This is a genomic window from Mycobacterium sp. P2_H7 (assembly GCF_056403275.1).
On record NZ_JBFUFU010000002.1, the window covers coordinates 1 to 230686 of the forward strand.

The following is a 230686-nucleotide window of genomic DNA, read 5'->3' on the forward strand; positions in this document are numbered from 1 at the left end:
CCTGGTGGCGATCGCACGCGACCGTGGCTGCACCCGACCCGGGTGCTTCGCCCCCGCCGACCACTGCCAGGCCAACCACGTCCACGACTGGGCCACCGGCGGCACAACCGATGCCGACACCATCATCCTGGGCTGCGGACCCGACAACCGCCTCGCCTACGAAACCGGCTGGAGCACCCACCTCAACCCGGCCACCGGTCGCGCCGAATGGATCCCACCACCACTACTGGACGTCGGCCAAGACCACACCAACCACCACTTCCACCCCGAAGAACTCCTCAACCCACCCGAAAATGAAGAGGACGGCGATGATCCGTGATGGTCTACCTGCGTTGCCGCTTCGTCAGCGGTTTCGACGCCACCAGCGGGGCTTGCGGGCTGACTCGGATGCCATGGGTGCCAATGGAGCCGGTTCTGGCTTCGCCTTCGCCTCGGCGGGCACTTCGGCAGGAGTGTCGGCTTTCGCAGAGTCGTTCGCGTCAGGCTCTTCTTCGGCATCGTCATCGCCGGTCGAATCGCGTTCTACGACCTCAGTGTCGGTTTCCGCTTCAACCGAATCGCCCTCGGCGACCTCGGCCTCAGGCTCAGGCTCATCGATCTCAGCCGACGTTTCTGCTTCTTCTACAGATTCGCTTGCTGCATCGTCGCTCGGGGCAGCCTCGCCCTCAGGATCGGGCTCGTCGTCACCGGCCGCACCTTCCGCTTCTTCAACAGATTCAACGTCGGCGGATTCCTCGTCAGAGTCGACCTCAGCCGAATCGCCCTCAACGACCTCGGACTCGGCTTCCGCCTGAGCCTCATCGGCAGCTTCGACGGACCCGTCAGCAGCGGACTCTTCCTCAGCAGCACCCGCGGTCTCGGTCTCTGGTTCAGCGGCGTCACTGAGCGCAGCCTCGACAGATTCGTCCGCAGCGGGCTCATCTACAACAGCGGCAACCTCAGTTTCGGTTTCCGCCTCAACCGAGTCGCCTTCGGCAGCCTCAGGCTCATCGTCACCCGCCGAAGCTTCATCAGACTCTTCACCTTCAGCCTCAGCCTCCGGCAGATCCTCACCAGTGGAGTCTGTCGACCCCGCAGCCGCCAGCGATTCCGATGCCGCTTCCAACTCCGCACCCACGTCGGAAGCCTCGACGGACGACTCCTCGGCAGCAGGCTCCTCTACCGACTCGCCCTCCGCCTCCTCGGCTTCGATCTCGGCCTCGGCAGGATCGTCGGCCTCGGCTTCGACTTCGGTCTCCGGCTCATCCGTAACGGCAGATTCAGTCGGCTCCACGGACTCCGGCTCTGAACCGACGTCAGAAGTCTCGGGCTCGGATTCGACCGCAACGTCCGCTGCAGCCTCGGCTCCAGCGTCACCCTCCGACTCAGCCTCAGCCTCAGCCTCGGCGTCCGGCTCCTCGCCTGCCACCACGAGGGTGTCGGCATCAACGGGTTCTTCGGCCTCGTCTGCGGCCTCGGCTTCTTCGGCGACATCCACGTCACCCTCGACATCACCGACCGCCGCCGCATCCTCGGATTCGGCCGCTCCCGCCACGGTCGCGGCCGCCACCACTCCGGTGCCCGCGCCAACCGCCGCCAATTCCTTGGCCAGCGAGTCTTCGAGGGGAGAACCGTCATCCTGCTTGCCGGCCAGCGACTCCGGGTCTTCCCGACCCTTCGGCGCGACCATGATGTAGACCACCGCAGCGATGAAGACGAACGTCGAGGTGAACGTGTTCACCCGAATACCGTCGACGGGCATGGATGCCGGGTCGCTGCGCATCAGTTCGATCCAGAACCGGCCCACGCAATAGCCGGCCACGTACAGCGCGAACAACCGCCCGTGACCCATGTTGAAGCGCTTGTCGATCCACAACAGCAACGCGAAGATCAGCAGGTTCCACAACAACTCGTACAGGAACGTCGGGTGCACGATTCCGACCAGCTGCCCATCGGAAACGCCGTTCAGCGTGTTGAGCGCACCGCTGGCATCGCGACGTTCGTAGATCTCCAGACCCCACGGCACCGTCGTCTCGCGACCGTACAGTTCCTGGTTGAAATAGTTGCCGAGCCGACCGATCGCCTGCGCCAGGATGATCCCGGGCGCGATCGCATCGCCGAACGCGGGCAACGGAATTCCGCGCATCCGGCAGCCGATCCAGGCGCCGACGGCACCGAGCGCCACCGCGCCCCAGATCCCGAGGCCACCATCCCAGATCCGGAACGCCGCCCCGAGCCCGGCACCACCGTCACCGAAGTACGTCTTCCAGTCGGTCATCACGTGATACAGGCGCCCACCGACCAAGCCGAAGGGCACTGCCAGCAATGCGATGTCGTAGATGACGCCCTGCTCGCCACCGCGCGCCACCCACCGGCGGTCACCGATGATCAGCGCGGCGACGATGCCGGCGATGATGCACAGCGCATAGGCGCGAATGGGCACCGGCCCGATATGCCACACACCCTGCGACGGGCTGGGGATGAAGGCGAGGATCGTCTCGGTCATGCCGGAATCCCCTGCCGCACGCCCTCGGAAAGCTCGGTGGTCAACGCCCGCACAGCCGGGATCCCCTCATCGAGAGCCGACACCAGGGCCGACCCGACGATGACGCCGTCCGCGTAGGCACCGATCTCGGCCGCCTGCGCCCGCGAGCGCACACCCAAGCCGACCCCGACCGGAATGTCGGAGATCTCCCGGATCCGTCGCACCAACTCGGGCGCCATGTTCGACACCGCTTCGCGCGCGCCGGTCACACCCATGGTCGACGCCGCGTACACGAATCCACTGGAGGCCTGCACCGTGGCGGCCAGCCGCTCCGGGGTGGACGACGGCGCCACCAGGAAAATCCGATCGAGATCGTGTTTCTCCGACGCTGCCACCCAGTCCCCTGCCTCGTCCGGAATCAGATCCGGCGTGATCAATCCCAACCCGCCGGCCGCTGCGAGGTCGCGGGCGAAAGCATCCACGCCCCAACGCAACACCGGATTCCAGTACGTCATCACCACGGCGCGCCCGCCGGCATTGCTGATCGCCTCGACGGCACGCAGCGCATCGCGCACCCGCACGCCGCCGGCCAGCGCGGTCTCGGTCGCCCGCGCGATCGTCGGTCCGTCCATCCCGGGATCGGAGTATGCGACCCCGACTTCCACGATGTCGCAACCGGATTCGACGAGAGCGGTCATCGCCGAGATGGAAGTCTGCACATCCGGATAACCGGTCGGGAGGTAGCCGATCAGTGCGGAACGCCCCTCGGCACGACACGTGTCGAACAGAGGCCCCAATCGGCTCACGAATCACCGTCCAGTAGCCCGAACCATTTACCTGCGGTCTCGACGTCCTTGTCGCCCCGACCGGACAGGTTCACCACGATCACCGAGGACGGGCCGAGTTCGACACCGAGCTTCAGCGCACCGGCCACCGCGTGCGCGGACTCGATCGCGGGGATGATGCCCTCGGTCCGGCACAGCAGCGAGAACGCGTCCATCGCCTCGGTATCGGTGACCGGCCGGTACTCGGCCCGGCCGACATCCTTGAGCAGCGCGTGCTCCGGTCCCACTCCCGGATAGTCCAAACCCGCTGAGATGGAATGCGATTCGATGGTCTGGCCGTCCTCGTCCTGCAGCAGGTAGGAGAACGAACCCTGGAAGGCGCCCGGCGAACCACCGGTGAAGGTCGCGGCGTGCCGGCCCGTCTCCACACCGTCGCCGGCGGCCTCGAACCCGACCAGTCGCACACCCGGGTCGTCGATGAAGGCGTGGAACACACCGATGGCGTTGGATCCGCCGCCCACGCACGCCGTCACGGCGTCGGGCAGCCGGCCGGCCTGTTCGAGGATCTGGGCCCGCGCCTCCAAGCCGATGATCCGCTGGAAATCGCGCACCATCAGCGGGAACGGATGTGGGCCCGCTGCGGTGCCGAAGGCGTAGTAGGTGTCGTCGGCGTGCGCGACCCAGTCCCGGAACGTCTCGTTGATCGCGTCTTTGAGCGTTTTGGAGCCGGACTCCACCGAGACCACCTGGGCACCCAGCAGCCGCATCCGGGCGACGTTGAGCGCCTGGCGCGCGGTGTCGACCGCACCCATGTAGATGACGCAGTCCAGCCCCATCAACGCGCACGCGGTGGCGGTGGCGACCCCGTGTTGTCCGGCGCCGGTTTCGGCGATGACGCGGGTCTTGCCCATCTGCTTGGCCAGCAGCGCCTGCCCGAGCACATTGTTGATCTTGTGCGATCCGGTGTGGTTGAGGTCTTCACGCTTGAGGAACAGTCGTGCGCCACCGGCATGCTCCGCGAGCCGAGCCGCCTCATACAGCGGCGACGGACGGCCGGTGTAGTGCCGCTGCAGCCGATCGAGCTCGTCGAGGAAGGCCTGGTCGCGACGCACCTTGTCGTACGCGGCGGTGACCTCTTCGATGACGGCCATCAGTGCTTCGGGAACCAGACGTCCGCCGTAGGCGCCGAAATGGCCCTTGGCGTCTGGATCATGGCTGGTGGGTTCGGCCACCGCCGCGCTCATGCGAGGCAGTTGTGGACCGGAGATATCCGCCATCTACCGGGCGGGTTTGGGGCAGGACGGATGGGCACCCGCGGTGACCAGGTCTGCGACGGCGCTGCGCGGGTCACCGCTGGTGACCAGTCCTTCGCCGACGAGCACCGCGTCCGCACCCGCACCGGCGTAGGCCAGCAGGTCGGCGGTACCGCGCACGCCGGATTCGGCCACGCGGATGATGCTGCTGGGCAGACCGGGGGCGATCCGGGCGAAGCAGTCGCGGTCGACCTCGAGGGTCTTGAGGTCGCGGGCGTTGACGCCGATCAGCGTGGCACCGGCCTGCAGCGCACGGTCGGCCTCTTCCTCGGTGTGCACCTCGACGAGCGCGGTCATCCCCAACGACTCGGTGCGATCGAGCATCGACTCCAGCGCCTGTTGTTCCAGGGCGGCGACGATGAGTAGCAGCATGTCGGCGCCGTGGGCGCGGGCCTCGTGAATCTGATACGGCCCGACGATGAAGTCCTTGCGCAACACCGGAATCGACACGGCGGCGCGGACGGCGTCCAGATCGTCGAGTGAGCCGTGGAAGCGGCGTTCCTCGGTGAGCACGCTGATCACGCGGGCGCCGCCGGCCTCGTAGGCACTGGCCAGCTTCGCCGGGTCGGCGATGGATGCGAGTTCGCCGCGCGACGGGCTGGCGCGCTTGACCTCGGCGATGACGCCGATGCCCGGTGCACGCAGCGCCGCCATCACATCCAGCGGCGGGCGCGCATCCTTGGCGCGTTGTTTGATGTCGGCAAACGGAACCGCGGCTTCACGAGCGGCAACGTCGGCGCGAACTCCTTCGATGATGGAGTCGAGCACGGTCCCCGAACTCATGAGCCACCGTCCATTTCCGTCTGCCGGGAGAGACCCGGATGGGTCAGTCTCGACCCTGTCGTTGGGTTAGAGGTTAGTCGCCGACGCTGCACCGCCCGTCACCGACCCTTGGAGTCAGAATCGGCGTCCGGATCCGTCGGGTCCGCCCCCTCGTCGAGGGCATCCCAGATCATCCGCTCGGACATCCCGTCGGCTGCGTTGTCACCGGTCACCGCTTCGCGGCGGGCGGCCGGCGCCACGTACTTGGTGCCGGTGCCGCGCGTGGTGGAGGCCGACCGGATCAGCAGCACCGCGGCGGCCAGGGTGAGCACCGCGGCACCCACGGTGATGCCGGCGCCCAGGTAGTGACGACCGAGGGTGCCGCCCAGCGTCGCCACCGGTACCTGAGCCAGGTCGGCGGCCCGCACGGCGATATCGCGGATCACCCAGAGGCTGATGCCCAGATACGCGATCGCGGCACTGCACAAGGCCACCAGCACGGCCAGCAGCCGCAGGGCCCAGCCCCGGACCGCCAGAGCGGCGACCGCCGCGGCCAGCAGGACCAGCGCCAACGGCACCAGCGCCGTGGACCACTGGCCACCCGTCAACGTCAACGTCTTGGGCTGCCCGAGTCCGTCGAAGGACTCCACGACCACCCACGTCAGCCGCGACGCTCCCCACAACGCCAACGCGGCCACCGCGAGGAGTGCCTGTGAAATGCGGATCACGGCGTCTGTATCGTCTCGGCGGCCGCCACGGCGGCCAGTACCGCCTTGGCCTTGTTGGCCGACTCGTTGTACTCGTACGGCCCGTTGGAGTCGGCGACCACACCGCCGCCGGCCTGCACATATGCGACGCCGTCGCGCATCAGGGCAGTGCGGATGGCGATGGCGAAGTCGGCGTTGCCCGCGAAATCCAGGTAACCCAGCACCCCGCCGTACAGGCCGCGCCTCGTCAATTCGACCTGTTCGATCAACTCCATCGCCCGTACCTTCGGGGCGCCCGACAACGTGCCGGCCGGGAAACATGCGGTCACCGCGTCCAGCGCGGTGCTGCCCTCGGTCAGGTGCCCGGTCACCGTCGACACCAGATGCATGACGTGGCTGTAGCGCTCGATGTGGCTGTAGTCCTCGACCCGCACGGTGCCCGGCTCACACACCCGACCCAGATCGTTGCGGCCCAGATCGACGAGCATGAGGTGCTCGGCGCGTTCCTTGTCGTCGGCGAGCAGTTCCTTCTCCAGCAGGACGTCTTCCTCTTCGGTGTCACCGCGCCACCGGGTTCCAGCGATCGGGTGGGTGGTGGCCTTACCGTCCTGCACCGTCACCAGGGCTTCGGGACTCGACCCGACGATCGAGAAGTCCAGTCCCCCTTCTGCATTGGGCGCGTTGAAGAGGTACATGTACGGGCTGGGGTTGGTCACCCGCAGCATCCGGTAGACGTCGATCGGGTCGGCGGCGGTGGTCATCTCGAAACGCTGTGACGGCACCACCTGGAACGCCTCGCCTGCCTTGATCTCCTCGACCAGACCGTCGACGATCGCGGTGTACTCGGCGACGGTGCGCTGCGCACGGTGCTCGGGCGTGGGTCGCGCGAACGTGGCCACCGAAGAGTGCAAGGGCTCCCCCAGTGCTGCCGTCATGACGTCCAGGCGGGCCACCGCGTCGTCGTAGGCCCAGTCCACGCGCTCGTCGGTGCCGTTCCAGTTCACCGCATTGGCGATCAGCGTGATGGTGCCCTCGTGGTGGTCCACCGCCGCGATATCGGTGGCCAGCAGCAGCAGCATGTCCGGCAGGTGCAGGTCGTCGACGGTCAGTTCGGGCAGCCGCTCCAGGCGCCGCACCATGTCGTAGGCGAAGAAGCCGACCAGGCCCGACGACAGCGGCGGCAGGCCCGGCACCGTCGCGGTGCCCAGCACGTCCAGCGTGGTGCGCAGCGCCTGCAGCGGGTCGCCGCCCGACGGGGCGCCCTGCGGGGTGCTCCCCAGCCAGACCGCCTCGCCGTCGCGCACGGTCAGCGCTGACGGGGCGCCGGCACCGATGAACGACCAGCGCGACCAGGACCGGCCGTTCTCGGCGGACTCCAACAGGAAGGTGCCCGGCCGGTTGGCAGCGAGCTTCCGGTAAGCCGACAGGGGGGTCTCGCTGTCGGCGAGCACCTTCCGGGTCACCGGGACGACCCGGTGCTCGGCCGCCAGCGCCCGGAAGTCTGCACGGGAGGTGGTTGATGCGAGGGTCTGCACGCAGGCAATCCTCCCAGACGGCCGGAGCAGGTCCGGCGTGCATGTCCCCCGTCGCTTCGCTCACCCCAGTAGCGTGTGCAGATATGAAACCTGGCGACAAAGTGGCCGACTTCGAATTGCCCGATCAGACGGGCACACTGCGCAGCTTGACCGGTCTGTTGGCCGACGGACCCGTGGTGCTGTTCTTCTACCCGGCTGCCATGACGCCGGGCTGCACCAAGGAGGCCTGCCACTTTCGCGACCTCGCCGGCGAGTTCACCGCGGCCGGCGCCTCCCGGGTGGGCATCAGCGCCGACGCGGTGGCCAAGCAGGCCAAGTTCGCCGACCAGCAGAACTTCGACTACCCACTGCTGTCGGACACCGAGGGCGTGGTGGCCACCCAGTTCGGGGTGAAGCGCGGCCTGCTCGGCAAGCTGATGCCGGTCAAGCGGACCACGTTCGTCATCGACACCGATCGCACCGTCCTGTCGGTGATCGCCAGCGAGTTCAGCATGGACACCCACGCCGACAAGGCCCTCGAGGTGCTCAGGGCGCGCTGAGGCCGTAGGTCGCCCGGAACAACTCGAACAGTTCGGCTGCGGTCATCTCAGCACCGCTCGCGTCGGTGCGCTGCTGCACGACGCGCGCGAATTCGACCTGCTGCCACCGCGGCAGCTCCAGCCCGTACTCGGTCTGCAGCAGGTAGGCGACCCCGCCCTTGCCGGACTGTGAGTTGACCCGGATCACCGCCTCGTAGGTACGGCCGAGGTCGGCCGGATCGATAGGCAGATACGGCACCCGCCAATCGATCTCGCGCTCCGGCAGCGCAGCTGCAACGGCCCGCGCCCGATGTTCGGCCAGGCCCTTCTTGATGGCGTCCTGGTGCGTGCCGGAGAACGCGGTGTGCACCAGCGTCCCGACGTAGGGGTGCCGGTCGTGGATGGGCACCCGGGTGCAGTGGGCGACGGTGCGAGCGATCCGGTCGATATCGGAGAAGTCGATCTTCGGGTCGACGCCCTGGGCGTACAGGTTGAGCGCCAGGGTGGCGATGTCGACGTTGCCGGTGCGTTCGCCGTTGCCGAAGACGCAACCCTCCACCCGTTGCGCCCCGGCGAGTACCGCCAGTTCGGCGCAGGCCACGCCGGTGCCCCGGTCATTGTGCGGATGCACCGACAGGATGACGCTGTCGCGGCGGGCCAGATTCCGGTGCATGTACTCGATCTGGTCGGCATAGACATTCGGGGTGGCGACCTCGACAGTGGCGGGCAGGTTGAGGATGACGGGACGTTGCGGGCAGGCCTGCCACAGCTGCGTCATGGCGTCGCATACCTCCAGGACGTAGTCCGGTTCGGTGAGGTTGAAGACCTCCGGCGAGAACTCGAACCGCACATTCGGCCGGTCACCTGCCAGTTCCAGCACGTCGCGGCCGCCCGCCAGGATCAACTCGCGCAGCTCGTCGCGACCCTTGCCCAGCACCGTGTCCCGCCATGTCGGCGCGGTCGCGGTGTACATGTGCACGACGACATCGTTGGTGATGCCGTCGATCGATTCGACGGTGCGCTCGATCAGGTCGCGCCGGGCCGGGGTGAACACCACGATCGTGACGTCGTCCGGGGCGATGTCGGATTCGGCGATGAGCCGGACGAAGTCGTAGTCGGCCTGCGAGGCAGACGGGTAGCCGACCTCGATCTCCTTGTAGCCCATGGTCACCAGCAGCTCGAAGAACTCCTTCTTGCGGTCGGGGTCCATCGGTTCGGCGAGTGCCTGATTGCCGTCGCGCAGGTCCACGGGCACCCACAGCGGCGCCGCCGTCAGCCGGGCTTGCGGCCAATGACGTTGTTGTAAAGGCACATCCACACGTTCGTAGATGTTCCCGTAACGATGCCACGGCATCGGTGAGGGCTGTTGACGGTTCCAGTTCATCGGTGAGTCCTTCGGTCGAGGGGATTCGACCGGCTCAACACGACCCCACGGCAGGGGGCCGGTCGGTCAGGCCCTGCCGAGGCGGCGAAGGAGAAGCTGGCTCGTCATGATGGTTAGACTGTACACAACTCCTCAGACAAGTAGAGAGGTTGGCATGGTCACCCAAGTTCAGCGGCACCCTTTGGCCGCCCAGGCCGCACAGCTGTTGCTGACCCGGATCCGGGACGGCGAATGGCCGCTGGGCCATCGGATACCGGGTGAGACGACACTGGCCGCCCAGCTCGGCGTCGGCCGTTCCACCCTGCGTGAAGCCATTCGCGAACTGGCAGGCAGGGGTGTGCTGGAAAGTCGGCAGGGCGCGGGGGTGTTCGTCACCGCACTCGATGCCACCGAGGACTGGGATGCGGTGCTGCGGCGCACCACCATCGCCTCGGTCGTCGAGGCACGCATCGCCATCGAGGCCGAAGCCGCGGCGCTGGCCGCACGCCGCCGTACCCCCGCCGACCTGCGGGACATCCGCCGGGCCCTCGCGGCCCGCGGGGTAGTGGGCCAATCGGTACCCGAGCACGTCGACGCCGACATGGCGTTTCACCGCGCGGTGATCGCCGCGGCGCACAACGACGTGCTGATCCAGCTCTTCGACGCGTTCCTGCCTCGGCTTCGCACGGCGATGATCGACATGCTCAGGATCGCACCGGTGAAGTCCGAAGAATCCGATCACGCATGCCATCAGGAGCTCGTCGACGCCATCGCCGCGCGCTCCCCCGAGGCCGCCGCCTCGGCCAGCCGAACCCATTTGACCGCATTGATGGAGTCCTTCTCATGACCCCCGTTCTGGACATCACCGACGTCACCTTCCGCCGTGAGGGCAAACAGATCATCGACGGCATCTCGCTGACGGTGCAGGCCGGTGAGCACTGGGCGCTGCTCGGACCCAACGGTGCGGGCAAGAGCACACTGCTGGGTTTCTGTGCGGCCGTGATCTTTCCGACCAGCGGCACCGTGCGGGTACTCGGCAACCAGATGGGCAAGACCGACCTGTCAGTGCTGCGGCGCAACATCGGCCATGTGAACCCGCGGCACCGCCTGCAGTATCCGCTGACGGTGCGCGACGTGGTGCTCACCGGCGTCACCGCCACCATCGACACGGCGGCGCGCTGGACCCCCACCTCCGCACAGGTGGCCCGCGCCGACGAGTTGATCGACACCGTCGGGTTGTCGGCCCGGGCCGACTCGGTGTGGCCGACCCTGTCCCAAGGTGAGCGGGGCCGCACCCTGATCGCCCGCGCACTGATCGCCGATCCGCGCCTGCTGCTGCTGGACGAACCGACCACCGGCCTGGACGTGGCAGCCCGCGAGCAGCTCCTCGAAACCCTTGACACACTCGATCATTCGCACCCGGAGATGGCGTCCATCCTGGTGACCCATCATCTGGAGGAGCTGCCGACATCCACCACGCACGCGCTGTTGATCGGTGCCGGCCGCACCGTGGCCAGCGGGCCCGCCCGCAAGACCGTCACCACCGACCATGTGACGGCGGCATTCGAGCACCCGGTGACCGTCGGTTTCGAGGACGGCCGGTGGACGGCGCGGGCCAAGGCGAGCTCGCGGGTGCGTTAAACCTCGCGGCGCCGCCGCCGGGCTTCGCGGTGCCGGGTGACCGGGGTGGTGTCCAGCACCCGGTTCACCATGGCCGCCAGGAAGCGGGCGGGTTGCAGCGCCGGCGGCACGGTGTCGTGGCGGATCACCACCTGCGGCAACGCTGCGAGGGCTTCGTCGACCGCCGCCGTCTCCACGTCGACAATCTCGAAAAGTACGTCAGGGTCTGCCTTTTCGATGCTGTCGACCTCGTCTCCGGCGGGCGGGGCACCATCGCTCTCGTAGTCGATCATGACGAGTGCCACTGCGTGGTACGCGTCATCCTCGGTGCCTAGCTTGGCAAGCAGATCGATGAGCCACTCGGCCTTGTCCGGCTCTGTGGTCAGGATGGTCGAGCGCAGACCGTAGACGAACCCGAGTGCGGCCAGCGGGTGGCGCAACCGTAGATTCTTGGCGTCGCCGTAACTTTCCTCGACGCGGTTTGCGGCGTTCTTGCCGAAACTCGAGTCCATCCGTTTGGTGCTGATGAGCAGTTCGGGCCCGGTGTCCCAGTCCGACATCACGATGTCGACCTGTTTCATGTAGTGCTTGCCCAGGACGCTGGCACTGGCGCCTGAGACACCCTTCATCGAGCGCTGCAGCCGATTCTCGATGAGAAGCCGCTCCTTGATGGGCAGTGCTTCCAGGAGGTTGGCGATGGCGCTGGGCATGATGCGCGGTTCGGTGGCCCGCGGCCACACGGCATTGGCGTCGAAACCGGCGCGCCGCAGCTCGTAGGACAACCAGACATCGAGCGCCAGGGCGGGCACCCCGGTGGTCGACGGCGCGTCCAGGTACAGCGGAACCCCGAGCAGCCGCCGAAGCACCCGGAAGTCGGGCTGATAGACCGGTGAATCGTCGGTGCGCAACCACGGGTTGGTGTGCTGCCCGTGTGGTGCCGCCTCAGCGACGATCCGGTCGAAGATGGCCCACGCGGTGGCTTTCGTCGATGGTTCAGCGGGCACGCCGCGACCTTACCGCCCGCCGGGTGGCCAGTGAATCACGCGCTGCGCGAATCGAATCCACGTCGTCGAGTCCCAGGGCGGTGTCGATTGTCTGCACGGCGTCGAGCAGCCGTCCCCGCGTGAGCAGGCCCGCCACGGTGCGCCGGGCGGCGCGCAGCTGCGCGGCGCGGTCGCCGATCAGGTCCGCGGACGGCACCAGCCACCGATCCGCCTCGCGGGGCTCCAGCTTGAGAATCCCGCCGCCGTAGGACCGCCCGACGATCTCGGCGTGCAGCACCGTCGCCGAGTTCAACGACGCCAGCGGCAGCAGATCCTGCCCGAGTACGGTCAGCTCGTCACGCAGATAGACCCCGTGCACGGAGTTCAGGTGATGCGCCGCAACGCGATTGGTGACAAGCCGCGGGGTGTCGGCGTTCATGCAGGTGAGCAGGAGATCAGCGGGGGCCAGCAGCGGCACCCGGAACCACGGCTTGCGGACCCGGCACTTGTAGGCCAGATGCACCCCGGCGGCGTGGCCGGCATCGATGTAGCGCTGCGCGGCCCCCGACGCGGCGCCGTCCGGCCGGAACAGGTGGATCGACTTACCGTCCTCCCCCAGCTTGCGTAGTTGCGCCGCGGTGAGGGTCAGCCCGCGCAGGTGTGCGCTACCCGGCGGCGAGAGCGGCAGCAGGTCGGCGGACCGCAGCCCGAGCTCATGCACCCTGCTCGGCGACAGCGCGAAATATCCGTTGTTCCCGGTCACCATGCCCAGCGTGGTGTCACCCCACTGGTCCAGCGTGCTGAAGCGGCCGGTGTCGTGCAGTGCGTGCAGCTGTTCCACCGGTGCCGCGCCCACCAGACCGCTGACCCATTTGTCCGCCGGATCACGGGGCGCCCACTGGCGTTGCGCCAGAGCGGATGTCAGCGAGCGCGCGTTGCGCGCACGGTGGATGACGGCGTGCCCCGACGGTCCACCGTCGAAGCCGTCGGCGAGCAGGAGCACCACATCCGCCTCGGCCTCGGGGAACACCTGCTCGTCGAACATCACCAGCTCGACCGTGGCGAACCGGTCGAACAGGAACTTACGCACCGGTGCCGCGTAGTTGACGCTGAGCAACTCGGCGGGCAGCACCAGCGCGAGCCGCCCACCGGGCCGCAGGAACAGCGCCGCATGCACGGTGAACGCCGCCCAGCTTGATGCCAGACCGGACAGGCTGACACCGGCCGTCAGGGCGGCACGCCGCGACTGGGCGCGGGCCTGTCCCCGGAAGTCCTGATAGCGGATGTAGGGCGGATTGCCGATCACCGCCGTGTAGGACGGTTGCGGGTCGACGGCGAAGAAGTCGGCGGTGCGGACGCGCGCGGTGCCGCCGGCCTCGGCCACCCGCTTGCGGGCGGCGCGGGCGCTGGCCGGATGGATCTCGACGCCGTCGAGCACGGGCGCGGCCGCACCGAGGTCGGTGAGCCGGCGGGCCGCGGCGACCAGGAAGGCCGCCTCACCTGCCGACGGCTCGAACACGCGGTCCGCGCGGTCGCGGMCCSCCCACTGGGTCAGGTAGCGGGTGATCTCCGGTGGGGTGAAAAACGCACCACGCGCTTTACGGGCCCCGACGGAATCGATCACGCTGGTCATTCTGTCCGACCACACCGACAAGTCGGCGCAGGACCACGCCGTCGCGCCGGGCCGACAGCCCACGAATCGATTCGATTGGCTAAGCTTTTGGCATGTCCAAGTCAGTGATGGCCGCGATGGTGGCGGCAGGCGCAATCCTCGGATCGGCCCTCGGCATGGGGACCGCCGTCGCCCAGCCGCCCGTCGATGCGGGCGGCCCGGCACTCGAAGCGCCGGCCAACGCACCGCGCAAGCCCGCCGAGGCGTGGCAGGGTCACCCGATGGTGTGGTGGGACTGGGGCTCCGGCGGCCACTGGGGCGTCTGGATCAACGGGCAGTTCTTGCCGTTCAGCTGATCGGTGTGCGTGCGGCCGAACCAGATTCGGCGCACCCCGAGAACCAGGAAGCACACGCTTCCTGACACCAGGAACAGCACCGTGCCCATGATCAGCCCGGTGGCGCCGCTGAGCAGCAACTGGTCGGCGAAGCTGACGTAGGAGATGGACAGCGCGGCGGCGAATCCGATGCTGTTCTGCAGGCCATGGGCCAGCATCACCGGCCAGAGCCGGCGGGTGCGATACACCAGGAACAGGTTGAACCCGGACCACGCGGCGCACCACAGGATGACGAGGATGACCGCGGCACCCGTCGCGGCGCCGGCACCGGCGGCGTAGTACAGATGGATGCCCGCCCGGGCCAGTGAGGTCAGCACCCACACCGCGACGGCGGTGCGACCCGCCAGCCGGGGCCACAACAACAACGCGACGCCAACGAACACCGGCTCCTCCACCACCCCCGCCAGCGCGAGCGACAGCCCCAGGACCAACCACTGTCCAGCACCACGCGCGAACATCGGGTAGTCGACATCCGGCACGGCGAAGGCCACGACGAGAGTGTTGTAGGCGATGTTCGAGGCGAACAGCACCAGCAGAGCGGCGGTCGCCGCGGCGCAGCCCACACTGATCCGGTGGAACCTGCTTCGGGTGTCCGAGCGCCGGGGCAGTTGATCGATCATCCAGGCACGCACCAGGAAGAAGGTCCACACCGAGATCGCGGCTGCGCCCAGCACTTCCCCGAGAAGTGCCCCGACCCCGAGATTCCTCGGCACGTATGGGAGGCCCGGCGTCATCGCCACGACGGCGTTGAACACCCCGTCCACCTGAGTCGCCGCGACGGCGCAGACATAGGCCAGCACCCGAATCAGGTTGCCGGGCAACGGTCTCCGCACGATCAGCACCGCCAGGACACCGGCTGCCACCGCGGCCACGGCCGTGACCGGCACCGAGAAGCCCAGCTGATAGCCCTGCACGCGCCAGGCTGTCAAGGCAGTCGCGGCGGCGCCCCATAGCGCGAGCATGGCGGGTGCCGTCAGCACCTGGTTCAGCCGGTTCTTCGTCGCGTACATGACCCGATTGTCGAAGCGCCACCGGCCCGGTGGTGGAGTAGTCGGGTACTCGACTTCCGCTAGGCCTGTGGCGGCAACAGCAGGTCGGCGTCGAAGCAGGTGTGATCCCCGGTGTGGCAGGCGCCCCCGACCTGGTCGACCTCCAGCAGCACGGTGTCACCGTCGCAGTCCAGGCGCACCGAATGCACGTGCTGGGTGTGACCGGAGGTGGCGCCCTTGATCCACTGTTCGCCCCGAGAACGGGAGAAGTAGGTGGCCTCACGGGTTTCCAGCGTGCGAGCCAGCGCGGCGTCGTCCATCCAGGCGACCATCAGCACGTCGCCCGTGCCGTGTTCCTGCACGACGGCGGTGAACAGCCCGTCGGCATTGCGCTTGAGGCGGGCGGCGATCTCAGGGTTGAGGCTCATCAGCGCACACCACCCCGATGTGTCCTCTTCGCTTCGCTCATCGGACCCCACCCCGATTTGTCCTCTTCGCTTCGCTCATCGGACGGTTATCCCCTCGCGAGCCATCGCTTCCTTCACCTGACCGATGGTCAGCTCCCGGAAATGGAACACGCTGGCTGCCAGTACCGCATCGGCGCCGGCTGCGACGGCGGGCGCGAAATGATCGACCGCACCGGCGCCGCCACTGGCGATCACCGGAACGGTGACCGCGGCCCGCACCGCCCGCAGCATCGCCAGATCGAAACCGGTCTTGGTGCCGTCGGCGTCCATCGAGTTCAGCAGGATCTCCCCCACCCCGAGTTCGGCTCCGCGCCTGGCCCATTCGACGGCGTCGATACCGGTGCCGCGCCGACCACCGTGAGTGGTGACCTCCCAGCCCGACGGTGTCGGTGCCGAACCCACCGGGACGGTGCGGGCGTCCACGCTCAGCACGATGCACTGCGAACCGAACTGGCGCGCCAACTCGGCCAGCAGCTCCGGGCGGGCGATGGCCGCGGTGTTCACTGACACCTTGTCCGCACCGGCCCGCAACAGGGTGTCCACATCGTCGATCGAACGCACACCGCCACCGACGGTCAGCGGGATGAACACCTGCTCGGCGGTGCGGCGCACCACCTCCAGCATGGTGGACCGGCCCGAGGAGGATGCGGTGACGTCCAGGAAGGTCAGCTCATCGGCGCCTTCGGCATCGTAGGCGGCCGCCAATTCGACGGGATCGCCTGCATCCCTGAGGTTTTCGAAGTTTACACCCTTGACCACCCGGCCGGCGTCGACGTCGAGGCAGGGGATGACACGGGTGGCGACATCACTGGTCACAGGTGATCCTCCGGACTGCCCGCCGAGGCGACGATCTCGAGCATGCGTGCGTGCGCACCGGGCGCGGCGGCCAGCGCCGATTTCGACTCGGCCGTCCAGGGCGCCCCGGACAGGTCGGTGACAATGCCGCCGGCGGAGCGTACCAGCGCCACACCGGCCGCGTGGTCCCAGATGTGGTGCCCGAAACTGATGGCCGCAGCGAGGGTTCCGGAGGCCACATAGGCCAGGTCCACCCCGGTGGCGCCGTGCATCCGCACCCGGGAACACTCACGGCTCAGATTGGCCAGCACCGCGGCCCGGTACCGGCCGGGGAAGCGGCCGCGCGAATCGATGTTGAAGGTCTGGATCCCGACGATCGAATCGGCCAGCTCCGTCGTCTCCAGCGCGGGCAGGTCCACATCGCCGTCGCGCAGCGGGCCGCCGGTCAGCGCCGTGTAGCGCTGGCCCATGAAGGGCAGCCAGGTCAGCCCGGCGACCGGTACTCCGTTGTGCAGCAGGGCCAGCAGGATGGCCGCCATCGGCGAACCGGCGGCGTAGTTGAAGGTGCCGTCGATCGGGTCGAGCACCCAGACCAGTTCGGAGTCGATCGGTTCGCCGCCGAATTCCTCGCCGTGCACCCCGATGCCGGTCTGCTCGCGGAGCGCGGCCACCACCTGCCGTTCGATGGCCAGGTCGACCTCGGTGGCGAAGTCGTTGCCCTGCTTGCGGACGGCGGAATCGGCTCGGTGACCCGCGACGAACGGGCCGGCGGCCGCATCGAGGATCTCGGTAGCGGTGGCGACCAGCGCGGCGAGCCGGATGGGGTCCATGACCGTTATCCGCTGACCGCGGCCAGCGCCTCGGGCAGCGTGAAACGGCCCGCGTACAAGGCCTTTCCGACGATGGATCCCTCGACGCCCCGACCGGTCAGGGTGGAGATGGCGCGCAGGTCCTCGATGCTGGACACCCCGCCGGACGCGATCACCGGGACACCGCTGCGGTCGGCGACCTCGCCCAGCAGTTCCAGATTCGGTCCGGTCAGCGTGCCGTCCTTGGTGACGTCGGTGACGACGTAACGGGAGCAGCCTTCGCGCTCAAGCCGTTCCAGCACCTGCCACAGGTCCCCGCCGTCGGTCTCCCAGCCGCGCCCACGAAGCCGGTAGGAACCAGACTCCAGCTGCACGTCCAGGCCGACGGCCACCTTGTCGCCGTACTCGGCGATCGCGGCGGCGCACCACGTCGGATTCTCCAGCGCCGCAGTGCCGATGTTCACCCGGGCGCAGCCGGTGGCCAACGCCGCCTTCAGTGACTCGTCGTCACGGATACCGCCCGAGAGTTCCACGGCGACATCGAGCTTGCCGACGACCTCGGCGAGCAGTTCGCGGTTGGAACCGCGACCGAAGGCGGCGTCCAGGTCCACCAGGTGGATCCATTCGGCACCGTCACGCTGCCAGGCCTCGGCGGCCTCCAACGCAGACCCGTAGTCGGTTTCGCTGCCCGCCTTGCCCTGCACCAGGCGCACCGCTTTACCCTCGACCACGTCGACGGCCGGCAAAAGAATCAAACTCACAGTCCCTCAACCCAATTCGCTAGCAGCGCCGCACCTGCGTCGCCGCTCTTCTCCGGATGAAATTGTGTCGCCGACAACGGGCCGTCCTCGACGGCCGCGATGAACGGCACGTGATGTGTCGCCCAGGTGACCAGCGCCTCGGGCCGGCCCTGCCACTCCTGCGCAGCATAGGAATGCACGAAGTAGAAGCGGGTATCGGCGTCCAGGCCTGCGAACAAGGTACTGCCCGCGGGCGCGTCGACCACATTCCAGCCCATGTGCGGGACCACCGGGGCGTCGATCCGGGTGACCGCGCCGGGCCACTGGCCGCACCCGGTGGATTCGACCCCGAACTCGACACCGCGGGCGAACAGGATCTGCATGCCCACGCAGACCCCCAGCACGGGGCGGCCCGCGGCCAGGCGCTTCTCGATGATCTGCTCGCCGTCGATGCCACGCAGGCCCACCATGCATGCCTCGTAGGCGCCGACTCCGGGCACCACCAGGCCGTCGGCCTCGTATGCGGCCGACGCGTCGGCGGTCACCTCGACGTCGGCGCCGGTGCGTTGTACGGCGCGCTGCGCCGAGCGCAGGTTGCCGGACCCGTAGTCCAGCACTATGACTTTCTTCGACCGTCGCACGTCTACAGCGTGCCCTTGGTGGACGGCACCCCGCTGACGCGGGGATCGAACTCGACGGCCTGGCGCAGCGCGCGGGCAACGGCCTTGAATTCGGCTTCCGTGATGTGGTGCGGGTCGCGACCGTAGAGGGTGCGCACATGCAGTGCGATACGGGCATTGAACGCCAGCGACTCGAACACGTGCCGGTTGATCACCGTGTGATAGGGCGTGCTGGATCCGGCAATGGTGAACTCCACCATGTAATCCGGCTCTCCGGTGTGCACGAAATACGGGCGGCCCGACACGTCCACGGCGGCGTGGGCCAGCGTCTCGTCCATCGGGATGAAGGCGTCGCCGAAACGGCGGATGCCCTTCTTGTCGCCCAGCGCCTGCCCGAGCGCCTGGCCCAGCACGATCGCGGTGTCCTCGACGGTGTGGTGGCCCTCGATCTCGACGTCACCCTTGGCGTGCACCGTCAGGTCGAAGCTGGCGTGACTGCCCAGCGCCGTCAGCATGTGGTCGAAGAACGGCACTCCGGTGCTGATGTCGGTTTTGCCCGAGCCGTCGAGGTCGATCTCGACGGTGATATCGGACTCCCTGGTCTTGCGTTCGACCTTGGCGCGGCGGCTCATGAGGCTCCTCGGGAAGGGAATACGGATTCGGCGATCTCGGCGCTCACGTCGAGCAGAGTGTCGTTTTCCTCGGCGAGGCCGACGGTGGCGCGCAGGTATCCGGGGATACCGACGTCGCGAATGAGCACGCCGGCGTCCAGGTAGCGCTGCCATACTGCGGGAGCGTCGGCGAACTCGCCGTAGAGCACGAAGTTCGCATCACTGGGGATGACGCGGAAGCCCATCTCGGACAAGGCCTTCGAGACGCGGTTGCGTTCGTCGATGAGCAGCGCGACGCTGCCGAGGGTGTCTTCGGCGTGGCGCAGCGCGGCCCGGGCGGCGGCCTGGGTCAGCGAGGACAGGTGGTAGGGCAGGCGCACCAGCAGCAGGGCGTCGATGACCGCGGGATCGGCGACCAGGTAGCCCAGCCGGCCGCCGGCGAAGGCGAACGCCTTGCTCATCGTTCGGGTGACGATGAGCTTGGCCGGGTACTCCGCGATCAGCCCGATGGCGCTGGGCCGGCTGGAGAACTCGCCGTAGGCCTCGTCGACGATGACGACTCCGGGCGCCGCCTCGAGCAACTGGCGCAGTTCGTCGATGGTGATGCTCTGACCGGACGGGTTGTTGGGGCTGGCCAGGAACACCACGTCGGGCTGGTGCTCCTTGACTGCCGCGACCGCGACGGCCGTGTCCAGCCCGAAGTCCTCGCCGCGGGCGGCGTGCAGCCACTCGGTCTGGGTGCCGTCGGCGATGATCGGGTGCATCGAATACGACGGCACGAATCCGATGGCGCTGCGCCCCGGGCCGCCGAACGCCTGCAGCAGCTGCTGCAGGATTTCGTTGGAACCGTTTGCCGCCCAGACATTCTCGGTGTCGACCTGGACGCCGGTCTGGCCGGTCAAATACGCCGCCAGTTCGGTGCGCAGGCCGACGACGTCGCGGTCGGGATAGCGGTGCAGATCCGAGGCGGCGTCGCGCACCGAGGCCGCGACGTCGTCGACCAGGGCCTGGCTCGGCGGATGTGGGTTCTCGTTGGTGTTGAGCCGGACCGGAACGTGCAGTTGCGGTGCGCCGTACGGGGTCTTACCGCGCAGGTTTTCCCGTAGCGGCAGATCGTCGAGACTGATGCGCGACGTCATCGCTCGAACCTCCGTCGGACTGCCTCGCCGTGAGCGGGCAGATTCTCTGCCTGAGACAGCGTGATCACATGCCCTGACACGTCTTTGAGGGCGGCCTCGTCGTACTCGACGACGTGAATGCCGCGCAGGAAGGTCTGCACCGACAGCCCGCTGGAGTGCCGCGCACAGCCCGCGGTGGGCAGCACGTGGTTGGATCCAGCGCAGTAGTCACCGAGGCTCACCGGCGACCACGCACCGACGAAAATGGCTCCGGCGGAACGGATCCGGCCGGCCACCCCGGAGGCGTCGACGGTCTGGATCTCCAGGTGTTCGGCCGCATAGGCGTTGACCACCTTGATCCCGGCGTCGATGTCGTCGACCAGCACGATCGCCGACTGTTTGCCGGTGAGCGCGGCGGTCACCCGCTCGCGGTGCACGGTGGTGGTCAGTTGGTGCAGCACTTCGGCATCGGACGCCTCGGCCAGGGCCGCGCTGTCGGTGACCAACACGCTGGCGGCCATCTCGTCGTGTTCGGCCTGGCTGATCAGGTCGGCCGCGATGTGTACCGGGTCGGCGGTGTGGTCGGCCAGGATGGCGATCTCGGTGGGGCCGGCCTCGGCGTCGATACCGACCTGCGAGCGGCAGATGCGCTTGGCGGCGGTGACGTAGATGTTGCCGGGGCCGGTGATCATGTCCACCGGCGCGAGTTCGGCGTAGTCGGTGTCGGTGCCGCCGTAGGCCAGCAGTGCGACGGCCTGCGCGCCGCCGACGGCCCACACCTCGTCCACACCGAGCAGGGCGGCGGCCGCCAAGATGGTCGGGTGCGGCCGGCCACCGAAATCGGCCTGGGGCGGGCTGGCGATCACCAGTGAGTCCACCCCGGCGGTCTGCGCCGGCACCACGTTCATCACCACGCTGGACGGGTAGACGGCATTGCCGCCCGGCACATACAGACCCACGCGCTCCACCGGTACCCAGCGCTCGGTGACGGTGGCCCCGGGGCCGAGCGTGGTGGTGGTGTCGGTCCGGCGCTGATCGGCGTGTACGGCGCGGGTGCGCTCGATGGCCACCTCGAGGGCGATCCGGACGTCGGCGGGCAGCGTCGACAACGCCGCAGCGATGTCGCGGGTGGGCACGCGGACGGTGTCGGGGCGCACTCCGTCGAAGGTCGCCCCGTATTCCAGGGCCGCGACCGCGCCGCGCTCGGCGACGTCGGTGACGATGGGCCGGACCTTGGGCAGCACGGAATCGACGTCGACACCACCGCGGGGAAGTACGGTCCGCAGGCGGGCCGTCGACAGTTCGGTGCCCCGCAGATCGATGCGGGCCATGAAGGGTTGCGGTGCTGTCACCGGACTATTGTCCCAGAGCAGGCCAAATCGAATTCGGGAGCCATCATGTCTTCACGTGTTTCACACCCCAACCACGCGCCAGGGGTACCGATGTTGGTACCGCCCGCGCTGGAGAATTTCCAGATCCGCTACATCAATCCGATCATTGCGCCCCTGGCCAAGCGGCTGCCCGGGTTCACCATCGTCAAGCATCGCGGCCGCAAATCCGGCACTCCGTACGAGACGACGGTCAACTCCTTCCGCAAAGGCAACACGCTGGCCATCGGCCTCATCCACGGCAAGACCAACTGGGTGAAGAACGTTCTCGCCGCGGGCGAGGCCGACGTGCACCTGTTCAGCGGGGACGTGCACATCACCAACCCGCGGGTGCTGCCCGCGGGCACCGATGACCCGTCGCTGCCGCGCATCGCCCGCCTGGTCGTCCGCAAGACCGGCGTATTCGTCGCGGATATCAGTTGACCGGTTCGGCGGGCAGGAGCGTAGCGACCGGGGAATCATCCTTGAGAGACTGAGCACATGACCTGGCAGGTGTGGCTGGCGTTCCTGGGCGCCGCGATTGCGATCAGTGTGTCCCCCGGCGCCGGTGCGGTGCAGTCGATGGCGACCGGGATGACCCACGGCCTGCGCCGCGGCTACTGGAGCATCCTGGGCCTCGAGATCGGGCTGATGCTGCAGCTGGCGCTGGTCGCCGCCGGTCTGGGCGCGGTGGTCACGCGGTCGGTCATCGCCTTCACCGTGATCAAGTGGATCGGCGTCGGGTATCTGGCGTACCTGGCGATCAAGCAATGGCGTGCCGCTACCGTCGATCTGCGGGACCAGATGAGCAGGACCCAGAAGGACGGCGCGGGCGGGCGCCTCGCGCTCACCGTCCGCGGGTTCCTGGTGAATGCCACCAACCCGAAGGGCCTGGTGTTCTTCCTCGCGGTGTTGCCGCAGTTCGTCGTACCCACCGCGCCGCTGCTGCCGCAATACCTCGCCATCGGGGCAACCATGATCATCGTCGACATCGTGGTGATGGGCCTCTACACCGGTCTGGCGGTGCGGCTGGTGGATTGGCTGCACACCCCGCGCCAGCAGACCATCCTGAACCGGGTGTTCTCGGGGCTGTTCGCGACCGCGGCGGTGGTGCTGTCCTTCGTGCGCCGCGGTGTCGCCGCCTAGACCCGGCTGAACACCGTCTTGCCGGTCATCGCCGGCCACACCTGCGGTGCGTCCTCCCACGGCACCACCCGATCGGTCACCCGAGCGGCATCGACACCGGCGGTCAGCACATCGAGGATGTCGGGGATGAGCGCCCGGGCGTTCACCCGGCCGGTGACGAATCGGACGCCCCTGGTGTACATCGGCAACAGCGGCATCCCGACGGCGTCCTGGAAGTAGATGCCGGTGTCGGTGCACACCCCGTCCGGCCACGTCGCCCGCAACGTCTTGACCAGTAGCTCCGGGTTCATCGAGGTGTGCACCGTGACCGGATACGGCGTCCAGCGCCGGTCCGGGTCGACGCGGTCGTGCACCGTGGCGCCGAGGCCCTCCGCTGCGGCCAGGCGGGCGGGGTCGGTGTCCACGTAGTCGACGTGCAGACCCAGACCCGCGGCCAACCCGGCGGCGTACAACCCGATGGACAGCCGACCCACGACCAGGACCCGGCGGTCGCCCTCGTCGAGGGCCGCGAGTTCGTCCCGATAGGGCCCGACGCAGCGCCAGCCGTCGGGAATGTTGTCCGACAATGACGCCACCGCGACCGGATCGAGCGTCGCGGGCAGCGGGATCAGCATGGCGTCGGCGAAGGGCACCAGCACCACGTCGGCCAGGAAACCGCCGCCGTCCATCCCGGCGAGCGGCGCCATCCCGTACATCGCCATCAGCGGCAGCTCGGCGCATGATCCGGTCGCTCCGCGCCGGCACGTCGCGCACGTGCCGCAGTTGATCTGGAAGGGCACCACCACCCGGTCTCCGACCCGCACGGCGGTGACGGCATCACCCACGGCGACCACCTCGGCGACACCTTCGTGGCCGACGGCGTGGCCGGGCGGCACGGGCAGCAGGCCCTGGGCCACGCCCACGTCGAGGTCGCAGCACGCCACCGCGACGGGCCGGACCAGCGCTTGACGAGGATCGGTGAGTTGCGGTTCGGCCGCTTCCTGCCAGGCGTACCGACCGACATCTTCGAACACCAGTTGTTGCACGGACATCCCCTTCTTTAACGGTCTTTCAAGTATTCTTGAGCGTTCTTTCCAGAACCGCAAGTAGCATGTGCCCATGCCTCGCCCGGACCGTAGCCGCGCCGCCCTGCTGAACACCGCGGCAGTGCTGTTCCGCAGGCAGGGATATTCGGCCACCGGGGTCAACCAGATCCTCGAGGTCGCGCAGGTCCGCGCCGGTTCGCTGTACCACCACTTCCCCGATGGGAAGGCCGAACTGGCGGCTGCCGTGGTGGACACGGTCGGCGGCGGCATCGGCGCGCTGCTGAGCACGCTGCTGGCCGCGCAGGAGCCGGCCGCCGACATCGTGGACCGCTGGGTGGACGTGATGGCCGTTAATCTCACGGCCGATGAACGGGACGGCTGCCCCATCGAGCCCATTGCCACCGAGTCGGTGACGGCGAGCCCGGTCCTGCGGGCAGCCTCGGCACGCGCGTTCGGCGGCTGGATCGAAGCGGTCGCCGACCGGCTGCGCGCCGACGGCCGGTCCGGCGCTGACGCGGAAGAGACTGCGCGAGCGGTCATCTCACTGATCGAAGGCGCCCTGATGCTGTCTCGGGTGTCGGGCGAACCCAGTGCGCTGATCGCCGCCAAGTCCGCGGCGCGGGTGTTGCTGGACCGCGGCTAGGTATCCAGCCCGATATCGAGCACACGCACCGAATGGGTCAGCGCACCGACGGCCAGGTAGTCCACCCCGGTCGCGGCGTAGGTGGCCGCGGATTCCAGGGACAGCCCGCCCGAGGATTCGAGTTTGGTTGCCGGGGAACGACTGTCGCGGCGCTGCACGGCAATCTGGGTCTGCCACACCGGAAAGTTGTCCAGCAATACCAGTTCCACATCGGCGCCCAGCACGTCGTCGAGTTGCTCCAGGGAGTCGACCTCGACCTCACAGGGCAGCTCGGGTGCGGCGGCCCGGACCGCCTCGAGCGCCGCCAGCACGGATCCCGCCGCCGCGACGTGGTTGTCCTTGATCAACGCGGCATCACCGAGGCCCATCCGGTGATTGACTCCCCCGCCGACGCGCACCGCGTACTTCTGCAGGGCGCGTAAGCCGGGCAACGTCTTTCGGGTGTCCCGGATCTTCGCGTGCGTGCCCTCGACCGCGTCGACCCAGTGAGCGGTGGCGGTCGCGATGCCGGACAGGTGACAGACCAGGTTCAGCATGGTCCGCTCGGCGGTCAGCAGACCCTGCGCGGGTGCGCGCAACGTCAGCAGAGACTGTCCGGCGGCCAGCCGCGCCCCGTCCTCTACCCGGTCGGTCACGGTGTAGCCGTCGGGCCCCAGCACCTCATCGAGCACCAGCAGGGCGAGTTCGATACCGGCGACGACGCCCGGCTCGCGGGTGGCCATCGACGCCACCGTGACGGCATCCGCGGACACGGTGGACGCCGTGGTGACGTCGGGGCCGTACCGCAGGTCCTCGTCCAGGCCGCGAGCGATGACGGCGCGGCCCTCGGCGAGTTCGTCGGCGGACAGTTTCACCGTGCACCCGCCGGTGCGACGACGGCGGGCACGCCGGCGTCGTTTACCCGCACAACGATGCTCTTCGCCTGGGTCGCGTCGCTTTCCGCGAAGTCCGCGCGGTGGTGGCACCCCCGCGATTCGGTACGTTCGGCGGCGGCCGCGGCCACTGCGCGTGCGGTCATGGTCAAGGCGACATCCTCGAAATCGGTGCGGTTGGTGACGGTGTGCGGGCTCGCCGCGGCCAGCACGCCGGACAGTCGGTGCAGACCGTCGGCGTCGCGGACCACCGACGCGTCCCGGCTCATCGCCTGTTGCAGCGTGGCGCGGTCCAGCGCGGGGCGGCGTGGGCTGTCGGGAACCTGGGCGCGGACAGGACCCGAGGCGGCGGCGTGGGCAGCGGCCGCGGTGCCGGCCCGCCCACCGACGACGAGACCCTCCAGCAGGCTGTTGGAGGCGAGCCGGTTGGCCCCGTGCATGCCGGTGCGCGCAACCTCGCCCGCGGCGAACAGGCCGGGCAGATCGGTACGGCCGTACACGTCGGTGACGACGCCGCCGCAACTGTAATGCGCGCCGGGCACCACCGGGATCGGCCGGCGAGCGGGGTCGATACCGGCCGCCAGGCAGGCCGCTGTGACCGTCGGGAATCGTTGCGCCACATCGGGAACCCGGGTGGCATCGAGGTACACGCACGGTTCGCCGGTCGCCCGCAGCCGGTCGTCGATGGCCGCCGCCACCACGTCGCGCGGGGCCAGATCACCCATCGGGTGGACGCCGGCGGTCACCGAGTCGCCACGGCTGTCGATCAGGATCGCACCCTCACCACGGATGGCCTCGGTGACCAGCGGCCGGCGGCCCGCGGCGGCACCGGTGTACAACATGGTCGGGTGGAACTGGATGAACTCCAGATCGCTGACCGCGAGGCCGGCCTGCAGGGCCAGTGCCACGCCGTCGCCGGTCGATCCGTCCGGGTTGGTGGTGGCCGCATACAGATGCCCCAGCCCGCCGGTGGCCAGAATGACGGACGGCGCGTGCACCAGACCCAGACCGTCGGCGCTGTGCACCAGCACGCCGGTCACCTGGTCGCCGTCATGGCAGATCTGCAGCGCCACATGGTTGCGGCGGATGTCGAGATGGGTGGCCGCAAGGTTGAGCGCGCGCTGCACTTCGGCCCCGGTCGCGTCCCCGCCGGCGTGGATGATCCGCCGCCGGGTGTGGCCGCCCTCGCGGGTCAGCGACCAATGCCCGGGCGCCGCCTCGTCGAAGCGGGCGCCGTCGGCCACCAGGTCGGCGACCGCCGCGTAGCCGTCGGCGACGATGGAGCGCACCGCCTCGGCGTCGCACAGGCCGCCGCCGGCGGCGACGGTGTCGGCGACATGAGCGTCGACCGAATCGCCGTCCGCGCGAAAGGCGTCGGGCAGGACCACCGCGATGCCGCCCTGGGCGTAGAACGTCGCTGTTTCGGCGACCTTGCTCAGCACGATGACCTTGCGGCCCGCCCGGACCGCCGAAAGCGCGGCGACCAGACCGGCCACCCCGGTGCCGATGACGACGACGTCAGCGCGCTGTTGCCACGCGCCGCCGCCGCACGCTGCGTTGATCCCCCGGGTCGCTGTGCTCCTGCCCCCAGGGACGTTCATTCCCCGCCGCCGGGCTGCCCGATCTCGATCATGCGCTGCACACTCTTGCTGGCGGCCGCCGCTACATCCAGATCGACGTGCACCTCGTCGGCGCCCTCGACCAGGCAGCGCAGCAGCGCCGCGGGGGTGATCATCTTCATGTACCCGCACGACGCGCGGTCGTTGACCGCCAGAAAATCGACATCCGGTGCGGCACGGCGCAACTGGTGCAGCATGCCGACCTCGGTGGCGACCAGGACCTGGCGCGCGTTGGTCTCCCGGGCGGCGTCGAGCATGCCACCGGTGGACAGGATCTTGACCCGGTCCTCCGGCACCGCACCCTCGCCTGCCAGATACAACGCCGAGGTGGCACAACCACATTCGGGGTGCACGAACAGTTCGGCGTCGGGGTGCGAACGCGCCTGCGCGGCCAGTTCGTCGCCGTTGATGCCGGCGTGCACGTGGCATTCGCCGGCCCAGATGTGCAGATTCTTGCGCCCGGTGACCCGGCGCACGTGGGCGCCGAGGAACTGGTCGGGGCAGAACAGCACGGTGCGATCTTCTGGAATGGAGGCGACCACCTCGACCGCGTTGGACGAGGTGCAGCAGATGTCGGTGAGCGCCTTCACGGCGGCGGTGGTGTTGACGTAGGAGACGACGACCGCGTCGGGGAACTCGTCCTTCCACGCCCGCAGATCGTCGGCGGTGATCGAGTCGGCCAGCGAGCACCCGGCCCGCTGATCCGGGATCAGCACCGTCTTCTCCGGCGACAGGATCTTGGCGGTCTCGGCCATGAAGTGCACGCCGCAGAACACGATGGTGTCCTCGGCGGCCTCGGCCGCGATCCGGGACAACGCGAGCGAGTCGCCGACGTGGTCGGCCACGTCCTGGATCTCGGGCAACTGGTAGTTGTGCGCCAGCACCGTCGCATTGCGCAGATCGGCCAGTCTGCGGATTTCCGCCGCCCACTCACCATCTCCGATGACGCCGCTGTAGCCTCCGGGACCGTCGACGATGCGCGACGCCAGCACGCTCGACCGTTGCGCGGTGAGATCCAGGACCGTCATGGCCTTCTCCTTTGTGCCAAGCCAGGTTTTCGACTTATAATCGAAAACATGCCACATACTAGCACCGACCACGAGGTGCTTGCCGTCGTGTTCCAGGTGCGCCAGCTGTCGACGAAAAAGCCGCAGCTCAGCGTTCTGCTGTGGGAACGCGCGATGGAACCGCAGCGTGGCGCATGGGCACTGCCCGGCGGCCGGCTGCGTCACGACGAAGACATGATCAGTTCAGTCCGGCGTCAACTTGCCGAGAAGGTCGACCTGCGCGAATTGACCCATCTGGAGCAACTCGCGGTGTTCTCCGACCCTGCACGGGTGCCAGGTCCACGCACCATCGCGTCCACCTTCCTGGGCCTGGTGCCCTCCCCTGCCACCCCCGAGCTCCCACCGGACACCCGCTGGCACCCCGTGTCGGCACTGCCGCCGATGGCTTTCGACCATGGCCAGATGGTGCTCAATGCGCACGCCCGCCTGATCGCGAAACTGTCCTACACGAATATCGGATTCGGCTTGGCACCAAAAGAATTCGCACTCTCGACCTTGCGCGACATCTACAGCGCCGCCTTCGGACACCCCGTCGACGCGACCAACCTGCAGCGCGTCCTGGAGCGCAGGCATGTCATCACCAGGACGGGCACCACGGCCCGGTCCGGCCGCAGCGGCGGCCGTCCTGCGGCGCTCTACCGGTTCACCGAGTCGCGCTATCGCGTCACCGACGAATTCGCCGCGTTGCGACCTCCTGGGTGAGTCGACTGGCTTCTTAGACCCTTCTTAAGCAACAATGCCTGGATGGACTTGGGCAGTGCGGCCAGCGCGACCGGTGCCGAATGGATCGGTCGTGTCCCCCACCAGGCGCTCGAACGCGGCGCCCGTCCCGTGCTGCCCAGCGACGACCCGTTCTACGACGCCCCGACCGGCTTCCAGCACGCCGAGGCCGGCACCGTGCTGCGCAGCAGGGATGTCGAGGTCGCCTTCCTCGGGTTGATCCCGCAACAGGTGCGCGCCGTGCAGCTGCTGTACCGGACCACCGACATGAACGGCCGCCCCGACGCCGCCGCCACGACCATCCTGCTGCCCGCCGACCGCGAACATGCGGGCACCGCTCCCCTGATCTCCTATCAGTGCGCCATCGACGCCATCACCTCTCGATGCTTCCCGTCGTACGCACTGCGCCGAAGGTCGGTGGCCCCCGGCGCGGTGCCGCAGTTCGAACTGCTGCTGATCGCGGCGGCGATCGCCGAGGGCTGGGCGGTCTCGGTGCCCGATCACGAGGGCCGCGACGGCACCTGGGGCACCCCGTATGAGCCGGGCTACCGGATTCTCGACGGGCTGCGTGCCGCCGTCGGATGCGAGCGCCTGAAGCTCTCGTCCGAAGCGCCCATCGGCCTGTGGGGTTATTCGGGAGGCGGCCTGGCGACCGCGTGGGCCGCGGAGGTGTGCGGCAGCTACGCGCCCGAGCTCAACATCGTCGGTGCCGTCCTCGGCTCGCCGGTCGGTGATCTGGGGCATACCTTCCGCCGGCTCAACGGCACCTTCGCCTCGGCGCTGCCCGCCCTGGTGGTCGCGGCCCTGGCCGACGTCTATCCCGGTCTGCGCCGCATCATCGATGAGCACGCCAATCCCGACGGCCGCGACCTTCTGGAGCGGCTGCACCACATGACCACCGTGGAAGCCGTGCTGCGCCTGATGCGCACCGACATGGGCGACATGCTGGATCAGCCCCTGGAACAGATCCTGTCGACGCCGGAAGTGCGGCACGTCTTCGACGAGATCAAGCTCGGGGCCGCGGTGCCGACCCCACCGGTGCTCATCATCCAGGCCGTGCACGACGAGATCATCTCCGTCGAGGGCATCGACGAACTCGCCGAGACGTACTCTTCCGGCGGCGCGCAGGTGACCTATCACCGGGACATGTTCAGTGAGCACCTGCTGCTGCACCCGATGTCAGCCCCGATGGCGCTGCGCTGGCTGTCAGACCGGTTCGCCGGGCGCCCGCTGGATGCCAATCTGCGGCGCACCAAGTGGCCGACCCTGCTGAACCCGTCGACGTATCGCGGAATGGCCCGGCTGGCCGTCATCACGGCGAAAGTGCTGACCGGCCAACGAATTCGCCATCTACCGTTGTCGGTCTTCGACCGCTGACGCGATCAGGGCATCCCGCGGCGCACCTGCGCCGGCGTCGGCAGCTGCCAGTGCGCACCCAATTCGCGGTCGAACGTCTCCGGTTTGAATCGGCGTAGACCGCCGCCCGGGTAGGGGGTGTATTCGCCGAACCAGACGTCGCCGTCGACGGCGTACAAGTCGATGCGGACGAAGTCCCACCCTGCACCCAGAATGCCGGCGACCTCCAGCATCTTGTCCAGCTCGGCCGGCCGCCGCTCATCGGCCACCGACTGATTGGTCCATCGCACCGGCAGTCGGCGCCAGTCCGCGTCGACGAAGGTCGCGGTCTGGTTGGTGCCATACCGATTGCGGTTCACCTGGATCATCTTCACGCGGCCGTCGAAGACGAAGAACTTGTAGTCCACCGGCAGGCGGTCGTCGGGCGTCGGGATGCGCTCTTCGAGTAGCAACTGCGGGCGCGCCACGCCGTAACCCCACTCGCCCATCTCCAGTGGTGTCTCGTCGAACCAGCTCCTGGTCCGTCGGCGCAGGTCGGCCAGGTCGGTCTGCGGATCGGGCCCGAACAACGCGTGCCCGCTGCTGTGATTGGGCTTGAGCACCCACGGCGGCAGCGTCATCAGGTCAGGCGCGTCGCGCAGGTCGGTACCGGACCAGTAGGTCGCCGGGATGCGCAGGTTGTCACCGGGATGGGCGTCGCGGGCCATCTCCTTCATCCAGATCTTGTCGCAGGCCTTGACGATCCGGTCCCGGCGATCGTTGAAGATCCGCCAGTTCACCTTCTCGTTGAAGGTCTCCGGCTCGGTGAAATTTCCTCGCTTGCCCATCGTCGAGAGGAACAACCCGTGCCGTAGCGCCGGAAGCGGAACCGCCGCGATCAACGCCCGCCGCGGGGCGGCCAACCACGTCGGGGTTTTCCGGTAGGTCAGGGACGCCATGACACAGTCACCTCGCAACGTTGCAAGCCAGGCTCCGTGCACCGGCTATTTTCCCCGGGCGTTAATAACCCGGGCCTTGCGAGGGTAGCAGACGCTAAGTTAACTGAGACTCTTCTCAGAATTGGCCGCGTTGCACGTCCGCCAAGGACGGCAGTGACCAGTGTCGTCCCTGCTCAACGTCGAAGGTCATCGGCTGATATCGCAACAGGCCACTGCCCGGGTAGGGCGTGTATTCGCCGAACCACACTTCGCCGTCGACGGCGTACAGGTCGATCCGGATGAAGTCCCAGTCGGCCCCGAGGATGCCGGCGATCTCCATCATCTTGTCGAGCTCGGCCGGCCGCTGCTCGTCGGCCACCGGCTGGATCCGCCATCGCACCGGCAGCCGCCGCCACGCCGCATCCAGAAACGTCGCGGTCTGATGGGTTCCGAACCGGCCCCTGTTCACCTGGATCATCTCCACGCGGCCGTCGAAGACGAAGAACTTGTAGTCCACCGGCGGGTTGCCGTCGGGGGTCGGGATGCGCTCCTCGAGGAGCAGCTGCGGCCGGGCTTCGCTGTACCCCCACTCGCCGAGTTCCAGCGGCGTCTCCTCGAACCAGATCTGGGTCCGCGCGCGCAGGTCCGCCAGATCGGTCTGGGGATCGGGACCGAACACCGCATGCCCGCTGCTGTGATTGGGCTTGAGCACCCAGGGTGGCAGCGTCATCAGATCGGGGGCGTCGCGCAAGTCGGTACCGGACCAGTAGGTCGCCGGGATGCGCAGGTCGGCGCCCGGGTATGCGGCCCTGGCCATCTCCTTCATCCACATCTTGTCGCAGGCCTTGACGATCCGGTCCCGACGATCGTTGAAGATCCGCCAGTTCACCTTCTCGTTGAAGGTCACCGGCTCGGTGAAATTGCCCCGCTTGCGAATCATCAGCACATAGAAAACGTGGCGCATCAACCGAATGGGGATCAGCGCGATCATCCGGCGGCGGGCGGCGCGCAGCCAGGGTGGCGTCGCCTTGTACTCCAGCATCGGCATGAGATCAGGCCTGCGCGGTGAGGTAGCCGCCGCGGCGGAAGAACTTGTCCCCGCTGTGCTCGGCACCGTCGGCGGAACGGACCTTGGTGATGACCAGCCCGCGATTGCCGCCGAGATAGGACTCCGGGCCGGACACCACGGCGCCGCCGTCCTCCTGGACGATCACCCGCCCCGGGGTGCCGCCGTACCGGACCTCCGAGAGCTTCGCCTCGAGGACCTCGATGCGTTCGCCCCGATAGAACGTGAACGCCGGCGGGTAGGGCTCGGAGAGGGCGCGCACCAACCGCTCGAGCACCTCGGCGGGCCAGGTCCAGTCGAGCAGGCTGTCCCGTTCGGAACGCTTGTGGAAGTAGGTCCGCTCGGCCTTGTTCTGCGGCCGCCATGCCGGCGTGCCGGACTCCAGCGCCGTCAGCGCCTCCTTGAGTGCGCCGGGAATCAGCGCGATGCCGCGCTCCACCAGTTCGGTGCCCGTGTCACGGGGGCCGATCGGCAGCGCGTGCTGGACCAAGATGTCCCCGGTGTCGAGGTTCTCGTCCATCCGGTGGATCGTCAGCCCGATCTGCGACTCGCCGCTGATCAGCGACCACAGCACCGGCGAGAACCCGGTGCCCTTGGGCAGCAGCGAGTCGTGCAGGTTCAGGGTTCCGTGCGGCGGGAGCTCATAAAGCTCCGGCGGCATCCACGTGTACCAGCTGTTGACCACGATCACGTCGGGCTCGGCACGCTTGACCAGGTCGATGGTGTCGTTCCCCACCCGCTCGGTGAGGTGCACCGGGATGCCGAGACTCTCGGCCAGTTCCTCGACCGAGTCGGAGAAGATGCCCTTGTAGGAGTCGTCGCTCGCCGGGTGGGTGACGGCGAGCGTCACCTCGTGCCCCAGATCGACCAATGCCTGAAGTGTCTTCACTCCCCATGTCTGGAATCCGAAGGACACGATGCGCATGAACAAGACCTCACTGTAGATAAATGACGCGAATGCTGTTTGCTGTGAATCAGCTTTGCGCGCGTCAATTTACCTATGTGCACGTGCTTTGTGGGGGCTACGTTTGCGGTATCTGCACTACCCGGACATAAGTCCAGTTAGGACGCTGTTCCGGGTGCCGCGGGAGGGTCGATACCGACGCCCGCCGCGCTGACCGCCACCGGAATCGGTGGGTATACCCCGGCATACTCCACCGGCGGCCATGCACCCAGGTCGTCGCGCGGGGTGGACAGCGCGGCGAGCGTGTAGACCAGAGCCGCCACCGCCGCCGGCAACAAGATCGTCGCGGCGATCTGCAGCACACCGTGGCCGAAGAACACCGCGGGCGCTTCGGTGACGTAGTGGATCCGGTGCTCGGGGGTCACCGGCGCCGCAGCGATGTCGACCACGCCGTAGCGCCAACGAACCAGCACCGCGCCGATTCCCGCCGCAACACCGGCCGCACCCGCCGCGCCCAGGGTCAACGCGGCCAGCAGCACCGGCCCGCGGTGCGGGCGCCACTGCCACACCAGGACTGCCGCCACCACCGTCAGGGCCGTCAGCATACCGACGAGCAGGAATTCGCCGAGGAAGAAGTTGTCGGACTCGTTGCCCAGATACGCCGTCACCCGGTTGCCGCTCTTGGTCAGGGCGATCACCCCGTGAATCGGCGGTGCCAACCAGGCCCACAAGGCACCTACGAGCACCCCGGCCAGCGCGACGCCGACGGCGACCCGGATGGCGGCGGCGATCCGCGAAACCTTGGGAGCGCCAGCAACATTCGCTTCCAACGCCGTCATCGCCTGGTATCCAGGTCCTTGGAGTCGACCTGACCGTGGCGCGAGCACTTGGCCCACCAGCCGTCCGGACGCACCTGGACGATCATCCGCCGCCCGCACTCGGCGCAGAACCGCGGCGGTTCCAGACCCAGCTGGGCCGCGGTCGGCACGGAGCTGCCCGCCGGGCCCCCGGTGTACACGTTGTAGACCCCCGCACCCACGGGGGTGGGCAGGGCGGCACCTTCGTTCAGCATCACCACCACGTTCTACAGGGTGGCGTTGAGTGCCTTGATCGGCATCTGCAGATCGACGAGCAGTTCCAGGTCGGATTCGGCGGGCCGGCCCAGCGTGGTGAGGTAGTTGCCAACGATGACGGCGTTGATCCCGCCCAGGATGCCCTGCTTTGCGCCGAGGTCACCGAGGGTGATCTCGCGGCCACCGGCGAACCGCAGCATGGTGCGCGGCAACGCCAGCCGGAACGCGGCGACGGCCCGCAGCGCGTCTGCGGCCGGCAGCACCTCCAGGTCACCGAACGGCGTGCCTGGACGCGGGTTCAGGAAGTTCAGCGGAACCTCGTGCGGGTTGAGTTCGGCCAGATTGGCGGCGAACTCGGCCCGCTGTTCCAACGTCTCGCCCATGCCGAGGATGCCGCCGCAGCAGACCTCCATGCCGGCTTCGCGCACCATTTCCAGCGTGCCCCAGCGCTCCTCCCACGAGTGGGTGGTGACGACGTTCGGGAAGTACGACTGAGCGGTCTCCAGGTTGTGGTTGTAGCGGTGCACGCCCATGTCCTTGAGGCGGTCCACCTGCTCCTGGGTCAGCATGCCCAGCGAGCAGGCGATCTGGATGTCGACCTCGTTGCGGATGGCTTCGATGCCGGCGGCCACCTGGGCCAGCAGGCGCTCGTCCGGGCCACGGACAGCGGCCACGATGCAGAATTCGGTGGCGCCGCTCTTGGCGGTCTGCTTGGCGGCCTCAACCAGGCTCGGGATGTCCAGCCAGGCGCTGCGCACGGGCGAGGCGAAAAGCCCTGACTGCGAACAGAAGTGGCAATCCTCGGGGCAACCGCCGGTCTTGAGGCTGATGATGCCCTCGACCTCGACCTCGGGTCCGCACCACTTCATCCGCACGTCGTGGGCCAGCGCCAGCAGGTCGTCGAGTTGATCGTCGGGCAGTTGGAGCACCTGCAGGGTCTGATCCTGATCGAGGCCCACGCCACGGTCGAGTACCTGCTCGCGTGCCTGAACCAGAATGTCGCTCACCCGATGCGCTCCCTAACCATGCCGACTGTTGAACAGTGTTCAGGTTAGAGTAACCGTGTGCAGCTGCACAAACGTGACGTAGTAGATGCCGCGACGGCGATCCTGGACAACTTCGGGATGGCAGACCTGACCATGCGCAGGCTGGCGCGCGAACTGACCGTCACTCCCGGAGCGCTGTACTGGCATTTCGCGAACAAGCAGGAGCTGCTGGGCGCGGTGGCCGACCGCATTCTGCAACCCGCACTGGAGCCACACCGCAGGCCCGGCTGGCGCGACCAGATCGTCGACGCCTGCCACCGGCTCCGCGACGCCCTTTTGTCGCACACCGACGGCGCCGAACTGGTGTCCGCCAGCTTCGCGGCCGGGCAATCGGAAGCCATGACCGAGATCGTGTCGCGTCTGTCGGCCGCCGCCGCGGACGCCGGGGTGGCGGGTCCGGATTCCGACCTGGCGGCCCGCACCGTGGTCTATTACGTGCTGGGCTTCACCGCCGACGAGCAATCCCGGCTGCAATGGGATGCCGCGGGCGCGACCCTGCCCGACGGGCAGTCCGTCCTCACCGCCGAACCGTCCCGGCGCTTCGCGTTCGGCCTAACGGTGCTGATCGACGGCTTGGCCGCGCACGGCGACACCGGGTCATTGCATGCCGTTGCCGACGACCTCGCGCAGCGCCGCCTCGGCTGACGGCTCCCCCGTCACCGAGACCGAACCGCCGCGCGTCCACGCCCACAGCGCCAACTCCTCGGCGGGCGCCGTCACCACGACGCTCGCAGGTCCTGGGGTTGCTCGCTGGGCGCGGGGCTCACTCGCTCCGGACGCGGCGGTCCACCGGCCGACCTCGACAAGCCAGCGCCGATCCAGATCCGAGGCGACGAATTCAGCGGTGGCCAGCGGCTCGTAGCGCGCGTCGTCCGGCAGCCAGCCCCACATGACGTCGACGGCATGATCGAGGGCGCCGGCAGCGACCTCGGGTGCGATCGGACCGACGGGCACGCCGGCCGTCAGTTCGGCGTCGACCCGGTGCATGGTCGCCTCGTAGGTCTGCATCCTGCGGGTGAAGCCGACCGTCTGATCCGACTCCCACCAGGACCATCGCTGATCGCCGTCCGCCAGCACTGTCAACTGCTCCAACAGGTGCCCGGTACTGCGCTCGCGCAGCGCAAGCAGGTCGCCGACAGCCGTCGGCCTCGACGGTTTCGCGCCTTCTATCGCACCGATGTCGGCAGCGGTACGGGCGTCGCGCGCGAGCACCTGGGACCAGAACCAGTGCACCTCGGTCAGGTGCCACAGTAGATCTGACGCATTCCACCCCGGACACGTCGGACACGGAGCCTCCGGGGCGACGGCGGTGAGCACCGCTGCGAGGCGGTCGGATTCGGCGCGGATGATCGCAGCGCGGTCCATGAGCCCAGCATTCCAGACGCAGGCTTGACTTTCCAGGCCGGAAAGTGAAGCCTTGTTTCCACCAAGGAAAGGGAGGGCGGCATGGACGAGATCACCCGCGACGGGGCCAAGAATGCACTCGAGGCGGCCGAGCGGGCCCGCGGCCGGGTCGCAGACGAGGTCGGCCTCCCCCGCGGCTATTGGTGGGCAATGGCAGCCGGCTGGGTGACGTTGGGCGTCCTCGGCGACGTCGGACCGCGCTGGCTGGCCACGGTGGCGACGGTCGGTTTCTCCCTCGGCCATGCGGTACTCGCGTCGCGGCTGCTCGACGGCCGTCGGCGGTCGGACCGACTCCAGGTCAGCGCGGAAACCGCCGGACGCCGGGTGGCACTGGTGGTGGTCGGCATCCTTATCACCCTGGTCGTACTGACCATCGCCGCGGCGCTGGCCCTGCACGCGGACGGAGTCCGGCATGCAGGCACCTGGGCCTCCGTGCTGGCCGCCGCCGTCGTCGGATTCGGGGGCCCTGAGATCCTGCGCTGCACCCGCCGGTGGGTGCATGCCTGATCCCGCGCGGTTCGACGAACTGATCCACCCGAGCACCCGGCTGACCCTGGTGGCCACTCTGGCCGCCGCGGACTGGGCCGAGTTCAGCTTTCTCAAAGACCGGGTCGGGTTGTCCGATTCGGCGCTGTCCAAACAGCTCGCCGCGCTCGAGGACGCCGGCTACCTCAGCACCGAACGCCGACTCGAGGGCAGTAGGCACAAGCTGCGCGCCCGACTGACGGACACCGGCCGGCGGGCCTTCACCGGGCACATCGCCGCGCTGAACGACATCGTCTCCGGGCGGCTCGCGCAGCCACACCCGTGACCTCAGACGTCGAACCTGTATTCGTGCCTGGCGTCGCCATCCCAGCGCCGTAGGCCCGCGAACGTCCCGTCGATCTCCACGCCGGCCAACGGCATCGCCTTTTCCAGCAGCGCGGCATCCAGTCGCCGGGCCAGGGTGACGTGCGGGGTCCAATGACCGGGCTCAGCATGCGCGAAAGCCCCGGAAGGCATGTGCGGCAAGCAGATCCGGTAGATCTGGGCGTGCAGCCGGAGCAGCTCGGCAGAGGGCACCACCAGCCGCGCCAGGGTGAACGGGCCACTCCCGAACAGGATCGGTGCCCCGATCCGGCACGGCAGCGGAAGCGTAGCCGCCGCCTCGGCCAACTCGGCATCGACGACGCCGGAGATCGCTGCGGACACCGTCATCGTGACGTGCGGCCGGTTACTCGGCGCGCGGTGCGCGGCCTGGCTGCGCACTCCCGCCTCGGCCAGGATGTCCCATACGCCGCGGATGGCGCGGTCGGCGTCGGGATCCAACAGCAACTCGACCGAGTGGGCCATCGCTACACCAGGCCTGCCAGCCAGTCCGGGTCGAACGCGCCAGCGCTGATCGTCTCGAAATCCGTACCGGCGGCGGCGCCGGCCGGCAGCACGGCGCGGACCGGAGCCAGCTCCGCCAGTGCGTCTCGGTTGCCCTGCTCGGCGACGCCGGGATCGCGCGGCCACGCGCCGATGACCAAGCCTGCACATGGAACATCTTGGGCAGCAAGGGATTCCAGCGTCAAGGCGGTGTGGTTCAAGGTGCCCAGCCCCGGCGACACGACGAGAAGCACCGGCGCACCCAGATCGATGGCCAGGTCGCGCAGGGTCACCCCATCGGCGCCGAGCTCGACCAACAGTCCGCCCGCACCCTCGACCAGCGTGAGGCGTCCGGGTTCGTCCGCAACGCGCACCGACGCCACCAACTCGGCCCGGGTCGGCAGAACCATGTCCGCCCGGTACGCCGCGGCCACCGGCGCCAGCGCCTCGGGGTAACGCCAGCCGCCGTGCAGCGCGGTGACGCCGGAAAGCCTGCGCACCTCGCCGAGGTCGTCATCCCCGTCGATCGTGCCGGTCTGCACCGGCTTGCTCACCGCGACGTCCAGCCCGGCCTGCCGGGCCGCGGACGCCAGTGCCGCGGTGGTCACCGTCTTGCCGACACCGGTATCGGTGCCGGTCACCAGCAGCAGGCTCACCGGGTGACGGCCAGGACCTCGGTGAGCACGGTCCCCGCCAGCTCCATTTCGTCATCGGTGAGCGAGGCCCGTGCCGTCAGGCGCAACCGGGAGGTGCCGGCGGGCACGGTCGGCGGGCGGAAACAGCCGACCCGCACCCCGCGGTCCAGGCAGGCTGCAGCCGCGGCGACCGCCACGTCGGGTTCGCCGAGGATGACCGACACCACCGCGGAGGTGGGATCCTCGGCCACCCCGCAGATGCGGGCGAGCTCGGCGGCGCGCGTCAGGACTGCCCCGGCGCGCCGGGGCTCCGCGATCAGCACCCGCAACGCCGCCAGAGCCGCGCCCACCGCCGCAGGTGCCAGCCCGGTGTCGAAGATGAAGGGACGGGCCGCGTCGATCAGGTGCGCGCGCACCACCTCCGGGCCCAGCACCACTCCGCCCTGCGAGCCCAGCGCCTTGGACAGCGTCGTCGTCATGACCACATCGGCCGCGCCGGCCAGTCCGGTCTCATGCAGCAGGCCCTGCCCGCCGGTGCCGCGTACCCCGAGCCCGTGCGCCTCGTCCACCAACAGCAGCGCACCGTGCCTGCGGCACACGTCGTGGAGTGCGCGCAGTGGCGCCAGCACACCATCGGTGGAGAAGACGGACTCGGTGACCACCACGGCGCGCTCTTCGGACCGCGTGGCCAGTGCCGCCTCGACGGCGGCGACATCGCGATGCGGGGCGACCGTGACACGCGCCCGCGACAGCCGGCAGGCGTCGACGAGCGACGCGTGCGACAGCGCATCGGAGACGATGAGCGACCCCGGCCCGGACAGTGCGACCAGCGCACCGAGGTTGGCGGTGTAGCCAGAGGAGAACACCAGCGCCGACTCCGCGCCGGTGAACTGCGCCAGTTCGGTCTCGAACTCTTCGTGCAGTTCGGTGTTGCCGGTGACCAGGCGGGATCCGCCCGCGCCTGCACCCCAAGTGCGCAGGGCTTCGACACCGCCGTCCAGCACCGCGGGGTGCTGCGACAAGCCGAGGTAGTCGTTGGAGGCCAGGTCGAGTTCAGCGCCGACGGGCGGCCGGACCCGCAGCACGCGCCGCAGACCGGCCTCGCGGCGTTGCTGTTCGACACCGGCCAGCCAGGCCAGCGGTGAGAGTCCGGTGCGCGTCACTACAGCTCCTTGAATGACTTGAACACCGTTCAGGTTAATGCATCGGCGACGGCCACCATCGCCGAACCGATCTGGGCCACCTCGTCCTGCGTGCAGATGAACGGCGGCATGGCGTAGACGAGCCTGCCGAACGGCCGAAGCCACACGCCGTGCCGCAACGCCGCCTCGGTCGCGACCGCCATGTCGACCGGGTCCACCATCTCGATCACCCCGATCGCGCCGAGCACCCGGACGTCGGCGACGCCGGCGAGTCCCCAGGCCGGGGCCAGGCCCTCGCGTAGGCCGGCCTCGATCTCGGTGACCCGGGCCTGCCAGTCGCTGCCGAGCAACAGCTCCACCGAGGCCACCGACACCGCACACGCCAGAGCGTTGGCCATGAACGTCGGGCCGTGCATCAGCGCGCCGGGCTCCCCCGCGCTGATGGTCTGCGCCAGCGCCGACGTGCAGAGCGTCGCCGCGAGGGTGACGTAACCGCCGGTCAGCGCCTTGCCGACACACATGATGTCGGGCGTGACGCCGGCGTGGTCGGCGGCGAACAGGGCGCCGGTGCGGCCGAAACCTGTGGCGATCTCGTCGAAGATCAGCAGCACCCCATGCCGGTCGCAGGCGGCCCGCAGGTCGGTCAGGTACCGCGGATCGTGGAAGCGCATACCGCCCGCACCTTGCACCACCGGCTCGACGATGACGGCCGCCAACTCGTCGGCATGCTCGGCCAGTTGCGCTTCGAACGCGGCGCTGTAGGCGGCGTCGTACTCGCTCGGCACCTGGGGGGCGAAGATCTGAGGCGTCAGGACGTCGGTCCACAGGTCGTGCATGCCGCCGTCGGGATCGCACACGCTCATCGGGGTGAAGGTGTCGCCGTGATAGCCGCCCCGCCACGTCATCAGCCGGTGTTTGGCCGGGTTGCCCAGGCTGCGCCAGTACTGCAGCGCCATCTTGGCGGCCACCTCCACGGCGACCGACCCGGAATCGCTGAAGAACACCGTCTCCAGACCGGTGGGCGTGATCTGGACCAGCAGCTGCGCCAGCCGCGCCGCGGGCTCATGGGTCAGGCCGCCGAACATCACGTGGTTCATGGTGGCCAACTGAGCGGTGATGGCCGCGTCGAGCACCGGGTGGCCGTGCCCGTGCACCGCGGTCCACCACGAACTCATCGCGTCCAGTGCCTGGACGGGCCGGCCGTCGTGCATCAGCGTCAGCCACGCCCCCTTGGCAGCGAGGGCGACCACGGGTGCCGGCGCTTCGGCACCGATGGTGCTGTAGGGGTGCCAGACGTGCGCCGTATCGATCGCGCTGATCTCGGATGGCGTCAACGCGGGCATGGGATCCGAGACTATCGCTTTGCTCGCAGACTGTGACTCGACGCCCGCGACCTGAGCGTTGCAGGGTTCTTAGGTAGATTGAGTCACCGACCATGAAGACCCCCGCCACCAACCGGCCTGGTTCCGTTTCCCAGTCCGGTGCCGCCGCCCGCACCGGAATGGGCACCCGCGCATCAGGTTTCTATCGGCACGACCTGGATGGCTTGCGTGGGATCGCCATCGCCCTGGTGGCGGTGTTCCACGTCTGGTTCGGCCGTGTTTCCGGTGGTGTGGACGTGTTTCTGGCGTTGTCGGGCTTCTTCTTCGGCGGCCGCCTGCTGCGGACCGCGCTGCGCCCCGGGGCCTCCCTGCGGCCGACCCCGGAGGTCATCCGGCTGGTGCGCCGACTGCTGCCGGCACTGGTGGTCGTCCTGGCTGCTGCGGCGGTGCTGACCATCCTGGTGCAACCCGAGACCCGCTGGGAGACCTTTGCCGACCAGAGCCTGGCCAGCCTGGGTTACTTCCAGAACTGGGAGTTGGCCGACTCGGCATCGAACTACCTTCGCGCCGGTGAGGCCGTCAGCCCGCTGCAGCACATCTGGTCGATGTCGGTCCAGGGGCAGTTCTACATCGCGTTCCTGGCGCTGGTGTTCGGGTTCGCCTTTCTGTTCCGCAACCGCATGCGCCGCCGCCTGCGGGCCGCGTTCATCGTCCTCATCGCGGCGCTGACCATCGCGTCGTTCGTGTACGCGATCTTCGCCCACAACGCCGACCAGGCCACCGCCTACTACGACAGTTTCGCCCGCGGCTGGGAGATGACGGCCGGTGTGCTGGCGGGTGCCCTGGTACCGCGGGTGCACTGGCCGATGTGGCTGCGCACCATCGTCGCGACTGTCGCGCTGGCCGCCATCGTGAGCTGCGGCGCCCTCATCGACGGGGTGCGGGAGTTCCCCGGCCCGTGGGCCCTGGTCCCGGTCGGGGCCACCGTGCTGTTCATCCTGTCGGCGGCCAACCGCGGCGAGCATCCGCTGCCCGCCCCGAACCGGCTGCTCGCCACCAAACCCTTCGTCTCGCTGGGGTCGATGGCGTATGCGCTGTATCTGTGGCATTGGCCACTGCTGATCTTCTGGTTGGCCTACAGCGGCGGCTCGCACGCGACGCTGCTGGACGGCTCCGTCGTGCTGCTGGTGTCCGGGGTTTTGGCCTGGTTGACGACGCGCTACGTGGAAACGCCGCTGCGTTACCGGGCACCCGCGCAGCGCACCACCGTCACCGTCTCGGTGCCATGGCGCACCCGGCTGCGCAGGCCCACCATCGCCCTCGGTTCGGTGGTCACCCTCCTCGGTGTGGCGCTGACGGCGACGTCGTTCACCTGGCGCGAGCACGTCACCGTGCAGCGGGCCAACGGTAAGGAACTCGCGGGACTGTCGTCGCGCGACTACCCCGGCGCGCGGGCGTTGCTCAACAACGCCAAGGTGCCCAAGCTGCCGATGCGGCCCACAGTTCTGGAGGCCAAGAACGACCTGCCCGAAACCACCGACGACGGCTGCATCGCCGACTTCGACAGCGTCGACATCCGCAATTGCACCTACGGGGACAAGGATTCGCCGCGAACCATCGCGCTGGCCGGGGGCTCGCACGCCGAGCACTGGATCACTGCACTGGACCTGCTGGGCCGGATCCACCACTTCAAGATCGTCACCTACCTGAAAATGGGGTGTCCGTTGACCACCGAGGAGAAACCTCTGGTGATGGGCGACAACCGGCCATACCCGAACTGCCGGGAGTGGAATCAGAAGGTGATGCCGAAGCTGCTCGCCGACCACCCCGACTACGTGTTCACCACCTCCACACGGCCGTGGAACATCAAGGACGGTGACGTGATGCCCGGGTTCTACATCGGCATCTGGCAGACCTTCGCCGACGCCGGAATCAAAGTGCTCGCGATGCGCGACACACCATGGCTGGTGCGTGACGGCAAGCCCTATTTCGCCGCGGATTGTCTGGCCGACGGGGGCGATTCCATCTCCTGCGGCATGAAGCGGGCTGAGGTACTGTCCGACCACAACCCCACCCTCGATTTTGTCCAGCAGTTTCCGAATCTCAAACCACTCGACCTGAGTGACGCGGTGTGCCGAGCAGACATCTGTCGAGTTGTGGAGGGAAATGTGTTGATGTACCACGACTCTCACCACATATCGACGACGTATATGCGGACCATGACCAACGAGCTAGGACGCCAGATGGCCGCCGCGACCGGCTGGTGGTGAGATGGTCAGCACAGTGTGGCCGGGAACCGCATACCCGCTCGGAGCGACGTACGACGGTGCGGGAACGAACTTTTCGCTGTTCTCCGAAGTCGCCGAGAAGGTCGAACTCTGCCTGATCGCCAAGGACGGCACCGAGGAACGCATTCCGCTCGACGAGGTCGACGGCTATGTGTGGCACGCCTACCTGCCGACCGTCAGCCCGGGCCAACGCTACGGCTTCCGGGTGCACGGACCGTGGGACCCTGCCAACGGTCACCGCTGCGATGCGAGCAAGCTCCTGCTCGACCCGTACGGCAAGTCGTTCCACGGCGACTTCGAGTTCAGCCAGGCGCTGTTCTCCTACGATCTGACCGCCGAGGACCCCGAGGACATCGGGCCTCCCCCCGGAGTCGACTCCCTGGGCCACACCATGACCAGCGTGGTGATCAACCCGTTCTTCAATTGGGGATCCGACCGGGCGCCCAACACGCCGTACCACGAGACCGTCATCTACGAGGCGCACGTCAAGGGCATGACCGAGCTGCACCCGGGCATTCCCGAAGAGCAACGCGGCACCTATGCCGGCCTGGCGCACCCGGTGATCATCGAGCACCTTAAGTCACTGAACGTCACCGCCATCGAACTGATGCCCGTGCACCAGTTCCTGCATGATCACCGGCTGATGGATCTCGGACTGCGAAACTACTGGGGCTACAACACTTTCGGCTTCCTGGCGCCGCACTACCAGTACGCGGCCAACCAGCACGCCGGCGGCGCCGTCGCCGAGTTCAAGGCGATGGTGCGGTCGTTCCACGACGCCGGCATCGAGGTCATCCTCGACGTCGTCTACAACCACACCGCCGAGGGCAACCATCTGGGCCCGACCATCAACTTCCGCGGTATCGACAACGCCGCCTACTACCGGTTGCTCGACGGGCAGGAGCAGTTCTACAAGGATTTCACCGGTACCGGGAACAGCCTGAACGCCCGGCACCCGCACACCCTGCAGCTCATCATGGACTCGCTGCGGTACTGGGTGCTCGACATGCACGTGGACGGATTCCGGTTCGACCTGGCCTCCACGCTGGCGCGTGAGTTCTACGACGTGGACCGCCTCAGCGCGTTCTTCGACCTGGTGCAGCAGGACCCGGTGATCAGTCAGGTCAAGTTGATCGCCGAACCGTGGGATATCGGTGAAGGCGGCTACCAGGTAGGGAACTTCCCAGGTTTGTGGACCGAGTGGAACGGGAAGTATCGCGACACTGTGCGCGACTACTGGCGGGGCGAGCCCGCAACCCTCGGCGAATTCGCCTCCCGGCTGACCGGTTCCTCGGACCTGTACGAGGCGACCGGACGGCGCCCGAGTGCGAGCATCAACTTCGTCACCTGTCACGACGGCTTCACGCTGAACGACCTGGTGTCCTACAACGAGAAGCACAACGAGGCCAACGGCGAGGACAACCGCGACGGCGAAAGCCACAACCGGTCCTGGAACTGCGGCATCGAGGGCCCCACCGACGATCCCGAGATCCTCGAGCTGCGGCACCGCCAGATGCGCAACATCCTGAGCACCCTGATGGTGTCGCAAGGCACCCCGATGATCAGTCACGGGGACGAGATCGGCCGCACCCAGAGCGGCAACAACAACACGTACTGCCAGGACTCCGCGATCGCCTGGGTGGACTGGTCGATGTGCGAGACCAACGCCGACCTGCTCGCATTCACCCAGAAGGTGGTTGCGCTGCGCAACGCGCACCCCGTGTTCCGGCGCCGCCGGTTCTTCGAGGGCGCGCCGATCCGTACCGGCGACCAGGTCCGCGACATCGCGTGGCTGACCACCGCCGGCACCGAGATGACGCACGACGACTGGGATTCGGGATTCAAATTCGTGGCGATGTTCCTCAACGGCGACGCGATCCCCGCCCCCAACGCTCGCGGCGAACGCGTCGTCGACGACTCGTTCCTGCTGTGCTTCAACGCGCACAGCAACCCGATCGAATTCGTGATGCCCGAAGACGGTTACGCCACAGAGTGGACCGGGGTGATCGACACCACCGATCCGCGGGGTGTCACCGACCTGGTGGTCAAGACGGCCGACAAGATCGACATCGCACCGCGGTCCCTACTGGTGCTCAAGAAGACGACGTGACCCCTGTTCTGTCGACGTACCGTGTTCAGCTGCGCGGTGATTCGTTCACCTTCGCCGACGCCGAGAACCTGCTGGACTACGTCGCCGAGCTCGGGGTCTCCCACCTGTACCTGTCCCCCATCCTGACCGCGGCCGCCGGATCCACGCACGGCTACGACGTCACCGATCCCACCACGGTCTCCGCGGAGCTCGGCGGCGCCGAAGGGCTGCAACGGCTTTCGGCCGCAGCGCGGGAGCGTGGACTCGGCCTGATCGTCGACATCGTGCCCAACCACGTGGGAGTGGACGATCCCACCCAGAACGCGTGGTGGTGGGATGTGCTGACCCACGGCCGAGATTCGGCCTATGCGTCCTATTTCGACATCGACTGGGATCTGCGTGGCGGGCGCGTCGTGCTGCCGGTGTTGGGCGAGGACTCCGACGTCGACGATCTGCTGGTCGACCGGGACAGCCAGACGCTGCGCCTCGGGGACCGGACCTGGCCGATCGCGCCGGGGACTGGCGACGGCACCGCTCGTGAGGTTTACGACCGGCAGAATTACGAGCTGATCGGCTGGCGGAACAACCTGTGCGGATACCGGCGATTCTTCTCCATCACCTCACTGGCCGGGTTACGCCAGGAGGACCCCGAGGTCTTCGCCGCGACCCATGTCGAGGTGCGCCGGTGGTTCACCGAGGGTCTGGTCGACGGCTTACGCATCGATCACCCGGACGGCCTGACCGATCCGGCCGGCTACCTGGTGTGGCTGCGCGAACTCGTCGGGCCCGACGCCTGGATCGTCATCGAGAAGATCCTGGCGCCCGGCGAACCGCTGGACGGCACCCTTCCCGTCGACGGGGGCACGGGCTATGACGCGCTGCGCGAAATCGGCGGCGTCTTCATCGATCCCGCGGGCGAACCCGCGCTGACCGAGCTGTATCACGCGGACACCGCCGAACAGACCCGCGCGCTCAAGGCCACATCCGCCACCACCACGCTGGGCAGTGAGCTGGCCCGGCTACGGCGCGCCATCGTCGCGGAGGCGGGCACCGATCACCCGCTGCTGGCCGAGGCGATCACCACTCTGCTCACCCACGTCGGGGTGTACCGGTTCGACTATCCGAGCCTGGCCGCCACCGGCCCGGTCGCCATCGCCGAAACCGCTTCGGACCGAACCGAACTCGCCGAGCCGCTGGCGCTCATCGCCGCCGCACTGGCGCATGGGGGCGAGGCCGCCAAGCGCATCCAGCAGCTCTGTGGTGCGGTCACCGCCAAGTCCGTGGAGGACTGCCTTTTCTACCGGGACGCCCGACTGGTGTCGCTGAACGAGGTCGGCGGCGAACCCGACCTGTTCGGTGTCACTGCCGCCGAGTTCCACGTGCGTGCCGCGACCAGGGCGTTGCTGTGGCCGCACACCATGGTCACCACGTCGACCCACGACACCAAACGCAGCGAGGACGTCCGGGCCCGGATCGGGGTGCTGTCGCAGGCGCCGGCGTTGTGGGCCGAGCGGGTACAACGCTGGTCGCGCGTCGTCATCGCGCCCGACGAGCACACCGCTGCGTTCTTGTGGCAGAACATCTTTGGCATCTGGCCGGCCGACGGCGAGTTGTCCGAGGGACTGCGCACGCGGCTGCACGCCTACGCTGAGAAGTCGATCCGCGAGGCCGCCACCCACACGACGTGGAACGACCCGGACACCGAATTCGAATCGGCCGTGCATTCCTGGCTGGATTCGATCATCGATGGGCCGGTCGCGACGGAGCTGACCGCCCTCGTGGCACAACTGGATCCGCACGGAGCCGGCGACGGGCTCGGCCAGAAGCTGCTGGCGCTGACCGTCCCCGGGATCCCCGACATCTACCAGGGCACCGAGTTGCCCGACGACAGCCTCGTCGATCCGGACAATCGCCGGATCGTGGACTACGCGGCCCGGCGGACCGCACTGTCGGACGGAAGCGCCCCCAAGATCAGGGTGGTGCAGGCCGCGCTGCGACTGCGCCGCGAGAAGCCCGACACCTTCCTGACCGGAGCACACCACCCGGTGCAGGCACAGGGCCCGGCGGCCGAGCACGTGATCGCGTTCCGGCGTGGCGAGGATGTGCTGGTGGCGGTGACCCGCTGGAGCATTCGGCTCGGCGAGACCGGTTGGGGCGAAACCACTCTCGCGCTGCCGGCGGGATCGTGGACCGACCGGATCGGCGGGCGCACGTACACCGGCACCGTCGCCGCCGCCGACCTGTTCGAAGAGTTGCCCGTGACCTTGCTGGAGCGCGTGTCGTGACGATCTTCTCGGTGTGGGCCCCGCGGCCCGACGTGGTCCGCCTCGATGTCGACGGGACGCTGCACCCGATGACCCGCGGCGCCGACGACTGGTGGCGCGCCGAGGTGGCCGCCGATCCCGACAGCCGGTACGGCTTCGTCCTCGACAAGGACGAGACCGTGCTGCCGGACCCGCGGTCGGCGCGCCAACCCGATGGCGTGCACGCGCGTTCGGCCCTGTGGCAACCGCGGGCCGCCCCCGCCCCCTGGGCCGGCCGGTCCGTCGAGGGCGCGGTGATCTACGAGCTGCACGTGGGCACCTTCACCACCGAGGGGACGTTCGACTCCGCGATCGAGAAACTGGACCACCTTGTCGATCTCGGCGTGGATTTCGTCGAGGTGATGCCCGTCAACGCCTTCAGCGGCACGCACGGCTGGGGTTACGACGGGGTGCTCTGGTACGCGGTACACGAACCCTACGGCGGCCCGGACGGGCTGCTGCGGTTCGTCGACGCCTGCCACGCCCACGGGCTGGGTGTGCTGATCGACGCCGTGTTCAATCACCTCGGTCCGTCGGGCAACTACCTGCCACGCTTCGGGCCCTACCTGTCCCGCGGCAGCAATCCCTGGGGCGAATCGATCAACATCGCCGACGACAACGCCGACGAGGTGCGCCGCTACATCCTGGACTGCGCGTTGCGCTGGATGCGCGATTTCGGCGCGGACGGCCTGCGCCTCGATGCGGTGCACGCCCTGGTGGACACCACCGCGATCCACATCCTCGAAGAGTTGGCCGGCGAAACCGAAACGCTGGCAACCGAACTGGGCCGGCCATTGTCGCTGATCGCCGAGAGTGACATGAACGACCCGCGGCTGATCACCCCACTGGACCGTGGTGGACTGGGCATGACCGCGCAGTGGGACGACGATATCCACCACGCGATCCACACCGCGGTCTCCGGTGAGCGGCAAGGGTATTACGGAGATTTCGGCTCGCTGCAGACGCTGGCGCAGACCCTGACACACGGCTACTTCCACGCAGGCACGTATTCGTCGTTCCGGCATCGCAGGCACGGGCGGCCGCTGGACATCACGACCATTCCCGCCACCCGACTGCTCGCGTACACCATGACCCACGATCAGGTGGGCAACCGCGCCGTCGGGGACCGGCCGTCGCAGAACCTGACCTTCGGTCAGCTCGCGGTGAAAGCGGCTCTGGCACTTGGCTCCCCCTACACCGCCATGTTGTTCATGGGCGAGGAATGGGGCTCGTCCAGTCCGTTCCAGTTCTTCACCTCGCACCCCGAACCCGAGTTGGGCCGCGCCACCGCCGAGGGCCGCAAGGCCGAGTTCGCCGCGCACGGGTGGGACGCCGACGAGATCCCCGACCCGCAGGACCCGGCGACCTTCGAGCGCTCGAAATTGAACTGGGACGAGTTGACCGCCGGCGAACACGCCCGGCTGCTGGAGCTCTACCGTGGCCTGATCACGTTGCGGCACAACGAGCCCGACTTCGCCGACCCGTGGCTGGGTGACCTGCGCGTCGACTACGACGAGGACGCCCGCTGGCTGGTCATGTACCGCGGTGGACTGGCGGTGGCCTGCAACCTGGGCACCGACCCGGTCACGGTCGCTGTCGCGGGGACCCCGGTGCTGGCGTCGGAGAACCCCACACCGGATGGTGCGGGCACCCGACTGGCCGCGCAGTCGTTCGCCGTCCTGCGGTGCGACTAGGTGAGGTAGCGGTACGTCGGCGTGCCGGGCTGGAGCAGTTCCACGTGACATTCCGAGGTGCGCATCCGCGCCATCAGATCGTCGAGTTCGGCAGCCGAGCCCATCTGGATTCCCACCAGCGCCTCACCGGTCTCGCGGTTGTTGCGCTTGACGTATTCGAACAGGGTGATGTCGTCATTGGGCCCGAGCACCTCGTCGAGGAAGCGGCGCAACGCGCCCGGCTCCTGCGGGAAGTCGACCAGGAAGTAGTGCTTGAGGCCCAGATGCACCAGGGAGCGCTCCAGCACCTCGCCGTAGCGGGATACGTCATTGTTGCCGCCGGAGATGATGCACACCACGGTCGAGCCGGGCTCGATGTCGATCTCGTGCAGGGCCGCCACCGACAACGCACCCGCGGGCTCGGCGATGATGCCCTCGTTCTGGTAGAGATCCAGCATGGCGGTGCAGACGGCGCCCTCGTCGGCAGCGGTGATGGAGACCATGTCACCCGCGGCGGCCAACGCCGCGTAGGTGTGTACGCCGGCCCGCGCGACGGCCGCGCCGTCGACGAACTGATCGACGTTCTCCAAGGTCACCGGGCCGCCGGCGGCCAGCGCGGCCATCATCGACGCCGCCCCGCCGGGCTCCACGCCCAGCACTGCGGTGCCTGCGGTGCGCTCGGACAGATAGGTGGTGATGCCCGAGATGCATCCGCCGCCGCCGACGGGGACGATCACCAGATCAGGTTCGGCGTTCAGCTGTTCCAGGATCTCCACGGCGATGGTGCCCTGCCCGGCGATGGTGCGCGGATCGTCATACGGCGGCACCAGGGTGGCACCGGTACGGGCGACATCCTCCAGGGCCGCCTCCGCGGCCAGGTCGTAGGTCTTACCGCCGACGATGACCTCGATGAACTCCCGGCCGTGGTACCGGATCCGGTCCCGCTTCTGCTTGGGCGTCTTGGCGGGCACGTACACCCGGCCGTGCACCCCCATCGAGCGGCAGGCCAACGCGAAGCCCTGGGCGTGGTTACCGGCCGACGAGCACACCACGCCGGCCGCCAGCTCCTCCGGCGAAAGCTGCATGAGCAGGTTGTATGCGCCGCGCAGCTTGTAGGACCGCACCGACTGCAGATCCTCGCGCTTCAGGTACACCTGGGCGCCCGTCAGGGTGGACAGCCGTTCGCTGAACTGAAGGGGGCTCGCCGTGACGACGCCGGAAATTCGCTGAGCGGCCTCGTCGATATCGGCAGCGCAAACCGGTGCGGTCAGCGGCGTCACTCGGGATTCCTGGCTCAGTTCGGCAGACACCGCTTCATGGTGCCACTGCACACTTGGGCAGCGGAAATCGTTATCCGACGGGCTTGAGCACGAACACCGGGATCTGGCGGTCCGTCTTGGTCTGATATTCCGCGTAGTCGGGCCAGGTGGCCACCGCGCGTTCCCACCACTGCGCCTTCTCGTCCCCGGACACCTCGCGGGCGTCGTAGTCGTTGACGACGGCGCCGTCCTGCAGTTCGACCCGCGGGTTGGCCTTGATGTTGTAGTACCAGACCGGGTTCTTCGGGGCGCCGCCCAGCGACGCGACCACGGCGTATTCGCCGTCGTGCTCGACCCGCATCAACGGGGTCTTGCGGATCTTTCCCGTCTTCGCGCCCACCGTGGTCAGTAGGATCACGGGGCGACCCTTCATCTCGGTGCCTTCGGTTCCGCCGGAGGCGATGTACTCCTCGGCGTTGGCTCGTGCCCAGTCCGACGTACTGGGTTCGTACTCTCCATTCAGCGGCATGGCGCCAGGGTAGGCCGACCCACGACACGACGGTCCCGATCCACGGTTTCGGTTGCCCGAACTCTGGTTTGCGAGCTATCGTTGTCCGATGACCACGCCAGCCGAAGTACGGATCGCCGGAGTGCCGTGGCCGACGTACAAGCTGGTCGCCCTGCTGCTGGGCGTGCTGGCGCTGATCGTCATCGGCGTGGCCACTGCGAGTGCACCTGCCGCCGTGCTGACCGGCGCCGCGATCAGCACCGTCACCTGGGCCGTTCTGGCCATCAGCCGGCGCTGACCCCGGCGCGGCGCACCTCGGCCGCGTCGTTCTGACCGCACACTGGGCGGATGGAACCCACTCCTGAGACGCCCGTGGAAGCGTTCGTCAGGCGGGCCGAACGCATAGCTTCCGGCGCCGAACACCGCGTGCCGTCGTGGCTGCGCCCCGAGCAGCCGGAGAACCGACTGCCGGTGCTCTTCGCCATCCTGGCCGCCGTTGCGCTGCAGCGCGCCGTGCCCGAGCGCTACACCCTGCTACCGCGCTGGCCCCTGGTGGCGATGGAGCTGCTCCTGGTCATCGCACTGGTGGCGATCAACCCGCTGCGACTGTCCAAACGCACCACCCTGGCCCGCTGGGGCAGCCTGACCCTGACCGCCGCCATCACGTTCGCCAATACGGCATCGGCCGTGGTGCTGGACTACCGCATCCTCACCGGGGACGTGAGCAATGACGCGGCCGTGCTGCTCGGCAGCGGTGGGGCCATCTACATCACCAATGTGCTGGCCTTCGCCCTGTGGTACTGGGAACTGGACCGCGGCGGGCCGTTCGCCCGGCACACCGGGGACAACCCCTATCCGGACTTCCTTTTCCCGCAGATGACGGACCCCGACAAGGCCAAACCCGGTTGGCGCCCAACGTTTGTCGACTATCTGTACGTCAGCTTCACCAATGTGGTGGCCTTCTCCCCCACCGACACCATGCCGCTGTCCCGGTGGGCCAAACTCCTGATGAGTGTGCAGGCCTTGGTGGCGATGTCCACGCTCGCGCTGGTGATCGCGCGAGCGGTCAATGTGCTGAAGTGAGTGCCGACGAATCAGGGCGGGTGCGGCGAGCCTGACGGTCTTCGCGCAACGAGAGCCACGACCGAACGCGATTCGGCCAGCAGGTAACACACCCCTGCCAGCGCACCGATCACGATGATCACGGTTCCGCTGATCAGTCCCGTCGCCATCGTCCCCACGGGGTGAACCATCAGAAGCCATGCCACGGCACCGACCGTGACCCCGGCCGGAATCAAGATCAGATACGCGCGCGCGGTGGACGACACCGCGCTCCCGAGGCCGGCCATGGACGACGATTGGCAGAGCCGGGGCAGACCCATTCGTCGCCCGACAGCGGCCCACGACACGAACGCGCCGTACGCGATCACCGCATGATTGAAGTCGATGTTCATGATCAGCAAAACACTCAGATGAAAGATCGTCGCGATGGCCAGGGTGATGCGAAACGCGCGCCACCACGGCACCGCGAAAAGTATCGAGAACTCGAAGAACACCGTCACCCAGTCCAAGGCCTCCCACGCCACCGGCCAGTCGTGAACGGCGATCACGTCGGCCAGCCCGAACTGGCGACCGACGGTCAGGTACTTCACCACGAAGTAGCCGCGGGCTGCTTCGCTCGACAACGACAGCCAGCCCGTCAGAAGTTTCGTGAGCGCGGCGCCGAACCACGCCCATCCGATCATGATCGCGAGCAGCCGCAGCGGCCACTGTTGTTGCGGGATCGGTGCACGCCGATGCCGCAGTGCGTCGAGTGAGAATCGATCTCCCCAATGGGCGAAGGCGAGGACAAGAGGGACGATGATCACCAGGATGTTGTGGTCGATGTTGCCCATGCAATACGTCAACCCATAGGTGATCACGAGGATCACCGCAGTGAACAGCGATACCGCCTTCGTCCAGAGGCCCAGGCCGAGAAGAATCAGCGCGACGGACCGGAGCACCTCCAGTGCGATCAGTGTGGTGATCGAGGGAAACGCCGAGAACAATCGCAATGGGCCCGGCGGTGCATGGAACAGAAAGTCCGGTTGCCGCGCCAGCCAGGTGATATCGGGGGCCGTGAACAACGCGCACAGCGCGTAAATGATGCGATAGATGCCCAGGTCTGCGGAGGTGAACGGGCCGTCTGCGATCCACCGATCGAATTTCGCGGCGATTTTCATGCCGGCGGCCCGAACGCGATATGCGTCATCCGCATCGGCTCGTATCGTGTCCTGGATTCGTCGGCCGCCGGGTAGGTAGCCGTGCGCCAGAGGATATCGACCCCGACCGGTGGGTCAAGGGGAAAGAGCTGATCAACTCTGGTCTGGAGCCATGTCACGGCCTCCGGATTCGTTCGGACCGGGTCGTGGTCGAATGCCGCATACATGACCGCAAGACGCACCGGCGGCCCTTGTGGCATGAGGGTTTCGAGCGGAACTTCTTGGGTGTGCCCGTCTGCGAACAGCGTCGCCAACGTCGCCACTTTGGATGTCGGCTCCCCGGATTCCAGCGGGCAGCCCGGGCATTCGGCCGGAAATCCGGGCAGGGCCAGGCTCGGATAAGGCTCCGCGCGACAAACAGCAAAAACGACGTACTGCAACACAGCAATCCACAGCAATGCGGCCACAAAAATGATGCGCACAGTACGCGGCGACGTCGGATTCATGTGCCATCCGCAGCACAGACTACGATCAGCAACATTGAGCCGCTCCCCCCACGGGTGCCGCCGTGACCACGCAAATGTCACGGTACTGCCTGGTAATCGGCTGTGGCGCGACTGGTAATCGGATCGATCTATTGCCGATTCAACAAATCCAGCAATTCAGTCGCACCGCCTTGGTGAGTGAATTTAGCAGCCGCCCGGCAATGCGACAATATGAACGTATCGATTGCGATAGCAAACATCGGTCCACTCACCTTGGAGCGGACTGAGCGGAGCAGTCGGTTCGCCCCTCAGCCGCCGAGGCAACCCGGGCCGAGGAGGGCTTTGAGGTCCCCCATCAGCGCCGACGACGGCGTGACGCGCAGGGACTGATCGAGCTCCAGGGTGGTGATACGTTCGCCGCTGATCAACCGCAGGTGCACGTGCGCCGTACCGGGGTGCCGTGCCAGTACCTGCTTGAGTGCGGTGACCTTGTCTTGAGTGCACTGCCGGGTGGGCAGGCTCAGTGCCAGCGGACGGTCGGCCTGCGCATTCGAAAAGTCCGGTACCACAAGGTCATTGGCGATCAGCGACAATCGGTCATCGCGGATGGCGACCTTGGCTCCGACCAGCACCACGGCGTCGTCGGCGATATCGGCTCCGAACGCCGAATACGTCTGCGGGAAGAACAGCACCTCGATACCGCCGGTGAGGTCCTCCAATTGCGCCGACGCCCAAGGCAATCCGTTCTTGTTGACGCGACGGTTCACCGAGGCCAGGATGCCACCGATACGCACCTGAGTGTCGTTGGCGATGTCCCCTTCCAAGATCGCCGGGATCTGAGTGTCCACCTGGGCCGCCAACAAGTGCGCGACGCCGTCGAGCGGATGCCCGGACACGTAGAGGCCCAGCATTTCCCGCTCCAGGGCGAGCTTGTGCTTGTCCTCCCACTCGCCCTCTGGCACCGGGATGGTGAAGACCGACTCCATCCCGGAATCCGCGTCACCGCCACCGAAGAGGTCGAACTGCCCGATCGCCTCCGCCTTCTTGGTGCCCAACACCGAGTCCACGGCGTCGGCGTGCACCAGGAACAGGCCCTTGCGCGGATGCCCGAGTGAATCGAACGCCCCCGCCTTGACCAGTGACTCCGTCACCTTCTTGTTGCACGCGGTGATGTCGATCTTGTTCAGGTAGTCCGAGAAGTCGGTGTACTTGCCCTTGTCGTTGCGGCCGTTGATGATCGACTGCACCACGTTGCTGCCGACGTTGCGCACGCCACCGAGGCCGTAGCGGATGTCCTTGCCCACCGAGGCGAAGTTGTGCACCGATTCGTTGACATCCGGTGGGAGAACGGTGATCCCGAGCCGGCGGCAGTCCGACAGGTACACCGCAGCCTTGTCCTTGTCATCACCGACGGAGGTGAGCAGGCCCGCCATGTACTCGGATTGATAGTTCGCCTTGAGGTAGGCCGTCCAGAACGACACCAGCCCGTAACCGGCGGCGTGGGATTTGTTGAACGCGTAACCGGCGAACGGAAGAATTGTGTCCCACAACGCCTTCACCGCGGCCTCGGAGAAACCGTTGGCCGTCATCCCCTCTTTGAAGCCCTTGTACTCGGCCTCGAGCACCTCGAGCTTCTTCTTGCCCATGGCCTTACGCAGCGCGTCGGCCTTACCCATGGTGTAGGAGGCCACCTTCTGGGCGATGAACATGATCTGCTCTTGATAGACGATCAGCCCGTAGGTCTCGGACAGGATCTCCTTGAGCGGTTCCTCCAGCTCGGGGTGAATCGGCTTGATCGGCTGGCGGTTGTTCTTGCGGTCGGCGTAGTCGTTGTGCGCATTCATGCCCATCGGGCCTGGGCGATACAGCGCCAGCACGGCGACGATGTCGTTGAACCCGGTGGGCTGCATCCGGCGCAGCAGGTCCCGCATGGGTCCACCGTCGAGCTGAAACACGCCCAGAGTGTCTCCGCGGGAAAGCAATTCGTAGGTAGCCGGATCGTCGAGCGGCAGATGATCCATGTCCAGGTCGATACCGCGGTTGGCCTTGATGTTCTCCAGGGCGTCACCGATGACGGTGAGGTTTCGCAGGCCCAGGAAGTCCATCTTGAGCAGGCCGATGGCCTCACACGACGGGTAGTCCCAGCCGGTGATGATCGCGCCGTCCTGCGCACGGCGCCACATCGGGATCGCGTCGACGAGCGGCTCGGAGCTCATCACGACCGCACAGGCGTGCACACCCGCGTTCCGGACCAGGCCCTCCAACCCCCGCGCCGTCTCGTAGATGGTGCGCACGTCGGGGTCGGTGTCGATCAGGCCGCGGACCTCGGCGGCCTCCTTGTACCGCTCGTGGTTGGGGTCGGTGATGCCAGCCACCGAGATGTCCTTGGCCATGATCGGCGGGGGCAGCGCCTTGGTGATCCGGTCGGCGATCGCGAAGCCCGGCTGACCGTAGTGCACACGGGCCGAGTCCTTCAGTGCCGCTTTCGTTTTGATCGTGCCGAAGGTGATGACCTGGGCCACCCGGTCACTGCCCCACTTGTCCGAGGCATAGCGCACCATCTCACCGCGGCGGCGGTCGTCGAAGTCGATGTCGATATCGGGGGCCGACGGGCGCTCGGGGTTCAGGAACCGTTCGAACAGCAGGCCGTGCGGTATCGGGTCGATGTTGGTGATGCCCATGGAGTAGGCGACCAGCGAACCGGCCGCCGAACCACGGCCGGGACCGACGCGGATGTTCACCGACTGCGCATAGCTGATGAGGTCGGCCACGATCAGGAAGTACGACGGGAAGCCCTTGTCGCAGATGACCTTGATCTCGTAGTCGGAACGGTCGATGTACTCCTGCGGCACACCGTCGGGGAACCGGCGGGCCAGCCCGGCCCTGACCTCGTGGTGCAGCCAACTGGCCTGATCGTGCCCGTCGGGCACCGGGAAGATCGGCATCCGGTCACGCGGGGTCCACACGTCGGCGTAGGACTGTACGCGCTCGGCGATGAGCAGGGTGGAATCACACGCGCCGGGCACCTGGGGATCCCACAGTGCGCGCATGTCGGCGGCAGACTTCAGGTAGTAGCCGTCCCCGTCGAACTTGAACCTGGCCGGATCGGAGAGCGTCTTACCGGTCTGGATACACAGCAGGGCCTCGTGGTTGAGCGAGGCCTCACGCGTCACATAGTGGCAGTCATTGGTGGCCAGCGGCCGGATGCCGAGCTTGCGGCCCACCTCCAGCAGGCCCTCGCGGACCCGGCGCTCGATCTCGATGCCGTGGTCCATCAACTCGAGGAAGAAGTTGTCCTTACCGAAGATGTCCTGCCACTTGGCGGCCGCCTCCAGCGCCTCCTTGTCGTGGCCCAGGCGCAACCGGGTCTGCACCTCCCCAGAGGGGCAGCCCGTGGTGGCGATGATGCCCTCGGAATTCTCGGCGATCAGCTCGGCGTCCATCCGCGACCACTTGCCGAGCTGGCCCTCGAAGGAGGCCAGCGAGGACAGCTTGAAGAGGTTGCGCAAGCCCGTCGCGTTCTCGGCGACCATCGTCATGTGGGTGTAGGAACCACTGCCCGAGACGTCGTCGCCCTTCTGGCTGGGGTCACCCCACGTGACGCGCTTGGTGTTGAAGCGGGACGCCGGGGCGATGTACGCCTCGATCCCGATGATCGGCTTGATGCCGGCGTCGGTGGCGATGTTGTAGAACTCACTGGCGCCGAACATGTTTCCGTGGTCGGTCATGCCGATCGCGGGCATCTCCAGGCGCTGCGCCTCGGCGATCATCGGCTTGACCTTCGCCGCACCGTCGAGCATCGAGTATTCGGTGTGGTTGTGCAGGTGCACGAAGGAATCGGAGCTCATAGGGACGCCAGTGTATTGGTGCCCACCGACACTTCTCGGCGTGTCGCCATTCGTGTCTGCCGACCGTATTCGCGAAGTGTGGCGCAACCCCGTAGGCGGCGGAACTCGCGCACCGCTGCTCGGCTGTATCGTATGACTCCGTGATCGAGCTCATCAATGTCGCCAAGACATTCGGCGGTAGTGTTCCCGCCCTGCGCGACGTGAGCTTTTCGGTGCCCACCGGGTCCGTCCTCGCGTTGCTGGGGCACAACGGCGCAGGAAAGACGACGACGGTCAAGATCCTCTCGACGTTGCTCAAGCCGACCTCGGGCCAGGCCATCGTCGCGGGATACGACGTGGCCAAGGAACCCGCCAAGGTGCGGCAGAGCATCGGTGTCACCGGCCAGGACGCAGCGCTGGATCCGCGGTTGACCGGCCGGGAGAACATCATCCTGTTCGGCCGGTTGCGCGGCCTGCGCCGCGCCGAGGCACGCGCCCGGGCCGAGGAACTCATCACCCAGTTCGACATGGGGCACGCGGCCGACCGTCAGGTCAGCGGTTACTCCGGCGGCATGCGGCGGCGCATCGACATCGCAGTGTCCCTGGTGGTCCCGCCGAAAGTGCTCTTCCTGGACGAACCAACCACCGGCCTGGACCCGCGCAGCCGCCGCGACGTCTGGAACCTGGTCAGCTCGATGAAGGCCCAGGACATCACCGTCCTGCTGACCACCCAGTACCTCGAGGAGGCCGACCTCCTCAGCGATTCCGTCGTCATCCTCAACGCCGGGCAGATCGTTGCCAGCGGCACCGCCGACGAGCTCAAGCGCCAGACCGGCACCAGCTACTGCGAGATGACGGCGCTCCATGCCGACGACCTGTCGCGCATCGCGGACGCGCTGGCCGATTTCGCCGAGGTCGAGATCGACGCCGACACGAGCTCGGTCTCGATCCCGGCGCCGCAAGGTGTCGCGACGCTGTCGGAGGTGTTCCGGCGGATGGACGGTCTCGGTGTCGAGCTCCTCGACATCTCGCTGCGCCGGCCGTCGCTGGACGAGGTGTTCCTGCACCTCACCACCCCGGTCACCTCGAAGTGACGGCAGTCGCCCTCCTGACGGCCCGCGTCGTGCGGAAAGGCCGGATGGATCTCGCGTTCTCCGGCGTCGTCCCGATGTCCGGGCTGATCGGTTTGACGTTCCTGCTGCGCGACGTGATCGTCATCCCCGGCGGGATGAGCTACGCCCAGTACATCCTGCCCGCGATCGTCGTCCAGGCGATGTTGGGTGGTGCGCTCACGACCACCGACCGGGCGGCCTGGGAGAAGTCCAGCGGACTCAGCTCACGGATGCGCACGCTGCCCATCTCGCCCTACGCACCTCTGATGGCCCGCATGGCCTATTGCCAGATCCGGGGTGTGCTGGCGCTGGCCGCGTCGTTCCTGGCGGCGTACTTCTTCGGGCTCCGGATGACCGGCGGGTTCGGATACACCGCAGCCTTCGTCCTGATGGCGCTGGCGCTGACGCTGGCCCTGTCCCTGGGTGCGGACGCCACAGGTAACAAGGCCAAGCGCACCGAGGTGGCCAGCCAGTTGTTGTTGATCCCGCAGCTGCTGCTCGTCTTGCTCTCCACCGGGTTGGCACCGGTCGATGCCTTCCCGACCTGGCTGCACACGTTCGTGCGGTACCAGCCGATCTCGCAGATCACCGAGACGATGCGCGGTTTCACCACCGGGCATGTGTCGCCTGCCAACCTCGCCGTCAGCGTGGCGTGGTGCGTGGGGCTACTGGTCGTGCTCGGACCGCTCGCCATCCGGGTTCAGGGGCGCACATCGTGACTTCGGCTACGCCACATCAGAATTCGCTGCTCACGGAGAGCTGGATCTTCGCGGGCCGGCTGTTCGTCCAATGGCGCCGGTATCCCATGGTCCCCATGCAGGCGCTGATCTTCCCCACCCTGCTGCTCATCATCTACGGCGCCCTGGTGGGCCGGTCGATGGTGCGACTCACCGGCAACAGCGGGCTGGATCTGCTGATCCCGGTGTGCACCCTGGCCGGCGCCATGTCCGGCGCGGTCGGTGCCGGACTGGCCGTCCCGTACGACCGCAACAGTGGACTGCTCAGCAGGCTGTGGATCATGCCGGTGCACCGGACGTCACCCCTGTCCGGCGCGCTGCTCGCGGAGGCTGCCCGCACGTTCGTCGCCTCGGCATTCGTCGCGGCGACCGGCTGGATCATGGGTTTCCGCTTCGGCGGCAATGCGCTCGAGTTGCTGGTCTATCTCTTGATGCCGGTGGTCGTCGTCATCTTCTTCGCGACCATCGTGATCACCCTCGCCCTGCGGCCCCAGGGCCGGATCATCCTGACCTGGACCCAGACGGGGTGTATGGGGCTGGCCTTCGCCACGCTGATCCCCCTCGACCGGGTGCCGGCACTGCTGCGTCCGCTGGCCGAGTACCAACCCATCGCACCGCCGGCCGCGGCCATGCGGGCGCTGTCCTCGGGCGGCGATCTCTGGCAGCCGATCCTGCTGACGCTGCTGTGGGCCGTGGTGATCGGCGCCATCTTCGTGCCCGTCGCGGTGCGCGGGTACCGGGCGGCTGTCGAAGCCGGGCCTTCGGACGGTTAGTCCGCTGAGCCGTCAGGCGGAATCGGGTCCCGGACCCACCTCGAAGGTGGCGGGCATCTCGAACTCCGACTGCTTGAGCAACCCGGTGATGAAGCCGTACTGAAACGCCACACCGACCACGGCGTGCGCCGCCAGTTCGGACGGCGGCTTGCGCAATTCGGAGCGCACGGTCGCCCACGCATCCACCGGTGAGTGCCGTGGGGCGTCGTCCCCGACGTTCGCACCGATACCGACGTCGCGGTTCGCCCACCGGATGTAGGCGTTGCTGTGCCCGTACCGTTTCCACTGGCTGGCCAGGTCCCGCAGCGACGCGCGCGGCTCCCATTCCATCAACACCCGGGTGTCGGTCGCTATGGTGCCCAGCGACTGTTCCTGAATGCGCCAACAGATGTCGAGATCGCCACCGCCACGCATCGACCGGAAACCGCCCACCGTGACGAAGGCGGTCCTGTTGATCCCGAGGTTGGCGGTCGGATAGTAGTCGGGCCGCGGCGGCACCATGCCGATGGTCGCCTTCATCGCCCCGCCGCCACGCGGCAGCATGAACGGCTGTGTCTTCGCTGCCAGCCGGGCGGCCAGCGTGGGGCCGGACACGGTCCGAACATTGGTGCAGGACAACGCAACTCCAGGCCGCGCCTGAAGTTCGCGGTGAGCTTCCAGCAGACCCGGCAGCGGGCGGCAGCGCCCGTCGACAAAGAGCAGGATGTCGGCGGTGGACTTGCCCGCGGCCAGCTGGCGGGCGTAGTACGGGCCGCGACTGTTCGTCACTGTCACCACATTGGCGCCGAGAGAACGCGCCACCTTTTCGGTGCCGTCGGTGGACGCGTCGTCGACGATGGTGACCCGGTCACCCTCGGCGAGTTGGTCGAGTAACGGTTGGAGCAACTTCGGCAGGTGATCGGCCATGTCCCGGACCGGGATGATCACCTCGATGGTCTGCGGTGACATGGGTCAGCCGTTCAATCCACTCCGGCCCAGGGCATACACCTGCCAGCCGGCACCGGTCCAGTACTCACGATCGATCGCGTTGCGGGTGTCGAGGAGACGCGGCTCCTTGACGACGGACCGGAAGGACACCGGATCGATGGCGCAGTACTCGTCCCATTCGGTGGCCAGCACGATGAGATCGGCGTTGCGGCAGGCGTCCTCGGCGCTGTCGAAATAACCGAGCGTCGGGAATCGCGCCTTGGCGTTCGCGATGGCCTTCGGGTCGTGGACGCGCACGTCGGCACCCTTGAGGTGCATGGCCGCGGCCACATTCAAGGCAGGAGAATCCCGGACGTCGTCACTGTTGGGCTTGAACGCGGCGCCCAACACGGCGATGCTCTTGCCCAGGAATTCGCCGCCGACGAGCGCCCGCGCGACCGCGACCGCCTTCTCGCGCCGACGCAGGTTGATCTTGTCGACCTCGTGCAGGAAGCGCAGCGCGTCGGAGGCTCCGAGTTCACCGGCCCGCGCGCTGAATGCGCGGATGTCCTTGGGCAGGCATCCGCCGCCGAAACCCAAGCCCGCGTTGAGGAATCGCTTGCCGATGCGGTCGTCGTAACCGAGCGCGCGGCTGAGCATGACGACGTCGGCGTCGACGATCTCACACACCTCGGCCATCGCGTTGATGAACGAGATCTTGGTCGCCAGAAAGGCATTGGCAGCAACTTTGACCAGTTCCGATGTCGGGAGGTCTGCGGTCAGGTACGGCGTCCCGGTGTCGATCATGGTGCCGTACACCTGCTGCAGGGTCTTCTCCGCGTATTCGGAGGTCACCCCGAACACCAGGCGATCCGGCGCCAGGGTGTCCTCGATCGCCTTGCCCTCCCGGAGGAATTCCGGGTTCCACGCAACTTCGAGACGGTGCGCCGAGTCCGTCTTCGCCACCTCGGCAGAAAGGCGCTGGGCGGTGCCGACCGGGACAGTCGACTTGCCGACGATCAGCCCGTCGCAATCGGCGCTGGCGGCGACCGAACGGAAAGCACTGTCGACGTATTCGATGTTGGCCGCGTCAGAGCCTGCCAACTGCGGCGTTCCGACGCAGACGAAGTGCACCGATGCGCCCGATACCGCTTCCTGCAAGGACTGGCTGAACCGCAGCCGGCCGGTGGCGAGCACCTCCTGGAGCAGCTCGTCGAATCCCGGCTCGAAGAACGGCGACGTGCCCGTCGCCAGCTGGGCGATCTTCGAGGCATCGGTGTCGTACGCGACGACCTCATGCCCGATCTGCGCCATGCAGGCGGCGTGAACGGCGCCCAGGTAGCCCGTTCCGATGACGCTCATTTTCATGTGGCTGAACTCCAGGCGCTAGCAGTCGGTGTTTGTTTCCCAAGGCACTCGCGGCGTTGTCGTAGCAAGTACACCACACACAGTCGGTGTGGGAACGCCTGGTCGCAGCTGCCGCAATGCCCTCATCACGGCGAACCCTATCCAACGTTTTCAGCCACCGCAGCACCGCCTGCACCGAGCACGGATTTCGGGACGCCGACATCTCCTCGGCAGCCGGAAAGCCTGCACGCGAGGCGGATTCCCGCGGTTCTACTGGATCCGGAAGGCCCGGGTCACCATCGAGGCGTTGGCGGTGGCCTGACCGAAATCGGTGTCGGCATCGTCACCGTCGAAATCGTCGTACCAGTCGCTGTCACGCGGGCCGGAACCGGCTGCAACCGCACCCGCACCGGCAGCGACCGGCACGGGCCTCCTGCGCTTCACACCGGGCTTCTTCCCGGGCGGGGCCGACGGCCACCAGTTCTTGTCCCCCAGCAGCACCGCGATGGCGGGCACCGTGATGGTGCGGACCAGGAAGGTGTCGAGCAGCAAGCCGATACCGATGATGAATCCGGTCTGCACGATCGCCGCGATGCTACTGACCGTCAGCGCCAACATGGAGGCGGCGAAGATCAGGCCGGCCGAGGTGATGACGCCGCCGGTGGCTCCGACCGTGCGGATCACCGCCGCCCGCATACCGCGATGCGCCTCTTCTTTGATCCGGGAGATCAGCAGCAAGTTGTAGTCCGCGCCCACCGCGACGAGCACCAGGAACGTCACGCCAGGGGTGTTCCAGAAGATCGGTTGTTTCATGATGAACTGGAAGACGATGACGGTGATGCCGAGTGCTGACATGTAGGACAGCACCACCGTCAGCACCAGATAGAGCGGCGCCAGGATGGCCCGCAGCAACACCATCAAGATGATGAACACCACGATCAGTGTCACCAGGACGATGTAGCGGATATCGGAGTTGTAGTAGTTCCGGATGTCGTTCTGGCCACGGGTGAATCCGACCATCGTGACGTTCGCATCGGCCAAAGTCGTGTTGGGACGGGCACTTTCGGCCGCCCCGATGATGTCGTCGATCTGGTCCATGGCCTCGGTGCCGAACGGGTCGAGCGCGGTCTGCACCAGATATCGCGCCGTGTGACCGTCCGGGGAGATGAACAGTTTCGCGGCCTTCTCGAACTCCGGCCGGGTGAGGATCTGCGGCGGGATGTAGAAGCCCGACATCGACGGGTCGGCGGCGTCGCGCTTCATCGCCAGCAGGAAGTCCGACGCCTGGCCCAGGCCGCCGCCCATCTGCCTGGTCTGATCGACCAGCACCTTGACGCCCTGGGCCAACTTGTCGCTGGAGTCGGCGAGCAGGTTCGCACCCTTGGTCAATGTCTCGAGCTGGGTCTTGAGCGCCTCGGGATCGGTGGCCTGGAGTTGGTCGGCAGCGGTCAGCGCGGTGTTCAGGTTCTCGTCGATACCCGTCAGGTTCTCGTGCAGGGTCTTGTCGTCGGTGGTCTCCAGATCATGGGCGGCGAGCCGGAGTTGGTCCATGGTGCCGTCTTCGTACGAGTTGAGCAGGCTGGTCAGATCGGTCTTGACCGCTTTGCAGGCCGGGTCGATCGCGCACCACGGGATCGAGTTGAGCACCTGAAGCGTCGGCTGCAGCCACACCACGTTGGTGATGACGCCGTCGATGCCCACCCCGAGTTGCTTGCCGAGGCTCTGCAGCCCGTCCACCAGCGATGCGCTGGCACTGGCCCGTTTGATGGTCCCGGTGCCGCCGTAGTCCTTGTCGATCTCGACCAGTGCGTTCAGCAGCGTCGTCAGTGGGCCGGCAGACTCCAGCACCTGGTTCCTGAGCTTGTTCAGTGCTTCCGCGAGCTGGCGCGAGCCGTCGGTCAGCGCGGTGAGGTTGCTGTCGTTCTGCGAGATGAGATTGGTGGCCTCTTCCATCTTCTCGCCGACCTCACCGGCCTGATGGGTGGCCCTCGCCTCGGTCAGCATCTCGCCGTTGGGCCGGGTGATCCCGCGGACCGCGGCGATGTTCGGCAACTGTGCCACCCGCGCGGCCATCTGTTCCATGTCGGCCAGCGCGCGCGGCGACCGCAGGTCCTGGCTGTCGGAGTGGATGACGATGAACTGCTGCATCGAGTTGCTGACCGGGAAGTGCGAGTTCATCGTCTCGTAGGAATCGTTGCTCGCCGACTTCACCGGAAGGTTCTTGCGGTCGTCGAAGTTGAAGTCCACCAGCAGCGCGCAGCTGGCGAGTGCGAGCAGCAGGATCAGGCTGCAGATGAGGTTGAGCCAGGGCCGCCGCACGATGTTGACACCGGACAGCCGCCAGAACCGGCCGGTGATGTCCTTGCGCGGGTTGACCCAACCACGCCGACCCGCCAGCACGATGAACGCGGGCAGCAACGTCACCGAGGCCATGAAACCGACGAAGATGGTCACCGCGAGGGCGGGGCCGATCGTGGAGAAGACGGCCAGCTGGGTGAACTGCAGCGACATGAAGGTGATCGCGACGGTGCCTGCCGAGGCGGCGATGACCTCACCGATGGACACCAGCGCGGCGACGACCGCCTCATCGGAGCCCATCCCGCCGCGCAGATACTCCTGATATCGGCTGAACAGGAAGACGGAATAGTCGATGCCGGCACCGATCATCATGCCGGTGATGAGCATGATGGTCTGCGGGCCCAGACCCAGCCCGAGCAGACCCAGCCCGGCGACCACCTGCTGTGCGGTGGCCAGCGAAATGCCGATGGTCAGCAGCGGGATGAGCATCGCGACGATGTTGCGGTACACGATGATCAAGATCAGCAACACCGTGAGGACGGTGGAGATCTCGATGATGTGCTGATCGCGCAAGGCGATGCCGGTGACGTCCTGCATGGTCGCCGCGGCGCCCACCACGCTGGGTTTCAGCGTGGTATTTGCTGTCACCTCATCGATGATCTTCATGGCGTCGCGGTAGGCCTTCTGGCCCCGGCCGGTGCCCATGGTCCCGTACAGGCTGACCGGCAGGTTCCATGCCTTGCCATCTTTGCTGGTCATGGCCTGGCGAAGCTCGGGGATGTGAACGAAGTCCTGTGTGCCGATCACCGAGTCGGTGTTCGCCCGCAACTTGTCGACAAGTGTCCGATAGGTGGCTTCGTCGTCTTTGCTCAGGCCGTTGTCGTTCACGAGGATGACGGCGACCATATTGCTGGCGCCGGCTTCCTTGAACGCGTCCTTCATCTGCTTTCCCGCGGCCAGCACGGGAGCGTCCTTGGGCCAGAAATCCGGCGGGTGTTGCGCCGCCACGGTCGCCAGCGGAGGCAGCGCAGCGAACAACGCGCCGGCGATGACCAACCACGAGGCGATCATCAGCACCGGGTGGCGGACGATGAGACGGCCACTGCCCGCTAATAAAGCGTGCGCGCTCACCTTGGGACGTTTGAACATTGCGGACCAGGCTACAGGTTTCCGCAGCTGAGTTGACCACGCCGGGGTGAATCAGCAGGCCGCTCAGCAATCTTCTCAGGTTGTTTATACATTGCCGCTCTCAGAAATCGTCCGGCGCGCTGACCGCGCCCGGATGACGGCATCGACGCTGAACACCGCCAGTGCGATCCAAATCAGCGCAAACCCGAGCCAGCGCGCGGGGGGCATCGCCTCGTGCCCTACCAGCACACCCCAGGACATTTGCATGATCGGCGTCAGGTAGAACAGCAGCCCCATTGTCACCATCGGGAGGCGCTGAGCGGCGGCAGCGAACAACAACAGTGGGATTGCGGTGAGCACGCCGGACAGCACCATCAACATGACATGAGCCGTCCCGTGCCCCGTGAAGGTGCCCTGCCCCGACGACTGGAGCACGACGAGGTACGCCACAGCAAACGGTGCGGCCAGTCCGGCCTCCACCCCGACGCTGACCCGCGGATCGGCGTCCACGGCCTTCTTCACCGCCCCGTAGAGCGCGAAGGACAACGCCAGACCCAGCCCGATGTAGGGCGGGGACCCGATCTCCACCGACAGCACGACGACCGCCGCCACCGCGATGCCCAGCGCCGCGAACTGCGCGCGGTTCAGCCGCTCCCGGAAGATGAGCACTCCCAGTGCCACCGTCACCAGCGGGTTGATGAAATACCCGAGCGCTGCGTCGACGACGTGCCCGTTGTTCACGGCATAGACGTAGATGGCCCAGTTGGCGGCGATCAACGCCGACGCGCAGGCCAACAACAACCAGGTGTGGCCCGTCATGGTGCGCAGGTCATTGAACCGGCCGACCAAGACCACCACGCCGACCATCAGAACCAGGCTCCACACGATGCGGTGCGCCAGGATCTCGGCCGCGCCCGCCGGTTTGAGCAGCGGGAAGAACGCCGGGAACAGGCCCCACATGCCATACGCACCGGCACCGAACAACAGCCCCGCGGAACGTCTTCCCGGGTCGCTACCCGTCACCTCAGTGCTCGTGGTTGCGCAGGACGTCGAGCGCGTGCTGTAGATCGGCCGGGTACGGGCTGGTGATCTCGATCCATCTGCCGTCGGCGGGATGGGCGAACGCCAGCGACCGCGCGTGCAGCCACTGCCGCTCCAAGCCCAATCTCTTGGCCAGGGTCGGATCGGCCCCGTAGGTCAGGTCTCCGCAGCACGGATGATGCAGCGCCGAGAAGTGCACGCGGATCTGGTGGGTACGGCCCGTCTCCAGGTGCACGTCGAGCAGGCTGGCCGCTTGAAAAGCCTCGGCGGTGTCGTAGTGGGTGATGCTGTGCCGGCCCTGTTCGGTGACCGCGAACTTCCAGTCGTTGCTGCGGTGCCGGCCGATGGGAGCGTCGATGGTGCCGCTCGACGGATCGGGATGGCCCTGCACCAGCGCGTGATAGCGCTTGTCGACGGTACGTTCCTTGAACGCGCGTTTGAGCAGCGTGTACGCCCGCTCCGAGATGGCCACCACCATGACCCCCGACGTGCCCACGTCCAACCGGTGCACGATGCCCTGCCGCTCGTGCACCCCCGACGTGGTGATCCGGTAACCCGCCGCCGCCAGGCCGCCGAGCACGGTGGGCCCGGTCCAGCCGACGGAGGCGTGTGCTGCCACTCCCGCCGGTTTGTCGACGGCGACGATGTCGGCGTCGGAGTACAGGATGGTCATGCCCTCGATGTCGACGGGCGTGTTCTCGATCGGTGCGGGCGCATCCGGGATGCGCACCTCCAGCCAGGCGCCGGCCACCAGTTTGTCCGACTTCCCGGCGACGATCCCGTCCAGTTCGACGCCGCCCTCTTCGGCCATCGCGGCCGCCGCCGTGCGCGACAACCCGAGCAGCCGCGCCAGCCCCGCGTCGACCCGCATTCCCGCCAGGCCCTCGGGCACCGGCATCGAGCGGGTCGTCACTCCGGCGACTCGGCGTCGTCACCGGCAGCGGATGCGGGCTCCTTCGCCGGCGCGGGCGCCGATTCCGGCCCGGGTTCGTCCGGCCTGCGCCGGCCGTCGGTGTCGAAATCGAAGCCGAAGAGCGAGAGCACCACCAGGAGGATCGCCCCACCGACCACCGCGGGGTCGGCGACGTTGAACACCGGCCACCAGCCGATCGACAGGAAGTCCACCACGTGCCCGCGCAATGGTCCCGGCGAGCGGAAGAAGCGGTCCACCAGATTGCCCAGCGCGCCCCCGAGGATCATGCCCAGGCCCAGCGCCCACCACGGCGAGACGAGTCGGCGGCCCATCCAGATGATGCCGATCACCACCCCCGCCGCGACGAGCGTCAGCACCCAGGTGTAGCCGGTGGCCATGGAGAATGCGGCGCCGGAATTGCGCACCAGCGTCCAGGTCACGGTGTCCCCGATGATGGACACCGGCTGTCCCGGCGTCAGCAGGTGCACGGCGAGCACCTTGCTCACGATGTCCAGTATCAGCACCACACCGGCGACCGAGAGCAGCAGCCGCATCCGCCTGCGCGGGCGCGGTGCGGCACTGTCCGCAGCGTCCGCTCCACCCTCCGGGGTCACCGGTACGGCCGCTTTTTCGTCAGTCACGTGTCCATCATCCCAAACGACCGGGTATGCATGAGGTCATGGGACCTGTTCGCCGCATCTGCACGGTGCTGGCGGTGTGCACGGTGCTGCCCGTCGGCCCCGCCCGGGCGCAGCCTGCGGACGGTTCCGACGTCATCGACACCTATCCGGTCAGCGAGGGGCACTACACCTCACCGGACGACTTCTCGTGGCTGTTCTTCAAGACCCCGGACGGGCGGGCCTGCGGAATCGGCCCGAACGGCGGGCCTGTCGGCTGCGACGCGGTGCCCTACGACGTCACCGGATATGACCAGACCGTCGTCAACCCGTGGGGTCCGGCCTCCTACCGCAGATCGGACGTCGCGTCGTTCACCCGCGATGTCGACGTGCTGCCCGAAGGGCACCGGCTGGCGAACTGGGGCGCAAGCTGCGGCGTCGGCCACCAGGGCACCGTGACCTGCACGACCTACGGCGGGCACGGCTTCACGCTGGCCGCCACCTATTCGGTGCTCTGGTAGAGACCGTCCAGATAGGACCGCCAGTCCAGGCTGTCGATCGGGTCGGCGCGGGTGATCTCGTCATCGTCGTCGGAGAAGGTCCTGGCCACACCCGGGCCGCTGCCCCGTGTCTCGAACCGGACCGTCATCACCCCGTGGCCGGCGCCCTGCACCCAGCCGTGCCCGTAGCGACCGTGGGCCACGTCGTCGCCGATACGCCACGGCGCCGGCGGCGCGGCCGCGACGGCCGCCGGGACCGTCGCGGGGTGGTCGGCCACCTCGTCGCCGACCTGGTCCAGGTCGGGGAACAGCGACTCCTGCTGCACCAGGGACAATCCCGAAAACCCTATGCCGACAAGGCGAATGGGTCCCACCTCGACCGGGTCGAGCAGCAACCGGCGGGCCGTCGAGATGAGGATGGCCGCGTCGGTCGTCGCGTACGGCAGGGTGGCCGACCGGGTCAGGGTGCTCATATCCGACTTCTTCAGTTTCACGGTGACCGTGCGCGCGCCCCTCCCGTCCTTGGTCAGCCGGCGATGCGCGTGCTCACCGATCGGGCCGGTGGCATCACGCAGTTGATCCAGGGTGCGCAGGTCCTCGGCGAACGTCGACTCGGCGCTGATCTGCTTGGCCTCGGCCCGTTCGGCGACGGGGCGGTCGTCGATACCGCGGGCCAGCCGGTGCAGGGCCGGTCCGACGGTACCGCCGAGGATGTCGGCGACCTCGCCGTCGGTCAGCGCCGCAAACGCCCCGATGGTGTGGATGCCGAGCCGGTTCAGCCGCTCCTCGGCGACGGGGCCGATGCCCCACAGGCTGCGCACCGGCAGTCCGTCCAGCAGTAACCGCTCGCCGCTGCGATCGATCACCCGGATGCCGTCGGGCTTGGCCAGCCCCGAGGCGATCTTGGCGACCTGCTTTCCCGACCCCGCCCCCACCGAGGCGATCAGCCCGGTGCGTTCCAATACCTTGGCGCGCAACGCTTCACAGAACCGCTCGACCTCCGCGGCCGCCGCGCCCACGAGTTCGTCGGGTTCACCGAACGCCTCGTCGAAGGACAGCTGCTCCAATACCGGGACCACCGAGCGCACCGTGTCGAACACCCGCCCGCTGGCCACTCCGTACACGGCGCCGCGGGGCGGCAGCACCACGGCCGGGGAGCCGACGAGGCGGCGCGCCTGGTGCATGGGCATGGCCGAGCGCGCACCGAACACCCGCGCCTCATAGCTGGCGCCGGCCACCACGCCGCGCCCCCCGAGCCCGCCGACCAGCACCGGCCGCCCATGCAGGGTGGGCCGGGTCAACTGCTCGACGGACGCGAAGAACGCATCCATATCGAGATGCAGGACCCAGCGCTCCACAGGTGTCGATGCTAGATCGATAGGGTGACGACCATGAACGACGTGCCCATCCGCGATGACACGATCCGCCTCGGGCAGTTCCTCAAGCTCTCCGGGTTGATCGACACCGGCGCCGACGCCAAAGGCGCGATAGCCGACGGGCTGGTCACCGTCAACGACGAGGTCGACACCCGGCGCGGCAGGCAGCTGCACCCGGGCGATGTGGTGACGTTCGCCGACGCGTCCGCGCGAGTGGTGGCCGAGAACCGGTGACGTAGCACTGCCCGTCGGCACTGTTTGCTCGATCTACCACGCGCGACCCCCGCGTCAGCCTTCTTCCAGCGCATGTCGCCGCACCACCGCGGCGTCGAACATTGAGATATTCGCCAGAATCACCCCGGCGCTACGAGTTGGTGGAAATCGAATCATGGCTTTCCGTAAGGCTTTTCGGTTTCATCACGGTACTGGGATCGGCTCGATACCCTCCATCCATGGGGGCAATGGACAGCCAGTACAAGCACGAGAGAATCGTCCGGGCATTGCGAAAGCTGCGATTGCCAGGCGCAATCGGCGGGGGCATGCTCGATTGGTATTGCCTGGCGTTGGGCAAGTGGGCACCGAAGCAGGACGGTGTCACCTACTTCGGCGCGACCATGGTCTGCGATCCGGCCGACATCATCCAGCGCATGATCCTGCTGTTCGAAGCGTGGGAGCCTGGGGTGTCGAAGCTCATCGAGGAGAGCCTGCACACCGGCGAGGTGTTCGTGGACATCGGAGCGAATGTCGGTTACGACTCGCTGCTGGCGGCACAGTGCGTCGGGAGCAGTGGCGCGGTCGTCGCCATCGAGGCCTCGCCGCGGACATACGATGTGCTGCAGCACAATTTGCGTCGCAATCCCGGCCTCTCCAAATCCATTCGGACGGCGAACGTGGCCGTCTCGGATCAGTCAGGCACGCTGGACCTCTACGAGTTCGGGCGACACAACATCGGCGCCACCACGACCTTGGCGTCCCGGCAAGGGACACGTTGCGCCACAGTCGCCGCGGCTCCCCTCGGCGATCTCCTCACCGCCGACGAAAAGGCCCGAGTCCGGTTGATCAAGATGGACGTCGAAGGCGCCGAGCCGACGATCCTCTCCGACATTCTCAATCACCTCGACGACTACCCGGACGACATGGACCTCATCATCGAGGCCAACCCACAGGACGATCCGGCCCGGTTCCGCGCCGTGTTCGATCGCCTGAAGTCGTCCGGATTCACCGCTTGGTCCATCGACAACCGATATCGCAACGGCTGGTACCTACGCTGGCGACCGTCGTACCCGAAGCGCCTGGACAAGCCACCGCGCATCAAACACGACCTCCTTTTGACGCGTCGCAAAGGGGTCGATTCAGTGATGGCCTGAACTCTCAGGCCTTCGCGATCGCGACCCGCACGCCTTCGCCGATCTCGGTCCCGTCGGTCGGTTCACCGAACTCGAAGCCGGTGGCCAGGATCTCGCCGGCGATCAGATCGCGATGGGTGGCCGCCCAGTCGGCGAACTGGTCCGGCACCGCCATCACCACGACGATGCGGTCGGACACCTCCAGGCCGCTGGTCTTGCGCAGCTCCTGCAGTTCCCGGATGCGGTCCTTGGCCCAGCCTTCGGCCTCCAGTTCGGGGGTGACGGTGCCGTCGAGCACCACCAGGCCCGCGCCGTCGGGCAGTGCTGCGGTCCATTCCGGTTCGGCGGCAACCAGTTTGGCGGTGTACTCCGTTGCCAGCAGGGTGGTGGGCCCAGCGCTGAGCGTGCCGTCGGCGTTCACCACCCCGTCGCCCGCCTTGACGGCCTTGATCGCGGCCTGCACGTCCTTGCCGATCCGTGGGCCCGCCACCCGCGCATTGACCGCGAGCTCGAACCGGCCGTAGGCGGCGATGTCATCGGTGAGCTCGACCGACTTCACATTGAGTTCGTCGGCGACCAGATCGGTGAATGGTGCCAGCGCCGACGGATTCTCCACCGCCACGGTCAGTTTCGGCAGCGGCAGCCGCACCCGCAGCTTCTTGGCCTTTCGCAACGACGAACCGGTGGAGCAGACCTCACGGACCTGGTCCATCGCGGCCACCAACTCCGGATCGGCGGGCAGCAGGCCTTCTTCGGGCCAGTCGGTCAGGTGCACCGACCGCTCCCCCGTCACCCCACGCCAGATGACCTCGGACACAAGCGGCAGCAGCGGCGCCGCCAGCCGACCGGTCACCTCCAGCACGGTGTGCAGGGTGTCGATGGCGGCCGTGTCCTCAGCCCAGAACCGCTGACGCGATCGCCGCACGTACCAGTTCGTCAACGCCTCGGTGAACTGCCGCAGTTGTTCGCAGGCCCCCGAGATATCGCACATGTCAAGGGAATCGGTCAGATCATCGCGCAGCACGGCCAGCTTGGCCAGGATGTAGCGATCCAGCACATGCGTCGAATCGGTGCGCCAGGTACCGCGCTGCGGGGCGTACAGCGTCAGGAACGAATAGGCGTTCCAGAACGGCAACTGCACCTGCCGCACACCTTCGCGGATGCCCTGCTCGGTGACGATCAGGTTGCCGCCCCGCAGGATCGGCGAGGCCATCAGGAACCAGCGCATCGCGTCGGATCCGTCGCGGTCGAACACCTCGGACACGTCCGGGTAGTTGCGCAGCGACTTGCTCATCTTGGCGCCGTCATTGCCCAGCACGATGCCGTGCGCCACACAGGATTTGAAGGCCGGCTTGTCGAACAGCGCGGTGGCCAGCACGTGCATGGTGTAGAACCAGCCGCGGGTCTGGCCGATGTACTCGACGATGAAATCGCCGGGGAAGTGCGCTTCCTGCGATCCGGCCCCGCCGAACCAGTCCTGATTCTCGAACGGATAGTGCACCTGGGCATACGGCATCGAGCCCGAGTCGAACCACACGTCGAACACGTCCTCGATGCGGCGCATCGTCGAGCGGCCGGTGGGGTCGTCGGGGTTGGGCCGGGTCAGTTCGTCGATGAAGGGCCGGTGCAGATTGTCCGGGCGCACGCCGAAATCGCGTTCCAGCTCGTCCAGGCTGCCGTACACATCGATACGCGGATAGGCCGGATCGTCGGACTTCCACACCGGGATGGGGCTGCCCCAGTAGCGGTTTCGCGATACCGACCAGTCCCGCGCGTTGGACAGCCACTTGCCGAACTGGCCGTCCTTGACGTGCTCCGGATACCAGGTGATCTGCTGATTCAGCTCGACCATCCGGTCACGGAACTCGGTGACCTTGATGAACCACGACGACACGGCCCGGTAGATCAGCGGGTTGCGGCAGCGCCAGCAGTGCGGATAGGAGTGGTCGTAGGTCTCCTGGCGCAGCAGCACCGCGCCACCGATCGCCGCCGCCCCGGTGCCGTTCTTGAGGTCCCGGATGATCTGCGCGTTGGCCTCGAACACATGCCGGCCCGCGTAGTCGGGCACCGTCGCATCGAATCGGCCCTTGGAGTCGACCGGCGTGACGGCGACGATGTCGGCGATGTCGGCGGTGGCCTTGTCGTCCTCGCCGTAGGCGGGCGCCATGTGCACCAGCCCGGTGCCGTCCTCGGTGCTGACGAAGTCCGCCCCGAGCACCTGGAAGGAGTTCCGCGCCTGCTCCGAATCCACGAAGTACGGGAACGGCGGGGTGTAGTGCGTGCCCAGCAGCTGCTCACCGGTGTAGGTGTCGACGACCACCGGTTCCTCACCCAGTTCGCGCGCGTAGGCACCGAGGCGGGCCTCGGCGAGCACGTACCGATGCCCGTCCGGTCCCTCGACCGCCACGTAGGTGACCTCGGGGTTGACGGCGACGGCCTGGTTGGACGGCAGGGTCCACGGCGTCGTGGTCCAGATGAGCAGGTGATTGCCGGCGGCCGGACCGTCGATCGCCGTGAAACCGACCGTCAGTGCCGGGTCCTGGCGGCTCTGGTAGACGTCGTCGTCCATCCGCAGCTCGTGGTTGGACAGCGGCGTCTCGTCGTTCCAGCAGTACGGCAGCACCCGGTTGCCCTCATAGGCCAGGCCCTTGTCCCACAACTGCTTGAACGCCCAGATGACCGACTCCATGAAGCCGAGGTCCAGCGTCTTGTAGTCGTTGTCGAAGTCGACCCAGCGGGCCTGACGGGTGACGTAGGCGCGCCATTCGTCGGTGTACTTGAGCACCGAGGCCCGGCACGCGTCGTTGAACGCGCCGATCCCCATCTCCTCGATCTGGGCCTTGTCGGCGATACCGAGCTGACGCTGCACCTCGAGCTCGGCGGGCAGACCGTGGGTGTCCCAGCCGAATCGCCGGTCCACCTTGAAACCGCGCATGGTGCGGTAGCGCGGGACGATGTCCTTGACGTAACCCGTCAGCAGGTGGCCGTAGTGCGGCAGGCCGTTGGCGAACGGCGGGCCGTCATAGAAGACGTATTCGGGGGCACCGTCACGTCGGTCGATGCTGGCGCGGAAGGTGTCGTCGGAGGCCCAGTACGCCAGGACGTCGGTTTCCAGCGCCGGGAAGTTGGGCGATCCGCCCGCCGGCTTCGGGTAGTTGGCAGTCACTGCAGCGTCGTCTCCTGTGTGCCAAGTTCAGGCACGGGGACGAACGTTCGCGCAGGTGCGCGAGCTTCCGCGGTACCACCCCGCTTGCACACCGCCATGGGTGTGCCGCTCAACTGCAGGCGATGACGGGCCTACCCGTTCGGTTCTACTGAGCAGCCGGAATCGGATTCCGCTGGCCGTTCTTCCGAAAGCTCCCCGGTGATGGCCGGATCGACGCCGAGCTGAGTTTACGTCAGGCGGCGTCGGCGGCCGACGGCACGGCCTCGGAGGTGATCTCGATGAGTGCCAGCGGGAACTGCTCGGTCAGTTCCACGACCGTGTACTCCTCGAACCGGCGGGTGTCGTACCACCAATCCAGGTTGAGCACGTCGCCACTGCGGTAGGCACGCAACTTCAGTGCGTGACCCAACCCCGGGATGACCTCACATGCCATCAGGCTCGGCATCGAGTCGGCGTAGCTGAACGCCACCTCGGCCTCCGGGTGTGCGCCGCGGCGCGCGGTCGCGCCGGCAATCGCGGTGCGCACCTCGGTGAGCATCCCGGTCGCGTCGATCTCCGACGGCGCCACGCAGCTCAGGCCGACGGCGTGCACCGTGGTGTCGACGGTGGGCTGGCGGACCAGGTCGACGGCAACCACGCCGCGACCGAGCACCCGGTGCACGGTGCGGGCCAGCGCGGCCAGCAGGATCTCCTCGGCAGGCACGTCGAGATGACGGCCCGCGCCCTGGAGTTCTTCGCTGAGCGTCTCCGTCAGCGGCACCTGCACCCGCTGCAGATCATCCGGCCTGGGAGCGTCATCGACGTCGTAGTCGGTGATCGTGAGCGTCGCGCCCAGATTGGCGGCAACGTCGTCGAGCGCACGCCCGACCGTGGAGGGTGAAAGTTCGCCGGTCTGGACCCGGTCCCTGAAAAGCGGAGCAACCATGAGGACCACAGTACGGGCTGTGTCCCAAAAATGGGACATGACTCCCGAAACTGTGACGGCAGTGTCAATTAAGCAATAAATGTCCGCCGAATGGTTGCTGGCGCCCAATGCCGGGATGCAGCTATTGTGTGTGGGTGCCTCGTACCGATGAGAACGGTCGCCAACTCAAAGCGCTGCTTGATTACCTGCTGGACGGTGACGTCGAGGCCAAGGACATCTACGACGCGCTCGGTATCTCCAGCAGCACCTATTACCGGCGGATCAAGGAAACCAGTTACCCGGACGCCGAGGAACTGCGCCGCGTGGCAGACCGCTTCACGTTGAGCTACCCCGACCTGCAGATTCGGTTCGGGCTGATGAGCCGTCAAGAGGTGTGGAACTACATCGAGTCCACGCCGTTCACCGTGACCGCGGTGAAGGAGGCAGTGCGCGAAGAAGTCGCCACTCGCCAGCACACCCGGCCGCCGCGACTCTCCGAACTGAAGCCGCGTAGCGACGCCCCACCGCTGTAAGCAGTAGTATTTGCTGACAAGAATTCAGCTCGAAGGCGACGACAGATGCAACTGACCATCCTCATAGCGATCACCTTGGCGTGTATCGCATGGAGTCTGTGGATCCGTCGTGTCACCTGGTCGTGCCGGTGGGAAGTTGCCGCGACGCTGAACATCGCCCTTCAGGGCCTGGCCGTTCTGTTGATGTCACCCCTGGCCTCGGAAACGCTGGGCAAAGCCCTGCACGCCGTCACCGGCATGTGGAACCTCGAGGACTACATCGGCCACGACGCCTACATCGTCGCCGCGTCGGCGATCGTCTACAACGCCCTCGGCCGGTTGCAGGACGACCACGCCATGCAGCGGACCTTCAAGCAGTACATCGAACGTCCCGCCACGCTGTGCATTCCACTGTTGCTCGCGGCCTTCTCCCTCGGCAACGGCGCCACCGTCTACAAGGCCGACTTCTTCGAGGTGCCGACGGACTTCTGGCTCAGCTTCTACTGGCTGACCCTGTGCGGCATGCTCATCTACCTGCTGGGGTATGGCGTGCGAGCACTGCTGGTGTTGCGCAAGGACCCGAAGTCGCGGCGCATCGCCAACGTCTACCTCGCGGCGTCCTGCAGCGGCATCCTGGCGTGTGTCATCCGCATCCTGTCGGCGTACGTGACGCCGCTGCAGATCTGGGACGGCGGAACCCTGGTGTGGATCTTCGCCTGCTGCTGCGCCGCCGGGTTCGCCCTGGCCTCGGCGCACTCCTGGCGGATCAAGACGAAATGGTTCAGTAAAGCCAGTCGCTGACGATCGGCCGTCCGGGCAATCGCCGTCACCGAATACACTTCCAGCTCATGAGAATCGTTGTGGCCGTCCATGGCACGCGCGGTGACGTCGAACCCTGCGCCGCCGTCGCCCGCGAGCTTCGCACCCGGGGCCACGACGTCACGATGGCAGTGCCGCCCAACCTGATCGGCTTCGTCGAAGCGGTCGGCCTCGGCCCCGCCCATGCCTACGGGGTCGATTCGCAGAAGCAGGTCGAGAGTGACGCCTTCCAGAACTACTGGAACATCAAAAATCCGGTGGCCGCGATCAAAGAGGGCATCGCGTACTACACCGACGGCTGGTCGGACATGAATGCGACGCTGACCGAGCTGGCTGCCGACGCCGACATCATCCTGACCGGCACCACATATCAGGAGGTGGCAGCCAACGTCGCCGAGCGTTACGACATCCCGATGGCCGCGCTGCACTACTTCCCGGCCCGTCCCAACAGCCACCTCCTCCCGGTTCCGCTGCCCAAGTGGGCGATCAAACCGGGCTTCGCGGTGGGCGAATGGGCGCTGTGGCGCCTGGGCAAGTCCGCCGAGGACGCCCAGCGCCGCACGCTGGGCCTGCCTGCCACCAACGTCCGGTCTGCGCGGCGCATCGTCGAGGCCGGGGCGCTGGAGATCCAGGCCTACGACCCGACCTTCTTCCCCGGTCTCGCCGATGAATGGGGTGGCAGCCGTCCCCTGGTCGGTGCGATCACGCTGGCCCTGGAGACGGCCATCGACGAGGAGGTGACCACCTGGATCGAGGCCGGCACGCCGCCGATCTACTTCGGCTTCGGCAGCATGCCGGTGGAGTCGCCGTCGGAGGCGGTCGCCATGATCACGTCGGTGTGCGCCGAACTGGGTGAACGTGCGCTGATCAGTGCCGGCGTGTGGGAGCTCGCCGACATCCCGCAGGCCGAACACGTCAAGCTGGTCGGGGCGGTGAACCATTCCGCGGTGTTCCCGGCGTGCCGGGCCGTCGTGCACCACGGTGGTGCCGGAACCACCGCGGCGGGCGCCCGGTCGGGGGTACCGACCCTGGTGTTGTGGGTCTCGGCCGATCAGCCGGTGTGGGCCCGGGCGGTACGCAAGGTCAAAATCGGTACCTCGCAACGGTTCACGTCGATGAACAAGAAGTCGCTGACCGCCGCGCTACGGACCGTGCTGGACCCGGCCGTCGCCGCCCGCGCCCGCGATTTCGCCGCCGGGCTGGTCACCCCCGCACGCAGTGTCGCCTCCGCCGCCGACCTCATCGAGCACGCGGCACGGCCGGTGCGCACCGGCTAGAAGGTCGCCGGCAGACCGAAATCGTCCAGGGCGTCGGTCAGCGCCGCCCGCATGGCTGCGTGGGTGTTCTCGCCGCCCGCGGTCCAGGCGCCCGCCGCGACGAAGACCCGCCCGTGCAGCCGGCCCGACACCAACCCCAGGTAGCCGTTCATCCGGTCGAGCTCGCGGGTGGTGATCCGCGGCTCCAGGAGCCGAAGTGAGACGTAGTCCGCATCGGTACCGTCGGGACGGTTCACCGCCGGGTCGATGTCCCCCATGTTCGAGCAACCGATGGGACTGTTCACCGACACCACCATGGCCTCGAGGCGGCGCACGAGTGCCTTCGGGGTGAGCGGCGCCAGCGGCAACGGGCCCATCAGCCTGGCCGACATCTCGGCGGATTCCGAGAGTGCCTGTTTCATCGCCGCCCGGACACCCGCCAGGTCGCCGGTGACGACGTCGGGGTCAGCGGTCATGTACGTGGCGATCAGCGCGTTGGCGCGGGTGTCCCCCGGCTGCCGTTCACTGACCGGCCAGGACAGTTTGACCAGCCCGTCGGGACCCAGCCTGCCCAGCCGGGCACCCAACCTGGCCGCGAGCCCGGCGAACAGCGAGTTACTCGTTCCACCAAGGGAATTCGCGACGCGGTCCCAATCGGCGATGTCGATGAAGGCCGAGACGTTGGGCGCCACCACCGGCTGATCGTCACCTGTGTTCGGGGTCTGCGCCGCGGTCTGGAACGACGTCGCCAGGTCCGCGCGCTCGCTGCGCGCGACCGCGACGGTGGCCGCGATCGCCTTGCCCATCGACGGCACCTCGCGCAGCACCGCCACGCCGTCCTCGCGCAGCGCCGTGGCCCGCGGGCGCGAGCCCGGCTGCGGATACCCGAGGTCCAGATCCACCCCGTTGACCGCGTCGGCGATGGCCATCGAGAAGCCCTGCCCGTCGACCACGGAATGTGACACCGTCAGGCTCACCGCGGCGCCGCCGTCGGTCAGCTGCTGGACGCCGAGCCGCCACCCCGGCCCGTACTCCGGGTCGATGGGCAGGGTCAGATGTTCGTCGGCGAACTCCCACGCCTGCCCGGGATCCCGGATTTCCGGGGACACGTCGATCCACGTGACCTCCGGTGTGGCCACCCAGCGATGTCTGCCGCCCGGCACGGGTGAACATTCGATCCGCCGGCCCATCAGGGTGCCCGCCAGGTTGCGCGCGAAGCGGCGGAGCCCGTCCAAGTCGACGGGCCGCCGGTAGATCCACGTGTACTGCATCACGGGACCGCGGCCGAGTGCCCGCAGTCCGTGAAAGGAGGTCTGGTCGATGTAGGCGAGGGTGTTGTCGGCCATCACACTGATCTAGGCGGACTGCACTTTGTCGTCCAGCCGGTCGAATTCGCGTTTGCGGTACAACTCGGCGGACGACGACCGGCGCACCTTGCCGCTGGTGGTCAGCGGGATGGAACCACTCGGCACGAAGACCAGATCGGCCGCACCGATCCCGTGTGTCTCCGAAACCGCCGTCGCCACATCGCGTTTCATCGACGCCAGCTGCTCGTCGGCGATCTCGTCGCGCTTCTTGATCTCGATGATCGCCACCAACTGCTCGGTGTTGTCCTCATCGACGGAGAAGGCGGCCACCCGACCACCGGTGATCTCGGTGATGGTCGACTCGATGTCGTCCGGGTAGTGGTTGCGTCCACGCACGATCAGCAGATCCTTGATCCGGCCGACGATGAACAGCTCGCCCTCGGAGATGACGCCGAGGTCGCCGGTGCGCAACCACGGGCCCGACGGGGTGTCGCCGGCGGCGCCGACCAGCTCGGCCTTGAAGACCCGCTCGGTCTGTTCGTCCTTACGCCAGTACCCCAGGCAGTTGTTCTCGCCGTAGGTCCAGATCTCACCGATGATCCCGGCCGGGCATTCCACACCGGTGTCGGCATCCACGATGCGCACCATCGGAGATGTCTCGATGCCGTAGCTGACCAGCGCCGTGCCATCTTCCAGCGCACAGCGCTCGGCGTGCCCGGCGGCCAGCTTGTCCGCGTCGAACGCAGCGACACTCGGTGCGCTACCGGCTGCCCTGGTGGCGATGTAGAGGGTCGCCTCGGCAAGGCCGTAGGACGGCTTGAGCACCTCCGGGCGGAAATTGAACTTGGCGAACCGCTTCGCGAAGCGGCGCAGGGTGGCCTCGTGCACCCGCTCCGCGCCGCTGACCAGGGCGGCCACCCCGCCGAGATCGAGGCCGGCCATGTCCTCGTCAGTCGTGCGGCCCGCGGCCAGCTCGAAGGCGAAGTTGGGACCGGCGGTCAACACGTTGGGGTAGCTCGCCATCATCTGCACCCAGCGGGCGGGCTTGGCCGTGAACGCCATCGGAGTGGTGAACACGGTGTGCCAGCCACCGAGGATGGGATAGCCGATCCCGAAGAGCAGGCCCATGTCGTGGTAGAACGGCAGCCAGATCGCCACCGTGGTGCCCGCGGGCGCAATATGCCCGAACGCCCCGAACTGGTCGTGCACGAACTGCTCGAAGTTCGCGGACACGTTCGCGTTGGTCACCATCACGCCGGCGGGCGTGCGGGTGGACCCGGAGGTGTACTGCAGGTACGCCGTCTCCGGGAACTCCTCGCGCGACTTGAGGTTCTTGCGGCGCTCGTCCAGGTCCAGCTTGTCGACCTCGACGATCACCGGAGCGGGACGGTCACCGACGGCGACGGCATAGTCGGCCAGCGATTCCGTGACCGCCGACGTGGTGAGCAGGATGGCCGGGGCCGAATCCTCGATGACGGCGGCGATGCGCTCATCGTGTCGGCCGCCCTTACCGGCCTGCGGCACCGACAGCGGAACGCCGATCAAGCCGGCCTGCAGCGTGGACAGGAAGGCGATGACGTATTCGAGGCCCTGGGGCGCCACGATGACCGCGCGCTCCCCGATGTCGGCGATCTGGCGCAGTTCCCAGGCCAGGCTGTGTACGCGGCGGTAGAGCTGCGCCCAGGTGAGGCTGATGGCGACGCCTTCGGCATCGAGTTCGTAATTCAGGTAGGTGTACGCCAGATCATCGGGCTGCAGGCTCGCGCGCTCGCGCAGCACGCCGACGAGGGAACTCTGTGTCATGGGCATAAACCTCTATCAGTCATCACGCTCGATCAGTCAGCACGGCCGGTGGGCTATCGAATCTCGCCGGTGAGTTCGAATTCGGCCAGGGTGTCGGCGACCAGCTCGCGCAAACGCGCCTTGGAGTTCTCGGCACCGGGTTGATAGGCCTCGACGCCGATGTTGATCTTGCCACCTACCAAGACCGAGACCACAACCAACTGGCCGCCGCTGAGATCGAGGAAGCGCCGGGTCAGCCCCTGATCCACGCCCCGGAACACCGACCAATCCGCAGGCGTCCCGTCCACCGAGGCCAGCTCCTCTGGCATGACACCGACATTCGAACAGGTCACGGGGAGATCGTTGGCGCCGACGATGCTGTCGGCGAGCAGCCGGACGGCCTTGCGGGGCAGGAGGGGTACCAGCGGCAGCACATCCAGCAGTGGGTTGGGCGTGTCCTTGCCGGACTTGATCGCCTCACGGACCGCCGCCCGGGTGGCGGTCAGGTCCTTGGTCACCGGGGTTGGATCGATCTTCACGCTGGTCAGCGACATCGCGTTGGCGCGGTAGTCCTTGTCACCGCGGTCGGCCAGGGCGATCAGGAGGGACACGTCGCCGTCGGCGCCTCTTCGGTCCATCCGCTCGCCCAACCGCGCCGCGATCCCGGCCAGCAGGGCATAGGTGTTACCGCCGAGCGCGCGCGCCCGTTCGTCCCACAGCGTGGGTTCGATCCACACCGAGGTCCAGGGCACCACGACCGGCGCGTCCGGCCCGATGAACTTCGGCTTGGCCGCGGGCTTGGCGCCGTCCGGCTTCCCGGTGGCATCCTTGGCACCTGCCCGGACCAGTTTGACGAGTTTGGCGGCCGCCTTGGCCGCGTCCGGCAGCGCCCGCACGGTGTCTTTCAGATCGGCGGCCAGCGCCTTGCGGGTCGGGCGGGAATACGGTGCGGGGTAGCCGATGTCGATCTTGTTGCCGATGACGGCCGCCCACACCGCGAGTGCCGCACCGACCCCGTCACCCAGGCAATGCGTGCCGACGACGCAGACCGCGGTCGCGCCACCGGACAGCGGCTGGACCGCGATGTGCCAGCCCGGACCGTCCTCGGCGTCGCAATGGATCTGCGAGCGGAAGTCGATCCAGTCGTTCAGATCTTCCCGCGGGATCGCGGTGTCCGCGACCTCCAGCGGGGACGCCGGGCCCGGGGTGGACACCCACCGGTACCGGGCGAACGGCAGCGGCGAGCGTTCGATCCGCCGGCCTGCCATGCCGTAGCCGAAATTGCGGTGGAACCGCCGCACGCCCTCCATGTCGATCGGGCGTTCGTAGACCCAGACGCACTGGATCGCCTGCATCCTGCCGGTGGCGTTGAGCGACCGGACCATGCCCTCGTCGAAGAGGTCGAGACGATTGTCCATCTGCGCACCGGACTCGGCCGTCATCACTGCGCCTCCAACTTGTCGGTTTCTGCCGCTACTCGATGTGGCCGGACAGTTCGAACTCGGCGAGCGTACTGGTCACCAGGTCACGCAGCCACGGCTTGGTGTTCTGCTCGCCGGGCTTGTAGGCGACGACGCTCAGCGAGATCTTGCCGTTGAGTCGCAGGGCCACCACGGTGAGCAGGCCGCCACGCTGTTCCAGGGAGTGCCGGGTGATGGTCCGGTCGACGCCGCGGAAGAACATGTATTCGGCGGGGGTGCCGTCCGCGAGTGCGACGTCGGGCGGCAGGTCGCCCATGTTCGAGCACGACACCGGCATGTCCGCGGAGAACCCGAACAGCACGTCGGCGACCTTTTGGACGGCCTTCTTTGGCACCCATGGCGCCAGCGGCAGCAGCTGCAGCATCTCGTCGGGCGTCGCGCGGGCACCGGCGATGCCCTCCTTCAGGGCGGCACGCGCGTGCGAGAGATCGGTGGTGACCTTCGTCGGGTCGACGACGATATCGGCCAGCAGCACCGCATTGGCGCGGGTGTCGCCGAAATCTCGATCGGCCTGCGGCACGTTCAGCGTGACCAGACCGTCTTCGGCGCGGCACCGGCCCAGGTGTTCGGACAGCTTGGCCGCGAATCCGGCCACCAGCGAATAACTGTTTCCACCAAGGGCTTTGGCGCGCGCGTCCCATTCGTCGGTGGGAATGAAGGCATTCAGCGTCGGCACGTGCACCAGGTGATCGGGACCTGTCGGCTTGGCGACGCGCACCGCGCCCGAGCGCGAGATGTCGTGGCGGTGGTCGCGGGCCATCTTCACGGTGGCCACCAGGGTGCGGCCCAGTTCGGGGAGCCCGCGCGCCGTCACGCGCAGGTCCTCGACGATCGCCTGCCTGCGGGTACGGGCCTTCCGCGGGCCGAAGCCGTGGTCCAGCCGGGCCTTGTGCACCGCCTCCAGCAGCGCGAGCACGCCGGCGCTGCCGTCCCCGATGCAATGCGAGGCGGTCAGCGATATCGCGGTCGATCCGTCGGTCATCGGTAGCACGCCCATGTGCCAGCTCGGACCGAATTCGGGATCGATGGGCAGGGCGGTCCGCTCGTCGACCCAGTCGCCGAGTTCGGACCGCGGCCGGGGCTCGGCGATGTCGAGTTCCTGCTGCGGTCCGTGCACCGTCACCCAGCGGTGGCGGCCGAAGGGCAGGGGCGACGGCTCGATGAGCCGGCCCATCAACCCGTAACCGATCTCGTTGAAGAAGGTCCGCAGCTGGTCGTAGTCCACGGGGTGTTCGTAAATCCAGTTGGCCTGGGCCACGGCCTCGGCTCCGGTGGCACGCAGGGCCAGGTACATCACCTGGTCGGTGAACGTGAGCACGTTGTCCGAGCGGGCACCGTCCGGCCGGGTGGGCTCGGACTTCTTGGTGTCGGACTTCTTGGTGTCGGACTTCGTGGTGGCACGCGTCATCGCACCGTCACCTCCCATGCGAATGTGATCAGGCGGTCTTGAGGTCGAGATCGGCTGCCTCGGCGGCGGTGAACGCCTCCACCGGAACCAGGCCGTCGATCACCCGCAGGTAGACCTCACGCATCGACTCGACGTACCGCAGCACCGACTCGCGGGCGATCGAGTTGTTCGGGAAAGCGACGGTGACCGTCGTCTCCTTCTCACCCCGGTTCACCCACATACCGACCTGATAGGCCGACCGCGGATCGCTGTAGATCCGGCCGCCGAGGCTCTGGAAGTGCTCGATGACGCCCGGCAGCAGCATGCCGACGTCGATGAACGACAGCATCGGCACGCCGGGATCGGGTGCGCGCACCCCTTCCCCGGAAGCCAGCTCCAGCACCCGCTCGAACGGCACGTGAGCCAGGTCCATCCCGCCGTCGAAGGACGCCTGCGCGGCCTGCGCGGTGTCGGCGAACGACGTCACGTCCACGGGCACCGCGATCGGCACCAGCCCGGTGAACCAGCCGGTGGTCATGAAATCGACCTGGGTCCGGCGGGTGGTGGTCGGCGTGATCACCGAGTAGGTGTCCTCGCCGGTCAGCGCCGCGTGCGCCAGGGCACCGCAGGCGAACACGCCGCCGCTGAACCGGGTACCGGCCGACGTGCAGGCGGCCTCGAACTTGTCGGTCTGTTCCAGATCGAGCAGCTGCAGGGTGATCACGTCACCGGAGTGCGGCACCGAGGCGTCGCCGAGTGGCAGCGAGAAGCCCGGCAGCGTACCGCCATTGAGCTCGAGGAAGTCGATCCACCCGCGCACCTCGTCGGACTCGGTGGTCAGGTCGGCGGTGTACTGGCGCTGCGCGATGCAGTATTCGGCGTAGCTGCCCGCCTCGGGGAGCTGCAGCGGCGCCTCGCCGCGCACCAGCGCGTCGTACATCATGTGGATCTCGACGAACGCCAGCCCGATGAACATCGCGTCGGTGTGCACGTGGTCGACGCTGATGTAGATGGTGAAGTGGTCGGCCCGCTGGATGACCCCGAAGTGGAAGCAGTCCCACTGCCACGGATCCGGGGTGGACATCACGTGGTCACGCCATTCGGCGGCGGCCATCTCGCCGTGCTCGGTCGCGACGAACTTGATGTCGCGCGGGTTGGTGACGGTGTGCCGGATGATCTCGCCGGCCTCGGGCTCGCCGGCGAACTCGAACCAGCTGTGGAACGTGTCGTGCCTACGCAGGTAGGCGTTGATCACGTGCGTCATGGCGCGCACGTCGCACTGCCCGGGCACATCCCAGCCCGGGATGATCAGCCGGGCCATGTCGGTGCCCTCGGCGATGTGCTTGCGGTAGGCGAGCAGATGCTGCTCCTGCTGATAGCTCGTCGGCACATCACTGACCGGAGCCTCACGCACTTTCGCCAGCGACGCCCGCGACGGATGCCACGAGATCACTACACCTGGTTCACCGATCCACTCTTGAATCGGCTTCATCGCAACCACTTATTGGTCTCCTACCTGGACGACGTCGACGGACGGGGTGCGCATCGATGCGCTCTCCGCCCTCACGACGGGACCGATACTGGCGAATCGGGCGCCAGAGCGTCGACAAGACGCTCCGTCAGCGCCCGCACGGTGCTGATGTCTGCTGATCCAATACGAATACCTGTTTCCGCCTCGATGCGGGTACGTACCTCGAGAGTCCCCAGGGAATCGAGACCATATTCGGTCAACGGTCGGTCGGGGTCCACCGCACGTCGCAGGATCAAGCTCACCTGCTCGACGACCATCTTGCGCATCCTGGCCGGCCACTCGTCGAGCGGCAGATCGTGCAGCTCTACCAAGAACGCACTACTGGCGCCGCCACTCCGCGGACCAGTGGACCGGAACGCCTCGGCGAACCGCGTGTTCTGTGCGAACGCGGCGATCCATGACGTCCCCGTCAACGAAGCGTAACCGGTATACGCCCGATCGTGTCGAAGGAGCATGTCAAAGGCGTAGGCACCTTCTTCGGGATCGATCGCGGCCTCGCCGCTCTCGGAGGCCAGGCCGGTACCGGCGCCGATCTCGGCCCACGGACCCCACGCAATGGCAGTCGCGGGCAGGCCCTTGCTGCGCCGCCAGTGGGTGAAGGCGTCCAGCCAGCTGTTCGCCGCTGCGTAGGCGCCCTGGCCGGGCGAACCGACCAGCGCCGCCGCCGAGGAGAACACGCAGAACCAGTCCAGCGTCTGCTTGGCCGTCGCGGTGTGCAGGTTCCAGGCGCCGTACACCTTCGGTGCCCAGTCGCGTTCGACGAGTTCGTCGGAGATGTTCAGCAGGGCGGCGTCTTCGACGACCGCTGCGCCGTGCAGGACGCCGCGAAGCGACAGCCCGGTGGCGCAGGCCGCCACCACCAGCCGCTCGGCGGTCTCCTGCTCGGCGATGTCACCGAGTGAAACTTCCACCTCGGTACCGCCGCGCCGGATCCGTTCGATGACCTCCTGGGCGTGCTGCGACGGCGCAGACCGGCCGTTGAGCACGATCCGGCCGCACCCCGCGGCACCCAGCTTCTCGGCCAGGAACAGGCCGAGCCCGCCCAGACCGCCGGTGATGATGTACGCCGAATCGGGCCGGCCCACCCGGCCTTCCTGAGGCGGAACCACCGCGGTGATCTGGCCGCCGTGCGGAATGTCGAGCACGAGCTTGCCGGTGTGCTCGGCCGCACCCATCACCCGGATCGCGGTGGCGCCGTCCTCCAGCGGGTAATGCGTGGTCTCCGGCAGCGGCAGGACGCCGTTGGCGATCTGCTGGTAGCAGACCTCCAGCAGGCGGTGCACCGTGTCGGGGTTGGTCAGCGAGAGCAGCGCGAGGTCGACGGCGTAGAAGGACAGGTTGCGCCGGAACGGGAAGAGACCCATCCGGGTGTCCCCGTAGATGTCGCGCTTGCCGATCTCGACGAACCGGCCGCCGAACGACAGCAGTTCCAGCCCGGCCCGCTGCGCGGCGCCGGTCAGCGAGTTCAGCACGATGTCCACGCCGTAGCCGTCGGTGTCGCGACGGATCTGCTCGGCGAATTCGGTGCTGCGGGAGTCGTACACGTGCTCGACTCCCATGCCGCGCAACAGCTCTCGGCGCGCATCGCTGCCCGCGGTGGCGTAGATCTCCGCACCGGCGGCCCGCGCTATGGCGATCGCGGCCTGCCCGACACCACCGGTGCCGGAGTGGATCAGCACCTTGTCCCCCGCCGCGATCCTGGCCAGGTCGTGCAGGCCGTACCAGGCGGTGGCATGTGCGCTCGGCACGGCGGCGGCACGGTTCGTCGGCAAGCCGGGCGGCAGGGTGACGGCCAGATTCGCATCGCACGTGACGAAGGTCGCCCAGGTGCCGCCGGCCGACAGGCCACCGACCCGGTCGCCGACCTTGTGCCCCACCACGCCGGGACCGACGGCGGTCACGACGCCGGCAAAATCGCCGCCGAGCTTGGGTTGGCGGCCCTCGAAGCTCGGGTACCTGCCGAAGGCGATCAGCACGTCGGCGAAGTTCAGGTTCGACGCCGTCACCGCGACCTCGATCTGGCCGGGCCCGGGGGCGACGCGCTCGAAGGCGGCCAACTCCAGGGTCTCGATGTCGCCGGGGGTCCGGATCTGCAACCGCAGACCGTCGCGGGCCGGGTTCACCACCGTGGTGCGGCGTTCCTCGGGACGCAACGGACCGGACACCAGGCGCGCGGAGAACCACTTGCCGCCCCGCCATGCCGTCTCGTCCTCGTCGGAGCCGGACACCAACTGGGCCGCCACCGGAGTGGCGTCGGTGTAGTCGTCGACGTCGATCTGGGCCACCCGCAGTTGCGGGTACTCGGTGCCGATCACGCGCACCAGCCCGCGCAGACCGGCCTCGTCCAGGTTGGCGGCGTCGTCGGCCAGCACCGTCTGCGCATTGCGCGTGACGACGTGCAGGCGCGGCGCCTGACCGACCACCTCGGGCAGTTCCCGGACGATGTGCACCAGGTGGCGGACGTTGTCCCCGCCGCGCACCCCGGACTGCTTGTCGGTGACCCCGCGTCGTGGCGGGGTCACGACCAGAACATCACCGAAAGCGTTGGAGGCCAACAGTTCACGCAGCCGGATCGCCTGGGCGTCATGGTCGGAATGTTGCGGCCACACCATCGTGGTGACATCCAGACCGTGCACCTTGATGGCGTCGGCCAGTTTGGTGGCGAGCAGGTCGGCGGCATCCGACGTGCTGATCAGCAGCCAGCTGCCGGGGTTGGCGTACTCGACCTCCGGCAGATCCTGCTGGGTCCACTCGATGGTCAGCAGCCGGTCGCTGAAGGTGCGCTCGAGCTGGCCGGTGTCGGAGACGCCGCTTCCCAGGCGCAGTCCCGTGACCGCGAGCAGGACGTTGCCGTCCTCGTCGAGCAGATCCAGGTCGACCTCGACGGTCGCGGATGTCACGCTGGTCAGCCGGGCATGGCAGTAGTGCACGTTTCGCGTCGACCCGTAGGCACGCAGCTTGCGCACGCCCAACGGCAGCAGCAGCGACCCCGAGAGGTCACCGAAGATCGCCGGATGTGCGCCGACGGCTTGGAAGCAGGCGTCCAGCAGGGCGGGGTGCACGCCGTAGGCGGCCTGCTGGGAGCGGATCGAGCCCGGCAGCGCGACCTCGGCCAGGACCGAGTCGTCGGGACCGGCATCGGTGCCCTCGTTGACGTTGACCGCCACCMGGCCCGCGAAGGCGGGCCCGTACTGGATGCCACGCTGGGTGTACCAGCTGCGCAGTTCCGATCCGTCCAGCCGTTTGGGGTGGGCGGCCAACAGCGCGTCGACGTCGTGCGCGGCGAGCGCCCCGGCGTCTGCGGCGACGCGCAGCACGGCACCGGCCCGCTGCACCTGCTCGCCCTGCTGGTAGGTCTCCACCAGGAAGTCGGCGACACCCGGCGCGGCGACCGTCGAGGCCGCCGACACCACGGTGCTGTCTTCGAGCAGCAGCATCTCGTCGAAGGTGATGTCGTGCACCTCGGCACCGTCACCGAGCACCGTCGCGGCCGCCGCCAGGGCCATCTCGCAATAGGCCGCACCCGGGAGCGCGGCGACACCGAGTACCTGGTGGTCGCCAAGCCACGGCTGCGTGCCGGTGCCCAGGTCGGACTGCCAGGCGTGCCGTTCGGGCTCCTCCGGCAGTCGCACGTGCGCGCCGAGCAGCGGGTGCACCGCCAGCGTCGCACCGCCGGGAGGCAGCTCGTTCGGGTCGCGCACCAGCATGAGCGGACGCCGGGTCCACGTCGGCAGCGGCGCGTCGACCAGACGGCCGGACGGGTAGAGCACGGAGAAGTCGATCTGAGCTCCGGCGTTGTGCAGGTCGGCCACCACGGCGAGCAACCCGGCCGGGAGCTCCTGTTCGCGGCGCACACTCGCGAGGGCCGCGTAGTTGATGTCCAGTGAGCGCGCGGTCTGATCCACGGCGTGGGTCAGCAGCGGATGTGGGGACAGCTCGGTGAACACCCGGTAGCCGTCCTCCAGCGCGGCTTGCACCGCGGCGGCGAAGCGGACCGTGTGGCGCAGGTTGTCCACCCAGTAGTCGGCGTCCCAGTCCACCAGGTCGCGCGGGTCATACATGGTGGCCGAGTAGTACGGGACGCTCGGATCGCCCGGGTCCAGGTCGGCCAGGGCATCGGCGAGGTCGTCGAGGATCGGGTCGACCTGCGGGGTGTGCGACGCGACGTCCACGGCCACCTCGCGGGCCATGATCTCGCGGCGCTCCCACTCGGCCACCAGTTCGCGCACGGATTCTTTCGCGCCGCCGACGACGGTCGAGGTCGGCGAGGCGACCACCGCCAGGACGACGTCGTTGACGCCGCGGGCCTGCAACTCGGAGAGCACCTGCTTGGCGGGCAGCTCGACCGACGCCATCGCGCCGGTGCCGGCGACCCGGCTCATCAGCTGCGAGCGACGGCAGATCACCGTGACGGCGTCCTCCAGGGACAGCACGTCGGCAGCGACCGCTGCGGCGATCTCGCCCATCGAGTGGCCGATCACCGCGCCGGGGACCACGCCGTAGGCCTTCAGGGTGGCCGCCAGCGCAACCTGGACCGCGAAGACGGTGGGCTGGACCTTGCCGATACCGGTGACGGTCTCGGGGGCCGTCATCGCCTCGGTCACCGAGAAGCCGGACTCCTCGGCGATCAACGGCTCCAGCGCGGCGATGGTGGCGGCGAAGACGGGTTCGGCGGCCAGCAGTCCGGCACCCATCCCGGCCCACTGCGAGCCCTGGCCGGAGAACACCCAGACCGGGCCGCGGTCATCGGCGCCGACGGCGGCCTCGTACGGGGCGCCTCCGTCGACGACCCCACGCAGTGCCGTCACGAGCGATTCGGCGGAGTCGGCGATCACGGCGGTCCGCACCGAACGGTGTGACCGGCGGCGGGCCAGGGTGTACCCGAGGTCGCGCAGGCTCACGTCGGGGTGTGCGGCCACCCAGTCGGCCAGCCGGCCGGCGGTGCGGCGCAGTTCGTCGGCGGAGGTAGACGACAGCACGAAGACGAGCGGGCCCTGCTCGGCAGGCGCAGCGTCCTCGGCATTGGTCTGCGGTGCCTGCTCGAGTACCGCGTGCGCGTTGGACCCGGAGATGCCGTAGGCCGACACGGCGGCGCGGCGCGGTCCACTCTTGTCCGGGAACGCGGTCACTTCGGTGGGGACGAAGAATTCGGTGCCGAGGCGTTCCAGCTCGTCGGGCATCCGGGAGAAGTGCAGGTTCGGCGGGACCACACCATTCTGCAGCGCGAGCACGCTCTTGATGACACCCACCACGCCTGACGCGGACTGGCTGTGCCCGAAGTTGGTCTTCGACGAACCGATCGCGATCGGTCCGGTGCCGCCGTAGACGTCGGCGAGGCTCTTGAATTCGATGGGGTCGCCGACGGGCGTGCCGGTGCCGTGGGCCTCCACGAAGCCGACCGTGCCCGGGTCGATGGCACCCGAGTCCAGAGCCGCCCGGTACACGGCCACCTGAGACTCGTTGGACGGCGTCAGGATGTTGACGGTGTGGCCGTCCTGGTTTGCGGCGGTGCCCCGGACGACGGCGAGGACGCGGTCGCCGTCGCGTTCGGCGTCCGAGAGGCGTTTCAGCAACAGCACGGCGCTCGCCTCGGCGAACACGAAGCCGTCCGCGTCCGCGTCGAAGGCCCGGCACCGGCCGGTGCCCGAGAGCATGCCCTGCGCCGACGCGGATGCATATTTGCGCGGATCGAGGATGATGTGGGCGCCACCGGCCAGCACCAGATCGCTCTCACCGAAGTGCAGACTGCGGGTCGCCATGTGCAGCGCCAGCAGACCCGACGAGCAGGCCGAGTCCACGGTGAAGGCCGGACCGCGCAGACCCATATGGAAGGCGACCCGGCCCGACGCCATGCTGTAGTTGTTGTGCGTGAAGCCGTAGGGCCCCTCGATGGCGTGCGCGTCGGCGGCGATCAGTTGGTAGTCGTTGGTCGTCAGACCCATGAAAACGCCGGTCAGCGAACCGTCCAGTGTCGCGGGATCGATACCCGCGTGCTCGACTGCTTCCCACGCGGTCTCGAGGAGAAGGCGGTGCTGCGGATCGGCGGCGGTCGCTTCGCGGTCACCGATGCCGAAGAAGTCGGCATCGAAGCCGGCGACGTCGTCCAGGAAGGCGCCCCACTTGGAGACCGACCGACCGGGCACTCCGACCTCGGGGTCGTAGTGCTCCTCGGCGTCCCAGCGCTCGAGCGGAACCGTCGTGACGTAGTCGTCGCCGCGGAGCAGCGCTTGCCACATCTGCTCAGGTGAGTCGATTCCGCCAGGCAACCGAACCGCCATACCGATGACGGCGACTGCTGTGACAGGTGTCTCAACCACGTAGTTCCAACCTCTTTCGGACGTTAAGACTTCAAAGACGAGCGTGCATCAGATACGGCTCTCGGGCCCATGTTTGCCTCATGTGCGCCGCACTGCGCTGCCCCGATCCTTTCTCCGCCCCAGTGCCGAAACTCGTCGGTGAGTCGGTAGCGTAGCCGTCTGCGTTGACGATGACGTTAAAAACCGAGCAAATCCTCTAAGGACTTTACAGTTTCAAACGCCGCGACGCGCAGGCTACACGAGCAATATCAAGATCGCCTAGCTACTTGCGGATACGCCCGCCACCTGCGCGTAGGCATAGAAATTGACGTCTCAGTAAATGTGGCGTACGTCACCTAGCTGAGATCGGCATTAGCCATGCCATACAGCAGCTAATAATAGCAGCTAACGTAAATTAGTTGCTATAAGCGGCCGCCCAGATGCGGAACGACTGTTCACTCACTTCGGAAACCGGCCCGTATCGCCACTAGCAGCAGAAACACTGGTAACACCCGCCCCAGTCACATGCGCCGCCACGTCGCGAACCCGTCCACGATCGCTCATGACGGCCCACCATGGCAACCGTTGAGTAGGTAACGACTAACGACCTCTCAAGCCACCTAGGAAAGGTGGCGAAGTCAGGACGTGACATCGACCACGGATGCCGCCGCGGGCACACCCCGCCAGGCCCCCGGTAGGGCCCCAGCAATATCCGGTCGCGACCTTACTGAGGAGTTAGTTTGAGGCCCAGGCAAAATATGGAACGGCCGCGCCGAACCGTCTAACCGACGGCCGAGGCGGGGTACGTGAAAGGCGCGCCGAACTGCGGAATCGCCGTGAAGCCCCGTTCCCGCGCGTGCCCGGCCGCCCGCCGGATCAATGCGGCGGTCGCTACGAAACCGGCTTGGTCGGGCACCAGCATGGGCGTGAGCAGCCGGTTGTGGACGTACCCGAACGCGAGTCCCGACGCGGGATCCGCCCAGCCCAGCGAGCCGCCCAGGCCGACATGACCGAATCCCGGCAGTACGCCGGGGAAAGGCAGCCCGTGGTAGCCGAGGTGGAACGACATCGGCATCAGCATGGAGCCGTCGGGATGCAGACTGGGACGTCCCGTGAGACCGTCCACCAGCGTCCGGGACAGGAACCGGGTTCCGTCCAGCTCGCCGCCGTTGGCGATGGCGCCGTACATGCGTGCGAGAGCCCGTGCGGTGACCACCCCGTTGGCCGAGGCCATCTCACTGTCCAGCAGCGGCATGTGCCCCTGCACCATCGAGCGCATGCCGGGGAAGTACATGGCGCCGAATCCACCCGAGAACGGCAGCGCAGCCAGGTGTGGGGCGACGGCGTTGAAGATCGGGTTCTCCCAGACGCCCTGCGGTCCGATGATCCGTGCCGGCTGCGTCGGCGCCGCGGCGGGCGGGCGCCCCAGGTAGACCCCGTCGAGACCCAGCGGCGCGGCCAGCTCGGAGCGGAACAACTCGGCCATCCCGTGCCCGGTCACCGCCCGCCCCAGGCCCGCCAGCAGCCAGCCATAGGTGAGCGCGTGGTAGGCCGGTCGGCCGTGGAACAGGCCGGGCCGGGCGGCTGCCACGCGCCGCTCCATCAGTTCGTGGTCGAGCATCTCGGCTTTGGTACAGGGGCCCAGCTGGGACAGCCCGGCCCGGTGCCGCATGACGTCGCGCACCGTGATCGCCGCTTTGCCATTGGCCGCGAACTCCGGCCAGTACTCGGCGACGGGGACGTCGTAGTCGAGGAGGCCGCGGTCGACGAGCCGATGGATGACGGTGGAGGCGAGCCCCTTGGTCGCCGAGAAGACCATCGCGCCCGTATCCGCCGACCAGGCGTGCCGGCCGCGGCGGTCGGACCAGCCGGTCCACACGTCGACGACGGGAACCCCGTCCAGATACACCGACAACGCGCCGCCGCCGAAGCTGCGGTGACCGAACAACTGCGCGAAGGCCTTCACCGCGCAGGCGAAGCTGGGGTCGGTGGCCCCGTGCACCCCGCGCGGCAGATCGACATTGTGCAGGGGCGCAGCGCTGCGCTCTCCCTCTATTGCGTACGTCACAGCAATTAATTTACTCGCATGCATAGCTAACTATCGAGGGGTGTTACCTATCCGTGAGGCCGTGCGTATTCCGCACAACGAGGCGGTTTCTGGCCAGCACCGCTGCCGGAACCGACAGCGCATGCGGCACCGGCGCGACGACGGTCCGATAGGACGTGAAAACTATTGCAGGACAAGGCTTTTGACGTGCATTCGCGGCCCTGCGAGCGGCTCGGTCAGAGGCGGGAGTACGGCGCGGAGTCGACGTTGTTCACGATGGCCCGCATGCGGATGCGAGCCTGCGCGATTTGCTCGCGCGCTGCACTGACGGGTCGTTCGATCGACGTCGGCTCCGCCAGCTGTGCGGCCACGTAGCTCTGGACCGCCTCGACCGTGCTCTCCGAATCCGACGGCACCGAGATGCCGCCTGCCCGCACCGTCCGGACCGGCTTCTCCGTCGTCCAGTTGGAGATCGCCACCGGAACGGCACCCTCGGTGGCGCCGATGATCAGGGCGTGGGCGCGGTCGCTGGCGACGATGGCCGACGTGCGGTGCAGCAGACGGACCTGATGTTCCCACTCGGCGTGGGTCTGCTTCTCGAACAGCAGGGGTTCGGTGCCCGGGTGCAGGGCCTGCGCCAGTCGCACCGTGTGCTCGTGATCGCGGCGCACCTGGCTGTACGCCTGGAGTTCCAGGTTGTGGCGATCCGCCAGCCCGCGCAGTTGGGCGATCTTCTCGTTGTTGAGGTCGCCGCGGTCGCGCCGGGTCGTGACGGCCAGGACCCTGCGCTTCGCGAGCGCGGGGCCCAGACCGCCGGACTGCGGATCGGCGCCCTCGCCGAAAGCCCAGTCCGGCACGACCTCGCCGACCCCGAACGAATTCCTGGTTGCGGCGTCGCGCCACGCGACCATCGCCATCGCCCTTCGCGACACCCGGTCCAGCAGCGGGACCGAGACGGTTTCGTCGACCCGCCGCGACCGGGATGTCGCCTGGTCGCCGACCGAGGACATCCGCACGCCGGCACCGACCTGCAGGGCCGTTCCGCCGCGGGCTCGGGGCGCCAGCGCCACCAACAGATTGCCCGCCGCCGCCATACCCTTCCCGAACTTCGGGTAGGAGATCTCGCCGGCAGGCAGCACGAGGATGGTGCGTTTGGCGAAGACCTTGGTCGAGGCACCCCTGAGCCAGTCGATCGCCCGGTCATAGAGCACCTCGTCGCCGCGCAGACCCAACGCGCTCAGGTAGCCCTCGTCGTTGGCCTCGCCCGGTTCCCGCCGTCCCACATGCACATGCAGCTCGACTCCGTCCATCCCCTGAAAGCTGCGGAGCAGACCACGCCGGAGAATGGAGTCACCGATGTTGTCGTTCTGCCCCCAGGTGGAGAGAAAGACTTGGGTCAAGGCCTGGAACCTCCGAGGAACGGACCGCGGACAGGTCCGGGTCGCCAAATTGTCGGGTACGTCACATGATTACATGCAGTCAGCCGAAGCAACCAATCGTTGCCAGGCTCAGCAGCTCTGAAGGCGATACGAACACCGATCTCAGACATTCACCAGCGGTCGGAGTGTATACCCGCAGCGGCCGGTGGCGCCGTCCGAGAAGCCTTGTCGGCGAACCACGATCAGCCTTGCGGTCCGTCGGCGGCATCCAGGATCTCCTGCGCCGCCAATGCCGGGGTCAGTTCTCCCTCGCGCACCCGGCGCTCGACCTCGGCGCGCGATTCGCGGACCGCGGGGTGCGAGAGCACCCTGTCCAGCACGGCGTCGCGCACCATCGCCCAGGTCCAGTCGACCTGCTGCGCGCGCCGGCGCGCCTCGAACTCCCCCACTTCGGTGAGCACCCGCCGATGCTTTTCGACGGTGTCCCACAACTGCACCAGACCGTCGCCCGTCAACGCACTCATCGTGAGAACTGGCGGCCGCCAGAGTGTTTCGCGCGGATAGATCAGACGCAGGGCTGCGGTGAGTTCGCGCGCGGCCGCCTTGGCCTCCACCGCGTGCTTCCCGTCGGCCTTGTTCACCACCACGACGTCCGCCAACTCCAGGACGCCCTTCTTGATGCCCTGGAGCTGATCGCCGGTGCGGGCCAGGGTGAGGAACACGAAGGTGTCGACCATGTCGGCCACCGTCACCTCGGACTGCCCGACCCCGACCGTCTCGACCAGGATCACGTCGAAGCCGGCCGCTTCGAGCAGCACGATGGTCTCCCTGGTGGCCCTGGCCACGCCACCGAGCGTGCCGGAGGTCGGCGACGGCCGGATGTAGGCGTCGGGGTGCACGGCCAGCCGGGCCATCCGCGTCTTGTCACCGAGGATGGATCCCCCGGTCCGGGTGGAGGACGGGTCGACGGCCAGCACGGCGACCCGGTGGCCCCGCTCGATGAGGTGCATCCCGAGCGCCTCGATGGTGGTCGACTTCCCCACCCCCGGAACGCCGGTGATACCGACGTGCAGCGCCTTGCCCGCCTCGGGCATGAGTTCCAGCAGCAGCTGCTGGGCGCGGGTCCGGTGATCGGCCCTGGTCGACTCGACCAGGGTGATGGCCCGCGCGAGCGCGGCGCGCTCGCCGTTGCGGATCGCCGCGGCGAGACTCTCGACGGTCTGTGTCATATCCCGGGTCGCTCCGCTCCTGCCCGCCGTGTCATATCCCGGGTCGCTCCGCTCCTGCCCGCCGTGTCATATCCCGGGTCGCTCCGCTCCTGCCCGCCGTGTCAAATCCCGGGTCGCTCCGCTCCTGCCCGCCGTGGCCACCACTAGCTCAGCTGATATCCCAACCGCTCGGCGAGCTTGCCGAGCAGACCGATCGCCGCATCGGCGATGACGGTGCCGGGCGGGAAGATCGCCGTCGCGCCCGCGGCGTACAGCTCGTCGAAGTCGCCGGGCGGGATGACGCCACCCACCACGACCATGATGTCGGGCCGCCCCACCGACGCCAGTGCGTCGCGCAGCGCGGGCACCAGCGTCAGGTGACCGGCGGCCAGCGAGGACACCCCGACGACGTGCACGTCGTTGTCGGCGGCCTGCTGGGCGACCTCCTCCGGGGTGGAGAACAGCGAGCCGACGTCCACGTCGAAGCCGATGTCGGCGAACGCAGTGGCGATCACCTTCTGGCCGCGGTCGTGACCGTCCTGGCCCATCTTGGCGACCAGGATGCGCGGCCGGCGGCCGTCGGCCTCGGCGAACTTCTGCACCAATTCCGTTGCCGTACCCACGTTCTGAGCCTTCCCCACCTCATCGCGGTACACCCCGGCGATGGTCCGGATCTCGGCCTGGTGGCGGCCGTACACCTGCTCCAGCGCGTCGGAGATCTCGCCGAGGGTCGCCTTGGCACGCGCCGCGTCGATGGCCAGCGCCAGCAGGTTGTTGCCCAGCCCGTCCTCGCCGGCACTCTCATGCACACCGGCCGCACGGGTCAGCTCCGCCAGCGCGGCCTGCGTGACGGACTCGTCGCGCTCGGCACGCAGGGCGGCCAGCTTCGCCAGCTGCTCGGCCCGCACCCGGGAATTCTCGACCTTGAGGACCTCGATCTCCTGGTCCTCGTCCACCTGGTACTTGTTCACCCCGATCAGCGGCTGGGCACCGGAGTCGATCCGCGCCTGCGTGCGGGCGGCGGCCTCCTCGATGCGCAGTTTCGGGATGCCTTCGGCGATCGCCTGCGCCATGCCACCGTGCTCGGCGACCTCGGCGATGTGCGCGCGGGCCTTCTCGGCGAGCTGATGGGTGAGCCACTCTACGTAGTAGGAGCCGCCCCATGGGTCGATCGGCCGGGTGGTGCCGGACTCCTGCTGCAGCAGCAGCTGGGTGTTGCGGGCGATGCGGGCGGAGAAGTCGGTCGGCAGTGCCAGCGCCTCGTCGAGGGCGTTGGTGTGCAGCGACTGGGTGTGGCCCTGGGTCGCGGCCATCGCCTCGATACAGGTGCGCGCCACGTTGTTGAACGGATCCTGGGCGGTCAGCGACCACCCCGAGGTCTGCGAATGGGTGCGCAGGGAAAGCGATTTGGAGCTCTTCGGCTCGAACTGTGCGACCAGCTCACTCCACAGCAGCCGGCCCGCACGCAGCTTGGCGACCTCCATGAAGAAGTTCATCCCGATGCCCCAGAAGAACGACAACCGCGGCGCGAACTTGTCGATGTCCAGCCCGGCGTCGAGGCCGGCCTTGATGTATTCGACGCCGTCGGCCAGCGTGTACGCCAGCTCCAGATCGGCTGTCGCACCGGCCTCCTGGATGTGATAACCCGAAATCGAGATGGAGTTGTACTTCGGCATCTTGACGCTGGTGTAGCCGAAGATGTCGGAGATGATCCGCATCGAGGGCTTGGGCGGATAGATGTAGGTGTTGCGGACCATGAACTCTTTGAGGATGTCGTTCTGGATGGTGCCGGCCAGCTTCTCCGGCGGCACGCCCTGTTCCTCGGCCGCGGCCACATACAGCGCCAGAATCGGCAGCACCGCACCGTTCATGGTCATCGACACCGACACGCTGCCCAGGTCGATCCCGTCGAAAAGCTGGCGCATGTCCAGGATCGAGTCGATGGCCACACCCGCCATCCCGACGTCGCCGGCCACCCGGGGGTGGTCGGAGTCGTAACCACGGTGGGTGGCCAGGTCGAAGGCCACCGACAGGCCTTTCTGACCGGCAGCCAGGTTGCGGCGGTAGAACGAGTTGGACTCGGCGGCGGTGGAGAACCCGGCGTACTGCCGGATGGTCCACGGCTGGTTCACGTACATGGTCGGGTACGGGCCGCGGATGAACGGCGGGTCACCCGGGAAGCTGTCCAGCGGGTAGCCCTGAGCGACGGCGTCGTCACGGTCTGCGGCGGTGTACACCGGCTTGACCTCGATGCCTTCCGGGGTGACCCAGTCGAGCTGCTCGGGCGTGTATCCGTGCGCGGTGGCAGCGGCCGCGGTCAGGTCGGTGACGGCGTCCGAGGTCGGCGCGACCGGGGTCGTCTCCCCCTGCAACGGGACGTCGGCGAAACTCTGGATTCGTGTCGATACGGTCATGACTAGGCCCCCAATCGGGTCAGCAGGTTCGAAAGCGCTTCGACCGCATCGATTTTCGCAGTCAGGTAGTCGTCCGGCTTCGACGCCGCCTCGGCGACCGCCTTCTCCGGTCCGGCCAGATAGACGTGCGCCAGACCGGCCGCCCGCGCGGCCGCGACCACCTCGGCGGCGTCGCTGCCGTAGCGCGCGTCGGTACCGCAGATCACTGCCGCGGTCCGGCCACCGGCCACCGCGGCGACACCGGCGGCGTCCACGGTGCCGGGGTTGACCGCCTCGATGCCGCCTGAGGCCAGCAGGTTGGCGGCGAAGGAGGTGCGGATGTTGTGCTCGGCGAGCGGGCCCAGCGGAAGCAACAGCACCTGCGGCCGCGCGCCGTTGGCACGCAGATAGGCGTCCGAGCGGTCCCGTAGCGCCTCGAAGCCTGCGGCGTAGCGTGCCACCCCGGGGGCCGAATCATGCTCGGCGAGTGCGGCTTCGGCCAGATTCGGGAATTCGTTGACACCGGTGAGCGCCTTGCGGCGGTGCGCGATGTCGTCGGCCCGGCGGTCGCGGATCTCGGCGATGCGACCGGTCAGATGGTCCTGGGCGGCAGCGAATCCGCCCAGGCTCTCCAGCTCCTGGAAATGCGCCCAGGTCTGGTCGGCCAGGCTGGCGGTGAGGTCCTCGACGAACCACGATCCCCCGCTGGGGTCGAGCACCCGGCCCAGGTGGGACTCCTCCAGGAGCAGCAGCTGGGTGTTGCGGGCCATCCGGCGCGAGAAGCTGGTCGCGGTGCCGGCCAGGCCGCCGGGGATCGCGGAGTCGAAGGTCTGCACCAGTACCGTGTCTGCGCCGCCGACACCGGCCGCGAACGCGGCGACGGTGGTGCGCAGCATGTTCGTCCACGGGTCGCGCTGCGACATCATCGGCGAGGACGTGACGGCGTGGACGGTTGCCGCGCCGCCCTCCGGCGCCCCGACGACCTCGGCCACCCGGGCCCACAGCGTGCGCGCGGCGCGCAGTTTGGCGATGGTGAGGAACTGGTCGTCGTCCGCCGCGAAGCGGAAGCTGATCTGCGCGACGGCCTCAGCCGTCGGTAAGCCGGCCTCGGTGAGGATGCGCAGGTAACCGACACCGGCCGCGACGGCACCGGCCAGCTCCCAGGACGCGCTGGCGCCCAGGTTGTGCAGGGCGACCCCGTCGACGGTGACGGAGCGGACTCCCCCGCGGTATCCGGCGGCCTTGCCCGCCGCGGCGGTGACCTCGTCGATCGTGGCGGACGGGGCGCCGGTGAGAGCCGCGGTCAGCGGATCCCCGCTGAAGTCGATCGACAGCCGGGCGCGCTGCTCGTCGTCGAAGCCGCCGATCAGGGCCAGCACCGCGTCGGCCGCCGCCGCATAGTCGGTGCCGGCGTCGAGCACCACCGGAACCAGGTCCAGGAACACGCCCTCGAGCAGACGGTCCAATTCCGCCGCGGCCACCCCATCGGTTCCGCCGACCCGCAGCTGCAGCGCGCTCACGCCCTCGGTCAGGGCGCCCAGCACGGCGCCGTTGCCCTCGGCTACCTCGGACTGCCCGGGCAGTGGGAACGTCTCGGCGACCTTCCAGCCGGCCTGGACGTCGCGCAGCGCGTCCCCGCCCCGGGTGAACGGCCACTGCCCCGGCAGGGGGGCCTCGGCATGCCCGTCCAGCGCCGTGTAGAGCGGCCGCACGGGGAAACCCTCGTAGGTCGGTGAGTCGAGCAGACGTTCGGGCTCGGCGGGCAGATCCGCAGGGTCGCGGCGGCTGCTCTTCGCCAGCACGCCGGCCACTCCGGAACGCCAGCGCTCGCGATCCGATTCAATGACGCTCGAGGACACTCGCGGCTCCTGGGTGATCGCGGCTTGGGAGACAAAGCTCGGGGTTGAGCCCTGTCTGACCTAGTTAGACTAGCCAGCTGTGACTGGACCCCTGTCCACTGAGGCTAAATGATCGGTATCACGGCAGCGTACGGCGGGCAAAGGCTACTGGGCGGTAGCGTTTTTCCCGCCACCCACATCGGCCCGTAGTCTTGGCGGACGTGAAGCCCGTCGGCAGTACGTTGCGCACGGTCTGGACCGCGGTGACGTCGACCGCGACGCAGCTACCCCGCCGCCGGGTGATCGCCATCTCGGTGGTCAGTGTGATTCTCGTCGCATTCGCGCTTCTGGTGCCGTTGCCGAGCGCCGTCCAGCTGCGCGACTGGGCCACCTCGCTCGGCCCGTGGTTCCCGCTGGCATTCTTCGCCGCCCATGTGGTGGTGACGATCTTCCCGTTCCCGCGTACCGCATTCACCCTCGCGGCGGGTCTGCTCTTCGGCCCCTGGGTGGGCGTGCCCATCGCCGTCGTGGCAAGCGCACTGAGCGCGGTGCTGGCCCTGATCCTGGTGCGCGCGGCGGGCTGGCAGCTGAGCCGGCTGGTCCGGCATCCCCGGGTGGACACCCTGGACGCGCGGCTGCGTGAGCGTGGCTGGGTGTCGGTGCTGTCGATGCGCATGATCCCGGCCGTGCCATTCTCGGTGTTGAACTATGCCGCCGGCGCCTCGGCCGTCCGGGTGGTGCCGTACACGTTGGCCACCATCGTCGGGCTGACGCCGGGCACCGCCGCGATCGTCATCCTCGGTGATGCCCTCACCGGGAACATCAGCCCACTGCTGTTCCTGGTGTCACTGTGCACGGCAAGCGTGGGTATCGGCGGCCTGATCTATGAGATCCGGGCGCACCGGCGACATCACGAGACGCAGCAGAACTAGGCCGCGCGGTCCATCGACGAGACGGCCCGCAGAGACACGACGGCAGGCGCGGCGGTACGCGCACTGCTGCGGGGGTGCGCGGCCCGGGTGTGCAGCGCGATGAACGAACCGGAACGCACGACTCCGAGCGGTCCGGGACCCGCGAACCGCGAGATCCCCGACGCCTGCAACACGAAGTTCGCCTTGGCCTGGCGGTAGCCGATGCGTACGCCGAGCACGCTGAGCACCAGCAGACCGCCGACCCCCGGCAGGGCGAGCGCGGCCAGCGCCGCGATCGACACCGGCACCAGTATCTTGCTGACGGCCCGTTCCAGCACCGAGGCCGTCGAACCGGCCGAACTGGCGCCGTGCAGGGACAGCGGCGCGGTGCGCGTCAGTTCCTGACCGAGGCCCACGGACGTGGTCCCCGCGAAGACGGGCGGCACGGTGACCGGGCCCGCGACGACGGCGGTGTCCGCGGGGGCCGGCGCCAGCAGCACGGGCAGCAGGTCGATGGGCGACACCGTCGCCGGTGCGGTGGCCGGGTGCAGCGGTGCGCCGCCGGTGACCGTGGCGACCGGCGGCGTCGTTGCCGCCGGGAAACCCAGCAGGGTCGAGAGGTCACCCGGGATCTCGCTGATGGTGGTGACCGAGATCCCCACCGATATCAGCATCGACTGCACCGTCGCCAGCACGTCACCGATCGGATCCTTCGACGTCGGCAGTGCGGCGAGCAGGGCGGGCAGCGCATCCACCGCGTCCTTCACCGAATTGGCCGCGGAATGGACGGAACCGGCCACCGAGGCGGCCAGCGGGGACAACGGCGGCGGGCCGAGCTTGATGGTCGCCGCGGGCGACGGCGGCGTCGGACCGGCGGGCGAAGCGGGCGTGGTGTCCTCGGTCGCGGCGAGCGTGGTCGCGGTACCGCCGGCGACTGTTGGGTCCGGCGACGTGGGCTCCGCAACTGGACTGTCCGCTTCAGGGGCGGCCTCGGACGTCGACGTGTTCGCCGTCTTGCCTTCGGGTTCGCTGGACTTCTGCTGTGTGCGCGGCTTCGGGAAAATCGTCACCTTCGGCGGCAGATGAAGGGTGCCGGATCCGTTCAGGGCTCCAGTGAAGTCCCGGACCGTGGTCCGCAACCTGTCTTGCAGGACGCCAGCAATAACGGCCCCCGGCCGCGCATTCTTGATGGTCGACGTGGGCCCACCGGCCGCTGCGCCCGCCGGCGACGGATTGGCGTTTGCGCTGGACTGCGACGGTGAATCGCCGCCCTCGCTGCCGGTATCGGCCGCGGCGACGGCCGCGCAATTGAGGAAAAGGGTCGCCGAAACTGCACATACGCCCACCGCACCGCGCACACGCGTCATGACATCGCCCCTCGCCACCCCTGTTTCACCGGTCACCGAATACCGGCCACCGTCACGTGGCGGGCGTTCAGCTACCCCAAGATATGTCACTGTGGAAAAATTATCGACGCGTTCAGCAACATCTCGCCGAATCCACATTTATCGGGTGGTCTGTCCGTGACCGACCCGACACCGGCAGACGGCCCGCAGCCGCGGGCCGCGGCACCGGTAGCTACGCGCGATGTGTCCCGCCGGGGAACTGTCCCGGCAGTTGCTGTGTCGGTCCGTCGAAGGTGGGGGCCGGCGGGCTGGGCGGCAGGGAGACCGGGGGTGCCGCACTGCCCAGCGGCGGGGTGGTCGACCGTGCTTCCGCCTCGGCCCGTGCGACGGCCTGCGCGATGGCCGGATCGGTCTGCGTGTCGAACCAGGTGGCCACTTCCGCGGAGTCGTCTTCGGGTTTGGGCAGGTTCTCCTCGACCGGCGACGGCGTGTACCGGAACACCCCGTCGCTTCCCGGCGCGCCCAGCATCTTGGTGAATCCCTCCAGCGCAGAACCGAAGTCGCTGGGCACCAACCACACCTTGTTGGCCTCGCCCTTGGCCATCTCGGGCAGCGTCTGCAGGTATTGGTAGGCCAGCATCTCCGGCGTGGGCCGGCCCGCCTTGATCGCGGCGAACGTCTTCTCGATGGCCTTGGCCTCGCCCTGAGCCTTCAGGTAGGCGGCCGCTCGTTCACCCTGCGCGCGCAGCATGCGGGATTGCCGGTCCGCCTCGGCGGCCAGGATCGCGGCCTGTTTGGCACCTTCGGCGGACAGGATCTGGGCTTGCTTCTGACCCTCGGCCGCTTTGATCGCCGCTTCCCGGCTACCTTCCGCCATCAGGATCATCGCGCGCTTCTCCCGGTCGGCGCGCATCTGCTTCTCCATCGACTCCTGGATGGACGGGGGCGGGTCGATGCTGCGCAGCTCGACCCGGGCCACCCGCAGACCCCACCGTCCGGTGGCCTCGTCGAGCACGCCGCGCAGCTGTCCGTTGATGGAGTCGCGGGACGTCAGCGTCTGCTCCAGCGTCATGCCGCCGACGACGTTGCGCAGCGTGGTGGTGGTCAGCTGCTCGACACCGACGATGTAGTTGCTGATCTGGTAGACCGCGGCCTGCGGATTGGTCACCTGGAAGTACACGACGGTGTCGATGTTCACCGTCAGGTTGTCCTCGGTGATCACCGGTTGCGGCGGGAAGGACACCACCCGCTCACGCAGATCCACCCGGGCCCGGATCTTGTCGACGAACGGCAGCAGCAGGGTCAGCTGGCCGGACACCGTCTTGCTGTAGCGGCCCAGCCGCTCGATGACGGCGGCCTCGGCCTGCGGGATCAGCGCGACCGACTTGGCGACGACGATGATGGCGAACAGGACCAGCACGGCCAACAGCACTATGCCTGCGACTGCACCTTCCATGGTGGGTTCCTTCCCCGGTCAGATGGTCTTGTAGACGACGGCGGTGGCACCGTCGATCCGGATGACCGTCACGTGGTCGCCGGGTTCGAACACATCGTTGTCGTTGAGGGGCCTTGCCGTCCAGACCTCTCCGTCGAGCTTGACCTGTCCGCCGTGGCGGGCCACCGTGTCGAGCACCAGCGCGCTCTTGCCTTCCAGCGCCCTGGCGGGTTCCGGCAGCCCCGTGCCCGCGGTGAACCGGCGTCGCAGCGCAGGCCGCACCAGCACCACCAGGAGCACCGACACGACGAGGAACACCGCACCGTCGGCCCAGATGGGCCAGTCGAAGAGAAAGCTGGTGCCCGTGGCGGCCAGCGCGCCGCCGCTGAGCATCAGCAAGAAGAAGTCACCCGTCAACGCTTCCGCACCGGCAAGGGCCAGTGCCGCGACCAGCCAGATCAAAGCGGGCATACAGGAAAGACTAGCGTTTCCCGACGCGTGCGCGGGCAATCAGGCCGTAAGTGTCACCAGCAATTACACTGCGAGCATCATGTGGTGCCCGAGTGCTTCTCTGTCGGTGTGGGTGAACTCCTGGCTCGCGGGGGTCGCCGCGCCAGACGATGTCCTGGACGCGTTATCGCAATGGGCGCCAAAGCATTCGGTGACCGCCTATGACTCGGTGGCCGCCGGTTGCACGGGACTGCCCTGGCCCGACCTGTTCCATTCGGGCACCATGTCGTTGCTGCAGACGATGCGCACCGCGGCGGGCCCGCCGGTCGGCAGCCCCGCGCTGACGCTCGTGCTTCCCGTTCCCGGAGATGTGCGCGGCCTGCCCGCGGGCACGCAGTTCCAGCGGGATGCCGTCACCGTCGGCGAGGCGATCATCATCGGTCACGATCCGGCCAGCGCGGTCGGGTTGGTGCCCGAGTTCGATTACGAGGACCTCGACGATCCCGACTTCGAACCGGATCCGATTTCCCTTGCGTGGACGGTGTACTCGGTGCCGGTCGCGGGTGTCGTGGAGCACCTGGATCTCGGCGAGGCCGAGTTCACCCTGCGCTCCGCGGTCCGCTCGGCCGCCGATGCGCTCGGGGCGCTGCGCGCCGGGGCCAGCGCCGCCGACGTGGACGATCCGCGGGGCATGGTGGAGCAGTTGCTGGAGGCCACCCGACTGCACCGGGCGCCGGAGCATGCGCCCGAGCGGGCTATCCGGGTGCTGGAGAACGCCGCCCATGTGGACGCCATCATCACCGTCAGTTCGGGCCTGATGCCGATCGGGTTGCAGAGTTCCTCGGCGATGCAGATCGCCAGCGACACGCTGCGGCCGCTGTCCTCGGTGGTGCGCTCGGCCCGGCTCGCGGCCGTGAGCAGCATCCTGCATTCGGCCTGGCAGCGCTGACGGTCAGAGATCCCGCGGACAGGTCAGCGCACACGGCGCGCCGTTCAGGCTGAAGCCGTGCCCGGGCGCCGGGTTCGACCCGACGACGCGCGCCGGTTCCCGCCCGTCCCGCAGTTCGGCCATCAGTTCGGCGGCCAGTCTCGCGTAGCGCGGATCGGCGTTGGGCGTGCCGGCGCGGGTCAGTTCGACACCCAACTCCTCGGCGACGTCCCGCAATTCGCTGTCCAGATCCCAGACCACCTCGATGTGGTCGGCGACGAATCCGATGGGGCACACCGTGACGGCGGTGATCCCGTTTCCTGCCAGCGTCCGGACATGGTCGGCCACATCGGGTTCCAGCCAGGGCACCTGCGGCGGACCGGACCGCGACTGCCAGACCAGGTCATAGTCCGCCACCCCCGCCGCGGCCGCCACCAGCTGCGCGGCATAGGCCACCTGCCTGCTGTACAGGTTGGGGCCGTAACGCTCATCGGCGGCGATCGGGATCGAGTGGGCGGTGAACACCAGCCGCGCTCCGGGTGTCGCGGAACGCAGTGCGGCGCAGACGTATTCGGCATACATCTCGACCATCAGCGGGTGGTCGAAATACTGGCGCAGCTTCACCAGTTCGGGGGCGCCGTCGGCCGCCGCGGCGCGCCCCCTGGCGATGTCCTCGACGTACTGACGGCAGCTGGAGTAGCCACCCCAGGCCGACGTCGTGAACACCGCGGCGCGCCGGATCCCGTCGTCGCGCATCGCGATGACGGTGTCCTCGACGAACGGCTCCCAGTTGCGGTTGCCGAAATAGACCGGCAGCCCGGGCAATTGGAGGCGCAGTTGCTCGATCAACGCGCGGTTGATGCCGTTGATCGGGGACACTCCCCCGAAATGCAGGTAGTGCTCGGCCACCTCGTCGAGCCGGTGGGCCGGGATGTTGCGCCCCCGAGTCACGTTCTCCAGGAACGGCCGCACCTGCTCGGGTCCTTCGGGGCCTCCGAAGGAAAGAAGCAGCAGCGCATCAAATTCCACTAGAGCAGCTGGGTGCTGGCGCCGCCGTCGGCGTAGATGATGCTGCCCGTGGTGGCAGGCAACCAGTCCGACAGCAGGGCGCACACGGTCTTGGCGACCGGAGTCGGGTCCTTCATGTTCCAGCCGACCGGGGCACGCTGATCCCAGCCCTCTTCGAGCAGGCGCATCTGATCGCCCGCCTCGGCACCCAGCGCGCCGCCCACGATGGCGCTCATCGCCAGGGTCCGGATGGGCCCGGCCGCAACAAGGTTGGAGCGCACGCCGAACGGCCCTGCTTCGCGGGCCACGAATCGGTTGACCGACTCCAGCGCGCTCTTGGCGACCGTCATCCAGTTGTAGGCCGGCATCGCCCGGGTGGGGTCGAAGTCCATGCCCACGATGCTGCCGCCGGAGTTGAGCACCGGCAGCGTCGCCTTGGCCAGCGATGCGTACGAGTACGCGGAGATGTGGATGCCCTTGGCGACATCGTCGTAGGGCGCGTCGAAGAACGGATTGATGCCCATGCCGGTCTGGGGCATGAAGCCGATGGAGTGCACCACGCCGTCGAGCTTGTTGCCCGCGCCGATGACCTCGGTGACGCGGCCGGCCAGCGAGTCCAGGTGCTCGGGGTTCTGCACGTCGAGTTCCAGCAGCGGCGCCGGGTTGGGCAACCGGTCGGCGATGCGCTGGATCAGCTTGAGCCGGTCGAATCCGGTCAGCACCAGTTCGGCCCCGGCCTCCTGCGCCTGCTTGGCGATGTGGAACGCGATCGAGCTGTCGGTGATGATCCCCGTGACGAGGATGCGCTTGCCCTCGAGAATGCCTGTCATGTGAAAGTCCTTACTGTCGAAGCGAATTCGAGAAGATCTAGTGGCCCATACCCATGCCGCCGTCGACCGGGATGACCGCACCGGCGATGTAACGGGCATCCTCGGACGCCAGGAAGCTGACCGCACCGGCCACGTCCTCGGCGGTGCCGACTCGCTTGGCCGGGATGAAATCCAGTGCGCCCGCCTGGATCCGCTCGTCCAGCGCGCGGGTCATCTCGGTGTCGATGTAGCCGGGCGCGACGACGTTGGCCGTGACGCCGGCCTTGGACAGCTCCCGCGAGATGGAACGGGCCATGCCGATCAGACCGGCTTTGGCCGCCGCGTAGTTGGCCTGGTTGCCGATGCCCCACATACCCGAGACCGATCCGATGTAGATGATCCGGCCGAAACGCTTGCGCTGCATGCTGCGCGAGGCCCGCTGGGTCACCCGGAACGCACCGGTGAGGTTGGCGTTGATGACCTCGGTGAACCGCTCCTCGGTCATCCGCATCAGGAACGCGTCCTTGGAGATGCCGGCATTGGACACCAGCACCTCGACGGGGCCCTGGTGCTCCTCGACCTCGGTGAAGGCACGGTCGACGGCGTCGTTGTCGGTCACGTCGCACTCGACGCCGAACAGGCCCTCGGGCGCGCCGGATCCGCGATGGGTGACCGCAACCCGGTGGCCGTCCTCGGCCAGGCGCTGCGCGATAGCCAGGCCGATACCCCGGTTTCCACCGGTGACGAGCACGGAACGGGAGACGAAGTCCGGCCGGTGGGTGGCACTCTCAGTCATGACCGCAAACCTATCGCCTCGTCCGTTGTTCGCCGAAATCGCCCTCAGCCCGGCAGCCTGCGGTTGATCAGCAGGGCGCCCAGCGCGGACAGCGCCAGAATCAGCGCGCCCAGGCGCAACCAGCCCATGCTCGCGTCACCCTTGATGGTCTCGTAGCCGATCTGCTGCTGCAGTGAGGTGAACACCGCCTTGAGCTGCTCCAGGCTGGACGCGGTGAACGCCTCTCCCCCGGACAGGTCGGCGATCTTCTTGAGCATCTCGTCGTCGACAGGCACCGGCTGGCGCTGGTCGTTGATCTCGACGTAGCCGTACGGGGTACCGAACGACACCGTGGAGATCGGCACGCCCTGGTCCTTGGCGGTGCGGGCGGCGGTGTAGGCGCCCTTCGGGTTGTCCGGGTTGGACGGCACCGTCTCCTTGCCATCGGACATCAGCACGACGCGCGCGGGCGGCGGCTCGTCACCGCCGCCGATGACGGCGCCGACGGTGGCGATGGCCTGCAACGCGGTGAAGATGCCCTCACCGGTGGCGGTGCGGTCGGCCAGCTGCAGTTTGTCGATGCCCTGCTTGGTGGCGTCGCGGTTGGTGGTCGGCGAGACCAGCACGGTCGCGGTGCCCGCGTAGGCGATCAGGCCCAGGTTGATGCCCGGCGTCAGCTGATCGGCGAACTGTTTGGCCGCCTCCTGCGCGGCGACCAGCCGGCTGGGCGCGACGTCGGTGGCCCGCATCGACTGCGACACGTCGATCACCAGCATGACGACCGCCCGGTTGCGCGGGATCCGGACGTCGTGGGTGGGCCCGGCCATGGCGACTGTGAACAGCAACAGCGACGTCACCAGCAGGATGGCGGGCAGGTGGCGCCAGCGGGTGGGCTGTTTGGGCGCCACCTTCTCCAGCAGTTCCATGTTGGCGAAGCGCAGGATGCGCTTCTGCCGGGCCCGCTGGACCACGATGTACAGCCCGACCAGGCCCGCGATCACCAGCAGGAACAGGAAGAACCACTTGTGTTCGAAACCTCGCAGCGACATCGGTCCGAGCAGCGGTAAATTCATGTGCGGCTTGTCATTTCCGTTCGTTGTCTAGCGGGCGGCCAGGGCACCGCGTCGGCGGCTGGCCACGAACCGGACCACATCGGCGATCCAGTCCCGGTCGGTTCGCAGGGTCAGCAGGGGCGCGTCGCAACGGCGCAAGGTGCGGGCCACCTCGGCGCGGTGGGCCGCCGCGGCCGCGGCGAAGTCGTCGCGCAGCTTGGCGTCGATGGTGAATTCCCGCGTCACACCGGTCTCGGTGTCCTGCAGGATCACATCTCCGATATCGGGCAACTCGACGTCGCGGGGATCGATGACCTCGATGCCCAGCACCTCGTGCCGTCCCGCGATGGCCCGCAACGGCCGCATCCAGTCGATCGGACCGAGGAAGTCGCTGATGATGACCACCATGCCGCGCCGGCGTTCCGGGCGGCGCAGCGCGTCGATGGTGGCGGCCAGGTCACCGCGTACCCCGGGCGGGGCCTGAGGAGTGGTCGCGATGGCCCGCAACAGCTCCTGCTCGTGCAGCCGCCCTGACAGTGCCGGGACCCGCCGCAACGTGTCGCCGTTGGAGATCAGGGCACCCAGCCGGTTGCCGCCACCGCTGTTGAGGAACGCGATCGCCGCGGCCGCGGCCACGGCCAGGTCGCGCTTCTCACAGCCCGCGGTGCCGAAGTCCAGGCTGGCCGACACGTCGACCACCAGCCAGGTCTCCAGCTCGCGGTCGGCGATCATCTGCCGGACGTGTGGATGGGTGGTGCGGGCGGTCACCGACCAGTCCATCCGGCGCACGTCGTCGCCGGGCTGGTACATCCGCGACTCACCGGCTTCCGATCCGGGACCGGGGATCAGCCCGAGGTGATCCCCGTGCAGCACCCCGTCGAGCTTCCGGCGCACCGTGAGCTCGAGTTTGCGCAGCGCGGCCGACAGCTGCGGGTCGCGGATCTCACCGCGCCGCAGCGACGGCAGATCGACGGTGCGGCCGSACGACTCGCTCACCGACCGCTGGCCGCCGCCGCGGCAGGGACCCCGGGAGGCGCCGAATGACCTTGCTGGGGAAGGGCATTCACCTGGGGCAGCCCGACGGTCTGCAGGATGCGGTTGACGACGGTCTCCGCGGAGACCTCGTCGGCCAGCGCGTCATAGGTGAGCACCAGGCGGTGGCGCAGCACATCCGGGATGACCTCGACGACGTCCTGCGGGACGACATAGTCTCGGCCCCGGACCAGCGCCAGCGCGCGGGAGGCGGAGATGATGCCCAGCGAGGCGCGCGGCGAGGCGCCGTAGGCGATCCACGCCGCGGCGTCGGGCATGCCGAACTTCTCCGGCTCACGCGTCGCGGTGACGACGCGCACGACGTAGTCGACCAGCGCGTGGTGCACGAAGTTGTTGGCCGCCACCTCCTGCAGGCGCAGCAGGTCACCGGTGTCGAGGATCTGCTTGGGCTCCGGGGGCTTCACACCCATCCGGTAGATGATCTCGCGCTCTTCCTCCGGCGACGGGTAGTCGACGTTGAGCTTGAACAGGAAGCGGTCCCGCTGCGCCTCGGGCAGCTGGTAGACGCCCTCCTGCTCGATCGGGTTCTGGGTGGCCATCACCAGGAACGGGCTGGGCAGCGGGAAGGTCTTGCCGCCGACGGAGATCTTGCGCTCGGCCATCACCTCGAGCAGGGCCGACTGCACCTTGGCGGGGGCGCGGTTGATCTCGTCGGCCAGCAGGAAGTTCACGACGACGGGGCCGAGTTCGATGTCGAACTCTTCCTTGCCCTGCCGGTAGATGCGGGTACCGACGATGTCGGTGGGCACCAGGTCGGGGGTGAACTGGATGCGCGCGAACGTGCCGCCGACCACCTTGGCGAACGTCTCCACGGCCAGCGTCTTGGCGACGCCGGGCACGCCTTCGAGCAGCACGTGGCCCTTGGCCAGCAGCCCGACGAGCATGCGCTCGACCAGCTGATCCTGTCCGACGATGATGCGCTTGACCTCGAAGATCGCGCGCTCAAGGGTGTGGATGTCGTTCTGCAGCCCCGGGTTGCCCGAGGGGCCTGCGGAAGGCTGCATCTGCGCTCCGGGCGGGTAGCCCTGCGTCGGGGCCGGGCCTGGATAGCCTCCGGCGCCCTGCGGCGGCCCACTCGGTGACGTCATCTAGCTTCCTCCCACAGTCGGTGTATTGCTGGTTAACCCTGGTCTACCAGGGCGCCCGCGCGGTGCGGCGACACGCCCGCCGTCAACTATTCCAGGCACTTGTAAATCCGTCGACGTCCCGGGTGCCCTGCTCAGGCTGTCCTCAGGTTGCGCGGCGGGTTCAGGATTCGATGACCCGCACCAGGTGCGGTGACATTCCCGCCATCCGGACCGGGCTCACGGTCACCCTCTCGGCGCTGCCGGAGGCTTCCAGCATCTTTCCGCCGCCCAGGTAGATGGTGACGTGCTGGCTGCCGCCGGGGCCGTAGAAGATCAGGTCGCCGCGCTTGGCCTGCGACGGGGCGATGGGCCTGCCGGAGTTGTACTGGTCGCCGGAATACTTGGGGATCTGCACCCCGACGCCGGCGAAGGCGTAGCGGGTGAATCCCGAGCAGTCGAAGCCCATCTTCCCGGCGTCGTAGTCCACGCCCGGGCCGGGGCCGGTCAGGGTGCCACCACCCCACGAGTAGGGCACGCCCATCTGGGACCCGCCGCGCCGGATGACGTACTCGATGGCCGCCGGTCCGCGGACCCGTCCCCCGGGCAGGGCCGCCGCGGATTTGGGGGCCAGCCCGATGGTCTGCAGGAATTGCTGCCCCAGACTCGACGTGGTCTCCAGCGCGATCTTGCTCACCTGGAAGCCGGCGTTGGCCATCGCCACCGGATCGCCGGGTGCGCCGGAGCTGGTGATCTTGGGCAGGGTCGGGTCCCACTGCCCGTCATCGGGTGCGGCGGCCGCCGGCGCCAGGGAGCCGGCCGCCAGCGCCACCCCGGTGAGAACCGAGGCGACGGTCAGCTTGAGCCCAAAAGCTTTGCTGCGCTTGAAGAACACTGAAATCCCTACGATTTAATACTCGATGTAGCGGATGACGTACGGTGTCATGCCGCCGGTGCGCACCGGGGAAACCTTCACGTTCGAGCCGGTGTAGGGGGCTTCGAGCATCTGCCCGTTGCCGAGGTAGAGGGTGACGTGCTGACTGCCGCCCGGTCCGTAGAAGATGACGTCGCCGCGACGCATCTCCGACGACGGGATCTTGCGGCCCATGTCGTACTGCGAGCCCGAGTAGTGGGGCAACTTGATGCCCACCCCGGCGAACGCGTACAGGATCAGTCCCGAGCAGTCGAAACCGACCGTGCCTGCGCCGGAGTCGATTCCCCGGCCGGGACCCGATGCGGTGCCACCGCCCCAGGAGTAGGGCACACCCATCTGCGACATGGCGCGCTTGATCACGTACTCCGAGGCTTGCCGGCCGTACACCCGCGGGATGCCGCCGTTGTTGGTGTAGCCGCTCGGGGTGGGGATGAGGCCCAGCTTCTGCAAGAAGGTACGGCCCATCTTGGCCGTCATCTGGGCCGAGGAGTTCATGATCCCGAGCACCGCGTTGATGACCTGGATGGGATCGCCGCTGACGAACGCACTGGGCACCATGGGCAGCGTGGTGTCCCACTGGCTGGTGTTCGCGGGCGCGGCGGCCTTGCCGGGCACCCGATCCCAGTCGCCCGCCGCGGGCGCCACCGGACCGGGTGCGCCGGCGGCCGGTGCGGGTGCGGGTGCGGCCGGTGCCGACTGCGGCCGGGCCTGCGCCAGTTTCGCCTGTGCCGCAGCACGTTCGGCGGACAGTTTGTCCAGTTCCTGCTGTTGGCTTCCGAAGGTCTGCTGGGCCTGGGTCAGGCTCGCGACCGCGGCGTCCTGACTGGACTGCGCGTCGGCGGCGGCCTTGTCTGCGGCGTCCTTCGCCATGCGCGCGGCCGACTCGTGGTTGACCTGCTCGGTGCGGGCCCGCTGCAGATCCGTCATCACCTGCTGAGAGCCGACGGTCAGCGCCTGACCGGCGGCCGCGGTGCGCAGTGCCTCGACGGGATCGGCGGCGGTCAGGTAGGAGGCGGACGGCCCGTTGACATAGGTGGCCGCGGCGAAGGTGTCGAATCGCTTCTGCGCGTCGGCGATCTGCGCGTCCGCATCGGTGACGTCGCGCCGGCTGGCGTCCAGCGTCTGCTGCGCGACGGTGACGTTGTCCCGCGCGTTCTGGACGTCGACGAGGGCCTTGTTGACGCTCTCCTGCTGGGTCTGCACGGCCGCACCGAGATCCTGCAGCTTCTGGTCGGCGTCGGCCACCGCTGCCACCAGTGCGGCGACTCCTTCGGGTCCGGGCTCGGCACCGGCGATGGCCCCGTGGGGCATGGTTCCGGCCAGCAGGACGCCGAAGGTCAGGGGAACCGCGCACACTCGCCCGCACAGCCGGGAGGCGCCAAGGGTGCGTCTCATTGGACTGCGTCTCATTGGACCGGTCTCCTAGGGCTCGACGCGAACGTCACGGCACATCAGACAGTGCTCTGAAGTCGCCCCGGTGGTATCGACCGTGACATCAATTGTCACATCAATCACAGCTGCAACAACAGGCACTGTTTGCACCGTACGTCACAGCTCGCTCTAAAGAAACTTTAGTCACAAATTACATGAATGTAATTGAAACCACCGTGACCGAACGGTGATATTCGAATTCACCGACGTCAAAGGCGCCATTACTTCGGCGCGTCGACGGCATTCTCTCCAGCAACGCCTCGTCGGCCACGAACATGCAGGATACGAACGCCGACTGCGGCCACAGCTACCCCTAGCACGAGCACGATGGTAAACGGCGTCCAGGGAAAGTCGGGCGTCGACAACTGCGTAACGAAATTCTTCGAAGATTGGACGGCATTGCCTGTTTTCGCCAGATCTTGACCGGCTTCCAAGGTCACGCGGTCATAAACGGGGCTGTAGGTACCGGCGAACCCGGGACTGATCGCCAGCACCGTCGATCCCGGGTGGGCCTTGCCGACCTGGGTCGCGATATCGCGCAGCGGCGTGTCGATCGGCGGACTGGTCGGCAGCACCACCAGCTTGAGGTCGATGCCCTTGCCCTTGGCGTCGGCGACCACCTGTGCCAGCGCGGCGGGATCGGCCGAGGCGGGAGCGCTGACGCCGTCGCCCGCGACATCGGTGAGCACCTGCGCCATGCACGCATCGACCGGCGTCGACGGATCGAGGCCGACGGTCGCACACACGTCGGGCGGGATATACGCAGGCACGAACTCGATCGTCACACGCGGAGACGGTACGCGAAATTCACCCAACCGACTGGCAGCACGCGCACGAGAGGACAAGACTGGAATGACCCCTGGGGCAAATCCCAGGACAAGCGTACTGTTAGGATTATCGGCGCCGTCGACACAGCCCGTCGCGGCGATGACTAGCCGGGAGTTGATGTGAGCAGCGAAAATACGGCCAATTCGTCCTTGAACTCATTCGGGGCCCGAGACACCCTCACCGTCGGGGACAACAGTTACGAGATCTACCGCCTCGACGCGGTACCCGGCACCGAGAAACTTCCCTACAGCCTCAAGGTCCTGACCGAGAACCTGTTGCGCACCGAGGACGGCGCCAACATCACCAAAGACCACATCGAGGCCATCGCGAACTGGGATCCGTCCGCCGACCCGAGCGTCGAGATCCAGTTCACCCCCGCCCGCGTGGTCATGCAGGACTTCACCGGCGTGCCGTGCATCGTCGACCTGACCACCATGCGTGAGGCCGTCGCCGCTCTCGGCGGCGACCCGGACAAGGTCAACCCGCTCTCCCCCGCCGAGATGGTCATCGACCACTCGGTGATCCTCGACGTGTTCGGCAATGCCGGTGCCTTCGAGCGCAACGTCGAACTGGAATACGAGCGCAACGGCGAGCGCTACCAGTTCCTGCGCTGGGGCCAGGGCGCCTTCGACGACTTCAAGGTCGTCCCGCCCGGCACCGGCATCGTGCACCAGGTCAACATCGAATACTTGGCCCCCACCGTCATGGTGCGCAACGGCAAGGCTTACCCGGACACCTGCGTGGGTACCGACAGCCACACCACGATGGTCAACGGCCTGGGCGTGCTGGGCTGGGGCGTCGGCGGTATCGAGGCCGAGGCGGCCATGCTGGGCCAGCCCGTCTCGATGCTCATCCCCCGCGTCGTCGGCTTCAAGCTGAGCGGCGAGATCAAGCCCGGCGTGACCGCCACCGACGTGGTGCTGACCGCCACCGACATGCTGCGCAAGCACGGCGTCGTCGGCAAGTTCGTCGAGTTCTACGGCGAGGGCGTGGCCGAGGTGCCGCTGGCCAACCGCGCCACCCTGGGCAATATGAGCCCCGAATTCGGCTCCACCGCAGCGATTTTCCCGATCGACGAAGAGACCATCAACTACCTGCGGCTCACCGGTCGCAGCGAAGAGCAGCTGGCATTGGTCGAGGCCTACGCCAAGACGCAGGGCATGTGGCACAACCCGGACAAAGAGCCGGTCTTCTCCGAGTACATCGAGCTGGACCTGTCCACCGTGGTGCCCTCGATCTCCGGCCCCAAGCGCCCGCAGGACCGCATCGAGCTCACCGACGCGAAGAACGCCTTCCGCAAGGACATCCACAACTACGTCGAAGAGAATCACCCGACTCCGGAGACCAAGCTGGACGAGGCTGTCGAAGAATCCTTCCCGGCCAGCGACTCGGTCTCGCTGTCCTTCGCCGACGACGGCGCGGTCGATGCCCGTCCGTCGGCCGCCAACGGCGCCGAGGGCCGGCCGTCCAAGCCGGTGACCGTCCGGTCCGCCGAGCGCGGCGACTTCGTGCTCGACCACGGCGCGGTGGTGGTCGCGGGCATCACGTCCTGCACCAACACCTCCAACCCGTCGGTGATGCTGGGCGCAGCGCTGCTGGCCAAGAAGGCGGTCGAGAAGGGGCTGACGTCCAAGCCCTGGGTGAAGACCAACATGGCCCCCGGTTCGCAGGTGGTCACCGACTACTACAACAAGGCCGGGCTCTGGCCGTACCTGGAGAAGCTCGGCTACTTCCTGGGCGGCTACGGCTGCACCACGTGCATCGGCAACACCGGGCCGCTGCCCGACGAGATCTCCAAGGCGATCAACGACAACGATCTCTCGGTGACCGCGGTGCTCTCCGGCAACCGCAACTTCGAGGGCCGCATCTCCCCCGACGTGAAGATGAACTACCTGGCCTCGCCGCCGTTGGTCATCGCCTACGGCATCGCAGGCACCATGGACTTCGACTTCGAGACCGACCCCCTCGGTCAGGATCACGAGGGCAATGACGTCTTCCTCAAAGACATCTGGCCGTCCGCCGCCGAGATCGAGGAGACCATCGCGTCCTCGATCAACCGGCAGATGTTCACCGACTCCTACGCCGATGTCTTCAAGGGTGACGAGCGCTGGCGTTCGCTGCCGACACCGGAGGGCAACACCTTCGCATGGGACGAGAACTCCACCTATGTCCGCAAGGCCCCGTACTTCGACGGCATGCCCGCCGACCCGGTGCCGGTGAAGGACATCACCGGAGCCAGAGTCCTTGCCCTGCTGGGCGATTCGGTTACCACCGACCACATCAGCCCGGCCGGCGCGATCAAGCCGGGCACCCCGGCGGCGCAGTACCTGGACGCGCACGGCGTGGAGCGCAAGGACTACAACTCGCTGGGGTCGCGGCGCGGCAACCACGAGGTGATGATCCGCGGCACCTTCGCCAACATCCGGCTCAAGAACCAGCTGCTCGATGATGTCTCCGGTGGCTACACCCGCGACTTCACCCAGGAGGGTGGCCCGCAGGCGTTCATCTACGACGCGTCGGTGAACTACCAGGCCGCCGGTATCCCGCTGGTGGTGCTGGGCGGTAAGGAGTACGGCTCGGGTTCCTCGCGTGACTGGGCGGCCAAGGGCACCACGCTGCTGGGCGTCCGCGCGGTGATCACCGAGTCCTTCGAGCGCATCCACCGGTCGAACCTGATCGGGATGGGCGTCATCCCGCTGCAGTTCCCCGTCGGCGAATCGGCGGCGAGCCTCAAGCTCGACGGCACCGAGACCTTCGACATCTCCGGTATCACCGCGCTCAACGAGGGCAGGACGCCGAAGACCGTGAAGGTGACTGCCACCAAGACCGACGGTTCCACCGTGGAGTTCGACGCGGTGGTCCGCATCGACACCCCCGGCGAGGCCGACTACTACCGCAACGGCGGCATCCTGCAGTACGTGCTGCGCAACATGCTGAAGTCCGGCTAGCGGACACTTCGATGCCGAAGGTCACCGACGATCATCTGACGGCACGCCGGCGCCAGATCCTCGACGGTGCCCGGCGCTGCTTTGCGGAATACGGGTACGAGAAGGCGACCGTGCGGCGGCTCGAACACACCATCGGGCTGTCGCGCGGCGCCATCTTCCACCACTTCCGCGACAAGGACACCTTGTTCTTCGAGCTGGCCCGTGAGGACGCCGAGCGGATGGCCGACGTCGCCTCCCGCGAGGGCCTCATCCAGGTGATGCGCGACATGATCGCGGCACCCGAGCAGTTCGACTGGCTGGCCACGCGCCTGGAGATCGCGCGCAAGTTGCGTAACGACCCGGCCTTCCATGCCGGTTGGGTGGAGCGCTCCGCGGAGTTGTCGGCCGCGACCAGCGAACGGCTGCGACAGCAGAAGAAGGCCGGCCGGCTGCGTGACGACGTGCCCGGCTCGGTGGTGCAGAACTATCTGGATCTGGTGCTCGACGGGCTGGTGGCCCGGCTCGCATCCGGCGACACCACCGAAAACCTCAGCGCGGTACTGGACCTCGTCGAGGAATCGGTGCGCCAGCCGGGCTGAGCGACTCAGCCCATCGCGCGCCGGTGGTTCGGCCCGCCACGGCTGCGCATGGTGGTGCCGGACTCACGCAGCATGCTGTGCACGGATCCGTACGAGCGGCCGGTGATCGCCACCAACGAGCGGATGCTCGCTCCCCGTTCGTAGGCTGTGCGCAGGTCGGTCAGGACCTTGTCTCGGGACTGGCTGCTTTCGTTCATCAGACGTCTCCCCACTTCTGCGAATGCATCCCGCGGGTACACAGCCTAAGAAGCAGTCAAACCTGATGTGTGAATATTCGGCAAAGTGCCGCAATATCAGGCGAGTTCGATCAGGTCCCGGTACTCGGCCGACCAGAAGTCCTCGGTGCCGTCCGGCAGCAGCACGACGCGTTGGGGGTCCAGCGCCTCGGCGGCACCCGGGTCGTGGGTGACCAGCACCACCGCGCCCTGATAACTGCGCAGCGCGTCGAGCACCTGCTCGCGGGAGGCGGGGTCGAGGTTGTTGGTGGGCTCGTCGAGCAGCAGCACGTTGGCCGTGGAGGCGACCAGACCGGCCAGCGCCAGGCGCGTCTTCTCACCACCGGACAGGGTGCCCGCCGGCTGTTCGAGCTGAGGCCCGGTGAACATGAAGGCGCCCAACAGACCTCGCAGGTCCTGCTCCCCGGTGTCCGGGGCGGCGTGCCGGATGTTCTCCCAGACCGTCGCGTCGTTCTCCAGGGTGTCGTGTTCCTGGGCGAAGTAGCCGATCTTGAGACCGTGGCCCGGTTCCAGTCCGCCCGCGTCGGCCGCCTCGGTACCGGCCAGCAAACGCAGCAGCGTGGTCTTGCCTGCGCCGTTGAGCCCGAGCACCACGACGCGGGAACCACGGTCGATGGCCAGGTCGACACCGGTGAAGATCTCCAGCGAACCGTAGGTCTTGGTCAGCCCCTTGGCCACCAGGGGTGTCTTGCCGCACGGTGCGGGGGTGGGGAATTTGATCCGGGCCACCTTGTCGGCCACCCGCTCGGCATCGAGTTCGGAGATCATCCGCTCGGCGCGACGCAACATGTTCTGCGCGGCAACGGCTTTGGTGGCCTTGGCCCCCATCTTCGCGGCCTGCACCCGCAGGGCGCCGGCCTTCTTCTCGGCGTTGGCACGTTCCCGGCGGCGACGCTGTTCGTCGGTGGCGCGCGCATCGAGGTACTTCTGCCAGCCCATGTTGTAGACGTCGGCCTCGCCGCGGACGGCGTCCAGGAACCAGACCCGGTTCACCACGTCACCGAGCAGTTCCACATCGTGGCTGATGACGACCAGACCGCCGTTGTGGTTCTGCAGGAAGCTGCGCAGCCAGCCGATCGAGTCGGCGTCCAGGTGGTTGGTGGGCTCGTCGAGCAGCAGGGTGGTGGCCGACCCCGACCCCGTGTCGCTGGCGGCGAACAGGATGCGCGCCAGTTCGACCCGGCGGCGCTGGCCACCGGAGAGGGTGCGCAGCGGCTGGGTCAGCACCCGATCGGGTAGGCCCAGGCTGGCGCAGATCCGGCCCGCTTCGCTCTCGGCGGCGTAGCCGCCCAGGGCGGCGAAGCGTTCCTCCAGCTGCCCGTAGCGTTGCACGGCCTTGTCCATGGCGGCTTCGTCGGCCACCTCGGCCATCAGTGTCTGCTGCTTCTCCAGATCCGAGAGCAGGGTGTCCAGCCCGCGGGCCGAGAGCACCCGGTCGCGCGCCAGCACATCGAGGTCGCCCTCGCGGGGATCCTGCGGCAGGTAACCGACGTCGCCGGTGGACTCGACCTTGCCGGCATAGGGCTCACCCTCGCCGGCGAGGATGCGCATGGTGGTGGTCTTGCCGGCGCCGTTGCGCCCCACCAGACCGATGCGGTCCCCCGGCTGGATGCGCAGCGCCGGGCCTTCGATGGCCAGCAGTGTGCGCGCCCCGGCGCGGACCTCCAGGTCCGTTGCGGTGATCACGCACTTACCTCCTCGATGGCTCTATCTGTCGTCGGTGAAGACTTTGTCGTCCGTAAAAACCGGGGCTCGGTTCTCGGCGCGCGCGGCGACCGCTTCCTCGAAGTTGGCGGTGAGCAGGCGCACGTACAGCTGGCCCAGCCCTTCGGCCTGCATATGCCCCTCGAGGCTGCCGGCGTCCAGTCCACTCCACAGCGTTCGCTTGGTCAACTCGGTTCCGGGCCGGGAAAACGCCGCGATGCGCTGGGCAATGCCGTAGCAGTATGCCAGCAATTCATCCTCGGCCACCACTTGCGAAACCAGGCCTATCCGTTCGGCCTCGGCGGCGTCGACGTCGCGCCCCGTGAGCATGATGTCGAACGCGCGGGACGAGCCGATGGCCCGCGGCAGCAGATAGGACAGTCCGAGCTCGCTGGCGGTCAGACCGTTGTTGATGCCGGCCGCCCGGAAGTACGCCCCGGTGGCCGCAACCCGGATATCGCAGGCCAGGGCCAGGCACAGGCCCCCTCCGATCGCGGCACCGTTGACCGCGGCGATCACCGGCTGGTGCAGCCGGCGCAGCGCCAGGATCACCTCGTCGAGCACTTCCATGGACCGCAACGCGAACGACGGGCGGGTCAGGCCCGCCACATGCGGCACCGACCCGGCCGACTTGTGATCGGCCCCCGAGGAGAATCCGCGACCCGCCCCCGTGAGCACGATCACCCGGACGTCGTTGTCGACGCGCAACTCGTCGAGCACGCCCCCCAGCGGCACCATCACGTCGAACGCCATCGAGTTCATCCGCTCGGGGCGATTCAGGGTGACCAATGCCACGCCGGGCAGCGGTCGATCGACGAGGACGAACTCGCTCTGCTCAGTCACACGTGCACGCTAGCGCGTGCTCCGCTCAGGACTGCTGGCTGACGGCCTCGGCAGGGCTATTGCGACGCTATGGCCGCGTCGACGTCGAACTCCTTGATCTTGGTGATCAGCTCGTCGAGCTGCGCGGGGCCCAAGGCTCCGGACTGCCGGAACACCTGATGGCCCTTCTTGAACGCCAACAGCGTCGGGATGGCCTGGATCTCGGCGGCCTGGGCCAGCTCGGGCTCGGCCTCGGTGTCGACCTTGGCGTGCACCACGTCGGGATGCTTGTCGGCGGAGGCGCCGTACGTCGGGGCGAAGGCCCGGCACGGACCGCACCACGACGCCCAGAAATCGACGATGACGATCTCGTTGTCGTCGAGGATGCCCTTGAATTCGGCTGCGGTGATGTCTTGTGTACCCACGTTTGTCCTAACGTTTTCCCGATCCTGGTTGTTCCACAACCATCTTGGCTGCCGCGGCCGCGCCGTGCGCGGCGTTGACCGGAATATTCAGTGCAGCCGGGCCAGTGCGCTTTGCGCGTCGTAGCCGTCGAATTCGCCAAGGGTGTTGTCACGCAACCGGTTCACCCACTCGGGGTCGGCCAACAGCGCACGGCCGATCGCGATCACGTCGAACTCTCCGGCGTCGAACAGTTCGCGCAGCCGGTCCACCGGCGCCGGTTCGATGCGGGCGCTCGTCAACGCTGCGGGTTTGAACTCGGTGGCCAGCCCGACAGATCCCACCCCGATCACGGGCAGACCCGTCAGCTTCTTGGTCCAGCCTGCCAGCGTCAGCGACTCCCCCTCGAACGCCGGCAGGTAGTGCCTGCGGGTCGACGGGTGCAGCACGTCCACACCGGCGTCCACCAACGGGGCGAGCAGGCGCTCCAGTTCGGCCGGTCCGTCGGCCAGGTGTGCGTCGTAGGCATTGGATTTCCACTGCGAGAACCGCAGCACGATCGGGAAGTCCGGCCCGACGGCCGCACGGACCGCCGCGATCACCTCGGCCGGGAATCGAGTGCGCTCAGCACCGTAGGCGTCGGCGCGCACATTTGTTTTGTCCCAGAGGAATTCGTCGAGCAGGTAGCCGTGCGCCCCATGCAGTTCGACCGCGTCGAACCCGACGGCCCGCGCATTGCGGGCGGCCGTGGCATAGGCGTGGCGGACGGCGTCGAGCCCGTCGGCGTTCAGCGCAATCCCCCGCGCCTGCCCCACACTGTTCAGACCGGACGGGCTGACGGGGACGACACCGTCGCTGTCGTCACGCTCGCCGCCCTGATGCCACAGCTGGGCGGCGATGGCGGCGCCGTGGGCGTGCACGGCGTCGGTGACCGCCCGCCAGCCGCCCAGGCTCTCGGCCCCGGCGAGGGTCGGGATGCTCAGCGGATAGCCCGCGGCCGGATGTGGGATGCGCACGCCTTCGGTGATGATCAGTCCCACCCCGCCGGCAGCCCGGCGCGCGTAGTACGCGGCGACGTCGGGTCCGGGCACGCCGCCCGGCGAGGCCCGGCGCGTCATCGGTGCCATGGCGAAGCGGTTGCGCAAAGTCAGATTCTGCACGCGCAGCGGACTGAAGAGATCTGCCATGACGTGATCCAACAGCACCGGCGACGGACAGATTCCGGGAGCCGTCGCAAACAGCACTCTCTCAGCCGGCGTCCGTACCGTCGGGCGCATGCGTCGTCTCGGTCGATCTGTTGTCGTCGTGGGGGTTCTCGCCACGCTGGGTGTGGGCACCGCGGCATCCGCCGTCGCAGCACCGGATGTCAGCGCGATCGTGAACTCCACATGCAGCTACGACCAGGTGATGGCGGCGCTCAATGCGCAGGCGCCCGATGTCGCCAAGGACATCGCGGGCACCCCGGCCACCGGCTTCATCCGGCAGCTGGTCGCGGCGCCGCCGGCCAAGCGCCGCCAGATGATCGCCTCGGTGGAGGGCATCCCGGAGGTGCAGCAGGAGACGTCGCTGATCCTGCAGATCGCCGGCAACTGCGCCCGGTACTGACCCGACGGCTCAGCCGCGGGCCAGCGCCTGGTCTATCAGGGCACCCATCGCCGGCCCGATGGCCTCGGAGTACTCCCGGGTCAGATGGCTCGCGTCGTAGAACACCATGGTGTTGCCGACCACCGGAGGGCACCGGTCGGCGGAGCAGAACAACTCGACGGTGTTCGCGTAGTGGCCACCGTTGTCGCGGACGATCGCGGATTCGACGTCGATACCGGCGTTCTTGGCGGACGGCCACGCCACCTCACACGCCTTGGCGTCCTCCAGGTGCGCCGACAGGCAGTTCGTCGCGACCGAGCTGAGCTTCGGCTCCGGCCCCAGCACCAGCACCTGCGACCCGTTGCTGCGCAGCTCACGTACCAGGTGTCCCAGTCCGTCGAGCCAGGACGAGTTGAACGGGTCGAATCCGGCTTTGCCCCACACCGCGATGCCGTCCGGTCCGTAGCTGCGCACCGCCGCCACGACCACCAGCTGTGGGGGCTCGGCGCGCAGCCTGGCCATGATTCCGGAACGCCATTGCGAACACCGTTGCACCTCCTCCGACAGGCCGTTGAGGTGGTCGGTCAACGGGAGGTCGATGATCGGGCAGGACGCCTTGGCCATCAGCAACATCCGCCAGTCCCGCTCATCGACCGCACGCTGGAACGCGGGGCGCCACATCGACGCGTGAGAGTCACCGATCAGCGCGACCGTCGTCGGCGACGACTCGTTACCGGTGATGCACCTGGGGTGGCCGCCGTCGAACGGTATCGAGCGCAGGCATCCGTTCGCCAGAATCGACTTGACCTCGGCGGGGGTGCCGGTGAGCGGCGGCGACAGATTCGACGGCACCGCGGTCATCCCGACCGAGTCCGCGACCGCGGAGTTCACCTGGGCGAAGACATTGCGCACCGAGGCGTCGTACACGTCGGCGGGCAGGCCCGGCGGCGTCGGCTCCGCGGTGATGACCATCGGCGTCGCGGCCGGGCCGGGACCAACGGGCGCGGGCGCTCCCACCAGGGTGATGGCTCCCGCACCGACCGCGATGGCGGTGGCCACGGCGCCCATGACCAGGCTGTTGCGCGGGGACGTTCGGATGCGGTCTGAGAATCGCAACGGGTTCTCGACATACCGCAGGGTCAGCACGGCCAGACCTGCCGACAGTGCCATCGCGGCCAGCCGCACCCCCAACCCCACCGGATGGCCCAGGAATGCCGGGATCAGCACCAGCACCGGCCAGTGCCACAGGTACCACGAGTACGAGATCCGGCCGATCGACCGCATCGGCGCCAGGCCCAGGACCCGGCCGCAACCCCGTTCCGCATTCGCGCACCCGGCTCCGATGACCAGTGCCGTGCCGACCGTGGGCAGCAGCGCCAGCACACCCGGATAGTCGGCGGAGGTACCTTTCACCCAGACACAGGCGAACAACAGGATGCCCAGTCCCAGCCACCCGATCGCCGCGGCGGACCTGCGCGAAAGTCGCTGCCAGTGCACGACGGTGAGCGCCACCAGTCCGCCGGCGGCCAATTGCCAGGCGCGGGTCGGAAGGGACAGGTAGGCGGCCGGCGGCATGATGTAGGTCAGCACCAGCGATGCCGCGAACGAGATCACCGCGACCACTGCGAGCACCGCGATGAACGGCGTCGCCGAGGGGGTGGACTCGTTCTGGTCGGCACGTCGGCGGACGCGGCGGATGAACCAGACCGTCGCGATGATCAGTACCGGCCACACCAGGTAGAACTGTTCCTCCACGCCGAGGGACCAGTAGTGCTGAAACGGCGTCGGGGTGGTTAGGCTGTCTTTGCCGAAGTAGTTGACGCCGGAGAAGATGAACCAGTAGTTGCTCACATAGAGCGCGCTGGTGATCGCATCCACGGAGACGGTCTTCACCTGCAGGGGCGACAGGATGAAGACCGAAGCGACCATGGTGACGACACCCACCAAGGCAGAGGCCGGCAGCAGTCGGCGAGCGCGGGCGCCCCAGAAACGACGCAGGCTGACGGTCCCGGATTTTCCGACCTCGCGCCAGAGCACCCCGGAGATCAGGAATCCCGAGATGACGAAGAAGACGTCGACCCCGACGAAGCCGCCTCGGACCCCGGGGATGCCGGCGTGGAACAGGACTACCGCCAAGACGGCAACGGCCCGCAGCCCCTCGATATCTGGACGGAAACCGCTCGGCACCTTCGTGCCGGCCTGCGGTGCCGGGCGTTCGGATGGCGCCTCTCGGGTGGGCGAAGCAACCGCATGTCCAACGTCTCTTGGTTCGATGACCACCCGGTTTCCCTTCCGACCGATCCTGAGCCGACCGCGTTCGGGCCGGCGCCGCTACCGGGCAGTCCGGGGGGCGTATTCGGGATGCTAACCCGACCCGCCGTGTCGCGACGTCACAAGACTGGCAAATAATCGTTTGTTGTATCTTGAGCGGACAGTCGATGTCATCCGATCGGATGACATCCGCCGCCGTCGCCGGCACCGCACACGGACTCGACTCCGACGCCGCATCCGGCTCATGTTCGGGCACATCGAATCACGTTGGTGTGCAACGGCTTTGTTTCGAAGATGTAAATAGCGCGCGGGCCCGCGGCGAGTGTCACGCGCCGGCACCGACCGCGAATGCCGCGGGTCCGACACGAAGCCGCGTCGAACACCGATCGGGTCGTTACGCGGTCTTCAGACGACAGCAAACAATGGCTCGGCTCCCATGCAGGTTCGTGGACAATCTGTCGCTTATCTATACACGGCCCGCGGAGCGGCCGAGCGCAAATTGACCAACAAGACAAATCAAGGTGTGGAAGCACTGACGGTCGCGTCGAGACGCGCCAAAACGAGCCTCCGCCGTTGCCGGCGGAGGCTCAGGAGGGAAATCGGGGACAGTCCTAGACGGTGAAGCCCAGCGCGCGCAGCTGCTCGCGGCCGTCATCGGTGATCTTGTCCGGGCCCCACGGCGGGTTCCACACCCAGTTCAGCTTGATGTCGTTGACCAGGCCGGCACCGATGAGCGCGTTGCGGGTCTGGTCCTCGATCACATCGGTCAGCGGGCAGGCCGCCGACGTCAGCGTCATGTCGATGAGCGCCACCTTGCCGGCCTCGCCCTCTTCGAGGTTCAGCCCGTACACCAGGCCGAGGTCCACCACGTTGATACCGAGCTCCGGATCGACCACGTCGCGCATGGCCTCCTCGACGTCGGCCAACAACAGTTCCTCGCTCTGCGCTTCACTCATCGTTTCTCCTCAACATCATGGCTCGCCTGGGCAAGCGCATCTTTGAAAGCCATCCAGCCCAGCAACGCGCATTTCACCCGCGCCGGGTACTTGGACACGCCCGCGAACGCGATGCCGTCGCCCAGTACATCCTCGTCCCCCTCGACATTGCCGCGGGAGGAAATCATCTCGGTGAACGCGGCCACCGTCTTGAGCGCGTCGCCGACGGTCTGGCCGATCACCTGGTCGGTCAGCACCGACGTCGCGGCCTGGCTGATCGAACAGCCCTGGCCGTCATAGGAGATGTCGTCCACGGTCTCGCCGTCGCCGGACAGTGCCACCCGCAACGTGACCTCGTCACCACACGTCGGGTTGACGTGGTGAACCTGTGCGCCGAACGGCTCCCGCAGGCCACGGTGATGCGGGTGCTTGTAGTGGTCCAGGATGACTTCCTGGTACATCTGTTCCATTCTCACGAAAAGAACTCCACCGCCCGCTTGACCCCCGCCACCAGACGGTCGACTTCGTCGAGGGTGTTGTACACCGCGAACGACGCCCGCGCGGTCGCGGCAATGCCGAACCGGCGGTGCAGCGGCCACGCGCAGTGATGGCCGACCCGCACGGCGACGCCCTCGTCGTCGAGCACCTGGCCCACGTCGTGGGCGTGCACCCCGTCGACGACGAAGCTGACCGGCGACCCCCGGTGCTCCACGGACAGCGGCCCCACGATGCGCACCCCGGGCACGGTGGCCAGACCGGCGAGGGTAGCCGCCACCAACTCGTTCTCGTGCGCCTGCACCGCGGGCATCCCGAGTGCGTTCAGATACCGTGCGGCGGCTGCCAATCCGACCACCTGGGAGGTCATCGGCGTACCGGCCTCGAACCGCTGCGGCGCCGGCGCGTAGGTGGTGGCCTCCATGGTGACGGTCTCGATCATGGACCCGCCGGTGAGGAACGGCGGCAGCGCGCCGAGCAGCGCCCGCCGGCCGTAGAGCACGCCGATACCCGTGGGCCCCAACATCTTGTGCCCCGAGAAGGCCGCGAAGTCGACGTCGAGGGCGGGGAAATCCACCGGCTGATGCGGCACCGACTGGCAGGCGTCCAGCACCGTCAGCGCTCCGACGGCCTTGGCCCGCGCGACCAACTCGGCCACCGGGGCCACTGCGCCGGTGACATTCGAATGATGGCTGAAGGCAACGACTTTGACGCGCTCGTCCAGCTCCAGCGAATCCAGGTCGATGCGCCCGTCATCGGTCACGCCATACCAGCGCAGGGTCGCCCCGGTGCGCCGGGCCAGCTCCTGCCACGGGATCAGGTTGGCATGGTGCTCCAGTTCGGTGGTTACGATCACGTCCCCCGGACCGACGGCATTCTCGAACCGGCCGTCGCCCAGGGCGTAGGACACCAGATTCAGCGACTCGGTGGCGTTCTTGGTGAACACCAGCTCGTCGTCGGCGGCACCGACGAACGACGCGATGTCGGCGCGACCCTGTTCGTAGGCGTCGGTCGACTCCTCCATCAACTGGTGTGCACCGCGGTGCACCGCGCCGTTGGAGGTGGTCAAGAAGTCGCGTTCGGCGTCGAGCACCTGCAGTGGCTTCTGGGAGGTGGCACCGGAATCCAGATACGCCAACTGGTTTCCGCCGCGCATCACCCGGCTCAGGATCGGGAAGTCAGACCTGATCCTGGTGATGTCCAGATCGACTGACGCGGTCATCGCTAAGCCCCGGCGTGTGCCTGATCGGAGGCCTGGGTGAAGCGCTCGTAGCCGTTCTCTTCGAGCTCGTCGGCCAGCTCCGGACCACCGGAGGTGACGATCCGACCGTCGAAGAACACGTGCACGAACTGCGGCTGGATGTAGCGCAGGATGCGGGTGTAGTGCGTGATCAGCAGGACGCCGCCGTCTTCGGTCTCTTTGTAGCGGTTCACGCCCTCGCTGACGATGCGCAGCGCGTCGACGTCGAGGCCGGAGTCCGTCTCGTCGAGGATGGCGATCTTCGGCTTGAGCAGACCGAGCTGCAGGATCTCGTGACGCTTCTTCTCACCGCCGGAGAAGCCTTCGTTGACGCTGCGCTCGCCGAACGCGGGGTCGATGTCGAGGTCGGTCATCGCGGACTTGACCTCTTTGACCCAGTGCCGCAGCTTGGGCGCTTCGCCTCGAACAGCAGTGGCCGCGGTGCGCAGGAAGTTCGACATCGACACCCCGGGCACCTCGACCGGGTACTGCATGGCAAGGAACAGCCCGGCGCGGGCCCGCTCGTCGATGGACATCTCCAGCACGTCCTGGCCGTCCAGGGTGATCGACCCCGACGTGACGGTGTACTTGGGGTGTCCGGCGATGGCGTAGGACAGCGTCGATTTGCCGGATCCGTTGGGGCCCATCACCGCGTGCGTCTCGCCCGAGCGCACGGTCAGGTTGACACCCTTGAGGATCGGGATGTCCGTGCCGTCTTCTTTCGAGACGACGCTGACATGCAGATCCTTGATAACGAGTGTGGTCATGAGTGGATATGTCCTTCAGTCAGTTCAAGTTCGTGTTCGATGGCTGCGGTGAGGCGGTCGCGGACCGCGGGCACGGAGATCTTGCTGATCAGTTCCCCGAAGAAGCCGCGCACCACCAGTCGGCGGGCCTGGTCCTCGGGGATACCGCGGGCACGCAGGTAGAACAGCTGCTCGTCGTCGAAACGTCCGGTGGCACTGGCGTGTCCGGCGCCGACGATCTCGCCGGTCTCGATCTCCAGGTTGGGCACCGAGTCGGCGCGGGCGCCGTCGGTGAGCACCAGGTTGCGGTTGACCTCGTAGGTGTCGGTGCCGGTGGCCTCGGCACGGATCAGCACGTCGCCGATCCAGACGGTGTGGGTGTCGGGCTTGTCGGTGGACGTATCCCCCTGCAGCGCACCCTTGTACGTGACGTGCGAACGACAGCTGGGCTGGGAGTGATCGACCAGCAGCCGGGATTCGAAGTGCTGACCGTCGTCGGCGAAGTACAGCCCGAGCAGCTCGGCGTCGCCCCCGGGAGCGCGGAACTGCACCCGCCCGGTCAGTCGCGCAACCTCGGCGCCGAGCGTCACGTTGAAGTGCCGGAACACCGCGTCCTTGCCCAGCGACGCGTGATGCATGGAGACGTGCACCGCGTCGTCGGCCCAGTCGGCGATGGAGACGACCTTGAGGTGGGATGCGTCGCCGAGCACGAATTCGACGTTGTCGGCATAGGTTCCGCTGCCGCGATGGTCGATGACCACCACCGCCTCGGAAAGTTCCTCGACCCGGATCTGTAGATGCCCGTAGGCGGTCGAGCCCTCGCCCGGTCCGCTGACGGTGATCTCGATCGGCTCGTCCACGACGGTGTTGCGCGCCACCGTGACGACGGTGGCCTGGGAGAACGACGAGAAGGCCTGCGCGGCAACGCGGTCGGCCGGCACACCGGCCTGGCCGAGCCGCTCGTCGCCGCGCTGCGCCGTCTCGACGGTGACGCCGGCCCGCTCGGAGACCTCGATCAGCGCGCTGCCGGTGGCAGGTGCGGAGCCGTTGTGCAGGCCGCGCAGTCGCTTCAGCGGGGTGAAGCGCCAGATCTCGTCGCGGCCCGCGGGCACCTCGAAGGCGTCGACGTCGAACGACGTGAACGCCTGGCCCTTGTTGGCGTCCAATGCGACCCCGGTCATCCCACCGCACCTTCCATCTGCAGTTCGATGAGCCGGTTGAGTTCCAGGGCGTACTCCATCGGGAGCTCCTTGGCGATGGGCTCGACGAAGCCGCGCACCACCATGGCCATCGCCTCGTCCTCGGTCAGGCCGCGGCTCATCAGGTAGAACAGCTGATCTTCGCTGACCTTCGACACGGTGGCCTCATGGCCCATCGTGACGTCGTCCTCGCGGATATCGACATACGGGTAGGTGTCGCTGCGGCTGATCGTATCGACCAGCAGCGCATCACATTTCACGCTCGACTTGGAGCCGTAGGCGCCCTTGTTCACCTGGATCAGGCCACGGTAGGACGTGCGGCCACCGCCACGGGCGACGGACTTGGACACGATGTTGCTCGACGTGTGCGGCGCCAGGTGCAGCATCTTGGCGCCGGTGTCCTGGTGCTGGCCCTCGCCGGCGAATGCCACCGAGAGCACCTCGCCCTTGGCGTGCTCACCGGTCATCCACACGGCCGGGTACTTCATGGTGACCTTCGAGCCGATGTTGCCGTCGACCCATTCCATGGTGGCGCCCGCCTCGGCCCTGGCCCGCTTGGTGACCAGGTTGTAGACGTTGTTCGACCAGTTCTGGATGGTCGTGTACCGCACGCGCGCACCGGGTTTCACGACGATCTCGACGACGGCGGAGTGCAGCGAGTCGCTCTTGTAGATCGGCGCGGTGCAGCCCTCGACGTAATGCACGTAGGAGCCCTCGTCGGCGATGATCAGGGTGCGCTCGAACTGGCCCATGTTCTCGGTGTTGATCCGGAAGTAGGCCTGCAGCGGGATGTCGACGTGCACGCCCGGCGGGACGTAGATGAACGATCCACCCGACCACACCGCGGTGTTCAGCGCCGAGAACTTGTTGTCGCCGGCCGGGATCACGGTGCCGAAGTACTGCTTGAACAGTTCCGGATGCTCGCGCAGGCCGGAGTCGGTGTCCAGGAAGATGACGCCCTGGGCCTCGAGATCCTCACGGATCGAGTGGTAGACGACCTCCGACTCGTACTGCGCGGCGACGCCCGAGACCAGACGCTGCTTCTCCGCCTCCGGGATGCCCAGCCGGTCATAGGTGTTCTTGATGTCGGCGGGCAGGTCGTCCCACGTGGCGGCCTGCTTCTCGCTGGAGCGCACGAAGTACTTGATGTTGTCGAAGAAGATGCCGTCGAGGTTGGAGCCCCAGTTCGGCATCGGCTTCTTGTCGAAGGTGCGCAGCGCCTTCAGCCGGACGTCCAGCATCCACTCCGGCTCGCTCTTCTTCGCCGAGATGTCGCGCACGACAGCCTCGGACAGACCGCGCTGGGCGCTGGCGCCGGCGGTGTCGGTGTCCGACCAGCCGTAGCCGTACTTGCCCAGGGAGGCAATGGTCTCCTCCTGGGTGAGCTGTTCCGGGGTGAGGGTCATCGCGACACTCCTTGTGTGGTGGTGGATTCGGCGCGGGCTGCGGGCCGAACATGGGCGGGCTTGTCGGGCCCCAACGGAACGTGGGTGGTACAGGCGCAGTCACCGTTGACGATGGTGGCCAGCCGTTGGACGTGCGTGCCGAGGATCTCGGCGAACGCCTGCCGTTCGGCCTCGCAGAGTTCGGGGAACTCCTCGGCGACATGGGAGACCGGGCAATGATGCTGGCATATCTGCACACCCGACAGCGGCCCGGCCACCGGCGTGGTGGTGGTCCGGTAGCCGGCCTTGGTCAGTGCGGAGGCCACGCGGTCGGCCGTCTCAAGCACGTCATCGGTGGCGGGACCGTTCACGGCCTCGGCCAGGATGCCGTCGATGCGGCGACGGGCGAAGGTCTGCACCGCCTCGTCACCGCCGATCTCACGCAGCTGCCGCATGGCCGCGGCGGCCAGATCGTCATAGGCGTGATCGAGCTTGGCGCGTCCCCCGGCGGTGATCCGGTACCGCTTGGCGGGCCGGCCGCGACCGTTGTGCTGCCACGCCTCGGCGGCGCTGGCCTGCGCGTCCCCCGCGTCGACCAGAGCGTCGAGGTGGCGGCGGATGCCTGCCGCGGAGATTCCCAGCCGTTCGCCGATGTCACCGGCGGTGACGGGACCCTCCAGCAACAGTTGCACGATGGCCCGCCGCGTGTGACCTTCGGGCGTGTGACCTTCGGAAAGACCGCTGGACCCGGCGGGCACGGACGGGGCCGCAGCCACGCCAGAGACCTCCGGGTTTAATTTCACAACACCATTGTGTCCGAATTCGACCTGCGGTTCCAGCAAGGGCACCCTAACTGTGCAGGAGCTCACTCGGCCACCGTCTACGCTGCTCTGATGACCGTGCTCGGGTCCTTCAGCTCGGCGGTCGCCCGATGGCATGCCGACGAGAGGACCGTCGGCTCCCCGCTCAACGACGCCGAGGTCGCCTCGCTGCGCCGTACCAGGGTATTCGGCGCGACCGGCACCGTACTCATGGCCATCGGCGCGCTCGGCGCAGGCGCCCGGCCCGTCGTGCAGGATCCGACCTTCGGGGTGCGGCTGCTCAACCTCCCGTCCCGCATCCAGACGGTGTCACTCACCATGACGACCACCGGCGCGGTGGTGATGGCGGTGGCCTGGCTGATGCTGGGCCGCTTCGCCCTGGGCCCGCGGCGGATGTCGCGCAGCCAGCTGGACCGCACCCTGCTGTTGTGGGCGCTGCCGCTGCTCATCGCTCCCCCGATGTACAGCCGCGATGTCTACTCCTATCTGGCACAGAGCCAGATCGCCCGGATCGGGCTGGATCCGTACAAGGTCGGTCCCGCCCCGGGCCTCGGCCTGGACCACGTCTTCACCCTGTCGGTGCCCACCATCTGGCGGGAGACGCCCGCTCCGTACGGTCCGTTGTTCCTGTGGATCGGTCGCGGCATCTCGACGGTGACCGGTGAGAACATCGTCGCCGCGGTGCTGTGCCACCGGCTCGTGGTGCTCGTCGGCGTCGGCCTCATCGTCTGGGCCACCCCCCGGCTGGCCCGGCGCTGCGGAGTCGCCGAGGTGAGCGCGCTGTGGCTGGGACCGTGCAATCCGCTGCTGTTCATGCACCTGGTCGCGGGCATCCACAACGAGGCGCCGATGCTGGGCCTGATGCTCGCCGGCACCGAGTTCGCGCTGCGCGGTATCGACGGGGTTCGCGCCGGCAGCTGGCGTCTGGAGCCCAGACCGTTGGGCCTGCTGGTCTTCGGCACCGTGCTGATCGCGCTGTCATCCCAGGTGAAGCTCCCGTCGCTGTTGGCCATCGGCTTCGTCGCGATGGCCCTGGCGTGGCGCTGGGGCGGCACGATCAAGGCCTTCCTGGTGGCCGGCTTCTCCCTCGGCGCGATCTCCCTGGTCGTCATGGCGGTGATCGGCTGGGCCAGCGGCCTGGGCTTCGGCTGGCTGTCCACCCTCGGTACCGCGAACGTCGTGCGGTCGTGGCTGTCGCCGCCGACGCTGATCGCCCTGGGCACCGGGCAGGTCGGCATCCTGCTCGGGCTCGGTGATCACACCACCGCGGTGCTCGGTCTGACCCGTGGCATCGGCGTCGTCATCATCGCGATCCTGGTGACCTGGCTGTTGCTGGCCGTGTTCCGGGGCCGGCTGAATCCCGTGGGCGGGCTCGGCGTGGCGTTGGGCGCCACCGTCTTGCTGTTCCCGGTGGTACAGCCCTGGTACCTGTTGTGGGCGATCATCCCGCTGGCCACCTGGGCGACCCGGCCGGGATTCCGCGGCACCACCATCGCGCTGACGCTGGTGGTCGGCATCTTGGGCCCCACCGCCAACGGCGATCGGTTCGCCCTGTTCCAGATCGTCGACGCGGTCCTGGCCAGTGCCGTCATCATGCTGGTGCTCTTCGTTCTGACCTGGCGGCGCCTGCCGTGGCGGGCGCTGCCCGCCGAAGGTGTTGTCAGGGCGGGCGCTTACGCTGAATCCCCGTGACCACCGCCTCGTCCCCACCCGTGCGCCTGCGCGGGGTGACCAAACGGTATGGGTCGACCACCGCGGTCTCCGGGCTCGACCTCGATGTTCAGCAGTCCGAGGTGCTGGCGCTGCTGGGTCCCAACGGCGCGGGCAAGACCACGACGGTCGAGATGTGCGAAGGGTTCCTGCGGCCCGACGAGGGCAGCATCGAGATCCTCGGGCTGGACCCCGCCGCCGAGAACAGCCGGGTGCGCGAGCGCATCGGGGTGATGCTGCAGGGCGGTGGCGGTTATCCGGCCGCCCGGGCCGACGAGATGCTCAACCTCGTCGCCTCCTACGCCGCCAATCCATTGGACCCGCAGTGGCTGATGGACACCCTCGGCCTCACCGAAGCAGCCCGCACCACCTATCGCCGACTGTCCGGCGGTCAGCAGCAGCGCTTGGCGCTGGCCTGCGCCGTCGTCGGCCGACCCGAACTGGTGTTCCTCGACGAACCGACCGCCGGCATGGACGCACACGCCCGCATCGTGGTCTGGGAGCTCATCGACGCCCTGCGCCGCGACGGGGTAACCGTCGTCCTGACCACACATCATCTGTCCGAGGCCGAGGAACTGGCCGACCGGCTGGTGATCATCGATCACGGCAAGACGGTCGCGGCCGGCACCCCCGCCGAACTGACCCGCAACGGCGCCGAGAATCAGCTGCGCTTCAGCGCGCCGCCGAAACTGGACCTGACGCTGTTGGTGGCCGCGCTGCCCGAGACGTACCGCAGTTCGGAAGCCGCCCCGGGCGAGTACCTGGTGGAAGGGCACATCGATCCGCAGGTGCTGGCGACCGTCACCGCCTGGTGCGCCCGCGTCAACGTGCTGGCCACCGACATGCGCGTCGAGCAACGCAGCCTTGAGGACGTGTTCCTCGACCTGACCGGGCGGGAGCTGAGGTCGTGACCGAAAATCGTTTCGCCCCGGGCACATTCGCGCCGGACCCAAGCCCTGCCGGCGTGCGCCAGATGCTGTCGGCCCAGTACGGGCTCGAGCTCAAGCTGCTGCTGCGCAACGGTGAACAGCTGCTGCTGACCATGTTCATCCCCATCACACTGCTGATCGGGCTGACCCTCATGCCACTGGGCTCGTTCGGGCCCGACCGGGCGGGCACCTTCACGCCCGCCATCATGGCGTTGGCCGTCATCTCTACCGCATTCACCGGCCAGGCCATCGCGGTGGCGTTCGACCGCCGCTATGGCGCCCTGAAACGCCTTGGGGCGACCGCCCTTCCTGTGTGGGGCATCATCGCGGGCAAATCGCTGGCCGTCGTGACCGTGGTGTTCCTGCAGTCGATCCTGTTGGGTGCCATCGGCATTGCGCTGGGCTGGCGTCCCGCGGTGCTGGGCCTGCTGCTCGGCGCCGTCGTCATCGCGCTGGGCACCGCGTCGTTCGCCGCGCTGGGCCTCCTGCTGGGCGGCACCCTCAAGGCCGAGATCGTGTTGGCGGTGGGCAACCTGATGTGGTTCGTGTTCGCCGGGCTGGGCGCCCTGACCTTGGAAGGCGGACTGGTCCCCCACACCGTGGCGTGGATCGCCCGCCTCACCCCGTCGGGCGCGCTGACCGAGTCGCTGACCCAGGCCATGACGCTGTCGGTCGACTGGTTCGGCGTGATCGTGCTGGCCGTCTGGGGCGCCGTGGCCGCGCTGTGCGCGCTGCGCTGGTTCCGCTTCACCTGAGCGTGCCGTGACCCGAGTCGCCGGTATCGACGCCTGCCGCGGCGGCTGGGTCGCCGTGGTGCTGAACGACGGCGCCTACGCGGGAGCCCACGTCGCCGAACGGCTGGCCGACGTGGTCCGCGACATCGGCGACGCCGCGGCGATCGGGGTGGACATCCCGTTGGGACTGATGGACTCCGGGACTCGCGGCACCGATGTGGCCGCCCGCGCCCTGCTCGGCAGGCGGCGCTCCACCATCTTCGAGATCGCTCCCCGACCGTGCTGGGATGCGCCCGACCACGCCGCGGCCAGCGCGCTGAGTCGGCGGCTGATGGGCAAGGGCATGAGCATCCAGTCCTGGGGGCTGAAAGCCAAGCTGCTCGACGCCAACGCCCTCTACGACGAGGGTGGCGCGCCGCTCTGGGAGGTACACCCGGAGCTGTCGTTCCGGCAGATGGGCCTCGTCTTCGAGGACGGGACGAAGAAATCGTGGCGCGGCCAGCGGGCCCGGCTGCGGATACTCGCCGCCAACGGCATCGACGTGCCAGAAGACCTCGGGGCCGCCGCCCGGGTGCCGGCCGACGATGTCTTGGATGCCGCGGCGGTGTCGTGGAGCGCGGCCCGGATCGCCGCGGGCCGGGCCTACTGCGTGCCCGATCCGCCCCAACGCGACGAGCGTGGCCGGCGGATCGCGATCTGGTGCTGACCAGCCCTACTACGGCTTGTAGTTAACACTGCTCTACGATCAGGCCGTGCTCGACAAGCTGCCCGTGCCCAGCCTGCGGGTCCAACGCATCATCGCTTTTCTGGTGATCGTGACCCAAGGCGGTATCTCGGTGACCGGCGCCGTCGTCCGGGTGACCGCGTCGGGGCTCGGCTGCCCCACCTGGCCGCAGTGCTTCCCCGGCAGTTTCGTGCCGGTGCCGCACGCCGAGGTCCCGATCGTGCACCAGGCCGTCGAATTCACCAACCGGATGTTCACCTTCGGCGTGGTCGCCACCGCAGCACTGGTCGTACTGGCGGTGATCAGGGCCCGGCGCAGGCGCGAGGTGCTGGTGTACGCGTGGCTGATGCCGGCTTCCACCGTTGCGCAGGCCGTGATGGGGGGCATCACGGTGCTGACCGGACTGCTCTGGTGGACGGTGGCCATCCACCTGCTGGCGTCGATGATCATGGTGTGGCTGGCGGTGTTGCTGTACGTCAAGATCGGCGAACCCGACACCGGCGTGGTCACCGAACGAGTGGTGAAACCGTTGCGCCAGTTGACGTCTCTGTCCGCCATCGTCCTGTCGCTGATCCTGGTGACCGGCACGCTGGTGACCGGCGCCGGACCGCACGCCGGCGACAAGAGCCTGGACCGGGTGGTGCCCCGTCTCGAGGTCGAGATCACCACGCTGGTGCATGTGCACTCGTCGTTGCTGGTGACCTATCTGGCGCTGCTGATCGGACTGGGCTTCGGCCTACTCGCCGTGCAGGCGCCGCGCGCGGTGCGGCTGCGCTGGCTCGTGCTGGTGGTGCTGGTGGCCGTCCAGGGAATGATCGGCGCCGTGCAGTTCTACAACGGCGTGCCCGCAGCACTGGTCGCCGTGCACGTGGCGTTCGCGGCGGCGTGCACCGCGGCCACCGCGGCACTATGGGCGTCGATGCGAGAGCGGGCCGAGCCCCAGTCGCTCCAGCGCTGATTCGACGCCGACCGCGAAAGCCCGTTCGGCGCGCGCCTTCTCCTTGGCGGTGAGCTGCCGGAAACCCAGCGACGGTTCAACCAGTTCCAGTTCCAGCAGTCGCGGATCGTCGGCACCCCCAATGATGTCGACCCGGGCGTAGAGCAACTCGTCCCGGGTGAACCCGAATCGGCGTGCGACCGACACCACCGCATGGTGCCCGATATCCCACAGCGCCTCGTCGGGGTCGGCCGCGGACAACGTCTCGGCGGCGAAGGTGCCGGTCTCCTCGAACACCGGCGCATTGCCCGGCGGCGGCAGCATCGGCCCCTTGGTGAACGCGTGCGACGGCTCCCCGTTGAGGAAAACCAGCGCCGTCTCCCCCGCGGCGACCCTCGAGTCGTAGGGCTGCACCAGAACAGCCCGACCCTGCGCCCGCAGGGACCTCGCGTGCGCCAGCGCCGCGGCCGCGTCGGTGAACCGCTGCGCGCCGGCCGACCCGGCGCCGACGGCAGGTTTGACGACGACCTCGCCGGCGGGCACGACGACGTCGTCGTCCACGCCGAAGTAGCCGGTCGGCACGATCGGTACCCCGTCGGCCCGCAGGTCCAGCAGGTAGTGCTTGTCGGTGCTCCACGCCACGAGCCCGGGCGGGTTGAGCAGGTTGCGCACCTGCCCGCTCCAGGCCAGGAACTCGTCGAGACGGTCGGCGTAATCCCATGCGGCGCGCAGGATCACGAGGTCGGCCTCAAGGGTCGCCGGGTCGTCCCAGGATTTCCACTGCACGTGCAGGCCACGGTTGCGCAGCGCCGTGACCAGCCCGTCGTCGTCGCTGTCGCCTTCGGGCAGCGCCGGGCAACTCGCGAAGACGATGCGCGGATGGAACACGTCGGGGCGGGCCAGCTTCACCCAGTGGATGATAGGGGGCATGCATGCCATCGAAGTCGCCGAGACCGGAGGACCCGAAGTCCTCACCTACGTCGAGAAGCCCGAGCCGGTGGCGGGACCGGGCCAGGTGGTGATCAAGGCCGAGGCCATCGGGGTGAACTTCATCGACACCTACTTCCGGTCGGGCCTGTACAAGCGTGAGGTGCCGTTCGTGGTGGGCACCGAGGTGTGCGGCACCGTCGCGGCCGTCGGTGACGACGTGGTGGCACTGGCGATCGGCGACCGCGTGGTGACCGCCGACGCCGAGGGTGCCTACGCCGACTACTGCGTGGCCCAGAGCGACCGGGTGGCCTACGTGCCCGACGGCGTGGCCCCCGAGTCGGTGGCCTCCGCCCTGCTGAAAGGCATGACGGCGCACTACCTGATCAAGTCCGTCTACGCGGTACAGCCGTCGGACACCATCCTGGTGCACGCCGGGGCAGGTGGCGTGGGACTGATCCTCACCCAGTGGGCCACCAGTATCGGCACCCGGGTGATCACCACCGCATCGACACCGGAGAAGGCGGCACTCTCCCGGCTGGCCGGCGCGGTGGAGGTGCTCGACTACCCCGAGGACCCGGCCGAGTTCGGCGCCGCGATCCGCGACCTGACCGCGGGCGCAGGGGTGGCCGCCGTGTACGACGGTGTCGGCGCGTCCACCTTCGACGCCAGCCTGGCCAGCCTCGCGGTGCGCGGCACGCTGGCCTTGTTCGGCGGGGCCAGCGGCCCGGTGCCGGCGGTGGATCCGCAACGCCTCAACGCGGCCGGTTCGGTGTTCCTGACCCGGCCGAAGCTCGGCGACTTCACCCGAACTGCCGACGAATTCGCCTGGCGGGCAGGCGAATTGCTGAGCGCCATCGCCGACGGGTCCATCTCGGTCACCGTCAGCGAGCGCTACCCGCTGGCCGAGGCGGCCCGTGCGCACATCGACCTGCAGGGCCGCAAGACGGTCGGGTCGATCGTGCTGGTGCCGTAGGGGCTGCGGTCAGACCGGCACGGCCGCCGGGAACGTCCAGGACCCGTCCAGGACCTCGGGGCGCGGGCGGTACAGCCGGACGATGTAGTTCCAGCCGTCGGTCACCGGCAGCAGATTGGCCGCGCCGTCGCCGCCGAACTGGATGATCGTGGAGCCGTCGGCCTCCGGCACAGCTGTGATGTTGTTCACCGAATACGCGTTCTGCGGGTTCGGTGAGAAGTAGCCATCCTTGTTGTACACGGTGACCGACCAGAATCCGTCCACCGGAACGTCTTTCACGGTCAACCGGTGGACCGCCACACCGTCGTTGGCGGGCGGCACCACCGTCAGATAGAACGCGTCGCGCGGCGGGTTGCCGCCCCAGGCAAAGGCCGTGCCGATGAGGTGATGCACCGGGTCGACCTCGTCCTCGGCGCCGAACGTCCCGGCCGAGTCGGTCAATGTCGTCGACAAGGTGATCAGCGCGTCGCGCACCGTCTTGTGGGTCACCGGATCCCAATCCGGTACCTCGAAGCTGCCGGGCTCGGGTTGGGTCACCTCGATCGCGTCCTGCAGCGCGTGCACGGCGGTCAGATCCGACGGGTCGTTCGGGTCGACGAGTGTGCGGATGGCCGCCGCCACGTACCGGGTTCCGACGATGTCGCGGGACAGCAGGACGGTGGCCGGGGCGTAGGAGACCTCGGTGGTGTAGTGGTCCTCGCTGATGATCTGCGCCGACATGAACCGCCCCGAGCTGTCGGGCAGGGTGATCGTCACATCGCCGGCGTCCAGGTCGAAGACGCCCGCCGAGTAGATGGTGTCGCGGTTCTGCCGGATGACCACCTGATGGTCGATCGGCGTGAGCTCACGTATGTGATGCAGCGCGCCGAAGCCGCCGTCCTTCACGATGCCGGCGAAGTACACATCCGATTCGGCGCGGGTGAAATTGTCCGGGCTGACAAGTCGGCTCATACCGACAAATCTAGCCGCCCAACACCCTCGGCAAGGCCAGCGCGGAGTCGATGGCCAGAGCGCAGAACACCACGGCCAGATAGTTGTTCGACTGCAGGAACAACCGCAGCGGCTTCACCGGTTCCCCACGTTTCACTCCGGCGTAGAGCTGGTGGGCCATCACCAGGAACCAGACGCCCGCCAGCAGCGCGACGGACGCGTACAACCAGCCGGTGGCCAGGGTCAGCGCCAGCGTGGTGATCACCGTCAGCCAGGTGTAGATGAGGATCTGGCGGGTGACCTGCTGCTCGGTGGCCACCGTGGGCAGCATCGGCACCCCGGCGGCCTTGTAGTCGTCCTTGTACCGCATGGCCAGCGCCCAGGTGTGCGGCGGCGTCCAGAAGAAGATGATCGCGAACATCACCAGGGCGGGCCACTGGACGGTCCCGGTGACAGCAGACCAGCCGATCATCACCGGCATACAGCCGGCGGCGCCGCCCCAGACCACGTTCTGCGAGGTCCGCCGCTTCAGAAGCAGCGTGTAAACGAACACGTAGAAGGCGATGGTGACGAGGCCCAGCACGCCCGAGAGCAGGTTGGTGGTCCACCACAGCCAGGCGAACGAGCCTGCCGTCAGCACCAGGCCGAAGATCAGTGCGTTCCTGGTGGGAACCGACGCGCGGGCCAGTGGCCGCAGCGCGGTGCGTTTCATGACCTTGTCGATGTCGGCGTCGGCCACACAGTTGAGGGTGTTGGCGCCGGCGGCGGCCATCATGCCGCCGATCAACGTGTTCAGGATCAACAGCGGATCGACAGTTCCGCGGTCGGCCAACAACATCGCCGGGATCGCCGTGACCAGCAACAGCTCGATCACACGGGGCTTCGTCAACGCCAAATAAGCCAGAAACGTCGTACGTATCCGACTGGGCGCTGCGCTAGCTGACCGGCGCTCGCGAATGCTCACGCAAATAACTCCTTGGCAGCGTCACGCGGGCTTCTACTACAGACGATGGTAGACCGCGGGTCTGTGGGTCTGACACCGCAGGGTCAATTCGGGTGAACGGGTGCGTAAACGTCCGCCAACCGGTCTGCCACGGATGAGTCGCTCCCACTAGGGTGTTTTAGAGGAACAAGCAGCTGATCTCGCAGACGCTAGGAGCACGCGTAGTGACCACCATCGAGGAGATTTCCGCCCTCACCCGCCCCAACCACCCGGACGACTGGACGGACCTCGACTCGGTAGCGGTCGATACCGTGCGCGTTCTGGCAGCCGATGCGGTGCAGAAGGTCGGCAACGGCCATCCGGGCACCGCGATGAGCCTGGCCCCGCTGGCCTACACCCTGTTCCAGCGCCAGCTCCGCCACGACCCCAGCGACGTGCACTGGCTGGGCCGGGACCGCTTCATCCTGTCCTGCGGGCATTCCAGCCTGACGCTGTACCTGCAGCTCTACATCGGCGGTTTCGGGCTGGAACTCGAAGACATCGAGGCGCTGCGCACCTGGAAGTCCAAGACGCCCGGGCACCCGGAGTTCCGCCACACCCGAGGCGTGGAGATCACCACCGGGCCGCTGGGCCAGGGACTGGCCAGCTCCGTCGGCATGGCGATGGCCGCCCGCTACGAGCGCGGCCTGTTCGACCCCGACGCCGCGCCCGGTACCAGCCCGTTCGACCACTTCATCTACGTGATCGCCTCCGACGGCGACATCGAAGAGGGCGTGACGAGTGAGGCGTCGTCGCTGGCGGGCACGCAGCAGCTCGGCAACCTCATCGTCTTCTACGACAAGAACCACATCTCCATCGAGCACGACACCGACATCGCGCTGTCCGAGGACGTCGCCGCGCGCTACCGCGCCTACGGCTGGCACGTCCAGGAGGTCGAGGGCGGCGAGAACGTCACCGGGATCGAGGCGGCCATCGAGGAGGCCAAGAAGGTCACCGACAAGCCGTCGTTCATCGCGGTGCGCACCATCATCGGCTACCCCGCCCCCACCAAGATGAACACCGGTGGCGTGCACGGGTCGGCGCTCGGCGACGAGGAGGTCGCGGCCACCAAGAAGGTGCTGGGCTTCGACCCGGACAAGACCTTCGAGGTGCGCCCCGAGGTCATCGAGCACACCCGCAAGCTCGTCGACCGCGGCCGGGAAGCCCACGAGAAGTGGCAGACCGGTTTCGACGCCTGGGCCGAGCGCGAGCCCGAGCGCAAGAAGCTACTGGACCGGCTGCTGGCCAATGAGCTGCCCGACGGCTGGGACGCGGATCTGACGTACTGGGAGCCCGGCTCCAAAGCCGTGGCGACCCGTGCCGCGTTCGGCCAGGTGCTCAACGACGTTGCCCCCAAGCTGCCCGAATTGTGGGGTGGCTCAGCAGATCTCGCGGGCAGCAACAACACCACCATCAAGGGTGTGAAGTCGTTCGGCCCGCCGTCGATCTCGACCTCGGACTACACCGCGGACTGGTACGGCCGGGTGCTGCACTTCGGTATCCGTGAGCACGCGATGGGATCGATCCTGTCGGGCATCGTGCTGCACGGCCCGACCCGCGCCTTCGGCGGCACGTTCATGCAGTTCTCCGATTACATGCGGCCCGCGGTGCGGTTGGCGTCCCTGATGGACATCGACACCATCTACATCTGGACGCACGACTCGATCGGTCTCGGCGAGGACGGCCCCACCCATCAGCCGATCGAACACCTGGCCGCACTGCGCGCCATCCCGAATCTGTCGGTGGTCCGCCCGGGCGACCCGAACGAGACCGCTTACGCGTGGCGCAGCATCATCGCCCGCGGCAACGGCAGCGGTCCCGTCGGTTTCATCCTGACCCGACAGGGCATCCCGGTACTGGAGGGCACCGACTCCGACGGCGTCGCCAAGGGCGGCTACGTGCTGGGCGGCGGTAACCCCGCCGATGACGCCGACGTGCTTCTGATCGCCACCGGCTCCGAGCTGCAGCTCGCGGTCGAGGCCCAGAAGTTGTTGGCGGCCAAGGACATCATCGCCTACGTGGTGTCGATGCCCTGCGTCGAATGGTTCGAGTCCCAGCCCAAGGAGTACCGCGACTCGGTGCTCCCGCCCGATGTGTCGGCACGCGTCGCGGTGGAAGCCGGGATCGCCCAGTCCTGGCACAAGCTGGTCGGCGACACCGGCGAGATCATCTCGATCGAGCACTACGGCGAGTCCGCTGACGACAAGACGTTGTTCCGCGAGTTCGGCTTCACCGCAGAAGCCGTCGTCGCCGCCGCCGAACGCTCACTCGATAACTAGAAAGAGCAGGAATATGACTCAGAACCCGAATCTCGCGGCACTGAGCGCCGCGGGTGTCTCCGTATGGCTCGACGACCTGTCCCGTGACCGGCTGCAAACCGGCAACCTGCAGCAGCTGATCGACACCCGCAGCATCGTCGGCGTCACCACCAACCCGTCCATCTTCCAGGCCGCGCTGTCCAAGGGCACCGCGTATGACGCGCAGGTCAAGGAGCTCGCCGAGCGCGGCGCCGATGTGGACGCCACCATCCGCACCGTCACCACCGACGATGTCCGCAACGCCTGCGATGTGCTGGCCAAGACCTACGAGGCCTCCGGCGGCATCGACGGCCGGGTGTCCATCGAGGTCGACCCGCGCCTGGCCCACGAGACGGACAAGACGATCCTGCAGGCCATCGAGCTGTGGAAGATCGTCGACCGGCCCAACGTGCTGATCAAGATCCCCGCGACGCTGGCCGGGCTGCCCGCCATCACCGCGGTCATCGCCGAAGGCATCTCGGTCAACGTGACCCTGATCTTCTCGGTGGAGCGCCACCGCGCGGTCATCGATGCCTACCTGGCCGGCCTGGTGAAGGCCGCCGAAGCGGGGCACGATCTGTCCAAGATCCATTCCGTCGCTTCGTTCTTCGTGTCCCGGGTGGACTCCGAGATCGACGCCCGCCTGGAGAAGATCGGCACCGACGAGGCGCTGGCGCTGCGTGGCCAGGCCGGCGTGGCCAACGCCCGGCTGGCGTACGCCGCCTACGAGGAGGTGTTCGACAGCGAGCAGTTCACCAAGCTCAAAGAGGGTGGCGCCCGCGTCCAGCGGCCGCTGTGGGCGTCCACCGGCGTGAAGAATCCGGATTACTCGGACACCCTCTACGTCACCGAACTCGTGGCGACCAACACGGTCAACACCATGCCGGAGAAGACGCTGGAAGCCGTCGCCGACCACGGCGTGGTGACCGGCGACACCATCACCGGCACCGCCGGTGCGGCGCAGGAGGTCTTCGACAAGCTCTCGGCCGCCGGCATCGACCTGGTCGACGTGTTCAAGGTGCTCGAGGACGAAGGCGTCGACAAGTTCGAGAAATCCTGGGGCGAGCTGCTCGAGGCCACGCAGGGACAGCTTGACGCTGCCAAGTGATGAGCGCTTGCGCGACATGCAGAGGACGGCGATGAGCGCTTGCGCGAAGAGCAGAGGATAGCGATGACAACAGCCACCGACACCGGTTCCGCATGGCGTAATCCGTTGCGGGAAAAGCGCGACAAACGCATGCCCCGCATCGCGGGACCGTGTGCGGTGGTGATCTTCGGGGTCACCGGCGACCTGGCCCGCAAGAAGTTGATGCCGGCCATCTACGACCTCGCCAACCGCGGCCTGCTGCCGCCCAGTTTCGCGCTGGTCGGGTTCGCCCGGCGCGACTGGGCGGACGAGGATTTCGGCAAGATCGTCTTCGACGCGGTCAAGCAGCACGCCCGCACCCCGTTCCGCCAGGAGGTCTGGGACCGGCTGGCCGAGGGCTTCCGGTTCGTGCAGGGCACGTTCGACGACGAGGCGTCCTTCGAGAGTCTCAAGGACACGCTGCACAAACTCGACGTGGAACGCGGCACCAGTGGCAACCACGCGTTCTACCTGTCGATCCCACCGAAGGCGTTCCCCCAGGTCTGCGAACAGCTTTCGAAGTCCGGGCTGGCCGACAAGCCGGAGGGCAGCTGGAGCCGGGTCGTCATCGAGAAGCCGTTCGGCCATGACCTCAAGAGCGCCGAGGAACTCAACGGCGTGGTCAACAGCGTCTTCCCGGAGTCGTCGGTGTTCCGCATCGACCACTACCTGGGCAAGGAGACGGTGCAGAACCTGTTGGCACTGCGCTTTGCCAACGAGATGTTCGAGCCGGTGCTCAACTCGCACTATGTCGACAGCGTGCAGATCACCATGGCCGAGGACATCGGGCTGGGCGGGCGCGGCGGCTATTACGACGGTGTGGGCGCGGCCCGCGACGTCATCCAGAACCATCTGCTGCAGCTGCTGGCACTGACGGCGATGGAGGAGCCGGTGAGCTTCTCCCCCGCCGAGCTGCAAGCCGAGAAGATCAAGGTGCTCTCGGCGACCAGGCTGGCCGAGCCGCTGGACCAGACCACCTCCCGCGGCCAGTACGCGGGCGGGTGGCAGGGCGGCGAGAAGGTCGTCGGCCTGCTCGACGAGGAGGGCTTCTCCAAGACCTCGACCACCGAGACGTTCGCGGCCATCACCCTGGACGTGGACACCCGCCGGTGGGCGGGCGTGCCGTTCTATCTGCGTACCGGAAAGCGGTTGGGCCGCAGGGTCACCGAGATCGCAGTCGTGTTCAAGCGGGCGCCGCACCTGCCGTTCGACGCCACCATGACCGACGAGCTCGGTCAGAACGCACTGGTCATCCGGGTTCAGCCCGATGAGGGCATCACGCTGCGGTTCGGATCGAAGGTGCCCGGGCACCTGATGGAGGTCCGGGATGTCAGCATGGACTTCTCGTACGGTTCTGCGTTCGCCGAGGAGTCACCCGAGGCCTACGAACGGCTGATCCTGGACGTGCTGCTGGGTGAGCCGTCGCTGTTCCCTGTCAACGCCGAGGTCGAATTGGCCTGGAAGATATTGGATCCCGCGCTGGAGTACTGGGCCACCCACGGCAAGCCCGATGAGTACGAGTCCGGAACGTGGGGCCCCGACTCGGCGTTCGAGATGTTGCGCCGGACCGGCCGGGAATGGAGGCGACCCTAGTGATGTCCGAAGGCGACGACGAGTGAGCATCGCAGCGAGGCACGAGCGAGGAGCGGAACGAGAAGGAGCCGAGCGGTGATACTGGATTTACCCGACACCAATACCGGTGCCATCAACAAGAAGATCGTCGCGCTGCGGGAAGAGGGGGGCGCGATCACACTCGGCCGGGTGTTGACTCTGGTGATCGCGCCGGACACCGAGGCCCTGCTCGAGGAGTCGATCGAGGCGGCCAACGCCGCCAGCCGGGAGCATCCCTGCCGCGTCATCGTCGTCATCCCGGGTGACCGGCTGACCACCGATGCCCGCCTGGACGCCCAGTTGCGGGTGGGCCGCGACGCCGGCGCCAACGAGGTGGTCGTGCTGCGACTGTCCGGTCCGCTGGCCAACCACGCCAGCAGCGTGGTGACCCCGTTCCTGCTGCCCGACACCCCCGTGGTGACGTGGTGGCCGGACCTGGCCCCACGGGTGCCGGCCGAGGATCCGTTGGGCAAGTTGGCGATCCGCCGGATCACCGACGCCACCAACGGGGAAGACCCGCTGGCCTGCATCAAGAGCAGACTGGCGGGCTACACCCCCGGCGACACCGACCTGGCCTGGAGCCGTATCACCTACTGGCGGGCGCTCCTGGCCGCCGCACTGGACCAGGCGCCGTACGGCCCGATCACCTCGGTCGTGGTGTCCGGCCTGAAAGATGAACCGGCGCTGGACATCCTGGCAGGGTGGCTGGCCGGACGGCTGGACTGCCCGGTGTCGCGTGCGGTCGGCGACCTGAAGGTCGAATTGAACCGCGACGACGAGACGATCGTGCTGAGCCGTCCGCAGGACGGGGTGACCGCGACACTGATCCGCACCGGGAAACCCGACGCGCAGATCCCGCTGGCCCGCAGGGAAACCCGCGACTGCCTGGCCGAGGATATGCGTCGTCTGGACGCCGATGAGATCTACTTCGAAGCACTACAGGGAATCGACAAGGTGGCTTATGTCTGAGATCGTGACCGAAACCTACCTCGACGCGGACGAACTGGCCGCGGCGGCCGGCGCCCGCCTGGTGGGTGCGATCACCTCGGCGATCGCGAACCGCGGCGCGGCGGCGATCGTGCTGACCGGCGGAACGGTCGGCATCAAGCTGCTTCGTCACGTGGTGGGTTTCAGCACCGATATCGACTGGTCGAAGGTCGAATTGTTCTGGGGTGACGAGCGTTTCGTGCCCGCCGCCGACGGTGAGCGCAACCTCAAGCAGGCGCACGAAGCGCTGCTGGAGAGCATCGACATCCCGTCGGCCAACGTGCATGCCATCGCGGCCAGCGACGGCGAGTTCGGCGATGACATCGAGGCAGCGGCGGCGGCCTACGAGAAGCTGCTGCCCGCCGAGTTCGACGTGCACCTGTTGGGCATGGGCGGCGAGGGGCACATCAACTCGCTGTTCCCCGACACGGCCGCGGTACAGGAGACGGCACGACTCGTCGTCGCGGTGACCGACTCCCCCAAGCCGCCGCCCCGCCGGATCACCCTCACGCTGCCCGCCGTGGCGCGGGCCCGCGAGGTGTGGCTGGTGGTGGCCGGTTCCGAGAAGGCCGAAGCGGTGGCGGCCGCCCTCAACGGCGCCGCCGCGGTGGACGTCCCCGCTGCCGGCGCGGTCGGCAAGGAGAAGACGGTATGGCTGCTCGACGAAGCGGCCGCCGCCAAACTCTGAGCCCATGACCGATCCCACGGCAGGTAAGACGCCCGGGCGCCAGCGCATCAAGACGTTGACGCAAGCCGCGCTGAACGCCGATATGACCGTCGGTCAGGTCGAGTCGCTGCTGGTCGGCCTCGAGTCGACGGTCGTGGACCTGAACAAGTCGATGGGCAGCCTGGACACCACGATGGTGCGGTTCAACGACACCATCACCCGTATCGATGAACTCGCACCCCGCCTGTTCGGTGTGGTCGAGCGGATGGAACGCATCGTCGAGCGTGTCGAGGTGATGGTCGGGGTCGGTGAGTCCGTGCTGGCCCCGGTCGCGGCGACGGAGACCGCCGTGCGCCGCGTGCTGGTGGCCGTCCGCCGGACCACGGGGATCTGACCGTGACGACCCCCGCTGCCCGGCACCGCTAGCCGGAGTTCCGCAACGCGGTCGCCAGCCCGCTCATCGTCAGCAGGATGCCGCGCTGCACCAGCTCGTCGGTGTCCCCGGCCCGGTGCCGGCGCAGCAGTTCCACCTGCAGGTGGTTGAGCGGCTCCAGGTAGGGGAACCGGTTGAACACCGACCGGGCCAACGCGGCGTTGTCCGCCAACAGATCGTCCTGCCCGGTGATCAGCCGGTGCATCCGGATGGTCCGGTCGTGCTCGTCGACGATCTTGTCGAACACCCGCTTGCGCAGCGCCTCGTCCTCGACCAGCTCCGAATAGCGTGCCGCCAGCCCCATGTCGGCCTTGGCCAGCACCTGCGCCATGTTCGACAGCACGGTCCGGAAGAACGGCCACCGTTCGTAGAGATCCTGAAGCACCTCGAGGCGGCCATCGGCGCCGGCGATGAACTCCTCGAATGCCGTGCCCGTCCCGTACCAGCCGGGCAGCATCACCCGGGACTGGCTCCAGGCCAGCACCCACGGGATGGCGCGCAGATCCGAGATGGCCGTGGTGGGTTTGCGCGAGGTGGGCCTGCTGCCGATGTTGAGCGCGCCGATCTCGCTGACCGGGGTGGAGGCCTTGAAGTATTCGACGAATCCCGGTGTCTCGTGCACCAATTCGGCGTACGCCCGCTGGGCGCGGGCGGCCAGGTCGTCGAGCACCTCATAGGCGTTTTCGGCCAGTTCCCCCAAACCTTCGGTATCGAGCAGGGTCGACTCCAGGGTGGCCGCGAGCAGCGTCTCCAGGTTGCGGTGCGCAATCCGCGGCTCGGCGTACTTTGCCGCGATGACCTCGCCCTGCTCGGTGATGCGCAGCGACCCGTTCACCGCGCCGGGCGGCTGGGCCAGGATCGCGTCGTAGCTGGGGCCGCCGCCGCGGCCGACGGTGCCACCGCGACCGTGGAAGAGCCGCAACCGGATTCCGGTCTTGCGGGCCGACTCGACCAGATCGAGTTCGGCGCGGTACAACGCCCAGTTGGCCGCCAGGTAGCCGCCGTCCTTGTTGGAATCCGAATAGCCGAGCATGATCTCCTGGTGCTCGCCGCGTGCGGTCACCATCGCGCGGTACACCGGCAGGTCGAGGACCGCCTCCAGGATCGCCGAGCCGCGCTGCAAGTCGTCGATGGTCTCGAACAGCGGTACGACGCCCACCGGGGCGTACGGGTGCTCCCCCGAAACATCCAGCAGCCCGGCCTCTTTGAGCAGGACCGCGGCTTCGAGCATGTCCGAGACGGACTGACACATGGAGATGATGTAGTTGGGCACCGCCTGCGGACCGAACACCTTCACCGCCCGGGCCGCCGCCACCACGATGCCCAGTTCTTTGTGTGCGAGTTCGGACAGTTCGGCGCCCTCGCCGATCAGTGGCCGCCGCGTCGCGATCTCGGCCGCGAGCAGCGCCACCCGCTCGTCCTCGGGCAGTGATGCGTAGTCGGGGTGGACACCGGCCCAGGCCAGCAGTTCGGCGATGACCTCCTCGTGCACATCGGAGTTCTGCCGCATGTCCAGGCCGGACAGGTGAAAACCGAAGACCCGCACGGCTTCCCGCAGCCGGCCCAGCCGGTCGTCGGCCAGCACCGCGCTGCCGTTGGCGCGCAGCGACGCGTCGACGACGTCCAGGTCGGCCAGCAGCTCTGCTGGGGTGACGTAGGGCTCCAGGCCCAGGTCCAGCACCGCTGCGGGCTGGTCGTCCAGGATGCCCGCGGCGGTCGCGGTCAACCGGGCGTGGATCACCCGCAGCGCGCGGCGGTACGGTTCGTCGGCGCGGGCCGGCTCGGTGCACAGCGAGATGAGTGCGAGCAGGTCGTCGGTGACGTGCACCAGCCGCGCCGACATGGACAGTTCCTGCTCCAGCGCGGTGAGCTCGCCGAAGTAGTGCGAGAAGGCAGTGTAGGCGGCCCGTCCGGTGGCCAATCGCACGATCTCGGCGTTCACATTGGGGTTGCCGTCCCGGTCACCGCCGATCCAGGATCCCGGCCGCAGGATCGGGTCCGCCAACAGCTGCGCCCCCGGGAATCGGGTCTCCAGCGCGGTCCGCACCTCGGCGTTGACCTGTGGGATGACCTCGAGGAACGCCGCCTGGTAGTAGCGCAGCCCGGTTTCGATCTCGTCGGAGATCTTCAGCCGCGACAACCGCACCAACGCCGTCTGCCACAGCGTGAGGATGTGCCTGCGCAGTTCGGTCTCGATGTCCCGCCCCTCGGCCGTGCTGGCGTGGCCCTGTGCGCGCAACCGCATCAGCTCCGTGATCCGGTGCTGGGTGTCGAACACGGTGCGGCGACGGGTCTCGGTGGGATGTGCGGTGATCACCGGGGAAACCAGCGCGCCGTGCAGCGCCTCGGCGACCGCGGCGGTGTCCAAGTCGGCGCCGTCCAGCTTGAGGTAGGTGGCGGCCAGGCTGCTGTCCTGCGGCGGCTCGCCCGCCGCCACGTGCACCGCGCGGCGTCGCTCACGGTGGATGTCCTCGGCCACGTTGGCCAGCAGCGCGAAGTGGTTGAACGCGCGGATGACGGGAATGGCCAGGTGGATGTCGATCCCGGCGAACAGGTCCGCGAGGTCGGCACGGTCCAACTCGGAACGCCGCACCTGGAACGAGCCGACGCGGGCGCGCTCCACCAGGTCGAACACCACGTCGCCGTTCTGCTCACGCACGGTGTCACCGAGGATCGCACCCAGCAGCCGGATGTCTTCCCGCATGGGCTCGGTGGCCTCCCGGCCCACGTGCGTGCGCCGCACCGATCCGATCGGTTCCAGCACCGTGTCCACACGTCCGTTCTCAGCCATGTGGTCGATTATCGGCGTCGGCGTGTGGCGGTGCATGGCGAGACCGGCGGTACCCCGTCATCCGCCCGCCGGCACGATCGGTTTCGGCGGGTCGACGGTGGGCGGTGGGGCGTGTTGTCCGGCGGGGAAAACGATTGGCGGACTTGTGGTTTTGTCAGATTTGTCATCGCTGGATTTGCCGTTGTCGTCACCGATGGCGGAATCCAGTTGCGGCGGCCAGTCCACCGAGGTGGGCGGCCAGCTTTCGGTGGCCGACGAACCCGAGCCCCCGCCCGGCGCCGCGCAACCCGAAGCGGCGCCGAAATCCCCTGCGCCCGAGCAGTCCGCGGCGGCCGTCGGCGCCAGCAGCAGCGCGACGGGAACCATTGCGCCGCAAAGCAATCGAGTGATCACAGCGTCAGGATGTCGCCGTAGGCGTTCACGCTGTCGTCGGATTTGTCGGTGTCGATCATCGCGGTGGTGAAGAATCGGATGGACACCGGGCCGCCGCAGGCATCGACCTTCACATGCGCGTCGTGTACGACGATCTCGCCGTCGCGGCCCTTGAGCGCCTTCTTGCCCAGCCCGACATTGGTGATCGTGCCCGGCAGCAGGTTGATGGACACATTGCCCTCGACATCGGCGTACGGCCCGATGTTGTTGAGCACGTTCGTCCCGTTGAACCCGGGGCTGATCCCCACATCGGCGTCCCCGCCGATACTGCCGCCCTCACTGAGATCAATCTGACAGCCCAACTGCAGGCCGAACACCAGATTCCCGGCATTCACCGCCTCCGCGCCGTTGCCCGCGATGAGGGCTTCGGCCTTCCCGGTGACGAACCCTTCCCTGGTGAAGGCCGTGGCCGCCATGTTGGGCACCGAATTGATGGTCATCCGGGTCAGCGCGACACTCAGGTGCCAACCGTCATCGGTGTCGGCGGACTGGGTCACGTCGGCCACCGGCAGCGGATCGGCGCGTGCCACAACGGATGCCACACACAGCAACGCAACCGCAGCGGCGCCCGCGGGGAGAATTCTGTACACGAACCGCGATCGTAAGAGCTCGCGCTGAGTACCGGCTGGCACCCAGCTATGTCATTCTGTGCCGCGCGCGCCTTTACGATAAGCCGGTGCTGGTCAACCTGATCTCCTTCGCCGCGGCGGCCATCATCGTCGTGCTGTTGCCCGGCCCCGACACCCTGGTGGTGGTACGGGGCATGGTCCGTGGTGGCACCAGAGGCGGGATCACGACGTCGCTCGGGGTGTTGTGCGGCCTGCTGGTGTGGGTGGCCGCGGCGGCGTTCGGGCTCGCGGCGCTGCTACAGGCCAGCGAGGTCGGCTACGAGGCGCTCAAGATCGCCGGTGCCTGCTACCTGGTGTGGATGGGCGTGCAGTCGCTGCGCTCACTGCGGCAGACGGCAGCGGAACTGACGGCCCCGGAGACCACTCGGCACGGCCTGATGCGGCCGGGTTTCGTGTCCGGATTCCTCACCGACATTCTCAACCCGAAGGTCGGGGTGTTCTTCGTGAGCTTCCTGCCCGGTTTCGTCCCCGCCGGCTATCCGGTGGGCTGGACGACGCTGTCGCTGGGCGGCATCTTCATCGTGTTGACCGCGTTCTACTGCGCGGGACTGGTGGCGGCGTCGGGGACGATCGCCGACTGGATGCAGACGCCGCGGATACGCAGACGCCTGGACACCCTCACCGGACTGGTCCTGGTGGGGTTCGGCGTGCGATTGGCTACCGAGAGCTAGACGTTGTACTTGATCCGCAGCGCCATACCGATGATGGACACCACCCAGATACCGACGACGAAGTAGGTCAGCCGGTCGAGGTTCTTCTCCACCACGGTCGAACCGGACAGGCTCGACTGCACACCGCCGCCGAACAGGGTCGACAGGCCGCCGCCCTTGGCGCGGTGCAGCAGGACCAACAGGACCGTCAGAATGCTGGTGACGACCAGGGTGATCTGCAGCGCGAGTTCCATGGCGGTCAGCCTACACGGGCGTGATTTCGGCGCGAAAACCCGCGCCCACCGCGGGTAACCGCGCCGAAATCACTCCGCGAATCACGGCAACGGGCCACCGGCTGCGATCGCGGACAGGGTGGCGAACTGCTCGCCCTCCAGCGACGCCCCGCCGACCAGCGCACCATCCACGTCGGACTGACCGACGATCTCGCCGACGTTCTTGGCGTTCACCGAACCGCCGTAGAGCACGCGGACCCCGGCGGCGATCTCCGGGGAGGCCAGCGCCACCAGCTCGTCCCGGATGGCCTTGCACACTTCCTGCGCGTCGGCGGCACTGGCCACCCTCCCGGTGCCGATGGCCCACACCGGCTCGTAGGCGATCACCACCTGGCTGATCTGCTCGGCCGACAACCCGGCCAGCGAGCCGCGCAGCGAGTTGACGTTGAACTCGACGTGGTTGCCCGCCTCGCGGACCTCCAGCGCCTCACCGATGCAGACGATCGGGGTGAGGCCGTGCTTGAGCGCGGCCTTGGCCTTCGCAGCCACCAGGTCGTCGGACTCGCCGTGGTAGGTGCGCCGCTCCGAATGCCCGACGACGGCGAACGTGACGCCCAGCTTGGCCAGGAAGGCCCCGCTGATCTCGCCGGTGTACGCGCCCGAATCGTGTTGGGAGACGTCCTGGGCGCCGTAGGTGAGCCGCAGCTTGTCCCCGTCGACCAGGGTCTGCACACTGCGCAGATCCGTGAACGGCGGGATGACGGTCACGTCCACCTTGTCGAAGTACTTGTCCGGCAAGGCGAATGCGATCTTCTGCACCAGGGCGATGGCCTCGAAGTGATTGAGGTTCATCTTCCAGTTGCCGGCGATGAGCGGCTTACGGGCCATGTCTAGGACTCCAGAACGTTGATACCGGGCAGGGTCTTGCCCTCGAGGTATTCCAGCGACGCTCCGCCGCCGGTGGAGATGTGCGAGAAGCCGTCCTCGGGCAGGCCGAGCAGGCGCACCGCGGCTGCCGAGTCACCGCCGCCGACGACGCTGAACGCACCCTTGCCGGTGGCGCCGATGATCGCTTCGGCGACACCCTTGGTGCCCGCCGCGAACGCCGGGAACTCGAACACGCCCATCGGACCGTTCCAGAACACCGTCTTGGCGTTGGACAGCAGCGCCGTGAACCGCTTCACCGACTCGGGCCCGATGTCCAGGCCCATCTGGCCGTCCGGGATCTGGTCGGCGGCCACCGTCTGGGTCTGCGCGTCGGCGGCGAACTTGTCGGCCACCACGATGTCCACCGGCAGGTGGATCACGTCACCGTAGGTCTCCAGCAGCTTCTTGCACGTATCGATCATCTCCTCTTGCAACAGCGAGGTTCCGACCGGAACCCCTTGTGCGGCAAGGAAGGTGAAGCACATGCCACCGCCGATGACGATGCTGTCGGCCTTGGTGGCCAGATTCTCGATGACCGCGAGCTTGTCGGACACCTTGGACCCGCCGAGCACCACGGCGTACGGGCGCTCGGTCGAGCTGGTGAGCTGCTCGAGCACCTTGACCTCGGTGGCCACCAGCGTGCCAGCGTAGTGCGGCAACAGGGTGGCGACGTCGTACACCGACGCCTGCTTGCGGTGCACCACACCGAAGCCGTCGGAGACGAAGGCGCCGGGCGTTCCGTCGGCCGCCTCGACCAGACCGGCGAGGGCCTTGGCCAGGGCCAGCCGCTCGGCGTCGTCCTTGCTGGTCTCCCGCGCGTCGAAGCGGATGTTCTCCAGCAGCAGGACGTCACCGTCGGTCAGTCCCTCGGCACGCGCCAACGCGTCGGTGCCCACCACGTCACCGGCCAGCTGGACGTGCCTGCCGAGCTGCTCCCCCAGCGCCGCGGCGACCGGGGCGAGCGAGAACTTCGGGTCCGGCTCACCCTTGGGGCGGCCCAGATGCGCGGTCACGACCACCTTGGCGCCGGCGTCGGCCAGCGCTTTCAGGGTCGGCACCGAGGCGATGATGCGGCCCGGGTCGGTGATCGCCCCCGAGTCGTCGAGGGGGACGTTCAGGTCGGAGCGAACCAGGACGCCCCGACCCTCCACACCCTCGGCCAACAGGTCGTCGAGTGTCTTGACGGCCATCGGTCAGAGCGACTTGCCGACCAGCGCAACAAGATCCACGAGGCGGTTGGAGTAGCCCCACTCGTTGTCGTACCAGGAGACGACCTTCGCCTGGTTGTCGATGACCTTGGTCAGACCCGAGTCGAACAGCGAGCTGTGCGGGTCGGTGACGATGTCGCTCGACACGATGGGCGCGTCGTAGTACTTGAGGATGCCCTTCAGCGGGCCGTCGGCGGCGGCCTTCATGGCGGCGTTGATCTCGGCGACCGTGCCGGGCTTGGCCAACTCGGCGGTCAGGTCGGTGACCGAGCCCGTGGGGATCGGCACCCGCAGCGCGTAGCCGTCCAGCTTGCCCTTGAGCTCCGGGAGCACCAGGCCGATGGCCTTGGCGGCACCGGTCGAGGTGGGCACGATGTTGATGGCGGCGGCGCGGGCACGGCGGAGATCGCTGTGCGGGCCGTCCTGCAGGTTCTGGTCCTGGGTGTAGGCGTGGATCGTGGTCATCAGGCCCTTGACGATGCCGAACTCGTCGTTGAGGACCTTGGCCAGCGGGCCGAGGCAGTTCGTGGTGCACGACGCGTTGGAGATGATGTTCTGGCTGCCGTCGTACTTGTCGTCGTTGACGCCGAGCACGATGGTGATGTCCTCGTCGCTGGCCGGCGCGGAGATGATGACCTTCTTGGCGCCGGCGTCCAGGTGACCCTGGGCCTTGTCACGCTTGGTGAAGATGCCGGTCGACTCGACGACGATGTCGACGCCGAGGTCGCCCCAGGGCAGCGCCGCCGGGCCTTCCTTGACCTCGAGCGCCTTGATCTTGGTGTCGCCGACGACGATGGTGTCCTCACCCTCGAGAGTGACCTCGTAGGGCAGCCGGCCCAGGATCGAGTCGAACTTCAACAGGTGCGCCAGGCTGGCGTTCGAGGTCAGGTCGTTGACCGCGATGATCTCGATGTCGGTGTTCTTGCCGGCGGTCTTCTGCGCGTCCAGCGCACGGAAGAAGTTGCGCCCGATGCGGCCGAAACCGTTGACGCCTACCCGGATGGTCACGTGTTGTCTCCTTGAATAGTCGGCGGTGCACTGCTCGCACGCCAGCCTAGTAGTGCCGCTTCCGGCGCGTGCGGGCTGGTCAGATGATCGCGAGGCTCAGGTGGTGCGCCCGCCGGTCCACCGTGGACAGATCCGTACGACAATGCCGTGCATGGCACTCGTCGCGGCGGTCATCGTCGTCCTCACGCTGATCGCGATGACAACCGGACGCACCCCGGCGGTGCTCGCACTGATCTGCGCGCTGGTCGCGGCCGGCCTGGTCGGCATCGCCACACCGGCCGAGTTGTTCGCCGGGCTGAGCAACTCCGGTGTCATCACCGTCGCGGCGATGCTGGTGATCGCCAAGGGCGTGCTGCACACCGGAGTGGTGTCCCGGGTGATGTATCGGCTGCTCAACGGGGTGCGCACGTCCAGCCAGGCCCTGACCCGGCTGATCCCGCCGGTGGGCGTCGTGTCCGCGCTGATCAACACCACGCCGATCGTCGCGATGCTCATCCCGGCGGCCAAGGAGTTGGAGCAGCAGTCCGGGGTACCCGCCCGCGGGGTGCTGCTGCCCATCGCCCACGCGACGACGCTGGCGGGTTCGGCCACCCTGATCGGTACCAGCTCCAACCTGCTCATCGCCGCCCTCGCCGCACCCGCCGGGGTGCACCTGTCGATGTTCTCCTTCGTGCCGGTTGCGGTGCCGGTGGCGCTGGTGGGATGGGTGGTGTTGCTGGTGACCGCGCCGCTGATGCTCCGCGGTACGGCCGGAGCCGAGGAACCCGACCTGTCCTGGCGCGCCGAGATCCCGGTCACCCCGGGGGCCAACGCCGTCGGCCGGACCGCGGCCGCGGTCGGCATCCACACCACCGCCGAGTACGAACTGCTCGGGATCCGCCGACAGGGCCACCGCATCGAGGGCGACGCGGTGCTGGCGGCCGACGACATCCTGCTCTACCGCGCGACCGAATCCGGGGTGCGGATGCTCTGGGGCAGCCCCAGATTCAACCAGTCACCGCAACCGCTATACCAGGTCGTGGTGGCCACCAACGAGGAACACGGGACAGTGCGTGACCTGGAGGAGGACGAGGACCTTCTGGTCATCGCCGCTCAGACGGACCACCGACTCAGTCAGGCCGCCGCCGAACCCGGCGAGCTGTGCCTGGTGACCGCCGCCTCGGCGCAGACCCTCGACGGTCACCCGCTGGTCGCGCTGTGGCAGAAAGCCACCGACAAGGCGCCCCAGACCGGCAAGACATGGGTGGCGCTGGCCATCCTGATCGGGGTCATCCTGTCGGGGTCCTTCGGGCTGGCCCCGGTCGAACTCGCCGCCGTCGCCGGGGCAGTGCTGATGGTGCTCACCGGCGTCCTGACACCGCGGTCCGCGGTGCGGGCCCTGAACTGGAACATCCTGGCCATCATCGCCGGCTCCATCGGCCTCGGCACCATCGTGGTGAGAAGCGGCCTGGGCGACCACATCTCATCGGCGATCATGGCCCTGGCCGGATCCAACACGGCGCTGGTGGTGCTCGTCGTGGTGCTCGGCACCACCGCGCTGACCAACATCGTCACGAACGCGGCCGCCGCGGCGATCCTCACCCCGGTCGTGCTCACCATCGCCTCCGGCACCGGGCTGGACCCCGTGCTGCTGTTGATCCTGGTGGGCACGTGCATCTCGTTCACGTTCCTCAACCCGTTCAGCCATCAGTCGAATCTGATGGTGATGCGCCCGGGTGGTTATTCGACGGCGACGTTCGTCCGGTTCGGCATCCCGCTGACGGTGGCGTCGTTGGCCTCCGCCTTCGGCATCGGCTGGTTGCTGCTGAGTTAGGCGTCCGGCTCGTGCAGGGCGAGCTGGTCGATGTCGTGGGTGTCCCGGCCCCGGCCGGTGAGGTCGGCGATCAGGCCGGCATCGGAGAGATCCATCGGTTCCGAATGCTTCCAGTCGTGGTGGGCCACTTCGTTCAACCGGGTGGCGATCTCGTGATCGGTCACCTCGATCGCCAGCTCACGACGGTGGTCGAAGCTGCCCGGTGAGAGGTTGATCGAACCCACCACCGCCCGCTCGTGGTCGGCGAGAATCATCTTGGCGTGCAGCTTCATGTGCTTGAGCCGGTGGATCTTGATGCCGACGTCGTCGAGGATGCGCATGCCGCTGACCCCTTCGACCAGCTTCCCGTCTTTCAGATGGTGTGCCGCGCGGGCCATCACGTGCACCTTGACGCCGCGATGCGCGGCGCGGACCAGACGCTCGATGATCACCGGATCCTGATAGCGCTCGTTCTGCAGGAACAGGGTGTGCTTGGCGCTGTCGATGAAATCGGCGATCCGGTGCCTGCCGTTGGAGGGGCACCAGATCAGGTGCGCACCGCTGCCGGGATCGAAATCCTCACGCGCCCAGTCCGCTTCGAAGCAGTCGATGATCTCGGCGACCTCGTAGGCGCTGGGCGTGACGACGGCGTAGTCCCGCGTCAGGGTGAAATTCTCCTCGGTCCAGTTCAGCGATTCGACGAAGGCGTGCTCGTCGTCGACGACCATCGACTTCTCATGCGTCAGGTCGAAAGCGGGGTTGCTCTCCCGAACCTCGATGCCGAACTGCTGCAACATATCCCGGGCGGCGTCATTGTCGGTCTCGCCATCGCGCCGCTCGGGGTTGAGCATCACCTTGACGTCCACACCCCGCCGATGGGCGGCCACCACGGCCTCCAGCAGCGCACGATGACTGAAGGCGAACATCTTGATGCGCACCGACCGGGTGGCCGCGTGGATCGCGTCGAGAACGGGCTGCGCGGAGTCGTCGGGCAGGATGATCAGCGATCGCGTCACGGTGTCTCGTTTTCGTATTGGATGCGGTGCAAGTCGGCGTATCTGCCGCCGGCGGTCAGCAGCTCGTTGTGCGTGCCCTCTTCGACGACGCGACCCTCTTCCAGCACCACGATCTTGTCCGCGTCGCGAATGGTGCTGAGCCGGTGGGCGATCGTGATCACCGTACGGTCGGCCATCAATCGCTGCAGCGCGGACATCACCAGGTGTTCGGACTCCGCGTCCAGCGCCGCGGTCGGTTCGTCGAGGATCAGGATCGGACTGTCACGGATGAGGGCACGGGCGATACCGATGCGCTGACGCTGACCACCGGACAACGTCATGCCGCGCTCCCCGACCGCGCTGTCGTAGCCCTGCGGCATCTCGGAGATGAATTCGTGCGCATTGGCCAGCTTGGCCATCTCGACGACCTCGTCGTGGTCGGCATCGGGCCTGCCGAAAGAGATGTTGTCGCGGATGGTCCCGCGGAACAGCACCGTGTCCTGCAGGACATAGGCGATCTGGCTGCGCAGCTCATGGAGTTTGTAGTCGCGCAGGTCCACCCCGTCGATCCGGACGGTGCCCACGCTCGGGTCGTAGAACCGCGGAATCAGGCTGACCAGACTGGACTTTCCGCTGCCCGTGTGCCCGACGACGCCCACCAACTGGCCCGGGTGCACCTCGAAGGAGACGTCACGCAGCACCGGGGTCTCGGGGTTGTAGCTGAACGCCACCCGCTCGAAGGCGATGGCGCCCTTGATCCGGGCCGCCTCGACCGCGTCCGGCTTCTCTTGGACCGTCGTCTCGGCGGTCAGCAGGGCGTTGACGCGGTCCACCCCGACCGAGGCCATGGCGATGGTGTTGGTCAATTTGGCCAGATCCTGGACCGGCTTGAAGAACGACACCAGGTAGGAGATGAAGACGGTCAACGTGCCCGCCGTCATCGCCCCCGCGAGGATCAATGCCGATCCGCGCCAGAGCACCAGCGCAGTGCAGGCGGCCACCACCACGGCGACGATCGGCGATACCACCGACTTCACCCGCCTGGCGTTGAGCGCCGCGTCCACCGCCTGCTGACCGGCCAGCGCCAGTTGTTGCTCCTGCAGTTCCTCCCGATCGAACGCCTTGACCACCCGGATGGACTGCAGGCCTTCCTCGGCGACGGCCACGATGTCGGATTCCCGGCGGCGCACTTCGTGGGTGGCCACCTTGACGGCCTTACGGATCCGGGACACGAACAGCAGCAGCAGGGGCGCCACCGCGAGCGCGACGAGGGTGAAATCCCATTGCAGCCACAGCATCACGAAGAGCATGCCCACGATGGTCAACAGGTCGGTGGCGATGCCGAGCGTCGAGGCGGATGCGAAATCCTGGATGGTGTCGACATCATCGGTGAGCGTGCTCAGGATGGGCCCGACGCGGTGGGTGTCGAAATAGTTCAGCGACAGCTGCTGCAGGTGGTGGTAGGCCCGGGTGCGCAGGTCGTTGCCGATGCGCTGGCCGACCGTCTCGGTCAGGTAGTTCGCGGCATAGGTGGCGACCGCGGCGATCAGCGCGATGATGATCACCATGATCGCGGCCAGGCCGGCGATGTGCATGCGGCCCTCGCCACCGAGGAGCGGCTGCAGCAGCCCGTGCAGCCAGCCCGGTAGCGGATGGTCGCCGACGACGCTGTCGAGTACCACCTTCAGCGGCCAGGGCGCTGCCAGACCCATGAGTATCTGGATCACGAGCACCCCAAAGATGCCGGCGACCATCCACCGATAGGGCCGGATCAGCTCAAGGATCAGTCTCATCGCGACCGTCGCCTCTGTAGGGGTGTTGACATGGAGTTTGTGGCCACACAGTACAACCTCGGCACCACGCCAGAGCGGCACACGGCCGCGCCACGTCGGTGGCCGTCGGCAGGCGCGACGGGGCCGCCCGCGCAGTGTCGTTTCGGAGCATTGTCACCAAGCGTCGGGAAAGGCGGCCGTGAAGAGTATCACCTACCGTTTTGCGGCAATTGACGACTCCCCGAAGAATTGATCGAGCAACGGTGCTGGCTCCCGGAAATACCCCTCTGAATGATATCCAGAACCTTCGGTATCGCCGCTGCAGAAATGGAAACTCAGCAATGTCGCCATTCAGTTCCGGGAGCCGGATAAATACAACGTGAACTGCCAAATCAATGCGCAGAGCTGCATGTCCGGCCAATCAGAATGCTTTGCCAAGCCCGCCACCCACCCCTTCGGAAAGGATGAACGGGCGGCGTTCTTTATTGAACCCGGCGCGGCGATATCAAACATTTTCTACATTTCATCGCGCACGTGCGAGCACAGAGATAAGGTCCACTAACCTCCAGAAAGGAGGTGAGTGATCAAGGTTCTTGGAGCTGACGATGTGTGCGATGCGTAAGCATATTGTTGACCGAATTTGCATGGGCATCGTTCCACTACTGACCGTCGCCGTCGGGACGGCCGGACTCGACCTGACGGTGCACGAGCACCTCGGCCCGCGGGTCGCATCGCACGCCGTCGTGCCCACCGCTGCCATCGACACGTCGGCCAGCACGGTCGGCATCGCGGATTCGAACCTGTACTTCATGGACGCCGCAGACATGACGACGGCGATGGATCACCTGCAGTCACTGGGCGTCACCCAGGTGCGACTCTTCCTGCCGTGGCGCGACATCGAGACGGCCGACGACAGCTACGACTGGACCCACGCCGACCAGCTCATCGATGCGGCCGCGTCCCACGGCATCGCCGTCGTCGCGGCGGTGACCAGCACGCCGACCTGGGCGACGAACTACGGATGGGTCGCCGCCAACGGCGAACCCACCTCGACGGCCGCCTACGCCGACTTCATGGCGCAGCTCGCCCAGCGGTACGGCACGCCGGCCGATGCCACGGAAGCCAAGATCGCGGCCTACGAAATCTGGAATGAGCCAAACGGTTTCGCCGGCTGGTTCCCGATGCCGGATGCGCGGATCTATACGCAGTTGCTGCAGGCCGCCTATACCTCGATCAAGGCCGTCGACCCCGCCGCCACGGTGATCGGCGGTGCGCTCGGCACCGGTCTGTCCATGGCCTGGCTGACCGTGAATCCGGTGACCTTCCTGTCGCAGATGTACGCCGCGGGCGCGGAGGGCTATTTCGACGCCCTGTCGTTCCACCCGTACAACCTCACCGGCACGCTGTCCGACGGCTTGACGTTCTACAACTCGGCGATCAAGCAGTTGATGAAACTGCGCGAGATCATGGAGGCCAACGGCGACGGCGAGAAGCTAGTCTGGGCAACCGAATACGGCGAACCTTCCACCCAGGCGGGCGACGCGAACCAGGCCGCCTACATCGAGGATTTCCTGCAGACCTGGTCCACCATGCCCGGCGTCGGCCCGTCGTTCATCTACTCGCTGATCGACCTGGCCACCGGATCGCTGTGGTCGGAGAACAACTACGGCATCTTCCACGACGATTGGACGCCGAAACTCGCCGCCGGCGTCATCAAGGAATGGATCGCATCCCACACCGGACCATGGGATCCCGACGACCTCATCGAGTACGTCGCGCAGTACCGGCCTGCGAGCCTGGCCACCCAGATGCTGACCGCCGTGGTGAACACGGTCCGGGCCATCGTCGCCAAGGCGTCCCTGTTGCTGGCCAGCGCCGTCCGGGCCGTCGTGGACATCACGGCCGACGCGGTCGAGTCGGTGTCCAGCCTGGCCGCCGCCTTCGCCCCGGCACCGAAGGCACCCGCGACACCGAAGGCACCAGCGGCGGCGGTGCCCTCCGCGCGGGTGGAACCCGTTGTCGCCGAGACTGCCACGGTCGGCATCGCCGAGAAGACGGAGGAGGTCGCGGAGGTCGAGAAGGACGCCACCGTCGCCGACGCCCCGGAGGCCACCCCGACGGTTCAGCCGACAGCTCCAGCCGATCCCGATCCCGAGCCCGACACGTCCGCGCCCGCCGAATCGGCCGAATCTTCAGCATCCACGCCATCCACCGAAAGCAAGCCACCCACACCACGGCCGCACCGGCACTCCGCCACTCCAAAGGAATCAACGGAATCTGCGGATGCACCCACGGCGCCGAAAACCCGTGCACGGCACAGCTACAACCCCCGGCGCCACAGCGCAGCCGCCCGTCCCGAGGTCGAGCGCGGGCAGGGTCCGGCACCGACACAACACGAGCGATCTACCACACCCCACGAGTCCACGGCGTCGAGCGATGCCGCTGCATAATGCCTGTGAAATACCCACCAGTGTGCTGGTCGCACTGGGCAGTCGAATGTTGCGTTCGCAACCGGTTGCGCACATTGCCAACAGAGGTGATCGCGACCACTAACTGCTGATCGAGGCCCTGGGATACCAGTTGTCGAAATTTCCCAGAACTCGGTTGTCGCGCCGCAACCTCGAGATCGCTGAGCCGACACCGGAAAGGCGATGGCGGACACGCCATTTCGCATCTCAAAAGTTGTCTCGTATCGCAACTCGTCGTGTCGTTCAACTCGGGTAGTCAACTCAAATCTGTTGTTCTTCATCATTTTTCAGCGGCTGAGAATGTTCCTCGCACCCCGAGCCCGATTCTTCGGTAATTTGCCATATTCACGCACCACGACACGGCGACTTCCGGGGAATTGCTGCCGGAGTCAATTCGCTGCGCCCTACTGATAATCGTCGTCGAATTGATGCATTTTCGGTGGGTTACAGTCCTCTGACCTCCAGGTCGGAGCGCCTTTTACCCAGCGTCGGGAGTGGGATATGTCGCTGAATCGTCGCCGTATCATTTCCAGCCTTTCCACAATGTCCGTGCCCTTGCTCGCCGCCGCCGTACTGAGCGCAACCTCGGGTGTGACCGCGCCGCCACCCGCGTCCGCGACCGCGTCACCGCGGCGTGTGGTCGTCGCCGAGAAGATCGCCCTGACAACGGCGATCGACACCTCATCGACCACCACGGGCATCGCCGAGTCCAGCCTCTACTACATGGATCAGGCCGACCTGACCACCGCGATGCAAGACCTGCAGTCCATGGGCGTCACCCAGATCCGCATCTATCTTCCCTGGCGCGCAATGGAACCCACCGCTGGAACGTACAGCTGGACCCAGGCCGACCAACTGCTGGACACCGCGGCCTCCTACGGCATCGCCGTGGATGCAGCGATCACCGGCACCCCGGGCTGGGCGACGCAGTACGGCAGCGGACTGGCCAACGGAGCGCCGACCTCCGACGCCGACTTCGCCAGTTTCGTCAGTGCGGTGGCCAGTCGCTACGGCGCGGCGGCCAACGACGGGGTGGCCAAGATCGACGCCTACGAGATCTGGAACGAACCCAACGGAGTCAACGGGTGGTTTCCCACCCCGGACGCCGCGGCCTACACCGCACTGCTGAAGGCCGCGTACACCGCGATCAAGGCCGTCGATCCCAAGGCCGAAGTCATCGGGGGCGTTCTCGGAGCAGGCATCACGCTCGGCTCACTCAGCGTCAACCCGGTGACGTTCCTGGCCGAGATGTACGCCGACGGCGCCGAGGGATTCTTCGACGCGCTGGCCTTCCACCCGTACAGCACCAGCCTGTTCTCCGCGGGTGCCGCCGTGGTCAATTCCGCGCTACAACAACTCGAGGCGCTGCGGGCGCTGATGAACGCCAACGGTGATGCGCTCAAACTGATCTGGGCCACCGAATACGGCGAGGCCTCCACCGCCGCGGGTGAGGCGAATCAGGCGGCATTCATCCAAGATTTCCTGACCACCTGGGCGACGCTGGCCGGTGTGGGGCCGTCGTTCGTCTTCTCCCTGATCGACTCGGCCTACTCCGGCGGCAGCTTCGGGATCTTCAACTCCGACTGGACGCCGAAGGAGGCGGTCGCCGTCATCAAGGCCTGGATCGCAGCGCACCCGGTCAGTGGTGCGGTCACCTACCCCGTCACCCAGCTGGCCGCCGCGATCAAGGCCATCGTGGCCGGCATCAATCAGGTGGTGAGCACCGCGGTCAAGGGGGTGAAGCAGCTCGCGGCGTCGCTGGCCGCGGCCGCGGCCACTCTGCTCAAGTCGGCCAAGACAGCTCTGGGTACCAAGACCACCACCACCGCAGCGTCGGTGGCCGCGGTCCCTGCGGCCGCCGTGGCGACCGTGACGCTCTCCACGGCAGCAGACACAACGAAAGACGCGGCGACAGACACGGCGACGGCCACGGCCACGGCCACGGCCACGGCACAGAGCGCCGAAACCCCCACGCCGCGGCACACATTCGGCTGGCGGCACGCGCCGGCCACCCCGCAGACAGCGAGCCCCGTCCCGGGCAGCGCCTCGACACCGCCGAAAGATGATGCACCGCAAGGAGCTTCAGCGGCAGCGGATCCGGCGTCGCCGACCGGCGGCACGGCCACGTCCGACGATCCGCACCCCGCACCGGCGCACAAGCCGCGCCACGTCCACGGATTCGGCGGCAAACACGGCAGGCACGCCGCGCACCAGCAGTCCGGCTAGCCTCAGGCGTCGTCGAGCAGGTCCGGGGTGACGGCCGATTCGGTGTCGGGGATGCCGTCCTGCTTGGCCTTGCGGTCGGCCATCGAGAGCAGCCGCCGGATCCGGCCCGCGACCGCGTCCTTGGTCATCGGCGGCTCGGCCAGGCGACCCAGTTCCTCGAGTGATGCCTGCCGGTGCTCGACCCGTAACCGGCCGGCTTGCGCCAGATGATCGGGCACGGTCTCGCCGAGGATGTGCAGGGCCCGTTCCACCCGCGCGGCCGCGGCCACCGCCGCGCGCGCCGAGCGGCGCAGGTTGGCATCGTCGAAATTGGCCAGCCGGTTCGCGGTGGCGCGGACCTCGCGCCGCATCCGGCGTTCCTCCCACGTCAGCCGGGTGTCCTGGGCGCCCATCCGGGTCAGCAGGGCGCCGATGGCCTCGCCGTCGCGGACCACCACCCGGTCGCTGCCGCGGACCTCGCGGGCCTTGGCGCTGACACCGAGCCGCCGCGCGGCACCGACGAGCGCGAGTGCGGCCTCCGGACCCGGGCAGCTGACCTCCAGGGCCGAGGACCGGCCCGGCTCGGTCAGTGACCCGTGCGCCAGAAACGCGCCGCGCCAAGCGGCTTCGGCGTCGTTGACGCTGCCGCCGACCACCTGGGCGGGCAACCCGCGCACCGGCCGGCCCCGCAGGTCCAGCAGCCCGGTCTGGCGGGCCAGCGCCTCACCGTCCTTGGCGACCCGCACCACGTAGCGGGTGCTCTTGCGGATCCCGCTGGCCGACAACACATGCACCACGGCGTTGTAGCCGTACAGGTCGTAGATGTCCTTGCGCAGCCGGCGCGCGATGATGCCGAGGTCCACCTCGGCCTCGACCACCACCCGGCCGGCGACGATGTGCAGGCCACCGGCGAAGCGCAGCAGCGAGGACACCTCAGCCCGGCGCGCACTGACCGAGTTCACGACCAGCCGGCTCAGTTCGTCCTTCACCTCAGCGGTCATCGCCACGAATCGTCACCCCTCGATACATTCACCGTCGATTGCCCCTGCGCTCCCCCGACCGGCCAGGCCGGGTGGGGAGCGGTGGAATCGCTGTCATCCGGATGTGATGCCCTGCCGCGCAGCCGGACCCGCTCCAATGCGGCGGCCAGCATCGACGGGTCATGTAACTGTGTACCAGGCCGCGACACGTCAGCAAACTCCACGTTGGCGCCGAGCGCGGCAGCCGTGCGCACCAGCTGCTCACGCTCCCGGTCGCTGGGGACCCGCACGGAGTCGACGATGATCTCGTCGACGGTGAAGCCCGGTGCGTGTTGAGCCAGCACGTGAATGTGCCGCTCGGCCGAGAACCCCGCCGTCTCCCCCGGTTCGGCCGCCAGGTTGAGCACCAGGGCCCGGCGGGCCGTGGTGGCCTGCAGGGCCGCCGCGAGCTGCGGCACCAGGACATGCGGGATCACGCTCGTGAACCACGAGCCGGGGCCCAGCACCACCAGGTCGGCCGCCATGATGGCGTCCACCGCCTGATGGGTGGCAGGCGGATCGCCCGGCAGCAGCCGCACCCGTCGCACCTTGCCCACCGTCGTCGCGACGGCCACCTGGCCCCGGATGACCCGGAACATCCGCGGGTCGGTCTCCAGTCCGGCCACATCCGCCTCGATCTGCAGGGCGATGGGGCACATCGGCAGCACCCGGCCCTTGAGGCCGAGGATCTTGCCGAGCTCGTCGAGGGCGGCCACCGGATCGGTCAGCACCTCGTTGAGCCCGGCCAGGATCAGGTTGCCGATCGGATGCCCGGCCAGCGCGCCGCTACCGCCGAACCGGTGTTGCAGGATGGTCGCCCACAGCCGGCCGTGCGGACTGTCAGAGGCCAACGCCGCCAACGCCATTCGCAGATCACCGGGAGGCACGACATCGAGTTCGCTGCGCAGCCGGCCCGACGATCCGCCGTCGTCGGCCACGGTGACCACTGCGGTGACATGCGGGGTGAGCCGGCGCGCAGCGGACAGGGTGGCGTAGAGACCGTGCCCACCGCCGAGTGCGACCACCCGCGGATCGCTCGTCCGACTCGGTTGCGGGGCCGTCATTCGCGCCCCAGATCGCGGTGCAGCACCCGTACCGACAGCTGCTCACCGCCCTGCAGCCGCCCGGCCAGCGCCTCGGCGATCGCCACACTGCGGTGCTTTCCGCCGGTACAGCCGATGGCCACCGTCATGTACCGCTTCCCCTCCCGGCGATAACCGTTGATCACCACGCCCAGCAGTCGATGGTAGGTGTCGAGGAATTCCGCGGCGCCGTCCTGGCCCAGCACGTAGTCCCGGACCGCCGGGTGCTGGCCGGTGTGCGGGCGGAGTTCGTCCACCCAGTGCGGGTTCGGGATGAACCGGACGTCCATCACGGTGTCGGCATCCATCGGCAGGCCGTATTTGTAGCCGAACGACTCCACGGTGACGCTGGTGTGCGCCACGGCCTCTTCACCGAAGGCACGTTCGATGCTCTCCCGTAGCGCCGGCACCGCCAGGGTCGAGGTGTCGATGACCAGATCGGCCACCGCACGCACCGAGGCCAGCATCGCCCGTTCGGCGGTGATGCCCTCGGCGAGGGTCTGATTTCCCTGCAGCGGATGACTGCGCCGGTTCTGTTCGTAGCGCCGCACCAGCGCCTCGTCGGAGGCGTCCATGAACAACACCCGCGGGGTGATCCCCCGGGTTCCGAGTTCGGTGCGCACCGAGTCCAGGTCGCCGGTGAAGCCCTTGGACCGCACATCCATCACCACCGCCAACCGGGTGATGCGCGAACCGGCGTCCAACCCGAGGTCGACCATCCTGGCGATCAGTTCCGGGGGCAGGTTGTCGGCCACGTACCAACCGAGGTCTTCGAGCACCTTGGCGGTGGTACCGCGTCCCGCACCGGACAGCCCGGTGACGAGGACGACCTCGATCCCAGATTCGTCACTCATATATTGCTCAGTCACCCCGATGCCTGTTGATCTTGGTCGGTTCGATCATTGTCCAAAACTGCCGGTTGCGCGCCGGAATCGGGTGCGCCCGCGCCGGTCGTGCCGGTGCCGAGGGCCTCCAGCACGGCGCGCGCGGTGGCCACCCCGATGCCGGGCACCGCCGTGATGTCCTCGATGCTGGCCGCCGACAGTCGCGACACCGATCCGAAATGGGTGACCAGCGCCTTGCGCCGGTGCTCGCCCAGCCCGGGTACCGCGTCCAGTGCCGACGCCGTCATCCGCTTGGACCGTTTGCTGCGGTGATAGGTGATGGCGAACCGGTGCGCCTCGTCACGGACCCGCTGCAGCAGGTACAGGCCTTCGCTGTTGCGCGGGAAGATCACCGGGTCGTCCTGGAACGGCACCCACACCTCTTCCAACCGTTTGGCCAGACCGATCACCGCGACATCGGTGATGCCGAGTTCGTCGAGCACCGTGGCGGCGGCGKTCACCTGGGGTGCGCCGCCGTCGACGACGTAGAGGTTGGGTGGGTAGGCGAAGCGCCGCGATCGTCCTTCGGCCACCAACGGGCGGTCGGCGTCGGCGATGTGCCGGGCGAACCGGCGCTGCGTCACCTCGGCGATGGATGCGACGTCGTCGGACCTGCCCCCGCCCGCCGCTTCCCGAATGGCGTAGTGCCGGTAGTCGGATTTGCGTGGCAGCCCGTCCTCGAACACCACCATCGAGGCCACCACGTCGGTGCCCTGCACGTGACTGATGTCCACGCACTCGATGCGCAGCGGCGCGTCGGTCAATTCCAACGCGTCCTGAATGCTCTGCAGCGCTTCGGATCTCGCATTGAAGTCGCCCGCGCGTTTGAGCTTGTGTTGGGTCAGCGACTCGCGCGCGTTGCGCTGGACCGTCTCGGCGAGCGCCTTCTTGTCGCCGCGCACGGGGACCCGCAGCGACACCCGCGATCCGCGCAGACCCGACAGCCAGTCGGCCAGTTCGTCGGCGTTGTCCGGAAGTACCGGCACCAGAACCTGTTTGGGTACCGGATTGGTGGTCTCGTCCTGATTGGCGACGCCGTCGCCCAACTCTGCCTGGTCGCCGTAGAACTGGGTCAGGAACTGCTCGACGAGGTAGCCCTCACCGGATTGCCCTGGCTCGCCGGTCTTCTCGACCACCCAGCCGCGCTGGCCGCGCACCCGGCCGCCGCGCACGTGGAACACCTGCACGGCGGCTTCCAGGTCGTCGTCGGCGAAGGCCACCAGATCGGCGTCGGTCCCGTCGCCGAACACCACCGTCTGTTTCTCCAGCGCCCGCCTGAGCGCCCCGATGTCGTCGCGCAGCCGCGCCGCCCGCTCGAAGTCGAGGGCCTCCGCCGCGGCGGTCATCTGCCGCTCCATGTCCCGCACCAGCCGGTCGGTCTTCCCCGACAGGAAGTCGCAGAAGTCCAGCACAATCTGGCGGTGCTGCTCGGCGCTGACCCGGCCCACACACGGTGCCGCACACTTGTCGATGTAGCCCAGCAGACATGGCCGGTCGATCTGCTTGTGCCGCTTGAACACTCCTGCCGAGCACGTACGCGCCGGGAACACCCGGGTGAGCAGGTCCACGGTCTCGCGGATGGCCCACGCGTGCGAGTACGGCCCGAAGTAGCGCACACCCTTGCGCCGCGGACCGCGGTAGACGAACAACCGCGGGTACTCCTCGTTGAGAGTCACCGCCAGCACCGGATAGGACTTGTCGTCGCGGTACCGGATGTTGAACCGCGGGTCGAACTCCTTGATCCAGTTGTATTCCAGCTGCAGCGCCTCGACCTCGGTGGTGACCACCGTCCACTCGACGCTGCCCGCGGTCATCACCATCTGCCGGGTGCGCGGCGCCAGCCCGGCGATATCGGCGAAGTACGAGTTCAGCCGGCTGCGCAGGCTCTTGGCCTTGCCGACGTAGATGACCCTGCCGTGCGGGTCCCGGAACCGGTAGACACCGGGTTCCACCGGAATGGAACCCGGCGGAGGCCGGTACGTCGCTGGATCGGGCACGGGTCCAGGTTAGAGCGTGTCGATGTAACCGCAGAACGCTGCGGCCTTGGCTTCGTAGTTGCGGTACAGGTCGTAGCTGGCCGCACCCGGCGACAGCAACACCACGTCGACGCCGGGCACCGCCGCGGCCAGCGTCACCGCGTGTTCGAGGCTGCCCGCCCGCTGCGTCCGGTCGGGGTGTGCCTGGGCGAACCGGATGCCGATCAGGGTTCCGTTGGACGGCGCCTGGATGAGGGTCACCCGGTCCGGCGTCCCGCACAGATGATCGTCGAGGCCGCGGTAATCGAGGCCGCGATCCATGCCGCCGACGATGACGGCCACGTCGGCGTCCGCGGGCATGGCACGCAGTGCGGCCACCACGCTTTCGCCGGTGGTGGCCAGTGTGTCGTCGATCCAGCGGATCCGACCGGTGGTGCGCACCGTCTGCAGCCGGTGCGGCAGCCCGGCGAATGTCGCGGCTGCCGCGTCGACCTCGGCATCGGTCACCGGCCTGCCGAGCACCTCGGCGGCGGCCAGCGCGGCCAGTGCGGCGTTGGCGACGTTGTGTTCGTAGGCCATCACCGATCGAGAGGCGGGTACCCGCGCGGTCCCCGGATCCACCAGCCGGACCGGCGGCAGGTCGGTGATCCCGATCCGGGCCAGCGCGGTGACGACCTCGGGTGTGGTGATCAGCGCCCGGGAGCCGGTCCCGAAGATGCGTGCCTTGGCCGCGTAGTAGGTCGGGATGTCACCGTGGAAGTCCAGATGGTCCTGATACAGGTTGGTGATCACCGCCACTGCCGGCGTGGTGCGCAGCAGGGCACACTGCTGGCTGGACAGCTCGGCCACCACCCACTGATCCTCGTGCGGCTCCAGATCCGAGAGTGGCGTGCCGATATTGCCCGCCACGACCGCGTCGACGCCGAGGGCGGTCAGCAGGTGGGCCAGGAACGCCGCGGTGGTGCTCTTGCCCTTGGTGCCGGTGACACCGATGGTGCGAGCCCCGTGGGTGCTCAGGTACCAGTCGGCCGCGCTGGACACCCGTGGGCCGCTCTCGCGCAGCTCTTCGAACACCGGATTGCGCCACGGCACACCGGGACTGACGAACACGATGTCGGTGTCGCGCAGCAACGACAGCGACTCGGGACCGTGGTGCACGCTCAGTCCGGCGATGCCGGTCTCGGTTGTCCCGGTTGCCCGGTCGTCGACGCCGACGATCCGGGCGGCGCCCTGGGCGGCCGCGGTGCGGGCCATCGACAGGCCCTCCTTGCCGAGCCCCCAGATGCCGACCACCAGACCGGCTAGGTCAGTCATCGAGCAGCTTCGCGAAACGCGCTGGCACATGATGTTCGACGGGCCCCTGGTCCTGCTCGGCGGCCGCGACGGCCACCAGTTCGGCTCGGCGCGAGGCGAACTGGTCGACGAGGGACAATCCGCGCCAGCGCTCGTCATCGAGGACGGCGAGCATCGACTCGGCCGCCTCGTAGTACTCCCCCACACATTCGAACGGCTTGTGCACACCGAGACCGAGGATGTCGGCGAACCCGTCGTACTGGGCGGCGTCGTCGAAGAGGTTGGCGCCGAAGATCTCTTCCAGCCGCGCCCGCCCCAGGCGGGGCGCCAGCAGCACGAAGACGAACTGGCATTTCGGGCAGTGCCCGCACCACGAGGTGGCGCGACGGGCGGGGTCCAGCGCGAACAGCCGGTTGCAACTGGTGAAAACACCGAAATAGTCGGTGCAGGAGGCGAACCGGTCGGCGATCTCGGATTCCGAGAGGCCACGCAGCAGCGAGAAGTAGCGGTCGGGGTTCAGTCCGTACTGCGCCAGGGTGTCCCGCAGCAGCGTCTCGTAGACGATGCTCTTGGACCACTGGTGGTTGATGTCGCGACCCAGCCATTCGATGTTGCCCACGTTCGAGGACTTCTCGTTGGACAGCACCACCGGCCCGAGCCCGCGCGCGTCGGCCACGATCAATCCGATCACGCTGTTGATCGCGGTCACCGGGACGTGCCCGTTGTGCGCACCGTTCGCGTTGGCCTCGATCAGCCCGCGATCGATGCTGCGCCGGACGTGCACGCTGTCCAGCCCGCTGACCTCGATGCAGCGGTCGATCGGGTCATACCGGTTGACGCTGAACAGCACCGGCTGCACGCCGTGGCGCCGGAAGGCTTCGATGCTGACCACCGAGTCCTTGCCACCGCCGACGGGCACCAGGGGGTTCGCTTCCGGATCCCAGGTGTCGTCCGCGACGTCTTCGGCGGCGGCGTCCGGGCCGGTCACCTCCGGCGTCAGCGCTGCGGGCAGGTCGTTGCGGTAGGCGAATTCGCCCAGGCCGCCCTCGACCAGGGTCCGCAGGTAGTGCTTCTCGAATTCATATGTCGGAAAAGCGATCTCGATGGCGGGCGGGGCCGCGGCCTTGTAGTAGCTCAGCGAACAGGTCAGGGCGAGCAGCCGTGCCAGTTTCGGGTTCGGTTGCGCGCCGGCCAAACTGGTGCCGAAATCGATCACCTCGGTGAAGCTGACCGGCTCCGGGCCACGCAGGGTGTAGCGCAGGTTCAGGATGTCGCCGGCCATGTCGAAGCCGTCGATGACCAGCGCTTCGAAGCGCTCCGGGTGGAATGCATTCACAGCAGGCGCTCCCCGATCGCGGCGACGGGATGGGTCTCGAAAGTCGGTGACACCCACCGGGCCCGCGTCACCGCAGCCAGGTCGACGGGTTCGTCGGTGACCGTGTCCGCGTCCAGCAGCCCCGCCGCGGCCAGCCAACCCAGCCGCTCGGCACCGAGACCGATCCGGCCGCTTGGTGTCTCGCACAGCAGCGCACCCAGCAGTGGCACTTCGAGAAGATCCCCGTCGCTGGGTACGGCATCGGCGTGACCGGTGGTGGCGAGCTCCCGCTCCGCCAGCAGGTCGGCGGCCCGGCTGGTGGTGCGCGCGGCCATCGTCTGCCAGTGCGGCGCGGCGGGCGCCGGGGCGCACAGCGCCAGGCGCACCGGCTCGGGACGAACGGGTTCGATCAGCACACCGCTGACCACGAACCGGGTGTCCACGACGACGACGGTGACCGCGGCACTCACGCCGCCATGCCTGCGCTGCAGTTCCGCCAGGAAATCGGCGAGCGCCCGCCGCAGTTGGGTGACACCGGGCATCTCGATGCCGAAGAACTCCGCCGGTTCGGCCAGCCGATGCCAGACGGCGTCGGCATCGGGTTCGCGGCCGGCCACGACCGGGATGGTGATGGTGGGATGCGTGCCCAGACCTGCGATGAGCGCACCTGCCGAGACGAGCGGTGTAGCGCTTTCGGAGAGGCCGTCAGCCGAGGTTGATACGAACTGCAGAGTAGTCATCGACATGCCGATACTACCGCAGCGATCAGCGGCGATACTGGATGGATGGGCAACATGGGTGAGGCGCGGGTGGCCCGGTTGACCGAGACCGATTGGCGCGCGTTCGCGGGCGTGCGGTTGCGGGCGCTCACCGACTCGCTGGGGGCCGACGACCCCCAGTTCCGGCAGGAGTCGACGTTCACGGCCGCGCAGTGGCGGCGGCGACTGCGCGCGCACGCCCAGTTCGCGGTGGTGGTGGACAACCGGCCGGTGGGTCTCATCGCAGCCCAGCGCCAGGGGTCCGAAGCCGTTTACCTGTACTCGTTGTGGCTGGATCCGGCCGCCCGCGGGCTGGGCCTGGGCCGGTCGCTGGTAGCCGAGGCGGTGCGCTGGGCCCGCACCCAGCGGGTGCGACAGGTCACGCTGAAGGTCAACGTCGACAATGCGCGGGCACGCGCGGTCTACGACAGTCTGGGGTTCGCCGTGTGCAGCACCGCGAGCACCAACGAGGTCACGATGTCGCTGAACGTGAGTTGAGGTCCGGCCGGTAGCGGTCCATCAGCGTGCGCAGCTGATCCATCGCGTCGACGGCCCGCTCCTTGTCCACCGCCTGGATCGCCATGATCGGGGTGTACTCGTCATCGGCCAGATCGACCCTGGCCCACCGCGCTCCGAGCGGGAACGACACGTCCACCACGTCGGACCACGGAATCAGTTTGTATCCGAGCAGGTTTCGGACCGCGATGCCGGACGCTCCGGCACGCACCCGTGGCCGCGCGAAGAGCAGCAGCAGCCCGCCCAGCACGACGCCGAGCACCCCCATCGCGACCTGATCCGAGGTGCGGAACAACACACCGCTGGAACCGATCTTGAGCAGGAAGCCCACCGTGATGTGCGCCGCAGCCACCAGGAATGCCGCCAGATACACGAAATACGGGGTCAGGTGCGGCTTGACGTCCAGATCCCAGGTACTCATGACCGGATGTCGCGCAACACCAATGCGGTCGACAGCGCGGCGGCCGCGGCCTGCGCACCCTTGTCCTCGCCGGAGTTCGGTAGGCCCGCCCGGTCCAGCGCCTGCGCTTCGGTGTTGGTGGTCAGCACGCCGTTGGCCACCGGGGTCGACTGGTCCAGCGACACCCGGGTCAGCCCCTGGGTGACCGCGTCGCACACGTAGTCGAAATGCGGTGTCTCACCACGGATCACCACGCCGAGCGCCACCACCGCGTCGTATTTGGCGGCCAACGCCTGTGCCACCACCGGGATCTCGATGGCGCCGAGCACCCGGACGATCGCCGGCTCGACGACGCCGAGCTGCTTGGCGGCCCGCACCGCGCCGTCGAGCAGCGCGTCGCAGATGGTGGTGTGCCACGTGCTGGCCACGATGGCCAGCGACACGTTCGACGCGTCGATGTCGGGCAGGTCGGGTACGCCGTGACCGCTCACAGCGTGCCTCCGAGTTCGCCGGGGGGTGACACCTCGTCGTAGTCCTCCAGGCCCACCAGATCGTGGCCCATCCGGTCGCGCTTGGTCATCAGGTAGCGGATGTTCTCCGCGTTGGCGCGTACCGGCAGCGGCACCCGCTCGATGATGTGCAGCCCGTAGCCGTCCAGACCCACCCGCTTGGCCGGATTGTTGGTCAGCAGCCGCATGGATCGCACGCCCAGGTCGACGAGGATCTGCGCGCCGATGCCGTAGTCCCGGGAGTCGGCGGGCAGGCCCAGCTCGAGGTTGGCGTCCACGGTGTCGGCGCCGGCATCCTGCAACTGGTAGGCCTGCAACTTGTGCAGCAGGCCGATGCCGCGGCCCTCGTGGCCACGCATGTACAGCACGATGCCGCGGCCTTCGCGGGCCACCGTTGCCATCGCGGCGTCCAGCTGCGGGCCGCAGTCGCAGCGCCGGGAGCCGAACACGTCACCGGTCAGGCACTCCGAGTGCACCCGCACCAGCACGTCATGGCCGTCGGAGTCCGGGCCGGAGATGTCGCCGAGCACCAGCGCCACGTGCTCGACATCCTCGTAGATGCTGCTGTAGCCGACGGCACGGAACTCACCGTGTTTGGTCGGGATGCGCGCCTCGGCGATGCGCTCGATGTGCTTCTCGTGCTTGCGGCGCCACTCGATGAGGTCAGCGATGGAGATCAGCGCCAGGTTGTGTTCGTCGGCGAAGACCCGCAGCTCATCGGTCTGGGCCATGTCGCCCTCGTCCTTTTGGCTGACGATCTCGCAGATCGCGCCGGCCGGCTGCAGTCCGGCCAGCCGGGCCAGGTCGACGGCGGCCTCGGTGTGACCAGGTCGGCGCAGCACGCCACCGTCCTTGGCGCGCAGCGGCACGACGTGGCCGGGCTTGGTGAAGTCGTCGGCGACCGCATCCGGGTCGGCCAGGGCGCGCATGGTGGTGGCGCGGTCCGAGGCGGAGATGCCGGTCCCGACGCCCACCTTGGCATCCACCGTGACGGTGTAGGCCGTGCCGTGCTTGTCCTGATTGACCGCGTACATCGGCAGCAGGCCCAGGCGGTCGCAGACGGCGCCGTCCAGCGGCACACACAGGTAACCGGACGTGTAGCGCACCATGAACGCCACCAGTTCGGGCGTGGCCTTCTCGGCGGCGAAGATCAGGTCGCCCTCGTTTTCGCGGTCCTCGTCGTCGATGACCACGACGGCCTTACCCGCCGCGATGTCGGCCACTGCCCGCTCGATGGAATCGAGCCTCGTCATCTTGTGCCACCTTCTCGCGTTCGCATGTCCACCCAAGTATGAACCACAGCCCTGTGACGTTTAATGCCCGCCGGTCCTTGCGGACCGACGGGCATCAACGGGTGCTACCGGATCGAGCTACCAGGTCTTGCTCGCGCTGGACAGCGTGCTCGTGACCACACCGTTGGTCACGACGTAGTAGCCGTCCCACACGGTGAGCGTCACCGTAGAGGTAGTCGTGTAGGTGACACCGACGCTGAGGATCCCCACCAGGGTGCCGCCGTTGCTCAGGGAGTAACCAGCCTGACCGGTGGCGGGATTCTTGGTGGTCGGGATGTTGTCGCCGTCGGCATCATCGGTCGACATCCCGATGGTGAGCAGGACCTTGCTACCAGAAATTGTCGGCGCGCTGTTCACCGCATAGATCGGCACCGTGACCACGACAGGGGCAGTGCCACCGTAGCCGTCGGTGACGTTGACGGTGAACGTCTGGTTCTTCTCGGCAGCGGTCGCCCCGTACTTGGCCGCCGCGTGCCGGGTGGCGGTTGTGATGTCGGCCGTGTACGTGAAGGTGCCGTCCGCGTTGAAGGTCACCGACGCCCCACTGGCCAACCCGCTGGCCGAGTAGGAGAGCGTGTCGGTGTCGGTGTCATTCGCCGTGATCTTGCCCGTACTCGTCTGAACGGTCCCGCTGAGCGTCCCCACCGTCGGAGCCGTGGTCAGGCTGGCGGTGGGCACATTGTTGATCACCGTCGGAGTCACACTCACCGACGCGATCGTGACCGTCTTGCCGCTGGCATCCGTGGCATTGATCGTGAACGTGTCGCCCGGGGTCTGGGTGTGCCCCAGGGCGCCGTTGCGGGTGTAGGTGAAGCCGCCGGCAGCGGTCACCGTGACCGTGCCCTTGGCGCCCTGGCTGCCCACGCTGTAGGTCAGGCCAAGGCCCGTATCGCCGGCCGGGATGTTGAGGTTGCCGGTGACGACGTTGTTGGTGGACGTGTTGATGTTCGTCACCGGCGACGGGGTGGTGGCCGTCACCGAGACGGTCACCGTCGCCGTGCCGCCGTGGCCGTCGTTGACGAGCACGTTGAACGAGTCCGTGCCCGCATCCTTGGTGGGGATGTAGGTGTAGGTGTTGCCCGACAGCGTGACGATGCCGCCCTTGGTGCTGGACGCGGATCCACCGCTGGCGCCGACCAGGCTGTAGGTCGTGGTGTCACCGTCGTCATCGGAACCCGAGACCGTGCCGCGCACCACACCCAACGCATCCGTGCCGGTGTTGCTGAACGACCCGGTCGGGTTGGTGTTGAGCTTCTCGATCGGGATGGAGAAGCTCAAAGTGCTTGAGCCACCGAACAAATCGCTCGCGGTGATCGTGAAGACATCCCCGGGGGCACCGGGCACGGCCGCGTTGTGCCAGTACGAGTCCTGGCCCCCGAAGATCGGGACGTCCTTCGTCTTCTTGATCGTGTAGGTGAACGTGCCGTTGGCGGCCACCGTGATCGAACCGCCGTTGTTCGTGTCGTAGTTGCCCGCGGCGAAGGTCACCGTGTCACCGTCGGCATCCGTGGCCTTGATGGTGCCCGTGGTGGTCTGCTGACGGTTGATACCGAGGTCGACAGTCGCGAGGTTCGAGGTCGTGACCGTTACGCCGTTGGCCACCGGAGCGCTGTTCGCAACCGTCGGGGTGACATTCACCGTGGCGATGGTCACCGTGTTGCCGTTGGCGTCGGTGGCCTTGATGGTGAAGGTGTCACCCGGCGTCTGGGTGTGGCCCAGCACGCCGCTGCGGGTGTAGGTGAAAGCACCCGTCGAGGTGACCGTCACCGTGCCCTTGGCTCCCTGGCTACCGACGCTGTAGGTCAGGCCCGTGTTGCCTGCCGTATTGAGCTGTCCCGTAACGACATTCGCCGTCGAGGTGTTGACACCCGTCACCGCCGACGGCGTGGTGAGTCCACTCAGGCTGACGGTGGCCGTCGACGTCCCGCCGTGTCCGTCGTTGACGAGCACCTGGAACGAATCCGTGGTGTTGCCCGCCGTCGGGATGTACGTGAACGAGTTACCGCTGAACCGGATGATGCCGCCGTTGGCTGTCGCCGCTGCGCCGTTGACCGCTCCCACCAGGCTGTAGGTCAGGCCGTCACTGTCGTCGTCGGAACCGGATACGGTGCCGCGCACCACACCCAACGCATCGGTGGTCTTGCTTCCCACCGACACACTCGAATCCGGAACCTTGTTCAGCGTGGCGACCGGCACCGAGTACGTCACCGCAGTGGTACCACCGAAGCCGTCGGTCACATTCACCGTGAAGGTATCGCCCGGGTACCCGGTCGCCGCTGCGTTGTGCCAGTAGTCGTCGTGAATGCCGAAGGGCGCGAACTTGGTCAGCGTGTAGGTGAAGGTGCCGGTCGAGCTGACCGTCACCGAACCACCGTTGGCGGTGTCGTACGTACCGGCAGCGAACGTCAGCGCATCGCCATCGGCGTCCGTCGCCTTGAGCGTGCCGGTGGTGGTCTGCTTGTCGGACGGGCCGCCCAACGGGTTGTAGGTCGGCGACCCGACCGGGGCGTCGGTCGTCACACCGTTGCCGGTCGGGGCGTTGTTGGCCACCGTCGGGGTGACGTTCACCGTGGCGATGGTCACCGAGTTGCCGTTGGCGTCGGTGGCCTTGATGGTGAAGGTGTCCCCCGGTGTCTGGGTGTGGCCCAGCGAGCCGTCGCGCGTGTAGGTGAATGCACCCGTCGAGGTGACCGTGACCGTGCCCTTGACACCCTGGCCGCCCACACTGTAGGTCAGGCCCGTGTTGCCGGCCGTATTCAACTGTCCGGTAACAACATTCGGTGTCGAGGTGTTGACGCCGGTGGTCGCCGAGGGTGTGGTGAGCCCGCTCAGGCTGACCGTGGCCGTCGACGTGCCGCCGTGTCCGTCGTTGACGAGCACCTGGAAGGTATCCGTCGTCTTGCCGGCCGTCGGGATGTAGGTGTACGAGGTGCCCGACACGGTGATGATGCCGCCGTTGGAGCCCTTCACAGACCCGTTGGTGGCGCCGATCAGCGTGTAGGTCAGCGTGTCGTCGTCATCGTCGGACCCGTTGAGCGTGCCGCGCACGACACCCAGCGCGTCGGTCGCGTTGTTCTTGGTCGGCACGCTCGCCGAGGGCACCTCGTTCAGCTTCTCGATGGGGATCGAGACGGTGATCGTGGTGCTGGCACCGAAGCTGTCGGTGACGGTCATGTTGAACGTGTCATTGAGGTCGTTGCCGGTCGCCCCGGTCGCCGACGCGGCGTGGTAGTAGCCGTAGGTCTTGGCGATGGTGTAGCTGAAGCTGCCGTCGGACTTGACCGTCACCGTGCCGCCGTTGGAGGTACTGAGCAGCTGTCCGAGTGACCCGCCTGGGTAGCTGATGGGGTCGCCGTCGGCGTCGGCCGCGACGACCTTGCCGCTGCTCGACTGCCAGTACACGCCCAGCACGTCGACGATCGAAGAACTGGTGACCGTCGTGGTGCCCGCCGTCGGGGCCGCATTGCTGATGACCGGGGTGACGGTGACCGTCCCGACCTTGATCTGCAGGCCGTACGCGGTGCCGTAGACGTCGAACGTGTCGTCGGTGCCGCCGATGTGCCCGGTGGCGGTTCGGGTGTAGGTGTAACCCGCACCGTTGAACGCGACGTTGCCGTAGCCCGCGCCGGTGGCGGTGTAGTTGGTGAACAGCGCATTGTTGGCCGACGAACCCAGGCTCACCGTGCCGGAGGTGACGCCGGGCGCCCCGTTGGTCTTGGTGATGTTCACGTTGTCCAGCGGGCTGGTGAGACTCAAGACGCCAAGTGCGACAAGGACATCCGATGTTCCACCGCGGCCGTCGCTGACCACGATGGTGAACGAGTCGGAGTAGGTGATGCCGCTGCTGACCTTCGGGATGTAGACGTAGCTGCCGTCAGCGTTGACGTGGGCGATGCCGCCGGCGCCGGTGTAGTCGGTGGAGGTGTCACCGGTGGCGCCCTTGATGGAGTAGCTCAGTGGATCGCCGTCAGGGTTGATCACGGCGTTGACCTGGCCGCGCACGATGCCGTTGTTGTCGCCGAGGGTGTTGGACGGCACGCCGCCGATCGGCGGGAGGTTCCACGTCGGGATGGTGACGGTGACCTGGACGTCGGTGGTCCCGCCGTGCAGGTCGTCGACGGTGATGGTGAACGTGTCGATCTTGTCGGCGGCCGTCGCGCCGGTGGCACTGGCGGTGTTGCGGGCGTCGATACCTGCCGTGTAGGTGTAGTCGCCCGTCAGCGCGCTGACGATGACCGAACCCTTGCCGGTGGTGAAGATCACCGGCGTGTACGCGTGGATCGCGTCGTCATCGGAGTCGATGTTGATCTTGCCGGTCACCGTGCCGAGAATGCTGTTGCTGCTGGTGTTTTCGTAGCTGGCGACCGGGGTCTGGTTGACCGAGTTCGACAGGTGCACGGTGAACGCCGCGGTGTCGAACGAGAGCAGGCTGCCGTCCGAGACCGTGATGGTCACCAGATCGGTCAGGTTCAGACCGGCTGCCGCATGCGGGGCGTACGGCGTGTAGGTGAACGTGTAGGTGCCGTCGGCGGCCGGGGTGGTGTTGACGTTCACCGAGCCGAGGATTGACGTCGAGGTGAAGCTCAGCGAATCACCGTTATCGTCGTGAGCCTTGAAAGTTCCTGTCAGCACGCCGGTTTGGTTGTTGGTGCTGATGATGGTCGGCTGGGTGTCGAAGACCGGGGCCAGGTTGACCGTCGGGATGGTCACCGTCACCAGCACATCGGTGGTGCCGCCGTGCAAGTCGTCCACCGTGATGGTGAACGAGTCCGTCTTGGCCGAGGCCGGGGCGCCCTGCACACTGGCGGCGGCCCTGGCATCGGCGTTCGCCGTGTAGGTGTAGTCACCGGTCAGCGCGCTGACTATCACCGAACCCTTACTGGTGGTGAAGATCACCGGCGTGAAGGCATGCACGATGTCGTCGTCGGAGTCCACATTGATCTTGCCGGTCACCGTGCCGAGCAGGCTGCTGCCGCCGGTGTTCTGATAGCTCGCGACGGGGGTTTGATTGACCGTGTTCGACAGGTGCACCGTGAACGTCGCCGAGTCGGACAGCAGGCCCGGATCCCAGGCCGTGATGGTCACCAGGTCGGTCAGGTTCAAGCCGGCCGCCGCATGCGGCAGGTACGGCGTGTAAGTGAAGGTGTACCAACCGTTTTCGTCCGGCGTCTCGTCGACGTCGACCGTGCCGAGCACGCCGATGCCGGTGAAGCTCAGCGTGTCGTCGTCCTGGTCGGTGGCCTGGAACTTCCCGGTGAGGACACCGGTCTGGTTGTTGGTGTCGGTGATGGCGGGCGGCGTGTTGAACGTCGGGGCGTGGTTGCCGAGGATGGGGCTGCCCTCGTAGTGGAAGCTCACCTCGTATTCGACGTCGTTGCCGTCGGGGTTGATCGGGTGCGCGAGGATGCCGAGGCCGTCGTTGATGTTCACCCTGAAGGTGACATCCGCGCCGTTGACCAGACCGCTCGGTGACGGCACATAGGTGAACGTGCCGTCCAGGCCCATCACGATAAGGCCCTCACTGGGCTGCTGGTTGATGCCGGTCGTGTAGATGAGCGGATCGCCGTCGGGGTCGGTGCTGGTGAGCTTGTAGGTGCCCGGCAGCGGACCGGTGGAGACGATGGGCTGCCCGGGCAGGTGGTTGGTGGCCAGCCGCTCGTAGCGGGTGTAGGCCGCGGCCAGGAAGAGGTAGACGGGCACGCTCAACGGAGTCGGCGCACCGTTGAACAGGGTGGCCTGCAACAGGGTCTGCAGGGTGACCACGTATCCCGCGGCGACCTGTGACGGCGCCAGGATCGGGTTGTCCGGGTAGGCCGGGAAGAACTTGTCGACGGCATTCGCGAACTGCTCGATGAAGCTGGCGAACGGCCGGAAGGCCGGGATGTCCGGCGGCGCTGGGACCAGATCGGCCAGCGATGAGGCGGCCAGCGCGCCGGAGACCGGGGTGGCGGTGGCACTGAACAACGAGGTCTTGGCAGCTGACTTCGCGGAGCCGGCTTCGTTGGTGGCGACGACGGGCGCCGCAACACCGGGCTCGTTGGTGGCCGTCGGGATCGATGGAGTCTCGACGACCGGCGTCGTGACGGCGGGGGTTTCCGTCGTTCCCGTCCCGGTGCCCGTGGTGCCGGTGCCCGTTCCGGTGCCTTCGGTGGTCTCGGGGATCTCCGGGGTGCCGGTGGTGCCCGTCGTGGGGGTCGAGGTGCCGGTGGTGGGGCTGGAGGTGCCCGAGGTGCTGGTGCTGCTGCCCGACGTCGTCGAGTTGTGTGCGCCACCGGAGCTGCTCACCGTGGTGGTGGGGCCGCCGTTGGTGCTCGTCGTGGTCGACGTCCCGGTCGACCCGCTGGTGGTCGTTTCTTCCTTGGTCGTGCCGGTGGTCGTCGAGCCGGTGGTGGTGCCGCCACCGGTCGATCCGGACGTTCCCGTACTGCCGGTTCCGGTGCCGGTCTCGCCGGTCGTCCCGGTGGTGGTGCCGGTCGTCCCGGTGCCGCCGGTGGTGCCGGTCGTGCCGGTGCCCGCTCCCGTTCCGGTGCCCGCTCCCGTCCCGGTGCCCGACGGGGAATCCCCACTGGGCGGGTTGTCACCGGTCTCCGCTGCGGCGATCCCGGGCGCGGCGGCCGCGACCGAGAGACCTAGAAACGCTGCGACCGCGAACTCGCTGGCACGCTTGCGAGTTTTCGCTGAATTCTTACGATGAGCCGCCACCGGTGTCCTTCCCGACGCCCGCGTTCCGACACCGCTTGAGCAGCGCTGTAGGCAACGGGGAGTTTATTAATTGACGCGAAAGTTAACACGCCCGTGGTTACCAACGGAAGGTTTTCCTGAGAAAAAACTGAGCCGTGTCCTGCCAGCCGGTTTGGCCGCAGTTCTAGAACACGTTCTTGTTGCTGAACCAGCAGCCGCAGGTGTGGCAGCAATCAGGTACGGGCGTCCCTATCGGGCGGCCATCAATCGCTCGACGTACTTGGCGATCACGTCGACCTCGAGGTTCACCGGGGTGCCCACGGCGGCGCGGCCGAGAGTGGTCAACGCCAAGGTGGTGGGGATGAGCGACACCTCGAACCAGTCGCCCGAGTCGTCACTGTCACTCCCCGTCGCTGCGCTCGCCGCGCCACCGAGCCCCGACACCGTCAGCGAGATGCCGTCGACGGTGATGGACCCCTTCTCCACGACATACCGGGACAGGTCCGCGGGCAGCGCGATGCGCACGATCTCCCAGTGCTCGGACGGGGACCGGGAGATGACCCGCCCCGTCCCGTCGACGTGGCCCTGCACGATGTGACCACCGAGCCGGCTGTTGACGGCGGCTGCGCGCTCCAGATTGACCTGGCTGCCGACGCCGATGGCGCTCAGACTCGACCGGTTCAGCGTCTCGGCCATCACGTCGGCAGTGAACGCGCCGTCGGAGCGCACCTCCACCACCGTCAGGCAGACACCGTTGACGGCGATGGAATCACCGTGCCCGGCATCCGAGGTCACCACCGGACCCTTGATGACCAGACGGGCCGAATCATCGAGATTGTCGATGCCGACGATCTCGCCCAGTTCCTCAACGATTCCGGTGAACATGGGTGTCAGGCTAGTGCGCGCACCGACGGGGAATGGCCCCGACCGGTGTAGAACCGGGCAGTCCAGCCGCACCCACTACGATGCTGGGTATGCAGACGCAGCAACGCCGTGCAATTCGTGTCCGTTTCCTGATCCCCTTCCTGGCGGTGTTCCTGGCTGCGCTGGGACTTGTCGGGTGTTCGTCGTCGCCGAAGCAGAACGACGCCCCGCTTCCCGACGCCGCCGCACTGCTCAAGCAGTCCGCCGACACGACCCGCGCCCAGACGAGCGCACACGTGGTGCTGACCACGACCGGGGACATCAAGTCCCTCCCGATCACGATTCTCACCGGTGACATGACCCTGACGCCGGCGGTCGCCGCGCAGGGCAAGGCCGACATCATGTTCCTCGGCCAGAAGCTCTCCGACGTGAAGTTCGTGGTGTCCGATGGCAATCTCTACGGCGCCATCACCTCCGGCGGTGCCATGGAGAACTTCGGCCCGGCCGCCGACATCTACGACATCTCGACGATCCTCAGCCCGGAGAACGGGTTGGCCAACATCCTGACCACCTTCGCCGACCCGAAAGCGGAGGGCCGCGAGTCGATCAACGGCGCGGACGCGGTGAAGATCAGCGGCACCGTGCCCGCCGACGCGATGAACAAGATCGCGCCCGCACTGAAGGTCACCGGACCGATCCCGGGCACCGCCTGGATCCGCGAGGACGGCGACCACCAGCTGCAGCAGGTCAAGTTCGACATCGCCGAGGGGAAGACCATCCAGATGACGTTGTCGGACTGGGGTAAGACCGTCACCGTCGACAAACCCGCCGCCTGATGCCGGCCCGCACCAACCGCGGCCTCGCGATCGGCGCGGGTGGCCTGGCGGTACTGCTCGGTGCGCTGGACACCTATGTGGTGATCGCGGTGATCCGCGACATCATGGCGGCCCCGCCCAAGGGCATCGGTATCCCGCTGAACCAGATTCAGCAGGTCACCCCGATCATCACCGGGTATCTGCTCGGCTACATCGCGGCCATGCCGCTGCTGGGGCGGGCCTCGGACCGGTTCGGTCGAAAGTTGGTCCTGCAGGCCAGCCTGCTCGGGTTCGCCGTCGGCTCGGTCGTCACCGCGCTGTCCACCGACCTGACCATGTTGGTCATCGGCCGCGTCATCCAGGGCACCGCCAGCGGCGCGCTGCTGCCGGTCACCCTGGCGTTGGCCGCGGACCTGTGGTCGGCCCGCAACCGGGCGACGGTGCTCGGCGGTATCGGTGCCGCCCAGGAACTGGGCAGCGTGCTCGGCCCGCTGTACGGCGTCTTCATCGTCTGGGCGCTGAGCAAATGGCAGGACGTGTTCTGGATCAACGTCCCGCTGGTGGCCGTCGCGATGGTGCTGATCCACTTCAGCCTGCCGTCTAGGGATCGCAGCAAGGAACCCCAGAAAGTCGACGTCATCGGTGGCGTACTGCTCGCCGTCGCGCTGGGTCTGGCCGTCGTCGGCATGTACAACCAGTCCCCCGATGGCAAACAGCTTCTGCCCAGCTATGGGCCGCCCATGCTGATCGCGGCACTCGTCGTCGCCATCGGCTTCTTCGTCTGGGAGAAGTTCGCCACGACACGGCTGATCGAGCCCGCGGGCGTGCACTTCCGGCCGTTCCTGGCCGCGCTGGGTGCCTCGCTGTGCGCCGGCGCCGCCCTGATGGTGACGCTGGTCAACGTGGAACTGTTCGGCCAGGGCGTGCTGGGTAAGAGCCAGGAAGAAACGGTGTTCCTGCTGGTCTGGTTCCTGGGGGCGCTGCCCGTCGGTGCCCTGATCGGCGGCTTCGTGGCCACCCGGATCGGCGACCGCGTGGTCGCGTCCGTCGGCCTGGTGATCGCCGGCTTCGCGTACTGGCTGGTGTCACATTGGGACACCAATGTGCTTACCGCGCACCATGATCTGGGTGTCGTGGCGCTGCCGACCTTCGGCACCGACCTGGCACTGGCCGGCTTCGGGCTGGGACTGGTGATCGGTCCGCTGACCTCGGCGAGCCTGCGGGTGGTGCCGGCTGCCGAGCACGGCATCGCCTCCGCGCTGGTGGTCGTCTCCCGGATGATCGGCATGCTGATCGGTATGGCCGCACTGAGCGCCTGGGGTCTCTACAAGTTCAACCAGTTCCTGCAGGAGCGACTGGCGGCGTTGCCGGCGCCCAAGGCCGACTCACCCGGAGGCATCCTCATCGCGCAGGGCGCGCGACTGGGGCAGGCCACCAAAGAGGCCTACACCATGCAGTACGCCAGCATCTTCCTCATCACGGCGATCGTGTGTGTGGTGGGAGCGGTGTTCGCCTTGTTCGTCAGCGGTCGTAAAGAGCATGCCGATGAGGCCGAAACCGAGTTGGCGCCAAGCGAAGTCGGTAGCTAGCAGCGTTCGACGCCGCGCCGCATGGCCTTGGGCTTGCGGCGCGGCGCCGCCGCCGGAACACCCACGCGCAGGGCGCCCCACATGATCGATTTGACGGCGCGCTGGGTCAACGGGGAAATACCGAGCCAGTCCTGCAGGGCAGTCATGGTCTTCGTCCTTTGTTCAAGCTCTGCGCGCTCAACGATGACAACGCTTTGCCAAAATTGTACCGGCGTGCAGGAATCTTGGGGGTTCCACCGTGGCGGGCCCGATTACGAACCGTCGGGCACCATGCTCAGCCGCACATCGGGGCCGATTGTGTCGATCCCGTCGAATCGCCAGCGCTGTGCCCCCGCGATGCTGAGCACCCCGACGTCATCGACGGCCGTGATCGGTCCGCCGAGCAGGATCGGCGCCACATAGGCCAGGATCCGGTGGATCACCCCGGCCCGCAGGAACGCCCCGGCCAGGGTGGGTCCGCCCTCCACGAGTACCGCGGTGCGGTCCGAGAGGGCCCGCATCACCTCATGCGGATCGCGGGTCCGGATCACCATGGTGCGCGAATCATCGTTGAGCACATTGGCTTCCGGCGAGATTTCGCGTTCGCCGACCACGACGCGCAGCGGCTGATTCTCGGCCAACGAACCATCGGGCAGACGTGCGGTGAGCGTCGGGTCGTCGATGTAGACCGTGCCGGTGCCCACCACGATGGCGTCCACCGCCGCCCGGTAGCGGTGCACGTCCAAGCGCGCGGCCTCGCTGGTGATCCACTGGCTGCTGCCGTCGGCGGCTGCGCTGCGGCCGTCCACGCTCGTCGCGAATTTCCATGTCACATAGGGCAATCCGGTGTGCTGCTTGTGCAACCACTCGCGCAGCGGGCCGGCCGCCACCTCGGCCTCACCCACGCCGGCGATCACCTCGACACCGGCCTCGGCCAGCCGGTGGGCACCACCGGCGGCCTTCGGATTGGGATCGCCGACCCCGTACACCACTCGGGCCACACCGGCGGTCAGCAGCGCGTCCACACACGGTGGGGTGCGGCCGTGGTGGTTGCACGGCTCCAGGGTGACCACCGCGGTCCCGCCCCTGGCGCGCTCCCCCGACTGCCGCAGCGCGACGACTTCGGCATGCGCGCCGCCTGGCGGTTCGGTGCCGCCCACCCCGGCGATGTGACCGTCGGCGTCCAGGATCACCGCTCCGACAGGCGGATTCGGGTACGTGGTGCCCTTGACCCGCTCGGACTCGGCGATGGCCTGCCGCATGGCGGCCGCGAACGTCATAGGGTCAGATGCCGCGACGCCGACGCCGCCTGGGCGCGCAGGCGCCGCACCGCATCTGCGGGATCCTCGGCGCTGTAGACCGCAGATCCGGCGACGAAGCAATCCACGCCGGCCTCGGCGGCCTGCTCGATGGTGTCGGCGTTGATCCCGCCGTCGATCTCCACCACGATCCGCAGTTCACCGGAGTCGACGAGGCGGCGCACAATGCCGACCTTGGCGAGCACCTCCGGGATGAAGCTCTGCCCACCGAAGCCCGGCTCCACCGACATCACCAGCAGGGTGTCGAAATCGCGCAGGATCTCCAGGTAGGGATCGATCGGGGTCCCCGGCTTCACACTCAGCCCGGCCTTCGCCCCCGCCGCGCGGATATCGCGGGCCACCGCGACCGGATTGTCGGTCGCCTCGGCGTGGAAGGTGACGTTGTAGGCACCGGCCTCCGCGTACGGCGGCGCCCAGCGCTGCGGGTCCTCGATCATCAGGTGGCAGTCCATCGGGATGTCGGTCACCTTGAGCAGGCTTTCCACCACGGGCAGGCCCAGCGTCAGGTTCGGGACGAAATGGTTGTCCATCACGTCGACGTGCAGCCAGTCCGCGCCGGCCACCGCGGCGACTTCATCGGACAGCCGGGCGAAGTCCGCGGACAGAATGGACGGAGCGATGAGTGGACGACCTGCCATGGGTGGTCAGCCTACTGGTCAGGCCGAATTCACCCGCAAAGCAGCCGCGAACATCGCGTCGGTGCCGTGCCGGTGCGGCCACAACTGCACGTATGGCCCGGCGCCGAGACGGTCGACGCCCGGGAACAGTTCCCGGGTGTCCAGCGCCTGCACCGGTTGGCGGCGCAGCGCATCGGCCACCACACCCACGGTTTCGGCCAGGTGCGGCGAACAGGTTGCATACAGCACCACCCCGCCCGGCCGGGTCAGCGCGATTGCCGCGGCCAGCAGTTGCTTCTGCAGCTTGCCCAGCGCCGGCACGTCGCCGGGCTGGCGACGCCACCGCGCCTCGGGCCGGCGACGCAGTGCGCCCAGCCCGGTGCACGGCGCGTCGACGAGCACCCGGTCGAAGCTGCCCGGCTCGAGTCCGGACTCGCGGCCGTCGACCTGCAGCACCGGCACGCCGAGCCCGGCGGTGTTCTGCTCCACCAGTGCGGCCCGGTGCGGCGTGGGTTCGACGGCGGTGATCTGGACGCCCGCACCGGCGATCGCGGCGATCAGCGCGGTCTTCCCGCCGGGCCCCGAACACAGGTCCAGCCACTGACCGCCGTCCGCGCCCTCCAGCGGCGCCAGCGTCAGCGCCCGGGCCACCAGCTGCGATCCCTCGTCCTGCACCTGCGCGGCACGGTCGCGCAGCGCCTTCAGTTCACCCGGGTCACCGCCGGTGAGATACACCGCATACGGCGAATACCGGCCGACGGTGCCGTCGGCCTGGGCGGCCAACTCCTCGGCGGTGAGGAGCCCGGGCCGGGCCGCCAAATGCACGACGGGCCGTGCGTCGTCGCTGGCCAGCAGGTCGGTCAGCTCACCGGCGTCGGCGCCGAGCGCATCGACGAAGGCTTGCGCAACCCAGCGCGGGTGCGCGTGCGTCAGCGCTGCGTGGCCGACGGGATCGGTGGCCGCCGGCGGGGCGATCTCCGCGAGCCAGGACTGCTCATCGCGTTCGGAGATGGTGCGCAACACGCCGTTGACGAAACCCGCTCGCGCCGTGTCGAATTCGAGACCGGCCTGGTCCACGGTGGTGTCCAGCGCAGCGTGCGCGTCGACGCGGGTGCGCAACAGTTGGTAGGCGCCCAGCCGAAGCAGATCCAGCAGCACCGCATCGATCTGGTCGACCGGACGGCCCGCGGCGGTGCTGATCACGGCGTCGAGCAGGCCGCGGGTCCGGCAGGTGCCGTAGGTGAGTTCGGTGGCGAAGGCGGCGTCGCGGCCGGTGATCCCGCGCTCGCGCAGCAGGGCGGGCAGGGCGAGGTTGGCGTATGCGTCACGCTCGCTGACCGCGCGCAGCACGTCGAAGGCGGCCCGCCGGGCGGCGTCCAGCGGCTTGCGGGGCGGCCCCTTGCGTTGCTTGGGTCTGTTCTGGTCGTGATACCGGCTCATCGTGCCCGTGTCTCCTCGTCGAGCCGGGCGCCGCGCGCCCAGTCCGCTGCCTTCATCGGTTTCTTTCCTGGCGGCTGAATCCAGCTGAGCTGCAACGCATGTGATCCACTACCGACCCATACATCGCGCCGGCCCACCTCGAACTGGCCGGGCTCCAACTGTTTGTCGGGCGCCACGGTCACGGGACCCACGCGCAGGCGGGTCTCCCCGATGGTGGTCCAGGCGCCGGGGTTGGGTGTCACCGCGCGGATCCGGCGATCCACGGCGTGAGCGGGCAGGTCCCAGCGCACCCGGGCCTCCTCGACGGTGATCTTGGGCGCCACGGTGATTCCCTCGCCGGGCTGCGGTACCGGCACCAGTGCACCGTCGGCGATCCCGTCCATGGTGGCCTCGAGCAGTCCCGCGCCCGAAACCGCCAGCCGGTCGAGCAGATCCCCGGCCGTGTCGGCGGGCCGGATGGTCTCGGTCACCACCCCGTACACCGGCCCAGAATCCAGTGCCGGCTCGATCAGGAACGTGGTGGCCCCGGTCACCACGTCCCCCGCGGCGATGGCGGCCTGCACCGGCGCCGCACCGCGCCAGGCCGGCAGCAGCGAGAAATGCAGATTGATCCAACCGTGCGTGGGTACCGCGAGCAACTCGTCGCGCAGCAACGCCCCATAGGCCACCACCGCGCAGGCTTCCGGCGCGAATTCGGCCAATTCCGAGACGAATTCGGCGCTGTTCGGCTTGGCCGGTTTCAACACCGGGATCCCGTGCTCGTCGGCCAGCAGCGCCACCGGCGACGGGACCGGGGTACCGCGGCGCCCGACGGCCGCATCCGGGCGCGTCAGCACGGCGACCACCTCGTGACGAGACGAGTCGATGAGCTTGCGCAGCGAGGGCAGCGCGGGTTCCGGGGTTCCGGCGAAGACGAGACGCACCGCGACAGTCTAGGGCCCGCTACCGCGGTGCCTGGTAAAACTCCCGTTCACTCACCCCGGCCAGGGGCGCCACGAACATCCACGGCATCGTGACGATCAGCCGGTTCACGGTGGCCACCGCGTCGTTGTAGTACTGCCGGGCGAAGGCCAGCTTGTTCTCGGTATCGGTGAGGTTGCGCTGCAGATCCAGGAAATTGTTCGACGAGTTCAGCTGCGGGTAGCTCTGCCCCAGCGCGAGCACCTGACCGACTGCGTCGTCCAGATTGCGCTCGGCGGCGCTGCGCTGGGTGACCGACGCGGTCCCCGTGGCCGCGGTCAGCTCGGCCCGCGCGTCGGTCACATGGTCCAGGACCGCCTTCTCATGGGCGGCGAACGATCCCACGGTGTGCACCAGGCTGGGGATCAGGGCCGCCCGTCGGGTCAGCTCGACGTCGATGCCCGACAGCGCCTCGGCCACCCGCACATCGGCGCCGCGCAACTTGTTGTATCCGGCCACGAAACCGACCAGCACCGCCACCGCGATCAGCAGCACCAGTATCAGCAGGAACCTCACCATATTTTCCTCACCACGAGCCTCCCCCACCACCACCGCCGCCACCGCCGCCTCCGCCACCACCGGAGCTGCTGCTACTGCTGCTGCCACCGGAGGAGGACGACGACTGCGATGCGGTGTACGCACCGATCGACGAGGACAACGCCGATTCGAAACTATCGAAACTCGGACCTGAGGACCCACCGGAGAAGTAGGTCGAGCCGCTGTAGTCGCTGGACGACGAGTGATACCAACCCGGTTGCGGGGCAACGGCTCCCGTCGTCGCCTGATACTTCTGCGCCCACAGTGCGGCGGTGCCCGCGGCCACCGCGAACGGGACGTAGGCGGTGTAGAGGTCTTTACGTGCGGCGAAGTCGAAACGGGTCTCGGCCGAGTCGGTGGACAACAGACGGTGGAATCCACCGGCTTGGGACCACAATTGTCTGCCCGCCTCGCTGCGCCGGGTGCCGACTCCGTCGGCCCAGGCGCGCACCGACAGCAGGAAGAACACCACGAACGGCAACGCCCACAGCGTGATCGGGAAGCCCCACCGGAAGAATCCGCACACCATCAGGATCGCCGCGACCGCGTTGGCCGTCCGCACCCAGAGTTCCTTGCGGCGCTTCACCAGCAGGCCGTCTTTGAGCGCCCACTGCTGCACGGCCTCGGTCATATCGGTCTTGGCCTTGCTGAGCTTCTTTCCCGAGGAGGCCGTCTTCTTCGCCTCGAATTCGGTGCCCTGCCCGATCACCTTCAGCGCCGAACCGACCGCCACGCTGATCCGGTCCACGTCGGCCCAGGCGCCGGGCTTGGCGATGCCCGTGACGTTCCACTGCTTGTCGTTGAACTGGCGCAGATCGATGAGTTTGCGTTCGGCCAGATAGAACAACGTCGCGGTCAGACCGTCCTTCGGGACGGCCTCGGTGCGGATGTATTCGCACTGCACCGGGCCCAGTCCCGGCGGCGGCGCGTACTGCACCGGGAATCCCGGCGCCGGCTCAACGGTGCTTCGGTAAGCCAGCGCGGCGCCCACTCCGGCGAGCACCGACAACCCGAGCAGCACCACCACCCGGGTCGTCGACTGCCCCAGGATCCGGTCGAAGGTGTAGGGCCACAGCAGTTCGGCACGCGCCGGGGTGGGCATGTCGACACCGGCGCGCAGGGTGACCGGGGTGCGTGGCTGCAGGCCCGTCGCCCTCAGCGTCACCGTATGACCGCGCACCGTCAGGTCGGCACAGTCCCGTCCGGCGCCGAATCCCACCGAACACTGTGCGCCGACGACGTTCTCCGGCAGGGTCACGGTGATCTCGGCCCGATGGATGATGTTGTTCCAGGAGGGCGCGATCACGTTCCAGTAGAAGGCGGTCTCGGCGAGCACACGGCCGGTGGTCGACGCGAATTGCTTGTCGGCACCCACTTTCCCCGAGTCCAGCACCCCGTCGATGTGATAGCGGATCTCGAAGACATGCCGTCCCCAGTCCAGCGTGACGTCGGGCGAACCGATCTTGGCGACCCGGAACCGTTCACCGTCCTCCCACAGCATCTGGTAGGGGGCCGGCTCACCGTCCATCAGGATCGAATCGATCTGCGGGACCTGGCGCACCCGCGGGCTGTTGCGATTCGCCACGTCCCAGTACCGGAAGATGCCGTGCCTGCCGCTGGGGAACTCGCCGTTGATCGTTTCGACCGCGTCGAGGCGGCCGTCGGCGTCGACGGTGTAGGTGGCGGTGTACTGGGCGATCTCCACCGGGTCGTCGACCGGGGAACCCGAGCCCGACGAGATGCTGAAAACCAGCGGCCAGAGGAAGCCAAACATGATGAGTACCAACAGGATCGACCAGCGGAACAGCCGTCCCATACCCACCTCCTGTGCGTTGGCTGAGCCCTACCCTATGTGCAACGGGTCCATTTGCACACGCACCGGCTGTTGATCGTGACGCGCCGACATCGTGTTGACGGCCTTGCGCAGTGCCGCGGCGAGTTCCAGACCCGTGTCCCGGGGCACCCGGACCAGCATCCGGCTGATGGGGCTGTCCGGCGAAACCCCCGGGGGGCGACGGGCCCCGGGCGGCAGGTCCACCGGCCCCAGAGGCTCGGCGCCCGCGGGCAACGAGGTGACGTCCAGCATCGCGGCGACGGCCTCAGGGGTGCCGTCGAGCACCGCGAGGTGCACCGCGGGCGGCAGACCTACCTCGGCGCGCGCGTCCAGCTCGATATCGGCGTGGCCCACCGCATCCCAGCGGATCAGCGACTGCACGGTGGGGATCACCGACTCGGCGATGACGGCCACCATGCCGCCGTCGGCGCGACTGCGCACCAGCGCCGAAGCGGCCATCCACCGCCGCAGCGTGTCCTCCGACGCCCGTAGATCCTGGCGACCGAGCAGGGCCCAGCCGTCGAGCAGCAGGGCCGCGCCGTATCCCCCGGGAGCGACGGGTTCCGCGCCGGGCGTGGCGACGACGACCGCCGGCCCCTCACCCACCTCCGACAGCACGGAGTCGCCGCCGGAGGTGATGACGACCGCATCGGGCAGGGCGCGGCCCAGTTCCTCGGCGGTGCGGCGGGCCCCGACGACGACGGCCCGGACCGCGTCGGATCCGCAACTGACGCAGCGCAAGGACAGGTCGGTGCGGGCGCACCACCGGCACACCGCGCCGTGGGCGTCGCGGTCGGGCAGCGACATCGGACCGGTGCAGTGCCGGCAGCGGGCCACGGTGCGGCAGCGGGCGCAGGCCAGCGCCGGGATATAGCCGCGCCGGGGTACCTGGACCAGCACCGGATGCCCGGCCGCCAGCGCGGTGCGGGCCGCACGCAGGGCCATCGAGGGCACCCGTGCGGTGCGGGCTGCGGGGTCGCGCTCCTGGTCGAAGCCGCTGTCGTCGAGGGCGACCACCCGCGGCGCGTGCGCACGCACCACCGCGCGCCCGGCCACCAGATCGTGGGCCCAGCGAGTGCGGACCAGCGCCTGCGCCTCGGCCGTCCTGGCATAACCGCCGAGCAGCGCAGCGCAACGCAGCTGGTGGGCGCGCAGCATCGCGACCTCACGGGCATGCGGATACGGGGCGCGGGGTTCGGCCAGGTTGTCGTCGCCGTCGTCCCAGACGGCCACCAGGCCCAGATCCTCCACCGGTGCGAACACCGCACTGCGGGTGCCGATCACCAGCCGGGCCTGTTTGCGCAGCACGGCCAGCCAGCGTTTGTACCGCTGCGACGGGCCCAGGCCGGCGGACAACGCCACCACCCGGGACTCGTCCACGTACTGCAGCGCGGCGACGTGCACGGCGTCCACATCGCGCTGATCCGGGACGATCAGCAGGGCGCCTCGCCCGGCGTTCACCGCCACGGCAGCCGCTTCGGCCAACCGCTGCGCCCAGTGCTCCCCCGGCAACGCCTGCCACACCGCGCGCGCCGCCCGGCCCTCGCGCACGGCGCCGAGGAACTGCTCGCCGCGGCCGTAGACGGCCCAGCCCGATTCGTCGATCGCGTGCTCGGTCGGGGGCGGCAGTTCCTTGTCGGCCTGCTTCTCGGCCCTGGCGTGCCGCGGCGGCACGGCCAGCCGCAACACGTCGGCCCGGGTGCCGGCGTAGCGGGCGGCCACCGCGTCGACCAGCCGTCGCACCTCCGGGGTCAGCACCGGCTCGGGCGACACCACCCGGTCGAGAAATCCCAGCTTTCCGGAATGGTCGGTGTCCGAACGCCTTTCGAGGACGAATGCGTCGACGAGGCGGCCGTGGAAGCGCACCCGTACCCGCACCCCGGGCTGGGCGTCGTCGGATTGGTCGGCGGGCACGAGGTAGTCGAACTCGCGGTCCAGGTGCGGGACCGAGAGCATCGGTAGGACGCGGGCGATGGGCTCGTGCTCGGCGGGCAGGAGCGCAGCGACCCGGGATTTGGGCTCGGCGGCGACCCGGGCGACCGTCACCGCTCGCGGCCGAAGAAGAAGCCGGCGGTGATCAACAGCAGCGACGCGCAGTAGGCCCACCAGATCGGCACGGCCAGTTGCTCTGAACCGAGCACGAACTTGCTGATCCCGATCATCCCGTCGGACACCGCGAAACAGAGCGCGCCCATCGCCGTCCACGGCGTCGGCAGCCGCGCGAGCAGGGCTGCGCACACCATCGCGGCCAGCACCCCCATGTAGACCACCACGGGTGCCGCCATGCCCTGCTCCAGCAGACTCGGCCAGAACCACACCAGCAGCCCCACGCAGGCGACCAGCACCGCAGCGGCGGCACCCAGACGCGCGGGACTGCGTTGCGCCAGCGGGTACAGCGCGGTCAGAAAACACAGATGGGCAAGCAGGAAGGCGGCCAGCCCCAACACGAAAGACGGCTGCCACCACGGCATCGCCAGCAGGAAATCCCCGGCGGCGGAGAAGATCAGCGCCGGGATCAGCCAGCGCCGTTCACGGGTGACGGGGTGCCAGAGCGCCGCGGCGGCCAACAGCACGGCCGCACTCGCCTTCACGGCGGGTTGCAGCCCGAACTGCCCCGTCAACTCGGCACCTGCGGGCACCCGCAGGGCCACCGTGACGAGGAAGATGCCGTAGCCGGCGCCGGCGACCAGGGCCAGCACCCACAGCAGCCCGGTGGGGCGCGCTGCGTACGGTGATCCCATGCCTGAATCCGGTACCGACAGACCCGCCCTGGACGCCATCCTGCAAAAGGTACTGGACGCGGTGCCGTTCCAATTGACGATGGACGGCGGCCCCGAGGCGGCCCGGGAACGGTTCAATGCCCTGCCGCGCCGCCCGGTGCACCAGGACCTGCGTGTCGAGGATCGCACCATCGAGGGCGTTCCGGTCCGGATCTACTGGCCGCAAACCGACGACCCAACCCCGCCGGTACTTCTCTTCTTCCACGGCGGCGGCTGGGTCGTCGGCGATCTGGACAGCTACGACGGCACCGCCCGCGAACACGCCGTCGGGGCGGGCGCGGTGGTGGTGTCGGTGGACTACCGGCTGGCTCCCGAGCACGTGTACCCAGCCGCTGTCGACGACGTCTGGGCGGTGACACAGTGGGTGGCCGCCCATGCCAGCGAGCTCGGTGCCGATCCGGAACGCCTTGCGGTGGCCGGTGATTCGGCTGGTGGAAATCTGGCGGCCGTGGTGGCGCTGCTGGCCCGCGATGCCGGACTGCCCCTGCGGTTGCAGCTGCTGTGGTACCCCGCGACCACATGGGACACCTCGCTGCCGTCGTTCCGTGAGAACGCCGACGCCCCCGTCCTCGGTCGCGGCGACGTCAGCAGCTTCTCACTGCTGTACGCCGGGGACGCGGACCTGCGAAACCCGCCGGCCACCCTGGTGCCGGCCCGCGCCGAGTCGCTGGAGAAGGTCGCGCCGGCCTACATCGCGGTCGCGGGCTACGACCCGCTGCGGGACGACGGCGTCCGGTTCGGCGAGCTGCTGACGGCCGCGGGCGTGCCCGCCGAGGTGCACAAAGCCGACACCCTGGTGCACGGCTACCTCGGTTATTACGGGGTGGTCCCGGCCGCGACCGAGGCCGTCGACCGTGGGTTGGCCGCGCTGCGGGCCGCGTTAGCCTGAATCATGACCGCCTCCCCAGAGATCCGGCCCGTCGATCCCAATCTCAAAGCGTTGCTGGATGCCGTCCCCATGGAATTCACCCAGGAAGACGGCGTAGGGGTGGCCCGCGAACGCCTCCGCAAGGTTCGTCCGCCCGCCGAGATGCTGCCGCAGCTGCGCATCGAGGAACACACGGCGGGCGACGTCCCGGTGCGGATCTACTGGCCTCCGGTCGACAAGCACGACGGCCTGCCCGTCGTCGTCTACTACCACGGCGGCGGCTGGGCGATCGGCGACCTGGACACCCACGATCATGTGGCCCGCGCCCACGCGGTCGGCGCCGAGGCCATCGTGGTGTCGGTGGACTACCGGCTGGCACCCGAGCATCCCTTCCCCGCCGGCGTCGAGGACGCCTGGACGGCGTTGCGCTGGGTGGGTGGGCATGCCACCGAACTCGGTGGCGACCCGGCCCGCATCGCGGTGGCCGGCGACTCGGCAGGCGGCAACCTGTCCGCGGTGATGGCGTTGCGGGCCCGCGACGCAGGCGGTCCGCCGCTGGTGTTCCAGCTGCTCTGGTATCCGGTCGCCGTCGGTGACCGCAATGCCCCGTCGTTCCATGAGAACGCCGACGCCTACATCCTCAACCAGGCGGTCAGCGACGCGTTCATGAATTGGTACCTACCCGGATTCGATCTCGACAATCCTGGCGCGCTGCCCACCGACGTGGCTCCGGCCAATGCCGCCTCACTGGCCGGTCTGCCACCGGCATTCATCGGCACCGCCGGCCATGACCCGCTGCGTGACGACGGCGGGAAGTACGCCGAATTGCTCACCGCCGCAGGAGTATCCGTGCAATACAGCAACGAACCGTCGATGGTCCACGGCTATGTGAGCCTGGCGCTGGCCTCACCGGCGGCGACCGAGGCCACCGAACGCGGACTGGCCGCGCTGCGGGCAGCGCTGCATCGATGACCGAGCCGCAGTTCCACACCCTGATCGTCGGTGCCGGGTTCTCCGGCATCGGTGCTGCGATCAAGCTCGACGAGGCCGGACTGCCGGACTATCTGATCGTCGAGGCCGCCTCCGAAGCGGGGGGAACCTGGTACTGGAACACCTATCCCGGTATCGCAGTGGACATCCCGTCGTTCTCCTACCAGTTCTCCTTCGAGCAGAGTCCGGAGTGGTCACGCACCTACGCGCCGGGCCACGAACTGAAGGCTTACGCCGACCACTGCGTCGCCAAGTATGGGATCGACCGCAAGATCCGGTACCGCACAGAGGTCACCGGTGCGGTGTTCGACGACGCCGCGAACCTCTGGCGGGTCAGCACCGACACCGGCACCATCACCGCGCGCCATCTGATCAATGCCGCCGGGGTGCTCAACGTCCCCAAGCTGCCCGACATCGACGGCATCGAGACATTCGCGGGCACCACACTGCACACCGCGCGCTGGGACCATGACGCCGACCTGACCGGTAAACGGGTCGCCGTCATCGGCACCGGCGCCTCGGCCGTGCAACTGATCCCCGAGATCGCCCCGATTGTCAAGCAGCTCACGGTGTTCCAGCGCACCCCCATCTGGTGCTTTCCCAAGTTCGACGTGCCGCTGCCCGCCGCGGCCCGGTGGGCGATGCGACTGCCCGGCGGCAAAGCGGTGCAACGAGCGCTCAGCCAGAGCTACGTCGAGGTGACCTTCCCGCTGTCGGCGCAGTACCACGGCGTCTTCCCGCTGGCCAAGGGCGCCGAGGTGCTGGGCCGCAACTACCTGCGCCGTGAGGTCCGCGACCCGGTCCTGCGGGACAAGCTGACCCCGCGCTACGCGGTCGGCTGCAAACGGCCCGCGTTCCACAACAGCTACCTGTCCACCTTCAACCGCGACAACGTGTCTCTGGTGACCGACCCCATCGCCGGCGTGACACCCGCGGGGGTCACGACCACCGACGGCGTCACCCACGAGGTCGACATCCTGGTGCTGGCAACGGGTTTCAAGGTGATGGACGTCGACGCGGGCACCTTCGCCCTGATCGGATCCGGCGGGCAGTCGCTGGCCGAGTTCTGGTCGGCACACCGCATGCAGGCCTACGAGGGGGTCAGCGTGCCCGGCTTCCCGAACTTCTTCAACGTCTGCGGGCCCTACGGCTACGTCGGCTCGTCGTTCTTCGCACTCATCGAAACCCAGACCCACCACATCGTGCGCTGCCTGAGCCGGGCCCAGCGCGACGGCGCGACCCGCATCGAGGTGCGCCGCGACGCCAACGACCGGTACTTCGCGGAGATGATGCGCAAGCGGCATCGCCAGATCTTCTGGCAGGACAGTTGTGCCGCGGCCAACAGTTACTACTTCGACAGCAACGGCGATGTGCCGCTGCGGCCGGCCAGTACGCCCGAGGCGTACTGGCGCAGCCGCCGCTTCCCGCTCGAGGATTACCTGTTCTCGTCACGCTCCAACGGTTCGCCGGCAGACAGAGAGCCCCGCTTTCTCGGGTGAGAAAGCGGGACTCTGCCTGTTCGCGGTACGAAGTGGGTTACACCGATGCCTTGAGCTCGTCGACCTTGTTCAGCTGCTCCCACGGCAACTCGATGTCGGTGCGGCCGAAGTGGCCGTACGCGGCAGTCGGTGCGTAGATGGGGCGCAGCAGGTCCAGGTCGCGGACGATGGCACCGGGCCGCAGGTCGAACACCGCGGTGATGGCCTTCTCGATGCGGGCCGGGTCGACGGTCTCGGATCCGAACGTCTCGACGAACAGGCCGACCGGGGCCGCCTTGCCGATGGCGTAGGCGACCTGGACCTCGACACGCTCGGCCAGGCCGGCGGCGACGACGTTCTTGGCGACCCAGCGCATGGCGTAGGCAGCCGAGCGGTCCACCTTCGACGGGTCCTTGCCGGAGAAGGCACCGCCGCCGTGGCGGGCCCAGCCGCCGTAGGTGTCGACGATGATCTTGCGGCCGGTCAGGCCGGCGTCGCCCATGGGGCCGCCGAGCACGAACTTGCCGGTCGGGTTGACCAGCAGCCGGAAGTCGGAGGTGTCCAGCGTCTCGTGGTTGAGGTCCTCGAGCACGGTCTTGACGACGTGATCGCGGATGTCCGGGGACAGCTGGCCGTCGAGGTCGATGCCGGCGGCGTGCTGAGTGGAGAGCACGACGGTGTCCAGCCGGATCGGGGTGGTGCCGTCGTACTGGACGGTGACCTGGGTCTTGCCGTCCGGGCGCAGGTAATCCAGCTTGCCGTTCTTGCGGACCTCGGTGAGGCGGCGGGCCAGCCGGTGCGCCAGCGCGATCGGCAGCGGCATGAGCTCGGGGGTGTCCCTGATGGCGTACCCGAACATCAGGCCCTGGTCGCCGGCGCCCTGCAGGTCCAGCGGATCCGCGCCGCCCTCGACACGGGTCTCGTGCGCGGTGTCGACGCCCTGCGCGATATCGGGTGACTGGCGGCCGATGCCGATGTTGACGCCGGCCGTCTCGCCGTCGAAGCCCTTGTCCGAGGAGTCGTAGCCGATCTCCAGGATCCGCTTACGCACGGTGTCGTTGATGTCGGCGAACGCCTCCTTGGCCGAGGTCGTCACCTCACCGATGACGTGCACCTGGCCGGTGGTGACGGCCGTCTCGACCGCGACACGCGACTTGGGATCGGCGGCCAGCAGCGTATCGAGGATCGAATCGCTGATGGCGTCACAGATCTTGTCGGGGTGGCCTTCGGTGACCGACTCACTGGTAAACAGCCGACCTGCGCTCACAGTGCATCCTCCAAGTAGTTAGGTGGTCGAATCATAGACAAGCTCATAGGCAGCCAACCCCGCGCTACCTGGTTCACGCAACCCTTACCCGCAGCGTGATGGGTCACGACGTCAGGACGGCCCCGATCGCGTCCACGATACGGCTGGCCATCAAAGTCTTCGACCCGTGCGGCAGAGCCGACTCCGCGCCGTCGGCGGCCAGCAACCACCCGGTGTTGTCGTCGACTTCGAAGGCCTTACCGTCGCCGACGGCGTTGACCACCAGCAGATCGCAGCCCTTGCGCTTCAGCTTGGCGCGGGCATGGAAGAGCACGTCGCCGTTCGCGTCGCCGGTCTCGGCCGCGAATCCCACGATGACCTTCATGTTGGGCAGCTGTCCTTCGGCGCGTGCCCGTACCGTTCCGGCGAGCACATCGTCGTTGCGCACCAGGTCGATCGAGCTGGGCTCGCCTGCGCCGCCCTTCTTGATCTTGGCGGTGGCCACCTGGGTCGGCCGGAAATCGGCGACCGCCGCGGCCATCACCAGCACCGCAGCGTCGGGAGCGTGTTTGGACACCGCGTCGCGCAGCTGCGCGGCCGAGCCGATGTGCACGACGTGCACACCCGCCGGGTCGATCAGGCCCGCGGTGTTCCCGGCGATGAGGGTGACATCGGCGCCGCGCTGGGCGAGCACCCGTGCCATGGCGTAGCCCTGTTTCCCGGAACTGCGGTTGCCGATGAATCGGACCGGATCCAGCGCTTCGCGCGTCCCGCCCGCGGTCACCAGGACCTTCACGCCCGCCAGGTCGTAGGGCAGGGCGTCGGTGCGCTCCAGGAGCAAACCCGCCAGGGTGGTGATTTCCTCGGCCTCGGGCAGTCGTCCCGGTCCGGTGTCGGCGCCGGTGAGCCGCCCGGAGGCCGGTTCCAGCACGATGGATCCGCGGCGGCGCAGCGTGGCGACATTGTCGACGGTGGCCGGGTGGTACCACATCTCGGTGTGCATGGCCGGGGCGAAGAGCACCGGACAGCGCGCAGTGAGCAGCGTCGCGGTCAGCAGGTCGTCGGCGCGGCCGGCGACGGCGCGCGCCAGCAGGTCGGCCGTGGCGGGAGCCACCACCACCAGATCGGCCTCTTGGCCGATCCGGACGTGCGGCACCTCGTCGACGTTCTGGAAGACACCGGTGTGCACCGGGTTGCCGGACAGCGCCTCGAACGTGGCGGCACCGACGAATTTGAGGGCCGACTCGGTCGGGACGACCCGGACGGAGTGTCCTGCCTCGGTGAGCTGGCGGACGACCGTGCACGCCTTGTAGGCGGCGATACCGCCGGCGACGCCGACGACGATGCGCTTACGGTCGGCCATCAGCGCGGGGGCCTAGCCCTCGCCACCCTCGGTGTGCTCCAGCAGATCGCCGTGGATCTCGCGCATCGCGATGGACAGCGGCTTCTCCTGCAGCCCCGGCTCGACCAGCGGGCCGACGTACTCAAGGATGCCGTCGCCGAGCTGGTTGTAGTAGTCATTGATCTGACGGGCACGCTTGGCGGCGTAGATGACCAGCGCGTACTTGCTGGACGCGCGATCGAGCAATTCGTCGATGGGCGGGTTGGTGATGCCCAGCGGCGTGTCATAGGCGTTGGCGGCGTCGAGGTTCTCGACAGGCGTGCTCACGAAGGTTCTCCCGGAGTGTTTTAAGTGTTAAAGAAGATGCAGTTGATGCTGTTGAGGCAACTGTCGGATCGAACCGGCTAGCGGACCACCAGCAAGGATACCAATTCCGCGCACGCCGACTCCAATTGACTGTTGACGACCACCACATCGAAGTCCGGCTGGGCGGCCAGTTCCGCTCGCGCCGTGGCCAAACGTCTGGCTTGTACCTCGGCGGTTTCGGTGCCCCGGCCGATGAGCCGTTCCTCCAGCGCCTCCCAGCTGGGTGGCGCGAGGAACACGGAGATCACCTCGGGCATCGCGGTTTTGACGGCCCTGGCACCGGCCAGATCGACCTCGATGAGGACCGGCACGCCGGCCTCGGTCGCCTCGCGGATCGGGCCCGCGGGCGTTCCGGAGCGGTGCAGTCCGCCGTGTATGTCGGCCCATTCGAGCAGTTCGCCCGCATCGATCAGGCGCTGGAATTCGCTCGCGGAGACAAAGCGATAGTCGACGCCGTCGACCTCACCGGGCCGCGGCGCACGTGTCGTGGCGGACACGCTGAAATGCAGATCGGGAATCCGGTCGCGCAGACAGCGCACGACAGTGGACTTCCCGACGGCGGACGGGCCGGACAGCACTACAACAGCAGCCTTGTCCGGCCCATCACCAGTCTTCACTTGTGGGTGGTGCTTTTAGTCGGCGGTGAAGTCGAACTTCTCCAGGAGGGCCTTGCGCTGGCGATCACCGAGGCCGCGCAGGCGGCGGGTCGGAGCGATCTCCAGTTCGGTCATGATCTCCTGGGCCTTGACCTTGCCGACCTTGGGCAGAGCCTCCAGAAGTGCGGAGACCTTCATCTTGCCCAAGACCTCATCGGTCTCGGCGTCCTTCAATACCTGCTTGAGGTTGGTGCCGCCACGCTTCAGCCGATCTTTGAGCTCGGCTCGCGCTCGACGTGCGGCAGCAGCCTTCTCCAACGCTGCCGCGCGCTGTTCGTCGGTCAACTGGGGAAGGGCCACGGGGTTCCTCCGTCTCTTGCCATCTGTTGTTTCATCACGGCTGGATCACGTAACCAGCCAGCGACGACGACCGTACCCACGCATCCTGACGAAAGCTAACCCCACCCCCGGCTTATGGGGCCAAAAGGCCAGCGTGTAGGGCGCGCGCGGGATCTTGCGCGCCTTCGCCGCCCCTGCATCCGGCAACCGGCGCAACACCGCCCCTGCACGTCGTCTACCTGCATATCCAGGGCTTTTCGCGTTACGGGGGCGCCATCACGTGTTCACCGGGCCGGAGCACCGCCGTCGCCCATCCCGCGTTTATGGCGGTCAGATAAGAAATTCTTGCTGGTCACGGCGTGTCGGCGTGTCGGACTTGTCCAGCGCCCTCCTGCGGGGGCGACCGGTACGTTCATTCCGATGTCTGGGGGTTACCGGGCGGTATGGGCCGCCATGCTGCTGCTGGCCGCGCTGGTGGTGAACGCGGCGGCTCCCGCGTGGGCCTGCGGTTGCGGCGCGTACATCCCGGATGGGGGCGGAGCCGCGGTCGTCGACGAGCGCGCCCTGATCTCCTGGGACGGCTCGCGGGAGGACATCCTGATGTCGTTCGGCGTGACGGGCAGCTCCGAACGGGCCGCGTGGGTGATGCCCGTGCCGTCGGCCGCGAAGGTCGATCTGGGCGACATGGCGGTCTTCGCCGAGCTGGCCCGCCTCACCGCCCCACGTATCGAGTACCGCGACAGCTGGTGGCCGACCTTCGACTGGCTGCGCCAGGGCACGTCGGCGACGCTGGACACCGCGGGCGCCCGACCCGGGGCCGGGGTGAACGTGCTGTCCACCCAGCGCATCGGCCCGTTCGACGTGACGCGTCTGCGTGGCGACGACCCGGCCGCGCTGGCCGAGTGGCTGGCAGGCAAGGGGTTCCCGCACCCCGCAGGCCTCGACGCCAACCTCGCGCCCTATGTGGCCGACGGCTGGGAGATCGTCGCGATCCAGCTGGCCGCGGACGATCCGGCGGCAGCGCTGTCGGGGACCCTGCAGCCGCTGCGGCTGTCCTTCGCGTCCGACGAGGCGATCTACCCGATGCGGCTGTCCCGGTCGGCCACCGCACCCCAGAACGTGGACCTCTACGTGCTCGCCGAACACCGGATGGACCCCAGCCGGCTTCCGGTCAGCGGCAACGCGCCGTCGCTGCAGTTCGCCGGGCGGGTCGACGCACCCGTCTTGGCGCCGCACTCGGGCGGAGGGCACTACCTGACCCGGTGGACCAACCATCTGGGCACGCCCGCCGACATCGACGCCGACTACGTCTTCATCCGTGCCGAATCCGACACCGACCACCACCAGGTGATCCTGCGCACGCGCAACCGCGGTGACATCACCGGTGTCGCATTGCTCGGTGTGATCTTCGTAGGCGGCGCAGCCGCGGTGGTGTTCGCGGTGCGGCGGCGTCAGGCCAAGTAGCGCAGGTGGTCCACGGCATCGCGGAGGCGTTCGGCCGCAGCCCGCACCGCGGCCACATCGGGGCCCGCGCGCAGCACCTCGCGCGACACGGCGGGCAGCACCCTGGTGCCGAGCCTGGCCAGATCCTCGGGGCGGCCGCCCTGGGCGCCCAGCCCGGGCGCCAGTACCGGACCGTCGAGCGCACCCAAATCGGGAAGCTCGGTCAGCGTCGCGCCGACGACCACGCCGACCGATCCGGTTGCGGTCGCGCGGTTCTCGGCTCCTGCGGCGTCGACGATGGACTGGGCGACGGTGCGGTCACCGACCGTGGCGCGCTGCACGCTCGCCCCCTCGGGGTTGGAGGTGGCCGCCAGCACGAACACTCCCCTGCCGTTGGCGGCAGCGGTGTCCAGTAGTGGGCGCAACGACTCGAACCCGAGATACGGCGAGGCCGTCACCGCGTCCGCCGCCAGCGGCGAGTCGCCGGCCCAGGCCTGTGCGTAAGCGGCCATGGTGGAGCCGATGTCGCCGCGTTTGGCGTCGGCCAGCACCAGTACCCCCGCGGCGCGCAACCCGGCGATGGTCTCCTCCAGCACCGAAAACCCCGCTGCACCATAGGCTTCGAAGAACGCCACCTGCGGTTTGACGATCGCGAAACCCGCGAACGCCTCGACACAGATCTCGCTGAAGGCGCGCAGACCGCTGACGTTCACCGGCAGCCCCCACGCGGTGAGCAGCTCGGCATGCGGGTCGATGCCGGGGCACAGCGGGCCGCGTGCGGCCACCGCGTCGGCCAGTCGCGACCCGAACGGCGTCACTTCTCGGCCAGCTGGCTGTGCAACTCCTGCAGCGACCGCACCCCGATATCGCCCCGGATGCCGGCCTCGATGCCCTGCACCGCGGCCGAGGCGCCCTGCACCGTCGTCACGCACGGGATGTTCACCGACACCGCGGCCGCCCGGATCTCATAACCGTCGATCCGTGGACCGGTGTTGCCGAACGGCGTGTTGATCACCATGCTCACCTGGCCGGCGCGAATGGCATCCACCGCGGACACCTCGGGGCGCCCCTCGCCGGGTTCCTCGAAATTCTTGCGCACCACCTCACACGGAATCCCGTTGCGGCGCAGCATCTCCGCGGTGCCCTCGGTGGCCAGCACCCGGAATCCGAGGTCGGCCAGCCGCTTCACCGGGAACACCAGGGACCGCTTGTCCCGGTTGGCCACCGAGACGAACACGGTGCCCGAGGAGGGCAGCGACCCGTAGGCGGCGGTCTGGCTCTTGGCGAACGCCGTGCCGAAGTCCCGGTCGATGCCCATCACCTCACCGGTGGACTTCATCTCCGGACCGAGCAGCGAATCCACCTGCGAACCATCGGCCTTGCGGAACCGGTGGAACGGGAGCACCGCTTCCTTCACCGCGATCGGCGCGTGCGGGGACACCGTCGCGCCGTCACCGGTGGCGGCCAGCACCCCCTCCTCACGCAGCTGGGCGATGGTGGCGCCGAGCATGATCCGCGCGCACGCCTTGGCCAACGGGATCGCGGTGGCCTTGGAGACGAACGGCACCGTGCGGCTCGCTCGCGGGTTGGCCTCCAGCACGTAGAGCACATCGTCCTTGAGCGCGTACTGAACGTTGAGCAGTCCGACCACGCCGATGCCGTGCGCGATGGCCTCGGTGGCGCGGCGCACGGACTCGATGTCCTGGCGGCCCAGCGTCACCGGCGGCAGGGCGCACGCCGAGTCACCGGAGTGGATGCCGGCCTCCTCGATGTGCTCCATCACCCCACCGATGTACACCTCGGCGCCGTCGCACAGGGCGTCGACGTCGATCTCGATGGCGTCCTCCAGGAACCGGTCCACCAGCACCGGGTGCTCGGGGGACAGTTCGGTGGCGCGCTCGATGTAACCCTGCAGGGTCTCCTCGTCGTACACGATCTCCATGCCGCGGCCGCCGAGCACATAGGACGGCCGGACCAGCACCGGGTAGCCGATGTCCGCGGCGATCCGGCGTGCCTGATCGAAACTGGTGGCGGTGCCGAAGCGCGGCGCGGGCAGCCCGGCCCTGGTGAGGACCTCGCCGAACTCACCGCGATCCTCGGCCAGGTCGATGGCCTTGGGGCTGGTGCCCACGATCGGCACGCCCGCCTTCTCCAGCCGGTCGGCCAGCCCCAGTGGGGTCTGCCCGCCCAGCTGCACGATCACCCCGACGACGCCGGGACCGCCTGCGCCCGAAGCCTGTTCGGCGTAGTACACCTCGAGCACGTCCTCGAAGGTCAGCGGTTCGAAGTACAGCCGATCGGCGGTGTCGTAGTCGGTCGAGACGGTCTCGGGGTTGCAGTTGATCATGACGGTCTCGAAGCCCGCCGCGGTCAGTGTGGTCGCGGCGTGCACGCAGCTGTAGTCGAATTCGATGCCCTGGCCGATCCGGTTGGGCCCGGAGCCCAGGATCAGCACCTTCGGCTTCTCGGTCTGCGGGGCGACCTCGGTCTCGGCCGCGGGGTCGAGTTCGTAACTGCTGTAGTGATAGGGCGTGCGTGCCTCGAACTCGGCGGCGCAGGTGTCGACGGTTTTGTACACCGGGTGGATGCCCAGGCGCTCACGCAGCGCCCTGACCCCGGTCTCGCCGGCCAGTTCGGTACGCAGCGCGGCGATCTGGCCGTCGGACAGGCCGCTGTGCTTCGCGCGGCGCAGCAGCGTCTCGTCCAGCACGGGCGCGGCGACCAGTTCGGCGCGCAGCGCCACCAGGGTGGCGATCTGGTCGACGAACCACGGGTCCACCCCGGAGGCCTCGGCGACCTGCTCGACACTGCCGCCGAGGCGCAGGGCCTGTTCGATGTCGTAGATCCGGCCGTCGGTCGCGGTGCGCAGATCGGTCAGCAACTGCTCCAGGGTGGCGTCGCGGTCCGGTTTGGTCCAGAAGCCGGCGCGCTTGGTCTCCAGCGACCGCATCACCTTGCCGAGCGCCTCGATGAAGTTGCGGCCCAGTGACATCGCCTCGCCCACCGACTTCATGGTGGTGGTCAGCGTCGGGTCGGCACCCGGGAACTTCTCGAAGGCGAACCGCGGCGCCTTGACCACGACGTAGTCCAGGGTCGGCTCGAAACAGGCCGGGGTTTCCTTGGTGATGTCGTTGACGATCTCGTCCAAGGTGTACCCGATGGCCAGCTTGGCCGCGATCTTGGCGATCGGGAAGCCGGTTGCCTTGGAAGCCAGTGCGCTGGACCGGGAGACGCGCGGGTTCATCTCGATGACGATGAGCCGGCCGTCGTTCGGGTTGATCGCGAACTGGATGTTGCAGCCACCGGTGTCGACACCGACCTCGCGCAGGATCGCGATGCCCAGGTCGCGCATGATCTGGTACTCACGGTCGGTCAGGGTCATCGCCGGGGCGACGGTCACCGAGTCGCCGGTGTGCACGCCCATCGGATCGAAGTTCTCGATCGAGCAGACCACCACCACGTTGTCGTGGTGGTCGCGCATCAGCTCGAGCTCGAATTCCTTCCAGCCGTAAATGGACTCCTCGATGAGCACGTTCGCGCTCGGCGAGGCGGCCAGGCCGTCACCCGCCATCCGCTCGACGTCCTCGGCCGAATACGCCATGCCCGAGCCCAGCCCGCCCATGGTGAACGACGGCCGCACGACGACGGGCAGGCCGAGGTCGGCGACGGTCTCTCGGACCTCGTCCATGGTGAAGCAGACCCGCGATTTCGCCGACTCGCCACCGACTTTGGCGACGATGTCCTTGAACTTCTGCCGGTCTTCGCCGCGCTGGATGGCGTCGAAGTCGGCGCCGATCATCTCGACGCCGTAGCGCTCCAGGATGCCTTCGTTGTACAGCGCGACGGCGGTGTTCAGCGCGGTCTGCCCACCCAAGGTGGCCAGTACGGCGTCGATCTTGTTGCCGCGCTCGGCCTGCTGGGCGAAGATCTTTTCCACGAAGGCCGCGGTGATGGGCTCGACGTAGGTGTGATCGGCGTACTCCGGGTCGGTCATGATGGTGGCCGGGTTGGAGTTGATCAGGCTGACCTGCAGGCCCTCGGCGCGCAGCACGCGGCAGGCCTGGGTTCCGGAATAGTCGAACTCACAGGCCTGGCCGATGACGATCGGGCCGGACCCGATCACCAGGATGTGGTTGAGGTCGGAACGGCGTGGCATTACTTCTCCCCCGCGATCAGGTCGATGAACTCGTCGAACAGGTATTCCGCGTCGTGCGGTCCCGCGGCTGCCTCAGGGTGGTACTGCACCGAGAAGGCCCGGCCGTCAACGAGTTTGATGCCCTCGACGACGCCGTCGTTGGCGCAGGTATGGCTGACGATGCCGCGGCCGAAGGGCGTGTCGAACTCCTCGCCCGCTTCTCCCTCCAACGCGAACCCGTGGTTCTGCGCGGTCACCGCGACCCGGCCGGTGGCGTGGTCGAGCACCGGGATGTTGATGCCGCGGTGGCCGAAGGTCATCTTGTAGGTGGACCGGCCCAGCGCCCGGCCCAGGATCTGGTTGCCGAAGCAGATGCCGAACAGGGGTATCCCCGCACCCAGCACCTCGCGGGTGACGGCGACGATGTGATCGGCGGTGGCCGGGTCACCCGGCCCGTTGGACAGGAACACCCCGTCGGGATGCAGTTCGGTGATCTCGTCGAACGTGGCCGAGGACGGCAGCACGTGGCTGCGGACGCCGCGGCGGGCGAAGTTACGTGGCGTGTTGGTCTTGATGCCCAGGTCGATGGCGGCGACGGTGAACCGGTGCCCGCCAACGGGTTCCACGGTGTAGCGGGCATCGGTGGACACCTCGCCGGCCAGGTCCGCGCCCAGCATGGAGGGCTGGCTGCGTACCCGGTCCACCAGGGTGTCGGTATCGGCGAGCGCCTCGCCGCTGAACACGCCGGCCTTCATCGAACCGGCGGTGCGCAGGTGCCGCACCACCGCGCGGGTGTCGATCCCGGCGATCCCGACGATGCCCTGGCGCACCAGCTCGTCGTCCAGGGTGCCGGTGGCGCGCCAGTTCGAGGCACGCGGCGAGGGGTCGCGCACCACATAGCCGGCGACCCAGATCTTGTCGCCCTGACTTTCGGCGTCCTCACCGTTCCAGCCCGTGTTGCCGATCTGCGGCGCGGTCGCCACCACGATCTGCCGGTGATAGCTCGGGTCCGTCAGGGTCTCCTGATAGCCCGACATGCCGGTGGAGAACACCGCCTCGCCGAGCGTCTGCCCGATGGCACCGAACGGTGCACCGGTGAAGACCCGGCCGTCCTCCAGCACCAGAAGCGCTTTCTCGCTGGACGTCACGCTGTCTCCTCCTTGACCCATGTGGTGTTCTCGTTACGGTCGTCGGCCCGGAAGCCGGTATCGATCTCGGTTCCCGACGGCAACGTCCAGCGGATCGCCAGGATGCCGTCGTGAGTGAGCGCCTTGCCCGTCATCGCGCGTTCGGTGCGGATCGCCACGATCGACTCGTCGGGGATCCAGATGGGCCCGGTGCCACTGCGCTGCACCATGATTCCCTCGGGGTAGCGGGTCAGCGCGCCCTTGGCGCGGAAGCCCAGCATGCCCGCGGCGATGCGGTCGTTCCAGTGCGGTGCCAGGGTGCTGCCGACGTAGAGGCCCTTGGTGGGCCCGATCAGCGCGGGACCCACGGTGTCCGGCAGCGGCGGCAGCGTCCCGATCTTCTCGGCCTGGCGCTGCGCGCGGTGCACCCAGCCGCGCAGCATCTGCCGGATCAGGAAACCGATCAGCACCGCGAGCAACGCGGCCATGATCAGCGAGGCGATCAAGGTAGGGGTATTCATGAAGGCGACACCCCGTCCCGCGCCGTGATCTTGCCGCGCAGCATGGTCAGGGTCACCGTGGCCGGCAGCGTCATCGCCTCGTACGGGGTGTTGTCCGAGCGGCTGGCCAGCGCCGGTCCACTGACCGTCCAGGTGGCCCCGGGGTCGACGACGGTCAGGTTCGCGGGTTCCCCGACCTCCAGCGGCCGGCCCTGATCGGGCAGGCCCACGATGCCCGCCGGCGCCTCACTCATCACCCGGGCCACGTCCCGCCAGTTCAGCAGGCCGGGCTCGACCAGCGTCTGCACGACGACCGACAGCGCGGTCTGCAGACCCAGCATGCCGGGCCGGGCGTTGGAGAATTCGCAGCACTTCTCGTGTTCGGCATGGGGCGCGTGATCGGTGGCCACACAGTCGATGACACCGTCGGCCAGGGCTTGGCGCAGCGCCAGCACGTCACTGGCCTCACGCAACGGCGGGTTCACCCGGTTGCGGCCGTCATACGTCTCCAGGCGGCCGTCATCCAACAGCAGGTGATGCGGGGTCACCTCAGCCGTGATCGAGATACCTTGTGCCTTAGCCCATTTGAGGAGTTCGACGGTGCCCGCGGTGGAGGCGTGGCAGATGTGTACCCGGGCGCCGGCGTCGCGGGCCAGGATCGCATCCCGGGCGACGATCGACTCCTCGGCCGAGCGCGGCCAGCCCGCCAGCCCCAGCTTCGCCGCGTTCGGGCCCTCGTGCGCCACCGCGCCGACCGTCAACCGCGGTTCTTCGGCGTGCTGGGCGATCAGCACGCCCAGTCCGCTGGCGTATTCGAGTGCTCGGCGCATCACCAGGGGGTCGTGCACGCAGATGCCGTCATCGGAGAACATCCGGACCTGCCCCACGCCGGCGGCCATCAGGCCCATCTCGGTGAGTTGCTTGCCCTCCAGGCCGACGGTGACCGCGCCGACGGGGTGCACGTCGACCAGGCCGACCTGCTGCCCACGGTGCCACACGTGGTCGGTGACCACCGCACTGTCGGCGACCGGGTCGGTGTTCGCCATCGCGAACACCGCGGTGTACCCACCCAAAGCCGCTGCGGCCGAACCGGTTTCGATGTCCTCGGCGTATTCGCGGCCCGGCTCGCGCAGGTGGGTGTGCAGGTCGACGAAGCCAGGCAGCAGGACCTGCCCGGCCGCCTCCACGATCTCCGCCCCGTCCGCCGACAGGCCGGCCCCGATCTGGGCGATCTGCCCGTCGGCAACCAGCACGTCGACCGGCTCGCCTTCACCGTAGAGCCGGACGCCCTTGATCAGCACACTCACGAAATCACCCCCGCCTTTTCGGATTCAGCGCCCACCAACAGGTGGAACAACACCGCCATCCGCACATGCACACCATTGGAAACCTGTTGCAGCACGGCCGATTGCGGGGCATCGGCCACCGAGTGCGCGATCTCCATGCCGCGCAGCATCGGGCCCGGATGCAGCACCACGACGTCGTCGCTCAGCTTCGCCAGCCGCTTCTCCGACAACCCGTAGCGCACCGAATATTCACGGGCGGACGGGAAGAAGCCGCCGTTCATCCGCTCAGCCTGTACGCGCAGCATCAGCACGGCGTCGGCGGCGGGCAGTTCGGCGTCCAGCTCATGGGACACGCTGACCGGCCAGCCCGACACCCCTACCGGCAGCAGTGTGGGCGGGGCCACCAACACCACCTCGGCGCCGAGGGTGGCCAGCAGTTCGACGTTGGAGCGGGCCACCCGGCTGTGCAGGACGTCGCCCACGATCACGACGCGTTTGCCTTCGATGCTGCCGAGCCGCTGCCGGATGGTCAGGGCATCCAGCAGGGCCTGGGTGGGATGCTGGTGGGTACCGTCGCCGGCATTGATCACCGAGGGGCCGCCGCCGTCGGCTTCCAATGTCCACTTCGAGAGTTGTTGCGCCGCACCCGAAGCCGGATGCCGGATGATCAGCGCGTCGGCGCCCGCGGCCCGCAGGGTCAGCGCGGTGTCGCGCAGCGACTCACCCTTGGAGACCGAGGAACCCGACGCGCTGACGTTGATCACGTCGGCGCTCATCCACTTTCCGGCCACCTCGAAGGAGACCCGGGTGCGGGTGGAGTTCTCGTAGAACATGGTGATGACGGTTCGGCCGCGCAGCGTCGGGAGCTTCTTGACCTCGCGGCCCAGCAGGGCCTCCCGGAAGCGGTCGGCGTCGTCGAGGATGGCGGTGGCCTGGTCCCGGGACAGGTCGGCGGCAGCTAGAAGGTGTTTCATCCGTGCTGTTTCCTCTTCGCGCAAGCGCTCATCGGGCAGGTCCTCCGTGCGGGGCGATCTTCACTCCGTCGTAGCCATCGGTCTCCTGCAGGCGCACCTTGACGTTTTCACTGCGTGAGGTGGGGACGTTCTTGCCCACGTAGTCGGCGCGCACCGGGAGTTCCCGATGACCGCGGTCGACCAGCACCGCCAGTTGGACCGCGCGGGGCCTGCCGATATCGCGCAGCGCGTCCAGCGCCGAGCGCACCGACCGCCCGGAATACAGCACGTCGTCGACGAGGATCACCAGGGCACCGTCGATGCCGCCGGCCGGGATGGAGGTGACCTCCAGCGGCCGCGGTGGCTTGGTGTTGAGATCGTCGCGGTAGAGCGTGATGTCCAGCGCACCGTGTGCCAACCCGACGCCGGCGAACTCGTCGACCTTCTCGGCAATCCGGCGCGCCAGGATGACGCCGCGGGTGGGGATTCCGAGCAGGATGACGCGCGGGGCGTCCGCCGCGTCGAGCGCGGTCTTCTCGATGATCTGGTGCGCGATGCGGGATATGGTCCGGCTCACATCAGCGGCGGACATCAATTCCCGGTCGGCGTGTGTGGCATCAGGATTGCCCACAGTGAACCTGGACCTCCTTCTCCGCCTCTCGGGACGGATCGTTAAAGGACGTCGAACTGCCGGAGAGCTTAGCAGGCGACGTCGGTCCCCTCGTCCGCGAGCGCCGTGCCCTTCGTCTCGGGCAGCAGCAACGTCGAGGCGATGCTGACCACCACGAAGGCGGCCATCAGCGCACCCACCGACCAACTGCCGAAGTCGCTGACCAGCACTCCGGCGATCAGCGGCGGCACCGCGCCGCCGACGATCCCTGCCAGATTGAAGGCCAGGCCGGCGCCGGTGTAGCGGTAGCGGGTGGCGAAGATCTCCGGCAGGAACGAGGCGATGGGTCCGTAGGACGTACCGAAGATGCAGAACATGCCGCCGATCGCCAGCGCGAACAACCATGGCGAGCCGGTGTCGATCATCGGCAACACCAGGAAGGCCCACGGCAGCGCGATGAGAAATCCGGCGAGGATGATCCGGCGCCTGCCGTACCGGTCGCACAGCACGGCGGAGATCGCGGTGAACGTCATCAGCGCGACGCCGGCGAGCACCCCGACCATCAGGATGAGGCTGCGTGGATGCCCGATCGTGGTGGCGGCGTAGCTCAGCAGGTATGTCCCGCCCAGGAAACTCATGGTGAAGATGCCGACCATGCAGCCCGCGGCCAGCAACACCTGGGCGGTCTGGGTGCGCAGCAGCTCGGTCAGCGGTGCCCGCAACGCGCCGTTGCGCTGCGTCTCCTCGGTGAAAACCGGCGTCTCGTCGATGCTCAGCCGCACGTAGAGGGCGACGACGACGAGCACGGCACTGAACAGGAACGGCACCCGCCAACCCCAGTCCAGGAACACCGGGCTCTTCTCGCCGATGGTGACGTTGGCGATCAGGAACACCAGGTTGCTCACCGCCAGCCCGGCGCCCGCGCCGAGTTGGGTGAACATGCCGTACTTACCCCGTTTCGCGGCGGGTGCGTATTCCGCGGACAGCAGTGCCGACCCGGCCCATTCACCACCGACGGCGAAGCCCTGGCACAACCGCAGCACGAGCAAGATGATCGGTGCCAGCACGCCGATGGAGGCCGCACTGGGCACCAGCCCGACGGCGAAGGTGGCCGTCCCCATGATCAGCAGGGTGGCGATCAGAGTCTTCTTGCGGCCCAATCGATCCCCGAAATGTCCGAACACCGCCGCGCCCACCGGACGGGACAGGAACGCCGCGGCGAAGGTGGCCAGCGACGAGATGGTGCCCATCGTCGGGCTCAGGTTGGGGAAGAAGATCTTCGGGAACACCAGCGCGGCGGCGGTGCCGTAGATGTAGAAGTCGTAGAACTCGATGGCGGTACCGACGAAGCTGGCGAAGGCCACTCTCTTCATCGGTGCGGCCGCCTCCTGGCGTGCAGTCGTCACCGGGGAATTATGCGCGCGAGCCTAGCGACGATCGGGGTCGCGCACCCGCAGGGTGGCGATGCGGCGCTCGGCCGCGGCGAGTTTGGCTTCGGCCAGCCGGAAGAAGGCGCCCAGGTGTTCCATCTCGACATCGAGGTAATCGCAGATCACCTCCGGCTCCACACCCGCCTCCCGCAGTCGTAGACCGAGTGAGTACGGGCCCGGCAGCGCGCGGAGGGCACGCTCCTGGGGGGACAGATAAACGTTCACCCCCACACTGTGGATCGGATTCGCCAGCCGCGGTCGAGTAGCCGGGTACTCGACTTCGGCTCGGTGTCACCACCAGCCGGAATCCTCGTCCAGCGGCGCGATGAGCTGTCCGCGGGCGACCTCCTCCGGTTTTGCCCGTGACCCGGTCAGTATCGTGGCGCGGATGAGTAGCCTCGACACGAATCGCGCCTCCATCACCGAGGCCATCGATGCCGGGCTGCTGGCCGGGGCGGTCACCCTGATGTGGCATGCCGGCCAGGTGGTCCAGGTCAACGAGCTGGGTCACCGCGACCTGGCCGCCGGATTGCCGATGCAACGCGACACCGTGTTCCGGATCGCGTCGATGAGCAAGCCGGTGACGGTGGCCGCGGCGATGACCCTGCTCGACGAAGGCCTGTTCACCCTGCGGGACGAGATCGCCCACTGGGTACCGGAGCTGGCCGACGTGCGGGTGCTGGCGCGACCGCAGGGACCGGTGGACGTCACGGTGCCGCTGCGCAGGCCGATCACGTTCGACGACCTGATGACCCATCGGTCCGGGCTGGCGTACCCGTTCTCGGTGGCCGGCCCGCTGGCCCGGTCCTATGCCCGGTTGTCCCACCGGCAGAACGAGGACCGTTGGCTCGCCGAGCTGGCGCAGCTGCCGCTGGCGCACCAGCCGGGAGAACGGGTCACCTACAGTCACGGCACCGATGTGCTCGGTATCGCGGTGGCGCGGATCGCGGGCAAACCGCTGCACCAGGTGCTCGCCGAACGGATCTTCGAACCGTTGGGCATGCGGGACACCGGTTTTGCGGTCAGCATGGTGCAGCGACGCCGGATGGCGACGATGTACGCGATCGGTGCGAACGACCAATTGCGCGACGACGTGATGGGCCAGCCCCCACTGGCCCCGCCGGAATTCTGTGCCGGCGGAGCCGGGTTGATGTCGACGGCCGACGACTACCTGCAGTTCGCCCGCATGCTGCTGCGCGACGGCGCAGTCGATGGTGTCCGGGTGCTGTCGCCGGAGTCGGTACGGCTGATGCGCACGGACCGGTTGACCGACGAACAGAAGCAGCAGAACTTCCTCGGTGGCCCGTTCTGGATCGGCCGTGGCTTCGGCCTGAGCATGTCGGTGGTGACCGATCCCGATCAGTCCCGGCAGTTTTTCGGACCGGGCGGGTTGGGCACCTTCGGCTGGCCGGGCGCCTACGGCACGTGGTGGCAGGCCGACCCGGCGAACGACGTCATCCTGCTGTACCTGATCCAGAACTACCCCGACCTGAGCAGTGACGCGGCGGCCGTGCGCGGCAACACCTCGATGGCGAAACTGCAGTCGGCACAACCGAAATTCGTCCGGCGTACGTATCAGGGACTCGGGCTCTAGTTCCCCGCGAGCGTGCGCGTTTGCACACCTTTTACGGCGTGTCCCTGTGCAGACACGCACGCTGGCCGGATACGTCAGGCCACATCCAGCGCCCGGCGCGCGTAGGCCCGCACATCGGCATCCGCGTCGGACAAGGCCAAGCCGAGCGCCTCGCGCGCCGCCGATTCCGAGGCCGCCCACCGGGTCAGGCTCAGCACCGCGGCCTTACGGACATCAAGGTGCGAATCGGTCAGGGTGCGTGACAGCGAGGGCACCGCGACATCCGGCGCCACCCCGGAGAGTGCCCGGGCCGCACCCTCGCGCACCTGCCAGGCCGACTCCCCCAGCGCCCGCTCGATCAGCGCCACGTCGCCCGCGTCGCCACCGAGGCTGCCGAGTGCACCCAGGGCGGCGGCGCGCACCAGCGGATCGCGATCCGCCATGCCGGCGCGCACCGTCTCGACACCGGCCCCGAGAGTCGCGAGCCCCTTCACCGCGGTGATCCGGACCTCGCGGTTGTCGTCCGACGAGGCCAGGGCGACCCCGTCTGCGTCGTCGACCGAGACCAGTGCGCGCACCGCCTCGATCCGCACCCGGTGGTCAACGTCGACCAGTGCGGCCCGGAAGTCCGCCGTCACTCGGCGCGAGCTGGTCACATACAGCGCGACCGCGCGCACCACGGCATCGGGTGAATTAAGATGCGCAGCAATCCCTTCCGGCGACGGCAACACCTCAACGAGTTCCCGGGCGCCATCCGCGGCCTCGTGCCGCACCCCGGCGTCGGGATCGGCCAGTGCCGCGACCAACTCGCCGCTGTAGCCGTCGGGCAGGTTCTCCACCAGCGTCGCCACCGCGGTACGCCGGACGCCCGCATCGTCGTCGGACAGGTAGCCGGCCAGGTCGGCCAAGGTCGGCTCCTCCAGGGCCAGCACCGCCGCGATCCGCGGTGACGGCGGCGGCGCGGGATCGGCGACCACCCTCGACACCACCGAAGCCGGGGCCTTGCCCCCGAACAACGGCGGCTGAGCCACGGGCATAACCGGCTTGTCCGAGGGCACGTGCTCGAATTCGGGGACCGGCACGAAATACTCCTGCACCGGCCGCTTGAGGAACTCCATCTCCCCGTCGGCGCCCTTGCGCAGGTTCAGGTGGAAGTTCCACTCCTGATCGTCGCGCGCCGGGACATCGGAGCGCTCGTGGTAGAGACCCCAACGTGATTCGGTGCGAGTCAGTGACGAGCGCGCCGCCATCTCGGCGCAGTCCCGGATGAACGACACCTCCGCCGCGCGCATCAACTCGTGCGGGGTCCGCGCGCCGATACCGGCCACCTCCGCACGCATCCGCTCGAAGGTCTGCACCGCGATGGACAGCTTGGGGGCCGTCTTCGGCGGCGCCACATAGTCGTTGACGAATCGCCGGAGCTTGTATTCGACCTGCGGTTGCGGCGGCCCGTCGGGCTGGCGCAGCGGCCGGTAGATCAGTTCGTGTGCCTCGGCCAGTTGGTCGGTGGGAAGATCCGCCGGCGCAGCGGTGCCGGGCAGGGTCGACGCCGCGTGCTCGCCGGCCAGGTCACCGTAGACGAACGCACCGATCATGTAGTTGTGCGGGACGCACGCGAGGTCGCCCGCGGCGTACAGCCCGGGAATCGTGGTGCGGGCATGCTCGTCGACCCAGACGCCCGATGCCGAATGCCCACTGCACAAACCGATCTCGGAGATGTGCATCTCGATGTCGTGCGTGCGGTAGTCGTGGCCACGGTTGGCGTGGAAGGTGCCGCGGGTCGGCCGTTCCGTGGTGTGCAGGATATTCTCCAGCGCCGACAGCGTTTCGTCGGGTAGGTGTGTCACCTTGAGATAGATGGGCCCGCGGGCGGATTCGATCTCGTTCTTGACCTCGGTCATCATCTGACCCGACCAGTAATCCGAGTCGACGAACCGTTCGCCAGCGGCGTTCACCTGATAGCCGCCGAACGGGTTCGCCACGTAGGCGCACGCCGGGCCGTTGTAGTCCTTGATCAACGGGTTGACCTGGAAGCACTCGATACCGGACAGTTCGGCCCCGGCGTGATACGCCATGGCGTAGCCGTCGCCGGCGTTGGTCGGATTCTCGTAGGTGCCATACAGATAACCCGAGGCCGGTAGACCGAGCCGGCCGCACGCGCCGGTGGCCAGGATGACGGCCTTGGCGGCGACGGCGACGAACTCGCCGGTCCGGGTGTTCAGGGCGGCGGCACCGACAGCCCGTCCCTCATGGGTCAGGACCCGCACCGGCATCAGCCGGTTCTCGATCTGGATCTTCTCCCGCATCGAGCGTTGCCGCAGCACCCGGTACAGCGCCTTCTTGACGTCTTTGCCTTCGGGCATCGGCAGCACGTACGACCCCGACCGGTGCACCCGGCGGACCGCGTACTCGCCGTGCTCGTCCTTCTCGAACTTCACCCCGTAGCGTTCCAGGCGCTGCACCATGGCGAACCCACGCGTCGCGGTCTGGTAGATGGTGCGCTGGTTGACGATTCCGTCGTTGGCGCGGGTGATCTCGGCGACGTAGTCCTCAGGCTCGGCCTTGCCCGGGATGACGGCATTGTTCACCCCGTCCATGCCCATGGCCAGCGCACCGGAGTGGCGCACGTGCGCCTTCTCCAGCAACAGCACCCGCGCGCCGTTCTCGGCGGCGGTCAGCGCGGCCATGGTGCCAGCGGTGCCGCCACCGATCACCAGCACGTCGCAGTCCATCCGGACGATGTCGGCCAGGTCAGGAATCTCGGTCATCAATTGTCCAATGCTTCAAGGATTTCGGTGCGCAGCGCGCTTCGGTCCACGTTCTCGGTGCGGGGCCGCGGTATCTCCTGGAGCACCCGTAGACCCCCGCTGCCCAGCACCGCGACCCGGTCGCCGAGGATCAGCGCCTCGTCGACGTCGTGGGTGACGAACACGATGGTGGTCGGATGCGCCCGCCAGGTGGCGATCAGCAGTCGCTGCATGGCGGCCCTGGTCTGGGCGTCGAGCGCGCCGAACGGTTCGTCCATCATCACCGCGCGTGGGGCGCCGGCCAGCCCGCGGGCCAGTTGCACCCGTTGCCGCATACCGCCGGACAGGCTCTTGGGCAGATAGTCCGCGAACCCGGTGAGACCGACCTCGTCGATCCAGCGTTCGGCCCGGACCCGCCGCGTCGACCGGGGCTCCCCCCGGAGTTGCAGCGCCAGTTCGATATTCGAGCGCACGCTACGCCAGGGCAGCAGGGCGCTGTCCTGGAACACCATGCCGCGGTCCCGCGAGGTCGTGGTGATCTGCTCACCGTCGGCGCTCACCCGTCCGGCATCCGGGGCCAGCAGTCCCGCCAATGCGCGCAGCACCGTCGACTTCCCGCAACCCGAGGGCCCGGTCAACACCAGGATCTCCCCCGGCTGCACCGTCAGCGTCAGACCGCTCAGCACCGGAGCACCGGTGTAGGACAACGTGACATCGTCGAGGTCCAGCAGCAGGCCAGACGCTGTCGCGGTGGTCATCGGGTCGTCTCCTCACCGCGGGGCAGCCAGCGGGTGGCGCGTCGGCCGATCAGCTCGATCGCCGCGGCCGTGCCGAAGCCCAGCGCACCGATCGTGATGATCCCGACGAACACCGCCGGGTAGTCCAGCACCGTGTAGGCCTGCCAGGTGCGGTATCCCACGCCGAGCCGGCCCGAGATCATCTCCGCGGAGATGACGCAGATCCACGCCACACCCATACCGACCGACAGTCCGCCGAACAAGCCGGGCAGGATGCCGGGCAGCACCACCTGGCGCAGCACATCCCAGCGGCCGCCGCCCAGGGTGCGCACCGAGTCCTCCCAGATGGTCGGCAGCGCCCGCACGGCGTGCCGGGTACTGACCATGATCGGGAAATAGGCCGCCAGGAACGTGATGGCGACGATGCCTGCCTCATCGCTCGGGAAGAGCAGGATCGCTACCGGCACGATGGCGATCGCCGGGATGGGCCGCAGCAGTTCGGTGATCGGGCCGAAGATGTCGGCGAACAGCGCCGAGCGTCCCAGCAGGATGCCGGTGACGACGCCGGCCAGCGCGGCCAGCCCGAATCCGGTGAGGATCCGGATCAGCGACTGCGCGAGGTCCAGCCAGTACTCGCCGGTGCCGAGCCGGTGCCCCAGTGCCGACGCGATCTCGGTGACGGTCGGCAGTGTGTCGAAGCGCAACCAGAACCGAATCCCGTTGGCGGTCAACAGCTGCCAGAGCCCGATCGCGGCGAGCACCGAAGCGATCCGCAGCACCCAGTGCCGCCACACGCTGCGGTTGCGGTGGCTGCGGGAAGCCTCGACCTCGGTGTCCGGCCGGGCCAGCAGGGAGGTCACACCGCACCCGCGAGGGCCTGCTGGTAGTCGACCGTGCTGCTGCCGGGATGCGCGGCGGTGTAACGTCCGGCGCCGGCCGGCGTGTTGAACGGCAGGTAGTTCTGCCCGTCGCGCACCCAGATCGACTTGTCCGCGAACCAGCGGGTGCCCAGTTCGGTGTCGGGCACATACGCCGCCCGGACCGTGGCCCCGCGCGCCTGCGCCTCGCGGACCGCGCGCAGCAGCTGGGTCGGGCCCGCCGCGGTCTGCGTGCTGTCGGCGCCCTGGAGCCAGAGTTCACCGGCTGCCGGGGTGCTCGTCGTTTTCAGCGCCGCCTCGTAGTCGACCTTGCGCTCCGCGAACGCGGCCCGCAGCGGGCCGTCCTGGACGAAGCCGGGGACGTCGAGGTCGGCGAAATCGCCGATCGACTTCAGGTACGGCACATCACCTTTGAGCGCGTCGATCAGTGACGGCTTCAACGTGGTGTCGAAGGACGTGCCACCCGGCCCGTTGTAGAGGTACACCACTTCCTGCGGCAGGCCGCTGCCGTCGGCGACGATGCGGGCCGCCTCTAGCGGCTTGGTGTTCACGAAGTCGGTGGCGTCGAGCTGGGCCTGCAGAAAGGCGTCGAGCACCTCGGGGTGCTTGCCGGCGTAGTCCCGGCGCACTACCACCCCGTGCAGGGTCGGGTAGTCCAGCTGCGCGCCGTCGTAGAGCAGCTTGGCCTTGTTCTGGAACACCAGCAGGCCCGGCCACGCAACGAACTGTGAAAGACCCTGAACCTGACCGGATTCCAGGGCTGAGGCGCCCACCTGGGGCTGCTGGTTGAGCACCTCGACGCCGGCCTTGGGATCGAGACCGGCCTGCGCCAGCGCCCGGACCAGCGTGCCGTGCCCTGCGGAGCCGACGCTGGCGGACACCTTCTTGCCCGCCAGGTCGGTCAGGGTGCGGGCCGGCGAATCCGGGGACACCACAACCATGTTCAGCGCACCCTTCGGGTTGTATCCGGTGACCGAGACGATCTCGGTGTGCGCGCGTTCGTTGGCCTGGGTCTTCGAGCCGTTGATCAGCATCGGGTAATCACCCATCGAGCCGATGTCGATCTTCTCGGCGACCATCTGCGCGGTGATGGGTGCACCCGTGTCGTAGTCCTGCCAGGTCACGTTGTACTTGGTGCCGGTGCGGGTGGTGACGTCGGCCAGCCGGTGCTCCAGGTAGCCCTGCGCCTTGAGCAGGGTCCCGGCGGTGACGGTGTTGATGGTCTTGGATTGGTAGCCGATGACGACGTCGACGACGTCATCGGCTTTGGTGGTCGAATCCAGCGAGCACCCCGAAAGCATCAGGGCAGCGAGCAGCACAACGAGAGGTTTCTTCACGGGAGGTCCTTGAGGGTTCGGCTCAGCGGAGGAGGTAAGGCATGTTGACGGTGACGGCGCCGGTGGGACAGCGGGCGGCGCAGGGCCCGCAGTACCAACATTCGTCGACGTGCATGTAGGCCTTGCCGTTGTCGGGATTGATCGCCAGCGAATCCATCGGACAGATCTCGACGCAGAGCGTGCAGCCCTCGATACAGAGCGACTCGTCGATCGTCACGGGCACGTCGACACGGGCATTCACCAAAGCCATTCTCAACTCCTGAAGAGGTTGCCGCGCATGGTGATTCGGTCACCACGCAGGCGGATGTATTCGAGGTCGACGGGACGTCCGTCGCCCAGACTGGTCAGGCGTTCCAGCATCAGCAGTGCCGCACCGTCGGGCACCTGCAGCGTCGCCGCGGAATGCGGATCCGCGGAAATGGCTTCCAGGGCAAGGGCCGCCGATCCCAGTCGCTGGCCGCTGACCTGCTCGATGAGCGCGAACACGTCGTTGGTTTCCAGCGGGTGTTCGGTCACCAGGTCGCCGATATCGGGTGCCAGATAGGTCAGGTCCAGCGACAGCGGCAAGTCCCCCAGGTAGCGCAGCCGCTCGATGTAGACCACCTCGGTGCCTGGATCCAGGGCCAGTTTGCGCGCGACGGTCGGCGGCGCGGCCATCCTCAGCACGGCGCGCACCTCGTTGCGCACGTCGCCGTACTCCTTGAAGGTCTCCTTGAGTCCGACCAGCGCATCCAGACCGTGGTTGTATTTGCGCACCGCGACATGGGTGCCGACCTTCGTGCCCCGGTCGATCAATCCCTCGGCCTTGAGCACGGCGAGCGCTTCCCGAACCGTGTTGCGCGACACCGAGAAGTCCTCGGCCAGTTCGGTATCCCCCGGCAACCCGTCGGGATAGCCGCCGGCGTGGATGTGGTGGCGCAGCACATCGGCGACCACGCGGGCCTGATCCGCGCGGGTGCGGCGGATCGGGGTCGGATCGGATGCGGGCACGCACTTACCGTAAAGCCGACCAGCACCCCGCCCCGCCGCGCTGACCGGTGACGATGTCCCGAGAGTGCGATTGCGCCGCCCCCGCGGGACACGGACCTGCCAAAAGCGGCCAAGACTGTGTTATTGCGCCACCGACCGGCCGGGCGCGGAACTTCGGATCGGGCTGAGCGGAAAGCTCTACATCGAACGCGACAGCACGCGGCCGAACTGCAGCAGCCGCTCCATCTGCGCCAGCCCGCCGTTACCGACGGACTTGGTGTAGCGGAACGACTCGCAGTACAGATCACTCTCGGTCGCCGACGTCTGGCGGGCCCTGGTGACCAGCTGCGTGTACATCCGCAGCCGGACCTCAGACAGTCGGCGGGTGCCGTCGTCGAGCACCTCGAACTGGGTGCTCAGAATGTGATCGGTGATGGTCGACAACAGGATGGTGCGCACCGAGGAAGCCAGCTGCCTGCGGTCCTCGGCGTACTCGTCATCGGCGCGCCACATGATGAGCCGGCGCCCGTCGGTGGCGACCACTTCCTGCCACAGGGCCGTGCCCCAGGACTCCTCGCTCTCCCCGCGCGACATGATGAACGACGCGATACCGGGAAACTCGACGACCGACCTCAGCTGTTCGAGCGCGAGTTCGGGATCACGCAGATACACACCGGCAGCGTCCTTGACGTTCATGTACGGCGCCCAGTCCTGCGGTGAGTTCATCCGTTCTAGATCTCCTGGGATCCGCGCAGCGCCGCGGACGCGGCCCGAATCTGTGGCGTCACCAGCATGACCTGGCCGAGCACGCCGTTGACGAATCCGGGTGAGTCGTCGGTGGACAACTCCTTGGCCAACTCGACCGCCTCGTCGACGGCGACCGGTTCCGGGACGTCCTCGGCGTGCAGCAGTTCCCACACCGCGACCCGCAGGATGGCGCGGTCCACGGCGGGCAGCCGATCCAGCGTCCAGCCCTGCAGATGGGCGGCGATGAGTTCGTCGACGTGTGCGCCATGATCGGTGACTCCGCGCGCCACCGTCACCGTGTACGGGTTCAGCGGGGCCATGTCGGCCTGGGAGTGCGACAGGGCGTTGCGCCCGTCGGCCACCTCGGCTGCCGTGAGGTTGCGCGCCTCGGCCTCGAAGAGCAGGTCGACGGCACGCTTGCGCGCTTGGTGGCGCCCCCGGTCACCCTTGCGGTCAGGCATTGACCCTTCCCAGGTAGCTGCCGTCACGCGAATCGACCTTGAGCTTGTCGCCGGTGTTGATGAACAGCGGGACCTGCAGCTCGGCGCCGGTCTCGACAGTGGCCGGCTTGGTGCCGGCGCTCGAGCGGTCGCCCTGCAGGCCCGGCTCTGTGTGGGTGACAACCAGCTCGACGGTGACCGGGAGTTCCAGGTACAGCGGCGCGCCCTCGTGGAACGCGATCTGCACCACCATGCCCTCCAGCAGGAAGTCGGCCAGCCTGCCGACCAGCGCCTCCGGCAGCGGGTTCTGCTCGTAGTCCTCGGAATCCATGAAGACGAAGTCGGAGCCGTCGCGGTACAGGTAGGTGGCATCGCGACGGTCGACGGTGGCGGTCTCGACCTTCACCCCGGCGTTGAACGTCTTGTCGACGACCTTGCCGGTCAGGATGTTCTTCAACTTGGTCCGCACGAAAGCCGGACCCTTACCGGGCTTGACGTGCTGGAACTCGGTGATCTGCCACAGCTGGCCCTCGAGGTTGAGGACGAGCCCGTTCTTGAAGTCGGCGGTTGATGCCACGGTCTGTACAGCTCCTAGATCAATTAACGACAACCAGTTCTTTGGGGAACCGGGTGAGCAACTCGGGTGTGGGGGCGTCCTGACTGCCCACGACCAGCGTGTCCTCGATGCGGACACCGCCCCGGCCGGGCAGGTAGACACCGGGCTCCACGGTCACCGCGGCGCCAGCAAGCAGTGTACCGACGGATGAGGCGCTGATTCCCGGCGCTTCATGGATCTGCAATCCGACCCCGTGGCCGAGGCCGTGCCCGAAGTTCTCCGCGTACCCGGCATCGGCGATGACCTGCCGTGATGCGGTGTCGACGTCTTTGAGTCCGGCGCCGGGGGCCAGCGCCTCGCGGCCCGCCCGCTGCGCGGTGGCGACCAGGTCGTAGATCTCGCTCTGCCAGGTGGCCAGCGGCGCCAACACGAAGGTGCGGGTCATATCGGAGTGGTAGCCCGCGACCAGTGCTCCGAAGTCGATCTTGACGAAGTCGCCCGCCGCCAGCACCGCGTCGGTCGGCCGGTGGTGCGGGATCGCCGAGTTGGCCCCGGCCGCCACGATGGTCTCGAAGGACACCCCGTCGGCGCCATGGTCGAGCATGAGTGACTCCAACTCGCGGCCGACCTCCTTCTCGGTGCGCCCAGCCCGCAGCCCACCCGTCTCGACCAGATCATGCAGCGCGGCGTCGGCTGCCTCGCACGCCAACCGCAGGATGGCGATCTCCCCCACGTCCTTGACCTCGCGCAGCCGCTCGACCATGCCGGGAGCCCGGACCAACTCCACGTCGTCGGCGGTACGCGCCAGCGCGGCGTGGCCGTCGACCGTCACCACGTGGCTTTCGAAACCGAGGCGCCGGACGCCGGCGGCGGCCGCGCGCGCGGCCAGATGCGGGCCACAGGCGCGTTCGATGACCAATTCCGCGTCGGGTGCCTGCGCCGACGCCTGGGTGACATAGCGGCCATCGGTCGCCAGCACCGGCGTGTCGTCATCGGCCAGAATCAGCAACGCCGCATTCGATCCGGTGAATCCGGACAGATAGCGCACGTTGACCAGGTCCGTTACCAGCATCGCGTCCAGCTTGGCGATGGCCAGCCGCTGCCTCAACCGGCCTCTGCGCTGCGAAATCGTCACGACCAGTGACGGTACTCGCTACGCTGTGCCCTCATGAGTAAGTGGTTGCTGCGTGGACTCGTGTTCGCGGCGTTGGTGGTTGTCCTTCGATTGATCCAAGGTGCGCTGGTCGACGCCTTCCCGACGAGTGCCGGTGTGATCAGCCCGGCACTGGGATTGTTCCTGGCCGTCCCGGCTCTCATCTGGGCGTACTTCGACGGCCGCGCCGACGCCAGTGCGCAGTCCGACCCGGACCGCCGCTCGGACCTGGCGATGGTCTGGCTGTTGGCCGGTCTGGTCGCGGGCCTGCTCGGCGACCTGATCACCTGGTTCATCGGGCTGGTCTACCCGGCGGTCTACACCGGCGGGCTGATCAGTGAGCTCACGTCGTTCGCCGCGTTCACCGCGCTGCTGGTCTTCCTGGCCGGTGTCGTCGCGGTGACCATCGGCCGCTGGACCGTCGACCGCAAGGCGCCGCCGTACGAGCGCCGCCGCGACGGTGACGAGCGCGCCGACACCGACGTATTCGCGGCCGTGACGCCGGCCGCCGCATCCGAATCGAGCGACGAGCCGACCACCACGATCGAGAAGAACTAGTCGGCGGCGCCGACCACCGAGTAGGCCGCGGCCAGCAGGCTGGGGTCCGGCCCCTCGAGGCGCCCCGGCTTGGCAAGGCCGTCCAGGACGACGAACCGAAGGATGCCGGACCGGTTCTTCTTGTCCCCGGCCATGTACTCCAGCAGTTGCGGTAGCGCGTCGGGGTCATAGCTCACCGGCAGCCCGAGCGCGGTCAGCACGCGGCGGTGCCGGTCGGCGGTGTCGTCATCGAGTCGCCCGGCGAGCCGGCCCAGTTCCGCGGCGAAGATCAGACCCACCGACACCGCCGCCCCGTGGCGCCACTTGTAGCGCTCGCGACGTTCGATGGCATGCGCCAGCGTGTGTCCGTAGTTGAGGATCTCGCGCAGCGCGGATTCCTTCTCGTCGGCGGCGACCACCTCGGCCTTGACCGCGATGGCGCGCCGGATCAGTTCGGGCAGAACGGATCCGGACGGATCGATCGCGGCCTCGGGATCGGCTTCGATGAGGTCGAGGATCACCGGGTCGGAAATGAATCCGGCCTTCACGATCTCCGCCATCCCGGCGATGATCTCGTTGCGCGGGAGCGTCTGCAGGGTCGCAAGATCGACCAGCACGGCCAGCGGTTGGTGGAACGCGCCGACCAGGTTCTTGCCCGCATCGGTGTTGATCCCGGTCTTGCCGCCGACGGCCGCGTCGACCATGCCGAGCAGCGTGGTGGGCACATGCACGATGTCCACTCCGCGCAGCCAGGTGGCCGCGGCGAATCCGGCGACATCGGTGGCCGCGCCACCGCCGAGGCTGACCACGGCGTCCTTGCGGCCCACCCCGATCCGGCCGAGCACCTCCCAGATGAAGCCGACGACGGGCAGCTCCTTGCCCGCCTCGGCGTCCGGGAGCTCGACGCGGTGCGCGTCGATTCCGTTGGTGGCCAAGTGTTCCCGAATGACCTCGGCGGTCTGGGCGAGGGTGGGCTGATGCAGGATCGCCACCTTGTGACGTCCGGCCAGCGTCCGCCCGAGGTCCTCCAACAGGCCGGTGCCGATGATCACCGGGTACGGGCGGTCCACCAGTACGTTCACGGTGACGGGTTCACTCATTGCGCGCCTCTGCTCGTCGGGCCAGCGCCGCCGGGGTGGGCGGCGCATCGGTGGTGGGTGCGGGGTTCAAGATGGTGGGCCGCCGCCAGGCGGGCCTGCGGCGGCGGCGCGTGCGGTGGTTCTGGCCGCAGCCGTCGAGCCGGGTGACGATGTGGCGGACGACGGCGCCGGGATTGCGTCGGTTGGTGTTCACCCTCATGGTGGCCACCTCACGGAACAGCGGGACCCGCGCGGCCATCAGGGTGCGGTACTTCTCCCCCGGATCATCGCCGGCCAGCAGCGGACGGGCACTGCCGGTGGTGCGCCGAACCCCTTCTGCCGCACTGATTTCCAGATAGACGACGGTGTGTCCGGCCAGCGCCTCGCGCACCGCCGGGGTGGTCACCGCGCCGCCGCCGAGGGAGACCACGCCGTCATGTTCGGCCAGTGCGGCACGCACCACGTCGGCTTCGATCTGCCGGAACGCCTGCTCCCCTTCGGTGAAGATGTCGGCGATGCTGCGGCCCGTGGTCTCCACGATCTTGGCGTCGGTGTCCAGCAGCGGCACCCCCAGCGCCTTGGCCAGGCGCCGGCCGATGGTGGACTTGCCGGAACCCGGCATCCCCACGAGCACAGCCTTGGGCGCCATGAACTATCCCGACGCCTGCTGTTGGGGTTCCCGGTCACGTACCGCGGCCAGGTAGCTCGCCACGTTGGCCTTGGTCTCGGTCAGCGAGTCGCCGCCGAACTTCTCCAGCGCGGCCCGGGCCAGCACCAGCGCCACCATGGTCTCCACCACGACGGCGGCGGCGGGGACGGCGCACACATCGGAACGCTGGTGGATGGCCACCGCCTCGTCGCCGGTGGCCATGTCGACGGTGGCCAGCGCGCGCGGCACGGTCGAGATGGGTTTCATCGCCGCGCGCACCCGCAGCGGCTGACCGTTGGTCATCCCGCCCTCTAGGCCGCCGGCCCGGTTGGTGGAGCGCAGCACGCCGTCGGGGCCGGGGTACATCTCGTCGTGCGCGACGCTGCCGCGCCGGCGCGCGGTCTCGAATCCGTCGCCGATCTCGACACCCTTGATGGCCTGGATGCCCATCACGGCGGCGGCCAGCTGACTGTCCAGCCGGTTGTCGCCGCTGGTGAACGAGCCCAGGCCGATCGGCAGACCGGTGACGACCACCTCGACCACGCCACCGAGGGTGTCGCCGTCCTTCTTGGCGGCCTCGATCTCGACGATCATGGCCTGTTCGGCCTGCTCGTCGAAGGCGCGCACCGGGCTGTCGTCGATGCGGGTCAGATCCTGCGGCAGCGGGGCGGGCCCGTCGTAGGGCTTCGACGCACCGATGGCGATGACGTGGGAGATGACCTCGACACCGAGGGCCTGGCGCAGGAAGGCACGTGCGACGGTGCCCGCCGCGACGCGGGCGGCGGTCTCGCGGGCACTGGCCCGCTCCAGCACCGGGCGGGCATCGTCGAAGCCGTACTTGAGCATGCCCGCGTAATCCGCGTGGCCGGGCCGCGGCCGGGTCAGCGGGGCGTTGCGCGCCGCGTCACTGTCCAGCTGGGCCGCGTCGACGGGGTCGGAAGCCATCACGGTTTCCCACTTGGGCCACTCGGTATTGCCGATCTCGATGGCGATGGGCCCGCCGAGCGTGAGCCCGTGCCGGACGCCGGCCAGCACGGTCACCTGGTCCTTCTCGAACTTCATCCGGGCGCCGCGGCCATAGCCGAGGCGACGCCGTTGAAGTTGGGTCCCGATGTCGTCGGAGGTGACGGACAGTCCCGCAACCATGCCTTCAACCATCGCGACCAGGGCACGGCCATGGGATTCACCAGCGGTAGTCCAACGCAACACGGGTGTCATTCTCCCATGCGGGCATCCGCGTGACCCAATCCGTGCAGCGCCGACTACCCGGCCCGCCGGGGCGCGCTCCACTGCAGCAGCACGGTGTCGATCCAGCGCTCGTGTTTGTAGCCGACCCGGACCAGCCGTCCCGCGTCCTGGAAGCCGAACCGCCGATGCAGCCGCACCGATGCCGGATCGCCGGAATCGGCGATGACCGCGATGACTTCGCGCACCCCCACGGCGCGGCTGCGGTCCAGTAGCGCCGCCAGCAGTTCGGCGCCGCAACCGGTGCCGACGGCCCCCGGGGCGACGTAAACGGAGTCCTCGACCGTCGCGCGGTAGGCCGGGCGCGTCTTCCAGGGCGCGCAGTAGGCGTACCCGGCGAGCGCCCCGTCGCGTTCGGTCACCACGAACGGCAGTCCGGCTTCCACGATCGCCTCGAAACGCCGGTGCCATTCGTCGGCGTCGGGTGCCTCCAGTTCGAACGTGGCCACGCTGGTGGCCACGTAGTGCGCGTAGATCTCCGCGATGGCGGGCAGGTCAGCGGTGGTCGCGGTGCGCACGGACATGGAATCTCACCGTACGGCTACACCCAGACCAGGGCGACCGATGCCGCGGTCGCCGCACACATCGACGGTCCGTGCGGCACCGCGTCGGTCCTGCCGGCGGCCAGCGCGGTCAGCGCCCACAGCCCGGTCAGGATCGGGGCGCCGACGGCGGCCAGCACCCAGGCGTCGGCACCGAAGGCTCCCGCCAACCCACCCAGCCCGATTGCCAGCTTCACGTCGCCTGCGCCCAGGCCGGTAGGGGCGACGAGATGCACCAGCAGGTACACCGCGGCCAGGGCCGCCGCCCCGGCGAGTGCGGGTGCACCGCGGCCCAGCGCGGCCGCGCCACCCAACACCGCGACGGCGCCGGGCAGCGTGAGCGCATTGGGCAGTCGGCGGTGCCGAATATCGAAGGCGCTCAAGGTGATCAGCCACCCCGCCAGTAGCACCGCCATCTTCTCCAGGCTAAGGCCCGGCGAGCGCCTGCCTCATCACCTCTTTGGGTGCGGGCAGCCCGGTGAACTGCTCCACCTGGGCGAAGGCCTGGTTCAACAACATCTGCAGGCCGCTGATCACCCGCCCACCGGCCGCGGCCACGGCGTCGGCCAACGGGGTGGGCCACGGGTCGTAGATCGCGTCCAGCAGCACCCCGGTGCCGGCCACGGTGTGCACGTACTCGGCGGCGACGGCGGCGGGCAGCGTGTTGACCACCGCGTCGGCCTGGACCGGCGTCCCCAAAGCGACCCACCGGACGTCCACGCCCAACGGTTCTGCCAACGCGACCAGCGGCGCGGCCTTCTCCGGGTTGCGGGCGACGACGGCGATCTCGCGGACCCCGAGTGCGGCCAGTGCCACCACCGCGGCCGGGGCGGTGCCGCCCGACCCCAGCACTGCGGCGCGCGGGCCGTCCACCGACCCCAGGGCGCCCGTCACCCCGTCGACGTCGGTGTTGTCGGCCCGCCACCCCGCCGGGGTGCGCACCAGG

General features: G+C 68.0%; 202 protein-coding genes and 2 pseudogenes (1 of these 204 cut by a window edge). 58 read left to right on the plus strand and 146 right to left on the minus strand.

The window, feature by feature from the left end:
• Positions 1–319 (plus strand): HNH endonuclease signature motif containing protein (locus AC1DY7_RS01895; RefSeq protein WP_477491961.1); only part of this gene is annotated, 319 nt, incomplete at its 5' end.
• A 24-nt stretch (positions 320–343) separates the two neighbouring features.
• On the opposite strand, the gene lgt is transcribed toward AC1DY7_RS01895, so the two are convergent.
• The 6 genes from lgt to AC1DY7_RS01925 form a co-directional block, all read right to left on the minus strand.
• The gene (gene lgt, locus AC1DY7_RS01900) at positions 344–2485 is read right to left on the minus strand and encodes a prolipoprotein diacylglyceryl transferase (protein ID WP_477491962.1); all 2142 of its coding nucleotides are present in this window, start codon (positions 2483–2485) and stop codon (positions 344–346) included.
• On the minus strand, positions 2482–3270 hold the full coding sequence (gene trpA, locus AC1DY7_RS01905; protein WP_477491963.1) for a tryptophan synthase subunit alpha: 789 nt from the start codon (positions 3268–3270) through the stop codon (positions 2482–2484). The genes lgt and trpA overlap by 4 nt, the downstream gene beginning before the upstream one ends.
• Entirely contained in the window at positions 3267–4526 is a 1260-nt protein-coding gene (gene trpB, locus AC1DY7_RS01910) for a tryptophan synthase subunit beta (RefSeq protein ID WP_477491964.1), read from the minus strand. Before trpB ends, trpA begins: the two co-directional genes overlap by 4 nt.
• Complete coding sequence (gene trpC, locus AC1DY7_RS01915) at positions 4527–5345, minus strand: indole-3-glycerol phosphate synthase TrpC (protein ID WP_477491965.1); 819 nt, start codon at positions 5343–5345, stop codon at positions 4527–4529.
• A gap of 98 nt (positions 5346–5443) precedes the next feature.
• Positions 5444–6052, minus strand: coding sequence for a TIGR02234 family membrane protein (locus AC1DY7_RS01920; protein ID WP_477491966.1), 609 nt, complete (start codon positions 6050–6052; stop codon positions 5444–5446).
• Positions 6049–7566, minus strand: coding sequence for an anthranilate synthase component I (locus AC1DY7_RS01925; protein WP_477491967.1), 1518 nt, complete (start codon positions 7564–7566; stop codon positions 6049–6051). Before AC1DY7_RS01925 ends, AC1DY7_RS01920 begins: the two co-directional genes overlap by 4 nt.
• An 83-nt stretch (positions 7567–7649) precedes the next feature.
• Here AC1DY7_RS01925 and AC1DY7_RS01930 point away from each other — a divergent pair, with 83 nt between their 5' ends.
• On the plus strand, positions 7650–8105 hold the full coding sequence (locus AC1DY7_RS01930; protein ID WP_477491968.1) for a peroxiredoxin: 456 nt from the start codon (positions 7650–7652) through the stop codon (positions 8103–8105).
• Positions 8106–8109: 4 nt separating this feature from the next.
• On the opposite strand, the pseudogene AC1DY7_RS01935 reads toward AC1DY7_RS01930, so the two are convergent.
• Positions 8110–9438, minus strand: a pseudogene (locus AC1DY7_RS01935) (2-isopropylmalate synthase); the annotation flags it as partial.
• Between the two features lie 184 nt (positions 9439–9622).
• Between AC1DY7_RS01935 and AC1DY7_RS01940 the strand changes: the two are divergent.
• Together AC1DY7_RS01940 and AC1DY7_RS01945 are read left to right on the plus strand one after the other, a co-directional pair.
• Positions 9623–10294 carry a FadR/GntR family transcriptional regulator gene (locus AC1DY7_RS01940; RefSeq protein WP_477491969.1) on the plus strand — a complete coding sequence of 224 codons (672 nt, stop codon included), beginning with the start codon at positions 9623–9625 and terminating at the stop codon, positions 10292–10294.
• Complete coding sequence (locus AC1DY7_RS01945) at positions 10291–11088, plus strand: ABC transporter ATP-binding protein (protein WP_477491970.1); 798 nt, start codon at positions 10291–10293, stop codon at positions 11086–11088. Before AC1DY7_RS01940 ends, AC1DY7_RS01945 begins: the two co-directional genes overlap by 4 nt.
• Here AC1DY7_RS01945 and AC1DY7_RS01950 read toward each other — a convergent pair.
• Both AC1DY7_RS01950 and AC1DY7_RS01955 read right to left on the minus strand, forming a co-directional pair.
• Entirely contained in the window at positions 11085–12071 is a 987-nt protein-coding gene (locus tag AC1DY7_RS01950; RefSeq protein ID WP_477491971.1) for a hypothetical protein, read from the minus strand. The two genes, AC1DY7_RS01945 and AC1DY7_RS01950, sit on opposite strands and share 4 nt — an antisense overlap.
• Entirely contained in the window at positions 12061–13674 is a 1614-nt protein-coding gene (locus tag AC1DY7_RS01955; RefSeq protein WP_477491972.1) for an N-6 DNA methylase, read from the minus strand. The genes AC1DY7_RS01950 and AC1DY7_RS01955 overlap by 11 nt, the downstream gene beginning before the upstream one ends.
• A gap of 101 nt (positions 13675–13775) precedes the next feature.
• On the opposite strand from AC1DY7_RS01955, the gene AC1DY7_RS01960 reads away from it, so the two are divergent.
• Positions 13776–14018: a hypothetical protein gene (locus AC1DY7_RS01960; protein ID WP_477491973.1), complete on the plus strand. Its 243-nt coding sequence runs from the start codon at positions 13776–13778 to the stop codon at positions 14016–14018.
• Here the strand turns inward: AC1DY7_RS01960 and AC1DY7_RS01965 are convergent.
• From AC1DY7_RS01965 to hisD, 9 genes are all read right to left on the minus strand, one after another.
• Positions 13937–15067, minus strand: coding sequence for a CPBP family intramembrane glutamic endopeptidase (locus AC1DY7_RS01965; RefSeq protein ID WP_477491974.1), 1131 nt, complete (start codon positions 15065–15067; stop codon positions 13937–13939). The two genes, AC1DY7_RS01960 and AC1DY7_RS01965, sit on opposite strands and share 82 nt — an antisense overlap.
• 59 nt (positions 15068–15126) lie before the next feature.
• The gene (gene hisI / locus AC1DY7_RS01970; RefSeq protein ID WP_477491975.1) at positions 15127–15474 is read right to left on the minus strand and encodes a phosphoribosyl-AMP cyclohydrolase; all 348 of its coding nucleotides are present in this window, start codon (positions 15472–15474) and stop codon (positions 15127–15129) included.
• Positions 15475–15549: 75 nt separating this feature from the next.
• On the minus strand, positions 15550–16329 hold the full coding sequence (gene hisF, locus AC1DY7_RS01975) for an imidazole glycerol phosphate synthase subunit HisF (RefSeq protein WP_477491976.1): 780 nt from the start codon (positions 16327–16329) through the stop codon (positions 15550–15552).
• Positions 16326–17138: an inositol monophosphatase family protein gene (locus AC1DY7_RS01980; protein WP_477491977.1), complete on the minus strand. Its 813-nt coding sequence runs from the start codon at positions 17136–17138 to the stop codon at positions 16326–16328. The genes hisF and AC1DY7_RS01980 overlap by 4 nt, the downstream gene beginning before the upstream one ends.
• Before the next feature lie 5 nt (positions 17139–17143).
• On the minus strand, positions 17144–17878 hold the full coding sequence (gene priA, locus AC1DY7_RS01985) for a bifunctional 1-(5-phosphoribosyl)-5-((5-phosphoribosylamino)methylideneamino)imidazole-4-carboxamide isomerase/phosphoribosylanthranilate isomerase PriA (RefSeq protein ID WP_477491978.1): 735 nt from the start codon (positions 17876–17878) through the stop codon (positions 17144–17146).
• On the minus strand, positions 17875–18498 hold the full coding sequence (gene hisH / locus AC1DY7_RS01990) for an imidazole glycerol phosphate synthase subunit HisH (protein WP_477491979.1): 624 nt from the start codon (positions 18496–18498) through the stop codon (positions 17875–17877). The genes priA and hisH overlap by 4 nt, the downstream gene beginning before the upstream one ends.
• A 2-nt stretch (positions 18499–18500) precedes the next feature.
• Positions 18501–19109 (minus strand): imidazoleglycerol-phosphate dehydratase HisB, encoded by a 609-nt coding sequence (hisB, locus tag AC1DY7_RS01995; protein WP_477491980.1) that lies wholly within the window; start codon positions 19107–19109, stop codon positions 18501–18503.
• The gene (locus AC1DY7_RS02000) at positions 19106–20227 is read right to left on the minus strand and encodes a histidinol-phosphate transaminase (RefSeq protein ID WP_477491981.1); all 1122 of its coding nucleotides are present in this window, start codon (positions 20225–20227) and stop codon (positions 19106–19108) included. The genes hisB and AC1DY7_RS02000 overlap by 4 nt, the downstream gene beginning before the upstream one ends.
• On the minus strand, positions 20224–21537 hold the full coding sequence (gene hisD / locus AC1DY7_RS02005; protein ID WP_477492213.1) for a histidinol dehydrogenase: 1314 nt from the start codon (positions 21535–21537) through the stop codon (positions 20224–20226). The genes AC1DY7_RS02000 and hisD overlap by 4 nt, the downstream gene beginning before the upstream one ends.
• 66 nt (positions 21538–21603) lie before the next feature.
• Between hisD and AC1DY7_RS02010 the strand changes: the two genes are divergently transcribed.
• Positions 21604–22017 carry a nitroreductase family deazaflavin-dependent oxidoreductase gene (locus tag AC1DY7_RS02010; protein ID WP_477491982.1) on the plus strand — a complete coding sequence of 138 codons (414 nt, stop codon included), beginning with the start codon at positions 21604–21606 and terminating at the stop codon, positions 22015–22017.
• A 57-nt stretch (positions 22018–22074) separates the two neighbouring features.
• On the plus strand, positions 22075–22719 hold the full coding sequence (locus tag AC1DY7_RS02015) for a LysE family transporter (RefSeq protein ID WP_477491983.1): 645 nt from the start codon (positions 22075–22077) through the stop codon (positions 22717–22719).
• Here AC1DY7_RS02015 and AC1DY7_RS02020 read toward each other — a convergent pair.
• Positions 22716–23750 (minus strand): alcohol dehydrogenase catalytic domain-containing protein, encoded by a 1035-nt coding sequence (locus tag AC1DY7_RS02020; protein WP_477491984.1) that lies wholly within the window; start codon positions 23748–23750, stop codon positions 22716–22718. The two genes, AC1DY7_RS02015 and AC1DY7_RS02020, sit on opposite strands and share 4 nt — an antisense overlap.
• A gap of 67 nt (positions 23751–23817) precedes the next feature.
• On the opposite strand from AC1DY7_RS02020, the gene AC1DY7_RS02025 reads away from it, so the two are divergent.
• Positions 23818–24387: a TetR/AcrR family transcriptional regulator gene (locus AC1DY7_RS02025; protein WP_477491985.1), complete on the plus strand. Its 570-nt coding sequence runs from the start codon at positions 23818–23820 to the stop codon at positions 24385–24387.
• Here AC1DY7_RS02025 and nadC read toward each other — a convergent pair.
• From nadC to nadA, 3 genes are read right to left on the minus strand one after another with little or no spacing between them, the layout of a single operon-like run.
• On the minus strand, positions 24384–25241 hold the full coding sequence (gene nadC / locus AC1DY7_RS02030; RefSeq protein WP_477491986.1) for a carboxylating nicotinate-nucleotide diphosphorylase: 858 nt from the start codon (positions 25239–25241) through the stop codon (positions 24384–24386). The two genes, AC1DY7_RS02025 and nadC, sit on opposite strands and share 4 nt — an antisense overlap.
• Entirely contained in the window at positions 25238–26860 is a 1623-nt protein-coding gene (locus AC1DY7_RS02035) for an L-aspartate oxidase (RefSeq protein WP_477491987.1), read from the minus strand. Before AC1DY7_RS02035 ends, nadC begins: the two co-directional genes overlap by 4 nt.
• The gene (gene nadA / locus AC1DY7_RS02040; RefSeq protein ID WP_477491988.1) at positions 26857–27906 is read right to left on the minus strand and encodes a quinolinate synthase NadA; all 1050 of its coding nucleotides are present in this window, start codon (positions 27904–27906) and stop codon (positions 26857–26859) included. The genes AC1DY7_RS02035 and nadA overlap by 4 nt, the downstream gene beginning before the upstream one ends.
• 48 nt (positions 27907–27954) lie before the next feature.
• Between nadA and AC1DY7_RS02045 the strand changes: the two genes are divergently transcribed.
• Together AC1DY7_RS02045 and AC1DY7_RS02050 are read left to right on the plus strand one after the other, a co-directional pair.
• Positions 27955–28647, plus strand: a complete 693-nt coding sequence (locus AC1DY7_RS02045) for an NUDIX hydrolase (protein WP_477491989.1) — start codon at positions 27955–27957, stop codon at positions 28645–28647.
• Between the two features lie 42 nt (positions 28648–28689).
• The gene (locus AC1DY7_RS02050; protein WP_477491990.1) at positions 28690–30042 is read left to right on the plus strand and encodes a lipase family protein; all 1353 of its coding nucleotides are present in this window, start codon (positions 28690–28692) and stop codon (positions 30040–30042) included.
• Between the two features lie 5 nt (positions 30043–30047).
• Here the strand turns inward: AC1DY7_RS02050 and AC1DY7_RS02055 are convergent, their stop codons facing one another.
• From AC1DY7_RS02055 to bioB, 6 genes are all read right to left on the minus strand, one after another.
• Positions 30048–30959 (minus strand): ATP-grasp fold amidoligase family protein, encoded by a 912-nt coding sequence (locus AC1DY7_RS02055; RefSeq protein ID WP_477491991.1) that lies wholly within the window; start codon positions 30957–30959, stop codon positions 30048–30050.
• A gap of 115 nt (positions 30960–31074) precedes the next feature.
• On the minus strand, positions 31075–31980 hold the full coding sequence (locus tag AC1DY7_RS02060; RefSeq protein WP_477491992.1) for an ATP-grasp fold amidoligase family protein: 906 nt from the start codon (positions 31978–31980) through the stop codon (positions 31075–31077).
• Positions 31981–31990: 10 nt separating this feature from the next.
• Entirely contained in the window at positions 31991–32929 is a 939-nt protein-coding gene (locus AC1DY7_RS02065) for a methionyl-tRNA formyltransferase (RefSeq protein ID WP_477491993.1), read from the minus strand.
• Positions 32930–33066: 137 nt separating this feature from the next.
• On the minus strand, positions 33067–33747 hold the full coding sequence (locus tag AC1DY7_RS02070; RefSeq protein ID WP_477491994.1) for a DUF2567 domain-containing protein: 681 nt from the start codon (positions 33745–33747) through the stop codon (positions 33067–33069).
• A complete protein-coding gene (gene bsaP, locus AC1DY7_RS02075; RefSeq protein WP_477492214.1) occupies positions 33744–33980 on the minus strand; it encodes a biotin synthase auxiliary protein BsaP in 237 nt (78 codons plus the stop codon). The genes AC1DY7_RS02070 and bsaP overlap by 4 nt, the downstream gene beginning before the upstream one ends.
• Positions 33981–33992: 12 nt before the next feature.
• Positions 33993–34988, minus strand: coding sequence for a biotin synthase BioB (bioB, locus tag AC1DY7_RS02080; protein WP_477491995.1), 996 nt, complete (start codon positions 34986–34988; stop codon positions 33993–33995).
• A 57-nt stretch (positions 34989–35045) separates the two neighbouring features.
• On the opposite strand from bioB, the gene AC1DY7_RS02085 reads away from it, so the two are divergent.
• Positions 35046–35672, plus strand: a complete 627-nt coding sequence (locus AC1DY7_RS02085; protein WP_477491996.1) for a TetR/AcrR family transcriptional regulator C-terminal domain-containing protein — start codon at positions 35046–35048, stop codon at positions 35670–35672.
• On the opposite strand, the gene AC1DY7_RS02090 is transcribed toward AC1DY7_RS02085, so the two are convergent.
• The gene (locus AC1DY7_RS02090; protein ID WP_477491997.1) at positions 35625–36392 is read right to left on the minus strand and encodes a maleylpyruvate isomerase family mycothiol-dependent enzyme; all 768 of its coding nucleotides are present in this window, start codon (positions 36390–36392) and stop codon (positions 35625–35627) included. The two genes, AC1DY7_RS02085 and AC1DY7_RS02090, sit on opposite strands and share 48 nt — an antisense overlap.
• Positions 36393–36473: 81 nt before the next feature.
• Between AC1DY7_RS02090 and AC1DY7_RS02095 the strand changes: the two genes are divergently transcribed.
• The gene (locus AC1DY7_RS02095; protein ID WP_477491998.1) at positions 36474–36938 is read left to right on the plus strand and encodes a hypothetical protein; all 465 of its coding nucleotides are present in this window, start codon (positions 36474–36476) and stop codon (positions 36936–36938) included.
• On the plus strand, positions 36931–37242 hold the full coding sequence (locus AC1DY7_RS02100; protein WP_477491999.1) for a transcriptional regulator: 312 nt from the start codon (positions 36931–36933) through the stop codon (positions 37240–37242). The genes AC1DY7_RS02095 and AC1DY7_RS02100 overlap by 8 nt, the downstream gene beginning before the upstream one ends.
• A 2-nt stretch (positions 37243–37244) precedes the next feature.
• On the opposite strand, the gene AC1DY7_RS02105 is transcribed toward AC1DY7_RS02100, so the two are convergent.
• Genes AC1DY7_RS02105 through AC1DY7_RS02120 form a run of 4 tightly spaced genes read right to left on the minus strand, consistent with a single transcriptional unit; the run spans position 37245 to position 40901 of the window.
• The gene (locus tag AC1DY7_RS02105; protein WP_477492000.1) at positions 37245–37763 is read right to left on the minus strand and encodes a 2'-5' RNA ligase family protein; all 519 of its coding nucleotides are present in this window, start codon (positions 37761–37763) and stop codon (positions 37245–37247) included.
• A gap of 2 nt (positions 37764–37765) precedes the next feature.
• Positions 37766–38437, minus strand: coding sequence for a dethiobiotin synthase (gene bioD / locus AC1DY7_RS02110; protein WP_477492001.1), 672 nt, complete (start codon positions 38435–38437; stop codon positions 37766–37768).
• A complete protein-coding gene (locus tag AC1DY7_RS02115; RefSeq protein WP_477492002.1) occupies positions 38434–39579 on the minus strand; it encodes an 8-amino-7-oxononanoate synthase in 1146 nt (381 codons plus the stop codon). The genes bioD and AC1DY7_RS02115 overlap by 4 nt, the downstream gene beginning before the upstream one ends.
• Positions 39580–39608: 29 nt before the next feature.
• Positions 39609–40901: an adenosylmethionine--8-amino-7-oxononanoate transaminase gene (locus AC1DY7_RS02120; RefSeq protein WP_477492003.1), complete on the minus strand. Its 1293-nt coding sequence runs from the start codon at positions 40899–40901 to the stop codon at positions 39609–39611.
• Positions 40902–40993: 92 nt separating this feature from the next.
• Between AC1DY7_RS02120 and AC1DY7_RS02125 the strand changes: the two genes are divergently transcribed.
• Genes AC1DY7_RS02125 through treZ form a run of 4 tightly spaced genes read left to right on the plus strand, consistent with a single transcriptional unit; the run spans position 40994 to position 49254 of the window.
• Positions 40994–43150, plus strand: a complete 2157-nt coding sequence (locus AC1DY7_RS02125) for an acyltransferase family protein (protein ID WP_477492004.1) — start codon at positions 40994–40996, stop codon at positions 43148–43150.
• 1 nt (position 43151) lies between these two features.
• Positions 43152–45278, plus strand: coding sequence for a glycogen debranching protein GlgX (glgX, locus tag AC1DY7_RS02130; RefSeq protein WP_477492005.1), 2127 nt, complete (start codon positions 43152–43154; stop codon positions 45276–45278).
• Positions 45275–47542, plus strand: coding sequence for a malto-oligosyltrehalose synthase (gene treY, locus AC1DY7_RS02135; protein ID WP_477492006.1), 2268 nt, complete (start codon positions 45275–45277; stop codon positions 47540–47542). Before glgX ends, treY begins: the two co-directional genes overlap by 4 nt.
• The gene (gene treZ, locus AC1DY7_RS02140; RefSeq protein ID WP_477492007.1) at positions 47539–49254 is read left to right on the plus strand and encodes a malto-oligosyltrehalose trehalohydrolase; all 1716 of its coding nucleotides are present in this window, start codon (positions 47539–47541) and stop codon (positions 49252–49254) included. The genes treY and treZ overlap by 4 nt, the downstream gene beginning before the upstream one ends.
• On the opposite strand, the gene ilvA is transcribed toward treZ, so the two are convergent.
• Both ilvA and AC1DY7_RS02150 read right to left on the minus strand, forming a co-directional pair.
• The gene (ilvA, locus tag AC1DY7_RS02145) at positions 49251–50543 is read right to left on the minus strand and encodes a threonine ammonia-lyase IlvA (RefSeq protein ID WP_477492008.1); all 1293 of its coding nucleotides are present in this window, start codon (positions 50541–50543) and stop codon (positions 49251–49253) included. The two genes, treZ and ilvA, sit on opposite strands and share 4 nt — an antisense overlap.
• Before the next feature lie 40 nt (positions 50544–50583).
• Positions 50584–51021, minus strand: a complete 438-nt coding sequence (locus tag AC1DY7_RS02150) for a nitroreductase family deazaflavin-dependent oxidoreductase (RefSeq protein ID WP_477492009.1) — start codon at positions 51019–51021, stop codon at positions 50584–50586.
• Between the two features lie 88 nt (positions 51022–51109).
• Here AC1DY7_RS02150 and AC1DY7_RS02155 point away from each other — a divergent pair, with 88 nt between their 5' ends.
• The gene (locus AC1DY7_RS02155; RefSeq protein ID WP_477492010.1) at positions 51110–51298 is read left to right on the plus strand and encodes a hypothetical protein; all 189 of its coding nucleotides are present in this window, start codon (positions 51110–51112) and stop codon (positions 51296–51298) included.
• 50 nt (positions 51299–51348) lie between these two features.
• The gene (locus AC1DY7_RS02160) at positions 51349–52083 is read left to right on the plus strand and encodes a hypothetical protein (RefSeq protein WP_477492011.1); all 735 of its coding nucleotides are present in this window, start codon (positions 51349–51351) and stop codon (positions 52081–52083) included.
• Between the two features lie 11 nt (positions 52084–52094).
• On the opposite strand, the gene AC1DY7_RS02165 is transcribed toward AC1DY7_RS02160, so the two are convergent.
• From AC1DY7_RS02165 to dnaE, 3 genes are all read right to left on the minus strand, one after another.
• On the minus strand, positions 52095–53222 hold the full coding sequence (locus AC1DY7_RS02165; protein WP_477492012.1) for an HTTM domain-containing protein: 1128 nt from the start codon (positions 53220–53222) through the stop codon (positions 52095–52097).
• The gene (locus AC1DY7_RS02170) at positions 53219–53707 is read right to left on the minus strand and encodes a hypothetical protein (RefSeq protein WP_477492013.1); all 489 of its coding nucleotides are present in this window, start codon (positions 53705–53707) and stop codon (positions 53219–53221) included. The genes AC1DY7_RS02165 and AC1DY7_RS02170 overlap by 4 nt, the downstream gene beginning before the upstream one ends.
• 287 nt (positions 53708–53994) lie before the next feature.
• Entirely contained in the window at positions 53995–57534 is a 3540-nt protein-coding gene (gene dnaE / locus AC1DY7_RS02175) for a DNA polymerase III subunit alpha (protein WP_477492014.1), read from the minus strand.
• A gap of 140 nt (positions 57535–57674) precedes the next feature.
• Here dnaE and AC1DY7_RS02180 point away from each other — a divergent pair, with 140 nt between their 5' ends.
• Genes AC1DY7_RS02180 through AC1DY7_RS02190 form a run of 3 tightly spaced genes read left to right on the plus strand, consistent with a single transcriptional unit; the run spans position 57675 to position 60135 of the window.
• A complete protein-coding gene (locus AC1DY7_RS02180) occupies positions 57675–58607 on the plus strand; it encodes an ATP-binding cassette domain-containing protein (RefSeq protein WP_477492015.1) in 933 nt (310 codons plus the stop codon).
• Positions 58604–59344: an ABC transporter permease gene (locus AC1DY7_RS02185; RefSeq protein WP_477492016.1), complete on the plus strand. Its 741-nt coding sequence runs from the start codon at positions 58604–58606 to the stop codon at positions 59342–59344. Before AC1DY7_RS02180 ends, AC1DY7_RS02185 begins: the two co-directional genes overlap by 4 nt.
• Positions 59341–60135, plus strand: a complete 795-nt coding sequence (locus tag AC1DY7_RS02190) for an ABC transporter permease (RefSeq protein ID WP_477492017.1) — start codon at positions 59341–59343, stop codon at positions 60133–60135. The genes AC1DY7_RS02185 and AC1DY7_RS02190 overlap by 4 nt, the downstream gene beginning before the upstream one ends.
• A gap of 12 nt (positions 60136–60147) precedes the next feature.
• Here the strand turns inward: AC1DY7_RS02190 and AC1DY7_RS02195 are convergent, their stop codons facing one another.
• The 6 genes from AC1DY7_RS02195 to lspA form a co-directional block, all read right to left on the minus strand.
• Positions 60148–61083 (minus strand): glycosyltransferase family 2 protein, encoded by a 936-nt coding sequence (locus AC1DY7_RS02195; protein ID WP_477492018.1) that lies wholly within the window; start codon positions 61081–61083, stop codon positions 60148–60150.
• 3 nt (positions 61084–61086) lie between these two features.
• A complete protein-coding gene (locus tag AC1DY7_RS02200; RefSeq protein WP_477492019.1) occupies positions 61087–62409 on the minus strand; it encodes a UDP-glucose dehydrogenase family protein in 1323 nt (440 codons plus the stop codon).
• 249 nt (positions 62410–62658) lie between these two features.
• Positions 62659–65835: an MMPL/RND family transporter gene (locus AC1DY7_RS02205; protein ID WP_477492020.1), complete on the minus strand. Its 3177-nt coding sequence runs from the start codon at positions 65833–65835 to the stop codon at positions 62659–62661.
• 84 nt (positions 65836–65919) lie between these two features.
• The gene (rarD, locus tag AC1DY7_RS02210) at positions 65920–66837 is read right to left on the minus strand and encodes an EamA family transporter RarD (RefSeq protein WP_477492021.1); all 918 of its coding nucleotides are present in this window, start codon (positions 66835–66837) and stop codon (positions 65920–65922) included.
• A gap of 1 nt (position 66838) precedes the next feature.
• The gene (locus tag AC1DY7_RS02215; protein WP_477492022.1) at positions 66839–67768 is read right to left on the minus strand and encodes an RluA family pseudouridine synthase; all 930 of its coding nucleotides are present in this window, start codon (positions 67766–67768) and stop codon (positions 66839–66841) included.
• Complete coding sequence (gene lspA, locus AC1DY7_RS02220; RefSeq protein WP_477492023.1) at positions 67765–68409, minus strand: signal peptidase II; 645 nt, start codon at positions 68407–68409, stop codon at positions 67765–67767. Before lspA ends, AC1DY7_RS02215 begins: the two co-directional genes overlap by 4 nt.
• A 38-nt stretch (positions 68410–68447) precedes the next feature.
• Here lspA and AC1DY7_RS02225 point away from each other — a divergent pair, with 38 nt between their 5' ends.
• Positions 68448–68906 carry a hypothetical protein gene (locus AC1DY7_RS02225; protein ID WP_477492024.1) on the plus strand — a complete coding sequence of 153 codons (459 nt, stop codon included), beginning with the start codon at positions 68448–68450 and terminating at the stop codon, positions 68904–68906.
• Here the strand turns inward: AC1DY7_RS02225 and AC1DY7_RS02230 are convergent.
• Positions 68888–70216: a DNA polymerase IV gene (locus AC1DY7_RS02230; RefSeq protein WP_477492215.1), complete on the minus strand. Its 1329-nt coding sequence runs from the start codon at positions 70214–70216 to the stop codon at positions 68888–68890. The two genes, AC1DY7_RS02225 and AC1DY7_RS02230, sit on opposite strands and share 19 nt — an antisense overlap.
• Positions 70217–70276: 60 nt before the next feature.
• Here AC1DY7_RS02230 and AC1DY7_RS02235 point away from each other — a divergent pair, with 60 nt between their 5' ends.
• Positions 70277–70495 carry an RNA-binding S4 domain-containing protein gene (locus AC1DY7_RS02235; protein ID WP_477492025.1) on the plus strand — a complete coding sequence of 73 codons (219 nt, stop codon included), beginning with the start codon at positions 70277–70279 and terminating at the stop codon, positions 70493–70495.
• A gap of 218 nt (positions 70496–70713) precedes the next feature.
• The gene (locus tag AC1DY7_RS02240; protein ID WP_477492026.1) at positions 70714–71628 is read left to right on the plus strand and encodes an FkbM family methyltransferase; all 915 of its coding nucleotides are present in this window, start codon (positions 70714–70716) and stop codon (positions 71626–71628) included.
• Between the two features lie 4 nt (positions 71629–71632).
• Here AC1DY7_RS02240 and ileS read toward each other — a convergent pair whose 3' ends face one another.
• Both ileS and AC1DY7_RS02250 read right to left on the minus strand, forming a co-directional pair.
• Positions 71633–74773, minus strand: coding sequence for an isoleucine--tRNA ligase (gene ileS / locus AC1DY7_RS02245; RefSeq protein WP_477492027.1), 3141 nt, complete (start codon positions 74771–74773; stop codon positions 71633–71635).
• 232 nt (positions 74774–75005) lie between these two features.
• The gene (locus AC1DY7_RS02250) at positions 75006–75698 is read right to left on the minus strand and encodes a condensation domain-containing protein (protein ID WP_477492028.1); all 693 of its coding nucleotides are present in this window, start codon (positions 75696–75698) and stop codon (positions 75006–75008) included.
• Positions 75699–75832: 134 nt separating this feature from the next.
• On the opposite strand from AC1DY7_RS02250, the gene AC1DY7_RS02255 reads away from it, so the two are divergent.
• From AC1DY7_RS02255 to AC1DY7_RS02265, 3 genes are read left to right on the plus strand one after another with little or no spacing between them, the layout of a single operon-like run.
• On the plus strand, positions 75833–76210 hold the full coding sequence (locus AC1DY7_RS02255) for an XRE family transcriptional regulator (protein WP_477492029.1): 378 nt from the start codon (positions 75833–75835) through the stop codon (positions 76208–76210).
• A 45-nt stretch (positions 76211–76255) separates the two neighbouring features.
• The gene (locus AC1DY7_RS02260; RefSeq protein WP_477492030.1) at positions 76256–76990 is read left to right on the plus strand and encodes a hypothetical protein; all 735 of its coding nucleotides are present in this window, start codon (positions 76256–76258) and stop codon (positions 76988–76990) included.
• Positions 76991–77037: 47 nt separating this feature from the next.
• Positions 77038–78285: a glycosyltransferase gene (locus AC1DY7_RS02265; RefSeq protein ID WP_477492031.1), complete on the plus strand. Its 1248-nt coding sequence runs from the start codon at positions 77038–77040 to the stop codon at positions 78283–78285.
• Here the strand turns inward: AC1DY7_RS02265 and AC1DY7_RS02270 are convergent.
• The 11 genes from AC1DY7_RS02270 to mutA form a co-directional block, all read right to left on the minus strand.
• Positions 78282–79610, minus strand: a complete 1329-nt coding sequence (locus AC1DY7_RS02270; protein WP_477492032.1) for a hypothetical protein — start codon at positions 79608–79610, stop codon at positions 78282–78284. The two genes, AC1DY7_RS02265 and AC1DY7_RS02270, sit on opposite strands and share 4 nt — an antisense overlap.
• 9 nt (positions 79611–79619) lie before the next feature.
• Positions 79620–81374: an AMP-binding protein gene (locus AC1DY7_RS02275; protein WP_477492033.1), complete on the minus strand. Its 1755-nt coding sequence runs from the start codon at positions 81372–81374 to the stop codon at positions 79620–79622.
• A 53-nt stretch (positions 81375–81427) separates the two neighbouring features.
• Positions 81428–82795 (minus strand): hypothetical protein, encoded by a 1368-nt coding sequence (locus AC1DY7_RS02280; protein WP_477492034.1) that lies wholly within the window; start codon positions 82793–82795, stop codon positions 81428–81430.
• 31 nt (positions 82796–82826) lie between these two features.
• Positions 82827–84242, minus strand: a complete 1416-nt coding sequence (locus AC1DY7_RS02285; protein ID WP_477492035.1) for a hypothetical protein — start codon at positions 84240–84242, stop codon at positions 82827–82829.
• 28 nt (positions 84243–84270) lie between these two features.
• A complete protein-coding gene (locus AC1DY7_RS02290; RefSeq protein ID WP_477492036.1) occupies positions 84271–85722 on the minus strand; it encodes a condensation domain-containing protein in 1452 nt (483 codons plus the stop codon).
• A gap of 62 nt (positions 85723–85784) precedes the next feature.
• A complete protein-coding gene (pks2, locus tag AC1DY7_RS02295; protein WP_477492037.1) occupies positions 85785–92069 on the minus strand; it encodes a sulfolipid-1 biosynthesis phthioceranic/hydroxyphthioceranic acid synthase in 6285 nt (2094 codons plus the stop codon).
• 760 nt (positions 92070–92829) lie between these two features.
• Entirely contained in the window at positions 92830–94116 is a 1287-nt protein-coding gene (gene lipL / locus AC1DY7_RS02300; RefSeq protein ID WP_477492038.1) for an esterase/beta-lactamase LipL, read from the minus strand.
• Between the two features lie 215 nt (positions 94117–94331).
• Positions 94332–95405: a hypothetical protein gene (locus AC1DY7_RS02305; RefSeq protein ID WP_477492039.1), complete on the minus strand. Its 1074-nt coding sequence runs from the start codon at positions 95403–95405 to the stop codon at positions 94332–94334.
• Positions 95406–95716: 311 nt separating this feature from the next.
• Complete coding sequence (gene meaB, locus AC1DY7_RS02310; RefSeq protein ID WP_477492040.1) at positions 95717–96703, minus strand: methylmalonyl Co-A mutase-associated GTPase MeaB; 987 nt, start codon at positions 96701–96703, stop codon at positions 95717–95719.
• 143 nt (positions 96704–96846) lie between these two features.
• Entirely contained in the window at positions 96847–99096 is a 2250-nt protein-coding gene (gene scpA, locus AC1DY7_RS02315) for a methylmalonyl-CoA mutase (RefSeq protein ID WP_477492041.1), read from the minus strand.
• Between the two features lie 2 nt (positions 99097–99098).
• Positions 99099–100934, minus strand: coding sequence for a methylmalonyl-CoA mutase small subunit (mutA, locus tag AC1DY7_RS02320; protein WP_477492042.1), 1836 nt, complete (start codon positions 100932–100934; stop codon positions 99099–99101).
• 200 nt (positions 100935–101134) lie between these two features.
• Here mutA and AC1DY7_RS02325 point away from each other — a divergent pair, with 200 nt between their 5' ends.
• Complete coding sequence (locus tag AC1DY7_RS02325; RefSeq protein ID WP_477492043.1) at positions 101135–101845, plus strand: TVP38/TMEM64 family protein; 711 nt, start codon at positions 101135–101137, stop codon at positions 101843–101845.
• On the opposite strand, the gene AC1DY7_RS02330 is transcribed toward AC1DY7_RS02325, so the two are convergent.
• The 3 genes from AC1DY7_RS02330 to AC1DY7_RS02340 all read right to left on the minus strand — a co-directional run bounded on the left by AC1DY7_RS02330 (position 101842) and on the right by AC1DY7_RS02340 (position 105076).
• A complete protein-coding gene (locus AC1DY7_RS02330) occupies positions 101842–103191 on the minus strand; it encodes a hypothetical protein (RefSeq protein ID WP_477492044.1) in 1350 nt (449 codons plus the stop codon). The two genes, AC1DY7_RS02325 and AC1DY7_RS02330, sit on opposite strands and share 4 nt — an antisense overlap.
• Before the next feature lie 211 nt (positions 103192–103402).
• A complete protein-coding gene (locus AC1DY7_RS02335) occupies positions 103403–104626 on the minus strand; it encodes an SPFH domain-containing protein (protein ID WP_477492045.1) in 1224 nt (407 codons plus the stop codon).
• 18 nt (positions 104627–104644) lie between these two features.
• Entirely contained in the window at positions 104645–105076 is a 432-nt protein-coding gene (locus AC1DY7_RS02340) for an NfeD family protein (protein WP_477492046.1), read from the minus strand.
• Between the two features lie 79 nt (positions 105077–105155).
• Between AC1DY7_RS02340 and AC1DY7_RS02345 the strand changes: the two genes are divergently transcribed.
• Positions 105156–106004 carry a hypothetical protein gene (locus AC1DY7_RS02345; RefSeq protein WP_477492047.1) on the plus strand — a complete coding sequence of 283 codons (849 nt, stop codon included), beginning with the start codon at positions 105156–105158 and terminating at the stop codon, positions 106002–106004.
• A 3-nt stretch (positions 106005–106007) separates the two neighbouring features.
• Here AC1DY7_RS02345 and AC1DY7_RS02350 read toward each other — a convergent pair whose 3' ends face one another.
• The 9 genes from AC1DY7_RS02350 to AC1DY7_RS02390 all read right to left on the minus strand — a co-directional run bounded on the left by AC1DY7_RS02350 (position 106008) and on the right by AC1DY7_RS02390 (position 114894).
• Complete coding sequence (locus tag AC1DY7_RS02350) at positions 106008–107012, minus strand: ferrochelatase (protein WP_477492048.1); 1005 nt, start codon at positions 107010–107012, stop codon at positions 106008–106010.
• A complete protein-coding gene (inhA, locus tag AC1DY7_RS02355; RefSeq protein WP_477492049.1) occupies positions 107012–107821 on the minus strand; it encodes an NADH-dependent enoyl-ACP reductase InhA in 810 nt (269 codons plus the stop codon). Before inhA ends, AC1DY7_RS02350 begins: the two co-directional genes overlap by 1 nt.
• Before the next feature lie 37 nt (positions 107822–107858).
• Positions 107859–108596: a 3-oxoacyl-ACP reductase FabG1 gene (gene fabG1, locus AC1DY7_RS02360; protein ID WP_477492050.1), complete on the minus strand. Its 738-nt coding sequence runs from the start codon at positions 108594–108596 to the stop codon at positions 107859–107861.
• 44 nt (positions 108597–108640) lie between these two features.
• Positions 108641–109648, minus strand: coding sequence for a VWA domain-containing protein (locus AC1DY7_RS02365; protein WP_477492051.1), 1008 nt, complete (start codon positions 109646–109648; stop codon positions 108641–108643).
• 27 nt (positions 109649–109675) lie between these two features.
• Entirely contained in the window at positions 109676–110623 is a 948-nt protein-coding gene (locus tag AC1DY7_RS02370; protein ID WP_477492052.1) for a DUF58 domain-containing protein, read from the minus strand.
• Entirely contained in the window at positions 110620–111768 is a 1149-nt protein-coding gene (gene moxR1 / locus AC1DY7_RS02375; protein ID WP_477492053.1) for a chaperone MoxR1, read from the minus strand. The genes AC1DY7_RS02370 and moxR1 overlap by 4 nt, the downstream gene beginning before the upstream one ends.
• A gap of 160 nt (positions 111769–111928) precedes the next feature.
• A complete protein-coding gene (ripB, locus tag AC1DY7_RS02380; RefSeq protein ID WP_477492054.1) occupies positions 111929–112639 on the minus strand; it encodes an NlpC/P60 family peptidoglycan endopeptidase RipB in 711 nt (236 codons plus the stop codon).
• A 15-nt stretch (positions 112640–112654) separates the two neighbouring features.
• The gene (gene ripA, locus AC1DY7_RS02385; RefSeq protein ID WP_477492055.1) at positions 112655–114073 is read right to left on the minus strand and encodes an NlpC/P60 family peptidoglycan endopeptidase RipA; all 1419 of its coding nucleotides are present in this window, start codon (positions 114071–114073) and stop codon (positions 112655–112657) included.
• 257 nt (positions 114074–114330) lie between these two features.
• Entirely contained in the window at positions 114331–114894 is a 564-nt protein-coding gene (locus tag AC1DY7_RS02390) for an Rv1476 family membrane protein (RefSeq protein WP_477492056.1), read from the minus strand.
• Between the two features lie 162 nt (positions 114895–115056).
• On the opposite strand from AC1DY7_RS02390, the gene AC1DY7_RS02395 reads away from it, so the two are divergent.
• Positions 115057–117885, plus strand: a complete 2829-nt coding sequence (locus AC1DY7_RS02395) for an aconitate hydratase (RefSeq protein ID WP_477492057.1) — start codon at positions 115057–115059, stop codon at positions 117883–117885.
• Positions 117886–117896: 11 nt separating this feature from the next.
• Positions 117897–118463, plus strand: coding sequence for a TetR/AcrR family transcriptional regulator (locus AC1DY7_RS02400; RefSeq protein ID WP_477492058.1), 567 nt, complete (start codon positions 117897–117899; stop codon positions 118461–118463).
• A 5-nt stretch (positions 118464–118468) separates the two neighbouring features.
• On the opposite strand, the gene AC1DY7_RS02405 is transcribed toward AC1DY7_RS02400, so the two are convergent.
• The 5 genes from AC1DY7_RS02405 to AC1DY7_RS02425 all read right to left on the minus strand — a co-directional run bounded on the left by AC1DY7_RS02405 (position 118469) and on the right by AC1DY7_RS02425 (position 122814).
• On the minus strand, positions 118469–118660 hold the full coding sequence (locus AC1DY7_RS02405; RefSeq protein ID WP_477492059.1) for a helix-turn-helix domain-containing protein: 192 nt from the start codon (positions 118658–118660) through the stop codon (positions 118469–118471).
• A gap of 96 nt (positions 118661–118756) precedes the next feature.
• Positions 118757–120385, minus strand: coding sequence for an ABC-F family ATP-binding cassette domain-containing protein (locus AC1DY7_RS02410; protein ID WP_477492060.1), 1629 nt, complete (start codon positions 120383–120385; stop codon positions 118757–118759).
• Between the two features lie 21 nt (positions 120386–120406).
• On the minus strand, positions 120407–121246 hold the full coding sequence (locus AC1DY7_RS02415; RefSeq protein ID WP_477492061.1) for an enoyl-CoA hydratase: 840 nt from the start codon (positions 121244–121246) through the stop codon (positions 120407–120409).
• Between the two features lie 56 nt (positions 121247–121302).
• A complete protein-coding gene (gene trxA / locus AC1DY7_RS02420) occupies positions 121303–121650 on the minus strand; it encodes a thioredoxin (RefSeq protein ID WP_477492062.1) in 348 nt (115 codons plus the stop codon).
• An 87-nt stretch (positions 121651–121737) separates the two neighbouring features.
• On the minus strand, positions 121738–122814 hold the full coding sequence (locus AC1DY7_RS02425; protein ID WP_477492063.1) for an oxidoreductase: 1077 nt from the start codon (positions 122812–122814) through the stop codon (positions 121738–121740).
• An 88-nt stretch (positions 122815–122902) separates the two neighbouring features.
• Here AC1DY7_RS02425 and AC1DY7_RS02430 point away from each other — a divergent pair, with 88 nt between their 5' ends.
• Entirely contained in the window at positions 122903–123232 is a 330-nt protein-coding gene (locus AC1DY7_RS02430; protein ID WP_477492064.1) for a hemophore-related protein, read from the plus strand.
• A gap of 9 nt (positions 123233–123241) precedes the next feature.
• Here the strand turns inward: AC1DY7_RS02430 and AC1DY7_RS02435 are convergent, their stop codons facing one another.
• From AC1DY7_RS02435 to AC1DY7_RS02470, 8 genes are all read right to left on the minus strand, one after another.
• On the minus strand, positions 123242–125491 hold the full coding sequence (locus AC1DY7_RS02435; RefSeq protein WP_477492065.1) for an acyltransferase family protein: 2250 nt from the start codon (positions 125489–125491) through the stop codon (positions 123242–123244).
• A 602-nt stretch (positions 125492–126093) separates the two neighbouring features.
• Positions 126094–126438 carry a metal-sulfur cluster assembly factor gene (locus tag AC1DY7_RS02440; protein ID WP_477492066.1) on the minus strand — a complete coding sequence of 115 codons (345 nt, stop codon included), beginning with the start codon at positions 126436–126438 and terminating at the stop codon, positions 126094–126096.
• Positions 126435–126887 carry a Fe-S cluster assembly sulfur transfer protein SufU gene (sufU, locus tag AC1DY7_RS02445; RefSeq protein ID WP_477492216.1) on the minus strand — a complete coding sequence of 151 codons (453 nt, stop codon included), beginning with the start codon at positions 126885–126887 and terminating at the stop codon, positions 126435–126437. The genes AC1DY7_RS02440 and sufU overlap by 4 nt, the downstream gene beginning before the upstream one ends.
• A 2-nt stretch (positions 126888–126889) precedes the next feature.
• Positions 126890–128134 carry a cysteine desulfurase gene (locus AC1DY7_RS02450; protein WP_477492067.1) on the minus strand — a complete coding sequence of 415 codons (1245 nt, stop codon included), beginning with the start codon at positions 128132–128134 and terminating at the stop codon, positions 126890–126892.
• Positions 128135–128136: 2 nt separating this feature from the next.
• Entirely contained in the window at positions 128137–128919 is a 783-nt protein-coding gene (gene sufC, locus AC1DY7_RS02455; RefSeq protein ID WP_477492068.1) for a Fe-S cluster assembly ATPase SufC, read from the minus strand.
• The gene (sufD, locus tag AC1DY7_RS02460) at positions 128916–130079 is read right to left on the minus strand and encodes a Fe-S cluster assembly protein SufD (protein ID WP_477492069.1); all 1164 of its coding nucleotides are present in this window, start codon (positions 130077–130079) and stop codon (positions 128916–128918) included. The genes sufC and sufD overlap by 4 nt, the downstream gene beginning before the upstream one ends.
• The gene (gene sufB, locus AC1DY7_RS02465) at positions 130076–131503 is read right to left on the minus strand and encodes a Fe-S cluster assembly protein SufB (RefSeq protein ID WP_477492070.1); all 1428 of its coding nucleotides are present in this window, start codon (positions 131501–131503) and stop codon (positions 130076–130078) included. Before sufB ends, sufD begins: the two co-directional genes overlap by 4 nt.
• Positions 131500–132351, minus strand: coding sequence for a helix-turn-helix transcriptional regulator (locus AC1DY7_RS02470; RefSeq protein ID WP_477492071.1), 852 nt, complete (start codon positions 132349–132351; stop codon positions 131500–131502). The genes sufB and AC1DY7_RS02470 overlap by 4 nt, the downstream gene beginning before the upstream one ends.
• A gap of 24 nt (positions 132352–132375) precedes the next feature.
• Between AC1DY7_RS02470 and mptB the strand changes: the two genes are divergently transcribed.
• From mptB to AC1DY7_RS02495, 5 genes are read left to right on the plus strand one after another with little or no spacing between them, the layout of a single operon-like run.
• Entirely contained in the window at positions 132376–133995 is a 1620-nt protein-coding gene (gene mptB, locus AC1DY7_RS02475; RefSeq protein WP_477492072.1) for a polyprenol phosphomannose-dependent alpha 1,6 mannosyltransferase MptB, read from the plus strand.
• Positions 133992–134924, plus strand: a complete 933-nt coding sequence (locus tag AC1DY7_RS02480) for an ABC transporter ATP-binding protein (RefSeq protein WP_477492073.1) — start codon at positions 133992–133994, stop codon at positions 134922–134924. The genes mptB and AC1DY7_RS02480 overlap by 4 nt, the downstream gene beginning before the upstream one ends.
• A complete protein-coding gene (locus tag AC1DY7_RS02485; protein WP_477492074.1) occupies positions 134921–135697 on the plus strand; it encodes an ABC transporter permease in 777 nt (258 codons plus the stop codon). The genes AC1DY7_RS02480 and AC1DY7_RS02485 overlap by 4 nt, the downstream gene beginning before the upstream one ends.
• A 7-nt stretch (positions 135698–135704) precedes the next feature.
• Positions 135705–136382 carry a DUF429 domain-containing protein gene (locus AC1DY7_RS02490; protein WP_477492075.1) on the plus strand — a complete coding sequence of 226 codons (678 nt, stop codon included), beginning with the start codon at positions 135705–135707 and terminating at the stop codon, positions 136380–136382.
• A gap of 28 nt (positions 136383–136410) precedes the next feature.
• Complete coding sequence (locus AC1DY7_RS02495; RefSeq protein ID WP_477492217.1) at positions 136411–137358, plus strand: COX15/CtaA family protein; 948 nt, start codon at positions 136411–136413, stop codon at positions 137356–137358.
• Here AC1DY7_RS02495 and AC1DY7_RS02500 read toward each other — a convergent pair.
• Positions 137308–138246 carry an ATP-grasp domain-containing protein gene (locus tag AC1DY7_RS02500; RefSeq protein WP_477492218.1) on the minus strand — a complete coding sequence of 313 codons (939 nt, stop codon included), beginning with the start codon at positions 138244–138246 and terminating at the stop codon, positions 137308–137310. The genes AC1DY7_RS02495 and AC1DY7_RS02500 overlap by 51 nt on opposite strands.
• Before the next feature lie 19 nt (positions 138247–138265).
• Between AC1DY7_RS02500 and AC1DY7_RS02505 the strand changes: the two genes are divergently transcribed.
• Complete coding sequence (locus AC1DY7_RS02505) at positions 138266–139240, plus strand: quinone oxidoreductase family protein (protein ID WP_477492076.1); 975 nt, start codon at positions 138266–138268, stop codon at positions 139238–139240.
• 9 nt (positions 139241–139249) lie between these two features.
• Here AC1DY7_RS02505 and AC1DY7_RS02510 read toward each other — a convergent pair whose 3' ends face one another.
• Together AC1DY7_RS02510 and AC1DY7_RS02515 are read right to left on the minus strand one after the other, a co-directional pair.
• Complete coding sequence (locus AC1DY7_RS02510) at positions 139250–140191, minus strand: DUF1254 domain-containing protein (RefSeq protein ID WP_477492077.1); 942 nt, start codon at positions 140189–140191, stop codon at positions 139250–139252.
• Between the two features lie 10 nt (positions 140192–140201).
• A complete protein-coding gene (locus AC1DY7_RS02515) occupies positions 140202–141134 on the minus strand; it encodes a heme o synthase (protein ID WP_477492078.1) in 933 nt (310 codons plus the stop codon).
• Between the two features lie 203 nt (positions 141135–141337).
• Here AC1DY7_RS02515 and tkt point away from each other — a divergent pair, with 203 nt between their 5' ends.
• The 6 genes from tkt (at position 141338) to AC1DY7_RS02545 (ending at position 148234) form a co-directional block, all read left to right on the plus strand.
• Complete coding sequence (tkt, locus tag AC1DY7_RS02520) at positions 141338–143431, plus strand: transketolase (RefSeq protein ID WP_477492079.1); 2094 nt, start codon at positions 141338–141340, stop codon at positions 143429–143431.
• A gap of 13 nt (positions 143432–143444) precedes the next feature.
• Entirely contained in the window at positions 143445–144557 is a 1113-nt protein-coding gene (gene tal / locus AC1DY7_RS02525; RefSeq protein WP_477492080.1) for a transaldolase, read from the plus strand.
• Between the two features lie 63 nt (positions 144558–144620).
• A complete protein-coding gene (gene zwf, locus AC1DY7_RS02530; protein ID WP_477492081.1) occupies positions 144621–146168 on the plus strand; it encodes a glucose-6-phosphate dehydrogenase in 1548 nt (515 codons plus the stop codon).
• A gap of 75 nt (positions 146169–146243) precedes the next feature.
• Complete coding sequence (opcA, locus tag AC1DY7_RS02535; protein ID WP_477492082.1) at positions 146244–147155, plus strand: glucose-6-phosphate dehydrogenase assembly protein OpcA; 912 nt, start codon at positions 146244–146246, stop codon at positions 147153–147155.
• Positions 147148–147861 (plus strand): 6-phosphogluconolactonase, encoded by a 714-nt coding sequence (gene pgl / locus AC1DY7_RS02540; protein WP_477492083.1) that lies wholly within the window; start codon positions 147148–147150, stop codon positions 147859–147861. Before opcA ends, pgl begins: the two co-directional genes overlap by 8 nt.
• Before the next feature lie 4 nt (positions 147862–147865).
• Positions 147866–148234, plus strand: a complete 369-nt coding sequence (locus AC1DY7_RS02545) for an ATPase (RefSeq protein ID WP_477492084.1) — start codon at positions 147866–147868, stop codon at positions 148232–148234.
• 28 nt (positions 148235–148262) lie between these two features.
• Here AC1DY7_RS02545 and ppc read toward each other — a convergent pair whose 3' ends face one another.
• From ppc to AC1DY7_RS02560, 3 genes are read right to left on the minus strand one after another with little or no spacing between them, the layout of a single operon-like run.
• Entirely contained in the window at positions 148263–151064 is a 2802-nt protein-coding gene (ppc, locus tag AC1DY7_RS02550) for a phosphoenolpyruvate carboxylase (RefSeq protein ID WP_477492085.1), read from the minus strand.
• Between the two features lie 57 nt (positions 151065–151121).
• Positions 151122–151457 carry a hypothetical protein gene (locus AC1DY7_RS02555; RefSeq protein WP_477492086.1) on the minus strand — a complete coding sequence of 112 codons (336 nt, stop codon included), beginning with the start codon at positions 151455–151457 and terminating at the stop codon, positions 151122–151124.
• Positions 151454–152026 (minus strand): MspA family porin, encoded by a 573-nt coding sequence (locus AC1DY7_RS02560; protein WP_477492219.1) that lies wholly within the window; start codon positions 152024–152026, stop codon positions 151454–151456. The genes AC1DY7_RS02555 and AC1DY7_RS02560 overlap by 4 nt, the downstream gene beginning before the upstream one ends.
• 146 nt (positions 152027–152172) lie before the next feature.
• Between AC1DY7_RS02560 and AC1DY7_RS02565 the strand changes: the two genes are divergently transcribed.
• Positions 152173–152796 carry a LysE family translocator gene (locus tag AC1DY7_RS02565; RefSeq protein WP_477492087.1) on the plus strand — a complete coding sequence of 208 codons (624 nt, stop codon included), beginning with the start codon at positions 152173–152175 and terminating at the stop codon, positions 152794–152796.
• On the opposite strand, the gene secG is transcribed toward AC1DY7_RS02565, so the two are convergent.
• From secG to gap, 4 genes are all read right to left on the minus strand, one after another.
• Positions 152793–153029, minus strand: a complete 237-nt coding sequence (gene secG / locus AC1DY7_RS02570; RefSeq protein WP_477492088.1) for a preprotein translocase subunit SecG — start codon at positions 153027–153029, stop codon at positions 152793–152795. The genes AC1DY7_RS02565 and secG overlap by 4 nt on opposite strands.
• Positions 153030–153110: 81 nt before the next feature.
• The gene (gene tpiA / locus AC1DY7_RS02575) at positions 153111–153896 is read right to left on the minus strand and encodes a triose-phosphate isomerase (protein ID WP_477492089.1); all 786 of its coding nucleotides are present in this window, start codon (positions 153894–153896) and stop codon (positions 153111–153113) included.
• A 2-nt stretch (positions 153897–153898) separates the two neighbouring features.
• Complete coding sequence (locus tag AC1DY7_RS02580; RefSeq protein WP_477492090.1) at positions 153899–155125, minus strand: phosphoglycerate kinase; 1227 nt, start codon at positions 155123–155125, stop codon at positions 153899–153901.
• Between the two features lie 3 nt (positions 155126–155128).
• Complete coding sequence (gene gap, locus AC1DY7_RS02585; RefSeq protein WP_477492091.1) at positions 155129–156151, minus strand: type I glyceraldehyde-3-phosphate dehydrogenase; 1023 nt, start codon at positions 156149–156151, stop codon at positions 155129–155131.
• Positions 156152–156302: 151 nt separating this feature from the next.
• On the opposite strand from gap, the gene AC1DY7_RS02590 reads away from it, so the two are divergent.
• A complete protein-coding gene (locus AC1DY7_RS02590) occupies positions 156303–157964 on the plus strand; it encodes an SLC13 family permease (protein ID WP_477492092.1) in 1662 nt (553 codons plus the stop codon).
• Here the strand turns inward: AC1DY7_RS02590 and AC1DY7_RS02595 are convergent.
• Both AC1DY7_RS02595 and AC1DY7_RS02600 read right to left on the minus strand, forming a co-directional pair.
• On the minus strand, positions 157961–158959 hold the full coding sequence (locus AC1DY7_RS02595) for a phospholipase D-like domain-containing protein (RefSeq protein ID WP_477492093.1): 999 nt from the start codon (positions 158957–158959) through the stop codon (positions 157961–157963). The two genes, AC1DY7_RS02590 and AC1DY7_RS02595, sit on opposite strands and share 4 nt — an antisense overlap.
• Positions 158956–160731: an ABC transporter ATP-binding protein gene (locus tag AC1DY7_RS02600; RefSeq protein WP_477492094.1), complete on the minus strand. Its 1776-nt coding sequence runs from the start codon at positions 160729–160731 to the stop codon at positions 158956–158958. The genes AC1DY7_RS02595 and AC1DY7_RS02600 overlap by 4 nt, the downstream gene beginning before the upstream one ends.
• 623 nt (positions 160732–161354) lie before the next feature.
• Between AC1DY7_RS02600 and AC1DY7_RS02605 the strand changes: the two genes are divergently transcribed.
• Together AC1DY7_RS02605 and AC1DY7_RS02610 are read left to right on the plus strand one after the other, a co-directional pair.
• Positions 161355–163160 (plus strand): cellulase family glycosylhydrolase, encoded by a 1806-nt coding sequence (locus tag AC1DY7_RS02605; RefSeq protein ID WP_477492095.1) that lies wholly within the window; start codon positions 161355–161357, stop codon positions 163158–163160.
• Positions 163161–163721: 561 nt separating this feature from the next.
• A complete protein-coding gene (locus AC1DY7_RS02610; RefSeq protein WP_477492096.1) occupies positions 163722–165404 on the plus strand; it encodes a cellulase family glycosylhydrolase in 1683 nt (560 codons plus the stop codon).
• A gap of 2 nt (positions 165405–165406) precedes the next feature.
• Here the strand turns inward: AC1DY7_RS02610 and whiA are convergent, their stop codons facing one another.
• Genes whiA through AC1DY7_RS02645 form a run of 7 tightly spaced genes read right to left on the minus strand, consistent with a single transcriptional unit; the run spans position 165407 to position 173692 of the window.
• Positions 165407–166384, minus strand: a complete 978-nt coding sequence (gene whiA, locus AC1DY7_RS02615) for a DNA-binding protein WhiA (RefSeq protein WP_477492097.1) — start codon at positions 166382–166384, stop codon at positions 165407–165409.
• Positions 166381–167466, minus strand: a complete 1086-nt coding sequence (gene yvcK / locus AC1DY7_RS02620) for a uridine diphosphate-N-acetylglucosamine-binding protein YvcK (protein ID WP_477492098.1) — start codon at positions 167464–167466, stop codon at positions 166381–166383. The genes whiA and yvcK overlap by 4 nt, the downstream gene beginning before the upstream one ends.
• On the minus strand, positions 167463–168338 hold the full coding sequence (gene rapZ, locus AC1DY7_RS02625; protein WP_477492099.1) for an RNase adapter RapZ: 876 nt from the start codon (positions 168336–168338) through the stop codon (positions 167463–167465). Before rapZ ends, yvcK begins: the two co-directional genes overlap by 4 nt.
• 11 nt (positions 168339–168349) lie before the next feature.
• Positions 168350–170365 (minus strand): excinuclease ABC subunit UvrC, encoded by a 2016-nt coding sequence (gene uvrC / locus AC1DY7_RS02630; protein ID WP_477492100.1) that lies wholly within the window; start codon positions 170363–170365, stop codon positions 168350–168352.
• Between the two features lie 9 nt (positions 170366–170374).
• Entirely contained in the window at positions 170375–171658 is a 1284-nt protein-coding gene (locus tag AC1DY7_RS02635) for a Mur ligase family protein (protein WP_477492101.1), read from the minus strand.
• Complete coding sequence (locus tag AC1DY7_RS02640; protein ID WP_477492102.1) at positions 171651–172973, minus strand: MurL-like N-terminal domain-containing; 1323 nt, start codon at positions 172971–172973, stop codon at positions 171651–171653. Before AC1DY7_RS02640 ends, AC1DY7_RS02635 begins: the two co-directional genes overlap by 8 nt.
• Positions 172970–173692: a hypothetical protein gene (locus AC1DY7_RS02645; RefSeq protein ID WP_477492103.1), complete on the minus strand. Its 723-nt coding sequence runs from the start codon at positions 173690–173692 to the stop codon at positions 172970–172972. The genes AC1DY7_RS02640 and AC1DY7_RS02645 overlap by 4 nt, the downstream gene beginning before the upstream one ends.
• Positions 173693–173746: 54 nt before the next feature.
• Between AC1DY7_RS02645 and AC1DY7_RS02650 the strand changes: the two genes are divergently transcribed.
• Positions 173747–174208 carry a GNAT family N-acetyltransferase gene (locus tag AC1DY7_RS02650; protein ID WP_477492220.1) on the plus strand — a complete coding sequence of 154 codons (462 nt, stop codon included), beginning with the start codon at positions 173747–173749 and terminating at the stop codon, positions 174206–174208.
• Here the strand turns inward: AC1DY7_RS02650 and AC1DY7_RS02655 are convergent.
• The 5 genes from AC1DY7_RS02655 to AC1DY7_RS02675 all read right to left on the minus strand — a co-directional run bounded on the left by AC1DY7_RS02655 (position 174183) and on the right by AC1DY7_RS02675 (position 183993).
• Positions 174183–174647 carry a PH domain-containing protein gene (locus AC1DY7_RS02655; protein WP_477492104.1) on the minus strand — a complete coding sequence of 155 codons (465 nt, stop codon included), beginning with the start codon at positions 174645–174647 and terminating at the stop codon, positions 174183–174185. The two genes, AC1DY7_RS02650 and AC1DY7_RS02655, sit on opposite strands and share 26 nt — an antisense overlap.
• Complete coding sequence (ribH, locus tag AC1DY7_RS02660; RefSeq protein WP_477492105.1) at positions 174644–175117, minus strand: 6,7-dimethyl-8-ribityllumazine synthase; 474 nt, start codon at positions 175115–175117, stop codon at positions 174644–174646. Before ribH ends, AC1DY7_RS02655 begins: the two co-directional genes overlap by 4 nt.
• Entirely contained in the window at positions 175114–176388 is a 1275-nt protein-coding gene (locus tag AC1DY7_RS02665) for a bifunctional 3,4-dihydroxy-2-butanone-4-phosphate synthase/GTP cyclohydrolase II (RefSeq protein WP_477492106.1), read from the minus strand. Before AC1DY7_RS02665 ends, ribH begins: the two co-directional genes overlap by 4 nt.
• Before the next feature lie 117 nt (positions 176389–176505).
• Positions 176506–183129, minus strand: coding sequence for a beta strand repeat-containing protein (locus AC1DY7_RS02670; RefSeq protein ID WP_477492107.1), 6624 nt, complete (start codon positions 183127–183129; stop codon positions 176506–176508).
• A gap of 228 nt (positions 183130–183357) precedes the next feature.
• Positions 183358–183993 (minus strand): riboflavin synthase, encoded by a 636-nt coding sequence (locus AC1DY7_RS02675; protein WP_477492108.1) that lies wholly within the window; start codon positions 183991–183993, stop codon positions 183358–183360.
• Between the two features lie 89 nt (positions 183994–184082).
• Between AC1DY7_RS02675 and AC1DY7_RS02680 the strand changes: the two genes are divergently transcribed.
• Positions 184083–184808, plus strand: a complete 726-nt coding sequence (locus AC1DY7_RS02680; RefSeq protein ID WP_477492109.1) for an LppX_LprAFG lipoprotein — start codon at positions 184083–184085, stop codon at positions 184806–184808.
• Complete coding sequence (locus tag AC1DY7_RS02685) at positions 184808–186376, plus strand: MFS transporter (RefSeq protein ID WP_477492110.1); 1569 nt, start codon at positions 184808–184810, stop codon at positions 186374–186376. The genes AC1DY7_RS02680 and AC1DY7_RS02685 overlap by 1 nt, the downstream gene beginning before the upstream one ends.
• Here AC1DY7_RS02685 and AC1DY7_RS02690 read toward each other — a convergent pair.
• The 9 genes from AC1DY7_RS02690 to AC1DY7_RS02730 all read right to left on the minus strand — a co-directional run bounded on the left by AC1DY7_RS02690 (position 186373) and on the right by AC1DY7_RS02730 (position 195803).
• Entirely contained in the window at positions 186373–186522 is a 150-nt protein-coding gene (locus AC1DY7_RS02690) for a hypothetical protein (RefSeq protein ID WP_477492111.1), read from the minus strand. The two genes, AC1DY7_RS02685 and AC1DY7_RS02690, sit on opposite strands and share 4 nt — an antisense overlap.
• A gap of 105 nt (positions 186523–186627) precedes the next feature.
• Positions 186628–187635, minus strand: coding sequence for a bifunctional diaminohydroxyphosphoribosylaminopyrimidine deaminase/5-amino-6-(5-phosphoribosylamino)uracil reductase RibD (gene ribD, locus AC1DY7_RS02695; RefSeq protein WP_477492112.1), 1008 nt, complete (start codon positions 187633–187635; stop codon positions 186628–186630).
• Positions 187632–188312: a ribulose-phosphate 3-epimerase gene (gene rpe / locus AC1DY7_RS02700; RefSeq protein ID WP_477492113.1), complete on the minus strand. Its 681-nt coding sequence runs from the start codon at positions 188310–188312 to the stop codon at positions 187632–187634. The genes ribD and rpe overlap by 4 nt, the downstream gene beginning before the upstream one ends.
• 18 nt (positions 188313–188330) lie before the next feature.
• Positions 188331–189731 carry an RsmB/NOP family class I SAM-dependent RNA methyltransferase gene (locus AC1DY7_RS02705; protein WP_477492114.1) on the minus strand — a complete coding sequence of 467 codons (1401 nt, stop codon included), beginning with the start codon at positions 189729–189731 and terminating at the stop codon, positions 188331–188333.
• The gene (fmt, locus tag AC1DY7_RS02710) at positions 189728–190654 is read right to left on the minus strand and encodes a methionyl-tRNA formyltransferase (RefSeq protein ID WP_477492115.1); all 927 of its coding nucleotides are present in this window, start codon (positions 190652–190654) and stop codon (positions 189728–189730) included. The genes AC1DY7_RS02705 and fmt overlap by 4 nt, the downstream gene beginning before the upstream one ends.
• 19 nt (positions 190655–190673) lie before the next feature.
• On the minus strand, positions 190674–191210 hold the full coding sequence (locus AC1DY7_RS02715; RefSeq protein ID WP_477492116.1) for a LemA family protein: 537 nt from the start codon (positions 191208–191210) through the stop codon (positions 190674–190676).
• 7 nt (positions 191211–191217) lie between these two features.
• On the minus strand, positions 191218–193044 hold the full coding sequence (locus tag AC1DY7_RS02720) for a DUF2207 domain-containing protein (RefSeq protein ID WP_477492117.1): 1827 nt from the start codon (positions 193042–193044) through the stop codon (positions 191218–191220).
• 27 nt (positions 193045–193071) lie between these two features.
• Entirely contained in the window at positions 193072–195018 is a 1947-nt protein-coding gene (locus AC1DY7_RS02725; RefSeq protein ID WP_477492221.1) for a primosomal protein N', read from the minus strand.
• A gap of 86 nt (positions 195019–195104) precedes the next feature.
• A complete protein-coding gene (locus tag AC1DY7_RS02730) occupies positions 195105–195803 on the minus strand; it encodes a lysoplasmalogenase (protein WP_477492118.1) in 699 nt (232 codons plus the stop codon).
• Here AC1DY7_RS02730 and AC1DY7_RS02735 point away from each other — a divergent pair.
• Genes AC1DY7_RS02735 through AC1DY7_RS02745 form a run of 3 tightly spaced genes read left to right on the plus strand, consistent with a single transcriptional unit; the run spans position 195802 to position 199199 of the window.
• Positions 195802–196731, plus strand: a complete 930-nt coding sequence (locus AC1DY7_RS02735) for an alpha/beta hydrolase (RefSeq protein WP_477492119.1) — start codon at positions 195802–195804, stop codon at positions 196729–196731. The two genes, AC1DY7_RS02730 and AC1DY7_RS02735, sit on opposite strands and share 2 nt — an antisense overlap.
• 3 nt (positions 196732–196734) lie before the next feature.
• Positions 196735–197682: an alpha/beta hydrolase gene (locus tag AC1DY7_RS02740; RefSeq protein WP_477492120.1), complete on the plus strand. Its 948-nt coding sequence runs from the start codon at positions 196735–196737 to the stop codon at positions 197680–197682.
• Positions 197679–199199, plus strand: coding sequence for a flavin-containing monooxygenase (locus AC1DY7_RS02745; protein WP_477492121.1), 1521 nt, complete (start codon positions 197679–197681; stop codon positions 199197–199199). Before AC1DY7_RS02740 ends, AC1DY7_RS02745 begins: the two co-directional genes overlap by 4 nt.
• 37 nt (positions 199200–199236) lie before the next feature.
• On the opposite strand, the gene metK is transcribed toward AC1DY7_RS02745, so the two are convergent.
• The 5 genes from metK to mihF form a co-directional block, all read right to left on the minus strand.
• On the minus strand, positions 199237–200445 hold the full coding sequence (gene metK, locus AC1DY7_RS02750; RefSeq protein ID WP_477492122.1) for a methionine adenosyltransferase: 1209 nt from the start codon (positions 200443–200445) through the stop codon (positions 199237–199239).
• A gap of 103 nt (positions 200446–200548) precedes the next feature.
• Entirely contained in the window at positions 200549–201787 is a 1239-nt protein-coding gene (coaBC, locus tag AC1DY7_RS02755) for a bifunctional phosphopantothenoylcysteine decarboxylase/phosphopantothenate--cysteine ligase CoaBC (protein WP_477492123.1), read from the minus strand.
• A gap of 12 nt (positions 201788–201799) precedes the next feature.
• On the minus strand, positions 201800–202093 hold the full coding sequence (gene rpoZ / locus AC1DY7_RS02760; protein ID WP_477492124.1) for a DNA-directed RNA polymerase subunit omega: 294 nt from the start codon (positions 202091–202093) through the stop codon (positions 201800–201802).
• A 77-nt stretch (positions 202094–202170) separates the two neighbouring features.
• Complete coding sequence (gmk, locus tag AC1DY7_RS02765; RefSeq protein WP_477492125.1) at positions 202171–202749, minus strand: guanylate kinase; 579 nt, start codon at positions 202747–202749, stop codon at positions 202171–202173.
• Between the two features lie 15 nt (positions 202750–202764).
• Complete coding sequence (gene mihF / locus AC1DY7_RS02770; RefSeq protein ID WP_036338016.1) at positions 202765–203088, minus strand: integration host factor, actinobacterial type; 324 nt, start codon at positions 203086–203088, stop codon at positions 202765–202767.
• 399 nt (positions 203089–203487) lie between these two features.
• Between mihF and AC1DY7_RS02775 the strand changes: the two genes are divergently transcribed.
• Positions 203488–204531 carry a DUF2330 domain-containing protein gene (locus AC1DY7_RS02775; protein ID WP_477492126.1) on the plus strand — a complete coding sequence of 348 codons (1044 nt, stop codon included), beginning with the start codon at positions 203488–203490 and terminating at the stop codon, positions 204529–204531.
• Here the strand turns inward: AC1DY7_RS02775 and pyrF are convergent.
• The 9 genes from pyrF to AC1DY7_RS02820 form a co-directional block, all read right to left on the minus strand.
• Positions 204519–205328 (minus strand): orotidine-5'-phosphate decarboxylase, encoded by an 810-nt coding sequence (gene pyrF / locus AC1DY7_RS02780; RefSeq protein ID WP_477492127.1) that lies wholly within the window; start codon positions 205326–205328, stop codon positions 204519–204521. The two genes, AC1DY7_RS02775 and pyrF, sit on opposite strands and share 13 nt — an antisense overlap.
• A complete protein-coding gene (gene carB, locus AC1DY7_RS02785; RefSeq protein WP_477492128.1) occupies positions 205325–208666 on the minus strand; it encodes a carbamoyl-phosphate synthase large subunit in 3342 nt (1113 codons plus the stop codon). Before carB ends, pyrF begins: the two co-directional genes overlap by 4 nt.
• Complete coding sequence (gene carA / locus AC1DY7_RS02790; RefSeq protein WP_477492129.1) at positions 208666–209793, minus strand: glutamine-hydrolyzing carbamoyl-phosphate synthase small subunit; 1128 nt, start codon at positions 209791–209793, stop codon at positions 208666–208668. The genes carB and carA overlap by 1 nt, the downstream gene beginning before the upstream one ends.
• The gene (locus tag AC1DY7_RS02795; RefSeq protein ID WP_477492130.1) at positions 209790–210293 is read right to left on the minus strand and encodes a PH-like domain-containing protein; all 504 of its coding nucleotides are present in this window, start codon (positions 210291–210293) and stop codon (positions 209790–209792) included. Before AC1DY7_RS02795 ends, carA begins: the two co-directional genes overlap by 4 nt.
• Positions 210290–211579 (minus strand): dihydroorotase, encoded by a 1290-nt coding sequence (locus AC1DY7_RS02800; RefSeq protein WP_477492131.1) that lies wholly within the window; start codon positions 211577–211579, stop codon positions 210290–210292. The genes AC1DY7_RS02795 and AC1DY7_RS02800 overlap by 4 nt, the downstream gene beginning before the upstream one ends.
• Positions 211576–212532, minus strand: coding sequence for an aspartate carbamoyltransferase catalytic subunit (locus AC1DY7_RS02805; RefSeq protein WP_477492132.1), 957 nt, complete (start codon positions 212530–212532; stop codon positions 211576–211578). Before AC1DY7_RS02805 ends, AC1DY7_RS02800 begins: the two co-directional genes overlap by 4 nt.
• A 28-nt stretch (positions 212533–212560) precedes the next feature.
• Positions 212561–213142 carry a bifunctional pyr operon transcriptional regulator/uracil phosphoribosyltransferase PyrR gene (gene pyrR, locus AC1DY7_RS02810; protein WP_477492133.1) on the minus strand — a complete coding sequence of 194 codons (582 nt, stop codon included), beginning with the start codon at positions 213140–213142 and terminating at the stop codon, positions 212561–212563.
• A 68-nt stretch (positions 213143–213210) separates the two neighbouring features.
• The gene (locus AC1DY7_RS02815; RefSeq protein ID WP_477492222.1) at positions 213211–214494 is read right to left on the minus strand and encodes an MFS transporter; all 1284 of its coding nucleotides are present in this window, start codon (positions 214492–214494) and stop codon (positions 213211–213213) included.
• 54 nt (positions 214495–214548) lie between these two features.
• Entirely contained in the window at positions 214549–214776 is a 228-nt protein-coding gene (locus AC1DY7_RS02820) for a hypothetical protein (protein WP_477492134.1), read from the minus strand.
• A 163-nt stretch (positions 214777–214939) separates the two neighbouring features.
• Here AC1DY7_RS02820 and AC1DY7_RS02825 point away from each other — a divergent pair, with 163 nt between their 5' ends.
• The gene (locus AC1DY7_RS02825) at positions 214940–216145 is read left to right on the plus strand and encodes a serine hydrolase domain-containing protein (RefSeq protein WP_477492135.1); all 1206 of its coding nucleotides are present in this window, start codon (positions 214940–214942) and stop codon (positions 216143–216145) included.
• Positions 216146–216219: 74 nt separating this feature from the next.
• Here the strand turns inward: AC1DY7_RS02825 and AC1DY7_RS02830 are convergent, their stop codons facing one another.
• From AC1DY7_RS02830 to AC1DY7_RS02875, 10 genes are all read right to left on the minus strand, one after another.
• A complete protein-coding gene (locus AC1DY7_RS02830; RefSeq protein ID WP_477492136.1) occupies positions 216220–218892 on the minus strand; it encodes a fumarate reductase/succinate dehydrogenase flavoprotein subunit in 2673 nt (890 codons plus the stop codon).
• Complete coding sequence (locus tag AC1DY7_RS02835; RefSeq protein WP_477492137.1) at positions 218892–219629, minus strand: ABC transporter ATP-binding protein; 738 nt, start codon at positions 219627–219629, stop codon at positions 218892–218894. The genes AC1DY7_RS02830 and AC1DY7_RS02835 overlap by 1 nt, the downstream gene beginning before the upstream one ends.
• Positions 219626–220459 carry an ABC transporter permease gene (locus tag AC1DY7_RS02840; protein WP_477492223.1) on the minus strand — a complete coding sequence of 278 codons (834 nt, stop codon included), beginning with the start codon at positions 220457–220459 and terminating at the stop codon, positions 219626–219628. The genes AC1DY7_RS02835 and AC1DY7_RS02840 overlap by 4 nt, the downstream gene beginning before the upstream one ends.
• A gap of 5 nt (positions 220460–220464) precedes the next feature.
• Entirely contained in the window at positions 220465–221787 is a 1323-nt protein-coding gene (locus AC1DY7_RS02845) for an ABC transporter substrate-binding protein (RefSeq protein ID WP_477492224.1), read from the minus strand.
• Between the two features lie 58 nt (positions 221788–221845).
• Positions 221846–222073: a 4Fe-4S dicluster domain-containing protein gene (locus tag AC1DY7_RS02850; protein WP_477492138.1), complete on the minus strand. Its 228-nt coding sequence runs from the start codon at positions 222071–222073 to the stop codon at positions 221846–221848.
• Positions 222074–222075: 2 nt separating this feature from the next.
• Positions 222076–222813, minus strand: a complete 738-nt coding sequence (locus AC1DY7_RS02855; protein WP_477492139.1) for a GntR family transcriptional regulator — start codon at positions 222811–222813, stop codon at positions 222076–222078.
• Between the two features lie 177 nt (positions 222814–222990).
• Entirely contained in the window at positions 222991–223518 is a 528-nt protein-coding gene (locus tag AC1DY7_RS02860; protein ID WP_477492140.1) for a hypothetical protein, read from the minus strand.
• Between the two features lie 5 nt (positions 223519–223523).
• Entirely contained in the window at positions 223524–224000 is a 477-nt protein-coding gene (nusB, locus tag AC1DY7_RS02865) for a transcription antitermination factor NusB (protein WP_477492141.1), read from the minus strand.
• Positions 223993–224556 (minus strand): elongation factor P, encoded by a 564-nt coding sequence (efp, locus tag AC1DY7_RS02870; protein ID WP_477492142.1) that lies wholly within the window; start codon positions 224554–224556, stop codon positions 223993–223995. Before efp ends, nusB begins: the two co-directional genes overlap by 8 nt.
• A 19-nt stretch (positions 224557–224575) precedes the next feature.
• Positions 224576–225670: an aminopeptidase P family protein gene (locus AC1DY7_RS02875; protein ID WP_477492143.1), complete on the minus strand. Its 1095-nt coding sequence runs from the start codon at positions 225668–225670 to the stop codon at positions 224576–224578.
• A gap of 33 nt (positions 225671–225703) precedes the next feature.
• On the opposite strand from AC1DY7_RS02875, the gene AC1DY7_RS02880 reads away from it, so the two are divergent.
• The gene (locus AC1DY7_RS02880; protein ID WP_477492144.1) at positions 225704–226246 is read left to right on the plus strand and encodes a B-4DMT family transporter; all 543 of its coding nucleotides are present in this window, start codon (positions 225704–225706) and stop codon (positions 226244–226246) included.
• Here AC1DY7_RS02880 and aroB read toward each other — a convergent pair.
• The 6 genes and pseudogenes from aroB to AC1DY7_RS02910 form a co-directional block, all read right to left on the minus strand.
• Positions 226243–227325 carry a 3-dehydroquinate synthase gene (gene aroB, locus AC1DY7_RS02885; protein WP_477492145.1) on the minus strand — a complete coding sequence of 361 codons (1083 nt, stop codon included), beginning with the start codon at positions 227323–227325 and terminating at the stop codon, positions 226243–226245. The genes AC1DY7_RS02880 and aroB overlap by 4 nt on opposite strands.
• A gap of 136 nt (positions 227326–227461) precedes the next feature.
• Positions 227462–227953 (minus strand): annotated as a pseudogene (locus tag AC1DY7_RS02890) (shikimate kinase); the annotation flags it as partial.
• 3 nt (positions 227954–227956) lie between these two features.
• A complete protein-coding gene (gene aroC, locus AC1DY7_RS02895; protein WP_477492146.1) occupies positions 227957–229162 on the minus strand; it encodes a chorismate synthase in 1206 nt (401 codons plus the stop codon).
• Between the two features lie 53 nt (positions 229163–229215).
• On the minus strand, positions 229216–229722 hold the full coding sequence (locus tag AC1DY7_RS02900; protein WP_477492147.1) for an N-acetyltransferase family protein: 507 nt from the start codon (positions 229720–229722) through the stop codon (positions 229216–229218).
• A gap of 17 nt (positions 229723–229739) precedes the next feature.
• On the minus strand, positions 229740–230156 hold the full coding sequence (locus tag AC1DY7_RS02905; protein ID WP_477492148.1) for a prepilin peptidase: 417 nt from the start codon (positions 230154–230156) through the stop codon (positions 229740–229742).
• Positions 230157–230166: 10 nt separating this feature from the next.
• Positions 230167–230686, minus strand: partial view of a shikimate dehydrogenase gene (locus tag AC1DY7_RS02910; RefSeq protein WP_477492149.1) — the 3' portion only. 278 nt of this gene lie beyond the right edge of the window; only the last 520 of its 798 coding nucleotides appear in the window; its start codon lies off the right edge, out of view; the stop codon is at positions 230167–230169.

Coding starts and splice junctions, on each gene's coding strand:
- lgt (WP_477491962.1), bottom strand. CDS start 2,485: ATGACCGAGACGATCCTCGCCTTCATCCCCAGCCCGTCGCAGGGTGTG.
- trpB (WP_477491964.1), bottom strand. CDS start 4,526: ATGGCGGATATCTCCGGTCCACAACTGCCTCGCATGAGCGCGGCGGTG.
- trpC (WP_477491965.1), bottom strand. CDS start 5,345: ATGAGTTCGGGGACCGTGCTCGACTCCATCATCGAAGGAGTTCGCGCC.
- AC1DY7_RS01930 (WP_477491968.1), top strand. CDS start 7,650: ATGAAACCTGGCGACAAAGTGGCCGACTTCGAATTGCCCGATCAGACG.
- AC1DY7_RS01940 (WP_477491969.1), top strand. CDS start 9,623: ATGGTCACCCAAGTTCAGCGGCACCCTTTGGCCGCCCAGGCCGCACAG.
- AC1DY7_RS01945 (WP_477491970.1), top strand. CDS start 10,291: ATGACCCCCGTTCTGGACATCACCGACGTCACCTTCCGCCGTGAGGGC.
- AC1DY7_RS01960 (WP_477491973.1), top strand. CDS start 13,776: ATGTCCAAGTCAGTGATGGCCGCGATGGTGGCGGCAGGCGCAATCCTC.
- AC1DY7_RS01965 (WP_477491974.1), bottom strand. CDS start 15,067: ATGTACGCGACGAAGAACCGGCTGAACCAGGTGCTGACGGCACCCGCC.
- hisI (WP_477491975.1), bottom strand. CDS start 15,474: ATGAGCCTCAACCCTGAGATCGCCGCCCGCCTCAAGCGCAATGCCGAC.
- AC1DY7_RS01980 (WP_477491977.1), bottom strand. CDS start 17,138: ATGGACCCCATCCGGCTCGCCGCGCTGGTCGCCACCGCTACCGAGATC.
- hisB (WP_477491980.1), bottom strand. CDS start 19,109: ATGAGCCGCCGCGCCAAGGTCGAACGCAAGACCAGGGAGTCCGATATC.
- AC1DY7_RS02000 (WP_477491981.1), bottom strand. CDS start 20,227: ATGACGTCGCGCATCAGTCTCGACGATCTGCCGCTACGGGAAAACCTG.
- hisD (WP_477492213.1), bottom strand. CDS start 21,537: ATGGCCCGCATCGATCTGCGGGGCACCGAACTGTCGACGGCCCGCCTG.
- AC1DY7_RS02010 (WP_477491982.1), top strand. CDS start 21,604: ATGTCTTCACGTGTTTCACACCCCAACCACGCGCCAGGGGTACCGATG.
- AC1DY7_RS02015 (WP_477491983.1), top strand. CDS start 22,075: ATGACCTGGCAGGTGTGGCTGGCGTTCCTGGGCGCCGCGATTGCGATC.
- AC1DY7_RS02020 (WP_477491984.1), bottom strand. CDS start 23,750: ATGTCCGTGCAACAACTGGTGTTCGAAGATGTCGGTCGGTACGCCTGG.
- AC1DY7_RS02025 (WP_477491985.1), top strand. CDS start 23,818: ATGCCTCGCCCGGACCGTAGCCGCGCCGCCCTGCTGAACACCGCGGCA.
- AC1DY7_RS02035 (WP_477491987.1), bottom strand. CDS start 26,860: ATGAACGTCCCTGGGGGCAGGAGCACAGCGACCCGGGGGATCAACGCA.
- nadA (WP_477491988.1), bottom strand. CDS start 27,906: ATGACGGTCCTGGATCTCACCGCGCAACGGTCGAGCGTGCTGGCGTCG.
- AC1DY7_RS02045 (WP_477491989.1), top strand. CDS start 27,955: ATGCCACATACTAGCACCGACCACGAGGTGCTTGCCGTCGTGTTCCAG.
- AC1DY7_RS02050 (WP_477491990.1), top strand. CDS start 28,690: ATGGACTTGGGCAGTGCGGCCAGCGCGACCGGTGCCGAATGGATCGGT.
- AC1DY7_RS02055 (WP_477491991.1), bottom strand. CDS start 30,959: ATGGCGTCCCTGACCTACCGGAAAACCCCGACGTGGTTGGCCGCCCCG.
- AC1DY7_RS02060 (WP_477491992.1), bottom strand. CDS start 31,980: ATGCTGGAGTACAAGGCGACGCCACCCTGGCTGCGCGCCGCCCGCCGC.
- AC1DY7_RS02065 (WP_477491993.1), bottom strand. CDS start 32,929: ATGCGCATCGTGTCCTTCGGATTCCAGACATGGGGAGTGAAGACACTT.
- AC1DY7_RS02070 (WP_477491994.1), bottom strand. CDS start 33,747: ATGACGGCGTTGGAAGCGAATGTTGCTGGCGCTCCCAAGGTTTCGCGG.
- bsaP (WP_477492214.1), bottom strand. CDS start 33,980: ATGCTGAACGAAGGTGCCGCCCTGCCCACCCCCGTGGGTGCGGGGGTC.
- AC1DY7_RS02090 (WP_477491997.1), bottom strand. CDS start 36,392: ATGGACCGCGCTGCGATCATCCGCGCCGAATCCGACCGCCTCGCAGCG.
- AC1DY7_RS02095 (WP_477491998.1), top strand. CDS start 36,474: ATGGACGAGATCACCCGCGACGGGGCCAAGAATGCACTCGAGGCGGCC.
- AC1DY7_RS02100 (WP_477491999.1), top strand. CDS start 36,931: ATGCCTGATCCCGCGCGGTTCGACGAACTGATCCACCCGAGCACCCGG.
- AC1DY7_RS02105 (WP_477492000.1), bottom strand. CDS start 37,763: ATGGCCCACTCGGTCGAGTTGCTGTTGGATCCCGACGCCGACCGCGCC.
- AC1DY7_RS02120 (WP_477492003.1), bottom strand. CDS start 40,901: ATGCCCGCGTTGACGCCATCCGAGATCAGCGCGATCGATACGGCGCAC.
- AC1DY7_RS02125 (WP_477492004.1), top strand. CDS start 40,994: ATGAAGACCCCCGCCACCAACCGGCCTGGTTCCGTTTCCCAGTCCGGT.
- glgX (WP_477492005.1), top strand. CDS start 43,152: ATGGTCAGCACAGTGTGGCCGGGAACCGCATACCCGCTCGGAGCGACG.
- AC1DY7_RS02150 (WP_477492009.1), bottom strand. CDS start 51,021: ATGCCGCTGAATGGAGAGTACGAACCCAGTACGTCGGACTGGGCACGA.
- AC1DY7_RS02155 (WP_477492010.1), top strand. CDS start 51,110: ATGACCACGCCAGCCGAAGTACGGATCGCCGGAGTGCCGTGGCCGACG.
- AC1DY7_RS02160 (WP_477492011.1), top strand. CDS start 51,349: ATGGAACCCACTCCTGAGACGCCCGTGGAAGCGTTCGTCAGGCGGGCC.
- AC1DY7_RS02165 (WP_477492012.1), bottom strand. CDS start 53,222: ATGAAAATCGCCGCGAAATTCGATCGGTGGATCGCAGACGGCCCGTTC.
- AC1DY7_RS02170 (WP_477492013.1), bottom strand. CDS start 53,707: ATGAATCCGACGTCGCCGCGTACTGTGCGCATCATTTTTGTGGCCGCA.
- dnaE (WP_477492014.1), bottom strand. CDS start 57,534: ATGAGCTCCGATTCCTTCGTGCACCTGCACAACCACACCGAATACTCG.
- AC1DY7_RS02195 (WP_477492018.1), bottom strand. CDS start 61,083: ATGTCACCGCAGACCATCGAGGTGATCATCCCGGTCCGGGACATGGCC.
- AC1DY7_RS02200 (WP_477492019.1), bottom strand. CDS start 62,409: ATGAAAATGAGCGTCATCGGAACGGGCTACCTGGGCGCCGTTCACGCC.
- AC1DY7_RS02205 (WP_477492020.1), bottom strand. CDS start 65,835: ATGTTCAAACGTCCCAAGGTGAGCGCGCACGCTTTATTAGCGGGCAGT.
- AC1DY7_RS02225 (WP_477492024.1), top strand. CDS start 68,448: ATGGGACCTGTTCGCCGCATCTGCACGGTGCTGGCGGTGTGCACGGTG.
- AC1DY7_RS02230 (WP_477492215.1), bottom strand. CDS start 70,216: ATGGATGCGTTCTTCGCGTCCGTCGAGCAGTTGACCCGGCCCACCCTG.
- AC1DY7_RS02235 (WP_477492025.1), top strand. CDS start 70,277: ATGAACGACGTGCCCATCCGCGATGACACGATCCGCCTCGGGCAGTTC.
- AC1DY7_RS02240 (WP_477492026.1), top strand. CDS start 70,714: ATGGGGGCAATGGACAGCCAGTACAAGCACGAGAGAATCGTCCGGGCA.
- AC1DY7_RS02250 (WP_477492028.1), bottom strand. CDS start 75,698: ATGGTTGCTCCGCTTTTCAGGGACCGGGTCCAGACCGGCGAACTTTCA.
- AC1DY7_RS02260 (WP_477492030.1), top strand. CDS start 76,256: ATGCAACTGACCATCCTCATAGCGATCACCTTGGCGTGTATCGCATGG.
- AC1DY7_RS02265 (WP_477492031.1), top strand. CDS start 77,038: ATGAGAATCGTTGTGGCCGTCCATGGCACGCGCGGTGACGTCGAACCC.
- AC1DY7_RS02270 (WP_477492032.1), bottom strand. CDS start 79,610: ATGGCCGACAACACCCTCGCCTACATCGACCAGACCTCCTTTCACGGA.
- AC1DY7_RS02275 (WP_477492033.1), bottom strand. CDS start 81,374: ATGACACAGAGTTCCCTCGTCGGCGTGCTGCGCGAGCGCGCGAGCCTG.
- AC1DY7_RS02280 (WP_477492034.1), bottom strand. CDS start 82,795: ATGACGGCCGAGTCCGGTGCGCAGATGGACAATCGTCTCGACCTCTTC.
- AC1DY7_RS02285 (WP_477492035.1), bottom strand. CDS start 84,242: ATGACGCGTGCCACCACGAAGTCCGACACCAAGAAGTCCGACACCAAG.
- AC1DY7_RS02305 (WP_477492039.1), bottom strand. CDS start 95,405: ATGGACGGAGTCGAGCTGCATGTGCATGTGGGACGGCGGGAACCGGGC.
- meaB (WP_477492040.1), bottom strand. CDS start 96,703: ATGACACAGACCGTCGAGAGTCTCGCCGCGGCGATCCGCAACGGCGAG.
- scpA (WP_477492041.1), bottom strand. CDS start 99,096: ATGACCGTATCGACACGAATCCAGAGTTTCGCCGACGTCCCGTTGCAG.
- AC1DY7_RS02330 (WP_477492044.1), bottom strand. CDS start 103,191: ATGACGCGTGTGCGCGGTGCGGTGGGCGTATGTGCAGTTTCGGCGACC.
- AC1DY7_RS02335 (WP_477492045.1), bottom strand. CDS start 104,626: ATGGAAGGTGCAGTCGCAGGCATAGTGCTGTTGGCCGTGCTGGTCCTG.
- AC1DY7_RS02340 (WP_477492046.1), bottom strand. CDS start 105,076: ATGCCCGCTTTGATCTGGCTGGTCGCGGCACTGGCCCTTGCCGGTGCG.
- AC1DY7_RS02345 (WP_477492047.1), top strand. CDS start 105,156: ATGTGGTGCCCGAGTGCTTCTCTGTCGGTGTGGGTGAACTCCTGGCTC.
- inhA (WP_477492049.1), bottom strand. CDS start 107,821: ATGACAGGCATTCTCGAGGGCAAGCGCATCCTCGTCACGGGGATCATC.
- fabG1 (WP_477492050.1), bottom strand. CDS start 108,596: ATGACTGAGAGTGCCACCCACCGGCCGGACTTCGTCTCCCGTTCCGTG.
- AC1DY7_RS02365 (WP_477492051.1), bottom strand. CDS start 109,648: ATGAATTTACCGCTGCTCGGACCGATGTCGCTGCGAGGTTTCGAACAC.
- moxR1 (WP_477492053.1), bottom strand. CDS start 111,768: ATGACGTCACCGAGTGGGCCGCCGCAGGGCGCCGGAGGCTATCCAGGC.
- ripA (WP_477492055.1), bottom strand. CDS start 114,073: ATGAGACGCACCCTTGGCGCCTCCCGGCTGTGCGGGCGAGTGTGCGCG.
- AC1DY7_RS02400 (WP_477492058.1), top strand. CDS start 117,897: ATGCCGAAGGTCACCGACGATCATCTGACGGCACGCCGGCGCCAGATC.
- AC1DY7_RS02405 (WP_477492059.1), bottom strand. CDS start 118,660: ATGAACGAAAGCAGCCAGTCCCGAGACAAGGTCCTGACCGACCTGCGC.
- AC1DY7_RS02425 (WP_477492063.1), bottom strand. CDS start 122,814: ATGGCAGATCTCTTCAGTCCGCTGCGCGTGCAGAATCTGACTTTGCGC.
- AC1DY7_RS02430 (WP_477492064.1), top strand. CDS start 122,903: ATGCGTCGTCTCGGTCGATCTGTTGTCGTCGTGGGGGTTCTCGCCACG.
- AC1DY7_RS02440 (WP_477492066.1), bottom strand. CDS start 126,438: ATGAGTGAAGCGCAGAGCGAGGAACTGTTGTTGGCCGACGTCGAGGAG.
- sufU (WP_477492216.1), bottom strand. CDS start 126,887: ATGGAACAGATGTACCAGGAAGTCATCCTGGACCACTACAAGCACCCG.
- AC1DY7_RS02450 (WP_477492067.1), bottom strand. CDS start 128,134: ATGACCGCGTCAGTCGATCTGGACATCACCAGGATCAGGTCTGACTTC.
- sufC (WP_477492068.1), bottom strand. CDS start 128,919: ATGACCACACTCGTTATCAAGGATCTGCATGTCAGCGTCGTCTCGAAA.
- sufD (WP_477492069.1), bottom strand. CDS start 130,079: ATGACCGGGGTCGCATTGGACGCCAACAAGGGCCAGGCGTTCACGTCG.
- sufB (WP_477492070.1), bottom strand. CDS start 131,503: ATGACCCTCACCCCGGAACAGCTCACCCAGGAGGAGACCATTGCCTCC.
- mptB (WP_477492072.1), top strand. CDS start 132,376: ATGACCGTGCTCGGGTCCTTCAGCTCGGCGGTCGCCCGATGGCATGCC.
- AC1DY7_RS02505 (WP_477492076.1), top strand. CDS start 138,266: ATGCATGCCATCGAAGTCGCCGAGACCGGAGGACCCGAAGTCCTCACC.
- AC1DY7_RS02510 (WP_477492077.1), bottom strand. CDS start 140,191: ATGAGCCGACTTGTCAGCCCGGACAATTTCACCCGCGCCGAATCGGAT.
- tal (WP_477492080.1), top strand. CDS start 143,445: ATGACTCAGAACCCGAATCTCGCGGCACTGAGCGCCGCGGGTGTCTCC.
- zwf (WP_477492081.1), top strand. CDS start 144,621: ATGACAACAGCCACCGACACCGGTTCCGCATGGCGTAATCCGTTGCGG.
- pgl (WP_477492083.1), top strand. CDS start 147,148: ATGTCTGAGATCGTGACCGAAACCTACCTCGACGCGGACGAACTGGCC.
- AC1DY7_RS02545 (WP_477492084.1), top strand. CDS start 147,866: ATGACCGATCCCACGGCAGGTAAGACGCCCGGGCGCCAGCGCATCAAG.
- ppc (WP_477492085.1), bottom strand. CDS start 151,064: ATGGCTGAGAACGGACGTGTGGACACGGTGCTGGAACCGATCGGATCG.
- secG (WP_477492088.1), bottom strand. CDS start 153,029: ATGGAACTCGCGCTGCAGATCACCCTGGTCGTCACCAGCATTCTGACG.
- tpiA (WP_477492089.1), bottom strand. CDS start 153,896: ATGGCCCGTAAGCCGCTCATCGCCGGCAACTGGAAGATGAACCTCAAT.
- AC1DY7_RS02580 (WP_477492090.1), bottom strand. CDS start 155,125: ATGGCCGTCAAGACACTCGACGACCTGTTGGCCGAGGGTGTGGAGGGT.
- AC1DY7_RS02590 (WP_477492092.1), top strand. CDS start 156,303: ATGGCACTCGTCGCGGCGGTCATCGTCGTCCTCACGCTGATCGCGATG.
- AC1DY7_RS02600 (WP_477492094.1), bottom strand. CDS start 160,731: ATGAGACTGATCCTTGAGCTGATCCGGCCCTATCGGTGGATGGTCGCC.
- AC1DY7_RS02605 (WP_477492095.1), top strand. CDS start 161,355: ATGGGCATCGTTCCACTACTGACCGTCGCCGTCGGGACGGCCGGACTC.
- AC1DY7_RS02610 (WP_477492096.1), top strand. CDS start 163,722: ATGTCCGTGCCCTTGCTCGCCGCCGCCGTACTGAGCGCAACCTCGGGT.
- whiA (WP_477492097.1), bottom strand. CDS start 166,384: ATGACCGCTGAGGTGAAGGACGAACTGAGCCGGCTGGTCGTGAACTCG.
- yvcK (WP_477492098.1), bottom strand. CDS start 167,466: ATGACGGCCCCGCAACCGAGTCGGACGAGCGATCCGCGGGTGGTCGCA.
- rapZ (WP_477492099.1), bottom strand. CDS start 168,338: ATGAGTGACGAATCTGGGATCGAGGTCGTCCTCGTCACCGGGCTGTCC.
- AC1DY7_RS02635 (WP_477492101.1), bottom strand. CDS start 171,658: ATGACTGACCTAGCCGGTCTGGTGGTCGGCATCTGGGGGCTCGGCAAG.
- AC1DY7_RS02645 (WP_477492103.1), bottom strand. CDS start 173,692: ATGACTACTCTGCAGTTCGTATCAACCTCGGCTGACGGCCTCTCCGAA.
- AC1DY7_RS02650 (WP_477492220.1), top strand. CDS start 173,747: ATGGGTGAGGCGCGGGTGGCCCGGTTGACCGAGACCGATTGGCGCGCG.
- AC1DY7_RS02655 (WP_477492104.1), bottom strand. CDS start 174,647: ATGAGTACCTGGGATCTGGACGTCAAGCCGCACCTGACCCCGTATTTC.
- AC1DY7_RS02665 (WP_477492106.1), bottom strand. CDS start 176,388: ATGACGAGGCTCGATTCCATCGAGCGGGCAGTGGCCGACATCGCGGCG.
- AC1DY7_RS02675 (WP_477492108.1), bottom strand. CDS start 183,993: ATGTTCACCGGAATCGTTGAGGAACTGGGCGAGATCGTCGGCATCGAC.
- AC1DY7_RS02680 (WP_477492109.1), top strand. CDS start 184,083: ATGCAGACGCAGCAACGCCGTGCAATTCGTGTCCGTTTCCTGATCCCC.
- AC1DY7_RS02685 (WP_477492110.1), top strand. CDS start 184,808: ATGCCGGCCCGCACCAACCGCGGCCTCGCGATCGGCGCGGGTGGCCTG.
- AC1DY7_RS02690 (WP_477492111.1), bottom strand. CDS start 186,522: ATGACTGCCCTGCAGGACTGGCTCGGTATTTCCCCGTTGACCCAGCGC.
- ribD (WP_477492112.1), bottom strand. CDS start 187,635: ATGACGTTCGCGGCCGCCATGCGGCAGGCCATCGCCGAGTCCGAGCGG.
- rpe (WP_477492113.1), bottom strand. CDS start 188,312: ATGGCAGGTCGTCCACTCATCGCTCCGTCCATTCTGTCCGCGGACTTC.
- AC1DY7_RS02705 (WP_477492114.1), bottom strand. CDS start 189,731: ATGAGCCGGTATCACGACCAGAACAGACCCAAGCAACGCAAGGGGCCG.
- AC1DY7_RS02715 (WP_477492116.1), bottom strand. CDS start 191,210: ATGGTGAGGTTCCTGCTGATACTGGTGCTGCTGATCGCGGTGGCGGTG.
- AC1DY7_RS02720 (WP_477492117.1), bottom strand. CDS start 193,044: ATGGGACGGCTGTTCCGCTGGTCGATCCTGTTGGTACTCATCATGTTT.
- AC1DY7_RS02725 (WP_477492221.1), bottom strand. CDS start 195,018: ATGCTCTCGGTCCCGCACCTGGACCGCGAGTTCGACTACCTCGTGCCC.
- AC1DY7_RS02735 (WP_477492119.1), top strand. CDS start 195,802: ATGCCTGAATCCGGTACCGACAGACCCGCCCTGGACGCCATCCTGCAA.
- AC1DY7_RS02730 (WP_477492118.1), bottom strand. CDS start 195,803: ATGGGATCACCGTACGCAGCGCGCCCCACCGGGCTGCTGTGGGTGCTG.
- AC1DY7_RS02740 (WP_477492120.1), top strand. CDS start 196,735: ATGACCGCCTCCCCAGAGATCCGGCCCGTCGATCCCAATCTCAAAGCG.
- AC1DY7_RS02745 (WP_477492121.1), top strand. CDS start 197,679: ATGACCGAGCCGCAGTTCCACACCCTGATCGTCGGTGCCGGGTTCTCC.
- coaBC (WP_477492123.1), bottom strand. CDS start 201,787: ATGGCCGACCGTAAGCGCATCGTCGTCGGCGTCGCCGGCGGTATCGCC.
- AC1DY7_RS02775 (WP_477492126.1), top strand. CDS start 203,488: ATGTCTGGGGGTTACCGGGCGGTATGGGCCGCCATGCTGCTGCTGGCC.
- carB (WP_477492128.1), bottom strand. CDS start 208,666: ATGCCACGCCGTTCCGACCTCAACCACATCCTGGTGATCGGGTCCGGC.
- AC1DY7_RS02795 (WP_477492130.1), bottom strand. CDS start 210,293: ATGAATACCCCTACCTTGATCGCCTCGCTGATCATGGCCGCGTTGCTC.
- AC1DY7_RS02805 (WP_477492132.1), bottom strand. CDS start 212,532: ATGAAACACCTTCTAGCTGCCGCCGACCTGTCCCGGGACCAGGCCACC.
- AC1DY7_RS02815 (WP_477492222.1), bottom strand. CDS start 214,494: ATGAAGAGAGTGGCCTTCGCCAGCTTCGTCGGTACCGCCATCGAGTTC.
- AC1DY7_RS02825 (WP_477492135.1), top strand. CDS start 214,940: ATGAGTAGCCTCGACACGAATCGCGCCTCCATCACCGAGGCCATCGAT.
- AC1DY7_RS02830 (WP_477492136.1), bottom strand. CDS start 218,892: ATGACCGAGATTCCTGACCTGGCCGACATCGTCCGGATGGACTGCGAC.
- AC1DY7_RS02835 (WP_477492137.1), bottom strand. CDS start 219,629: ATGACCACCGCGACAGCGTCTGGCCTGCTGCTGGACCTCGACGATGTC.
- AC1DY7_RS02845 (WP_477492224.1), bottom strand. CDS start 221,787: ATGCTTTCGGGGTGCTCGCTGGATTCGACCACCAAAGCCGATGACGTC.
- AC1DY7_RS02850 (WP_477492138.1), bottom strand. CDS start 222,073: ATGGCTTTGGTGAATGCCCGTGTCGACGTGCCCGTGACGATCGACGAG.
- AC1DY7_RS02860 (WP_477492140.1), bottom strand. CDS start 223,518: ATGAACTCACCGCAGGACTGGGCGCCGTACATGAACGTCAAGGACGCT.
- nusB (WP_477492141.1), bottom strand. CDS start 224,000: ATGCCTGACCGCAAGGGTGACCGGGGGCGCCACCAAGCGCGCAAGCGT.
- AC1DY7_RS02880 (WP_477492144.1), top strand. CDS start 225,704: ATGAGTAAGTGGTTGCTGCGTGGACTCGTGTTCGCGGCGTTGGTGGTT.
- aroB (WP_477492145.1), bottom strand. CDS start 227,325: ATGAGTGAACCCGTCACCGTGAACGTACTGGTGGACCGCCCGTACCCG.
- AC1DY7_RS02900 (WP_477492147.1), bottom strand. CDS start 229,722: ATGTCCGTGCGCACCGCGACCACCGCTGACCTGCCCGCCATCGCGGAG.
- AC1DY7_RS02905 (WP_477492148.1), bottom strand. CDS start 230,156: ATGGCGGTGCTACTGGCGGGGTGGCTGATCACCTTGAGCGCCTTCGAT.